Origin of the sequence: Roseateles subflavus (genome assembly GCF_030285365.1) — a bacterium.
GTDB lineage: Bacteria > Pseudomonadota > Gammaproteobacteria > Burkholderiales > Burkholderiaceae_C > Roseateles_B > Roseateles_B subflavus.
The window spans coordinates 113,246-333,704 of record NZ_JASVDS010000001.1 but is presented as its reverse complement, the minus strand read 5'-3'; the positions used below and the strand labels follow the sequence as shown (position 1 = coordinate 333,704).

The following is a 220,459-nucleotide window of genomic DNA, read 5'->3' as shown; positions in this document are numbered from 1 at the left end:
GACGAGCTGCAGCTGGACGATCCCGTCCGGCGCGCACCGCTCGGCCCGGCCTTTGCCTCCGTGCCCGGCCCTGACGCCATCGCCGCGACGCGCACCAACCTCCTGGGCGAGGCCATGCTCGATGCCGCGCGCTTCCCCGGGCTGCGCGTGCAGTCCGTGGCCTTGCGCGGCGAGGGCGCGCACGTGCTGGCGGAGATCGAGATCGACTGGCACGGCCAGCGGCGCCGCTGGCGCCTGCCGCTGACGCTCTCGACGGGTTCGTCGCCTGAGGGTCAGGTCTTGCGCGTGCAGGGGCAGATGGCGCTGCGGCTCACGGACTTCGGCATCCAGCCGCTGAGCCTGCTGGGAGGGATGCTCGCGGTGCAGGACGACCTCGGGGTGACCCTGGATCTCCTGCTGCGTCCGCGCTGACACAATGGCGGCCCCTGTGCCGTCTGTGCCGCCCGACCTGCCCGTGACGCCTGTCCACTACCGCCGCTTCCGCTATGCCTTCTGGCCCCTGTGGCGGACGCAGCTGTCCGTGTGCATGGCGCTGATCGGGACCACCCTGGTCCTGAAGTCGGTCTGGACCGGCCAGCCGATCCAGCGGCCGGACCTGCTGCTGCATGTCGGGATGGGCCTGCTGATGGCGGTCGCCATGGCCGGCCCCGTGCTGGCCTTCCGCTTCCGGGTCGGGCCGCAAGGGCTGCACACCTTTGACGCACGAGGCCGCTGGCAGACCCTGCCCTGGGCCGCCATCCGGTCGGTCGAGCCCGCCCCGCTGCTGCATTTCCCCCATCTGCGGCTGCAGGTGGACGGCGAGGCCCGCCGCTTCTGGTTGCCGCTGATGCTCGCCGACCTGGATGGGCTGCACCAGGCCGTGGTCGAGACGGCCGGCGCCGCTCACCCACTCGCTCGCGCGCTGCCGCGCCCCGCCCGGCCTGCCTACCGGTCCTGAACGCCGCGCCGCCCGTCCGCCTGCCGCTGGCTTAAGGCCTTGCTAAGCCCGCCCCGCGATGCTGCGGGCTGGACACCCGGAGAGGCCCATGAAAACGCCCGTGATGCAACTGCTGCGCGAGAACCGCGGCTTCCTGATCTTTCTGCTGTGCTTCGGCTTCTTCCGCACGGCCATCGCGGACTGGAACCCCATTCCCACGGGCTCCATGCGGCCCAACCTGCTGGAGGGGGACGTCGTGCTCGTCAACCGCCTGGCCTACGACTTCAAGCTCCCGCTGAGCCAGATCGTCGTCGCCCGCCTCGGGGACCCGCAGCGGGGCGACATCATCACCTTCAGCTCGCCCACGGACGGCACGCGCCTGATCAAGCGCATCGTGGCGGTGGGGGGTGATGTGATCGAGATGCGGGACGAGCGCCTCTACATCAACGGCGAGGCCGCCCGCTACGAGCACGAGACCCCGGTGCGCGAGCCCGTGGCCGGTATCGGTGAGTGGCCGGCCCGGCGCGTGCAGGAGCAGGTCGGCGGTCAGACCCGCCAGGTGCAGTGGCTGGACGGCGTCCATGCCCGCTCCAGCTTCGAGCCGCTCACCGTGCCGGCGGGGCAGCTGCTCGTGCTGGGTGACAACCGGGACAACAGCGCGGACTCCCGCTACATCGGCCTCGTGCCTCGCGAGGCCGTGATCGGCCGGGCGCATCACATCCTGGCGTCGGCGGACCTCGACGGCGTGTGGACGCCGCGCCTGGAGCGCTTCGGCATGCCCTTGAGGTAAGCGCCGGCTGGGCCGGTGGCCAGGCCGCGGCACCGCATCAGGGCCTCTTCAACGGGGCGCCGGTGCCTGGCACTCGGCCAGCATCTGCTCCGCCAGCCGCTGGGTTGCCGGCGGCGACGGCGGGAACAGGCGCTGCAGCTTCCGGCCCTCCGCCGATTCGAAGAAGGCCGTCGCCGCGGACATGTCCTCGTACGAGAACTCCGGCATGGGCTCCTTCACGGTGGGATCGAAACGCTGGTGAGCGTTGACCAGCGAGGCCTCGGTGAACTTCCGTCCGAGCGGCGAGGAGAAGAAGGCGAGGGCGGCGCGGATGTCGGCATCGGACAGATGCGCCGCCAGGTGCTGCGCAATGGAGGGCGTGAGCCGCGCGGCGTCCTGCCGGGTCAGGCACTCGTAGGCGGCCATGGGCACCTGGCCCTGCAAGGCGCTGCGACGGGTGTGCCACTGCAGCGAGTCGAGGACGGCAAAGTCCAGCCGCATGACGGAGGCCAGCTGCAGGGCGGCGTCTTCAGGCGGCGACGCGGCCCCCGTGGCATGGAAGCCCGGCAGCAGAACGAAGGCGATGAGGCATCGGCGGAGTGCGGACATGGCGGTTCAGGGCGGTGGGTTGGGGGGGCGGGTTCACCCGAGACGGGACGACTGGAACTTCACCGCCCCGCCGGGACCGATCGTGGTCTTGCGGTCGCACAGCAGGCGGAAGCTCGCCGAGTGGGAGGCGCAGATCGGGAGGGCCTGGTCCGGTGCGGGAATCTTCAGGACCTGCCCTTGGCGGACTTCATGCGCGGTCTCGAAGGCCTCGCCGACCAGGAAATGGCAGGCGCCCGTCGATGAGGCCAGGCAGTGCAGGGTCACGGCGCCCGGCTCGGTCTCGCTGTCGATCTTGGTGGAGACGCTGCCGGGCAGCGAGGGGAGCGTCGAGCAGCCCGCCAGGAAGACGGCAGCCGCTGCAAGAGGAAGAAGGCGGGACATGAGGGGGCTCTGAAAGTCGGCGTGGAGCGGCGTCAGGCGGCAGGAGGGAAGAGGTCGTTGAAGGCCGCCACGTAGGGGAAGCCAGGGCGTTCGGCGTGCTTGTCTTGGTATCGCTGAAGTCGCGCCCGAACGGTGTCCAGGTTCCAGGCGCCCCAGCCATACATCTCCTTTGGCAAATTGTGGAATGCGTAAGCCAGGTCATGAGCCTGTTCACCTTCCAGGTAGCGAAGCTCGATGAATGCGGCTGCCATCAAATCGCAGAGTCGTTGGCGCTGTGCTTCTGTGGGGAGTGGCATCGTCGAGTGTCCTGGCGGATGGGTGTTGACATGGCGAAGCGATCGTCGGCTGGCCGACGCGAGCCGGCTCGAACGACGGAGCAGGCCGAGCGTCGTCAGCGTTCCGGTGGCGCATGAATGGTGAAGCTGGCAAGAAAGTCGACGGCCGTGACGGCCTCTCCGGTGCTGCGCAGGGTGTACACCGCCGCCGGATCGGCGGCATCGAGTTCACCGCCGAAGGGGATCGTGAACGATCCCGACCCGTCCGACTTCTCGAAGACCAGCGTGTGATCGCCGACGCCGTCGATGAGTCCGTGCATCTGCACCTGCTCCCGCACTTGCCCCGCCGCATCCAGATAGGTCAATCCGACCAGGATCCTCTTTCCCATGAAACGAGGCGCGTTCATGGCGAGCCCCCCTCCGCTCCCCACCGCTCCAGCATCCCCACCAGCGCCCGCCCGCCTTCCGCGCTCAGGGTGGTGAACAGCGCGGGGGTGAGCGCCTTGGCCAGCGCTGCCAGCTCGGGCGGGTAGAGGCCGGAGTCGTCATCCGGGTCGAGCAGGGACCAGCCCTCGCGCAGCCAGGGGAAGGCGCCCGCGACCAGGCCCGTGACGGCCGGGGTGGCGGCGCGGAGGTAGTCGGGCAAGACGGTCTTGCCCTCGCGGGGCGCGCGGGCGGCCCCGACGGCAGGGACCGCGACCTCGATCAGCCCGTCCGGCCGCCGCCGGGCCGGAAGGCGGGCGAGCAGCGCGATGTCGAAGGGAATGGGCTGGCCGAACTGCACGAAGTAGCAGGCGGTGCGGATCACGTTGTCGAGATCGCCGGCCCGGTCGTGGAGGTAGGCGGCCAGCACGCCCAGCACGGGGTCCTGATGCTTGCCCGCCCGCAGGTCGATGATCAGCGCCAGCAGCTGCGCCGCGCTCAGCGTGCCGGCGGCACGGTAGGCGATGGCCTGCTCCGTGCCCTGGGTGTCCTTGCTCGCCCGGTGCCGACAGACCAGGCTGCTCACGCCGGCCCCGTCGATACCGAACGTGGCGACGAACGCCGGCATCGCCGCCGCTCCGGCCCAGCGGCCATCATCGAGCTCCACGAGCAGGGGATGGGCCTCTTCAAGCGCCTGGGCCTTTGCCCGGCCTGCTGCCGTCCGGCGGAGAGACTCGATCCGCCACCACCGCCCATCCTTGACATTCACCGCCCTGGCTCCTGGGCCCAGCCATACCGCGCGCGCTTGTGCGCCGTACAGGCCAAAGCCCGCGCGAATCTGGGCGACGGCGGGGCGGCTCTGGGCGGCGATGCCGTCCCGGACGGCCGCAGCGACACCTTCGGCGGCCGCCCGCTGAAGGGCCGCCGCCTCGCGATCCCGGCTAATCACGGTCTTCAGGCGGACGCCCGTCGGCGTGGGGGTGCTCTGCGCAGGGAGGATGCCTGCAAAGGTCAGCGAACGCCCGGGCTGGCGGGACGGCCTCACGCCGGCAGGCACGGGCGGCTTGGCGCTGAACTTGATGGGCGGTCTCAGGCCAGGCCTGGCCGCGGCCTTCATGGGGGGGCGCTGCCCTGGTTTGGCGGCTGCCTTCACGGGAGGGCGCCGCACTGGTGTGGCGGCTGCCTTCGCGGGAGGCGCGCGCAGGCGTTTCCGAGATTGCAGATCCAACGCCGTCAGGGTGAGCGGCGGCACCGGCTCGTGACGGGTCGACCAGCTGCCGCCGGGCGGCGGCTTGAGTCGGCCGCTCGACAGCCGGCTGTCGAGCGAGATGGAGGCGATCTCCGCCGGATCCGGCCACGGGGCGAGCCTCGGCTTCTTCTCGGGCAGCGCGTCCACGTAGAGATCATCCGGAAAGCGCAGCCCGGGCTCGATCTCCGGCTCGAGCTCGAGGCCGTACTGCTTCGCGCGCGCCGGCACGGCGGTGTCCAGCCAGGTCGCGAGCGAGTCGCTGAAGAGGCAGTGCCGGCCGTCGCGCTGCATGAAGGCCTCTTCCGCGCCACCGTTCAGGGCCTCGACGAGCAGCGTCGAGAACAGGCATCGGTCGTCCGCCTGCGAGCTGCCGCGCAGCATGAAGGCGGCCGCGTAGCTGGAGGTCGCCCGGAAGAGGTCGGTCTGCAGGCGGCGGTCGGCACACGTGCCGCGGCGCACGCCCGGGTGGGGCGTCAGCAGGCCCGTCTCCGCACTGGTGGACGCCTTGCGGCAGGCATCGGAGACGATCACCAGCTGGCGCAGGTTGTAGCGCGCAAGAAAGTGCCGCATGGCGCTGATGGAGATGGCCTCGTTCTCGTCCAGCCATTGAGAAAGCAGCCACAGGTCCTCGAGGCCGTTGAGCACCCCGTGGCCGGCGAAGCTGATGATGAGGCGGTCCGTTTCCTCGCGGTCGGGGAGCAGCTTGGCGAGTGCCGTCTCGATGTCCTTCAGCCGCACGGCGCGGGACTTGTCCGTGAGGACCTTCGTGACGTAGCCGGCCTTCTTCGCCCAGGCGCCCAGCGCCTCGGCCGCCCGGACGGCGCCGCCCAGGTAGGTCAGCGGAGGGGCGTCGCCGATGCCGATCGCCAGGCAGGCCCTACGTGCCATGTCGCTCTCCTCGCTTGCTTGTCCATGGATGCCGGCGGGATACCGTCATCCGGAAATGTGCCGGCCATGATAGCGTTAGCACTTTGTCACATGCATCAGGGAGCCGCGATGACGTTCGATCTCAAGCAGGCACGCGCCTTTGTCGCATCGGCCGCCTTGCCGGCGCGGCCCGCGGGTGCGGTGCAGCAGGATTCCACGGCGGTGTTCTTCGAGTCCACCAAGCCCCAGACGGTGGTGGTCGGCTCGGATGTGATGGCTTTCGTGGCCGGCGTCGAGGGCGAGGTGCGCAGCGCGCTGTCCGACTCCGCACTGTTGGCCCAGCTCGTGGCCAACCAGAAGAACCCCGACAAGGAGGACGTCCTGAGCTGGTTCGAGGACTACTTCGAGGTGCTGCAGTCGATCGGCTGGACGGTCCAGGACAACGGCTTCGTGGAGTACGCGGAATCCGGCGAGGGCTTCGAGGTGCACGAGAAGATCCTGGAGTTCGCGACCGCGGCGCTGGGCCCGGCGCCGGCCGCGCTGGCCGTGGTGACGGCCACGCTCAATGCGCTCAAGGACGTGGGCTCCAACGCCGGCTGGATCACCATCTTCAATCGCGAGACGCAGCACTCGAAGGCCGGCCGCTTCCAGATCTCCGTGGCCGAGCCGGACACGAAGGGCGGGGTGCTCGTGACGATGCTGGCCTTTGCGCTGAAGGCCGAGAAGACGGTGACGCAGGTGCTCTTCTTCAAGGTCAAGAAGACCGAGGCCACGTTCCGCAAGAACGAGGGCAAGGCGTCCATCAACATGGAAGCCCTGAAGAGCCTGAGGGACCCGATCCGCAAGAAGGTGCTGGACTTCCAGCTCGGCTACGTCGCCGGCCTGCTGACCTGAACCTCGCGCCGGGCAGGCGCGTCCTCAGGCGAGGGCCAGGGCCGGCCCGGTGGCGCGCGCCTCCCGGTCGTGCAGGTCGATGACGTCGCGGATCTCGGCATGCACCGCCCCCGATCCCAGGGCGGCCTGGAAGCGGCAGGCGGCGAAGCCGGCGGCGGCGTGCTCGTAGGCCGCCACCCACTGCTCGCGCGGCGGCAGCCGGTCCGCAGCCACCGGCCACACGCCCGGCCGCGGCCGCAGAGGGGTGCCCATGCCGACGCGCCAGGGCTTGGCGCTGAGCCGGGCACGGAAGCAGCGCTGGTGCCGGCACATGCGCGCATAGAGCGGGTCGGTGCCGACGGCGTCGAAGAACGCGGTGACCTCGGGCGAGGTCGCCGCGAAGGGGGCATGGGTCGCCAGCAGGCGCAGGCCGCCCGGCGTGCGGTAGATGCGCAGGTTCCACGCGGGATGGGCGGCCAGGAAGCGCTCGATGCGCTGCAGGGCGAGCCGCTCGTGCCCGCCCCCGGCCATCACGCGCAGGCGCTGGAGCCCGCGCACGACGGCGCTGGCGCCGACGAGCGACAGCAGCCACAGGCCGACGCCGAAGCGCCCCCCGGCCATGACGCCGACGGCCACGCTCACCAGCGTCATCAGCGCGATGAGGGCCGGCGTGTGCCGGCCGCGGGGGGCGTCGGTGAAGTCGATGTCGGCAAAGAGCGCCGACGGCGTGTTGAGGCAGCGGGCCCCGTAGGCATTGCGCGTGATGACGCTGGCGCCCTGCCGGGCCAGCACCTCCTCGCGGATCGGCACGCCCTCGGCACCGTTGTAGGCCACGCGGCGCTCGCGACGCGCCAGCGGCTGGCCGGCCAGGATCTGCTGCAGTGCCTCCTCGGCGCGGCGCTCGGCCATGGCCTGGGCGTCGGCCTGGCTGTGCTCGGACCAGCCGAAGCGGCGGACGGTGGTCTGGCGGCCCGCGGCGCGGTGCTGCCGGCGGGCTTCCGCCCAGAAATCGGGGACGATCATGCGTCGGTCCTGGTGGGGATGTCGGGAGGCCCCGCGGAATCTAGCATTGACGTGGCACGGGCTGTCGAATCCGCCGCCCGCCGAACGTCGTACCGGTGTGGCCCGAACCGGGCCTCATCCACCCAAGGAGCCCCTCATGCCCAAGTCGATCTTCATCAGCCTGCCCGTGGCCGACGTGTCGCGGTCCACCACCTTCTACGAGGCCCTCGGCTTCATCCGCAATCCGCAGATGAGCGACGAGAACGGGTCCTGCATGGTCTGGAGCGAGGCCATCATGGTCATGCTCGTCTCGCACGCGAAGTGGCGCACCTTCACCTCGCGGCCCTTCCCGCCGGCCGGCAGCAGCGACCACATGCACTCGCTCGTGCTGGACAGCCGCGAAGCCGTCGATGCGATGAACGAGGCCGCGGCGGCCCATGGCGGGCAGGCGGACGTGAACCCGATGGAGGATCACGGCTTCATGGTCACCCGGGACCTGGCCGACCCGGACGGCCATCTGTGGGCGGCGCTGTGGATGGATCCGGCGGCGATGCCGGGCGCCTGAGCGCCGTCGGCGCATGAAAAAGGGCGCCCCGCGGGGCGCCCTCATGACCCGCGGTGCTGGATCAGGCCTGGGTGTTGGCAGCGCGCTTGCGCAGTGCGCCAGCGGCCAGCAGGCCGGCGGCGAGCAGGGCCAGCGAGCCGGGTTCCGGCACGTTGTTCGAACCGCCACCCACCAGCTGCATGTGCGGCAGCAGCGGGTTGGAGTTGGAGGGCGCAGCGCCTTCGAAGCCTTCGATGACGGTCAGCGCGCCGTAGTTGTGCGGCACGAAGCTGCCGGGATCTTCCCAGGAGTACTTGGTGCCCAGGTTCGAACCCAGCCAGGCCGAGTCGCTACGGGCGAAGTTGATGACGTAGTAGCTGCCTTGCAGGAAGGAGAAGTTGAAGGCCTGGTTCTGGTAGCCGCTGCCGGCGTTCAGATTGAAGGACACCGAGCTCAGCAGGCTGCCGGCGGTGTGGCCGTTGGTGCTGCTGTAGATCGAGAACTTGAAGCCTTGCTGTGCGCTCAGGACGTTGAGGTCGATGCCCAGGGCGGACATCGAGAAGTTCTGGTTGAACAGAACGCCGACACCACGACCGCCGCCCATGCCACCGTTGTCATAGCCGGAGGAATAGACGCGACCCTGGTCCAGCGTCAGCAAAGTGGCGTGGCTGGAGAGGCTGACGGTGGCCAGCAGCGCGGCCAGCAAGGTGGGGACGAATTTCATGTCTTGTGCTGTTGAGTGGACAGTCGAGATTGACCGTCCAACGCATGCAGAAATCGTGCCACTTTCCAAGTCACTGATTCGTAAGTGAAATTTCCAGCCGAACGCGTCGCAGTCACAAAGTTGTAAACAATGCCGACACGACAGCAGGGGCACTGTGGCGGGCGGGCCCCAAAAAAAGGGCGCCCCGCGGGGCGCCCTTGTCCATCGCTGCCCGGACCTCAGGCCTTGGCATTCATGCCCAGCAGGCGGCGGTACATCAGCACGCCCAGGCCAGCGAAGGCCAGGCCGCCGAGCCACTTGGCGGTGGTCTCGAAGTGCTCGCCCACCAGCGCCAGGGGCTCGCCCTGGCCGGAGAACACGACGACGGCGGCCAGGACCACGCCGATCAGGCTCTCACCCACGATCATGCCGGAGGCCAGCAGCACGCCCAGCTGCTTGGTGGGCTCGGGCTTGGCGCTGCGCTCGGCGCGGCGGTCGAAGAGCCAGCCGGCGATGGCGCCCACCACGATCATCAGCGTGCTGTTGAGCGGCAGGTAGATGCCCAGGCCGATGGCCAGGGGCGGCAGGTAGGCCTTGCCGCTGCTGGCACGCTTGAGGAACTCGTCCACCAGTATGGCCGTCACGCCGATCAGGGCGCCGATGCCGATCAGGTTCCAGTTCAGGTCGCCCTGGATCACGCCCTTGGCCAGGGCCGAGATCAGGGCGGCTTGCGGTGCGGCGAGGGCGGTGGCCGGATTGGCCCCGGGCGCGCCGGCAAAGCCGTAGGCCTTGTTCAGCAGGTCCAGCACCGGCGGAATCACCACGGCGCCGGCCAGCACGCCGATGATCAGCGCGACCTGCTGGCGCCACGGCGTGGCGTCTACCAGCTGGCCGGTCTTCAGATCCTGCAGGTTGTCGTTCGAGATGGTCGCCACGGCGAACACCACGGCCGTCACGAAGAGGGCGAAGGCCACGAGCGCCTGGCCTGCGGTGGGCGGCAGCAGGGGCTTGACGGTGAAGGCGAGGATGAGCGCGATGCCCAGCACCACAAGGATGCCCACGCCCGAGAGCGGGCTGTTGGACGAGCCGATCAGGCCGGCCATGTAGCCGCACACGGCGGCCACGAAGAAGCTCATCAGCACGATGTAGACGAGACCGCCGATCACCAGCAGGGCGAGGTGGTCGCCCAGGCCGGCGGTGCCGATGAAGTGGGCCAGCATGAAGCCGATCGGCACCAGGCAGGCGGCGGTGATCAGGCCGACGGTGCCGATGGGGATGTCACGCTCGGTGCGGGGCAGGCTCGCGGCCTGTCCGGCCTTGCGGACCTTGTTGGCCATCAGGGCGCCGTGCAGGCCGTCGAAGACCGGGCGGGCCAGCTTCACGAGCGTCCACAGGGCGGCGACGCCGATGGCGCCGGCGCCGAGGAAGCGCACCTGCTTGCTCCACACGGAACGGGCGATCTCCTGCGCCGGGCCGGACGATTCCACGAGGCCGGTGAGGTAGGGCACCGCCCCGCCCCAGGCGATCAGCGCGCCGATCAGGATGGCCAGGCCCACCCACAGGCCGACCAGGTGGCCGACGGCCAGCAGGGCGAAGCTGAGGTTGAAGTCGAAGCCGGTGGCGCTGTTGGGGTTGTTCGGCAGGCGGAAGTAGTCGGCGATCTTGTCGGCGAAGACCTTGGTGGCGATCACCACCGCGAAGCCGGCCGAGACGAGGGCCCCCATCACGATGGCGCGCAGGCCCTGGCGGCTGCTTTCGCCGGCCTCCTCGCCATCGGCGTGGCCGACCTTGAGCACCTCGGCGCAGGCCACGCCCTCGGGGTAGGGCAGCGGCGAGTTGGTGACCAGGGCGCGGCGCAGGGGGATGGAGTACATCACGCCCAGCACGCCGCCCAGCGCGCAGATGGTGACGGAGACCCAGTAGGGGAAGCCCGTCCACCAGCCCAGCATCACGAGGCCCGGCAGCACGAAGATGATGGAGGACAGCGTGCCCGCCGAGGAGGCGATGGTCTGCACGATGTTGGTCTCGCCGATGGAGTTGCCGGCGAACTTGCGCAGCAGGGCCATGGAGATGACCGCGGCGGGGATGGACGTCGCGAAGGTCAGGCCGGCCTTGAGGCCGAAGTAGACGTTCGCGGCCGTGAAGACCAGGGTGATGAGGATGCCCAGCACGATGCCGCGCAGGGTCAGTTCGCTCCCGAGCGGGATGGCGGGGTGGGTCGTGGGCGTCTGAGACGAGCTCATGGCACGGCTTCCTTGTTGTCAGTGGAGGGCCCGCCGCGGACGGGCGGGCCTCGGAAGCCGGCATCATCGCCTGTGGCGGCGCCGGCGGGATCGGGGCGACTACGGGGGGTGCGAGCGGATTCCGGGCCCGGGGCGGCCCTCGCCCATGGGTCAGGTCTTGCCTGGCTGGTGCCCCGCGCGGCGATCAGGCCGCGGGGCCGGGCGGGCGCAGGCGGTGGACCATGAGGTCCTTGTCCAGCACGCGGCCGTCGGGCAGGACGATGGCGCCCTCCAGCCGGCCGTAGCGGGTGAAGCCGCAGTGCTCGTAGAGCTTGCGCGCCGCGGTGTTGCTCCGGGTGACGCTGAGGGTGACCAGCTGCAGCGCGTCGTCCTGGATCAGGAGGGCGAGGGCGGCCTGCATGAGCGCGCGGCCGATGCCCCGCCCCTGCGCGGCGTCGGCCACCATCATCCCGACGACATGGGCGATGTGGCGGATCTTGGCCCGGCCGTCGCGCTCGGCGGAGAGGGCCCCCAGCAGCTGCGGGCCGTCCCAGGCCAGCAGCGTGAAGAGGCAGTGCCCGGCGCCGGTGAGGCGGCTGCGGTAGCTCTCGGCGTCCCGGCCGCGTTCGGCGGCGGCATCCGAGGTGAAGGCCTCCTCGTGCTGCGCCAGCATGGCGTCACGCAGGGTCTTGTAGGCGGTGAGGTCGCCCTCGCGCATCAGGCGGATCTCGAGCGCCAGCGGCAGGCCGGTGGCGGCGGACGGGGCGAGGCGGGACGCGGCGGGGCTGAGCATGGCTGCAAGCATAGGTGATGGCCGGCGCGGGACTGTCAGGACTTGCAGCTACGCAAGGCGGGGGCCTTCGCGATCATGGCCCCGCTGTACCTCATCCCGTCCACTTCAACGCATCGAGGACACCATGACCCTGACACGCCTTCTCGTCGCCGGCCTGCTCGCCGCCCTGCCGGTGCTTGCGCCGGCCCAGTCCGGCGGCCCCGGCGCCCCGGCCCTTCCCAAGCCCGTGACCGTGGCGCAGCCCGTCGCCGCGGACCTGCGCTTCAGCGTCGATCCGCGCCAGGCCCTCGGCACCCGCGAACGCCGCGTGAGCCAGCAGGTCCGCGCGGCCGGCGCGGATTTCGTCAAGGTGCACTTCGCCGATTTCCGGCTGCCGGCCGGCGCGCATGTGCTGGTCGCCTCGGCCGACGGCAAGGAAGTGCACCGCTATGACGCCCTGCCCGAGGCCTCGGCCGCCAACCGCACCTTCGACCGCAGCCAGGGCGAGGACGGGGTGACGCGCTTCGCGGCACTCTCCGTCTTCGGCGAGAGCGCCACGGTGACGCTGGTGCTGCCGGCGGGCGTGGCCTGGGGCGCGTCGAACGCCCTGCGCATCGACCAGTTCCACGCCGGTCGCATGGCCGCCGCGGCCGAGGCGCAACGCACGACGCTGTCCGTCTGCGGGAGCGACGAGCGCAAGGCGCCCGCGTGCTTCGCCAGCACCTACCCTTCGCAGGTGGACCGCACCCGCCCCGTGGCGCGCCTGCTGATGGCGGGCAGCAGCCTGTGCACCGGCTGGCGCGTGGGCCCGGACAACCGCCTGTTCACCAACAACCACTGCTTTGCAGACCAGTCGACGCTCACCAACACCGAGGTCTGGTTCAACTACCAGTACACCACCTGCGGCGGCAGCACGCTCGCCACGGTGACCAAGGTGACCGGCGGCACGCTGCTCAAGACCGACGCCACGCTGGACTACACGCTCTTCACGATCAACAACTTCGCCAATGTGGCCAGCTTCGGCTACCTCGGCCTGGAAGTGCGTGACCCGGTGCTCAACGAGGCCATCTACATCGCCCAGCACGGGGGCGGCAGCCCCAAGCAGCTGGCCGTCACGAGCGACCAGGACGGCGGCGGCAACTGCAAGATCAACAACGCCAACGCCAACGCAAACGGCAACGGCACGGGCACCGACGTGGCCTACTACTGCGACACCGAGGGCGGCTCGTCCGGCTCGCCGGTGATCGCCGGCAGCAGCCACAAGGCCCTGGCCCTGCACCACTTCGGCGGCTGCACCAACCAGGGCGTGAAGATCAGCAAAATCTGGCCCCAGGTGGCGACGCACTTCAACAACCAGGTCCCGAACGGCGACAGCGGCGGCGGCACCAACACGCCGCCCGTGGCCAGCTTCACCAGCAGCTGCACGGGCCTGACCTGCACCTTCTCCGGCGCGGGCTCGAGCGACGCCGACGGCAGCATCGTCAGCTACGCCTGGAACTTCGGTGACGGCAGCACCGGCAGCGGCCTGCAGCCGGCTCGCACCTACGCGGCCGCCGGCAGCTACACCGTCAGCCTGACGGTCACCGACGACAAGGGCGCCAGCGCGAGCAAGTCCGCCAGCGTGAGCGTGACGGGCACCGGCAGCGGCTTCCCCAAGACCAATCTCGCGGCGGCCAAGGGCACCTGGCTGAGCTATGCCTACACCGTGCCGGCCGGCGTGAGCAGCGTCACCTTCACCAGTGGCGGCGGCAGCGGCGATGCGGACCTCTACCTGCGCAAGGGCGCCGCGCCCACCACCAGCAGCTACGGCTGCCGCTCCTGGGGCAGCACCACGGCCGAGACCTGCACGCTGTCCGTGGCCGCGGGCGATGTCGTCTACGTGGGGCTGTATGCCTACGCGGCGTTCTCGGGGGTCACGCTGAGCCTGAAGTAGTCGCCAGGCCGGCCTGACGACGGACGGGCCCCGCGGGGCCCGTCGCTCATCCGGCGCGGGCGCGCCAGCGGGCCTCGAGGGTGGCCAGCGCCTCGGGGGTGTTGGCATTGGCCAGCATGAGCGCGTCCGCATCGCGATCGAAGCGCACGCGGGCGTGCGGCTGGCTTGTGAGCCACTGGCCCAGCCGCCGTTCGCCGCCTGCCAGCGCCGCCGCCAGCGGTGCCGCCAGCGAACGGTGCATCAGCGCGAAGGCGGGATGCAGCCGCCAGCCGCCGCGCTCCTCGTCGGGCCCCTCGACCAGCGCCACAAGCGCTGCCGGTGCCGCCTCGAGTGCCGCAGCCAGGCGCCCGGCGAGGTCCGGCACCACGGCGGGGCTGTCGCAGGGCACGCACAGCAGCCAGTCCGTGCCGGCCGCCCGCAGGCCCGTCAGCAGCCCGGCCAGCGGGCCCAGAAAACCGGGGGGATCGTCGGCCAGCACCGGCGCGCCCAGTGCCGCATAGGCCTCGGCATGCCGGTTGGCGCTGATCAGCACGGACGCCACCTGCGGCGCCAGCCGTTCCAGGGCGTGGGCCGCCAGCGGGCGCCCCTGCAGCGGCAGCAGGCCCTTGTCCTGCCCACCCATGCGCCGGCCTTCGCCGCCGGCCAGGATCAGCCCAGTGATCTGAGCCGGCGTGGGCGCGGGGCGTGGCGCCCGCGGCTCAACCACGGCGTCGCGGCCGGTCATCGGCCGGGCTCGGGCGGTGGGACGCCTCGGGGAAATCGTCCCCCAGCACCTGCCGCCCCTTCATCACCGCCAGGATCCACGTGCCGATCAGCCAGGTCAGCACCATGCTCAGGCTGAAGAGGATGGCGCCCATCACCATGTAGTCCACCAGCAGCTGCTGGCGTTCCGCGTCGTTGTGCAGCCCGGGCTGCTGCCCCTGCTTGATCCAGACGCCCAGCAACCAGGGCACCACGAAGCTCAATGCCGTGAACAGCAGCGCCCGGCGCCGCACCGGCCGCGTGAACCAGCCCGTGAGGGCTTCCTGGAAATGCTCGGGAGGAGAAGGCGACATGGCGGTCTCGCGGTCCGTCAGAGGCCGCCGCAGCCGGCAAGCCGCGCGCCCGGCAGCGGCTCGGTCCTGGAGCGGCCGAAGCTGTTCAATGCGAATCGCCCGTCCACGTCCGCGCCGCCGTCGGGCCACGTCCGTGGGTTCTCAGGCGCGACGGCCGAGGATCCGGCTTTGCCGACCCAACTCAGGCCGTGTGGGTCCGGGACGGGCCAACCGCCAACCGACGCCACCCGCCCGGGCCGCGCCAGCAGGCCCACAGGCACGACGGCCGAGGATCCGGCTCTGCCGGTCCTGCGGCCGTGCCCCCTGAGGGGGCCGGCGAAGCCGGTAGGGGGGGCGCCCATCACCCGCCGATGTAGTGCATCTCGATCCGCCGCTGCCCGCTCCCCGGCTCGGCCGAGAGCTGCGAGCGCAGCTCGGAGTAGCGGTCCGCGCGCCGGTTCCACAGGCCGGCCAGCGTGGCGGCCAGGGCGTCGTCGTCGAGCTGGGGCTGCCCGCGCTCGCCGCGCAGCAGCGAGCGCAGGTCGTGACCGCCGCTGGCGAAGAGGCAGGTGTAGAGCTGCCCCTCGGTCGAGAGCCGTGCGCGGTTGCAGTCGCCGCAGAAGGCCTGCGTGACGCTGGAGATCAGGCCGATCTCGCCCGAGCCGTCGGCATAGCCCCAGCGCTCGGCGGTCTCGCCCGGCGCGCTGGCCGAGAGCGGCACCAGATCCCAGTGTTCGCGCAGCCGCGCCAGCACGTCGGCGGAGGGCAGGACCTCGTCCATGCGCCAGCCGTTGCTCGCGCCGACGTCCATGTACTCGATGAAGCGCAGGACCACGCCCGTGCCCCGGAAATGCCGGGCGAGCGGAACGATCTGGTCCTCGTTGGTGCCGCGCTTGACCACCATGTTGACCTTGATGGGCCCGAGGCCCACGGCCTGCGCGGCCTCGATGCCGGCCAGCACCTCGCCCACCGGGAAGCCGACATCGTTCATGCGCTGGAAGACGGCGTCGTCCAGCGCATCCAGGCTCACGGTGACGCGGCGCAGGCCGGCGTCCTTCAGGGCGCGGGCCTTGCGGGCGAGCAGCGAGCCGTTGGTCGTCAGCGTGAGGTCCAGCGCCTGGCCCTCGGGCGTCCGCAGCGGCGCCAGCAACTCGACGAGCCGCTCCACATGCTTGCGCAGCAGCGGCTCGCCGCCCGTCAGCCGCAGCTTCTGCACCCCCAGGCGCACGAAGACGCCCGCCAGCCGGGTGATCTCCTCGAAGCTCAGCAGCTCCCCGTGCGACAGGAAGGGGTGGTAGTGGTCGAAGACCTCCTTCGGCATGCAGTAGCTGCAGCGGAAGTTGCAGCGGTCCGTCACGGAGATGCGCAGGTCGCGCAGGGGGCGCCCGCGGGCGTCCAGCAGGGCGGCGCCGGGCGCGGGCAGGGCGATCCCGGCCGGCAGCGGCGGCACCGGGGAACGCTGGCGCTGGTCCAGCAGGGGGATCACACGTTCGGACATGGCGGCCATTGTGCCGCGCAGCGCAGGCCGGCGCCGCGGCAAGGGAAATCGGCTTGAGCCATGTCAAGCGAAGCGCCCGGCGCCAAGGGGCGGCGGCGGGCCCGGCCGCCGGCCGGCAGCGGTGACAAGTCACGGAAATCCGCCTCGACGGGCCCCGCCGTCAGCTTCAGGCAGGCTCGGGCGCCATCATGGAGCCATGTGCGTCCACCGCCCGCCGACACGGCCTCCGACCCGCCGCGCCTGCCTGCAGACGCTGCTGCTCGCCGGCGCCGGGAACCTGCCGGCCTGGGCATCCCCGGGGCCGGGCCTGGACCCGCTCCTGGGCTATGCCCACTCCTTGCCGCCGCTGAGCTATGAAGAGGGCGGGCGCGTGCAGGGCCTCTTCGTCGACTTGTTCCGCGAGATGGCCGCCCAGCTGGGCCTGCCGGCCGTCGTCGAGATCCAGCCCTTCCTGCGCCTGCAGCAGTCCGCCATGCTGGGCCCGAGCGTCGTCGCCTTCCCGCTGGTGCGCCTGCCCGAGCGCGAGGAGATGTACCAGTGGATCGGCCCGGTCCTGCGCCGCCGCGTGATGCTCTACCGCCTCGCCCAGCGCCAGGACCTCGAGTTCAAGGGCTGGTCGCGCCTCGGCGGCGCGCAGGTCGTGGTGAACAAGGGCACCGCCACGCACCGCAAGCTGCTGGAGGAGTTCCGGGTGCCGGCCGCGCAGCTGCAGGTCTCGGCCAACTACGCCACTGCGGTGCGCATGCTGGTGGCGGGGCGGGCCGACTTCATGGCCATGAACGAACTCGCTGCGGCCTGGGCCGCCCGCCAGCAGGGCCTGGCCAGCGACGCGCTGCGGCCCGTCCAGGAGCTCGACGGCGACGGTGCCTACTGGTTCGGCGTGGTCCCCGGCGCGAAACCGCTCGCCCAGGCGCTGCAGGAGGGGCTGGAGCAGCTCCGTCGGCAGGGCCGGGTGGAGGCGCTGCGCCGGCAGTACGGCGTCTGAGGCCCCCGCCCTCGCGGCGTCGGCGGGTGCCGACCGTCCATCCCAAAGACGTTGGATGTAAGGTCTTACAGGGGTGACTTTGCGCATCCAATAACGGGTCAGCTCCTGTGCAAGACTCGCGCCGCCCGGCGAGGGAGCCGGGCTTTTCAAACATTGGAGAACCCCATGACTCAAGAAATCAAGACCCCGGCCCCCGTGGCCGTGCAAGCCGAACGCGTTCTGGCCCGCAAGCTGGCTGTCGAGCTGAGCACCGAAGAGCTGCAGCACGTGGCTGGCGGTCACGTTCCCCCGAAGGGCGAGACCTGCAGCGGCAGCGACTGCGACGTGGCCAAGTAAAGCCTCAAGGGCATGGCCCGCGGTCTTCGCGCGGCCATGCCCCCTGACATCATGAATCTCGACGTCCTGATTTCCACGGTGCCCGATGACATCCATGCGGGCACGGTATCCCTGGCACTGGAGCAGCATGGCGCCCGCGTCCAGCGCTGGTATCCCTCGGCCTACCCGCTGGGGGACACGCTCTCCTTCCAGATCGACGCGCAGGGCCGCGCCGCGAGCCACCTGAGCGTGCATGGCGCGCCGCTGCCCTTCGAGGAGTCCCGCATCGGGGCCTTCTGGTACCGCCGCCAGGGGCTGCCCACGCTGTCACCGGCGCTGCATCCCGCCGACCTCGGCATGGCGCTGAAGTCCACCCAGCGCATCACGGACGACGCCATGGCCCGGCTGTCTCAGCGCGCCGGCCTGCCCGTGAACCCGTTCCACCAGGCCGACGTGGTCGAGCGCTCCAAGATGCTGCAGCTGCGCCAGGCGCTGGCCCTGGGGCTGGCCTGCCCGCCGACGCTGATCAGCAACGATCCGGACGAGGTCCGTGCCTTCATTCGCCGTCACGAAGGCGAGGTCGTGTTCAAGTCCCTCTACTTCTCGGTCTGGGACAGCGACGCCGGCCAGGCCACCAATTTCACCGCTTCGGTGGGCGAGGCCGATCTGCCCGGCGACGCCATCCTGCGTTCCTGCCCCGGCATCTTCCAGCGCCGCGTCGACAAGTCCCACGAACTGCGCGTCGTGGTCATGGGCACGCACGTGACGGCGCTGCAGCTGGATTCGCAGTTCGCGGACCGCTCGCGCCTGGACTGGCGCGTGCTCGGCGGCGAGGTGCCCATGCGCCCCGTCACGCTGGAGCCGAAGCTGCGCCAGCAGTGCATCGACCTGATCCACGGCCTCGGGCTGTGCTTCGGCAGCATCGACCTCATCGTCGATGTCGACGGCCGGGCGGTGTTCCTCGAGGTGAACCAGCAGGGCCAGTTCCTGTGGCTGGAGGAGCATTGCCCGGAGGTGCCGCTGAGCGACACCATGGCGCAGTTCCTGCTCTCGGGCGACCCGCGCTTCGCCGGCCCGCAGCGCTCGCCGCGCCTGTCGTTCAATGCCGCCCGCGACGCGGCCTGGGATCTCGTCCAGCAGGACGTGAAGGCCTACGGCTTCGAGCTGGTCCGCAATGACGTCACCGTGGCCGAGCCAGCCTCCGAGTTCGGGGCCCAGGCATGAGGCCGGCGAGCCGGTTCCGGCTGCGGGCGCTGGCGGCGCTGGCGCTTGCACTGGGCACCGGGCTCGGGGCGGCGCAGGCGGCGCCGGCGAACGCCCAGGCCCAGCTGCAGGCCTGGCGCGACCAGGACCAGGCCATGATGGGCCAGCCCGAGGGGCCGGCCACGCAGGCTGAACGCCGGCAGCTGACCGATGTCTTCCGCCAGTGGGTGAAGGCCCATGGCTGGCCCTTGCGCTCCGAGGTCGGCGCAGCGGGGGCGCAGTCCGCCTGGCTGCTGGTGCAGCATGCCGACCACGACCCGGCCTGGCAGCAAGAGGCGCTGGCGCTGATGGAGGCGCTGCTGCCGCGCGGCGAGGTCAACCTCAGCGATCTGGCCTATCTGCGTGACCGCGTGGCCATGGCCACGAAGGGGCGCCAGTCCTACGGCACGCAGGGCGGCTGCCAGGGGCCGGGGCAGTGGGAGCCCTTCGCCATCGACGAGCCGGAGTCCCTGGACCGCCGGCGCGAGGCGATGGAGCTGCAAAGCATGAGCCGCTACCGGGCCCAGGCCTCGCGGGTGCTGTGCAGCGCCGAGCGCCTGGCGGCCAAGGCGGCTGCGCCCGCACCGGCGGGATCGGCCGCCCGCTAGCGGCCAGGCGGGGAACCGCGCCGGCAGGCCGGGTCCCCTGCACAATGCCGGCCATGGACATCGACTACCGACTTGCGCTGCCTGACGACATTGCTGCCTGCGTGGACCTGCGCGGCCGGACGCGCGAGAACGCCGTCTCGCCGCAGCGGCTGGCCGCGCTGGGCATCACGGTGGCGTCGTGGTCGGCGCAGGTGCGCGAGGGCGAACTCGTGGGGCATGTGGCCTGGCACGGCGCGCAGATGGCGGGGTATGCCTTCGGCGATGTCCGCACCGGCGAGGTCGTCGTGCTGGCGCTGCTGCCGGACTTCGAGGGCCGGGGCGTGGGCGCCACGCTGCTGAGCCGGCTGGTGGCCGACCTGCGGGCACGCGGGCACGCGCGGCTGTTCCTCGGCTGCGCCAGCGACCCGGCCGTGCGCTCCCATGGCTTCTACCGGCACCTGGGCTGGCGACCGACCGGTCGCCGGGACCGTCTCGGTGATGAGGAGCTGGAGCTGCTGCCGGACGACCCGCCGGCCTGAGGCGGCGTCACGTCACCGGCGAGGGCTTCCTCAGCGCCCGCCGGGCCCGGCGCTGAGCGTCGGGCCGCGCGACGGGAAAGGCCGTCTCGTCCGCGGCGCGCGCTGGCGCCCCGCGGCATGGCGGCTGTGGATCTCCTGGCATGGCGCATCCCCGGCAAGGGCCGGTCGTCGAACGCCCGACAGCACAAGAGCGTGGCCATCCGCGCCTCCCGGGCAGGCGTCCTGCCGGCGCCGGGACTGGTGCGGTGATGCGGCGATCGCCCGCGGCGGGGGCCCCGGCCGCGCATCGCCCGGGCGGGCCTGCTACGCTGCGGCGTCAGCACCCCGGGCGGGTGCGTCCACCGGGGCGGGAACACACCATGAATCGAGGCGACCCGATCGAATCAGGCGCCGGCCGGCAGCGCCTGCGCCGCGCCGGCCTGGCGATCGCGCTGCTGGCGCTGCCACTGCTGGCGCAGCAGCTGGGCCAGGCACCCGTCCGTGCGCTGGACCAGGCGCTGCTGTACGTCCTCCTGGCGCTCGGGCTGAACATCGTCGTCGGCTATGCGGGCCTGCTGGACCTGGGTTACGTCGCCTTCTATGCCATCGGGGCCTACGGCTTCGCGCTGCTGGCCTCGCCGCACCTGACGGAGCAGTTCACCAGCCTGCGGGCGGCCTTTCCCGGCGGGCTGCACGCCCCCTGGTGGCTGGTGCTGCCGCTGGCCGCGCTCTTGGCCGCCGGCGCCGGAATGCTGCTGGGCGCCCCCACGCTGCGCCTGCGGGGCGACTACCTGGCGGTGGTGACGCTGGCGTTCGGCGAGATCGTCCGCCTGTTCATCAACAACCTCGGTCACCCGGTCAACCTGACCAATGGCGCGCGCGGCATCAGCCCCATCGACGATCTGCAGCTCCTGGGCCACGGGCTGGGGCAGGCGCTGACGGTCGGCCCCCTGACGCTGGCGCCGGTCACGCTCTACGCCTACGTGCTGCTGGCCCTGGTGGCGACGGGCGTGGTGGTGAGCAGCCGCCTCGGGCAGTCGCGTCTGGGCCGGGCCTGGATGGCGCTGCGCGAGGATGAGACGGCGGCGCGGGCCATGGGCCTGGACACGCGGTGGCTGAAGCTCTGCGCCTTCGCCGTCGGGGCCAGCTTCGGCGGGGTGGCGGGCGTGATGTTCGCCGCGCTTCAGGGATTCATCTCGCCGGAATCGTTCAGCCTGCAGGAGTCCGTGCTGATCGTGGGCATGGTCGTGCTCGGTGGCAGCGGGCATGTGCCGGGCGTGATCCTGGGCGCAGTGCTGCTCTCGGCCCTGCCCGAGGTGCTCCGGCATGCCGCAGGGCCGCTGCAGCAGCTCACCGACGGCCACCTGGACGCCCCCATCCTGCGCCAGCTGCTGATCGCGCTGGCGATGACCGGCGTCATGTGGTGGCGGCCCCGGGGGCTGTGGGTGTCGGACCGCTGAGGGACGGCCTCAGATCACCCCGCGGCGGACCTTGTCACCCAGGACGGTGATGCCGCGCTGCCCGTTGGCCAGGGGCGCCGTCACGAGGCCGAGGTCCTGCAGGCGCTGCTGGATGGGCTCGGGCACGATGCGGCCGCCGGGCTGCTGCGGCATGTACCAGAGGTGGTCGCGTTCTTCGGCGGTCAGCTGGACGGTGGGAATTTCTTGGCTCATGGGGCGCACGTTACCAAATCTGCTCCGCTGCCCGCCCGGCAGGGGCTGCCGAGGAAGCGTCGCACGACGGCCAGGCTGGCCGCCGGCTGGTCGTTGAACATGAAGTGGCCGGCGCCCTCGAGGGTGGCCAGCCCTGCCCGTGACGCGGGCGCAAAGCGCGCCATCATGCGCCGCTGGTGCGCCTCGCCCTGGGCCTGGTTGCAGGCGCCGCGGACGAACAGCACCGGGCCGGTGTAGGCGGCGAGCCCCTGCGTGAAGTCCAGGCTGGCGGCGAAGGCCGGGTCCTCGCCCATGCGGGCGACGGTGGCCCGGAACACGGCATGGCCGCCTCGCCAGCCCTGCAGCGCCGGCAGCTGCCCGTGGCACAGGGAGGCCGGCGCCTGGAAGAGCGGCAGCAGGCGCTGGGCCATCCAGTCCTGGCGGGCGTGCGCATCGCCGTCGGTGCGGACGAACCACTGGCCCAGCCAGGCCTGGCTCACCCCCAGCACCCCCCGCCAGCCGGGCCAGCCGCCGCCGAGCGCGTCGAGCTCCCGCAGGCTGTCCTGCTCGAGAAAGCCGGGCTCGGCCAGCACGAGGCTGCGCACGCGCTCGGGATGCGCGCCCGCATAGGCCGTGGCCAGCATCGCGCCCCAGGAATGGCCCAGCAGATGCACGGGACGGCCGGGCGCATGGTGCTCGACCACGGCGTGCAGCTCGGCCAGGAAGCGCGCCACGGTGATGTCCGCGGCCGGCACGCGCTCGGTCAGCCCGCTGCCCAGCTGGTCGTAGAACACGACCCGGTAGTCGTCGGACAGCGCCTGCAGGCCGAGCAGGTAGCGGTAGTCGGCGCCCGAGCCGCCGTGCAGCACCAGCACGACCGGCCGGTCCTCTGCACCGAAGGCCTCGGTATGCACCCAGTGCCCGTCCAGGTGGGCGCGGGGCAGGTCCTCGCGCTCGGCGACGGTCGGCGGCACGCCGGTGCAGCCGGCGAGCAGGCCGAGGCCGCCCATCAGCGCCGCCGCCAGCGGCAGCAGCAGGCGGGCCAGCGCGCCGCGATCGACCGGCGGCGTGGTGGGGGCGGGTCGGGGCGCGGCCGTGGCGTCAGGTGTCGGTGGGAGCATGGCGGTGATCCAGTGTGAAGGGATGGGCCGCATGCTGGCGCGGGTGCCCCGGGGCCTCAATAACATCGGATAAGACCGCCCGCCGGCCACCTGAGGCACACTGCGCGACCATGCCGCTGCGCCCTCTTGCCCCCGACGAGTTCCCGGCCGCGCTCGCCGCGCTGCACCTCCTGCAGGACCCGGCCGAGCCTTTCTCGCCCGAGCCCTTCCATCCCCTGCTGGCCGGTATGCGTGCGGGGCTGCTGGCGCCGGGCGAGGCGCTGCTGCGGCCGGGGGACGCGCCCGCGCTGGAATGCGTGGTGCTCGAGGGCCTGCTTCGCAGCTGGGTGGGTGACAGCGAGGGACGCGCGGTGACGCTGGACTTCCATCCCGGACCCTCCGCCCTGACACCCGCCATCGCCCGCACCGATGCCGGCGGCGCACGCATCCACTGCGAGGCGCTGCTGTCCACGCGCGTGCTGGTCTTCGACGCGGCGCTGCTGGAGCGTTGCATGCTGGCCAGCCCGGCCGTGCAGCGCTGGGGCGACCGCATCCTGCGCCAGGAGCTGACGCGCCGGGCGGATCGCGAGTGGGCCCTTGCCGCGCTGTCCGCCCGTGAGCGCCTGCAGCAGCTGCGCCGTCGCTGGCCGACGCTGGAGGCGCAGGTGGCCCACCACCACATCGCCAGCTACCTGGGCATCACGCCCGTGAGCCTGAGCCGGCTGCGCGGGCAGCTCCGGCGCGACGCCTGAGCTCAGCGCCTCGGCCCGGAGGCCGCCCGGTCCACCGAGGGCAGCTCCTCCATCATGGAGCTGCCGCCCCGCTTCTCGCGGGCCCGCTGGATCAGGGCCTCCTGGGGCTGGCTGGCCGCGGCCCAGGCCTGCGCGGCCCGCTCCCATTCGCCGGTGCCCATCACCTGGCGAAGCAACTCGTGCAGCCGGCCCGCGCCGCCGCAAAGGTCCGGCCTGCTCTGGTCCAGCATGTGCTCGAACGCGGTGGCATTGGCGTCCATCAGGGCCTCGGAGAGCAGCTCGTAGCGCTCGCCGCGCCGTGCCCACTCCGCCCGCTGGGGATCGTCAGCCGGCACGGACCGGCGGGCGAAGGCCAGCGCCAGGGCGCGGTGCATCAGGTGTGGCATGTCCCACAGCAGCCCGGCGATGTGCGCGCAGGCACCGGCGGGCGCCGCGGGCGTCTGCCCGGGTGTGCAGGCCTGCAGCACGGGGCGGAGGGTGAGCAGCGGCAAGTGCATGACCTGCTGGCTCAGCAGCTCGGATTCCGCCGTCTGCAGCAGGCCGGGGGTGCGGGCCTGGGCGAGCGAGGCCACGGCCTGGGACAGGGTCAGGCTGTAGTCGTCCGCGCGGCGGGCATCCCGGCCCATGCGTTCGATCAGGTAGCTCAGCTGCTCCGGCGGCGGCTCGCGATCCTTGAGCTGGGCCAGCCAGGCCATGAGGTTGTCGGGCTCCAGCCGCGCCCATTGCGCGGCATCGACCATCCGGCAGCCCTCGGCCTTGCAGGGGCGCGCCAGGGCCAGGGCGGTCACCATGGGGTCGGTGCTGCGCCGCGCCAGGTCCTGCAGATGGGCACGGCTCGGGGTGTCGCCGGCGAGGTAGTCGCCGATGGCCTGGGAGCGTACATCGCTGCGGGCCTTCAGCGTCCGGATCCAGTCCTGCAGGCGCTGGGCCCGCGCGGCGTCCATCACCTGCTCGCCGTCGCTGGGGGGCTCGCCGTCGTTCGCGGCGTGGCCATCCTTGCCTGCGGCCTCCCGCGCCAGCGCGTCCTTCAGGATCTCCGCGGCGCCGTAGCCGCACCAGTCCGCGGCCATGCGCCGGGCACGGGGAGACAGCGTCGCGAAGAGATCGTCCGCCGCGAGGGCGGGGGCGCCGGCCCCCGAGGCGGGCACGACGACCGCGGGCGCCGAGGCGGCTGGCGTGGGGGGGTGGGGTGCCGAGGCCGGAGCGGGCGCTGCGGCCGTGCCGCGGGGGCCCTCGGCCGCCGGATCGGTCATGGCGCGGTACCCGAGTCCGATGCCCAGGCACAGGGCCAGCCCTGCCGCGCCCGCAATCTTCCGGTGTGTCCTCTTCATGTGCGCTCCCCGGGGCGGGAGTGTAGGGGCAGGCGGGCCCCGGGCTCCGTGCGGATGACGGGCCGGCAGGCGGTGGGGGGCGGGCGCGGGCCGCCGCATCGAGACGATGGCGCTAACGCGTCAGGGTCACGGGCGAACTCGGTGATTGCCGGTACATTCCTGCCCATGCACCGACACCCCATGAACTCACCCCGAAGCCTGCTTCGACCGGCCCTCGCGGCGCTCCTGGCGTGGGCGGCCCCGCCGGGCGCCTGGGCCGCTGAGACGGTCGACTGCAGCACGGCGTTCCAGGCCGCTGCCAGGGCGTTGCCGGCCTTGTCGTGGCAGCGCTTCGACCAGGACCCGGTCAGCGGCTGGCGCCAGCTCGATGCGCTGGGCTGCCGGGCCGAGGCGGTGCAGCTGATGCAGCGCTTCATCGCCATCGAACAGTCGCGCATCAACACCGTGCGCTGGCACATGGCGCAGAACCTGGCCCTGCTGGGCCGCTCTGCGCAAAGCATCGAACAGGCGCGCCAGACGCTGATGCCGGCCGACGAGGCGGCCAGTGCCGCCGCCGCCGGCTTCAACTGGAATGCCTATGTGAGCGGCACCATCGCGTTTCTCGAGGGGCGCTTTGACGAGCTCCCCGAGCTGATCCGGCAGCTCGAACGCCATCCGAACGATGCCGCCAACGCCCGCATCCTGCGCCGACTGCAGCGCTGTGCCGGCAAGTCCTACCAGGAGGCGATGGAGTCGCCGACGTGCGCGCCGGCGGCGGGGGGCTGATCCGGCTCGGCGGTCGCTCCAGTGGTCCTCAACAGCGCAGCGAACGTTGCTGCTGCCGAAGTTCAAGCAGCTGCTTCTGGATCGCCTTGCGCTCCTGCCCGATGCTCGATCGTTCCCGAGCCTCCCACTGCGGCAGCGTCTGGTCCAGCCACTGGCATCGCTGCTGTGCCTCGGTGCTGAGGGGCAGGCGCCGTTCCAGGACGGCCATCTCCTGCGGCGTCTTGCCCGTGACGGGCTTGACCGCGCCGTACAGCTGCTCGTTGAACCGCTCGCGTCGCACATCCTGGCCGATGAGTTCCTGTCCGGTGGACTTGCTGAGACCCCGGGTCGGTTCGAGCTGGAGCCGCTCGGCTCCCTCGCAAGGGGCATCCGAGTAGGAGACCTTGCCGTTCACCGCGCATTTGTAGGCCGTGCGGCTGGGAGGCGGCAGGTGCTGGGCGTTGCAGGTGCCGACCGCGGCCAGCACGAGCGCGAGACGGGCGGCGGCCGGCAGGACAGTTTTGCGGCCAGATGTCGCGATCATTCGGAGGGCGCCCTTCTTCCTGAGTGTCTGCGGCGACCGGTCACGGCGCTTTCTTGCGCTTGACCCACGCACCCAGGCTGTCGGCGGCCGACCGGACCTTGCTCTGCACTTGGGCCTTCACCTGATCCGTGCCCTGGAGCGCGTCCTTGGCCCATGTCGATGCCGAGGCGGTGTGCACCTTGAGCTGCGTCATCGTTCGGTCCGCGGCAGCAGTGATGTCCGTCTGCGTCGGCAGCCGCTCCTGCGTCCACTGCCGGGCGATGCTCGCAGCTTCCGCGCCGGCGCTGCCAGCCTTGCGAGCACCCTTCACTGCGCCGTCCCGGGCCGACTGCCAGGTCGCGCTCCAGGCCGTGGGCGGCGCCTGGGCAATCAGCGATGACGTCCGCTGCAGCGCAGCCTGCTCTTGTTCCGACAGCGGGCCGGCCGCCTCCAGCATCTCCTGGAGGAAGAGGCCCAGGTCCCTGGCCACGGCCGCATGGTTGCAGTCCGGATTGGCGTGCAGGAACCTGGAGAGCTCCAGAGCCATGTCGTCCAGCGAGCCCGTCGCGGCCGCCGGCTCGATGAGGGTGAGGGCCTGCGCCACGAAGGCCGAGTCCATGCCCCATTCCTCGACCAGGTGCGTCAGCAGGGCCTGCCGCTCGGCGTCCTCGACCTGACCATCGACCGCCGCGAGACGCAGGGAAATGGGCGCGATGAGGTCGAAGAGAGCCAGTCCCAGGGCATCCAGGGGCGTGTTGAGAAATCGCGGAATCTCGATCACCCGCGAGGCGCGGGCATCACCGAGCCAGCGATAGAGGCCGTAGCAGGCGCCACCGGATGCCAGCGCCGCGAAGGCCACCCAGCCCACCGGCGTGGCGGCCGCCCCGATGCCCAGCGCGCCCATCAGCCCCGAGGGCGCAAAGAAGGCCCCTGCGACAAGGGAGGACTTGGCCACGGCAGCGCCCGTCCCTGCCGCGCCGAGCACGTCCCAGAGCTCACGCGCCTTGTTGACCATGCGCATGGAGGTGTAGGCGTCCTCGCCGATGGCCAGCTTGGCCTTGAAGCGCAGCGGCTCCGCAATGATCTGCTCGAGGTGCGCGAAGTCGTCCAGAGTCAAACGGTCGGCCATGGCGGGCTCCGAGGTGGCTCAGACGGCCAGGCCGGAGAAGCCGGCTGCAAAGGCACGCACGCGTTCCGCCAGATCCGGGGAGTCCAGCTCGGCCTTCGCGCCCCAGGCGATGCCCAGCGCTGCAGCCAGGGGTGTCAACGCCGGGCCGAGGACCGCCCCGAGAACAGGCACGGCTGCCAGCAGCATGCCCACGACCACGGCCACCAGCGCGGTGAACGTGAGCGTGGGGAAGTGCTTCATGAGCGAGAGCACGAAGTCGATGACCTTACGTCCGATGCGCAGCACCTGTTCGCCGACCCGGCTCGCGAGCTTCAGCAAGTCCGCGAGGACGGCCTTGGCGTCCGCCGAGATGGCGAGGCCCTCGATCTTGCGAAGCAGCTGGCTGTCGGACTGGCTGGCGGAATTGATGAAGCTGGCGACGGTGTCGGCGCGGGTTTCCATGTCGTTCTCCCTATGAACTTTTGATTATGTATCGACATGTGAGTCGCGCCGGGCCGGTGGGCCCCACCCGTTCGGGCGGGGATACTGTGCCGTATCGATGAGCCCTTCGCTCATCGGTGCGGTTCTCAGTGAAGGCGCTGCACCGCTTCCTTCACGATCGGCCGCAGCGCCGCCGTCTCGGCGTGACCGGCATCCAGGGCGCCGAGGAATTCGCGGCGCATGCGGGGTTCCCAGAACTTCTGGATGTGCAGGGCAATGCCCTCGACGGCCTCGGCGTGGTCGGGCATGGCCTCGAAGAAGGTGCCGATCTGGTTGGCCATGCGGACGAGTTTTTCGATGTCCATGATGTGTGGGAATGCGGGCGTTCAGTGGGTCGGGCCAGGGCCCGTGGAGCCGCCGGACGGCGCGAGCGCCGCAGGCGCGGCACCGAGGTCCAGGCGCTCGGGATGGCAGTAGACCACCAGGTCCTGCCCCCGGGCAAAGCCGACGAGCGTCATGCCGGCCTGGGTGGCGGTGGTGACGGCGAAGCTGGTCGGCGCAGAGACGGCCGCCAGCAGCGGCACGCCGGCCATGGCCGTCTTCTGCACCATCTCGAAGCTGGCGCGGCTGGTGACGGCGATGAAGCCCTCGCCCGCCTTCACGCCCATGCGGGCCAGGGCGCCGATGAGCTTGTCCAGCGCGTTGTGGCGGCCGACGTCCTCGCGCAGCCAGCGAAGCTCGCCGTCCGCCGAGCACCAGGCCGCGGCATGCACGGCGCCCGTGGCCTGCTGCAGGGTCTGCTGCTCGCAGAACTGGCTCATGGCGTGAGCGATGGCCTCGCGGCGCAAGACCTGACCCTCGGTGACGGGCGCCAGCGCCGGCAGGTCCCGGGCCACGTGCGCGAGACTCTCGGTGCCGCACAGGCCGCAGCCCGTTCGGCCGGCCAGCGTGCGCCGCCGCTCCTTCAGGCGGGCGAAGGCGCCGCTGGCGATCTCCAGCTTCAGCGTGATGCCTTGCGCGCCCGGCACCTCCTCGACGCCATACAGCTCATCCGGCCGCTGCAGGATGCCCTCGCTGAGCGAGAAGCCCAGCGCGAAATCCTCCAGGTCCAGCGGCGTGGCCAGCATCACGGCGTGGCTGACGCCGTTGTACTCCAGCGCCACGGGGACCTCATCGGCCACCCAGTCCAGCAGCTCCGAGCTGTGGCCGCCGCGCACGCGCCGCACCGGCAGCGCGCGGGCGCCCTCGCAGAAGTCGGGGGCGACCGGCGCGGGAGACAGGGGCGGGCGCTTCATCCGGGGCTCACTTGCCGCCATGCACGGCTTCCGCGGGAGACGAGGGGTGCTGCGCGGCGTGCAGCAGCTCCTGCTGCAGCGCATCGAAGCGGTTGAACTCCTTCTGCCACGGCGAGAGGTGCTGCGCCTGCATCACCTTCATGACCTGCACGGCGGTCACCTTGTACTCGGGGCAGTTGGTCGCCCAGTCGGAGTTGTCCGTCGTGATGACGTTGGCACCCGACTCGGGGAAATGGAAGGTCGTGTAGACCACGCCCGGCTGCACGCGCTCGGTGACGACGGCGCGCAGCACGGTCTCGCCCGCGCGGCTCTGGATGCCCGCCCAGTCGCCGTCGGCGATGCCGCGCTCCTCGGCGTCGTGCGGGTGGATCTCCAGCACGTCCTCGCTGTGCCACTGGCTGTTCTCGGTGCGACGCGTCTGGGCGCCGACGTTGTACTGGCTCAGGATGCGGCCCGTGGTGAGCAGCAGCGGGAACTTGCGCGTCACCTTCTCGTCTGTCGGCACGTACTGGGTGATGATGAAGCGGCCCTGGCCGCGCACGAACTTGCCGACGTGCATGATGGGCGTGCCGGCTTCCTCGGTGCTGCCGTTGCAGGGCCACTGCACGCTGCCCAGGCGTTCGATCTTCTCGTAGCTCACGCCGGCGAAGGTCGGGGTCAGCGCCGCGATCTCCCGCATGATCTCCTCGGGATTGGCGTAGTTCATCGGGTAGCCCAGCGCCTGCGCCAGCTTCTGCGTGACCTCCCAGTCGGCATAGCCACCCAGCGGGGGCATGACCTTGCGCACGCGGCTGATGCGGCGCTCGGCGTTGGTGAAGGTGCCGTCCTTTTCGAGGAAGCTGGAGCCCGGCAGGAAGACGTGGGCGTACTTGGCGGTCTCGTTCAGGAAGATGTCCTGCACCACCACGCACTCCATGGCCATCATGGCGGCGGCCACGTGCTGGGTGTTGGGGTCGGACTGCACGATGTCCTCGCCCTCGCAGTACAGGCCCTTGAAACTGCCCGAGAGCGCGGCGTCCAGCATGTTGGGAATGCGCAGGCCCGGCTCGGGGTTCAGCGTCACGCCCCAGGCGGCCTCGAACTGGCCGCGCACGGTGCTGTCGCTGATGTGGCGGTAGCCCGGCAGCTCGTGCGGGAAGCTGCCCATGTCGCAGCTGCCCTGCACATTGTTCTGGCCGCGCAGCGGGTTCACGCCCACGCCCTCGCGGCCGACGTTGCCGGTGGCCATCGCAAGATTGGCAATGCCCATCACCATGGTCGAGCCCTGGCTGTGCTCGGTCACGCCCAGGCCGTAGTAGATGGCCGCGTTGCCGCCGGTCGCGTAGAGCCGTGCCGCGGCGCGCACCTCGGCCGCCGGCACGCCGCTGGCGGCCTCCAGCGCCTCGGGCGAGTTCTCCGGTCGCGAGACGAACTCGCTCCACTGCGCGTAGCTCTTGGGGTCGCAGCGCTCGGCCACATAGGCCTGGTTGACGAGGCCCTCGGTCACGACGACGTGCGCCATCGCGCTGATCACCGCCACATTGGTGCCAGGCTTGAGCTGCAGGTGGTGCGCCGCCTCGATGTGCGGGCTCTTGACGAGGTCGATGCGGCGCGGGTCCACGACGATCAGCTTCGCGCCTTCGCGCAGGCGCTTCTTCAGGCGAGAGCCGAAGACCGGGTGGGCCTCGCTCGGGTTGGCGCCGATGACCATGACCACGTCGGCCTTCTCGACAGACTTGAAGGTCTGCGTGCCGGCCGAGGTGCCGAGGGTCTGGCCCAGGCCGTAGCCCGTGGGCGAGTGGCAGACGCGGGCGCAGGTGTCGACGTTGTTGTTGCCGAAGGCGGCGCGCACCAGCTTCTGCACGAGGTAGGTCTCCTCGTTGGTGCAGCGCGAGGAGGTGATGCCGCCGATCGAGTCACGGCCGTGCTTCTCCTGGATGCGGCGGAACTCGCTGGCGGCGTGGCTCAGCGCGACTTCCCAGCTGACCTCCTGCCACGGGTCCTGGATGCTCGCGCGGATCATGGGCTTGGTGATGCGGTCCGGGTGCGTGGCGTAGCCCCAGGCGAAGCGGCCCTTGATGCAGCTGTGGCCCTCGTTGGCCTTGCCGTCCTTCCAGGGCACCATGTTCACGACCTGGCTGCCCTTCATCTCGGCCTTGAAGGCGCAGCCCACGCCGCAGTAGGCGCAGGTGGTGATGACCCTGTGCTCGGGCTGGCCGATCTGGATGATGGTCTTCTCCTGCAGCGTGGCCGTGGGGCAGGCCTGCACGCAGGCGCCGCAGGACACGCAGTCGGACTCCATGAAGGGCTGGTCCTGGCCCGGCGAGACGCGGGCCTCGAAGCCGCGGCCCGAGATCGTCAGCGCGAAGGTGCCCTGCGTCTCCTCGCAGGCGCGCACGCAGCGGTTGCAGACGATGCACTTGCTGGAGTCGAAGGTGAAGTAGGGATTGGACTCGTCCTTGGGCAGGTCGCAGTGGTGCGCACCCGCCTTCTCGCCCACGCCGTAGCGCACGTCGCGCAGCCCCACGACGCCCGCCTGCGTCTGCAGCTCGCAGTTGCCGTTGGCGCTGCAGGTGAGGCAGTCCAGCGGGTGGTCGGAGATGTAGAGCTCCATCACGCCCTTGCGCAGCTGCTGCAGCTTCGGGCTCTGCGTCTTCACCTTCATGCCGGCCTCGGCCGGCGTGGTGCAGGAGGCCGGGAAGCCCTTGCGGCCGTCGATCTCCACGAGGCACAGCCGGCAGGAGCCGAAGGGCTCGAGGCTGTCGGTCGCGCAGAGCTTGGGCACCATCACGCCGGCCTCGGTGGCCGCGCGCATCAGCGAGGTGCCGGCGGGCACGGTGACGCTGTGGCCGTCGATCTCGAGGGTGACTTCGCGTTCGGATTCGCGGCGGGGCGTGCCGTAGTCGATCTCGGAATGGTTCATGGTCATGCCTCCTGCGCGGCTGTCTGGTCCAGCTTTGGCGTGCTCGTCAGGCCAAAGTCTTGCGGGTAATGGTTGAGGGCCGACAGCACCGGGTAGGGCGTCATGCCGCCCATGGCGCACAGCGAGCCGTGCAGCAGGGTGTCGCAGAGGTCGCGCAGCAGGTGGACCTGCTGCTCGCGCTGTTCATCGCGGCGGATGCGGTCGATCACCTCGACGCCGCGCGTGGAGCCGATGCGGCAGGGCGTGCACTTGCCGCAGGACTCGATGGCGCAGAACTCCATGGCGTAGCGAGCGAGCTGCGAGAGGTCGGCGGTGTCGTCATGCACGACGATGCCGCCGTGGCCCAGCACGGCGCCCATGGCGGCATAGGCCTCGTAGTCCAGCGGCACGTCCCATTGCGACTCGGGCACGTAGGCGCCCAGCGGGCCGCCCACCTGCACGGCCTTGATCGGCCGCCCGGTGGCCGTGCCGCCGCCGAAGCCGTAGAGCAGCTCGCGCAGCGTGAGGCCGAAGGCCTTCTCGACCAGGCCGCCATGCTTGATGTTGCCGGCCAGCTGGAAGGGCAGGGTGCCGTGCGAGCGGCCCACGCCGTGGTCGCGGTAGAACTGCGCGCCGCGCGCCAGGATCAGCGGTGCAGCGGCGAAGGTCAGCACGTTGTTGATGACCGTGGGCTGGCCGAAGAGCCCCTGGATCGCGGGCAGCGGCGGCTTGGCGCGCACCACGCCGCGCTTGCCCTCGAGGCTCTCCAGCAGTGCGGTCTCTTCGCCGCAGACATAGGAGCCGGCGCCCTTGCGCACCTCCAGGTGGAAGTCGCGGCCGGAGCCCAGCAGGTTCGCGCCGAGGAAGCCGGCGGCCGTGGCGCGGGCGATGGCCTCGTTCAGTGCGGCGATGGCGTGCGGGTACTCCGAGCGGACATAGACATAGCCGCGGTCGGCCCCCACCGCCAGGCCGGCGATGGCCATGCCTTCGATCAGCATGTAGGGGTCGCCTTCCATCACCATGCGGTCGGCGAAGGTGCCGGAGTCGCCCTCGTCGGCGTTGCAGACGATGTACTTCTGGCGGGCCTCGGTCTGCAGCACCGTGCGCCACTTGATGCCCGCCGGGAAGGCCGCCCCGCCGCGGCCGCGCAGGCCGGAGTGGGTGATCTCGGCCACGATGCCGGCGCCGTCCAGCTGCAGGGCCTTGCGCAGGCCCGCCCAGCCCTCGTGGGCCTCGTAGTCGGCCAGGGACAGCGGGTCCGTGACGCCCACGCGGCGGAAGCTCAGGCGCTCCTGCAGCGCGAGGTAGGGGATCTGCTCGGTGAGGCCGTGGCACAGCGGGTGCGCGCCGCCGCTCAGCAGGCCGGCATCGAGCAGGCCGGGCACGTCGGCCGGCTCGACGGGGCCGTAGGCTACGCGGCCTTGCGGCGTCTGGACCTCGACCAGCGTCTCCAGCCACAACAGGCCGCGCGAGCCGTTGCGCACCAGCTCGAGGGACAGGCCGCGGCACTGGCATTCGGCCAGCAGCGCGGCGGCGACGTCATCGGCGCCCACGGCCAGCGCGGCCGCGTCGCGGGGAATGAAAACCTTCACGGGGGACATCACAGCCCCTCCTTTTCCAGCAGGGCGTCGAGCTTGGCGGCGGTCATCCGCGCGTGCACGCGCTCGTTGAGCATCAGGGCCGGCGAGGAGGCGCACAGGCCGAGGCAGTAGATGGGTTCGACGGTCACGGCGCCGTCGGCGCGCGTGCTGTGCGAGGCGCAGCCCAGGCGCTGCTCGGCATGGGCCAGCAGGCGGTCGGCACCGCGGGACTGGCAGGCCTCGGCGCGGCAGACCTGCAGCACCGTGCGGCCGGCCGGCGCCTGGCGGAAGAAGTGGTAGTAGCTGACCACGCCATGGACCTCGGCACGCGACAGGTTCAGGTGCTCGGCGATCACCGGCACGCTCTCGGGCGGCACATGGCCCAGCGTGTCCTGCAGCGCATGCAGCAGGGGCAGCAGGGCGCCGGGGGCCGGCGGGTGGGCCGCCAGCACGGCGGCCAGCGAGTCGTTCACAGAGGTATCCATGGCAAGGAATCCGGCAGCCGGGGCTGCGTTCAAGGCAGAGGATGCGCTACCAATAGCGCGGATAGGCATTGTCCCTGCTGAGATTGTTGTAGACGATCGCCACGCCGACCAGCAGCAGGGCACCGGCCAGCGTGGGCCACAGCAGGAAGCCCCAGCCGGGCTGGGACAGGAACACGATCACCGGATTGGACCCGGCCGGCGGGTGCGGGAGGCGCAGCGCCAGCATCGCCGCGATGGCCAGCCCCGCCGCCAGTCCCATCGCCCACCAGTGCGGCCCGCACAGCTGCAGCACGAGCAGGCCGATGGCGCTGCACAGCAGGTGCCCGCCGACGACGTTGCGCGGCTGGCTGAAGGGCAGGTCCGGGAAGCCGAAGAGCATCACGCAGCTGGCGCCGAAGCTGCCCAGCACCCAGGGCTGGCCGCTGGCGGCGGCCAGGAGCCCGACGGCGGCGATGGCGAGCACCCCACCCACGCCGGCCTTCACGAGCGCCGGCAGGGGCGCGCGGGGCGGCACCGCGAGGTGGCCGCCGCGCAGGCGTTCGGCCCAGAAGGCCGGGGTCCAGACGCGGCTCATCGGCGCTTCCTTCCGGTCAGGCGAAGAACTTCATGACGCTCAGCACCGTCTTGTAGACGCCCCAGGCCAGGGGAACGCCCACCGCGGCCCAGGCCAGCACGACCCACAGCGGCGAGGTGCCGTGGAAGGTCATGGTGCCCGGGCCGATCTCGGCGGCGGCGGCGCGTTCGTGGGCCAGGCGCTTCTCCTGGGCCAGCTCGGCCTCGGTCATGAAGTGCTTGTCGGCCACGGGGCGGACCATCAGGTTGCAGATCAGGCCGATCACCAGCATGCCCACCAGGATGAACATGGTCTGGTTGTAGACCTGCTCGCGCGGAATGCCGAGGCCCAGCTGGTAGTCGCGCATGTAGTTCACGACCACCGGGCCGAGGATGCCGGCCGTGGCCCAGGCCGTCAGCAGCCGGCCGTGGATCGCGCCCACCATCTGGGTGCCGAACAGGTCGGCCAGGTAGGCCGGCACGGTGGCGAAGCCGCCGCCGTACATCGACAGGATCACGCAGAAGGCGGCGACGAAGAGCAGCTTGTTGCCCGCACCGGCACTGCCCGGCACGCTGGCGTAGAGCAGGCCGCCGAGCACGAAGAAGACCACGTAGGTCATCTTGCGGCCGAGCTTGTCGGAGAGGCTGGCCCAGAAGAAGCGGCCGCCGATGTTGAACAGCGACAGCAGCGCCGTGAAGCCGGCCGCCACGCTGGCGATGGCCGCCAGCTGGGCCTTGTCGAGCTCGCCGTACTTCTGCTGGATGCCGATCAGGCCCCCGCCGAAGACTTCCTGCAGCATCGGGCTGGCCATGCCGATCACGCCGATGCCGGCGGACACGTTCATGCACAGCACCATCCACACCAGCCAGAACTGCGGGATGCCCCACACCTTCTTCACGTGCACATGGCGCTGGGTGATCATGGCGTTGCTGGTCTGCGCGACCGGCGGGGTCCAGCCCTCGGGCTTCCAGCCGGAGGCCGGCACGCGGTAGGACAGCGCGCCGCCCATCATGAAGACGAAATAGACCGCGGCCATCACGATGAAGGTCGAGGCGACGCCGACGTCCGTCGGGCTGGCGAAGGTCTTCATCAGCTCGGCGGCCAGGGGCGAACCGATCATCGCGCCGCCGCCGAAGCCCATGATGGCCATGCCGGTGGCCATGCCGCGGCGGTCCGGGAACCACTTGATGAGGGTCGAGACCGGCGAGATGTAGCCCAGGCCGAGCCCGATGCCTCCGATCACGCCCGAGCCCAGCAGCATCAGCCAGAACTGGTGCAGGTGCACCCCGAGGGCCGAGATCAGCATGCCACCGCACCAGCAGACGGCGCTCACCACGCCGGCCTTGCGCGGGCCGGCGCGTTCCAGCCAGCCGCCCCAGATGGCGGCCGAGCTGCCCAGCAGCACGAAGAAGAGGGTGTACATCCAGCCGAGCGTGGAGACCTTCCAGTCGCAGCTCGTGACGAAGAGCTCCTGCCAGAAGCCGATCTCAGGGCCGCACTTCACGGCCTCCTTGATGCCCAGGGCCTTGGACAGCGGCAGCCAGAACACCGAGAAGCCGTAGGCCATGCCGATGCACAGGTGGATGGCCAGGGCCGCGGGCGGCACCAGCCAGCGGTTGAAGCCCGGGGGGGCGACGATGCGTTCCTTGTCGAGGAAGCCGGGGGAGGTGTCGCCCAGCGGGCGGGCGCCTCCGGTCAGAACCGTGGACATGCTGCGTGTCTCCTGCGTGTTGTGCGCACTCGTGCGGTGCGGGGCGAGTGTTGCCACGCCAGGGGGACGCGTCCAATTCTTTTACGTGATGAGACGATCAGCGTGCGAAATCAGGGTCCACCCTGAGCACACGACATGCGGCGGCAACATCCGGGGGGGCGCCATCCTGGCAGCCCGGCGCGGGCCGCCGGGCGTGCGCGGCGGCGTCAGATCCGCAGATCGCCCGCGTGTTGAGCCGCCTGCGCCAGCCAGCCCGGGTCCTCGGCCAGCAGCAGCGCCGCCTCCAGGGCCTGCGAGGGCCGGCTGCTGCTGTGAAGCATGAAGGCGATGGGGATGCGCACCTCGGGCGCGGCCAGCGGCTGCGCCTCCAGCCCGCCCTGCTCCAGCACCGTGCCGAGCAGGGCCCCGGGCAGGATGCTGCACACGCCGCCGGCCTGCACCGCCGTCACCAGCGTGACCGTGGAGTTGGACTCGATGGCGGGCGTCACCTGGACCTGCGCCTCGGCGAAGGCGCGGTCGATGATGCGGCGGTTGTGCATCTCGGGGCTCAGCAGGCACAGGGGCAGGTGCGCGGCCTCGGCCCAGCTCAGCGGCGGGCCCATCTGCAGGCCGCGCTGGCCGGGGACCTCGGCGCGGCGGACGAGGAAGTAGGCCTCGGTGTACTGCGGCAGCTGGCGCAGCGGCACGCGGGTCTCGGCCATGCGCTCGGTGTAGCCCAGGCCCAGGTCCAGGGCGAGCTGGTCGAGCCCGGTCTCCAGCTCGATGGAGCTCATCGAGCGCAGCGTGGGCAGGATGCCGGGATGGCGGCGCTGCAGCAGGGCCACGAAGCGCGCCGCGATGGGCATGGCCGTGGGCACCGCGCCGACCAGCAGGTGGCCCTGCGGGGCGCCGGCCCGGCTCTTCAGGTCCTGGTCCAGCAGCTCCTGCTCGCGCAGCACGCGCCGGGCGCTCTGCAGCACGCGCTCCCCCTCGGCGCTGAAGCCCTCGAAGCTGCGGCCGCGCTTGACGATGGCGCAGCCGTAGTGCTCCTCCAGCGCGCGCAGGGCGTTGGAGAGCGCCGGCTGGGTCACGTGGCAGGCCAGGGCGGCACGGCCGAAATGCTTGTGGTCGTCGAGGGCGACCAGGTAGCGCAGGGCGACGAAGAGGTTCATCAGACGGGGGTGGCCGGATCGGCCCAGAGTTCGGGCCGCCGCAGCGGGGTCTCGGGGGACAGCAGCGGATTGTCCAGCCGCAGCACGAGGCGGCGCGGGATGTCGAGGCGCTGCATCAGCGCCCGGAAGTGCTGGGCGAACAGCGCCTGGAAGCTGCGGTCCGCGATGGCCCGCTCCAGGCCCTGGCGCAGGTCCTCGGCCAGTTGCGGGAAGCGCGGGCTGATGAAGAAGTAGCTGGCCGTGGGGTAGTGCAGCATCAGGCGCGGCGCGACGGCCAGGTCCAGCGTGCGCCCGAAGCGCTGCAGCTCGTTCTCGATCTCCATCACCGAACGCGGGAAGTAGTCGATGCGTTCGCGCGCCAGCATCTGGAAGAGCTTCTCGTACATGCTGGCGGTGCCCACGGCCAGGCCGTTGTGGCGCAGGATCTCGGTGTCGGGCCAGTCGTGCATCTGGCCGGCCTGCAGCTGGCGCAGCGGGTCGAGGCTCCGGATGCGTGCGAAGCGGTCGAGGTCCCGGGCGCGCACCAGCAGCAGCCGCCAGCCGAGGATGCCGCGATCCAGCGGGATGCGCACGGGCAGCAGCGTCCGCTCGCGTTCCCGGCTGGTCATGCTCCACAGCAGGTTGATGTCACCACGGCCGAACTCCAGCTCGCGCAAGCCGCGCCCCTGGGTCATGGCCGTGCCGCTGGCGACGACCTCGTAGGGCCGCGGCGACGGCGCCAGGACCAGGCGCAGGAGGTCCAGCATGTAGGGCAGCTGCGGGTCGTGGAAGGACTCGTGCTCGGGGTACACGACGCGCGTCGGGGTCGAGGTGGAGGTCGAGGCGTCCGGCGGCGCGCTGCCGGCACCCGCCCCCATGGCCGGCACGGCGGCAGGCACGGTCTGGGCCAGCACGAGGCCCGGCGCGGCCAGGCTCAGCACCATCGCCCGCCGGCTCAGGGACCGGGCGGACGGAGGCGACGGCGTGCGGGCTGGCATGCGTGGCAGGGCAGGCCTCAGCCGAACTGCGCCGGATCGGCCCACAGCTCGGGGCGGTGCAGCGGGGTGGCGGCCGGCAGGGTGGGGTTCTTCATCGCGAACTCACGGCGTTCGGGCAGGCGCAGCGGCTTCAGGCGCTGGCGGAAGTGGGTCATGAAGAGCGTCTGCAAGCTGCCGTCCTCCACGGCCCGCTCCAGGCCGCGCTGCAGGTCGGCGGCCAGCTGGGCGTTCTGGCGGCTGACGAAGAAGTAGTTGGCCGTCGGGTAGCGCAGCATCAGCCCCGGGGCGATCATCAGGTCGTTGGCAGTGCCGAACAGGCGCATCTCGTCCTGGATCTCCATGACCGAGCGCGGGAAGTAGTCCACCCGGCCGCGGGCCAGCATGGTGAAGAGGCTCTCGTAGGCGCTGGTCGTGCCGACGGTCAGGCCGCTGGCGCGCAGGATGGCGGTGTCGGGCCAGTCGTAGAGCTGCCCGGCGGTCAGGTCGCGCAGGGCGTCCAGGCTTCGGACGCCGGCGAAGCGCTCGGCATCGGCCCGGCGGATCAGCAGCAGGCGCCACCCCATCAACCCCCGGTCCGTGGGGATGCGGATGGGCAGGAGCTGCTGCTCGCGCTCCTCGCTCGTCATGCTCCACAGCAGGCTGAAGTCGGCTTGCGCGCCGGCGAGGTCGCGGATCGCCCGGCCCTGGCCGATGGGCTTGCGCACCGGTTGCAGGCGGTAGTGGGCGCCGCTGCGGTCCAGCCCCAGCCGCAGGGCGGCCAGGTGGTAGAGGTGCATCGGGTCCTGGCCGTCGGCGTCGGAATACGAGGGGTAGCCGACGACCATCTCCGCCGCGTTGGCAGGCCGGGCGGCGCTGGCGGCGGTCAGCAGGGTCAGGAGCAGGTGGCGTCGATCCATCGAGAGGGGAGGTACTGCGGGGATTGGCATCGATTGTGAAAGGCGGCCGGGCCGCTGTCACGCCTCTCCCGCCTCAGGAGGGCTTGCAGAGTGTGACAGACGGCGCTGCAATCGGCACATGAGCCCGCTTCTGCACACCGACCTGCCCCGGTTCGTCGCTTTCGGCGAAGCCCTGACCGACCTCATCTGCACCGGCCTGGACAGCTGGATCAGCCGCTGCGGTGGGGCGCCCTGGAACGTCGCCCGGGCGCTGTCGACCTTCGGCGAGCTCTCGGCCTTCGGGGGCGCCATCAGCTGCGATGTCTTCGGGCAGGCCCTGTGGCAGGAGAGCATGGACGCCAGCCTGGACCCGCGCTTCCTGCAGCAGGTGGAGCGTTCGCCGCTGCTGGCGGTGGTGCACGAGGTGCATCCGCCACGCTACTTCATCGTCGGGGATGACAGCGCCGACCTGCATTTCCACCCCAGCGGCCTGCCCCAGGGCTGGCGTCAGTTCGTCCGATGGGCGCATTTCGGCGGCATCAGCCTGAACCGCGAGCCGCTGGCCGGGCGGCTGCTGGCGCTGGCGGAGTCCCTGAAGGCGCAGGGCGTGACGATCAGCTACGACCCCAACTACCGCCAGGGCATGGACAACCGCTATGACGACACCCTCGAGCGCATGGCCCGGCTGGCGGACGTGATCAAGGTGTCGGACGAGGACCTGTGCGGCCTCTTCCGCAGCCCCTCGCCCCATGTGGGCCTGGGTCAGCTCGCGGCCTGGAATCCGCAGGCGACGCTGCTGTGCACGCATGGCGCGCAGGGCGCCACGCTCTACCGGGGCGCGCAGGAGTGGTCGGCCCGGGCCCTGGCCGTGGAGGTCGTGGACACGGTGGGTGCGGGGGATGCGGCGATGGCCGGTTTCATCCACGCCTGCCTGCACCGCGAGCCTGAGGAGGCCCAGCTGCGCTGCGCCGTGGCCGCCGGGGCTGCGGCCTGCCTGCAGGCGGGCGCCCGCGCCCCCAGCCTGGCCGAGATGCGCGAGCTGGCGGCGCAGGTTCAGCTCGTGGGCTGAGCGCTTCCCGGCGGCTGGGGCCAGGGGCGCTGGCGGTCGGCGAGCAGCTGCTCCAGCTGACGGCTCAGGCGCAGCACGCCGAGGTCGTCGAAGCGGCGTCCCACCACCTGCACGCCGATCGGGAGCCCGCCGGCCGTGAAGCCGGCGTTGAGCGTCGCGGCCGGCTGCTCGCTCATGTTGAAGGGCAGGGTGAAGGCGATGTGCTCGAAGGGCCGCTGCGGGTCGTGGATCGGGCTGGCCCATTCCGCCGGGAAGGTGGGCACCGGGCTGGTGGGCGAGATCACGAAGTCGAAGGGCTGGCAGGCGGCGATCGCGGCATCGCGCAGGGCCGCCATCTGGCTGTAGCCCTGGTAGAGCTCGCTCGCCGTGAGCTGCGCGCCGCGGTCGACCCAGGCGCGGATGTAGGGCAGCACGCGGGCGCGGCGCTCCTCGGGCAGGGCGGAGATGTCCAGCCAGGAGCGCATGCGCCAGAAGGCATCGAGCCCGTCGATCATCGCCCGGGTGCTGCAGGGGCCGATGGGCGTCACCTCGCAGCCGGCACCGGCCAGGCGGGCGGCCACGAGGTCCACCGCGTCGGCCGTCTCGCCCTCCACCGTGAGCCCCCAGCCCGCGTCGCGCATCAGGCCGATGCGCAGGCCCCGCAGGTCCAGGTGCAGGTCCAGCCAGGGCAAGTCTTGAGGCGGCAGGCTCATGCCGTCGCGCCAGTCGGGGCGGGCCAGCGCGGCCATCAGCAGGGCGGCATCCTCGACCCGGCGGGTCATGGGGCCCGCGACGCGCCCGGCGAAGGGCGGCTGGATGGGGATGCGGCCGAGGCTGGGCTTGAGCCCGAAGAGCCCGCACCAGGCGGCGGGGAGGCGGATGGAGCCGCCGATGTCCGTGCCCACGTGCAGCGGCCCGTAGCCGGCGGCTGCGGCGGCGCCGGCCCCGGCGCTGGAGCCGCCCGGGTTCTTGCGCAGGTCCCAGGGGTTGCGCGTCAGCGGGTGGAAGCTCGAAAGGCCGGAGCTGAGCATGCCGTAGTCCGGCATCGTGGTCTTGGCGAAGAGCACGGCACCGAGCTCGCGGGCGCGGGCCGCGGGCGGGGCGTCCTCGGCGGCGGGCTTCAGCGCCGTCGCGGCGGTGCCCAGCGGCACGGGCGTGCCGCGCGTGGCGATGTTCTCCTTGAGCGTCAGCGGCAGGCCGTCCAGCGTGATGCGCTGCCCGGCCACCGCCACGGCCAGGGGCTCGCCGCGCTGCCAGCGGGCCTCGGCGGCGCGGGCCGCGGCATGCGCGGCCTCGAAGTCGGGCGCATACAGGGCCTGCAGCTGCGGCTCCCAGCGCCCGACGTGCGCCTCCAGGCTCTGCAGCACCTCGACGGGGCTGAGCGAGCCGGCCTCGTAGGCCGCGAGCAGCCGCCGTGCAGGCCAGTCGTGGAGGGCGTCCGGGGTGGGGGTCAGGTCTTGCATCGTCGTGCGGTGTCAGGTCACTCCCAGCGCAGGGCCGCGAGGTCGTTCACGAACAGCGGCATGCTGGTCCACAGGCCCTTGAGGCGCGCCTGGGCCACGGTGATCCACTGCGGCTGGTAGAGCCAGGCCGCCACGGCGTCGTCCGCGATGCGGCGCTGCAGCTCGGCCAGCAGCTTCAGGCGCTCCGGCTCGCGGGTGCTGGCCAGGTAGCGCTGCCACAGCTCGCCGTAGGCGCGGCTCTCGTAGCCCCAGTAGTAGCCGGGCTTGGCGAAGTTGCCGAGGTCCAGGGGCTCCACGTGCGAGATGAGCGTCAGGTCGTACTGATGGGCCGTGTAGACGCTGGACAGCCACTGCGCCCACTCGATGTTCTCGAGCTTCACCTGCACGCCCACCTGCGCGAGCTGCGCGGCGACGAGCTCGCCGCCCTGGCGCGCATAGGGCGCGGGCGGCAGCTTGATCGAGAGCGACAGGCCCGACACGCCCGCCTCCTTGAGCAGCGCACGGGCCCGCGCCGGGTCGTGCGCATTGACGGCGGTGAGGTCCACATAGCCCGGCGCACCCGGCACGTAATGGCTGCCGATGGGCAGGCCGTAGCCGTCGGCGGCCGCGGTGATCAGGGCCTGACGGTCCAGGGCCATGGCGAGGGCGCGGCGCACCCGCACGTCGTCCAGCGGCTTGCGGCGGTGGTTCATGGCCACCAGGGTCTTGGCACGCGAGCCGGCGATGATCAGCTGGAAGCGCTGCGGCTGGCGCTTGAACTGCTCCAGGCTGCGGGCGGCGGCCACACGGGGGAAGGCGTCCACGTCGCCCGAGAGCAGGGCGGCCACCTGCGCGGCCGGGTCGGCGATGAAGCGGAAGGTGGCGCGCCGGATGGGGGGCATCGGCAGCCCGCGCTGGGCATAGCCCTCGAACGCCTTGAGCTGCAGGCTCGCGCCCCGCACCCAGCCGGCGAGCTGGTAGGGCCCGGTCCCCACGGGCTGCTGGGCATTGCTCGCGGCGCTGCGGGGCTCGACGATGGCGGCGGTCGCCTGGCCGAGGAGGAAGAGGAAGTCCGGCTCCGCCTGCCGCAGGGTCAGCACCAGCACGTCCGGCTCCGGGGTGGCGATCTGGGCGATGTTGGCGAAGACGCGCTTGTCCTTGTTCGTGCTCGCCTCGCCGGCGGCACGCTCGAAGCTGAACTTCACCGTCGCGGCCGTGAACGGTTCGCCGTTGTGGAAGCGCACGCCGCGGCGCAGGCGGAAGGTGTAGGTCCGCTGGTCCGGCGTGAGCTCCCAGCGCAGCGCGAGGCCCGGCCCGGCCTGGCCTTCGGGGGTGATGCGCGTGAGGGTCTCGAAGACGTTGTAGTGGACGATCTCGGCGATGGCCGACGCCGCGCCCGCGGTGGGGTCGAGGCCCGGGGGCTCGAGGGTCATGCCGATGACGACGGCGTCCTTGCCGCGCGGCTGGGCCAGGGCAGGCAGCGTCAGGGGGGCGAGCGTGGCGCCCAGGGTGCGCAGGAGGTGGCGGCGATCCATGGCCGCGATCATGGCACGGCCGGGCGTTCAGCTTCTCGGGTCGAGCCAGTCCCGCAGGCCGTCCGCCAGCAGCTGCAGGCCCAGCACCGACGTCATCAGGCACAGGCCCGGCAGCAGGGCCAGCTGCGGCGCCTCGAACAGCCAGGTCTGGGCCTCGGCCAGCATGCGGCCCCAGCTGGGCGCCGGCGCCTGGGTGCCCAGGCCCAGGTAGGCCAGCGAGGCCTCGGCGAGCAGCGCCAGCGCGCACTGGTTGCTGGCCAGCACGAGCAGCGGCGAGGCGATGTTCGGCAGCACGTGCGCGCGGGCGATCTGCCAGCGCGGCCGGCCGAAGGCGCGCGCGGCCCGGACGTAGTCCCGCTGCCACTGCACCCGCGCGGCCGCACGCACCAGGCGCACGCAGGCAGGCACGCCGTGCAGGCCGATGGCCACCATGGCCACGCCCATGCCCGGCCCGAGGCTGGCGGCGAGCAGGATGGCCAGCAGCAGGGCGGGGAAGGCCTGGCCGAGGTCGGCGAGGCGTCCGATCAGGCGGTCCACCCAGCCGCCCCGCGAGGCCGCGAGCAGCCCCAGCGGCAGGCCCAGGCCGAGCGACAGCCCGACGGCAATCGCCCCGACGCCCAGCGCATTGCGGGCGCCGCCCAGCAGCAGCGGGAGCAGGTCCCGCCCCAGCGCGTCGGTGCCCAGCCAGTGGCCGGGGCCCGGGCCCTGCAGGCGCCGCCCGAGGTCGGCCGCGAGCAGGGCCGTGTCGGGCGTCAGCAGGCTGGCGGCCGCGGCCAGGAGCAGGGTCGCACACAGCAGCAGGCCCGCGAGCAGACGCGGGTGGCGGCGCAGGCGCGTCCCGAGCGGGCCGGTCAAGACCTGACCCTCAGACATGGCTCGCCTCCGGGCGGCGCAGGCGCGGGTCCAGCCAGGTGTTGAGCAGATCGACGGCCCAGTTGACCAGCAGCACCATCGCCACCAGGGCCATGACGGCATTGCGCACGACGACGAGGTCCCGGTTGGCAATCGCCTGGGCGATCAGCTGGCCGAGGCCGGGCAGCTGGAAGAGGGTCTCGATCAGCACGGCGCCGGCCAGCAGGGCGGCGAACTGCGTGCCGAGCTGGGTGAGCACCGGCACGAGGGCATTGCGCAGCGCATGACGCAGCAGCACGCGACGCTCCGGGAGGCCTCGTGAGCGCGCGGCCCGCACGTAGTCCTCCTGGAGCACGTCCAGGAGGCTGGCGCGCAGCAGCCGCGCCAGCAGCGCCGTCTGGGTGAGAGCCAGGGCCAGCGCGGGCAGCATCAGCGCCTGCAGGGCGGGGCCCCAGCCGCCGCCCATCTCGGCGTCCCAGCCCGGGAAGCCCCCGGCCGGCAGCCACTGCAGTCGCACCGCGAAGAGCCACATCAGCCCCATGCCGAACCAGAAGGCCGGCAGCGCCAGCCCCAGCTGGCTGAGCGCGAGCAGCAGGTGGTCCACCCAGCGACCGCGCCTTGCGGCGGCCAGCACGCCCAGTGCCAGCGAGGCCGTCACCGTGAGCAGCAGCGCGAGCCCGCTGAGCGGCAGGCTCAGGCGAAGACGCTCGGCCAGCATGGGGCCGACGGGCGTGCGGTAGGCGTAGGAGTCGCCCAGCTCGCCGTGCGCCAGGCCGGCCATCCAGTGCCCGTAGCGCTGCCAGGCGGGCTGGTCCAGCCCCAGCTCGCGGCTGAGCGCCAGGACGGCGTCGGGGGCGGCATCCGGGCCCAGCATCAGCGCCGCCGCGTGGCCGGGCAGCAGTTCCAGGCTCGCGAAGACCAGGGCCGATGCCAGCACGAACGTCAGGCCCAGTCGGACGCTGGCGCGCAGGAGCGCCGCCAGCGCAGCCAGGGCGGGCGGGGGCGTCAGCAAGGGGCGCTCGGGAGGCGGGGGCATGGCGTGATTCTGCATGGGGCGGGCGGCACGCCCCTGGAGGCGCCTCCCGCGATGCCGTTCGCCCTGCGGCCCGGACGGCACCGGCCATCTTGATGCCATCCACCAACTGGTTAGACTTCGCGCAGGCCGGGCCCGCCGGCGTCAATGCCAAGCACCCACGGAGGAACACTGCCCATGTCTCACCATTCAGCACGTCATCACCGTCGCCCTCAACGGCGTCCGCTGGCACTTGCCGCCGCCGCGCTGGCGGGGATGGCCGGTCTCTCCGGTTGCGGGGGCAGTCCCGGCGCCGGCATCGCGGATGCCTACGCCTGCGCCTTCACGAACTGCAAGTCCTCGACGGAGGTCGCGGCGGAGGACCTGCGCCTGGGCGGCAACCTGACGCGCGAGAACGGCCGCGTCACGGCGTCCTTCGGCCTGGGCTACCGGGCCAACCTGCTCACCGTGGTGCGGCTGCAGTCCCCGGATGGGATGCTCCTGCTGCCCGGGCCGGTGCCCCTGGAGCCCAAGTCGCAGGAGGGCGGGGCCTTGGGCGCGCAGGTGCAGAGCTCCCAGGACCGCTGGACCGTGCGACTGCAGCACGGCGGCAAGTCCTATGACAGCAGCATCGAGCTGCCGCCCGAGGTGCAGATCCGCGTGCCCGCGCCGTCGACCCTGACGCGTTCGCTGGGGCAGTTCGGCACCACGCTGAACGTGGCGGCCGACCCGCTGCCGCAGGTGGTGCTGGGGGACGGCGACTGCCAGCTGGCCGACGGCCGTTCCGCCCGCTGGTCGGGCGAGAAGAACGGCCCGGCGGTGCGCCTGAACGGGGCGGGCGCGGGGCAGTACGAGTACGGCGTCAGCACCGAGGCCCTGCAGCTGAGCCTGAACGAGGCCGCCGCGAGCGCCCTGTCGGCGACCAGCTCGGCGGGCATCGTGGTGAAGCAGTGCCGCGTGAGCCTGGTGTGGGCGGTGACCCGCAACGGCACGGTGGCGTCGGCGCTGTCCTCCTATGGCAGCGTCCGCGGGACCAGCCAGGTGCGCCAGTCGCTCAGCTACGTGAATGACCGCTGATCACGCCGGCGGCGTCGCCCGGGCGGCCCGCAGCCGCCGGTGCGCGGCGCGGGCATGGGGCACCCAGTCCTGCCGCGCCCAGCGACGCCACATCAGCAGGCCGCGCAGCCATTCGTCGGCCGCGTAGGCGATCCACACGCCCACCAGGCCGAGCCCGAGCTGCTGTCCGAGCAGCCAGCTGCCGCCGGCCAGCACCACCAGCATCGAGCCGCTCCCGACCATCACCGGGTAGCGGGCGTCGCCCGCCGCCCGCAAGGCATTGATCACGACGAGGTTGAAGGTCCGGCCGGGCTCCAGGACCACGGTCAGCCACAGCAGGGTGCTGCCCAGCGCGATGATGGCGGGGTCCCGGGTGAAGAAGCCCAGCAGCCAGGGACCGGCCACGGCAAAGGCGCCGGCCACCACGACGGAGACCAGCAGCCCGCGTGCCATGGCCCGCCGCACGAGGCGGTGCGCCGCATGCAGCTGGCCCGCGCCGATCAGGTGCCCCACGACGATCTCCGCCGCGAAGCCCGTCGCCAGGCCAAAGAGCAGGATGAAGTACATCAGCTGCGAGACATAGGCATGTGTGGCCAGCGCCTGCGCGCCCAGGTGGCCGACCACGGCCACGCTCGCCATGAAGGCCAGGCGGTAGGCGATGTTCTCGCCCGCGCCGGGCAGGCCGATGTGCAGGATCGCCCCCAGCTCGCGGCGCGGCAGCCGCCACCAGTCCGGCCCCGTCAGGCGCAGCCCGAGCCGCGCGCGCCACAGCCAGAGGTGCAGCGCAAGGCCCAGCAGCCGGCTGGCGATCAGCGCCAGGGCGAAGCCGATCAGGCCCAGGTGCTGCATCAGCGGCACGGCCAGCGCGAGCTGCAGGGCCTGCATGGCGAGCAGCACGGCGAGGGTGTCGCGGGCCCGCAGATGGGCCCGCATGACGCTGGCCATGGCGGCATTCCACGCGTCCAGCAGCAGGGCCGGGCCCAGCAGGACGAGGAAGGGCGTCGCCAGCGGCAGCACCTCGGCCGGCGCGCCGAGCACGCGCAGGAGCGGCTGGGCGCCCAGCATGGCGCCCAGGCCCGTCAGCAGGCCGATCCAGCTGCTGGCGCCGACGGCGGCGCGGGCGGTGGCGTCGGCGATGTCCCGGCGGCCGCTGCCCAGCGCCTGCGTCAGCACCACGCTGATGCCGGCGCCGATGATGCGGAACAGGATGAAGAGCGTGCCGGCCACATGGTTGGCCAGGGCGAAGGCGGCGCCCGCGCTGTCCGAGACGCGCGCCGCCAGCAGCGTGCCCAGGAGGCTGATGGCAATGCCCAGCCCCATTTCCAGGAACAGGGGCCAGGCCAGCGCGAAGAGGCGGGGGGCGGGGGAAGCGGGAGCGGAACCCTGCGGGTGGGGTGTCGGCGAGTGGGTCACGAGGGGGACAGCGGAGGTACGGCGGGAAGTCAGCCCGGAGGCCTGGTGCCGACAAGGGTCGCACAGATCGTGCGCCTTTCGTGCCCGCTGCGGTTACATCCGAGCAACAAGCGCGCGTCGCCCGCCGGAGGGGCCCGGGTGCCGGGGCGGGCGGGCCTTCGCCTGCGGAGCCGCCATGCCCTCACGGCGGCCGGCCGGCGCGTTCAGTTGCTGCCGCAACCGCTTCCGCAGCTGCTGCCACAGCTGCAGCCCCCGTCGCCGCTGGCGCTGCTGCAGTCGCTGGCCGAGGCGCCGTCGCCGCTGCTGCCACAGCTGCTGCCGCCCGTGGCACCGTCGCGCTGGCGGGCGAGCCGTTCGTTCTGCTGCGCCCACTGGGCCGCCTCCGCGGCGCTCAAAAGGCCCAGGCCAGCCAGGCTGGCGCCGTGCACGGCGTGCAGCTGGACCCGGCCGCGCGGGTCGCCGTCGATGTCCATCACCTGGTGGCTCAGGCAGCGCAGGCGCTTGTTCCAGCGGTAGTGCCAGCCGCCCGGCATGCGCGTCAGGGCGTCCAGCTCGAAGACCAGCGGCAGACGGCCGGCCAGCGGGCTCCGCTGCTCCTGGCGGCAGCAGGCCGCGTAGCAGCGGCCCAGGGCGTGGTCCAGGGGACCGGGCAGGCGGGAATCCGGCAAATGCGGCACCTCCCGGCCGAGGTGCTCGCGCTGGAAGGCGGCCAGGCCGGCCACGTCCGAGGCCAGCCAGGCATGCCAGACGGCGTCGGCCGCGCGGCTGGGCAGGGCGCAGGGACCGTCGGTGCGGGCGGCGGCCAGGAAGAACTGCAGCAGCGCGGTCGAGGCCAGCAGCCACTCGCGCGAGCCCTGGGGCACGCCGGGGAACTCGTCTGCGGCGTGGGCCTCCCAGGCCTGGCGCACGCCCTCGGGCAGGCGCGCCTGCAGCGCCAGGGCCTGCGGACAGCGGCGGCTCAGCTGGGCCTGCGTGCGCCGGGCCGACCCCTGCTCGCGCCAACGCTGCCAGCGCTGGATCAGGGTGGGGGCGGTCACGGAAGGGCTCATGGGAACTGCTGACGGTTTGGCTGCGCGCATGATGACGCGCCGTGCACACAGTCTGCCCCGTGTTTTCCCTGGGGCAGGGGGCATGAGGGCCCATGCCTTCCGGTCTCTGCCGGCCCTGCTCCCACAATCGGCGCTTCCGCCACTGCATTGGAATTCGCCATGCGCCTGCCCCAGCGTCTTTGCCGTCCCGCCCCCCTGGCCCTGCTGACCGGCGCGCTGCTGGCGCCCGTGCTGTCCCAGGCCGCCGAAGGCATGTGGACCCTGGACAACCCGCCGACGGCCCTGATGCGTCAGGAGCTCGGCTTCGCGCCGGATGCCGCCTGGCTGTCCAAGGCCATGCGCGGCTCGGCCCGGCTCGCCGGCGGCTGCTCGGGCAGCTTCGTGTCGGCCCAGGGCCTGGTGCTGACCAACCACCATTGCGTGGCCGAGTGCGTGGAGCAGCTCTCCAGTGCCGACAAGGACCACATGAAGAACGGTTTCCTCGCCCGCAGCCGGGCCGAGGAGCAGACCTGCCCCGCGATGGAGGTCAACCGCCTGGAGGCCATCACCGACGTCACCGAGCAGGTCAAGGCCGCCACGCGGGGTCGTGACGGCGTGGCCTTCACCCAGGCCTTCAATGCGATCAAGGCGACGCTCACCGCCCAGTGCGTCGGCGCCGACGCTAAGACGCAGCGCTGCGACGTGGTCGACCTCTATCACGGCGGCCAGTACAAGCTCTACCGCTACCACCGCTTCCAGGACGTGCGCCTGGCCTTTGCGCCGGAGCAGGCCATCGCCTTCTTCGGCGGCGATCCCGACAACTTCAACTTCCCGCGCTACGACCTCGACATGGGCCTGCTGCGCGTCTACGAGAACGGCCAGCCGGCGGTGGTGAAGGACTTCTTCCCCGTCAACACCCGCGGCCCCGCGGCCGGCGAGGCGGTCTTCGTGACGGGTCATCCCGGCTCCACGCAGCGCACGCTGACCGTCGCGCAGCTGGAGCAGCTGCGGGCGAGCCGGCTGCCGGAGTCGCTGATGGAGCTGGCCGAGTACCGCGGCCGCCTCGCGCAGTACCGCACCCAGGGCGAGGAGCAGGCGCGCACCGCCAATGCCGAGCTGTTCTACGTGGAGAACGACTTCAAGGTGCTCAAGGGTCAGCTGGAGGCGCTCAACGAGCCGGCCCTGCTGGCCGCCAAGCGCGCGGACGAGGCCCGGCTGCGCGCCTTCGCGGCCCGCCAGCCCCAGCTCAAGGCGGTGAACGGCGCCTGGGATGCCATCGCCACGGCCCTGCAGAACTACCGCAGCTTCCGCACCCTGCACGGGCAGCTGGAGCGGGGCGCTGCCTTCAACACGCAGCTCTTCGGCATCGCCCGCACCCTCGTGCGCGGTGCGGCGGAGCGCAGCCGCCCCAACGCCGAGCGCCTGCCCGAGTTCGCCGAGGCCGGCCTGCCGGCCGTGCAGGCGCAGCTGCTGTCGCCCGCGCCCATCTACCCCGCCTTCGAGAAGTTCAAGCTGAGCTTCTCGCTCGAGAAGATGCGCGAGCATCTGGGCGCCGATGCGCCGCTGGTGCACCAGGTGCTGGGCAAGGACTCGCCGGAGCAGGTCGCGGCTCGCCTGGTGGACGGCAGCCAGCTGGCGGACGTCGCGGTGCGCAAGGCCTTGTGGGAAGGCGGCATGGAGGCCGTCCGCAAGAGCCAGGACCCCTTCATCCAGCTGGCCCTGGCGCTCGATGAGCCGGCCCGCGCGCTGCGCCTGCGCTACGAGCGCGAGGTGGAATCCGTCGCCCAGAAGAACGCCGAGCTGATCGCCCAGGCCCGCTTCGCCATGACCGGCCCGCGCGTCTACCCGGACGCCACCTTCACGCTGCGCCTGTCCTACGGCAAGGTCGAGGGCTGGAAGGAGGGCGACACCCAGGTGCCGCCGTTCACCACGCTTGGCGGCACCTTCCAGCGCGCCACGGGGGCGGATCCCTTCGCGCTGCCGGCGTCCTGGCTGGCCGCCCGCGAGCGGCTCGACCTGGCCAAGCCCTTCAACCTCGTCAGCACCAACGACATCATCGGCGGCAACAGCGGCAGCCCCATGCTGAACGCGCGCGGTGAGCTGGTCGGCCTGGTTTTCGACGGCAACATCCACTCCATCGGCGGCGCCTACTGGTTCGAGCCGGCGCGCAACCGCACCGTGGCCGTCAACGCCGCGGCCATCGCCGAGACGATGGACAAGGTCTACGGGGCACGGGCGCTGCTGGACGAGCTGCAGGGGCGCTGACCCCGGAGGGCGCGACAGCGGGGTTGATCGAGAACCGGGCCGGCGAGGCCGGCGTGGGCTATGCTCAACCCACTGCCTGGATCAGCCGCATGATCTCGCGCCGCCACGCCACCCTGGCCCTCGCCTGCACCGCATCGCCCCTGGGCTGGGCGGGGGAGGCGCCGTTGCGGATCTCCACCTTGCTGGAAGCCGACCCATCGACGCTGGTGGCCGAGCGCGTGCTGCGCGAGGCTTATCGCCAGCTGGGCCGCGAGCTGCAGGTGCTGAGCATGCCCGGCGAGCGTTCCCTCCTGAGCGCCAATGCGGGCGACACCGACGGCGAGCTCTACCGCCGCGCCGGCATCGAGCGCCTCTACCCCCATCTGATGCGGGTGCCCGTGGCGCTGTTGCAGTACGAGGTGGTCGTCTTCACGCGACGGACGGACGTCCAGGTGGCGGGCTGGCAATCCCTGCGTCCCTACCGGCTGGGCTTCGTCAAGGGCATCAAGATCATCGAGGAGAACACCCGCGGCATGGAGCAGGAGCCGGTGGCGACGTTGCAGCAGGCCTTCATCAAGATGGAGCTGGGGCGCTCGGATCTGGTGATCTCCAACCGCCTGTCCGGGGTCGCCAGCCTGCGTCAGCACGGGCTGAAGGGCGTGCGGGTCCTGACGCCGCCGCTGGCCAGCTTCCCCGTCTTCCACTACCTCCACGAGCGGCACCAGGCGCTCGTGCAGCCCCTCACCGAGGTGCTGCAGAGTCTGGAGCGCAGCGGCTTCATCCAGCGCGTCGGCGAGGACGTGGCCGCTCCCTACCGCGAGGCCCCGGCGTCGTCGAAGGCTCCCCCCAAGGAGTGAGGCCGGCCTGCCACAGTGCCGTCACGGATCTCGGGACAATGCCGGGGCGGGGCGGCAAGGGTCGCCCCGACCAACGGAGGAACCCATGAACAAGATCGTCGCCACCACTCTGGCTCTCGCCGTCAGCGCTCTGACCGCCCCGGCCTTCGCCGCCGCCAAGCCTTGCGAGGAGCTCAAGACCGAGATCGCCGCCAAGCTCGACGAGAAGGGTGTCAAGCACTACACGCTGACCGTGGTCGAGAACGACAAGGTCGGCGAGGCCAAGGTCGTCGGCAGCTGCGAAGGCGGCAGCAAGAAGATCACCTACGAGAAGAAGTGAGCGAGGCTCGCGCCAGCAAGAAGCCCCGCCGAGGCGGGGCTTTTTTGTGGGCGATCGGCCGGCCATGAGCCGGCCATGCTCAGCGGCTCAGCGGCCGGGCAGCTTCGGTCCCTTGCCCTTGCCCTTGCCCTGGCCTGGTGCCGGGGCCGGTGGGTCGATCAGCCGTCCCTTGGCGTCGAGGTGGAACTCGCCGAGCTCGATGTCGCCACCGCCTTCCACCAGCCGGAAGGTCATCGTCCTCGTCTTCAGCTGCGGGCTGCCGAAGCCCGTCTGCACGTCGACCTGCACCGTGGCGCCGCGGCTCAGCGTGGCCCGCTGGCTGCCGTAGTAGCGCGCGACGACCTTGTAGCGGCCGGGCAGGGGCTGGCGCACGATGAATTCCTCGGGGCCGTAGCCTGCAGTGAAGTCGCGCGAGAGGTGGCCGCCCTGGCGGGTGTCGCGGTGCATGAAGAAGGCCTCCTCGTTCAGCGGGTCGATCACATGGAGGTCGATGTCCGTGCTGTTGAGGTCCCAGCGCATGACCACGCGCAGGCCGACCGGCAGCGACTTGCGCAGGGCCTCGGGCAGCGTCGAGACGCTCGCGCTGGGGCAGCGCTGCTGCAGGTCGTTGAGCTCGGCCAGGCTGATCAGGGCGATCTCGGCGAAGCGGTCTGGCCAGGCGGTGTCCATCACGTGCTGCAGCGAAGCGGCGGCCTCGTCGCAGCGGCCGGCCTGCCCCAGGGCCAGGCCGGCGTCGCGCCAGGATTGGGGCTCGTCGGGCGCCAGGTCCCGTGCCCGCAGCAGCAGGTCCAGGGCCAGCGCCGCCTGACCCATGCCCTGCAGGCGGTAGGCCACCAGGCGCAGGGCCGAGGCCTCGCGGGGCATCAGCGCCACGATGTTGCTGAGCACCTGCACCGCGCGGGGCACGCGGCCCAGCGCGGCGAAGCGCTCGGCCACATCGGCATGGAAGGCGGGACTGTCGGCATAGGTCCCGCTGAGGTCGGCCACGAGCCGATCCAGCGCCTCCGCGGTGCGGGCCTGCGCGAGCTCGGCGGCGTAGCGTTCGGTGGTGGCGACGGCGCGCAGGGTGTGGGCAGCGGCGGGTGCCACGGACGGGGCGGGTTCGCGGGGCGGCTCGACGCGGGTGGGGGCCGCGGGGTGCGGCAATGCGGGATGCGGCGCTGGCACATCCACCGGCCGTGGGGGCGGGGATTCAGCCTTGGGGGCCGGTGTGGGGGCCGGCATCACATGGACCTCGGGTGGGCGGATGAAAGCCGGCGGCGGCGGGCTGCCGAATTGCGTCGCAACGATCGGGGCCGGACGGCCCGTGCGCTCAAACTGCCTCTCCAGGCGCTCGCGCTCCCGGGCCTGTCTGTTCTCCAGGGCTTCGAGCTCGCGCAGGTGGCGGGCTTCCTCCTTCGCTTCCGAGAAGTCGCGCGACCACCAGCGTTCCCGGCTCGACCACTGCAGCGCCAGCGCCCTGCGCTGGACCGTGGACTGCTCGCGCTCGCGCTCGGCCCTGGCTTCGCGCCCACGCAGCACGGCCTCGCGGATGGCCGGGGTCGTCCCGGGCGGCATCACACCGTGGTTGATGTAGTCCTGCAGCGTTTCCAGGACCAGCAGGCTGGTCTCCCGGTTGACCAGGCCCAGCTGCTCGCCCAGGCGCGCGAGCTGGCGCTTGTTGCGCAGGGGCTCGACCTCCAGGGTCTGGATCCACCAGCTGCCGCACCAGAAGGCGGCCAGCGGCTCGGGCGTCCAGTGCTCGGCCTGCACGCCGCGTTCGCGGCGGCCTTGCGCGTCCTGCTGGCTGAGCAGCAGCGCGGGCTTGTCGCGCCACGCTTCGTCCGCCGGCTGGACATGGCAGGCCCGCAGCACGCCCTGTCGCGGCGTGCGGCTCTCGGCATGCCAGGCGGCCTGGTCCCAGCGGCTGGCGATGCGGACCCCGGGGGTCAGCGTGAGCTGGCGGGCCAGCTCGTCGAGGCTGGCCTGCTTCAGGTCCAGCCACTGGCCGCCGTCCTGCAGCAGGGGCTGGGCCAGGGCCATGTCGGCCACCTGTCGCGACACCAAATGCACAGGCAGCCCCGGCGACTTCAGGGCCTCGCGATGGGGCCAGCTGTGCCGCAGCTCGCTGAACATCAGCACCTGCTGGGCGCCTGCCGCGGGGGACCAGCTGCCGAGGTCCAGCGCGCCTTCAGGCTTCAGGGCAAGCAGGGTCTCGCGCAGGGCGGTCCAGTCGCCGTTGCGAACCTGGAACTGCTGGCGCTGCATCCCCAGACGCAGCACGGTCAGGGTCACGCTCAAGCTGCGGCCCCGCAGGTAGCTGTCCAGCAGCTGGAGTTCACGCAGGCGGTCGCCGGGCATGCGCAGCGAGGCGTCCCAGACGATCTCCAGCCGGCTCGGCGCCGGCAGGGGCTGCGTGCCGGCGTCGGCCATCGGGACCTCCAGCCAGCGGAACTCGGTACCGTCGTCCAGGCGGTGCGTGAAGCCGGCGGGCTGCCCGGGCGCCGGGAGGCAGACCGTGCGGGGCGCGTCGCCGCTGCGCAGCGGCAGGGTGGCGGTCCAGGCCGCGGCCGACGCGGACTTGTCGGCGGCAGGCGCCGGCTCGTCCAGCCCCTCCGGCACGAGGACGGGCTTCAGGCTGGCGCTCAGCGTGGCGGCCAGCTGGCTGCCCTCGGGGAGCGCGTCGGCACTCAGCGTGTGACGCCAGCCGCAGTCGCTGCGCTCGGCCAGGCGGGCCAGGTCGATGCGCAGACGGCGTTCACCGCGGGCCGGGATGGGGAAGACGCGCAGGCGGTAGTCGCTGTCGCTGTCGCGCTCGACGAGGGCCGGGTCCACCCGCAGGGCGGTCTGGGTCTCGAAGGCCACGCGGGCCTGGACGCGCTCCACGGGCACGGCGTCGCGCAACTCGCCGTTGATGTCCAGCGCGTAGCCGCGCAGCCGTTCGCCGTCCGCCAGAGGCAGCAGCACGGTCGCCTCCATGGGGCGGTTCGAAGGGTTGCGCAGGACCAGCTCGACGCGCTGCTCGGCGAAGGGGCCCTGCAGACGCCAGCCGATCTGGCGCAGCTCCAGCTGCACCTGGGTGTCGGCACGGACTTTCCAGGGCGCGGCCTCGGCCACGGGGGCGGCCAGGCTGAGCCAGGCCAGGTGCAGGGCCAGCAGGGCCGGCCGGTGCCAGGTCTTGCCTGGGCGATGGGTGCAGGGGGGCATGCATCCTCCTCGGGTGTGCAGGCTTCAACGCGAGAGGCCCGTCTGCGGTGCACTGTAATGGCACGCAAAGTCCGGCGCGTGGCCACGGCGCAACCGCGACAATAGCCGCGCCTCCCGACTTGCCGAGTGACGCCCATGACCCTGCGCAAACGCGATTTCCTGCTCTCCCTGCTGGCCGCCGGTGGCCTGGGAACGGCCCGGGCCCAGCGCATCGCCCTGCCCGTGTCCGGCGTGGCGGTGGTCAAGGCCTACCCGCACGACCCGGGTGCGTTCACCCAGGGCCTGGAATGGCACGAGGGCCATCTCTATGAAAGCACCGGCCTGGAAGGGCAGAGCACGATCCGCCGCGTCAACCTCGCGGATGGGCGCGTGCTGCAGAAGGCGGATGTGCCGGCCGAGCACTTCGGGGAGGGGATGACCCTCTTCGGCGACGAGATCTTCAGCCTGACGTGGAAGTCCCAGCTCGGCTTCGTGTGGGACAGGAAGACGCTCAAGAAGAAGCGCGAGTTCCGCTACGGCGGCGAGGGCTGGGGCCTGACGCACAACGGCGAGCAGCTCATCATGAGCGACGGCACCGCGCAGCTGCGCTTCCTGGATCCGGCCACGATGAAGGAGGTGCGCCGCGTCTCCGTGAGCGCCCTGGGCCGCCCGCTGGACCAGCTCAACGAGCTGGAATGGGTGGACGGCCAGGTCTGGGCGAACGTGTGGCAGCAGGACGTCATCGCCCGCATCGACCCGGCGACCGGCCAGGTGCGCGGCTGGATCGACCTGCGCGGCCTGCTGCCCCCGGCGCAGGCGCGACAGGCGGACGTGCTCAACGGCATCGCCTACGACGCCGCCGCCAAGCGCCTCTTCGTGACCGGCAAGCTCTGGCCGCAGCTCTTCGAGATCCGGCTGGTGCCGAGGGCCTGAGCCCCCGGCGCCGTGGCGGATCAGCCGTTCTTCTTCGCGACCAGCGTCAGGATGTCGTAGCTGGCGACGAGCTCGCCGCGCTGGTTCATCACCTGCACGTCCCAGGCCACCACGCCCTGCGGCGGCTGGTCCGGGCGGTTGCCGCGGTCGATGCGGCGCTTGCAGGTGAGTCGGGCCTGGATGGTGTCACCGATGGCCACGGGGTTCACGAAGCGCAGGGTGTCCAGGCCGTAGTTGGCCAGCACCGGGCCCGGCGCGGGCGACACGAACAGACCGGCGGCAGCCGACAGCACGAAGTAGCCATGCGCGATGCGCTGGCCGAACTGCGTGTCCTTGGCGGCGACCTCGTCGAAGTGCATGTAGAAGTAGTCGCCCGAGACGCCGCCGAAGTTGACGATGTCCGCCTCGCTGACCGTGCGGCGGTGCGTGAGCAGGGAGTCGCCGACCTGGATCTCCTCGAAGTGCTTGCGGAAGGGGTGGATGGCGTCTTCCTGCACCTTGCCGCCGCGCTGGTACTCGCCGGTGATGGCGGTCAGCATGGTGGGCGAGCCCTGCACCGCCACGCGCTGCAGGTAGTGCTTGACGGCGCGGATGCCGCCCAGCTCCTCGCCGCCGCCGGCGCGGCCCGGGCCGCCGTGCTTGAGCATGGGCAGGGGCGAGCCGTGGCCCGTCGATTCCTTGGCGGCGTCGCGGTCCAGCACGTGGATGCGGCCGTGGAAGGCACCCGCGTGCATCACGGCCTGCGCGGCCAGGGCCGGCGTCTTGGTGATGACGGAGCCGACCAGGCTGCCGCGGCCCTTGGCGGCCAGGTGCAGGGCCTCGTCGAAGTCCTCGTAGGGCATCAGCGTGGACACGGGGCCGAAGGCCTCGACGCTGTGCACCGTCTCGTTGGCCAGCGGGTGGCGGCACAGCAGCAGCGTGGGCGCGAAGAAGGCGCCCTCGGCCGCTCCCTCGCCCATGGGCGCGAAGCCGTCGCGGGCGCTCAGCAGCACCTCGTTGCCTTGCGAGAGCAGGGCCACGCGCTCGGTGACGTCGTGCTGCTGCTCGCGCGAGGCCAGCGCGCCCATGCGCACGCCCTCGACGGCGGGGTCGCCCACCTTGATCTTGGAGAGCCGCTCGCGCAGCTTCTCGCCCACGGCGTCCACCAGATGGCGCGGCACGATGGCGCGGCGGATGGCCGTGCACTTCTGGCCGGCCTTGGCGCTCATCTCCTTGGCCACTTCCTTGACGAAGAGCTCGAACTCGGGGTCGTCCGGCGTGACGTCCGGGGCCAGGATGGCGCAGTTGAGGCTGTCGGCCTCGGCGTTGAAGGGGATGGAGCGCGCGATCAGGTTCTTGTTGACGCGCAGCATGGCGGCGGTGTCGGCCGAGCCGGTGAAGGTGACGACGTCGGTCTCCTCCAGACGGTCCAGCAGGTCGCCCGAGCTGCCGACGATCAGCTGCAGCGCGCCTTCGGGCAGCAGGCCGCTCTCCTGGATCAGGCGCACGCAGGCCTCGGCCACATAGCTCGTCGCCGTTGCGGGCTTGACGATGCTGGGCATGCCCGCCAGGAAGGTGGGGGCGAACTTCTCCAGCATGCCCCACATGGGGAAGTTGAAGGCGTTGATGTGCACGGCCACGCCGCGCTTGGGCACCAGCACGTGGCTGCCCCAGAAGTGGCCTTCCTTGCCCAGCTGCTGGGCCGGGCCCTCGTGGAACACGTTGCTGGAGGGCAGCTCGCGCCGGCCCATAGAGGCGTAGGCGTAGAGGGTGCCGATGCCGCCCTCGATGTCGATCCAGTTGTCCGGGCGCGTGCCGCCGGTGTGCACGGAGATGGCGTAGAGCTGCTCCTTGCGTTCCATCAGGTAGGCGGCCAGGGCCTTGAGCGTGGCGGCGCGATGCTGGAAGGTGGACTTCAGCAGGGCAGGCAAGGCCTGACCCCGGGCGTAGGCCAGGCTCTCGCCGAAGTCGAGGCTCTCGGCGTGGGTCTGGGCGATGAGGCGACCGTTGAGCGCGCTGTGAAGGCCGCGAGCGGCCTGGCTGCCGACCCAGCGGCCGGCGATCAGGCTTTGAAGAACAGGGACGTTGGCGCTCATGGCGGCTCCTCCGGATGGCTTGTGAAGGGGTGAAAGAAAGGCCCCGCGGGGCGGGGCGCTTCAGTGCGGGTCAGGCGGCGGCGCCCGCGGGGCACCGCCGTCCGCCGGGGTCGATCAGGGCTGGTACTTCCAGCCGCCGTTCTCGATCTTGACCATCACGCGGGCGCGCTGGTCGAGGCCGAGATGGTCCTTGTCGGACATGCTGAACACGCCGTGGGCGCCGGGCATCTCCTTGACGGCTTCCAGCGCGTCGCGCAGGGCGGCGCGGAAGGCGGGCGTGCCGGGCTGGGCCTTCTTCACGGCCGCGGGGATGGCCGCCTGCAGCAGCTGGCCGGCATCCCAGGCATGGCCGCCGAAGGTCGAGACCGAGCCCTTGCCGAAGGCCGCCTCGTACTTGGCGACGTAGTCCAGCGCGCTCTTCTTGACCGGGTGATCGGCGGGCAGCTGCGTGGCCACCAGCACCGGGCCCGAGGGCAGGAAGGTGCCTTCGACGTCCTTGCCGCCGACGCGCAGGAAGTCGTTGTTCGCGACGCCATGCGTCTGGTAGAACTTGCCGGCGTAGCCGCGCTCCTTGAGCGACTTCTGGGGCAGGGCGGCCGGCGTGCCGCTGCCGGCCACCAGCACCGCGTCCGGCTTGGCGGCGAGGAGCTTCAGCACCTGGCCGGTCACCGAGGTGTCGGTGCGGTTGTAGCGCTCGTTGGCGACGATGGTCAGGCCCTTGGTCGAGGCGACCTTGTTGAACTCGTTGTACCAGCCCTCGCCGTAGGCATCGGCGAAGCCGACGAAGCCGACCGTCTTCACGCCCTGGCTGGCCATGTGCGAGGCGATGGCCAGGGCCATCATGATGTCGTTCTGCGGCGTCTTGAAGACCCAGCGCTTCTTGGCATCGACGGGCTCGACGATGCGGGCCGAGGCCGCCATGGAGATCATGGGCGTCTGGCTCTCGGCCACGGCGTCGATCATGGCCAGGCTGTTGGGCGTCACGGTGGAGCCCACGACCACGTCGACCTTGTGCTCGGTGATCAGCTTGCGGGTGTTGGCGACGGCCGTGGTGGTGTCCGAGGCGTCATCCAGGACGATGTAGTTGACCTTCTGGCCGGCGATGGTCGTCGGCAGCAGGCTGAAGGTGTTCTTCTCGGGGATGCCCAGCGAGGCGGCCGGGCCGGTGGCCGAGACGGTCACGCCCACGTTGATGTCGGCCAGGGCCGAACTCACCAGGGCGGCGGTGCCGGCCAGGGCCAGCAGGGTCTTCTTCATCAGCTTCACGGTGTCTCCTTGTGTTGGTCTTGCCAGTGTCTGCAGGATGCGGATCCTCGCGCGGTGATCGTCGGTGCGAAAGCCTTCACGAGGCTTGCGAGCGTCCGACCGCCCCGAGGCCACCGAAGAAGAGGTCGGCCACCATGGGCGCGACCGAGTCGTAGCTGAGCTCGCCATCGGGCTTCAGCCAGGTGAAGGTCCAGTTGATCATGCCGAAGAGCAGCATGGTCAGCGGCTTGTGCAGCTTGGCGGCCTGCAGCTCCGGGCGCACGGCGGCCACCGCCTCGGCGAAGGCGTTGACCACCTGGCGCTCGACGGCCAGCAGGCGCTCCTGGTCGGCGCCCTCCAGGAACTTGACGTCCTCGGTCAGCACGCGGTGCTCGTTCTGCGCCTCGCCATAGGCCTGCATGAAGCGGGCGATGAGGGCGCGCAGGTGCGGCTCGGGGGCCAGGTCTTGCCCCTTCACCTCGGCCACCAGCGCGGCCAGGCCCTGCACATGCGTCTCGCAGATCTGCACCAGCAGCTCGTGCTTGTCCCGCACATAGTGATAGAGCGTGGGCTTGCTCACCGCGCAGGCCTCCGCCACCTGGTTCATGGAGGTGCCGGCATAGCCTTGCGCGGCAAAGAGCCGCGCCGCCTGCGCCAGGATCTGGTCGCGGCTGGCATCGAATCCGGGGGCTCTGCCTCTGGCCATTTGTCAGTCTTGTCGTTGCGTGGAAAAGGCCGGATTCTCAACGTTCATCGAAAGAGATGACGACGCGCGACGTCAAGGCATGCGCCTGGCAGCTCAGGATGAAGCCGGCCGCCACCTCGTGTTTCTCCAGCGCGAAGTTCTTGTCCATGCGCACCTCGCCCTCGATCAGCTTGCAGCGGCAGGTGGAGCACACGCCGCTCTTGCAGGAGAAGGGCACGTCCATGCCGGCGCGGGCGGCGGCGTCGAGGATGCTGGGATCGCTCTTGCTGACGCTGATCTCGCGCGAGAGGCCGTCGCGGATCACCAGCACCGTGGCCACCTCGGCGTCGCCTTCGCGGACCTCGTGCGGCGCGGGTTGGCCGGCCTGCATCTCGGGCGTGCCGAAGCGCTCGATGTGGATGGCTTCGGGCTTCACGCCGGCCGCCAGCAGCGCGGCCTCGGCCTCATCGTTCATCTGGTAGGGGCCGCAGATGAAGGCGTGGTCGATGCTGGCGGGCTCGATGAGCGCGCCCAGGAACTCGGCGATCTTGTCGCGGTTCATGATGCCGGCCATCAGGGGCGAGTCCACCACCTCGTCGCTGAACACGTGGTGCAGGGAGACACGGGTGAGGTACTGGTTCTTCAGGTCCTCGATCTCCTCCTTGAACATCGTGGAGGCCTGGCGGCGGTTGCCGTAGATGAGGGTGAAGCGGCTGCCCGGCTCCTGCGCCAGCACCGTCTTCATGATGGACAGGATGGGCGTGATGCCCGAGCCGCCGGCGATGCCGACGTAGTGGCGCTGGCTCTGCGGCTCCACCGGCACGAAGAAGCGGCCCTGCGGCGGGAAGACCTGGATCACATCGCCCGCCTTGAGCTCGCGGTTGACCCAGTTGGAGAAGCGCCCGCCCATCACCTTGCGCACGCCCACCCGCAGCTCGCCGTCGTCGACGCCGGCGCAGATGGAGTAGGAGCGGCGCAGGTCCTCGCCATCGACGTCCGCGCGCAGGGTCAGGTATTGCCCCTGGGTGAACTTGAACAGCTCCGCGGATTCAGGCGGCACGTCAAAGCTGACGATCACGGCTTCTTCGGTGTCCGGGCGGACGTCGCGGACGCGCAGGGGGTGGAAGTTGAGGCTCATGATTCAGATGGGTTTGAAGTGTTCGAAGGGCTCACGGCAGGACAGGCAGCGATAGAGCGCCTTGCAAGCCGTGGACCCGAAAGCCGAGAGTCGCTCCGTCTGCTCCGACCCGCAACGCGGGCACGCGAGCTTCGTCAGCGACGCGCGATGCACCAGCCGGATCGGCTGCTCCGCGCCCGGATGCGCGGGCCCGGGCGGCGCGATGCCGTAGGCCTTGAGCTTGGCCCGGCCTTCCTCGGTGATCCAGTCGGTGGTCCAGGCGGGCGATCGCTGCATCGTGATCGTGATCTCGCCGAAGCGGGCCAGGGCCTCGCGCACGTTGTCCTGGATGAGCTCGGTGGCGGGGCAGCCGGAGTAGGTGGGCGTGAGCACCACCTCCAGGCCGCCGGCCGTCTCCTGCAGGTCGCGCACGATGCCCAGCTCGCACAGGCTCACCGCCGGCACCTCGGGGTCCGGGATCTGGCGCAGCACTTCCCAGGCGGCTGAGAGCCGCCCGCAAGCCTGATCCGAAGAGGCGTCCGTCATGGCGGAACTCGATGTGAGTCGGGATTCCCCCAGCGGAGCCCGAGGATCCGGCTCCGCCGGGCCTGCGGGCTCGCCCCCTTGAGGGGGCACGCGAAGCGTGTAGGGGGTGGTCATTCCGTTCACCAGACGCCGCCGGGGAAGGCGCGCTGCAGGTACTGCATTTCCGACAGCATGTGCCCCATGTGCTCGCTGTGGATGCCCACGCGACCGCTGGGGATGTAGCGGCTGTCCGCCGGCGCTTGCAGCGTGGCATCGGCCAGCACCTCGTCCATCGCGGCACGCCAGTCGGCGCGCAGCGAGTCCCAGGCCGGGCCCAGGCCCGTGGCGGCGGCGTGCGCGTCGATGTCGTCGCTGGCGAAGAGCTCGTTGGTGTAGGGCCAGAGCAGCTGCAGGGCCTCGACCATGCGGCGGCGCGATTCCTCGGTGCCGTCGCCCAGACGCTCGGTCCAGTCGGCCGCGTGCTGCTGGTGGTAGCTGGCTTCCTTGAAGGCCTTGGCGGCGATGGCGGCCACCTCGGCGTCGCTGGAGTCCTGCAGCCGGGCCCACAGCAGACGCAGCCAGGTGGCGGCGGCCAGGTTGCGGGCGGTGGTGAAGGCGAAGTCGCCGCGCGGCAGCTCCATCAGCACCGGGTTGAAGTACTGGCGCTCGTCGCGCAGGAAGGCCAGCTGGTCTTCGTCGAAGCCCTGGCCGTCGAGCTCACCCGCACGGGTCAGCAGGCCGCGGGCCTGGCCGATGAGGTCCAGCGCCATGTTCGTCAGCGCCAGGTCCTCCTCCAGGATGGGGCCGTGGCCGCACCACTCGGAGAGGCGCTGCGAGAGCACCAGGCAGCTGTCGGCGATGCGCAGCAGGTAGCGCACCTCGGGCTTGTCACCCACCTTGATCGATTGTTGTGTCATCTCTAGATCTCCAGCCCTTGCGGGAACTTCACCCAGCTGAGGCCGGGGATCCGGCTCTGCCGGGCCCTTGGCCTCGCCCCCTCGAGGGGGCGCGCGAAGCGCGTAGGGGGTGGGTCAGTCCTTACATGTGGTTGACCGAGTCGGGGAGCTCGTAAAAGGTCGGATGGCGATAGACCTTGTCTTCCATCGGATCGAAATACATGCCCTTCTCGCCCGGGTCCGAGGCCACGATCTGGCTGGACAGCACCACCCAGATGCTCACGCCTTCCTGGCGGCGGGTGTAGACCTCACGGGCCATCTGCAGGGCCAGCTTGGCGTCCGGCGCGTGCAGGCTGCCGCAGTGCTTGTGATCGAGGCCGGCCTTGCTGCGCACAAAGACTTCCCACAGGGGCCATTCGTTCTTGGGGGCTTGCTGATTGCTCATGATGCGGTTCCTTGTGCTCAGGCGGCTTGCGCTTTTGTTGCTTGCTTCTTGGCGTGGGCCAGTGCGGCTTCGCGCACCCAGGCGCCCTCATCCCAGGCCTTGACGCGGGTGGCCAGGCGTTCGCGGTTGCAGGGGCCGTCGCCGCCCACCACGCGCCAGAACTCGTCCCAGTCGATGGCGCCGAAGTCGTAGTGCTCGCGCTCGGCGTTCCACTTCAGGTCGGGGTCCGGCACGGTCACGCCCAGCACCTCGGCCTGCGGGATGGTGGCGTCCACGAACTTCTGACGCAGGTCGTCGTTGGAGATGCGCTTGATGCCCCAGCGCATGGACTGCTCGGAGTTCGGGGAGTCCTTGTCATGCGGGCCGAACATCATGAGGGAGGGCCACCACCAGCGGTTGACGGCGTCCTGCACCAGGGCCTGCTGCTCGGGCGTGCCCTTCTGCATCATCACCAGCAGGCTCTCGTAGCCCTGGCGCTGGTGGAAGCTCTCTTCACGGCAGATGCGGATCATGGCCCGCGCGTAGGGCGCGTAGGAGCAGCGGCACAGCGGCACCTGGTTCATGATGGCGGCGCCGTCCACCAGCCAGCCGATCACGCCGATGTCGGCCCAGTTCAGCGTGGGGTAGTTGAAGATGGAGCTGTACTTGGCCTTGCCCGAGTGCAGCGCCTCCAGCATCTGGTCGCGGCTGGTGCCCAGGGTCTCGGCGGCGGAGTAGAGGTACAGGCCGTGGCCGCCCTCGTCCTGGATCTTGGCCATCAGGATGGCCTTGCGCTTGAGCGTGGGCGCGCGCGTGACCCAGTTGCCCTCGGGCAGCATGCCGACGATCTCGGAGTGCGCGTGCTGGCTGATCTGGCGCACGAGCGTCTTGCGGTAGTGCTCGGGCATCCAGTCCTTGGCCTCGACGAACTCGCCCTCGCCGACGCGGGCCTCGAAGGCCGCGAGCTTCTGGGCCTCCTCCGCGCTCTGCACCTTGGCCGCCTGATCCTGCGGCCCGACGCTCATCGCTTGTGTGTACATGAATGGCTCCTTGTGGGAATCCGGGGGTTACTTGGGTCGGCGGTCGATCACGCGCCGTGCCTTGCCAACCAGCGTGCGCTCGATGCTGTCCGGCGCACCGATGTCGATCTTGGTGGAGACGCCGATCAGCGTCTTGATGCGGTGCTGCAGATGGCGGGCGATGCCGTCCTTCTGGCCCATGTCGGCGCCGGGCAGCATCTCGCAGCGCACCAGCACCTCGTCCAGCGCGCCTTCGCGGCTGACGACGAGCTGGTACTGGCCCGAGAGCTGCGGCTCCTGCAGCACCAGCTCCTCGATCTGCGTGGGGAACAGGTTGACGCCGCGGATGATCAGCATGTCGTCCGAGCGGCCGACGATCTTGCCCATGCGCCGCATGCTGCGCGAGGTTGGGGGCAGGAGGCGGGTGAGGTCGCGCGTGCGGTAGCGGATCACCGGCAGGGCCTGCTTGGTGAGCGAGGTGAAGACGAGCTCGCCCTCGGCGCCGTCGGGCAGCACCTCGCCGGTCTCGGGGTCGACGATCTCGGGGTAGAAGTGGTCCTCCCAGATCACCGGGCCGTCCTTGGACTCGATGCACTCGTTGGCAACACCTGGCCCCATCACCTCGGAGAGGCCGTAGATGTCCACGGCGTCGATGCCGGCCCGGGTCTCGATCTCGCGGCGCATGGCCTCGGTCCAGGGCTCGGCGCCGAAGATGCCCACCTTCAGCGAGCTGGCGCGCGGGTCCAGGCCCTGGCGCACGAACTCCTCGATGATCACCTGCATGTAGCTCGGCGTGACCATGATGGCATCGGGCTTGAAGTCCTGGATCAGCTGGACCTGCTTCTCGGTCTGGCCGCCGGACATGGGGATGACCGTGCACCCCAGGCGTTCGGCGCCGTAGTGCGCGCCCAGGCCGCCGGTGAAGAGGCCGTAGCCGTAGGCGATGTGGACGATGTCGCCGCGGCGCACGCCCGAGGCGCGCAGGGAGCGGGCCACGAGGTTCGCCCAGGTGTCGATGTCGGCCTGCGTGTAGCCCACGACCGTGGGCTTGCCGGTGGTGCCGGACGAGGCGTGGATGCGCACGATCTGCTCGCGCGGCACGGCGAAGAGGCCGAAGGGGTAGTGGTCGCGCAGGTCCTTCTTCGTCATGAAGGGGAACTTGGCGAGGTCGGCCAGGGTCTTGAGGTCGGAGGGGTGCACGCCCTTTTCGTCGAAGGCGGCCTTGTAGTGGGGCACGTTCTCGTAGGCGTGCTGCAGCGTCCACTGCAGGCGCTGCAGCTGCAGGGCCTGCAGTTCGTCGCGGCTGGCGGTCTCGATGGCTTCCAGGTCGCCAGGGGCGGGGTGCTTCACGGTCATGGGTTCACTCCTGCGCTGCACCAGCGGTCAGGCCGGGGACCACGGGCTTGCCCTTGATGCGGTAGGACTTGCCCCGGAACACGGCCACCAGCTCGTCCCGCTGGTTGCGCACATTCACGTCATAGACGCCGGTCCGGCCGGCGAGCGAAACCTCGTGGGCGACGGCGGTCAGCACGTCGCCCTGCCGTGCGGGCGCCACGATGTCGATCGTGATCCCCGAGGCCACCGTCAACTCGTTGTACGCGTTGCAGGCGAAGGCAAAGGCCGAATCGGCCAGGGTGGTGATGAGGCCGCCATGGCAGATGGCGAAACCGTTGAGCATGTCCTGCCGCACGGTCATGCGGATCGTCGCGCGGCCCGGGCCCACGGCCAAGATCTCCATCCCGAGACCCTTGGAGGCATGGTCCTCGCGGACCATGGCGTCGCGGACGGCTTCGGCGACGGCTTGCGGGCTCAGGGGCGTGGACATGCAGGGGACTCCTTCAACAGCAGGAACGGTGCAGGGCGAGGGCGGCGGGCTCAGCGGTCCTTGAAGACCGGCGTGCGCTTTTCCAGGAAGGCGGCGGCGCCCTCGAGGTAGTCGTGCGCAAAGCCGAGCTGGCTCTGCATCACGGCCTCGAGCTTGAGGGCGTCCTCGTAGTTCAGGCTCAGCGCCTCGTCGAAGGCGTTGCGGGTCTCGACCAGCGAGCGCGTGGGCATCGCGGCCAGTCGCGTGGCGAGGGCCTGCGCCGTCGCGGCGAGCTCCTCGTTCGGGACAACGCGGGCAATCAGGCCCAGGCGGGCGGCCTCGGCGGCGGGCAGCTTGTCGCCCAGCAGCGCCAGCTCCATGGCCTTGGCGCGGCCCACCAGGCGGGTCAGGAGCCAGGTACCGCCGCAGTCGGGGATCAGGCCGATCTTGGAGAAGGCCTGGATGAAGCTGGCGGACTCCGCGGCCACCACCAGATCGCAGCCCAGCGCGAGATTGGCGCCAGCGCCGGCCGCCACGCCGTTGACGGCGGCGATCACCGGCACCGGCATCGAGCGCACGCGCAGGGCGAGGGGGATGTAGTAGTTGTCCAGCAGGTGGCCGATGTCCTTGGGGCGGGCGTCGGCGCCGAACTCGGGCTTGATCAGCGGGTCGGAGAGGTCCTGCCCGGCACAGAAGGCGCGCCCGATGCCGGTGATCACCACGGCCCGCACGCTCGCGTCCTCGGCGGCCTCGTCCAGTGCGGCGCGGGTCTGTGCCAGCAGCTGGGCGGTGAAGGCGTTCAGCGCCGCAGGACGGTTGAAGCTCAGGGTGCGCACGGCACCTTCCTGGCTGATCAGCAGGGCGGCGGCGTCGGTGGGCGCAGCGGTGGGCAGAGTCATGAGGGGCCTCGTCTGGCTATGCGTCAGATCAAGGTGGGAACACTCTTGACCGACCGGTCGGTAGATCGTAAGGTCCCGCTTGATCTGGCACAAGCCGCGCCGAGTGGGGGTAAACCCTGGAATTCCGCGGCGATGTGCGCCTGTCAATGCGCGGCGCCCTGCCGACTGGAGTCCTCATGCCTTGCTATGCCATCGACGGGGTGATCCCCGTGGTCCATCCCAGCAGCCACGTGCACCCGACGGCGGTGCTGATCGGTGACGTCCACGTCGGTCCGGGCTGCTACATCGGCCCGAACGCGAGCCTGCGCGGGGACTTCGGCCGCATCGTGCTGCACGAGGGCGCCAATGTGCAGGACTGCTGCGTGGTGCACGGCTTCCCGGCCTCCGAGACTGTGGTCGAGCGCAACGGGCACATCGGCCATGGCGCGGTGCTGCATGGCTGCGTGATCCGCCATGACGCGCTGGTGGGCATGAAGGCCGTGGTGATGGATGGCGCGGAGCTCGGGGCGTACAGCATCCTGGCGGCCTGCGCCTTCGTGAAGGCCGGGCAGGTGCTGCCGGAGCGCTCGCTGATCGCCGGGCTGCCCGCCAAGGTGCTGCGGGCGCTGAGCGAGGACGAGATCCGCTGGAAGCTCGAGGGCACCCGCACCTACCAGCAGCTGACCGAGCGCTGTCTGGCCAGCCTGGTCGAGGTACAGCCCCTGGCGGCGGCCGAGGCCGACCGTCCGGGCCTGCGCGCGGGTGCGCACCAGACCCTGCACGCGGCGACGCGGGGCTGAAAGTCGGCAATCGCAGGAGTTCTGCACGCCGGGCCCCGCTTTGCTCGCGGCGGACGGCTGTGCGGCCTGCGCCCACGCGCTAGGCTTTGTGACAGTGTCTGGCCGGTGGCCGCGCGACCCGTCGTGCGCACCTGGGTGTCCGGCCGGCAGGACGAGTTGCATGAATCCATTGCTGATCCCTGAAGCGCAGGCCTGCGAGCAGTTCCTGCACCGTGCCCGCCAGGCGCTGGACGCGCACCGCATGCGCGAGGCCCTCGACTGGCTGGCCCAGGCCCAGGCGGCCTGCGACGCCCCGACCATGGCGCCGGCCCGACGCTGCGAGATCGGCCTGATGCAGGCGCGGGCCGGCTGGGCGCTCTACGACGTGACGCAGGCCTACACCGGCGCCAGCCTGGCCCTGAACCTGCTCGAGCCGCACGCGCGGGCCGAGCGGGTGGAGATGCTGGACATCGCCGTGCTGTGCCTCAGTGGCGCAGGCCTGATGGACGAGGCGCTTGAGCTGGCGCGCGAGGCGGTGGAGACCGCCACGCAGCCCCCTGTGCTGCATGCCATGCTGCCGCGGGCGCTGGGGGCCTTGGCCCACGCCTACGCGCAGCTCGGCCTGTACGACGAGGCCGAGATGCTGCATCTGCAGGCGCTCTCCCGGGCGCGGGAAAGCCAGGAGCCGCATGCCATGACGCGGGCCTACACGAACGCGCTGCTGGCCGGCGCGCTTTCCATCGACGAGCTGCGTCGCCGCGGCGAGGACCAGCAGGCCGATGCCATGGCCCAGCGCCAGCTCCGCCTGGCCTTCCAGGCGCGCTCGCAGCTGGACGCGCCGGAGATGCACCTGCGCCAGCGCGCCACCCTGCTGATGAATGTGGGCATCGCGATGATGCACGCCGGGCGCCTCGACGAGGCGCAGGCGCTGTTCGACAAGGGCCTGGACCTGGTGCGCACGGAGGAGCTGCCCCAGGCCCGTGCGTCGCTGCTGCATGCGCAAGGGGAATGCGCGCTGCTGGCGGGCGACCTGGACCGTGCCCGGCACCTGCTGGAGCCCCTGCTGCTGCCGGCCGCGCTGCAAGCCTATCCCTTCATGCGGGCGCCCCTGCTGCGCAACGCCCGGCGCCTGTTCGAGGCCCTGGGCGACGGCGCCCGTGCCGGGGCGATGGCCCAGCGCCTGGAGGAGCTGCAGGCCGACCAGCAGCGCCAACGCCATCAGGCCGGCGAGGCGCTGCGGGCCCTGCGCCGCCAGACCTCCCAGTGGCTTTCGGGACAGCAGGATCTCCTGCGCTAGGCTGCAGGTCTTTCACTGCACCGGGAGGGCGCGATGAACCACGAGACCGAGCCCGCGGAGGCGTCCGTCCTTCAGGCCGCGCTGCCCCTGGGCACCGACGGCGGCCGGGTGCACCTGCGGCGCATGCGCCCCGCCGACCTCGACCGCTTCCATGCCTACCGCAGCGACGCCGAGACGGCGCGCTTCCAGGGCTGGACGCAGGCCGTGGACCCGGCGCAGTCCCTCGAATTCCTGGAGGAGATGAGCACGGCCCCCGTCGGCCTGCCGGACGTCTGGGTGCAGCTGGCCATTGCCGACGTCGCGGACGACCAGCTGATGGGAGACATCGGGCTGTGCCTGCGCAGTCCGCCCGAAGCGCCGGCCTCGACGACGGCGGCGGCCCGTCGGCCCCTCAGCGCCTGGATGGGCATCACCCTGCATCCTGGCTGGCGCGGCCGCGGCCTGGCGCGCGAGGCCTTCGTCGCCTTGCAGGACTTTCTGCTGGGGCCCGGCGGGCTGCAGGAGATCGAATGCTGGGTGGACGCGCGCAACCACGCGTCGATCCAGCTGCTCGAGGCCAGCGGCATGCGGCGCTTCTGCACGGAGGTGCGGGACTTCCGCGGCGCGCCGTGCGAAGAGTACGGCTACCGGCGCGAGCGCCCGGCTGCGTGAACGGGGTGGCCGTCCCGGGGGGCCGGGACAGCACCGCAGCGGCCCGGCTGCCGAAACGCCTGCTTACAAATGCGGCAGGCCCACCCGCCCATTCGAGCGGGACGCCCGGCGCAATCCCCAGGTCGGCGGGCGCGTCACGGTGGTAGATTCCACCGGCATCCGCCCAGCCCTGCCGGCCGCGCCGCCGGCGTGGAGAACCTCCCATGCCCTTCCAGTTGCCTGACCTCCTGGGTCCCTACCTGCTGCCTCTGCTGATCGCGGTGCCGCTGGCCATCGTCGTGATCCTGATCAGCATCCGCAAGGAGGACGAGGAAGTCCGCCAGTTCCAGGAATCGCAGCTGCCCGCCCCCTTCAGCGGCCCCGGTGCGGCCAGCCGTTTCCAGCCCAGTGTGCTGCCGGGCATGGGGCAGGGGGTCGGCACGGTGACCGGCCCGGTGCCGGTGCTGGTGGTGGACGACTCCGCCGTGGTGCGTGCCAAGCTGGGCAAGCTGCTGGAAGGCGCCGGCTACCTGGTGCTGCTGGCCCGTGACGGCATCGAGGCTCTCGAGGTGCTGGCGCGCCACCCGGTGCAGGTCATGATCACCGACCTGGAAATGCCCAACAAGAACGGCTTCGAGCTGATCGCCGACGTCCAGGGCGCCCTCGAGACCGAGGACCTGCCCATCATCGCCATCACCGGCCACGAGGAGCTGCAGGGCCGCGTCCACCAGATCCAGGGGCTCTATGGCATCTTCAAGAAGCCCTGGAGCGACCGTGATCTGCTCAAGCGCATCGAGACCCTGACCCAGCTGCGCCAGCGCGGTCCCCGCATCGCTGCCTGAACGACCGCGCGACGGCCTTGCGCTGTCGCAAAGCTGGTGCCATCCGTGCCAAGGTTCACGGAATACTGCGTGTTCCGGGTTTTCCTTGATGAGGCTAGCCCGATGTTTCGCTGTTCCGCGCAATTTTCATGCGCTCCATGCGGCACCTGAGCCTCAAAACGCAAGCCTTTTGTGCGCAAGGCCCCCTACAGTTCGAAGCACACAAACGAGGGTGGCCCGGCAAAGACGGGCCGGAGGGGCGGATGAGGAGCACTGAGGACTCTCATCCGCAGGGAGCAGGCCGCTCGCCGGAGCACGCCTGCTGCCGCGTCACAGCGCGGATGGCAAGGGCTGATGGGTTTTCGGATCCATCAGCCCTTTTCCATTGGATGGAGGATGAGCGCCGCCCGGGTCGTTCGCAGGGCGCGCCAATCCTGATGCGCGGCCGCCGACCCTGTGCTGCAATGCAGGCCCTGTCTGGGAGTCCTCTGCATGGCTGCACGCACCTTTCGTCTTCGTTCCCTGCTCTGGCTGCTGCTGGGCCTGGTCGTCCTGACCCTGCTGGCCGCCGGCCTGCACTGGCGGGCCAAACTGCCCAAGCGGGACGGTGAGCTGCCGCTGCAGGGCCTGAGCCAGCCCGTCACGGTCCGATTCGACGCCTGGGGGGTCCCCCACATCGAGGCCCAGAACGAGCCGGACCTCTACCGTGCCCTGGGCTACTTGCATGCCCAGGACCGCCTCTTCCAGATGGAAATGGCCCGTCGGCTCGCCCGGGGGGAACTGGCCGAAGTCCTGGGGGAGAAACTCCTCCCGACGGACAAGCTCTTCCGCAGCCTGCGCCTGCTCGACGCCGCCGAGGCCCGGGCAAAGGCGGACGCCACGCGGCCTGCCGGTCCGGCCCTGCGGGCGCTGCAGGCCTACCTCGACGGCGTCAACCAGTACCAGGCGACCCGCCCTGCGCCTCTGGAGTTCGAGCTCCTGGGCATTCCCAAGCGCGACTTCAAGCCGGTGGACACCTACGCCGTCGCGGGCTACCTGGCCTACAGCTTCGCGTCGGCCTTCCGTACGGAGCCTGCACTCACTTACGTCCGAGACCAGCTGGGGCCTGACTACCTCAAGATCTTCGATCTTGACTGGAAGCCCGAAGGGGCCCTGGCGGCCCGTGCGCGCCTGGGGGCGCCCGCGGCCTCGGCCACGGCGGCGGCCCTGCCCGGCGCGCGGCTGCAGCCCGCCGACTGGCAGGCGCTGGCCCGCATCGGCCAGCTCAGTGACAGCCTCGGCACCGGGCTCGCCCAGATGGAAGGCAGCAATGCCTGGGTGATCGCCGGGTCCCGCACCGCCAGCGGCAAGCCGGTGCTCGCCGGAGATCCGCACATCGGCTTCTCGACGCCCGCCGTGTGGTGGGAGGCTCACATGAAGGCGCCGGGCTTCGAGCTCTACGGCCACCTCCAGGTGCTCAACCCCTTCGCCCTGATCGGTCACAACCAGCGTTTCGGCTGGAGCCTGACCATGTTCCAGAACGACGACATCGACCTCATCGCCGAGAAGACCGACGCCGCCCATCCCGGCCAGGTGCTGGTCAAGGGCGCCTGGCAGCCGCTGGAGTCGCGCGAGATCCGCATCAAGGTCAAGGGCCGCGCGGACGAGGTCGTCCAGCTCCGCCGCTCGCCGCATGGCCCCATCGTCAACGACGCGGTGCCCGGCGATGCCGGCAAGACCCCCATCGCCCTGTGGTGGGCCTTCCTCGAGACGGACAACCCGATCTTCGAGGCCTTCCACGGCCTCAACCGCGCCGACACCCTGGACGCTGCGCGTTCCGCCGTGCAGGGCATCCACTCGCCGGGGCTCAACGTCGTCTGGGCCAATGCGGCGGGTGACATCGCGTGGTGGGCCTCGGCGCGGCTGGTGCGGCGGCCGGCTGGCGTGAATCCCGGCTTCATCCTCGACGGCAGCACGGCCGAGGCCGACAAGCTCGGCTTCCTGCCCTTCTCCGCGAATCCGCAGGAAGAGAACCCCGCGCGCGGCTACATCGTCTCGGCCAACCACCAGCCGGCGTCGCCGGAGCCGGTGTACGGCTACTACAACCTGCCGGACCGTGGCTGGCGCCTGGAGGAGGGCCTCAAGGCCAGCGCCACCGGCTGGGACGTGCCCCGCGTCCAGGCCCTGCAACTGCTCGACGACACGGGCTACGGCCCGCGGGTGCTCGCACCGATCCTGCCCATCCTGAAGCAGCAGAAGGAGGGGGCCGACCTGGTCGCCCTGCTGGCGGACTGGAAGGGCGGCCACCGCCTGGAGGACCGCGCGCCGGTGCTCTTCCACCAGCTCGAGCACCAGCTGGTGCACGCCGTGCTCTCGGACAAGATGGACGAGGCCATGATCGCCAACCTCACCCGCACCCGGGCCCTCGATCACGCGATCCCGCGCCTTGTCCAGGACGCGGACTCTCCCTGGTGGGACCGCAAGGGCACGCCGCAGCGGGAGACCCGCGAGCAGATCGTGGCCGAGGCCTGGACCGCCACGCTGCAGCATCTGCGCCGCACCTTCGGCGAGGATCCGGCGCAGTGGACCTGGGGCAGGGCGCACAGCGTGACCCACAAGCATCCCCTGGGCGAGGTGAAGTGGCTGGCCCCGATCTTCAACGTCGGCCCCTTCCCGGCCCCCGGCGCACACGAGGTGCCCAACAACCTCGCCCAGCGCAGCGGCGATGCCCCCTGGAGCGTGGCCTACGGCCCGTCCACCCGCCGCGCGATCGATTTCGCGGCTGCGGGCCGGAGCCAGGGCGTCAACCCCGTTGGCCAGAGCGGTGTGCTGGGTGATCGCCATTACAGCGACCAGGCGGTGGACTACGTCGCCGGTCGGGCCCGTGCCCAATGGCTGGAGGCGCCCGACGTGCAGGCGAATGCGCGCAGCACCCTGGTCTTCAAGCCCTGACGAAGCCCCGGTCCTCATCGCTCCCCATGTCCCCGAGACACGAACGAACCATGCGCCACCCATCCTCGCTGAACGACCCCAGCTGCGCCACACCGCCTGCCTTGCGTGCCTTGCCGGGTCGCCTGGTGTGCGTCCAGCAGCGTGGCCTGCGGGCTGGCCTGATGGTCAGCCTGATGATCAGTCTGATGGGAGGGCTGCCCCTGGCTCAGGCCCTGTCGCCCGTGCCGCCCCCGCCCCCGGTCTCAGCGCCGCGGGCCTTGCCGGCACCGGAGGCCGCGCTCGCCGAAGGCCCGAAGCCGGGCGAGGTGACGGTGGTGGAGCCCCATCTCTCGCGTCCCGGGCAGGCCGTGCAGGTGCGCTACCGGGGCTGGCCCGCCCGCGTCTTCCTGGACCGCTGGCTGGCGCCCGGCTGGGATGCGGGCGATGCCGAGCTGGAGGTCAGCGCGCTCGATGGCTTCGTGTCCCGGATCCCTGTGGAACGCTTCCGCCAGTACAGCGCCTGGATCGTCTTCGCGCGGGCCGATGGCCAGCCCTTCCGGGTGGACAACCATGCCCAGGGCGAAAAGCAGGTGCCGCTGGGTCCCTACTACCTGGTCTGGGACAACCTCCGAGATCCCGCGCTGCAGGCGGAGGGTGGGGCCGTGTGGCCCTACCAGATCGGCAGCGTGCGCCGCACGCCGTCCAGCCGCGCGGTCCTGCTGCCCGGCACCCTCGCGGGGCGCTACGGCGCCGAGGCCCAGGCGCTGCAGACCCACTGCCTCAGCTGCCATCAGGTCAATGGTTATGGTGGCTTCAAGATGCCGCTCAACCTGGCGCTGCGTGCGCGGGAGATCGATGCGCAGCGCTGGCAGCAGTGGCTGCTGCAGCCCGCGAAGCTGAAGCCCGGCACCACGATGCCCCCGTTGTCCGAGGGTTTGCCCGAGGCAGAACGGGCCGCGCTGGCGCAACAGCTGCACGACTACCTGAAGGCCCTGCCGCTCCAACCCTGAACAATTTCGCGCTTGAGCCTGTTCAGGCGCAAGCAGTTGTTACATCTTGCGGAGAAGTGACGCTTGCGGCTCATCTGATCCGCTACGCTTCGGCCCTCGCATGCTGCAAGCTGCCCGTCCCTGCCTGAAAACAGCCCTCGTGCTCACCGCCCGGTCCTGATGCCCGACGACAGCCCCGATCGCCGCGCCGCCGCCTCGTCGGCCGCTCCCAACGCCCTGCCGGCGGGCACGCGCTTTGGCGAGCTCGAAATCGTCAGCACGCTGGCCGTGGGGGGCTTCGGCATCATCTACGTGGCCCAGGACCACGCCCTGCAGCGCCAGGTGGCCATCAAGGAGTACATGCCCTCCATGCTGGCCCAGCGCAACGCCAAGTCCAAGGTGTCCGTGCGCTCCGGCTCGCAGCAGGAGACCTTCGATGCGGGCCTGCGCTCCTTCGTCAACGAATCCCGGCTGCTGGCCCGCTTCGACCACCCGTCCCTGCTGAAGGTCTACCGCTTCTGGGAAGCCAACGGCACGGCCTACATGGTCATGCCCTATCTGCAGGGCCAGACGCTGCGCCAAGCCCGCCGCGCCATGAGCCAGCCGCCGGACGAGGCCTGGGTGCGCCGGCTGGTGTCTGCGCTGCTGGAGGCGCTGGAGCTGCTGCACACCGAGTCCATCTGGCACCGGGACATCGCCCCGGACAACGTCTTCCTGCCCTATGGCGGCGCCGCGCCCGTGCTGCTCGACTTCGGCGCCGCCCGCCAGGTCATCAGCGACCGCGCGGAAGGGCTCACGGCCATCCTGAAGCCCAGCTACGCCCCCATCGAGCAGTACGCCGAATCACGCCAGCTGCGCCAGGGGCCCTGGACGGACCTCTACGCGCTGGGGGCGATGGTTCACGAGCTGGTCCTCGGGCGCACGCCGCCCGCCGCCACGGCCCGCAGCCTGGGCGATGACTACCAGAGCCTCGTGACCCTCGCGCCCGCGGGCTACAGCCCGGAGCTGCTGGCCTGCATCGACTGGATGCTGCGGGTGCATCCGCAGGACCGCCCGCAATCCGTGGCGCATCTGCGCGCCGCGCTGGACGGGCGGCTCGTGCCTCCCGAGCCTCGCCGTGTCGACACCTCGGCCACGCCACCGCCGGTGGGCTTCGAGGACACCCGGCTGGCGAGCGACTCCGAGTTCGCGGAAACCCGCCAGCTCGGCGACAGCGATTTCCTGCCGACCCGCGCCCTGGACGCGCCGGACCTGCTGCTGGAGGACGCCCAGGCCGCCTCCGCCCCCGCACCGCTGCCCGAAGTCGTGGTGATGCCGCCCCCCTCGCGCCGCTCGAGCAAGCGCCGAGCGCCGCCCAGCCCGCCCCGACGCTGGCCCTGGGCGGTCGGCCTGCTGGCCGCGGGCGCGGGCACGGCCCTGCTGGTGGCGCTGGTGCAACCGATGCTGCACCGCACGCCGACCCTGCCGCAGTCGGACCTCGCCATGGCAGCCTCCGCGCCGGCGTCCGCCGCCAGCCCGGCGGAGTCTGCGGCCGATCCGGTGCTGGCGCTGGTGCAGTCCCAGGAAGCCGCTCGTGCGGCCTCGTCTCCCGTGGCCGGCGGCCCGGCGGGCGCCGGCGTGACGCCAGGCACCGACAAGCCCCTCGACAAGGCCAGCGACAAGGCCGCCGACAAGCCGGTAGACAAGCCGGGCGACCGCCGCCTGCCCCAGGACGCCCGCAAGCGGCGTGACCCTGCCCCCGTGGCAGCCCCGCCCGGGGCAGCCCCCGTGGCGCCCGCACCGGTGGAGCACACGCCTGTGGTGGCCCAGCCCCTGCCGGCCAGTGCGCCGGTCGTGGCGGAGGCCGAACCGGCGAGCCCGTCCGATGCCTGTGGCAAGCGGGTGTTCATCGCACGGGCCCTGTGCCTCGACGAGCAATGCGCCAAGCCGCGCTTCCATGGGCATGCCGAATGCGTGGCCTTGCGCGAAGCCCGTGAGCAACGGGCCCGCAACCGGAACTGAGGCTCGGCCGTCGTGGCGCCGCCTGATCGCCTGATCGCCTGATCGCCTGATCGCCTGATCGCCTGATCGCCTGATCGCCTGATCGCCTGATCGCCTGATCGCCTGATCGCCTGATCTCGCGTTCGAGATGCGACCCGGGTTCGCCACCGGGCAGCGACGCGGCCTGCGGTGCGCGACGCCCCAGCCGGCGTGAACCGTTCGGCCATCGGCTCGAACCGTTCGTCCCGGTGTTCAGCCCGGGCGGGCGGGAATCTTGCGACACTCCGGGCCTCGCTGCCGGGCGATCCCCGGCCTTGTCCCGATGCCGCTCACCCACTTCTTCCCGTGGCCCGATCGCTCCCTGATTTCCGCCGCCGGCCTCCCATCCCCTCGCCGCTGAGGGGGTGTCGCCCTGGAGCCCGCGCATGAGCAGGCAACCCTCCTCGACCCTGGGGCTGCTCGAGCTGCCGGGCTTCGCCCTGCCGCGTGGCTGGCCGCTGTGGCTGCTGGCCCTGGGCGCCAGCAGCCTGGAGTGGGTCGGATCCCAGCTGATGAACCTGGCCTTGCGCCCCCAGGGCGTCGCCCCCTTGCTGGCGCTGTGCGGCGTGCTGTGGCGGGCGGTGCTGCTCGTGCAGCTGGCCCAGGGGCTGATGCGCTGGCCGCGCTGGGCGGCCCGGGCCGGCCTGGTGGGCGCGCTGGCCCTGGCGGACACCACCGGCATGATGGCGCTGCGCGAGCGGCTGGACCTCCTGCCGCATCTGAGCGCCGTGGCGGTCGAGTCCCTGCAGCTGCGCGGCAACCAGCTGCAGGCCCTGTTCTTCAGCACGTCCTTGCTGATGGACGTCCTGAACTACGGCGCACTGGCCCTCGGCCTGCTGCTGTGGCGGGAACAGTGGCAGCGCCGTCAGCTCGCGCGCCTGGCGGAGTCGGCCCGGCTGCAGCAGCTCCAGGCCCAGTTGCACCCCCACTTTCTCTTCAACGCCATGAACAGCGTGCGGGCGCTGATCTTCGAGAATCCGCAGCGGGCGGCGGACATGGTCACCGAGCTGTCGCTGCTGTTGCGGCACAGCCTGGAGCAGGACCTGCGCCACGCCTTGCCCCTGTCGCAGGACTGGGCGCTGTGCCACAGCTACCTGGCGCTGGAGGGCTGCCGGCTGGAGGAGCGCCTGAGCGTGGAGGTGCAGCTGGACGCCGCCCCGCCGGGCGCGAGGCTGCCGCCCTTCACGCTGCTGACGCTGTGCGAGAACGCCATCAAGCATGGCATCTCGCGCCTGCGGGCCGGCGGCACGTTGCGGGTGGAGGCGCTGGCGCCGCAGGACGGGCGCTGGCGGCTGCAGGTGAGCAATCCTTGCCCGGATCGCGCGCTGGACGTCGCGCCCGGCCTGCGCAGCGGCCTTCGCGACCTGCAGGAACGCCTGCGCCTGATGCTCGGCCCGGGTTCCACGCTCTCGCGGCGGCAGGAGGCCGACCGCTTCGTCGTCGAACTCAGCTTGCCACTGGAGGCCCATGCGTCTGCTGATCGTTGATGACGAGCGCCTGGCGCGCGCCGAGCTGCGCCGGCTGCTGGCGGCCCATGCGCAGGTCGAGGTGGTGGGGGAAGCGGCGGATGGGGACGAGGCCCTCGCACTGGCGCAGCAGCTGCAGCCGGACGCCTTGCTGCTGGATGTGAACATGCCTCAGCGCGACGGGCTGAGCCTGGCCCGCGCCTTGGGGCCGGCGGTCCGCCTCGTCTTTTGCACGGCCCATGAGGACTTCGCGCTGGAGGCCTTCGACCTCAATGCGGTGGACTACCTCGTCAAGCCCGTGCATCCCGAACGCCTGGCCCGCGCGCTGCAGCGCCTGCAGCACTGGCTGCCCGACCCCGCCCCGCTGGACGACGAGCACCGCGTGCTGCTGCGCCGCGGCCAGCGCATGGCCCTCGTGCGCCTGGGTGACGTGCGCGCCATCCACTCGCGCGACAACTACCTGGGCCTGGACACGCCCGATGGCGAGTACCTGCTCGCCGGCAGCCTGCAGCGGCTCCTGCCCCGGCTCGATGCACGGCGCTACCTGCAGGTCAGCCGCAGCGCGGTCGTGCGCCTGGACCAGATCGTGGAGGTGCTGACCGACGACGCCCAGGCCCTCGTCCTGCTGATGCAGGGCGGCAGCCGCGTGCCGGTGTCGCGCCGGCACGCGCTGCAGCTTCGGCAGCGCTTCTCGCTGTGAGGGCGCGGGGCCCTCTGGGCCGCCTCAGTAGTAGTTGATCACGCCGCCGTCCTGCGCCTTGACGTTGGCGATGCGGGCGGCCATGCGTGCCTGCACCGCCACGGGCAGGGGCGCGAAGCCGGTGTCCGCGAGCAGGCGATCGCCGGACTGCAGCGTCCAGTTGATGAAGTGCAGGGCCTCGCTGGCCGCCGCGGCCGACTTCGGGCGCGCATCGACCAGGATGTAGGACGTGACCGTGATCGGCCAGGTGCCCTTGCCGGGCCGCTGCAGCAGGCTGGCGGACTCGTCGCCCGTGCGCCCCATGGACGAGTTGCGCACCGCCTCGCGGAAGCCGGCCTCGCTGGCCGCGACGAAGTCGGTGTCGTCGGCGTTGCGCAGCTGCACGCCGCTCAGCTGGGCCTTGTGCAGCCGGTCGAAGGAGACGTAGCTGATCGCGCCGGGCGTCGTCTTGAGGGCCTGAGCGATGCCGTCATTGCCCTCGGCCGCCACGGCGCCTTCGGGCCACTTGGGGAGCATGCCGGGGCCGATCTGCTCGCGGAAGGCCGGCGAGGCGAGGCTGAGGTAGCGGCTGAAGGCGTCGGTGCTGCCGGACTTATCCTTGCGCACCACGCGCGTGATGGCCAGGGCCGGCAGCGTGACGCCGGGGTTCAGCGCGGCGATGCGGGCGTGGTTCCACTGCCGGATCTCGCCACGGAAGATGTCGGCAAGCGTCGCACCGTCCAGGCGCAGCTGCGACACGCCCTTGAGGTTGACGGCCGGCACGATGCCGCCCACGAGCATGGGCAGCTGCACCAGCTGCTTGCTGACGAGGTCGGCCTCGCTGAAGGGCACGTCGCTCCCGGCGAAATCCACGGCCCGGGCCTGGATCTGCTTCTGACCATCGCCCGAGCCGGTGGGCTTGTAGTTGACCTTGCGCCCGTGGGCGCGGGCGTACTGCTGCGTCCAGGCCTGGTAGACCACGGAGGGGAAGCTGGCCCCCACGCCCTGCACGTCCGCCAGGGCATGGCTGGGACCGAGGGCGGGCAGCAGCAGGGTGAGCGCCGCGAGCCGCAGCGCCTGGCGCCGCAGGACGGCCGCCAGCCGGCGGGAGGACGGGCGGGACAGGCCGGATAGGCTGAACGGAAGGGGGGTGGGGGGCGATGTGCGTGACATGCCCCGGCATTGTGGCGACGGTTTGTGACAGTTCTGTTCCAGACTGGCGCACCGCCCGCCTGTCTGCACTCAGCGCACGGCCGTGACCTCGATCTCCACCAGCCAGCCCGGCACCACCAGGCCGGCCACCTGCATGACGGAGCGCGCCGGCAGGTTCGGCTGCGCCGCCGTGCCGAAATGCTCGGTGTAGGCCGACATGAACCCGTCAAAGTCCATGCGCCCGCCCTTGGCGGGATCGCCCACGAGGAAGACCTGCATCTTCACGACCGAGCCCATGCCCAGTCCCAGACCCTTGAGCTGGCGCTCGATGTTGGCCAGGACGCTGAGGGTCTGCGTGCGGGTGTCGCCATAGGCCGCCAGCGTGCCCCGCTCGGCCTTGGGATCCGCCACGGCCGGCACGGCGCCGCTGACGAAGACCAGCGTCCGGCCGGCCGGCACCTCCACCGCGCTGGCGATGGGGAAGGTCGAGCCGGCGGGGCGGTGGCGGATGACGTCGGGGCTGGCCGGGGCCGTGGTCTGGGCGTGGGCGGCCGGCATCAGGGACACCAGGGACACCAGGGACACCAGGGACACCAGGGACACCAGGGACGTCAGGCAGGCCAGGAAGCGGGCAGGGGCAAAGGGTTTCATACAGGCTCCGTGAGGTGAGGGGGCGCCTCGGGGGCGGGGCGCGGCGGGGTCATGCGCGTGGGGTGACGAGGCGGGCGCCGGGGTCAGTGCGCCACGGCCGTGCCGGCCTGTGCCGCCTGGCGGACCTCCGCGGCCTCGGCGGGCGTCACCCGGGCGGCCTCGGGCGTCAGGCCGCCGAAGCGCTCGCGCACATGGCTCAGCACGGCCGCCACCTGCTCGTCGCTGAGCTGGCGCCCGAAGCCGGGCATGGCGCGGTGGCCGTTCAGCACCATGTGCAGGGCGTAGGGGGTCGCGGCGAGCCGCGGATTGGCCTGTAGCGCGGGATAGCTGCCGGCCCCGCGGGCGCCGCGGCCGTCGGGCATGTGGCAGGCCGCGCACAGGGCGCCGTACAGCGCCGGACCGCTGCGCTGCTCGAAGCGCCAGCCGGAGGAGAAGCGGGGCTCGCTGGCGGCCGGTGCGGCAGAGGTCGTGGCCGTGTCGGCGGCCCCGGCGAAGGCCGGCAGGGCCAGCAGCAGGACGGTGAGCAGGGCTTTCATGCGGCGCGGGCCTTTTCGTGCAGCTGGGTGATGGCATGCCGCGCCGAGAGCACGGCGCCTTCCTGCCAGGCCGGCAGCAGCGAGGCGTGCTCACCGGCCAGGATCAGGCGCCCGTCCATCTTCAGCAGCGTGGGGTAGTGCCGCTGGCGGGCGACGCGGCTCCAGTCGCCAAAGCAGCCCAGCGTGGCCGGATGGCGGTGCCAGCCGATGGCCATGCCGCACTCGTAGGCGGCCGGCGCCTGCGGGTGGATCTGGCTGTCCATGCGCAGGACCTCGCGCAGGCGCTCCTGCGGCGGCAGCGCGGTGAACTCCAGCGCCTGTGTCCCGAAGGCATAGGCGCCCAGCAACACACCCTTGCGACTCTGCAGGTCGTGGTTGGGGTAGCCGATCACGCGGATGGGCAGCTCCGTGCTGCTCATGCCTCCGAAGATGGCCTCGTCCTCTTCCCAGAAACGGCGCTTGAACTGCAGGCCGGCCTTGAAGGCAGAGAAGTAGGGCACGGCGTCGATGGCCTGGCGCAGCGGCTCGCTGCACTGCACGTCCAGCTGCGAGAGCACGGACAGCGGCAGCGTGCAGACGCACCAGTCGGCGCGCAGCGTCTGGGTGGGCTGACCCGGGCGGTCGAGGTCCTGCACCTGCACGCGCACGCCGCTGGCGTCCTGCTGGATGGCGTTGACGCGGCGGCGCAGGCGGATGCGCTGCATCCCGACGGCCTGCGCGAGCGCGTGCGCGATGCGGTCCATGCCGCCCACGGGCTGGAACAGCGGCGTCTGGAACTCGAAGCTCGCCCCCTGCTCCAGCTGCGACCACAGCCCCGACCGGAGCAGCGACTGCAGGCCCTGGGGATCGGTCTCGGGCGGATGCGCCACGACGCCCATGCCGGGGAACGGATCGAAGCCCCGGCGGTCGGCGGTGATCTCGCCGGCTCGGTAGCGGCTCTCCTCGTCGAGGCCGCCGAACTGTCGCAGGGCCTGCAGCAGGCGCTCGCGGTCCTCGGCGGTCAGGGTCTCGTCCAGCGCCTGCTGGCGGACGAGCTTGGCCAGCAGCTCGGCCACGTCCCCGTGGAAGTCCGCCTGCACCTCGCGCAGCCGCTGCGGCCGGCCGCCGGCTGCGCGGGGGCTGTGCACGTAGGCGTTGTGGTTGAGCTGGACGAAGGGCTCCAGCTTCACGCCCAGCTGCCGGCAGTAGTCCAGCACGCCGTGGTGATGGAAGGGGATGCGCCAGGGGCCGGGATTGAAGTACTGGCCGCGGTCGAAGCGGCAGTCCTGTGTCGCGCCGCCCAGCTCCGTGTAGCGGTCCCCGCCGCGCAGCGTCCAGCAGCGGCCGCCGATGCGGTCCTGGAACTCGACGATCTCGACCTCGTAGCCCGCCCGCAGCAGCTCGAGCGCCGAGACCAGGCCCGCCACGCCGGCGCCCAGGACGAGCACGCGCCGGCCGTGTACCGGCGCCGGCCCGAGCTTGAAACCGGCCTGCGCGGGGGAGGCCTCGGCCAGGCCCAGCGTGCTCAGCGCGCCATAGACGGCGCCACTGCCGGCCACGGCGCCCAGGCGCTGCAACCAGGCTCGCCGGCTCAGCCCGGCGGCGGGGGAAGGGATCTGCATGGGCCGCACCATAGCAAGGCCCCCGTGGCACTCACAGAGGGTCTATGCGGGGTGACTTTGGTGATGGGGCCGGCGGCGCGTCAGGCGAGGGAGCGCAGGTGCTGGTCTTCGCCCCAGGACAGCAGCACCGGGCCCTCGGGGCTCCAGCGCAGGCGGTTGATGCCGGCGTTCGGGATGCTGCAGGTGCGCGGCCCGCTCAGCGGCTGGCCTTGCGCGGCGCGCCAGAGCATGTCCAGCACCCCGCCGTGGGTCAGCACCAGGACGCGCCGGCCGTCATGCTGGCGCGCCAGGGCCGCCGCGGCGGCGAGGACGCGTGCCGAGAACTGCCGCCGGCTCTCGGCGCCGCCGGGCAGCGCGTAGTCCGGGTCATGGCGCTGCCACTGGGCGTGCAGCTCGGGATGCGTGCTGCGCAGCGTGTCCACGCTCTGGCCCTCGAGCACGCCGAAGGCCTGCTCGCGCCAGGCGGCGTCGCTGTGCAAGGGCAGCCCCAGCAGCTCGCAGACGGGCGCCGCCGTCTGCCGGGCACGGCCCAGGTCGCTGCTGATGGCGGCATCGATGCGCAGGCCCTCGGACTGCAGCTGGCGTGCCAGCAGCCGGGCCTGCGCCAGGCCGCGTTCGTTCAGCGGGATGTCGATCTGGCCCTGGAAGCACTTGCGCAGGTTCCAGTCCGTCTCGCCATGGCGGACGACGATGAGCTCGGTCATGGCGTTCGGCAGGGACTCAGACATACGGGGCCTGCAGGCCTTCGGCGGCCCAGAGCGACTGCGTGGCCGGGCGCTCGAGCATGCGCTGCACATAGGGTCCCAGATGGGGCAGGCTGCGGGCCGGGCGGCGCATGCCGCGCGTCCATCGGCACATCATGAAGGCCAGCGGGTCGACGGCGCTGTACTGCGCGCCCAGCACCCAGGGGCCGCCGTGCCGGGCGAACTCGGCGTCGAGGATGTCCAGCAGCTCGCCGGCCCGGGCCTCGGCCTGCTCCCGCAGGAGGGCGATGGCCTCGGGGAACTCGGGCGGCAGCTGGCGTTCGGGGTAGAAGTAGCGCCCCATCGTGACCTGCAGGCCGGAGCTCAGCCAGCACAGCCACTTGTAGGCCTCGGCCCGCGCGGCGCTGCCCAGGGGCGGCAGCAGGCCGGCCTGCGGGTGGGAGTCGGCCAGGTGCAGCAGGATGGCGGCGGTCTCGTACAGCACGAGGTCGCCGTCCGTCAGCACGGGGATGAGGCCGTTGGGGTTGAGCTTCAGGTAGGCGGGACTGCGCTGCTCGTTGCGCTCGCGGTCCACGAGAACGAGCTCGAAAGGCCGGCCAAGTTCAAGCAACAGCAGGTGCGGGGCCAGGCTGGCATTGCCGGGGGCGTAGTGGAGGCGGATCATGGAAGGCATCCTCGGGCAAGGGCGTCCGGGTGAACACCGGCTAGGAAGTGGCCGCAACACATCTTTACAATCCGGGCCCACACGGGGCCTGTGAACAGCGGCGCAGACCAACTGTAGCGGGCCCGACTAGCAGAGGGATGAGGTGAGGAATGATGAATTCGCTGAAGGTCGCCCTGGCGCACCCGGGGCTGTGCCGCAAGGACCGCCTGAAGCTGCGGCTGGGCGCATGGCTGTATCCCGTCGCGGCGCGGCGCTGGCTGCAGTATGTCCATGCCGAGCCGCTGCTCTCTCAGGCCTGCAGCCCCAAGCTGCTGACCAAGGCCTTCCGCCCCTACCTGCGCAGCAGCCTGCGCTGCCCGGACCGGGTCGAGGTCCTGATCAACCACTACGACACACTGGGCGCCCTCGGCCTGCTGCCCCTGGCCTCCGCGGCCGCCCAGGCGCCACAGACGCTGCACACGGGCGAAGGCAAGTCCGGCACGCCCTTCACGCTGGAGCTCAATGCCGTCCATGACGGCCATCGCGAGGGCGAGCTGTGCCTGCGGCTGCGGCTCGACGGGGTGTCGCTGTTCGGGCTGAACTTCGTCCTGCAGCGCCGGGGCGGGACGATGCAGATGCTGGTCGGGCGTCTGCAGGGCGAATGCGGCGAGGCCGCGCGCGAGCACGTCCGGCTGGCCACGAAGGAATTCCATGCCTGCCGCCCTGCCACGCTGCTGGTGACGGCGGCCCGGCAGATGGCCGCGGTCCTGGGCTGCGACACCGTGCGGCTCGTGTGCAACAAGGAGCGCATCGCCATCAATCTGTGGCGTCGCTGGCGCATCCGGGCGGACTACGACCAGAGCTGGCAGGAGCTGGGCGCGCAGCGCGGCGCCGACGGCTACTTCGAGCTGGCCCCGCTGGCGCTGCAGCAGCTGGACTACGAGCAGATCCCCTCGAAGAAGCGCTCGGAGGCGCGCAAGCGCGCCGCGCTGCTGGACGCCATCCACGACGGGCTCACCAGCCGTCTGCGTCTGGCGCAATCCAGCTTTACGTCGGCGCAATAAGCCCTTCAGGCAGCGGCCGCAGGATGTGCCCATTGCACGATCCTGCCTTTGCGAGCCGCCCATGAACCGTTCCTCTCTTGCCCTGCCGCTGGCCGCCGCCCTGGTCGGCGCGGCCTGCCTGGTGGTGGCGCCGGCCGAGGCTGGCACGCATGTCGATGTCGGCATCGGCCTGCGCTTCGACAGCCGCTACCACCATGACCACTACTACCCCGCGCCGGGCTATGTGGTGGCGCATGCGCCGCCGGGGGCCGTCGTGGTGCGCCACCATGCGGATCCCTACTACTTCCACGGCGGAGTCTGGTACCACGGCTACGGCCCGCGCCTGCGCGTGGTGGTGCCGCCCGTCGGGATCCTCGTGCCGCTGCTGCCCTCGGCCTACGTGACGCTGCGCATCGGCGGCGCGCCGTACTTCTATGCCAATGGCGTCTACTACCAGAGCGCGCCGGGCGGCTACGTGGTCGTGAACCCGCCCGCCGAGGCCCCGGAAGCCGTGCCCGCGCCGCCGCCGCCGCCCTCGCGGCCGGAGCCGATCATCTACCCCCGCAACGGCCAGGGCGCGCAACAGACGGAGGCCGACCGCCAGGAATGCAACCGCTGGGCCGCCAGCCAGCCGGCCGCGCTGAATGACGCCAGCGTCTTCAACCGGGCGGTGGAGGCCTGCATGGACGGGCGCGGCTACAGCATGCGCTGACGACGCCGCCTGCCGCGACGCCATCCGGGCGACTGGCGCCTCTTGCCAGCCCTCGGCGGCGCCCCGGCGCCCCGTGCGTCGGTCCGGTCCTGCTAGGCTCCGGCGCCATGGACACGCTTCGACTTCATCGCCCGCAAGCCTCGGATCTCGACGAGCTGCTGGACTTCGAGCGCCGCGAGCGCTCCCATTTCGAGACCTGGGTGCATCCCCGCCCGGCGGCCTTCTATAGCCGCGAGGGCGTGGCGGCGCACCTGAGCGAGGCGATCGACGCCGCCGCTGCCGACCGCGCCCATGCCTTCCTGATCCGCGCGCACGGCCCCGCGGGCAGCCGTCTGGTCGGCCGGATCAACCTGCACCGCGTGCAGCGCGAGCACCATGGCCGCGCGGAGCTGGGCTATCGGCTCGCGGCGCAGGCCCAGGGGCGCGGCTGGGCGACGGCCGCCGTGGGCTTGCTGCTGCCCATCGCCTTCGGGGAGCTGCAGCTGTGGCGGCTCGAGGCCGTGGTGCGGCCGGGCAATCCCGCGTCGGCCCGCGTGCTGGAGAAGAACGGCTTCCGCGCCTGGGGCCGCAGCCGGCTCAGCGTGGAACTGAACGGCCAATGGCAGGACCTGCTGCACTACGAGCGCCTCAGCCCCGCGGCCGAGGCGCTGGCGGCGGCGGCGATCCCGTCGCCCTGAACGCCCTGAACGCCCGGAGCGGTTGAACCGTCTGAAGGCCTCAGGCCTGGACCTGCAGCGATTGGCCCGTGGACGCCATCTGCGGCGCTCGGCCGGGGCCCACCTGCTGCTGCAGCGCCTGCAGGAAGGTCTGCAGCGAGGGCGCACCGCTGCCCGGGCTGCCAGCCTGGAGGTCCCGGCCCAGCTTGTCGAAGGCCTGCTGCAGGGGAGCAGGTGCCTGGCCGTTGGCCGCCTGCGTGGCAAGCGCACGCAGGGCGCTCCGGAGATCCGGCGGCGGCCCGACGTGCTGGCTGCTGTCGCTGCCGTTCCCGTTGCTGCTGCCGTTGCTGTTGCCCCGCAGGGCCTGGAACAGGGCGTGCACCAGGGCATGCAGATCCTCGCGCAGGGCGCCGGGGCTGTCCGCGCTGCGGTCCGCCGAGGCGCGGGATGCGGGCGTGGCGGTGCTGGCGTCGGGGCTCGCATCCTCGCTGTAGGTGGCCGAGGGCAGCAGGCCCAGCTGGCTGAGCGTCTGCATCACGGCCTGCGCCATGGGGCCGCCGGCCGGGCCGCCGTGGGGGCCCCGGCGGCCGCCGTCCCCGCCCGGTCGTCCGGCCTTCGAGGGCGGGCCGCCGGCGCCACGCACGGCATGGGTGATCCGTGCGGCCAGGCTGCCGGTCATTCCGATGATCTGCATGTGAAGCTCCTTGGGCGAGCGGGGGTGAAGGGGCAGCCGGACCCTGGTGCTCGCCTGGCCAAGCCGGTCGATGCTCATGAGGGCTATCGGCAGGTCCGGGCGAGAACTCAATGACGGCGGGCCCGCGCCGCCCTTTTTCGGGCGGTCTTTGCCTGGCGCCCTGCGGGCGTTGCGAGGGCGTGCCAGGCCGCCCGCCCTCGGGGCGGCCAGGGTGCCGGCGAGGAGGTGGGGAAGGGGGGGGAGGCACGTCGCCTGGGCTGCTGCTTGTCACGGCCATTCACCGATGCTCACCAGCGGAAGCCTCGGGGGACATGCATTTCGCGGGCGCTCCGACTAAAATCTGGCGCTTCGCTGCCCTGGCGGCCCGCCCCTTTGGGCGCGGCCCCTCCTGGACCGGACGTCGCCCTGGCATGCGGCCTGCCCCATCGGCAGGCGATGCCTGCCCGGACCAAAGACCGGGTGTCGTGCCCGTCTTTGTCGGCGGGCGCCTTCATCAACGACGATCAACACGCTGGCGGCTCCCACCGTCGGCCCGCTGTACCCATGTCCGCTGCCAAGACCCGACTGCTGCACATCGATGCGCTGAAAGCCCTCGCGGCCCAGCTCATCGTGCTGCACCATCTCTCGGTCTACGGCCCGCTGGCCGAGGCCTTGCACAAGGCCTGGCCCGTGATGGGCGGCTGGCTCTTCCACTACGGCCGCATGGCGGTGCAGGTGTTCCTGGTGGTGGGCGGCTACCTGAGCGCGCGGGCGCTGTCACCGCAGGGCGGCCTGCTGAAGGCGGCGCCGCTGGAGTCCCTGTGGCGGCGCTACCTGCGCCTGGCCGTGCCCTTCATGGCCGCGGTCGGTCTGACGCTCGCCTGCGCGTGGCTGGTGCAGCCCTGGCTGCCGGAATTCCTGCCGCAGCAGCTGAGCCTCGCGACGCTGCTGAGCCACGCCACCCTGACGCACGGCCTGCTGGGGCATGAGTCCATCACGGTCGGGGCCTGGTACGTGGCGATCGACCTGCAGCTGTACGCCCTGATGCTGGGCCTGCTCTGGGCGGCCCGCCGCAGCCGTGTCCTGCCCCGGGCCTGGCGCATGGTGCTCGGGCCGGTGCTGGTGCTGGGGCTGTGCGGCCTGTCGCTGCTGGCCTTCAACCGCCAGCCCGACCTGGACAGCTTCGGCCTGTACTTCTTCGGCGCCTATGGCCTTGGCGCTCTGGTGCACTGGTTCTCGCTGAGCCGCTGGCCGCGCCTGGGCCTGCTGCTGCTGCTGTGGCTGACCGGCCTGGCGCTGTGGCTGGACTTCCGCGAGCGCCTCGTCCTCGCCCTGGTCACGGCCCTGCTGCTGGGCCTGTGGCAGTGGCGCGTCGGTCCGCTGGCCGGCCGTGTGTGGCAGCGCCTGGCGGATGTCGTCGCCCACCTGGGGACGCATTCCTACTCGCTGTTCCTCGTGCACTTCCCCGTGCTGGTGCTGCTCAACGCCTGGTATGACCACCAGACCGAGCAGCCGCTGCTGCTGACGGCCGCACTCGTGCTGTCGGCCTGGGGCTTCGCGAATCTGGCGGCCCTGCCGTTCCACCGCTGGGTGGAGGCGCCGAGCAGCCGCCTGCGCTTCAACCCGCTGCGCTGGCTGGCCCCGCAGGGCAGCTTCGGCCGCTGAGGCGACCGCGGCTGCGGCCGTCCGCCCGCTGCCGGCTCAGGGCCAGCCCTCGGCCCGCTGCATGTCCGCCAGCGTCTTGCCCGGCTCGTCCCGGAAGCGCTCCTCGAGCACCTCCAGCTGCTGGATGCGGTCGACCCGGAAATTGCGGAAGCCCTCGCGCAGTTCGCACCAGGCCGCGAAGGTCCAGACCGGCCCCCAGAAGAAGCAGCCCAGCGGTCGAAGCACACGCTCGCTGGCAGTGCCGCCGAGGTCCAGGTAGACGACGCGCAGCTTCTGGCGCTGCTCGGTGGCCAGGCGCAGCTGCTGGAGCCGCCCGCGCGTGGCCTCGTCCAGGCCGCCCAGCGGCGCCCACAGCGCGAGGCTTTCCGCGGCGGCACGCGCCGTGCCGGGCAGCACCGCCAGGATCTTGTAGATGGCTTCCTCGCCGTGCCGGGCCAGCGCGCTGTCCATCTGCGGCTGCGCCATGCGCAGGGCCGCGACCAGGGCCTGGGCTTCTTCCTTGCTGAACATCAGCGGCGGCAGGTCAAAGCCCGCCCGCATGCGGTAGCCCACCCCGGCCTCGCCGTCGATGGGCACGCCCTGCTGCTGCAGGGCCGCGACGTCGCGGTAGATGGTGCGGGGCGAGACCTCCAGCCGCTGGGCGAGGTACTCGGCGGTGGAAAGACGGCGTCCACGAATCAGCTGGACGATCTGGAACAGGCGGTCGGCGCGGCGCATCCGGGCATTGTCGGCGATAGGCCAGAATGCGGCGGCAAGCGACAACCTGGAGCACGGCATGAGCCTGGAGCAGTTGAGCCCCGAGTGGCGGGCGTGGGTGCGGGAGAACGTGGCGCGCGGCTGCTCGGCCGAGTCCATGCTGCCGATGATGGTGCAGGGCGGCCTGCCGCGGGCGCTGTCGGAGCGCGTGCTTCGGGAGGTGCACGGCGCACCGGCCGAGGCCGCGGCGAACACGACCCTGCAGTCCGCCCAGGCCTCGCTGCTGGCCGAGCATGCGCAGGCCGCGCGGCCGCCGGCCGGCGAGGGTCAGGTCTTGCGCGCCCGGCCGCGGCCCCGCCTGAGCGGCAACCGCCTGCGCCTGAGCGACGGCTGCGAACTGCGCGTCAGTGTGCAGCTGGAGCACCCGCAGGTGCTGGTCTACGAGGGCCTGCTGAACCCCGAGGAATGCCGCGACATGATCGCGCTGGCCGAGACCCGCCTCACGCGCTCGACGGTCGTGGATGAGCAGCTGGGCGAGGCGCGCCCTCATGAGCATCGCACCAGCGCCGGTGGCTTCTTCCAGCGCGGCGAGCACCCGCTGGTGGCCCGCCTCGAGGCCCGGCTGGCCGAGCTGCTGGACTGGCCCGTCGAGAACGGCGAGGGCCTGCAGGTGCTGCGCTACGGCGTGGGCGGGGAGTACCGCGCGCATTTCGACTGGTTCAACCCCGAGCATCCCGGCAGCGAGCGCCATCTGCGCACCGGCGGGCAGCGCGTGGGGACCTGCGTGATCTACCTCTCGGACGTCGAGGACGGCGGCGGCACGCGCTTCCCGAGCCTCGGGCTGGAGATCCGGCCGAAGCCCGGCGCGGTGCTGTACTTCGCCGATGTGGACGAGCGCGGCGTGGAGGACCCGAGCACGCTGCATGCGGGCGTGCCGGTGCTGGCCGGGGTCAAGTACATCGCCACCAAGTGGCTGCGGGAGCGGCGCTACGGCTGACATCGCGTCGCCTCCTGCCGATCACCGGGGCGCCTGGCCCATGGCATCCAGCCGCAGCAGGATCTCGGTGCGGCGGTCGCGGGCCACCTCGCGCCAGTCCCGGCCCTCCTGGGCGGCGATCAGCGCGTAGAGCAGGTTGAGACTGGCCTTGGGCCAGCGGGCCTTGAGCCGGACATACAGGGCAAACGGCTCCTGGGCCTGCAGCGCGGCCCCGGTAGTGATGCCCAGCGCCGCCAGATGTTCGAGACTGCGCGGCCCGAGCCCGCGCAGGCCGTCCCGGCTTGCCGGCGCGGCGCCAGGCATGGTCAGCCGCCCATCGGCGTGCACAGCTCGACCAGGCAGCCGTCCGGGCACCGCACATAGGCCACCACCTGCCCCCAGGGCTTGGTCGTGGGCGGCTTGAGCGGCTGCGCGCCGGCGGCCAGGGCGCGGGCGTAGGCAGCCTCGACGTCCGTGCAGGCCAGGCCGACCTCCATGCCCAGCGGGCGCTCGCTGCGGGCGGCCTCGATGAAGTCGCCGCCCAGGCTGTCGCGGGCGACCTCCAGCTGCGCGAAGGCCAGGGCGGTGGCGCCCGTCTCGAGCTCGCCATAGGCATTGGACTCGTGCAGGAAGCGCGTCGCCAGGCCGAAGGCGGCCTCGAAGAAGCGCAGGGAGGCCGGCACGTCGGCCACGTAGAGGATGGTGTAGGCGTAGTTCATGGCGCCATCATCGGTGCGGGCTGCTGCCAGCGTCATGGCAGGAACCCGGGCACGAGCGGGGGGTGGTCTACAATCCGCCCCGTCATTGGGGAGTAGCCGCCGATGCCTGAACGCTGATGCCTGAGCGCCCACGCCTCAAGCGCCCGTCGTTCCCGGTCATCGGGCCTGCGTCAACATACTTGCCTGGGTCCGGCGTCGCTGGAACCGGCATGGCGCTGGCAGTTCCCGTCCCCCGCCGTCCGGGCGGGGGCGCCCTCGCGAGGCCGCCGCCGTCCGTGCGACCGACCCGCGTGACCTGGCAAGACCTTTGACCGCTCGTTCTCGGTGTCCGGCCGGAGAGGGGCGGTCATGGGTGTCCACACGCGGCCGGGGAGTCTCACATGGAAGCTTTTCTCGTCTCCACCGGCCTGGTGGCCCTCGCTGAAATCGGCGACAAGACCCAGCTGCTGGCCTTTTTGCTCGCCGCGCGATTCCGCCGGCCGGTGCCCATCATCGCGGGCATTCTCGTCGCGACCCTGCTCAACCATGCCGGTGCCGGCGCCCTCGGGGCCTGGATCACCGCCCAGGTGCCGGCCGACGTGATGCGCTGGGTGCTGGGCCTGGGCTTCGTCGCCATGGGCCTGTGGACGCTGGTGCCCGACAAGATCGACGAGGAGGAGGAAGGCGGCAAGGGCCTGCGCCTGGGTGTCTTCGGCACCACAGTGGTGGCGTTCTTCCTCGCTGAAATGGGGGACAAGACCCAGATCGCCACGGTCGCACTTGCGGCGCAGTTCCACAGTCTGCTGGCCGTCGTGGCGGGTACGACGCTGGGCATGATGATCGCCAATGTGCCGGCCGTGCTGGTGGGCGACCGTCTGGCGCACCGGATACCCGTGCGACTCGTCCACGGCATCGCCGCGGGGATCTTCATCGCGCTGGGCCTCCTGGTGCTCGGCGGCTTCGCACAGAGCTGGACAGCGTGACGTCGTTCACCGCACGACCCCGGGCGCGGTCTTGCCGGGGCCCCGGTGCTTGGCTTACGCTGGACACACGGGGTGGAAGCACCTGCTGTCATCAGGCCATCCCGATCACACATTGAAATGCCATGGAGGCGCCGGCACCGCGGCGTGCTCCTGACCGAGGGAAACACATCGGGATCCACCCAGCAAGGGAGTGACGAGATGGAAGAACGGTCAACACGGCAGCGGGGCGCCAGAACGCCGCGCCTGCAGCGGGTCTCCCCGCGAAGCCCCTGTCCGGTCCCGGCCGGCGGGCACCCGCCATCTGCGCCGTTCCCGGATCGCTGAAGCGCACCGCGTCCTGAGCGGCGTCAGACATGGAGCATCCGCAGGGTCCGGACGTCCGGGCGGTCGAGGCCGCCCTGGATGCGGCCGATCGTCAGCAGGGCATCGAGGCCTTCCGGGCCGCGATGGACCGGCGCGTCGCACGCGGCGCCGCCGTGTTGCTGGCGCTGGTCATGCTGGCGGCGCTGTTCCAGCTGGCTGCCACGGCGCTCGAAGCCGGCTACACCTGGCCGCAGCGCCTCTCCCGCATGGCGACGGGTGCCGGCGTGCTGGCGGTGGCCGCCACCGCCGGCCTGCTGGCCTGGCGCGGTCACGTCCGCCGGGCGGCCGCCTTCTTCGCCCTCACCACCATGGTGACGCTGATGGCCATGGCCGCCCTGCATGGCAACGGGATCATGTCCTCGGGCCTGGGGGCCTTGACGGCCTTGATCGTCGTCCTGGGCTTCATGGTCGGGCCGCAGGCGGCCAAATGGGGGGCCCTGGCGGGCCTCGCCGGGCTGAGCCTGCTCTTCGGGGCGGAAGGCCTGGGCTGGATTTCGGGGCTGAACCCCGGCAACACGCCGCCGCATGCGAGCTACCTGGTGGTGCAGCTCTTCAGCTGCGGCCTCGCCGGCTGGCTGATGCTGCGCTACGGGACGCTCTACTGGGACCTGACCCGCTCGCTCGACAGCTCGCGCCAGCTGCTGGCCAACACCCTGCGCGCCCAGCAGCAGAGCGCGCAGGACCTGCACGGCAGCGAGCGGCGCCTGCGCCAGCTGCTGGAGGCCTCGCACATGTCGGTGCAGATCTTCGACGGCGCCACCGGTGCCCTGCGCTACGCCAACACCCATTGCCTGCGCCGCTTCGGGGTCGAGACCCAGGACGAGCTGCGCACCTCCCTCAACTTTCCCGGCGGGGACTACGGCCCGGCGCGCGCCCGTGCCCTGATCCACCGGACGCTGGACGAAGGCGCCCAGACGCTGGAGTGGTGCTCGCAGCACGTGGACGGCAGTCCGATCTGGTGGGACGTCAAGCTGGACCGCTTCGAGATGAACGGCGAGCACTGCGTGGTGGCCTTCGCCCATGACATCACCGCCCGCGTGGTGGCCGAGCAGTCACTCGAGCTGCACCGCCAGCACCTCGAGGACCTCGTGCGCCAGCGCACCGCGGAGCTGGCCAAGCAGCAGCAGCAGGTGCACGAGGTCCTCGAGGCGCTGCCGCTGCTGCTGAGCATCCGCGATGCCGACGGCCAGTATCTGCAGGTCAACCGCGGTTTCGAGCAGGCGAGCGGGCGCTCGCGCCAGGAGGTGATCGGCCAGACGGTGCAGGCCCTGTTCGGCGACGAGCTGGCCAGCGACGTCCGCGAGAGCGACGCCTTCGTGCTCCAGCGCGGTCTGCGCCTGGACCAGGAGCGGCAGATGCAGCTGCCCGACGGCCGCAAGGACTTCCTCGTGACCTCCGTGCCCCTGCGCGACGAGCATGGCAGCCCCTATGCCGTGCTCAACCTGAGCACCGACATCACCTCGATGAAGCAGCTGCATCGCGAGCTGGCCGCCGCGCGCGACGAGGCCGAGCGCCTCGTGCATGCCAAGAGCCAGTTCCTGGCCAACATGAGCCATGAAATCCGCACGCCGCTCAATGCGGTGCTCGGCCTGGCCCAGCTCGGCGAGCAGCGCGCGATGGACCCCCGCGCCGCGGCGGACAGCTTCCGCCGCATCGTGCGTGCGGGGCGGCATCTGCTGGGCGTGATCAATGACGTGCTGGACTTCGCCAAGCTCGACAGCGGCAAGCTGGAGCTGGAATCGCGGCCCTGCGAGCTGGCGCAGGTGGTCAGCGACGCGCTGGAGATGGTCGGCGAGCGTGCGCGTGCCAAGGGGCTGCGGCTGAACTCCGACATTGCCGCGCTGCCGGCATGGGTCGTGCTGGACGCGCTGCGCCTGACGCAGGTGCTCGTGAACCTGCTGGCCAATGCGGTCAAGTTCACCGAGCACGGCAGTGTCAGCCTCAATGTGCGGGCCGCGCACGGGGGGCGCTGCGTGGTCTTCGAGGTGAACGACACCGGCATCGGCATCCCCGCCGACAAGCTCGACAGCATCTTCACGCCTTTCGAGCAGGCCGACAGCTCCGTGACGCGGCTCTACGGTGGCAGCGGCCTGGGCCTGAGCATCAGCCGGCGCCTGGCGCGCCTGATGGGCGGCGACATTCTCGTGCGCAGCACGCCGGGCAAGGGCTCGTGCTTCACACTGGAGTTGCCCCTGCTCGAGGCCCCGCCCCAGCCGGCCGCCGGGCCGGGCGTCGCGGCGGCGCCGGCCCTCGCGCCGCGCAGTCTGGCGGGCCTGCGCATCCTCATCACCGACGACGTGGACATCAACCGCGAGATCCTGCATGACATGCTCAGCGGGGCGGGCGCCCACGTCATGGCGACCGACAGCGGCGAGCAGGCCGTCGCACGCGTGCAGGCGCAGGGCGTGGCCGCCTACGACCTCGTGCTGATGGACGTGCAGATGCCCGGCATGGACGGCTACGAGGCCACGCGCCGCCTGCATGAGATCGACCCCGCGCTGCCGGTGCTGGCCCTGACGGCGCATGCGCTCAGCGAGGAGCGGCAGCGCAGCCTGGACGCCGGCATGAGCGGCCACATCTGCAAGCCGGTCGACCAGGAATCGCTGCTGCGCACCCTGGCGCCGTACCCGCGCCGCACGGCCCCGGAGGCCAGCCCCGCGCCGGTGGCGCCGCTGCCCGCCAAGGCCGGTGCGCGCGCGCCCTCGGACACCGGCAGCCCCTGGCCCCTGGTGCCGGACGCCGACTTCGACACGGCGGTGCTGCGCTGCGCCGGCAGGACGGAGCTTCTGGCCAAGCTGCTGAGCAGCTTTGCGCGCCAGTACGAGCAGCATCTCAGCGCGCTGGAGGAGGCACGGATCGCGGGACCGCTGTCGGTGCGCGCCTACGCCCACCGCCTGCGCGGCGTCGCCGCCAACCTGGGTCTGGACGGCCTGGCCACGACGGCGGCCGCCCTGGAGAAGCAGGCCCTCACGGCGGCCGGAGCGGACCTGGCGATGCTGATCATGGCGACCAACCGGGCCCTGGCCGCCCATCTGCAGGCCGTCACGGCCTGGGAGGCGTCGAGGCTCTCCCAGGCCGCTTGATGAGTCCACCCCCTGCCGGCTGCGCCGGCCCCCTCGAGGGGGCGCGGCCGAGGGACCGGCGAAGCCGGATCCCCGGCCGCCACCAGGGGCGTGGGCCGGTGGCCACGCGTGAGGGGGCGGCTTCGGGTCAGAGGGCGGTGGTCTGGCGGACGGCGCGTTCCCGGTCGGCCATGCGTATGAGTCCACCCCCTGCCGGCTGCGCCGGCCCCCTCGAGGGGGCGCGGCCGAGGGACCGGCGAAGCCGGATCCCCGGCCGCCACCAGGGGCGTGGGCCGGTGGCCACGCGTGAGGGGGTGGCTTCGGGTCAGAGGGCGGTGGTCTGGCGGACGGCGCGTTCCCAGTCGGCCATGCGTTCGAGGGCGCGTTCGCGGGGCAGGGTGGGGTGGAAGACGCGCTCGGCCTGCCAGTGGGCGCCGAGCGCCTCGAGACCGCTGTAGAGGCCGGCGCTGAGGCCGGCCAGGTAGGCGGCGCCGAGGGCGGTGGTCTCGATGACGCGGGGGCGGACGACGGGAATGCCCAGGAGGTCCGCCTGGAATTGCATCAGCAGATTGTTGACGCAGGCGCCGCCATCCACACGCAGCTCGCTCACGGGCGCCGCGCCGGCGGCCACGGCGTCGCGGCTCATCGCCTGCAGCAGGGCCGCGCTCTGGAAGGCAATGGACTCGAGGGCTGCCCGGGCGATGTGGGCCATGGTGCTGCCGCGGCTGAGGCCGACGATGGCGCCGCGCGCGTCCGGCTGCCAGTAGGGCGCGCCGAGCCCGGTGAAGGCCGGCACGAACAGGACGCCGCCGGCATCCGGCACGCTCGCCGCCAGGCTCTCGACGTCGCTGCTGCTCGGGAAGGCATGCAGGCCGTCGCGCAGCCATTGCACGACGGCGCCGCCGATGAACACGCTGCCCTCCAGCGCGAACTCCGGCTGCGCACCGGTCTGCGCGGCGCTGGTCGTGATCAGGCCGTTGGAGGAGGTCTGGAAGCGCTCGCCCAGGTGCATGAGCGTGAAGCAGCCGGTGCCGTAGGTGTTCTTGGCCATGCCGGCCTTGAAGCAGCCCTGACCGAAGAGCGCGGCCTGCTGGTCGCCGGCCACGCCGCCGATGGGCAGGGCTGCGCCGAGCCATTGCGGGTCCAGGTGGCCGAAGGCGTGGGCGCTGGGGTGCACGGCGGGCAGCACCTCGCGCGGGATGTCCAGGGCCGCCAGGATCTCGTCGTCCCAGTCGTTGCGGTGCACGTCGAAGAGCATCGTGCGCGAGGCATTGCTGACGTCGGTCGCGTGGATGCGGCCGCCGCTGAGCTGCCACATCAGCCAGCTGTCCACCGTGCCGAAGGCCAGCTCGCCGCGCCGCGCCTGCTCGCGGGCGCCGGGGATGTGGTCCAGCAGCCAGCGCAGCTTGGTCGCGGAGAAGTAGGCGTCGATCACGAGCCCCGTGCGCTCGCGCACCAGCGGCGCCAGCCCCTGCTCGCGCAGCTGATGGCACAGCGGCTCGGTGCGGCGGTCCTGCCAGACGATGGCGTGGTGCAGCGGCGCACCGGTCGCGCGGTGCCACAGCACGGTGGTCTCGCGCTGGTTGGTGATGCCCACGCTGGCGATCTGCTCGGGGCGCAGGCCGGACAGGCGCAGGGCCTCGCGCGCGGTGGCGAGCTGGCTGGTCCAGATCTCCTGTGGATCGTGCTCCACCCAGCCGGGCTGCGGGTAGATCTGGCGGAACTCCTGCTGCGCCTTGGCCAGCTGGCGGCCTTCGCGGTCGAAGACGATGGCGCGGGAGCTGGAGGTGCCCTGGTCCAGTGCGATGAGGTAGCTCATGGGAAATCGGCAGGGTAGAGTGCCTCGCGAGGAGCGTGGCGATGGCTGATTTTGACGTACTGGTGGTGGGCGGCGGCATCAATGGCGTGGGCATCGCGCGGGATCTCGCCGGGCGGGGCTGGCGCGTGCTGCTGGCCGAGCGCCATGACCTGGCCTCGCACACATCCTCGGCCTCCACCAAGCTGATCCACGGCGGCCTGCGCTACCTCGAGTACCGCGAGTTCGGGTTGGTCCGCAAGGCCCTGCAGGAGCGCGAGCGCCTGCTGTGCGCCGCGCCGCACCTGATCCATCCGCTGCGCTTCGTCATGCCGCATCACCCGCAGATGCGGCCGGCGTGGCTGCTGCGGCTGGGCCTGTTTCTCTACGACCACCTGGCGCATCGCGAGCTGCTCCCCGGCTCGGCGGGGCTGCGGCTGGCCGGGCATCCGCTGGGGGCGCCGCTGCAGCCGCAGTTCGAGCGCGGCTTCGTCTACTCCGACGGTTGGGTGGACGACGCGCGCCTCGTCATCGCCAATGCGCTCGACGCGCGCGAGCGGGGCGCACAGATCCTGACCCGCAGCCCCTGCGTGGAGGCCCGCGTCACGCAGGGCGTCTGGCACGCGCGGCTGCAGGTGCCGACGGGCGAGCGGCCGCTCACGGCGCGCCTGCTCGTCAACGCCACCGGGCCCTGGGCCGCCCGCTTCGTCGAGCAGTCGCTGCGCGGCGCGCGGGGCGAGACGCCGGCGGCGCGCCGCCTTCGCCTGGTCAAGGGCAGCCACATCGTCGTGCCCCGCCTCTACGACCATGACCACGCCTACCTCCTGCAGGGCGCGGACGGCCGCATCGTCTTCACCATCCCCTACCAGCAGGACTTCACGCTGGTGGGCACGACCGACGTGGAGCTGGCGCCGGCCGACATCGACGGCGGTTGCACGCCCGGCATCTCGGGGGCCGAGGTCGACTATCTCTGCGAGCAGGCCGGACGCTACTTCCGCCAGGCGCTGCGGCCGGCGGATGTGCGCTGGAGCTTTGCCGGCGTGCGGCCGCTGCTGGATGACGACGCCGGCACGGCCGCGGCGGTCACGCGGGACTACGCGCTGGACCTCGACACGGCCGCTGGGGCGCCGCTGCTGCATGTGTGGGGCGGCAAGCTGACCACCTACCGCCGCCTGGCCGAGGAGGTGGCGGACCGCATCGATGCCCAGCTGGGAGGGCACCACGGGGCCTGGACGGCCGGCGCACCGCTGCCGGGTGCCGATGTCTCCGCCTGGGCGCCGGGGGCGGGCCGTGGGCCGGCGGCGCTGCTGGCCCTCATGCAGGCGGTGCGCGCGCGTCACCCGCAGCTGCCAGCGCCCCTGCTGCAGCGCCTGTGCCAGGCCTACGGCGGGCGCATCGACCGGGTGCTGGGGCCGGGCACGCTGGGCGAGGAGATCGCCCCCGGGTTGCACGAGGCCGAGCTGCGCTACCTGCAACGCGAGGAATGGGCGCAGTCGGCCGAGGACGTGCTGTGGCGGCGCAGCAAGCTGGGGCTGCGCTGCAGCCCGCAGGACGTGGAGCGCGTGGCGCAGGCCCTCCAGTCTGGCGGCTGAAGCGCTTGCTCCGGCGTGGGGTCAGGTCTTGCCATGACCGAGCTCACATGCCGTTCGACCAGGGCGCAAGGGAGGGGTGACTCGCGGCATGTGAATGGCGTCAGGGCCTTTATCCATCGGGGTTTCCGGGCATTTTCGAGGGGCCGCAGTTCGTCCGTCCGCCCGGCATTTCAGCCCACGGAAGCGGTGTTCGATCGGAGCGGGGAGGACATCCGGCGCTGCATTTCCCACACTGGACTTGTCCCATCCGCCAGCGCCGTCCCGCTCCGGGTCGCGCATTTCAAGGAGTCCCTCATGAACCTGCCCACCCGCTCCCCCCTGGCCGGCGCCGCCCTGGCGCTGATCGTCCTCGCCGGCCCCGCGCTGGCGCAGGAGCCCACCGTCCTGGCGCCCGTCACGCTGCAGACCCAGTCACCGATGCGGGCCCATGTGCCGCTGTCGGACATGCGCCTGCTTTCGGGCACCTACCGCATGGAGGACGGCCGCGATCTGGAGGTGAACGGCCGCGGGCTGCGCCTGCGCATCACACTGGGTGACGAGGCGACGGTGGCGATGACGCCGATGGCCGACGGCACCTGGCACAGCCTGGACGGCGAGGTGCACATGCGCTTCGCGGGCGATGCCTGGGGGTCGCCCGACACCGTCGTGCTGAGCGTGCCGCGCAAGCACTGGGGTCTGGCCTCCGTCAGCCGCCGATGAGCGGCGTCGGTGATGCCGGCTGTGCCATGATGGCCGGGTCATGCCGTCCGACACCCTCATCCGCTTCGATGGCCAGGAGGATCACGCCCTGTACCGCCGACCCGTCGGCCGGCCGGGTGTGGAGCTCTACCGGGCGCGCATCCGGGAGCATTGCTTCGACGCGCACACGCACGAGGCCTACGGGCTGGGCGTGATCAACCAGGGCCTGGGCCGCTTTCGCTGGCGGGGCGGCGAGCACCTGGCGCCGCAGGCCAGCCTCATGCTGATGAACCCCGAGGATCTGCACACGGGGGAGTCCGCCGACGCGGGCTGCTGGGGCTATCACATGGTCTACCTGGACGAGGCGCTGCTGCCGGCCTACGGCGGGGATCGCAGCTGGCGCTTCGATGCCGCCGTCAGCGGCAGCCCGGCGCAGGCGCAGGCGGTCGCGCGCTGCATGGCGGCGCTGTGGTCCGCCGAGGAGCCGCTGGCCGTGGACTGCCTGCTGCTGCAGCTGGTGGATCTCATCCGCCCGCATGCCCGCGTGCAGGCCCGCACGGCCGAGGCCGCCGGCCGCTTCGAGCGGGTGACGGACTTCATGCGCGCACATCTGGACCAGGCGCTGACGCTCGAGCAGCTCGCCGGCGTCGCCGGCCTGAGCCCCTTCCACTTCCTGCGCAGCTTTCGCGAGCAGCAGCACGCCACGCCGCAGCAGGCGCTGATGGCCCTGCGCAGCTTCGAGGCCAAACGCCTGCTCGCCCAGGGGATGGCGCCGGCGCAGGTGGCCGCGGCCGCCGGCTTCACCGATCAGGCGCATCTGACGCGCAGCCTGCAGCGCCGCTACGGCATCACGCCGGCGGCCTACCAGCGCCAGCTGGGCGTGGTGCGCGGGCGCTGAGCTCAGCGCAGGCCGCGACGCGCGGCGTCCAGCACGGCCTGCGTCACCGGCTCCAGCAGCGGCCAGGCCTGGGCCGTGGCCTGCCAGAACAGCGGCACGGACAGCGGCGCCTCGCTCAGCGTCTGCAGCACGCCCTGGTCCACCTCCGCCTGCACGAGGCTGCGCGGGCACATGCCCCATCCCATGCCGCTGCGGCAGGCGGCCAGGTAGACGTCGTTCGAGGGCAGCCAGTGGCAGGGCAGGGGCGGCGTCGCGGCGAGCACCTGCGCGACCCAGCGCGACTGCAGCTGGTCCCGCCGGTCGTAGCTGAGGCAGGGCGCGCGCGTCAGGGCCTCGGCGTGCAGTCCCGCGGCGAAATGCTGATGGACGAAGGCCGGCGTCGCGACGGCCAGGTAGTCCATGCACCCGAGGGGCACGCTGCGACAGCCGGGCAGGGGGTCGGCCAGCGCGGTCACGGCCGCCAGCACGTCGCCCTGGCGCAGGCGTTCGGCCGTGTGGTCCTGATCCTCGAGGCTGAGGTCCAGCAGCCAGCGCTGGCCCGAGAGCGCCACCGCCGCCGGCATGAACCAGGTGCTGAGGCTGTCGGCGTTGACGGCGAGCCGCAGGCTGCGCAGGCCGCCCTCGGCCGCCTGGGGGGGCAGGCTGGCGAGCAACTCGCGCTCCAGCAGTGCCACCTGCTCGGCATGGCGGCACAGCTGCAGGCCGGCGGGCGTGGCGCGGCAGGGGCTGTCGCGGATCACCAGCACCTGCCCCAGCCGCTGCTCCAGGAGCTTCACCCGCTGGGAAATGGCCGACGTGCTGAGATGCAGGCTGCGGCCGGCCTTCTCGAAGCTGCCCTCGCGGACGACGGCAGCCAGGGCATGGATGAGGGGGTAGTCGAGCATGGCGGGGCGGGATTCGGGCGAAGCCGGACACGGCGCTCCGGGCCTTCGTTCAGCGGCGCTGAAGCGGCTTCAGGAAGTCTAACTGGCCGCTGTGCGCCGGTCCGGGCATGCTGCGCGGCATGACTTCGATGGCCGTCTATCTCCAGGGTCTGGTCCTCGTGGCCGGCCTGATCGTCGCCATTGGCGCCCAGAATGCCTTCGTGCTGCGCCAGGGCCTGCTGCGGCGCCATGTGGGCCTGGTCGTGCTGTTCTGCGCGCTGGCCGACGCCCTGCTCATGGCGGTGGGCATCTGGGGGCTGGGCGCCCTGGATGCTCGGCTGCCGGGCGTGACGCAGGCGCTGCGCTGGGCGGGCATCGCCTTCCTGCTCGCCTATGGCCTGCGGGCGCTCGCGCGCGTCGCCCGGCCGGCGGGGCTGGAGGCGGGCGGGGGCGGGGGCGGGGGCGCTTCGGCGGCGGGCACGCTGGCCCAGGCGGCGGCCTTCACACTGCTCAATCCGCATGTCTACCTGGACACCGTGCTGCTGGTGGGTGCCATCGGCACCGCCCAGGCGCCGGCCCAGCGCCCGCTGTTCTTTCTCGGCGCGGTCAGCTGCAGCCTGCTGTGGTTCGCCGGCCTGGGCTACGGGGCCCGTCTGCTGGCCCCACTCTTCGCGCGGCAGCGGGCCTGGCAGGTCCTGGATCTGCTCCTCGGGCTGATGATGCTGGCCCTGGCCTGGGGGCTGTGGCGCGGGGGCGTCTGAGCGCCGGGCGGCCGCGGCAGCAATCCTGTACAAGCCCGCGGCGGGTGGGGCCGGCATGATGGCGGCATGTGGACAGGTGTTCTTTTCGCGCTGGCGGCCGGGCTCATGTGGGGCCTGGTCTTCGTGGCCCCGCAGATGCTGCCGGAGTATCCGGCCGCCCAGCTCATGGCCGGGCGCTACCTGGCCTTCGGGCTGATCGCGCTGCCCTTGGCCTGGATGGACCGCCGTGCGCTGCGGGAGCTGGCGGCGGCGGACTGGTGGGCGGCCCTGCGGCTGAGCGCCATCGGCAACTTTCTCTACTATCTGTGCCTTGCCGCGGCCATCCAGCGGGCCGGCGGGCCGCTGCCGACCATGATCATTGGCACGTTGCCGGTGCTCATCGCGCTCGTGTCCAACCACCGCAACCGCATGCGGGACGGGCGTCTGCCCTGGGCGCAGCTGGCGCTGCCGCTGTTGCTCATCGCCGCGGGGCTGGTCTGCGTCAACCAGGTCGAGCTGCAGGCGCTGGCACGCTCGTCGGCCACGGCCGAGGCGAGGATGGCAGCCTATGTGCAGGGCGGCCTGCTGGCCCTCGGGGCCCTGGCCTGCTGGACCTGGTACCCGATCCGCAACGCCGACTGGCTGCGCGCGCACCCGGACCGCAGTCCGCGCGCCTGGGCGACGGCCCAGGGGCTGGTGACGCTGCCGCTGTCAATCATGGCCTTCGCCGCGCTGGTGCTGCTCCGGCAGGGCGGGCAGATCGAGGTCGAACTCCCGCTCGGGCCGCGCCCGCTGGCCTATGCCGGGCTGATGCTCGCCATCGGCTTGCTGGCGTCCTGGGCGGGCACGCTGTGCTGGAACGAGGCCAGCCAGCGTCTGCCCACGGCTCTCGTGGGCCAGCTGATCGTGTTCGAGACGCTGGCCGCCCTGGCCTACGCCTTCCTGTGGCGGGCCGAGTGGCCGGCGCCGCTGACCGCGCTGGGCATCGCCCTGCTGGTGGCCGGCGTGCTGGGGGCGCTGCGGGTGCGGCCGCAGCCCGGCGTGCACTGACGCCCGCGGCGCCGGGCGGCGTCAGATCTTGGGAATGCGGATCCGGCTGACCATCAGCGAGCCGGACGCCAGGAACAGCAGGGCCAGCGGATGGAAATTGAAGCCGCCGATCTCCAGGCGGCCGCCCCACATCTGATCCCCCAGGGCGCCCTGGGCGGCAGCCACCCACAGCAGGATCACCAGGACGAGCGAGGTGGGGATGGGCGTGCCCTCGAAATACTTGACCTTGTCGCCGCCCTCGGAGAGCTTCTCGGCGGTGATGTTGAAGCGCGCCAGACGGGAAACGCCGCAGGCGACGAAGAAGACCAGGATGATGCGGTCATAGAGTCCTTGCATCCCGCAGCCATAAGCGATAGCTGCCGGCGCGACGCCGAAGGAGATGACGTCGGCCAGCGAGTCCAGCTCCCGGCCCATGGCGGAGCTTTTCTGGCGCCAGCGGGCGATGCGCCCGTCCAGGATGTCGAAGACCAGGGCGGCGGGAATCAGGCCGCAGGCATAGAACAGATGCAGGACCTCGCGGGTCTGCAGGTAGGTCATCACCGAGAACAGGGCGCCCATGCCGCAGAAGGCGTTGGCCAGGGTGAACCAGTCCGCCAGGTGGAACTCGCGGATCATGGAGAAGGGTTTGGGTCGGTTCATGGCAGCAAGAATACAGGAGCCCGCGAGCCCGCCACCCCGGGGGCCGCGCGCCCGGGGCGTCAGGCGTGGGCCGGTCAGCGTCCCCCGTTTGAGCGGCCTGCGATGTCGCTGGCGGCCCCCCCTGGATGCGCGGGTCGGGCATCCAGGCTGCTTGCGATAGTGTCAAATACAGGGCCATTGGCAGGCTGGCCGTGCATGCCGCTGCGCTCCGGCGCATCGAGAGCGGCCCTGCCGGCGGCCACCGGACACCGTCCGGGCCGCACCGGTTTTTTCAATGAGTTCTCTGGACTGTAGAGGTTCGTTATGGACAAGCAGCGTTCGACCCCCGACCAGCAGGCAGCACGGGACCCCCTGACGGCGACCCGCAGCCTGTCTGCCGAGGCGCTGGCACGCCGTCGCATGCTGCTCAAGAGCGCGGGCACGGGTGGCGCAGCCACGCTGGCGGCCCTGGCGCCCATGCGGGCGATGGCCGGTGGCGTCACGCTGGCCGTCTGCAGCAGCGCCAAGACGGGCAAGGCCGTGATCTGCACCATCTCCGGCGTGCAGTCTTCCGCCCACTCCTTCCATGGCGAGACCTACCCCAACGCCTGGGGCTACAGCCCGGGCTGGTGGGGCCAGACCACGACCTCGAACGGCCTGACGGTGCCCCGCCGGACCTGGCCCTGCAGCTGCAACGTGACGGTGGGCTCCATCCTCATCCGCGCCAGCTCGTCGACCAAGAACCTGACGCTGCTGAAGCTGATGTCCGACCCGACCTACGCCTCCACCCCGGAGCGTCACTGGCTCAATGCGTATCTCAATGCGCTGGCCTACGAGACGAACACCGGCTGGGCCGTGGGCCGCACCGGCTATGCGTTCCCGTACAGCTCGACGGACGTCATCAACTACTACCTGACCAACAACCAGGCGGCCTACGACTTCTTCGTGAAGTACCTGGAGAAGTAAGCCATCGCCCCCAGCGTGGCAGATCCGGCCTGGTCGCCCGCCTCCGCAAGGGAGGGGTGCTGGTCCCTGCCGCCGCTGGCCGAGCTCCACTGGCGCAGCTGGGGCGAGGACTGGGTGCTGTTCGACAACGGCAGCGGCCAGACGCTGCAGCTCGATGGGCTCCTCGCCGCCGCGGTGATGGAGATCGAGCAGGCCCCCGCCACACTGACGGACCTGCAGCACCGCCTGCCCTTGCTGCTGGAGCGCCCGCTGCCCGACGAGTTCTGGCCGGGCCTCGTCCAGGGCCTGGGCTTTCTCGTCGAGCAGGGCCTGCTGAGACACTCCCCGCATGAAGCTTGAGCAGCTGGCGCCGGCCGACTTCCGCACCCGGCTGCACCGGGGGGACCTCGTCCTGCAGGCGGGAGTCTTCCGCTACCGCCTCCAGAGCCCGCTTGCGCAGATCGAGCAGGGCCTGTGGCAGCTCTATGGCGGCTACCCCTGCCTGCCGCCGCAGAGCTTCGCCGACTTCCCCTTGCAGCTGGACCATGGCCGCGGCCTGCACCGCTGGTGGCGGCGCCAGGTGCGCTTCAGCTCCGATGGCGAGCGCCCCTTCGAGCCGCTGCCGCAGTCCCACGCCTTCGCCCAGATGGAATGGGCGATGAACTGGTGCGTGAGCATGCGCGCCCACCAGTACCTGATGCTGCATGCGGCCGTGCTGGAGCGCGGCGGTCGCGCCCTGGTGATGCCTGCGCCGCCCGGATCGGGCAAGAGCACGCTGTGCGCCGCCCTGACGCACAGCGACTGGCGGCTGATGACCGACGAGCTGTGTCTGGTGGATCTCGCCGACCGCCGCATCCATGCCGCCGCCCGGCCGGTGAGCCTCAAGAACAACTCGCTGGACGTCATCCGCCGCTATGCGCCGCAGGCCGTGTTCGGCGCGGTGACGCGGGGCACGACCAAGGGCGATGTGGTGCACATGCGCGTGCCGCAGGCGCATGTCGAGCGCATGCAGGAGAGCGCCAGCCCGCGCCTCGTCATCTTCCCGCGCTACGCCGCCGGCGAGCCGACGCGCCTCACGCCGCTGCCCAAGGCGCCGGCCATGATCGAGCTCGGCAAGAACGCCTTCAACTACCTCGTCCTCGGCCTGCAGGGCTTCGAGGTGCTCGGGGCGATGCTGGAGCGCTGCGACTGCTACGAGCTGCGCTACTCCGACCTTCATGACGCCATTCCGCGCCTGAGCGATCTGCTCGACGGCCTGCCTGAGCCGGAGGCTGCTTGATGACGGCCCCCACGATGCCCTTGCTGCGCCTGCTGCTGGAGGGGACGCTGCCCGCGGGCTTCGAGGGCCGGGACTGGGAACGCCTGCTCGGCCAGGCGCGTGGCGGCCGTCTGCTGGGGCGCCTGGCCTGGCGGCTGCAGGCGCAGGGTCTGATGCCGCAGCTGCCGGCGCAGGTCCGGACCGCGTTGGAAGCCAGCCTGCGGGTGCTGGATCGGCATCGCCACGAGGTGCGGCACGAGCTGCTGGCGGTGCGCGAGGCCCTGCAGCCGCTGGGCCAGCCGGTGCTGCTGCTCAAGGGGGCGGCCTACCTGCTGGCCGAGCTGCCGCCGTCCCGGGGGCGCAGCTTCTCGGACATCGACCTGCTGGTGCCCGAGGGCCAGCTGGCCGCGGTGGAATCCGCGTTGATGGCGCATGGCTGGATCAGCGAGGAACGCCAGGCCTACAACCAGCGCTACTACCGCCAGTGGATGCACGAGATCCCGCCGCTGCGCCATGTGCAGCGCGGTTCCGTGCTCGACGTCCACCATGCCATCGCGCCGCGCAGCTCGCGCTTCCACAGCCCGGGCGACGTCCTGATTGCCGACTCGCTGCCCATCGGCGCCAGCGGTTTCCGCCGGCTTCAGCCGGTCGATCTTGCCCTGCACAGTGCCCTGCACCTGTGCCTGGACGGCGAGCTGGACCACGCCTGGCGGGATCTGCTGGACCTGCACGACTTGCTCGGCTTGCTGCCCGGCACCGACGACGAGGCCCGTGCCGAGGCGCTGCTGGCGCGGGCGGCGGCGCTGAAGCTCCTGCCGGTGCTGGCACAGGCGCTGGCGCCGTTGTGCGCCGTCCAGCCGGCGAACGCCCTGGTGCACCACCTGTCCCGGGGGCTGGAGGTGACGCTGCCGGGGTGGCAGCAGCAGGCGCCGGCCCGATGGATGTGCACCGCGCTGGGGCTGGAGGCCGACGCCTCCGCCGCGCGCCGCCGCCGGGCCGCCACCCGGCTCTACTGGCGCGCGCACCTGCTGCGCATGCCGCTGCACCTGCTCGTGCCGCATCTGGCCCGCAAGGCCTGGATGGGCCTTCGCGAGCGGTTCCGGACGGCCGACCCGAGCTGACGCGGGTGGCGCGCAGGTGGGCGAACTCCGGAACGTCCCGTCTTGGCGGACCGGCCCGCTTGCCGCATGATGCGCCGCATTCCGACACTCCCTCGAAGACCTCCATGAAGATGCCTGCCCGCCGCCTGATGCCCCTTGCCGCCCTGCTGGGCCTCGCGCTGTCCTGGACCGCGGCCGTCGCCGCCGAGCCTGTGACGACGGCCACGGGCCTCGTCTACCAGGAGCTGGTGGCCGGGACCGGTGAGCAGCCCACGGCCGCGGACAAGGTGCGGGTGCACTACGTCGGCACCTTCGCGGACGGTCGCGAGTTCGACAGCTCCGTGAGCCGCGGCCAGCCGGCCGAGTTCCCGCTGGGCCGGGTGATCAAGTGCTGGACCGAAGGCGTGCAGCGCATGAAGGTGGGCGGCAAGGCCCGCCTGACCTGCCCGGCCTCGATCGCCTATGGCGAGAAGGGGGCCGGCGGCGTGATCCCGCCTGGCGCGACGCTGTATTTCGACGTCGAGCTGCTGGGCGTCACCAAGCCCTGAGCCGACCCGCTGCCGAGACCGGCACCGACGACCCCACGGGCCCGACCGAGGCCCGCTGATCCTGAGGAGCACGACAGATGAGTGGCATGGCGGAGGGCCGCGCCGCACGGGCGCTGGGCAAGATGGAGGCCCTGCGGCTGCTGTGGCAGCTGCGTGCCGCGCTGTGGATGGGCGTGGTGCTGGGAGGCGGGCTGATCGGCCTGCTGTCGCTGCTGGATGAGGCCTGGCCCTGGTCCTGGCTGCTGGCCAGCGCCTTGGGCGTTGCGCTGCTCAGCCTCGGCGTGGGGGCGCTCTTCGGCGCCTGGCGCTTCCGGGCCTACGGCGCGGCGCTGCAGGTCGGCGAGGGCCTGGTGCTGCGCAGCGGGGTGTGGTGGCGCACCGAAAGCTGGGTGCCCATCGCCCGGCTCCAGCACCTGGACCTGCAGCAGTCGCCGCTGGAGCGGCTCTGGGGCATGGCCCGCCTCGAGCTGCACACGGCCGGCCAGCACGACCACAAGACCGCCGTGCACGGGCTGCCGCTGGCCGAGGCGCAGGCGCTGCGCGAGTCCCTGATGCCGCGCGTGCAGGGTCAGCATGAATGAGGCGCAGGACCCGGGCCGCAAGGGCCAGGCGGACGCACTGACGACGGGCCAGTGGCAGCGGCTGCACCCGCTGTCGGCGCTGTTCGTGGCGGCGCAGCTCCTGCGCCACGTGGCGCTGCCCGTGCTGGCGGCCGTCGTCTTCGGACGCGGCTCGGGCTGGGAGGTCTGGGCCGCGGTGCCGCTGGGCTTCACGGCGATCTGGTCCGTGCTGCAGGCCAGCCGCTACCGCTACGCCCTGCAGGGCACGGAGCTGGTCATCCACGAGGGCGTGCTCGGGCGCCGCGTGCGCCACGTGCCGCTCGCGCGCATCCACAACACGAGCCGCCTGCGCAAGCTGCCGCACCGCCTGCTGGGCGTGGTCGAGGTGCATCTGGAGTCCGCCGCCGGCGGCAAGCCTGAGGCGGTGATGAAGGTGCTGGGCCTGCCGGCGGCGATGGCGCTGGAGGAGGCGCTGAAGGGCGCCGGGCGGACGGTCCCGGCCGAGGCTTCACCGCCCGAAGGCGCGACGCCGGCCCCCGCCGTGTCCACCGCGGCAGCGCCTCGCCTGCTGCATCGCCTCGCCCCGCTGGACATCCTCCGGCTGGGCCTCATCTCGAACCGCGGCATGGTGGTCGTGGGCACCGTGTTCGCGGCGGTCGCGCAGAAGCCAGAGCTGCACCGGCGCTTCTTCGGCTGGCTGTCCGTGCCCACGGCCTGGGCGCGCGATGCCTTCAAGCGGCTCTTCGAGAGCGGGCACTGGCTGTGGCTGGCCGCGGAGATCGCGCTGCTGGTGCTGGCCTTCCTGCTCTTCGTGCGCCTGCTCTCGGTGGTGCTCGCCTTCTTCCGCTACCACGGCTTCCGCCTGGAGCAGGACGGCGAGAAGCTCCTGATGCATCGCGGCCTCAGCACCCAGGTGACGGCGTCGGCCCGCCTGCCGCGCCTGCAGCGCTGGGAGCTCGTGGAAACCTGGCTGCACCGCCGCTTCGGCCGCTGCCGTCTCGCGGTCAGCGTGGCGGGGCACGATGCGCATGACCACGACCACGGGCTCGATGCCAGCGGCCGTTTTGACGAACTGGCCCCCATCGCGACGCCTGCCGAGGCGCATGCCTTGCTGCAACGCTGCCTGCCAGCGCTGGACTGGGCCGGGCTGCGCTGGCAGCCGCTCGCGCCCCAGGCCTTCTGGCGGCAGCTGTGGGGCGCCGGGCGCTTCCTGGCTGTCGCGCTGCTGGCGATGGTCGGCGTGGAGCTGGGGCTGGGCGGGCCGATCGGCGCAGCCGGGCTGGCCGGTGGCGCGGCCGTGCTCGCCCTGGGCCTGACCGCCTACTGCCGCGCCTGGGTCCGCTTCGCGGCCTACGCCGAATGCGGCGAGCTGCTGCTCTTCCGTCACGGCGTGCTGACGCGCCGCTGGGTGGTGGTGGCCGGGCCGCGCCTGCAGCAGCTGAGCCTCTACAGTTCCGCCCTGGACCGCAGCCTGGGCCTGTGCCACCTGCGCGGTGACAGCCAGGGCAGTTCGAAGACGAGCCGTGCGCTCGACATCCCCTGCCTGCCGGTGGCGCAAGCCGAGCGCCTGCGCGAGCGGCTGTGGCAGCAGGTGATGCAGCCGTACTGACGCCCCGGTGCCCGGCCTTGCGCCGACAATGCCAGGCTTTGCGCTCCCGATCGCCCATGCAAGCCCTGCTCGACACCCTCGCCACGATGGCGCTCCCCGCCGACGCCGGCCGCCTCTTCCACGGCCGCGGGGGCCGGCATCCGGGCTGCGAGCACTGGGTGCTGGACTGGTTCGAGCCGGTCTTCGTGCTGACCAGCTTCCAGGCCGTGCCGGCGTCGGAGGTGGCCGCCGTCGGCGAGGCGCTCGCGGCCCGCTGGGCGCAGATCGCGCCCGGGCAGGCGCTGAACTGGGTCTTCCAGTGCCGGCAGGAGCACCAGGTCGAGACGCACCTGATGGCCGGCAGCGTGCCCGAGCCGCATGTCGTGAGCGAGCAGGGGGCGCGCTACGCCGTGCACGTGCTGAAGGGCCAGAACCACGGCCTCTTCCTCGACATGGCCGAGGGCCGGCGCTGGGTGCGCGGGCGCGCCGAGGCGCAGCCGGGCCTGCGCGTGCTGAACCTCTTCGCCTACACCTGCGCCTTCTCCGTCGCGGCGCTGCAGGGTGGGGCGGCCGAGGTGATCAACGTGGACATGGCGTCCGGGGCGCTGTCCATCGGGCGCCGCAACCATGAGCTCAACGGGCTGGACAAGGGCCGCGCCAGCTACCTGGCCCACGACATCTTCAATTCCTGGGCCAAGCTCAAGCGCGGCGGGCCCTACGGCCTCGTCATTCTGGACCCGCCGAGCTTCCAGAAAGGCAGCTTCGTGGCGACCAAGGACTACGCCCGGCTGATGCGCCGCCTGCCGGAGCTGCTGGCGCCGAGCGGTGAGGCGCTGCTGTGCCTGAACACGCCCAAGCTCGACACGGCCTTTCTGAAGGACCAGATGGCCGAGCTGGTGCCGGACCTGCGCTTCGTCGAGCGACTCGCCAATCCGCCGGCCTTCGCCGACGCCGACCCGGAGCGCGCGCTCAAGGTGCTCGTCTACCGCGCACCGGCGGCCTGAGCCGGCGTCCCGGCCTCAGGCCAGGTCCCGCTCGACCTGCGCCGCGATCTGCGCCCATTCCTCGTCGGTGAACAGCCGCGAGCGGGTGTGGAAGGCCAGGCCGGTCGAGCCCTCCAGCGAGAAGGTGCCGCCGTGGCCCTCGATGACGTCGAGGATCAGCTGCGTGTGCTTCCAGTACTCGTATTGCAGCTTGCCGATGTAGAACGGCACGCCGCCGACCTCGCCGAGGTGCACGTCCTGCGCGCCGATGGTGAGGTCCGTGGGCAGGTAGCAGTTGGCGGCGCTGTTGTCGCAGCAGCCGCCGCTCTGGTGGAACATCAGCGCCGGGCCGTGCTCGGCCTGCAGCCGGCGGATGAGGTCCAGCGCGGCGTCCGTGGCCACGACGCGGGGAGGGTCGGTGTCAGCCATGTCGGGCTCCCGGAGTTCGTCAAGGACACAGGGGAGCGGATCGCTCCGCTCCCCTGGCTCACGCGATGAGCGAGTCCGGCATCAGAAGAAGCCGAGCTTGTTCTCGCTGTAGCTGACCAGCAGGTTCTTGGTCTGCTGGTAGTGGTCCAGCATGTCCTTGTGGGTCTCGCGGCCGATGCCCGATTCCTTGTAGCCGCCGAAGGCCGCGTGCGCCGGGTAGGCGTGGTAGCAGTTGGTCCAGACGCGGCCGGCCTTGATGGCGCGGCCCATGCGGTAGGCCACGTTGCCGTTGCGGCTCCACACGCCGGCACCGAGGCCGTAGAGCGTGTCGTTGGCGAGGGCCAGGGCCTCGGCTTCGGTCTTGAAGGTGGTCACGGCCAGCACCGGGCCGAAGATCTCCTCCTGGAAGATGCGCATCTTGTTGTGGCCCTTGAAGACCGTCGGCTGGATGTAGTAGCCGCCGGCCAGCTCCCCGGCCATCTGCGCGGGCGAGCCGCCGATCAGCACTTCGGCGCCTTCCTGGCGGCCGAGGTCGAGGTAGGACGTGATCTTGGCCATCTGCTCCTTGGAGGCCTGGGCGCCGATCATGGTGTCGGTGTCCAGCGGGTTGCCCTGCTTGATGGCGGCGATGCGCTCCAGGCAGCGGCCCATGAACTTGTCGTAGATGGACTCGTGCACCAGCGCGCGCGAGGGGCAGGTGCAGACCTCGCCCTGGTTGAAGGCGAAGAGCACCAGGCCCTCGATGGCCTTGTCGAAGAAGGCGTCGTCCGCATCGGCCACGTCGGCGAAGAAGATGTTGGGCGACTTGCCGCCCAGCTCCAGCGTGGCGGGGATGAGGTTGTTGGCCGCGGCCTGCGCGATCACGCGGCCCGTGGAGGTCGAGCCCGTGAAGGCGATCTTGGCGATGCGCTTGCTGGTGGCCAGCGGCATGCCGGCCTCGCGGCCGAAGCCGTTGACCACGTTCAGCACGCCCGGGGGCAGCAGGTCGGCGATCAGCTCCATCAGCACCAGGATGCTTGTGGGCGTGGACTCCGCCGGCTTGAGCACCACGCAGTTGCCCGCGCCCAGGGCCGGCGCCAGCTTCCACGCCGCCATCAGGATGGGGAAGTTCCAGGGAATGATCTGCCCGACCACGCCCAGCGGTTCGTGGAAGTGGTAGGCGACCGTGTGCTCATCGAGGTCGGACAGCGCGCCTTCCTGGGCCCGCACGCAGCCGGCGAAGTAGCGGAAGTGGTCCGAGGCCAGGGGGATGTCGGCGTTGAGCGTCTCGCGGATCGGCTTGCCGTTGTCCACGGTCTCGGCGTAGGCCAGCAGCTCCAGGTTGGCGTCGATGCGGTCGGCGATCTGCAGCAGGACGTTGGCGCGCGCGGCGGGCGCGGTCTTGCCCCAGGCATCGGCGGCGGCGTGGGCGGCGTCCAGCGCCAGCTCGATGTCCTCCGCGGTGGAGCGCGCGGCCTGCGTGTAGACCTGGCCGGTGATCGGGGTGATCACATCGAAGTACTGGCCCTTGACGGGCTCGCGCCACTGGCCGCCGATGAAGTTCTGGTAGCGGGTCTTGTACTGGACCTTGGCGCCGGGGGTGCCGGGGGGGGCGTAGATCATGCTTGTCTCCGAAAAGGTGGCCTGTCGAAGGCTCGAGGGTGTGGCAGTGGTGGTGCTCGGTCGCGGCCGGCTCCGCCCCTGCCTTTGCAAGGGCGATGCCAGCGGCGCGCCCACCCGCTGCCAGGGCGCCAAGTGCTTGATATGGCTGACTATTTGCGGGCCACCGCGGGTTTTCCTCGGGGGGGGTGAGGCCCGCGCAGGCTGTCACGCCTGTCCGCCCGGTGTCAGCGACACCTGTCACTAATTGCGACACTCGCGCAGCCGTCTGTCGGCTCGCCGCGGCGCGGGCGTCCAGGCCTCCTAGACTCCACGCCACAGACCGCGGGCCCACCCGCGCACGGAGACAAGCATGCGTTCCCACCCCCTCGTGCCGGCGCAGCAATTGCGCCAGGCCCGGCAGCGGCTGACCGAGCAGGGCCTCGCCGCGTCCCCCGGCGTCGATGCGCTGCTGGCGCGCTCCTGGCAGCGCAGCCTCACGGCCGGGCTCTCGCCCATCGGCCGCCTGCATTGCCAGGACAACCTCGTGGGCCCGGCACTGCAGCGCAGCCGCGCGCTGAGCCATGAGCTCATCAGCCACTCCGAGCCGGTGATGGAGCACCTCTTCGAGCAGGTGCGGCACAGCCACAGCATGGTCATCCTGGCCGATCCGCAGGGCGTGCTGATGCACACCCGCGGCGATCTGGACTTCCTCAGCAAGGCCGAGCGCGTGGCCCTGACCTGCGGCGCGAGCTGGGCCGAGTCGCAGCGCGGCACCAATGCCATCGGCACGGCCCTGGCCGAGGCGCAGGAGGTGGAGATCCACGGCGCCGAACACTACCTGGAGCGCAACGGCTTCCTGACCTGCGCGGCGGCGCCCATCTTCTCGGCCCAGGGCCAGCTGGCCGGCATCCTCGACATCTCGGGCGAGCAGCGCAGCCGCCATCCGCACACGCTGGGCCTCGTGGGCACCGCGGCCCGGATGATCGAGAACAGCCTGGTGATGGCCAGCTGCCGGCATCAGCTGGTGCTGCAGTTCCATGCCAAGGCCGAGGGGATCGGCTCGGTGGCGCAGGGCCTGCTGGCCTTCTCGGAGGACGGCTGGCTGGTCGGTGCGAACCGGCGGGGCCTGGCCCTGCTGGGACTCGGCGCGGTCGACCTGCAGCGGACGGCCTGGGCGCAGCTGTTCGAGCGCGCGCTGCAGGCCTGGCTCGGCAGCCTGCGTCAGTCCGGCGGGCGGCCGCTGCAGCTGCGGACACAGCGGGGCGAGGTCTTCTACGGGCAGCTGCAGGGCCGTGGGCCGACGGTCGTGACGATGGGCTCTGCCCCGACCGCCCGGGCGGCATCGCCGGAACCGGTCCGTGCCGATGCGCTGCAGCGCCTCGACAGCGGGGACCTGCGCTGGCGCGCGGCGGCCGACAAGGCCCGTCGGGTGCTCGGCAAGGACATCCCGCTCCTGATCCTCGGCGAATCCGGCGTGGGCAAGGAGCTCTTCGCCAAGGCGCTGCACGAGGTCAGCACGCGGCGCGGCAAGCCCTTCGTCGCGGTCAACTGCGCGGCGCTGCCGGAGTCGCTGATCGAGTCCGAGCTCTTCGGCTACGCGCCCGGCGCCTTCACCGGCGCGCGCAGCCAGGGCTCGCCCGGGCGCCTGCGCGAGGCCCAGGGCGGCACGCTCTTCCTCGATGAGATCGGCGACATGCCGCTGGCGCTGCAGACGCGCCTGCTGCGGGTGCTGCAGGAGCGCGAGGTGCAGCCGCTGGGCGGCGGCGCGCCCGTCGCCCTCGACGTGCAGCTGCTGTGCGCCACGCACCAGTCGCTGGCTCAGGCCGTGAGCGAGGGCCGCTTCCGCGCGGACCTCTACTACCGCATCAACGGCCTGGCGCTGCAGCTGCCCGCGCTGCGGGAGCGTACCGACCTCGACGCGCTGGTCGACCGCGTGATCGAGTCCCTCGCGCCCGACCAGGGCCTGGCCCTGGAGCCGGACCTGCGCGAGGCGCTGCGGGCCTACGACTGGCCCGGCAACCTGCGCCAGCTGCACCAGGTGTTGCGCACGGCCGTCGCGCTGCTGACGCCGCAGGACAGCCGCATCGGCTGGGCGCATCTGCCGGACGACCTCGTGGCCCCGCTGCAGCAGCGCGTCGCCCGGCCCGTGCGGCCGGCGCAGAACCTGCGCGAGCTCTCCCAGCAGGCCATCGCCCAGGCATTGGAGAACACGCGCGGCAACGTCTCGGCGGCGGCGAGGCAGCTGGGCATCGCACGGCAGACGCTGTACCGGCGGCTGCAGGCGGGGGCCGCTGACTAGAATTTCGCCCCAGGGCCCGGCCGGCATCCCAGCGCCGCGAGGCCCAGAAGAACAACGATCCTGCCGAGGGACCCATGAACATCACCCGTCGCCATCTGGCGCTCGGCGGCATGGCCGCTGCCGCACTGCCGCTCCTCTCTGCCTGCAAGACCGTCGGCGAACTTCAGCCCGCGGAGATCCCGCCCGCCGATCGCGTGGAGACGCGCCAGCCCTTCGGCGCTGTCGATGTGCTCGTGATCGCCAGGCCCGAGATGCAGTCCAAGCTGGACTGGTTCGGCAAGCCCGTGGGCACCGTCGCCGGCCGGGCCGAGATGAACAGCAAGCTGGAGCGCACCATGCAGGAGCTGCGCAGCGAGCTGCAGGACGTGATGTACGCCGGCGGGCTGCCCGGCGTGGTCACGCTGGACCCTCGGCGGGCCAGCCCCGGGCGCACGCACGTGCTCCTGATCCTGCCCACCGAGGCGTCGCTGACGCGCACCGGCAGCACCACCAACTTCGGGACCGCGGTGGAGATGCGCCTGCTTCAGGTCGCCGACCGGCGCACCGTCTGGCGGGGCCAGTCCGTGCTGAACGGCGGCCCCCGGGACCGCAAGCTGGCGCAGGAGCTGCTGGCGCAGCTGAAGGCCCTCGAGGTTCCCATGACCCCGCGCCCACCCCGGCTGGCGACCGTGGAGGGCCTGGCCGTGAAGCTGGGCGACCCGCTCGCGTCCGTGCAGGCTGCGCTGGGGCCGGAGGCCGAGTTGAAGGTGGAAGGCGGCATCACGACGCTGCATGCCGTGGGCATCATGGCGCAGTTCGATGCGCAGGGCGGCCTCTTGATGCTGCGCCTGCGTCCGCCCGCCACGCCGAGCATCCGTGGCGTCCGCCTGGGCCAGCGCTGGTCGGAGGTCCTGCAGATCCTGGGCGAGCCCGACAGCCAGATCGGCGGCAGCGCCCTGAGTCCTGCCTTGCCGCCGCTGAACGCCGAGTACCGCGGCCAGGGCCATCGGCTGACCGTTCTGATGGAGATCGGTGGCGGGGTGCGCGAGATCCGGCTGAACGTCCAGCGCTAAGTCCTTCCGGATCCCTCGCCACGGGCGGACCGCCGATCGCCTACAGTCTGACCTCCGACAGATTCCCGCGAGCAGGAGATCCCTCATGAAGACACGCGCCGCCGTGGCCTGGCAGGCCGGCCAGCCCCTGAGCATCGAGACCCTGGACCTCGCCGGCCCGCGGGCGGGCGAGGTGCTCATCGAGGTCAAGGCCACCGGCATCTGCCACACGGACTACTACACGCTGTCCGGCGCCGACCCCGAGGGCATCTTCCCCGCCGTGCTGGGCCACGAGGGCGCCGGCGTGGTGGTGGACGTCGGTCCCGGCGTGACCTCGGTCCGCAAGGACGACCACGTCATCCCGCTCTACACGCCCGAGTGCCGGCACTGCAAGTTCTGCCTCTCGCGCAAGACCAACCTCTGCCAGCTCATCCGCGGCACGCAGGGCAAGGGCCTGATGCCGGACGCCAGCTCGCGCTTCTCGCTCGACGGCAAGCCGGTCTTCCACTACATGGGCACCAGCACCTTCAGCAACTACATCGTGGTGCCGGAGATCGCCGTGGCCAAGGTGCGGCCCGACGCGCCCTTCGACAAGATCTGCTACATCGGCTGCGGCGTCACGACCGGCGTGGGTGCGGTGATCTTCACGGCCAAGATGGAGGCGGGCGCCAACGTCGTGGTCTTCGGCCTCGGCGGCATCGGGCTCAACGTCATCCAGGCGGCAAAGATGGTCGGTGCGGACAAGATCATCGGCGTGGACATCAACCCGGCCCGCGAGGCCATGGCGCGCCAGTTCGGCATGACGCACTTCATCAACCCCAAGGAGGTGGAGAACGTGGTCGATGCCATCGTGCAGCTGACCGATGGCGGGGCGGACTACAGCTTCGAGTGCGTGGGCAACACGACGCTGATGCGTCAGGCGCTGGAGTGCACGCACAAGGGCTGGGGCCGCAGCATCATCATCGGCGTGGCCGAGGCCGGCGCCGAGATCAGCACGCGGCCCTTCCAGCTCGTGACGGGGCGCAAGTGGGAGGGCTCGGCCTTCGGCGGCGCGCGCGGCCGCACCGATGTGCCGAAGATCGTGGACTGGTACATGGAGGGCAAGCTGCGCATCGACGAGCTCATCACCCACCGGCTCAAGCTCGAGGACATCAACGAGGGCTTCGACCTGATGAAGCGCGGTGAGTCCATCCGCTCGGTCGTGCTGTACTGACGCCGCGATGACGTCCGAGCTGCGCCTCCTCTCCGAGCATGCCTGCTTCGGCGGCCTGCAATGCTTCTTCGAACATGACGCCGAGTCCACCGGCACGCCGATGCGCTTCGGCGTCTACCTGCCGCCGCAGGCGGCGAAAGGGCCCTGCCCGGTGGTGTTCTACCTCGCCGGGCTGACCTGCACGGAGGAGACGTTCGCGATCAAGGCCGGTGCCCAGCGCGAGGCCGCGCGCCTTGGGCTGATCCTCGTCTCGCCCGACACCAGCCCGCGAGGCACGGGTCTCGAGGGGGCGGACGCGGCCTGGGACTTCGGCCACGGCGCGGGCTTCTACCTCGACGCCACCGTGGCGCCCTGGGCGTCGCACTTCCGCATGGAGCGCTACATCACGCAGGAGCTGCACGCGCTCGTCACCACCTGCCTGCCGGTGCTGCCCGGGGCCGTCGGTCTCATGGGCCACTCGATGGGCGGCCACGGCGCGCTGACGCTCGCGCTGCGCCACCCGGGGCAGTACCGCTCCGTGTCGGCGCTGGCGCCCATCGTGGCCCCCAGCCAGGTGCCCTGGGGCCGCAAGGCCTTCGCCGGCTATCTCGGTCCCGACGAGGCGGCCTGGGCGGCACATGACGCCTGTGCACTCATCGCAGCCGGTGGCCGCCTGCCGCCGCTGCTGGTGGACCAGGGCCTGGCGGACAAGTTCCTGGCCGAGCAGCTGCAGCCGGAACGGCTGGAGACCGTCTGCCGCGAGGTGGGGCAAGACCTGACCCTGCGCCGTCACAGCGCCTACGACCACGGCTACTACTTCGTGGCCAGCTTCATCGCGGAGCACCTGCAGCACCACGCCAGGCTGCTCGCGCCGGGCAAGGCCTGACCAGGCCCGGCGCCGGCTGCCGGGCCGTGGCTGAGGCGCGCCGGCCTCAGCGCGCCAGGCCGGGCACTGGCAAGACCTGACCCTGCGATTGCTTCGGCGCGGGCAGGCGCAGGATGCGCGCCAGCGTCGGGGCGATGTCCGCCACGGCCACGGGCTGCGTCACCTCGCCCTGGCCCCACCAGGCCGGGCCCCAGGCGAGGATCGGCACGTTCGTGTCGTAGCGGTAGGGCGAGCCGTGCGTGGTGCCGGTGGTCTTGCTGCTGATCATCCAGCCCGGCTTGACGACGATCTGCAGCGGCGCCGCCGTGTCGGGATGCCAGGACAGGCGCATGCGCGCCAGGAGCTCGGGCGCCGGCCCGTTGCCGGCCAGCTGGGCGCGGGTGAAGGCGGCGGCAATGCCGGGCACCTGCTCGGCCAGCCGGGCCGCGGCGGCATACACGGCCTCGGGGTCCAGGCCGCGGGCCTGGATGCGGGCCTCGTCGAACAGCATGCCCGTCGCCGACCAGTGCGTGACCCACGGGCCCTCGCCGAGCTGCGCCGCCAGACCGTCGTTGACCGCGGCCATGAGCGTCTTGAGCGGCACCCGGCCGGCGTCCCGCCCCTGCGAGCGCGCCCATTCCGGCGTGTCCATGAAGCCATGGTCGGCCGTCAGCACCACCATGTAGCGGTCCCGTCCCACGCGCTCGTCCAGCGTCTGGAAGAAGGCCTGCAGGTAGCGGTCCAGGTGCAGGAAGTGGTCGTGCGAGAGCCGCGACTCCGGCCCGAAGGCGTGGTTGACGTAGTCGTGGCTGGAGAGGCTGACGCTCAGCAGGTCGGGCACGCCGTCCTCGCCCAGGTGCTCGCCGGCAAGGGCGGCGCGGGCGAAGTCCAGCGTGAGCTCGTCCGCGAAGGGCGAGGGCAGCAGGTTGGCCCAGAAGGCCGGGCCGGGCGCCGCCAGGCCGCCGTCCACCACGGCGGGGAGGCGGTTGCCGTTGCCACCGGTGGACTGCCAGGGCTGGCCGTCCGGCACCGAGCGGTCGTAGGCCTGCTCATCGTCCAGCAGCGGGGTCCAGCGCCGGCCGAAGTAGCGGTCCGCCGGATGCGCGTTGTTGAAGGCCTTCGCCCAGGCCGGCAGCTCGGGCAGGTAGTAGGAGCTGGTCGAGAAGCCGCCGCTGCTCTGCATGTAGACATAGGCCATGCCCAGGTGGCCGGTGGGCAGGATGGCGCCGCGGTCCTTGCCCGAGATGCCGATCATGCGGGCCTCGGGATGCACCGTGCGCAGCACGTCGCCCACGGTTTCCACGCGGTAGTTGCGCGGGCTGGTGCCGGCCAGGTGGGGCGTGGGGTGATCGAGGTAGTGGTGCGCCGGGTCGTCGGTGTTGTAGCGCTCCTCGCGCGTGAGCGGGTCCACCCATTCATTGCCGATGATGCTGCTCTGCTTCGGGTAGGCGCCGCTGAGCATCACCGAGTGGCCGGCGGCCGTCACGGTGTAGCCATGGCCGTGGTGAGCGTCGGAGAACCAGCGGCCGCGGTCCAGGAAGCGCCGGAAGCCGTCGGGGGCCAGCTGGTCCCGGTAGGCCAGGACCTGGCGCATCGGCAGGCCGTCCACGGCCATGAAGACCACGAGGCGCGGCGGGGGCGGGGCATCGGCCGGTGCCCGCGTCTGCAGGGGGGAGCAGGCCTGCAGAGCGGCGACGCAGAGGATCGCGCTGAGGCGGGCGGCGCCCGCCAGGGCGCGGTGAGAGGGGCGGAGGCGACGGGTCGGCATGGACGGGGTGATCGCGGAGCGGGGGCGCGCAGTATCGCCGACAGCTCACGTCGGCATCCCCGCGCGCCCGGGCGCCGCGCTCAGGCGGCGCCCGGCCGTGGGGATGCCGCCCTCACTCGGGGGCCTTGAAGGTCAGCTGCGCGCGGTTGGTCGCGACCTCGTAGGTCCAGATGTGCGTCACCGCGCCCTTGACCATGCGGAGGATCGCGACGGCCTTGCCACGGGCCACCACGCTCAGGCCGTCGATGCGGCTGTTGTGGCGGTCGTAGGTGCTGTCCAGGTCGGGCAGGAGCTTGGCCACCGAGCGCACGCTCTCCAACTGGCCCTGGCCGTTGAAGAACACCAGCTCGGCCGCGTTGGACATCGAGACGTAGCCGCCCGTGTCCGGGTTGAAGGCCAGGCCCATGAGGTCGCGGTCCTGCAGCGAGCGCGCGCCCAGCCAGGTGCGCTTGCGCGTGTCGTAGCGGTAGAAGTGACCCTCGCCGCCGAAGGAGACGATGGCGAGGATGCCGGTGGCGGGGTCCAGCGCCAGACCGTTGCCCCAGGACAGCGGCGGCAGCTCCTTGGACGGTGGGAGCGGCGTCCAGCCCCCGGCGAGACCGCGCGGGTACCAGCGCAGCTCGCCGCCGTTGCCATGCAGGGCGAAGGCCTCCTGGCCGTCCTCGCGCAGCGCGACGGCCTGCGTGCCGCCGCTGCTGCGCAGGGGCGCTTGCTGCGGCTTGCCGTCCGCGGGGCCGGCATTCGTCCAGGCGATGCGACGACCATCGGCGCTGACCAGATCGAAGCTCATCGGCAGGCGCGGCGCCTCGGGGCGGACGCCTTCCCGCGTGAGCGCGGGGTCCGCCGGGAACGGCCCCTTCACCGTGACGACGCCAGGCAGGGTGTAGTCGCCGTTGAAGGCGACCGCCGCCTGCACGCCGTAGCGGGCGTGCAGCTTGCCCAGCAGCTGCCGGAAGTTGATGTTGGCCGTCTCGATGGCATGGGGCAGCTCGTCCTGCGCCACGGGCACCTCGGGCGGGGCCTGCACGCTGGAGCGCTGCTGGTACGACGAGACCAGGACCGCCTTGATGCGGGTGCCCGGCGTGGGCAGCACACGCCATTGCACCGGCAGGTAGGAGCTGAGCACCAGCAGCACCGGGCGCGTCGGGTGGGTGATGTTCACGGCGGTCTGCTGGCTGCTGGCCTGGTAGCCGGAGACAACGATGACGTCCGTGCCCTTGCCCCAGGTGGCCGCCTCCTGGGCCGTGGGGGCCGGCAGCTTCACGCGGGGCGGCGCGGGGGGAGCCGGCGCTGCCGGGGGAGCCTCGGGCGGGCCGTCGCCGTTCTTGCCCGGCTCGCCGGGCTCGGTGACGGGGGGCTCGCCCAGTCGCGGGGCCGCCTGGCCACCGACGAAGCGCGTGTCCAGCTCCACGCGCCGGGTCGTCTGGGCGTCCGTGCAGGGTAGGGACTGGTAGGCGACCTTGCCGTGGGGGTCCGTGCAGCGGTAGACGCTGCCCTGCGCCAGGGCCGGGAGGCTCAGGGACAGGGCGAGGCCGGCCAGAAGGGGGGCGATGAAGCGAGGCATGGGCGGCATTTTGCCGCGTTGTGTGGGCCTCGATCGGCGGGCGGCGCCCGTCACGGCGAACACCGGCGCAGGCTCACGCCGGGCGGTGCCGCCAGGCGATCAGGCCCGCCGCAAGCAGCAGGCCGAGCGCGAGGCTCAGTGGGCGCGCGGGCGTCGGCTCGAGGCCCGGGAAGCGGTAGTGCCACGGGCTCTCGGGGCGGTACTCGATCGGGATCGACCCGTTGTGCCGTGCCTCGTCCAGAACGGCGGCCGGCAGCGGGCGGGTCCCGGAGATGCGGCCCCACCCCCGGGTCTGGAATGAGACCGTCGCCTGGTGGGTCGGCCGGCCGATGAAGGGCAGTGCCGCGCCGCCGCGCTCCAAGGTGCTCATCTCCTGGAGGTTCTCGACGTTCGCCCTGGCGGTCACCAGCGTCACGCCGTCGAAGTCGGCCAGGCGCTGGCGACAGTCCCAGGCGGCTGAGAAATAGCCGACGGACATCGCCAGCAGGAAGACGGCGATCGCGCGGGCGATCGTGGCAGTGCTCATCTCGACCGGAAGTCGTCCAGGTTGAACGGAGGGCGGCGCTCCTCGGGCCGCAGGACGAGCCACACGGCCAGGCCCAGCGGCCACGCCACGAACATCACGAGGACGGCGACGGCGCCTCCCGGCTTGCCGCGGCGCGTGGCGTCGTGATACGCCCAGACGCCGGTCCAGACCCAGCTGACCAGCAAGGCCAGGGCGACGATGGCTGGCACGACATGAATCAAGGTGGCGATCGCATCCATAGGCGGCGCATCATATAACGCGTCAAGTGAGGGCCTCGCTGAGGCCGCCTCTGCACATCGAACGTCACCGCTTGCCAGGTGCAGGGGCCGACGTAGGAGCCAGCATTCGGGAAGCCGCAGGTTGGCCACGAGCGCCTCCCAGGTGCCCCGGCGACCGTCCGGCCTGGGGCGGAGGCATCACGGCGGGCTCACTCGCGCGGCGCCCGACCGCGCAGCACATCCAGGCGGTGGGGCGTGGCCGGGGCGGCGAGGAAGTCGGGGATGGTGCGCTCGTCCCGCGGCGGGCGGCTCAGCCAGGCGGGCAGCCATTCGGTGATCCGCTCCTCGCGCACGTGCCGGTACTCGCCCGGCGTCGGCTCGTCGAGGTACTCGCGTTGCAGCACGAGGGCGAGCGGGTCCTCGGCGCCAGCGGTGTCCCGGGCGAAGGCCGCGGCTTCCTCATGCGTGGAGAAGGCGTCGTAGTAGTCGCTGCCCTCGGCGAGGTCCGGCGCGCCCCGTTCGGGGTGGCACCAGACGCGGTACTCGAGCACGGCATCCCAGACATAGCCGCCGCCGGACTTGGTGGAGGCGGGGTACTCGCCGACCTTGGATTCGTCCAGCACGGGAGGGTAGGGCAGGGTCATCGAAGGGCTGAGGTGAATGGAGAAGGGGGCATCAGGCGCCATCCGCCCGCCGTCCGCGCCGCAGCAGCCGATGCAGCGCCCAGGATCCGAGGGCGGCCAGGGCGAGGGCCGTCAGCCAGAACGCGGCCAGGCCGTTGGCGCTGATCGCAGGCGCCTCCGCAGCGGCCTCCGCAGGCGCCTGCTTGCTCAACGCGAACACCGCGCTGTTGAGCGCGGCATGCAGCGCGATGCAGGGGATCAGCGACTGCGAGCGTTCATACAGCCAGCCCAGCACCAGTCCCAGGAAGAAGGCGAGAAAGAACTGGTAGAGGTTCAGGTGGGCCACGCCGAAGTACAGCGCCGAGCAGACGATGGCCACGCCACGCGGATAGCGCTGCAGAAAGGCCCGCAGCAGCAGGCCGCGGAACAGCATCTCCTCGAACAGGGGCGCCAGCACGCAGGAGGCGAGGGCGGTGGCCAGCGTGGGCGCCATCATGCGCTCGAAGGCGGCCTGCTCCCAGGCGGAGGGGGCCCACACGGACTGGAGGGCTGAGATCAGCATCTGATCCAGCCCCAGCGTGAGCGGCACCAGGGCCAGCACCGGCGGCACCAGCAGGAGGCAGGTCGCGCCGACCGACGAGCGGCTGGGATGCAGCAGGTCCCGGTAGCTCATGCCGCTGAACTGCAGCAGGGCGGCCGCCAGCAGGCCATCGGCCAGCAGCAGGCCCAGGGGGACGATCTGGTCCTCGGACAGGCCGAGGGACCGGCGGGCGTCGTAGAGCAGCACGCCCACCAGGTACTGCAGCAGGAAGCAGGCGAGCAGCACCAGGGCGGCTTGCGGGACGGAGGGGAAGGGCTGCTTCTGCACGGGCGTCGGCGCGATCGGTGGCAACGGCGTCGGACGGTGCTCGGGGTCAACGAGGCCGCCGACCTTCAGGCACCCGGCCGGACCGGCGCGCGGGCCGGCCGTGGCTCCTCGGTGCCGCGATCGCCTGCTGCCTGTGGTCAGGCCGTGGGCGTGGTGCGGCGCGGACGACGACGGCCGATCAGCAGGAGCCCGAGCGCCAGCGAGCCCAGCAGCGCACTGCTGGGCTCCGGCACCGCCGACGGGTTGCCGAGGATGCCGACGGTGCCGTACAGCCCGGAGCCATCCATGAACTGGATGTTCCAGTGGCCCGAACGGATGTCCTGGGCCGACAAGGACCCTGGAAGATTCAGGCCTGAAAGCCGGTCGGCGAGCTCAAAGCCGATGCCGATGGAATAGATGCTTCGGAACCCCGCCAGGGTGAGGCTGTCGAAGTACTCGTACATGCCGAACGTATCGGGCCCTGAGGGGAAGGTCGCGTGGTTGTCGACCGTGCTCAGCCGCAGTCCGACAAACGTGCCGGGCAACTTGCTGGTGATGCTCCCATGGGGTGCCAGCAGCGTGATGCCGCTGGAGGCTGAGTAGTCCGAGTAGGTGCCGGCGGACGAGAGGAAGGAGATGTTCTTCAGGGACGTTTCATACGAGACCGTGCCCGAGATCTCCGCGCCCAGGGGCAGGTCGGTGGCCTTGTTGAGATAGCCATAGCTGCCGGTGACCTGTCCGGTGAACTTGAACGTCACGGGGCTGGCATGCGCCGCGCACGCCAGCAGCAGAAGCGCCGCGGTGGGCACCAGTCGACTCAGAGACAGCCTTTTCATGATCTACGCCATTCCTTTGTTTTCGAGTTGGGGCGATGCAGCCCCTGTCCTTGCAGGGCGCCCTCGGGTCGAGGTCCGATGCCTGGTCGTCAGGCCAAGCGGACGATGAATGGATCCGGTCAATGAAAGCATTAGGATGCGCCGGACGCCGTGGGGCGGGCCGGATTGTGGCGCATTTTCTTCGGTGCGGAAGCGGTGTCTGCAGGCGTGGCCTGCCCCGGCGGCTGACCGTGGGGCGCGGCAGCGGCTGCGGGCCGCAGCGTCCGCCGGTGGGTTCCGTGGACTTGCCGGGTCAGGGCTGCGTTGTGCGCTCAGCGCCCAGTGCTTCGTCCACCACCTCCACCCAGTGACGGACCGGCTGCTCGGTCCCCGATTGCAGATGCTGGATGCAGCCGATGTTGCCCGACACGGTGCAGTCCGCCTGCAGGGGCGCCAGCGCGGCGAGCTTGCGGTCCCGGAGCTGGTGGGAGAGCGTGGGCTGGAGCAGGGAGTAGGTGCCGGCAGAGCCGCAGCAGAGGTGGCTCTCGGTGCGCGAAACCTGGATGTCGAAGCCGAGCCGGCGCATCAGCGCCTCGACGCCGCCCTTGAGCTGCTGGCCGTGCTGCAGCGTGCAGGGCGGGTGGTAGGCCAGGCGCGGCTTCTGGCCGGTGCTCGCCTGCGCCTGGGCCTGGGCGCGCGCCACCGCCTGCTCCAGGGCGTCCGCCTCGGCGCCGAGCAGCTCGCTGATGTCCTGGCACAGGGCGCTGATGCGGGCGGCGCGTTCGGCGTAGGCCGGATCGTTCGCCAGCAGGCGGCCGTAGTCCTTGACCATCACGCCGCAGCCCGAGGCATTCATCACGATGGCCTCGACCGTGCCGGCCGCGGTCAGGCCCTCCACGAGGGGCCACCAGGCGTCGACGTTGCGGCGCATGTCGTCCAGGCCGCCGGGCTCGTCATGCAGGTGGGCGCGGATGGCGCCACAGCAGCCGGCCTCGTCGGCCACCAGGGTCTGGATGCCGATGGCATCGAGCACGCGGGCCGTCGCGGCATTGATGTTGGGCATCAGCGAGGGTTGCACGCAGCCCAGCAGCATCAGCACGCGGCGCGGATGGCTGCGCGTGGGCCACTGATGGGCACGCGGTCCGGCCTTGGGTGGCAGCTTCTCGCGCAGGGCCGCGGGCACGAGCGGGCGCAGCGCCTGCCCGACCTTCGCGGCGGCGGGGAAGAGCGGCGAGGTCAGCCCCTCGCGCAGCAGCCAGTGCACGGCGCGCTCGGTGCGCGGGCGCGGCACCTTGCGGTCGACGATCTCGCGGCCGATCTCCAGCAGCTGGCCGTACTGCACGCCGGACGGGCAGGTGCTCTCGCAGTTGCGGCACGTGAGGCACCGGTCCAGGTGCGCCTGCGTGGCGCGCGTGGGCTCGGCCCCCTCCAGCACCTGCTTGATGAGGTAGATGCGGCCGCGCGGGCCGTCGAGCTCGTCGCCCAGCAGCTGGTAGGTGGGGCAGGTGGCGGTGCAGAAGCCGCAGTGCACGCAGCGCCGCAGGATGGCCTCGGCCGCCTCGCCGGCGGCGGTGTTCAGGAACTCGGGGGCGAGGCGGGTCTGCATGGTGGATCGTGGCGCGCGTGCGCTCAGAAATCGGGGTAGAGCCGGCCGCGGTTGAACACGCCGGCCGGGTCGAAGGCGGTCTTGAGGTCGCGGTGGATGCGGGCCAGCGGCGCGCTCAGCGGGCTGAACACGCCCACGGACTTGTCCAGCGAGCGGAACAGCGTGGCGTGGCCGCCGGCCTGCGCAGCCATCTCGCGCAGCTGCGCGGCGGGCAGGGGCGTGGTGACCCAGCGCTGGGCGCCGCCCCATTCGATCATCTGCTCGCCGGGGATGCGCAGGCTGGGCGCCGTCTGTGGCAGTGACAGGCGCCACAGCTTGGCGCCGCCCTGCACCGCGCGGCAGGCACCGACGAAGAACTCGTCGCTGTGGTCCCGCAGGCCGCGCCAGAAGCCGGCGGCCAGGTCCTCGGGAATCAGCTCGCCGCCCAGCTCGCGCCGCGCGGCCGCCACGGCGCGTTCGGCGCCGGCCAGCTCCAGCACCAGCGCGCCGTCCCAGGCCGCGCTGGCGCGCAGGGGCAGGGGCTTGCCGGACCAGCGGTTCATCTGCTGCAGGGCCTCCGCCTCGGGCATGTCGAAGCGCAGCGTGCAGCACGCCACGGGCACGGGCAGCACCTTCAGCGAGACTTCGACGATCACGCCCAGCACGCCCAGGCCGCCGCACATCAGGCGGGGCAGGTCGTAGCCGGCGACGTTCTTCATGACCGTGCCGCCGAAGCTGAGCAGCTCGCCGCGGCCGTTGATCATCGTGAGGCCCAGCACGTGGTCACGCAGCGAGCCCTGCGTGGCGCGCGAGGGGCCGGACAGCCCCGCCGCGACCATGCCGCCGACGGTGCCGCGGCCGTCGAAGCGCGGCGGCTCGAAGGCCAGATGCTGCCCCTGCGCCGCCAGCAGCGCTTCCAGCTCGGCCAGCGGCGTCGCGGCCCGGGCCGTGACCACCAGCTCGCTCGGCTCGTAGGCGCTGATGCCGGCCAGGCCGTCGATCCGGGTGAGGTCCAGCAGCTCGCCCTGCGGCGTGCCGCCGTAGAACTGCTTGCTGCCCTGGCCCTGCAGCTGCAAGACCTGACCCCGCGTGGCGGCGTCCTGGATGCGGGCCTGCAGGGCGCCCAGCGCGTCGGGGGCCAGGCGCGGGGAAGACGGAGCGGATGCGGACATTCAGAACCTCGGCAGATCAGGGAAGGCCAGCAGGCCTTTACGGACATGCATCTTGCCGTATTCCGCACAGCGCGCATGGCTGGGAATGAGCTTGCCCGGATTGAGCAGGCCCTGCGGATCGAAGGCGGCCTTGAACGCGCGCATCTGCTGCAGCTCCTCGGGGCTGAACTGCACGCACATCGACGCCAGCTTCTCGATGCCCACGCCGTGCTCGCCGGTGATGGTGCCGCCCAGCGCCACGCTCGTCTCCAGGATCTCGGCACCGAAGCGCTCGCAGCGGTCCAGCTGGTCCGGGTCGTTGGCATCGAAGAGGATCAGCGGGTGCAGGTTGCCGTCGCCCGCATGGAAGACGTTGGCGCAGCGCAGGCCGTACTTCTTCTCCATCTCGGCGATGGCCAGCAGGATGTCGGCCAGGCGCTTGCGCGGGATGGTCGAGTCCATGCACATGTAGTCGGGGCTCAGGCGGCCCGAGGCGGGGAAGGCGTTCTTGCGGCCGCTCCAGAAGCGCAGGCGCTGGGCCTCGTCGGCGCTGACCGAAATCTGCGTGGCACCGCTGTCGCGCAGCACGGCACTCATGCGCTCGATCTCCTCCTCGACCTCGTCCGGCGTGCCGTCGCTCTCGCACAGCAGGATGGCCTCGGCGGTCAGGTCGTAGCCGGCGTGGACGAAGTCCTCCACGGCGGCGGTCATGGGCTTGTCCATCATCTCCAGCCCGGCGGGGATGATGCCCGCGGCGATGAGATCGGCCACGGCCTGGCCGGCCTTGCGGACGTCGTCGAAGCTGGCCATGATGCAGCGCGCCAGGATGGGCCGCGGCAGCAGGCGCACCGTCACCTCGGTCACCACGGCCAGCATGCCCTCGCTGCCGACCACCGTGGCCAGCAGGTCAAGACCTGGCACATCCAGCGCCTCGGAACCGAACGTCACGGCCTCGCCGCGCACGGTGTAGCCCTTGACCCGCAGCACGTTGTGCAGGGTCAGGCCGTACTTGAGGCAGTGCACGCCGCCGGAGTTCTCGGCGATGTTGCCGCCGATGGTGCAGGCGATCTGGCTGCTCGGGTCCGGTGCGTAGTAGAGGCCCAGCGGCGCGGCCGCTTCGGAGATGGCGAGGTTGCGCACGCCGCACTGCACACGGGCGGTGCGGGCGAGCGGATCGATGTCCAGGATCTGGTTGAGCCGCGCGAGCGAGAGCACGAGGCCGTCGGGATGCGGCAGCGCGCCACCCGAGAGGCCGGTGCCGGCGCCGCGCGCGACCACGGGCACCTCCAGCTCCAGGCAGCAGCGCAGCACGGCGGCGACCTGCGCCTCGGTCTCGGGCAGGGCCACGGCCAGCGGGCGGGCGCGGTAGGCGGAGAGCCCGTCGCACTCGTAGGGCGTGGTCTCCTCGGCCTGCCACAGCAGGGCGTGGGCCGGCAGGAGCCCGCGCAGGGCCTGCACCAGGCGGTGCTGGCGCTGGGCGCGCTCGGCCGGGGTGAGCGAGGCGGCGTCGGTGAGGTTCATGACTGGGGCATCAAGGCGGAGGGCGGGCTCAGTGCGTCACTGTAGCCCGCCCGGAGGGCCGCAGGCCGGCGGATCAGTGGACGAGCCAGGTGAACGGCGGCACGTAGGCCTGCAGCGTCACGAAGATGCCCACCAGGCAGGCCAGGGCGATGCTGTGGAAGAACACGTAGCGCAGGATGTCGCCTTCATGGTTGAACCAGCGGGTGGCGGTGGAGGCCACGACGATGGACTGCGCGTCGATCATCTTGCCCATCACGCCGCCCGAGCTGTTGGCCGCGCCCATCAGGTTGGGATTGAGGCCCAGCTGCTCGGCCGCCACCTTCTGCATGCCGCCGAAGAGGACGTTGGAGGCGGTGTCCGAGCCCGTCAGCGCCACGCCCAGCCAGCCCATCAGGGTGCCGAAGAAGGGGTAGAGCACGCCGGTGCCGGCAAAGGCCAGGCCCAGGGTGGTGTCCAGGCCGCTGTAGCGCGTCAGCGTGCCCAGGGCCAGCATCAGCACGATGGTCAGCAGCGAGGTGCGCACCAGCCACACCGTCTTGAAGAAGGTGCGGACGAGCGCCGGGATGCCGTAGCCCATCAGCAGGCCGCCCACGATGGCGGACAGCAGGATGCCGGTGCCGGTGGAGGACAGCAGGTTGAAGACGTACTCGGCGGCCTCGTTGTGCGGGGTGGGCACGACCGGCGCGACCTTCTGCACCAGCTTGTGCAGGCCCTCGATGGCGAACTTGGGCGCAAAGATGCCATTCAGCCAGGTCTTGGTGACCGGCAGGCCCCAGGCGAACACGAAGACGGTCAGGATCACCCAGGGCGTCCAGGCCTTGATGACGGCGCTGCGCGGGTGCACCTGCGGCTTCTGCGGGGGCAGCGCGACGCCGCCGTCCTGCTCATGGCCCTTCAGCGAGACCGAGGTCCACAGCTTCTTGGGCTGCCAGACGCGCAGGAAGCCCACCAGGCAGGTCATCGACACCATGGCGGCGATCACGTCCACCAGCTCGGGGCCGATGAAGTTGCTCACCAGGTATTGCGGGATGGCGAAGGACAGGCCCGTCACCAGAATGGCAGGCCAGATCTCCATCATGGCCTTGCGGCCGGCGAAGGCCCAGATCAGCCAGAAGGGCACCAGCAGCGAGAAGAAGGGCAGCTGGCGGCCGATCATGCCGGAGACGGCCATCAGGTCGTAGCCATGGACCTTGGCCAGCGTGATCACCGGCGTGCCCAGCGCCCCGTAGGCCACCGGCGCCGTGTTGGCGATCAGCGAGAGGCCCGAGGCGGCCAGCGGCGAGAACCCGAGGCCGATCAGGATGGCCGCCGTCACCGCCACGGGCGTGCCGAAGCCGGCCGCGCCCTCGAAGAAGGCGCCGAAGGCGAAGGCGATCAGCAGCAGCTGCAGCCGGCGGTCCTGCGTGATGCCGGCGATGGAGTCCTGCAGCACCTTGAAGCTGCCGTTCTGCTCGGTGAGCTGGTGCAGGAAGATGATGTTCAGCACGATCCAGCCGATGGGCAGCAGGCCGGTGAGCCCGCCCAGCAGCGCGGCCCGCGTGGCCATGCCCGCCGGCATGCCGAAGGCCACGATGGCGATCAGCAGGGCGCTGGCCAGGCCGGCCGCCGCGGCCACGTGGGCCTTGAGGTGGAACACGCCGAGCCCGAGCAGCATGACGACCACCGGGATGGCGGCCACCAGCGTGCTGAGCAGCATGTTGTCGAAGGGGTTGTAGACCTGTTGCCAGACCATGGTTGTCTCCAGTCGCTCTTGTGGTGGGCCCTTGGGAATGAGCCGCTGGGGAGCGATGGTGAAGGGCCATGGGCGGGCGCTGCGTGAATCCTGGCGGGGCGCGCCTTGAGGAAATTTCAGGGCGTGGATGGACACAGGGTAGATCCGGAGGCGGATCTCGGCGCGGTGTCAGGGTGACGTCAAGCGGAGGGCTTTGGCGCTCCGGTGCCTGGCAAGGCCTCCGTCGGGGAGGGCAGGGCCTCGATGAGCTCGATCACCTGGCGCTGGCGCTGCCATTGCCTGCCCAGTCCGGCACTCACGCACAGGCCCACGACCAGACCGAGCCCGGTGCCCCAGCTCGCCGAGCGGGTGTGGGCACTCGACCAAAGCGCGAACAGGGCCAGGGCCGACATCAGCAGACCCACCAGGAGTCCGAAGCAGGCGAGGCCGGCCCGTGGCAGCACCCGTTCTCCCGTGCTGTGATTGCGCCAGCCCTGCACTGTCTGCCAGTTTCCCGGCTTCTCCAGCACGAAGCTCAGGCAGTGGCCGGCCTCGAGTGCCGGATGACCGGGCACACAAATGGCGAAATGCCGTTGGCCGCCGGCCTCGAAGGAGAACGCGGTACAGGGTTCATTGCCCTCGGGGCCGGTCTCGCGCTGCACATCGAACACGCGGTCCAGGATCAGGGTCTCGACATGCCATGGCATCGCTGCTCACTCCCCGGCGTGCAGCCGCCGCAGCCACACGGCCAGTCCGCCCAGCACGCCCAGGCCCACGAGCAGCAGGTGCAGCTCCGGCAGGGGCAGCAGTCCGTACAGGCCGTTGGCCTCGCTGAAGGGGGCCAGGGGCCGGATGTCGGCATGCATGACGCTGTCCAGCATCACATGGGACCCGGCGCCCAGCAGCGCCCCCACGGTCACGGCGCGGGCCTGTCCCGGCGGGCGCTTGACGCTGCCGCGGCGCTGGCGCCAGCGCCGCCCCAGCCAGCCCAGCCCGGCCGTGAGCAGGCCGGCCAGCGTCGCGCCCAGGTAGCTGTGGAAGAAGGCGTGGACGGGATGGTGGCCCCGCAGCAGGTTCCACGCCGACTCGACATCGATCAGCACATTGGCCGCGCAGAAGGCCAGGAAGCTCAGGTGCCGCGGCGCGGCGCCGTGGAGTGCGGCGCCCAGGCCGAAATGGAAGGGCGTGATGGGCATGGGGCCATGCTAGCCCAGGCGCTCGCCGGCCGAAGCGCCGGGCGTTGCCCGGATGCAGGCACGCGAACTCGGCCCGGGCCAGCCGGGAGCCGGCCCGCCGCGGGGCTGGCGCGTGTGCCCCTCCCCGACGGGCCGCGGACCGGGCAGGGGGACCTTCAGGAAGAAGGCCTGCGCGAAAGGGGGGGCTGGATCGACGCGGGGTCCGGCGCTGGGGCTTCGAGGGCGGCGCTGCCCTCGGCGGTCCCCGGGGCTCAGGGCGCGTCCTCCGGTCCTCGCCAGTCGGAGAACTGATGCTCCAGCGACAGGACCGGCTCCCGGGGCCCGGGCCCGTCCAGGAGGAAGGCGCGGATCTCCGTGGCCCACGCCATGGGGCAGGCCGTGGTGCGGCTGAAACGGGCGGCACTGGCGTCGCAGCGGCCGAGCGTGAGCATGGGGAAGCGCTTGCCGCTGCGGTGCTCGATGCGGACCAGCGGCCACTCGTAGACCCCGTCCGCGCCGTCCGGGTTGGCGTTGAGATAGCCACCGGCCAGGGTGACGGTGAAGTCGCCGCAGGTCTTGACCAGCGTATCGGAGGCCCCCCGGAACGGGCTGCCGTCGGCGCTGGTCTGCCGGGTTCTGTGGATGAGCGGGCTGACGTCCACTCGTTCGGCCTGCTGGCCGCGGGCCCGTGCCGCCTGCAGCCTGGCCTCGGCCTGCGCGTCCACCCTGCCGAGGGTGAGCGTGGAGCGGGGGGCGTCGCAAACGTAGATCAGCTCCGAAAAGGCGTCGTCCGCCCAAGCCGGCGGTGCCGCGGCGAGCAGGGTGGCGATGACGCAGCGGGTCAGGCGCATGAGGGCATCGGCGTGGCGATCAGCCCAGCGCCTTGAACAGCCAGTCCCCGAAGGCCGCGCACTCCCAGCGCTCCATCGCCCCCGGCTTCCAGCACAGGTAGTGGTGGAAGGGCGAGGGCACGGTACGGGGCGAGAGACGCAGCAGCCGGCCGCTGTCCAGCCAGGTCAGGCCCAGCTTCATGCGCATCAGGGCCACGCCGAAGCCGGCGGCCGCGGCGTCCAGCACCAGGCCGACGTCATTGAACTGCGCGCCGGTGCGGGGCTCGTCCAGGTGGATGCCATGGGCCTCGAACCAGGTGCTCCAGGGGTCCAGCGGGCTGCGGATCAGGCGGGCGCGGCGGATGTCCTCGGCGCTGTCAAAGCCGTCGAAGGGGCCGAACTCGTGCAGGTACTCGGGGCTGCAGACGGGCGTGAGCTCGTCGCTGAGGATGCGGCGGTACTCGAGGCCGGGGTAGTCGCCGGTGCCGTAGCGGATCTCGAGGTCGGCGTCCTCGGACTTCGTGTTGGTGAGGGGGATGGCCACCTGCATCACCAGCTCGATCTCGGGGTAGGCATGGCGGAACAGGGCCAGGCGCGGCAGCAGGATCTGGCGCGAGAAGGTGGGCGTCACCGCCAGGCGCAGCCGCGCGGACTGCAGCCCCGCGCCGCCGGGGCCGGGAATCTGCTGCAGGGCCTTGAGCCCCTGGCGCACCGAGGGCAGGTAGCGCTGGCCGTCGTCGGACGGGGTGAAGTCCCGGGCGAAGAGCTTGAAGCCCAGTTGCGTCTCGAGCTGGCGGATGCGGTGGCTCACCGCGCTGGGCGTGACGCTCAGCTCCTCGGCCGCCAGACTCACGCTGCGCAGGCGCGCGACGGCCTCGAAGGCCAGCAGGCACTGGATGGGCGGGATGCGGGAGGCGGCCACAGGGCGCAGGCGTCAGCCGGTCCCTCAGCGCGTGCTGCGCTTGCGGGCGGGCGTCGTCTTGCGGCTGGCAGCCTTGAGGGCCGGCTTGACCGCCGCGTTGGCCGCGGCCCCGGCGGCGGCACCCGCGGCCGCGCCGGCCGCCGCCGCCGCGCTCTTGGCCACGTTGAGCGGCATGGCCGCGGCCTTCTTGATCGTCTCGCCCGCGGCGTCGAAGCTCTGCTTGACCATGGCGCCGGCCAGGTTCTTGGCGGCGTCGGTGGCGCCGTCCTTCATCGCCTGCGTGGCAAGCTGGGTGAACTGGTTGCTCAGGGCGGACCACCACTGCATCGGGTCCACCGCGCCCAGCGCCGGTGCGGCCGGCGCCTCGGCGGCCGGCGCAGGGGCCTTGCGCGCCTTGGCGGCCTTCGGGGCGGCCGCCGGCATGCCGGGCATCGGCGGCATTTCGGGCAGGCGGTACTCGGGCATCGGCGGCACCTTGAGCGTCTCGCCCAGCTCGGCGAGCGGCACGTTCATGGACTTCAGCGTGGACAGCGTCATGCGCTGCACCTCCAGGGCCTGGATGGTGGCGCCGAGCATGCGGGCGTTCTGCTCCAGCCAGAACTGCACCGTGCGCAGCTCCTCGATGCGCTTGGAGAGTTCCTCCGGGTTCAGCGTGGGCGCGACCCACTGGCCGATGCCGGGCAGGGCGGCGCCGGCGTTCTTGACCAGGCCCTGCAGGAACTCGAATCCGGGCACGAACTTGCTGAAGCTGCTGCTGTCTGCCATGGGGCCTCCTGGGGTGATGGCGCGATGGTAGCGCCAAGGGCCGGCCGGGCGCCGGTCAGCGCGGCTCCGGCCAGCGCTGCGTGACGGTGAAGCCACGCGCCCGCAGGGCCTGGAGGAGGCTCGCCTCGCCCGTCATGTGCAGCGCGCCGACCGCCACCAGCAGGCGGCGGCCCTGTCCGTGGAGCTTCACGATGCCGTCGGCCATGCCGGGATTGCGGTCGTCCAGCGTGCGCTTGAGGGCCGCGCGATCGGCGGCGGTCTTCACGCAGTCGCACCAGGTCTCGTAGCGTTCCAGCGTGTTCAGGTCCCCGGCGGCCCAGGCTTCGGTGAGGCGGCGGGTCTGCTGTCGCAGCTGGGGCGATTCGAGCTGCCGCAGGCCCTCGCGGATCTCCTCCAGCGCCGCCTTGCGGTCCGCGGGAATCAGCGCCTGCAGCTGCCCCTGCGGCGTCTCCAGCCCCGCCAGGCGCAGGCCCCGGCGCTGTGCCTGGACGATCAGCGCCAGCTCCTGGCCGTATTCGACGCTCATGCCGTCACGCCGGGCGCTCTGGGCCACGAGCTGACCGAGCTGCAGCATCGGGTGCAGCGCGGCCAGGGGGGCGAGGTCCGTGCATTCGCGCCGGGCCACGGCCTGCAGGCGCGTCTGCAGGTCGGCGGGCAGGGTCAGGGCGGGCCGGCCGGGCACCGGGCCCGCCAGCGCCTGCATCACCTGCGGATCGGTCAGGTCGAGCTCCAGCGCGACGGTGTCGCTGGCGGCCAGGGCGGCCTGCAGTCGCATGCCCGGCACCAGCCAGTCCGGTCGTCCGATGTGGATGCTGGCGTAGAGCCAGGCCGTCCGGCCGTCCTTTTCCAGCTGCCACAGCAGGCCGCGGTCCGGCGCCTGGGCGGGGGGCTGGCTCAGGAGGGCGGGATTGGGCGCGGGCAGCGCCGGTGGGCAGTTCTGCGCGTTCGCCAGCCCCGCCGCGCCGCCCAGCAGGGCGGCCAGCGCGGCGCTGCACAGGCGCCGCCAGTGTCGAAGGATCGTCATTGAAGCTCCACGGTGAATTCGCCGTCATGTTGACGGAACTTGAGCCGGCCCAGGACATCCATGCCCAGCAGGGGGGCGTCCAGCGACGGGAGCACCGCCACACGCAGGCGCTCGGCATGCAGGCCGCCCTCGAGGCGCAGGTCGACCTCCGCGGCATAGCCGTCCACCACGCCCCCTGCCGTGCTGCTGCGCAGGCGTTCCAGCGGGTGCAGGCCGAGCTGCTCGGCCAGGGCGCGGGGCAGGGCGGTGGTGGTGGCGCCGGTGTCCACGAGGAACACCGTGGCCTGCCCGGCGAGGTGGCCCGGCCAGTGGAAATGGCCGTCCGCCCCTCGCTGCAGGCGCAGCTCGCGTTCATTGAGCGTGAAGCGCGGCCGTTCGCGCTGGTGCTGCCAGGCCAGCACGGCCAGGAAGACCCCGGTCAGGATCAGCAACCAGACCGTCAGCAGCTTGAAAGTGGAGGGCAGTTCCTTGCTCATGCCCGCACGATGCCACAGCTTTGTGGGACAGGCGGGCGTCGCGTGCGCGCAAGTGGCCCCTCGTGGAGGCTCGCCACCAGGGGGCGGCTTGGCTATCCTGACCCTCCAATGCAACAAGACGTTGCTTGGCTGTGTCACCCGGTATCCAGAACTCTCAGGAGATTCAGGAATGATGACTTCCGATGCCGACTCTCTGGCCACCGCGGCCCTGCAACGGGCGATCCGGGTGCACGACCTGTCCCAGGCGCGTGCCTTCTATGGCGGGCTGCTGGGCTGCCGTGAGGCGCCCCTGGACATCCGCGAGGCCCGTGGCCTGTTCTTCGACTTCTTCGGCGCCCGTCTGGCCGTTCAGCTGGCGGAGGCGCCATCCGAGGCCGCCCCGGAGGCTGCGCTGGACGTCTGCCTGAGCCTGCCGCAGTGGCGCAACCTGGCGCAGCGGCTGATGGCATCCGGCTTGCGCTTCGAGGTGCCGCCCCATTGCCAGCACGAGGGTCATGCCGACGAGCACTGGACCATGTTCATCCGGGACCCGAGCGGGAATGCGCTGGCGATTAGCGCCCGCGAGCCGGTGACGCCCCGCTGGCATTGAGCGGGGCGCGCGCTCAGAAGCGGCGGCGCGGTGCCGGCGCGGCGCCGGTGCGGGGCTCGAGGTGGCGGAAGGTGATGCGGCCCTTGTTGAGGTCGTAGGGCGACAGTTCCAGCGAGACGTTGTCACCCGCCAGGATGCGGATGTTGTGGCGGCGCATCTTGCCGCCGGTGTAGGCGATCAGCGTGTGGCCGTTGTCCAGCGTCACGCGGAAGCGGGAATCCGGCAGCACTTCGTCGACCTTGCCGCGCATTTCGATGAGTTCTTCTTTTGCCATGAGTTTGTCCTTTGATGAACCTGTGTCTTGGATGAACGGTCGGGCGCCGGCCGTGCCGGCGTCGTCCGACCGCCGCTCGCCAGCACGGACCGGGCCGCCAGGCTGCTGCTAGGAGCGCCGGCGTCACCGGGTGCGAGGGCTGGCCGCGCGGGTGATTGCGAGATCACCGGCTCGGCAGGGCCGACGGTGGCGTCGCGGGGTGTGCAGTTCAGGACTCCGTCGGGTGCCGCCTGTGACGGCGGGCGGCCGGAATCGATGAGCCAGACGAGCTTGCCTGGGGCCGCAGGCGTCCTGGAATCGGGACGAAGCCTGGTCGTGGCTGCGGCAAGGCGTGAAGCCCGCGTGCAGACGCACAGCATGCTGCGGAGGAAAGCGAGACGGCAGCAATCCCGGGAGTTTACCAGCAGGGGCCCCGTCGCACCCGGGAATGGATCACGCCGCAGGCCTCAGGGGCAGGCGCCCGAGCGGACGCGCGCCTGCTCGCGCCGTGCCAGGTACAGCGGCAGGGCGATGGCCAGGCCGGCGCAGAAGCACAGGAGCACGTACAGCCCGGGGCGCCGCACGCCGCAGCGCCGTGCATCTGTCACGGCGAACACGGCGAAGGCGAGGGCGGCGATGAAGAGGTCCAGGGTGAAGGCCGTGGTGAGCACGTTCGCGAAGGCGGTGCCGAAGAACGCCGTCGGCGCGAGGCTGCCGCCCTGCAGCAGGTACTGGACATTGAAGGGCCAGGTGGCGGCGAAGCCCAGGAGCGCGATGCCGTCATAGACCCCGGCCAGGCGCGTGTAGGCCCCGGAGGAGCGGGAGGGGGCGTCGGCGGGCGATGGCGTCATGGCGGGGCGCTGACCTGCGAAGTTAATGCGGCGAGTCTAGCGCATCGGTCTGTCCTGGGCGGGCCGGGCAGGACGAGCGCGCGCTCCGCGCCCAGGCGTGGCGGCGTCGCCGCGGACCTCGCGCTGACCTCAGCGCGGCGCCCCGCCCGCCGGCGGTTCGGCGCCCGGGTCGATGCCCATCTCTCCCTTGAGGCGCCAGGCCAGGCCCGCCAGGCCCAGCACGCTCACGCCCAGCACCGCCCACAGCGTCCAGCGCTGGCGCGTGGCCGGATCCTGCCAGGCCGGCGGCGGCGGCGGGGCGGCCTGGCGCTGAGGCGCGCCCAGCGGGGCCAGCGGGAGCTGGTATTCGCTGCCGGGCTGGTAGTCCGGCATGAGCGTCGGCAAGGCCAGCCGCCCGCGCGGGGTGGCGGGGCCCGCCGCGCCGAGGCTGAGCCGCACCCCGGCCAGGGCGGCCGGGTCTGCCGGCAGCAGGGTGATCAGCTGCGGTGGGCGCCAGTGCCACTGCAGGCGCAGCGGGCCGCTGGCCAGTTCGGCGGGCACCGGCCCTTCCGCGACGAGCCGCCACTGCCGGGCCGAGGTGGCCTGGACGGGCTCCGCGGGCGACTGCGCCTCCACGCCCTGGCGCTGCATGCGCCAGGCCACGAGGCGCTGCACCACCTGCCAGGGCTGCCCGTCCTGCTGCCGCTGCTCCAGGCGCAGGCTCAGCAGCTGGTTCAGCGCGGGCAGTTGCAGTTGCAGGGCGTCCGGGCGCAGGGCCACGGGCAGGTCCAGCCGCCAGCGCGGGGGCTCGCCCTCCCGCGGCGGCTCGGCGGGCCAGGACAGCGTCTCGACCTGCAGAGGCGGGTGCTGGCGGCCCTCCACGCTGAGCCGGGCCGTCTTGAGCGCCACGGGCTGGTCGAAGCGCAGGCGCAGGTAGCGCGGCAGCGGCTGCTCTGACGGCCAGGGGATGTGCTTGAGCTGCAGCGCCGGGCCGCCGGCGCCGGCCGGCAGATCGAGCAGCTGGGCCTGATGCAGGGGGCGCCAGACGTGGATGTCGTCGCTGCCCTCCAGCGCCACGCTGAGCGCCTGCCCGGCCGGCGTCGGGGTCCAGTCCAGCTGGAGATCGAGACCGCGCTCGGCACTGCCGCGCAGGGTGGCGAGGTCGAGCAGCCAGCGGCCATGGCCGGATCCGCGCTGCGGGGGGCCGCCCGGCAGGTGACGCGTCTCCAGGCGGCGCACGCCGCCATTCGCGTCCAGCTCCAGGACCAGCGTGCCGAGGTCCTCTCTCGGCAGGGGGCCGGGATGCTCCGGCCAGGCCCACAGCGGCACGTCGAGCTCACGCCGGGACTGCGCGGTCGGCGGCGCGCCGGCCCAGGCGCTGGGCAAGACCTGCCCCCAGGCGTCCAGCACCTGGGCGGCGTCGAGCGGCACGGCGGGGCTTGCCTGCAGCAGGGCCCAGGGCAGCGCGAGGCGCTGCAGGCCGCCGCCCGGCTGTGCCTGCACCGGAGCCCACACCGTGGCCGCGGGCGGCGCCGGGGGCGGGGAGGCCGCCAGGGCGGCACCCATCGGGGCAGTCAGCGTGGTGGCCAGGACCGCGAGACCAAGTTCACGTCGGGTCAGCGTCATGAGGCGGCCTTTGCAGAGGGGCTGCCGGCGGAGGGCGGCAGCGGCGCGACGTAGCCGATGACCAGCATCAGCACCCCCACCACGAGGAAGCTCGCGATGCGCATGAGGCTGTTCAGCATCGACAGGTCCAGCAGGAAAAGCTTGGCCACGACGACGCCCAGGAGGCCGGCGCCGACCATCCACACGCCCCGCGCCAGGTGCGCCGGCGCGCGTCGGGTGGCCCAGCCCATGCTCAGCAGCGCCGTCAGCGTCCACAGCACGCTCAGGCTGGTGTGGACCAGGCTGTTGCCCAGCGCGCCGTCCACCCACAGCGGTGTGCCGGCCCCCTGGTGCAGGGTGCGCACGAGCAGGCTGTTGAGCCAGAAGAAGACCAGCCCGGCGGCGGCACGGCGCCAGGCCGGGCCCAGCGAGCCGCCCGCCTCGCTGCGGCTCAGGCGCAGGGCATACAGCAGCACGAGGCCATGGGCCAGGTCCAGCGGATTGAGCAGCGGCAGCGAAGGCAGCGGGTCCATGCGGCCGTCTCCCAGCAGGTTGGCGCCGAGGCTCCACAGCATCAGCACGGCCAGCCAGGGGCGCAGCACGGCGGCGCGCAGCAGCCCGGCATGCCCCGTCAACGGCCAGCGTGCCCCCAGCCGCCGCCCCAGCATCGCCAACGTCAGCAGCGTGGGCAGCACGATCAGCGCGGCCGGGGTCCAGGCCTCGTGACGGCCGATGTGGGCGATGGCGAGGGCATAGGGCAGGGCCGCCAGGTGCAGCAGGAGGTGCCAGGCGCCGAGGACGAGCAGGCTCTGGGCGGGCAGCGGGGTCGGCGCAGGGGCGGCGTCCCGGTCCTGGCGGCGCAGCAGGCAGGCGGCCGCGATCAGGCACAGCAGGCCGGTGTCGAGGCCGCCCTGGCCCAGCAGCAGATGGTCGACGGTGAGATCGACCCGCAGCAGCGCCATCAGCACGCCGGCCGCGCCGAGCAGCAGGCCGATGCCGGCGAACAGCTGCGAGGCGAGCGCCAGCGCGGGCCAGCGCAGCCGGCGCCGCAGGCCTTCGCCGGCCAGCGCCAGGAGCGCGCTCCAGCCGGCCGCGAGCAGCGGTTCGGTGTAGCGGGCCTGGTCCCATTGCCGCAGCTCCTCGATGCCGGGCAGCCAGAGCTGTGCCAGCGCGGCGCCGAGCAGCAGCCAGGACACCACCGGCTCCGCCAGCGTCCGGGCGATGCCCTCGCCGCGAGGCTGGCGCTGCAGCAGGTGGCTGCTGAACAGCAGGGCCAGCACCAGCGTCGAGAGACCCAGCCAGGCGGTGTTGAGGAAGAGCCAGCCGCCCGGGCCGGCCGGCGCACCGTGGGATGGCTGGCCCCAGTACGCCAGGCAGGCCAGCACCTGCAGCAGCAGGCCCATCACGGCGGCCCAGGTCCGCTGCTGGCGCAGCGCGATCCAGAGCATGCCGGCGCCCTGCACGGCCCAGGCGGCGCTGGTCCAGCGGGCGTCCAGCGCCAGGGGTGTCACCAGGGCGAAGAAGATCAGCCCCATGGCCAGCATGCTCTCCACCAGCAGCAGCACGCGGCTGCCGGCGCGGCGCAGGAGCGCGCGGCCCAGCAGCAGGTAGAGGCCCGACATCACTGCCGCGCTGAAAGCCAGCGCCAGCGGCTGGTGCTGCAGCAGGGCCGCCTGCAGCCCGAAGGCGGCGATGGGGGTGCCGAAGAACAGGCCGCCGTCGACCACCGGCAGGCGTTGCTCGGGGGTGCTGCGCTCGATCAGGTGCAGCGTGTACTGCACGCCGATGTAGAGATAGAGCAGGAAGTGCGCGATGAGGAAGGGTTCGGTGCTGGCGAAGAGCTCGGGCCGGTAGGCCTTGAAGCCCCAGGCGGCGCCGATGCCCAGCGTGAAGAGGAACCCCTCCAGGTGCAGCAGCTTCCAGGGTTTGCGCCGCGCGATGGCGGCGATGCTGAGATTCAGCAGCAGGTAGTAGCTCAGCAGGGCCACGTGGCTGCCCTGGCCCGTCGACACCAGCACCGGCGCGAGGAAGGCGCCACCGAAGCCCAGCGCGGCCAGGGGCAGGGCGTCCTGCTTGAGCGCCAGGGCGGTGATCGCCGCGCACAGCAGGGCCATCAGCCCGAAGCTCAGGCCCGAGGGCATCAGGCCGTACAGCCGGAACGCCGCGAACAGCGTCATGTAGGCGATGCCGACGCCCGCGCCCTGCAGGCTCAGGCCGTAGCCGCGCCGCTGGGGCGTGAGGCGCAGGCCCACGGCGGTCAGGGCGAGGCCGCCCAGCGCGCTGCCGGCCAGGCGCCAGGCCAGCGGGATCACGGCATGCTCGGCGGCATAGCGCAGCAGCAGGCCCACGCCCACCAGCAGCACCAGCACGCCCACGCGCACGATGGTGTTGCCGCCGCGGAACCAGGCCAGCACGCTGGCGCCGAGGCTGCTCACGACGTCGAGGCTGCGCTCGTCGGGTTCCAGCGCAGGGGCCGGATCTGCCGGGCGTGCCGGCGGCATCGAGAGGCGCTCGATGGGCGCCGGGGCCTGGTAGACCGGGGCCATCGGGACGGGAGGCGGCGCGGTCGTTGCGGCAGTCGTCGTAGCAGTCGTGGCAGCGGGCGACGCGGGTGGCGTGGGCGCCACCGGCGGCATGACCGGTGCGGTCGCCACGGGGCGCGCCACCACCGCGGTCGCCGGCAGGGCGGTCGGGGCAGCGTCGGCCGGCGCTTCCATCGGGGCGCGGCCCAGCGTCGAGAGCTGGTGCTGCATGGCGCTCACCTGCGCCTGCAGGTCCGTCACGCGGCGGTGGAGGTGGAAGGCGATGCCGCCCATCACGGCGCCCAGGGCCACGAAGCCGCCCTCCCGCCAACCGAACCAGTCCCCCAGGATCCAGGCCACGAACAGGCCCAGCACAGGTCCCAGCACACGCATGCCACCCTCCTTGCTCGCTAGAGCGCTTGCGCCGCCGTTCAAGCGCGGCGACTCGGGGGCATTGTGTCAGGGCGCCGGGCGGGCGTTCAGGGGGCGGACGCGGGGGGCAGGCGTGAGCGCGGCCTGCTCGACGGTCGCGGGGCGCCAGGGGCAGGGGAGCAGGCCATCGCCATAGGTGCGCAGCACCTGCGCCACCTGCACCTGGTAGCCCTTGAGCCAGCGCGCCTGCTGCCGCTTGGCCTCCAGGTGATCCGGGTGCTGCATCAGCGCCTGCAGGGCCTCGAGGCTCTCCCAGTAGTAGACGTTGCAGATCTGGCCCCGCGCGGCGTCTTCCCAGCTTTCCTCGCCCAGGTAGCCCGGCATCGCCCGCGCGGCGGCGGAGATGGTGGCGTCCAGGGCGTGGAACTCGGCGTCCCAGTCGCCCTTGGCGAAGGTGAAGGTGGCGGTGTACATGGCGGGAACTCTGCGGGTCAGCGAGGGAAGGACCGTGCGGGGGATGACCGTCAGCACGGGCGGTGAGGTCGGGGCCGTGAGTATGCTGGCCTTTTCGCCTCACCGGAGCCCCCCATGCCTCCCAAGCCGCTGTCTTGTGCGCTCCCCGCGCTGCTGCTGGCCGCCAGCCTTCTCGGGGCCTGCGCCAGCGTGCCGGGGCCGCCGGCCACCCAGGTGCCGGAACTGCAGGCTCTGGCCCGGCGCTACGTGGAGGCGCAGTTCGCCTTCGATCCGGCCATGCTGGCCCGCGTGACGGCGCCGCAGTTCGTGGAGGTGTCGCCCAAGGGCGAGGTGGACGAGCGCGAGGCGGTCCTCGGCTTCTATGCGCCCGACCGGAAGACCGCCGCGCCGCCCCACCAGGTACTGGAGCAGACGGTGCGCCTCACCGGCACCCTGGCCGTCATCACGCAGACGCTGGAGATGGGCAGCGGCCCCCGCCGGATGCGCATGACCCAGGCGTTGACAGCGGCCTGGGTGGACGGGCGATGGCAGCTGACCTCCTCGCAGACGACGCCGGTGCCGCCGCCGCGGGCACCCTGAGGCGCGCGCGGCACGGGCATCGCGCCCTCACAGCCGGCCGGCGCCCAGCCACAGCAGCCCCGCGATGGCCAGGAAGGCCAGCCAGGACAGGTGCCTGCCCCGCGTGAAGACCAGCGGGAACAGGGCCGACACCGCGGCGATGCCGCCCAGCACCTGCAGCACCGTGCGGCCGTCCAGCGGCCCCTGCCGCGCGAGCATCACCAGCGCGGCCAGGCCCTACCACACCACGGTCAGCAGGTGCCAGACGAAGCGCAGCGTGCCCGTGGTGAAGGCCGTGCTGCCGAGCACCGCGGGCAGGTCGTCGCGTTTGAAGAGTCGGCGCAGCAGGTAGCGCTCGCCCAGCCAGGAATGGGCGAGGCCGGTCAGAAGGATCAGCAGGGTGGCCAGGGTCAGCAGCATGGACGCAAGACTACGCCAGCGGCGGCTCCGAGGGGCCTGGCCGGCCGGAGTCGTGTGCGATGGCCGGGCGGACCCTCGGTGCAGGGCGGGTGAAGGGCGAGCGTCGGTCGCGTGAAGACCGTGGCGGGCTCAGTGCCGGAACCCGATGCTCCGCTGCTGCCGCACCTCGGGCTTGACCCGGTGCTCGGCTTCCAGCTGCTCGAGGAATTCCTCGGTGCCGGGGGACTCGCCCAGGATCTCGCCCTGCTGGCGCACGGCGGCGAAGTCCCCGGCGGTGAGGCAGTCCAGGCGGGCCAGCCGCTCGCGCTGCTCCGCGGTGGGGGCGGCGCCGGCCTCGCGCTCGAACATCAGCCAGCGCTGCTCGGCCCGCAGCGGCTTGAAGCGGATCTTGAACGCGAAGCGCCGCAGCGCGGCCTCGTCCAGGTCCTCGAAGAGGTTGGTCGTGCAGATGAAGATGCCCGGGAAGCGCTCCATGCCGGCGAGCATCTCGTTCACCTCGCTGACCTCGTACTGGCGCTCGGCCATGCGGCGGCTGCGCAGGAAGCTGTCGGCCTCGTCGAGCAGCAGCACGGCGCCCTCCTGTGCGGCGGACTCGAACATGCGAGCCATGTTCTGCTCGGTCTCGCCGACGAACTTGCTGGCGAGGTCGCTGGCCTGGCGCACCATCAGCGGACGGCCGAGCTGCTCGGCGATGTGCTCCGCCAGGGCGGTCTTGCCGGTGCCGGGCGGGCCGTAGAAGCACAGATTGCCATGCCCCCGCTTGCGCAGGGCCTGGACGATGCGCGCGACGTCATAGCGGGACTCGCAGTTCAGCAGGTCCAGCTCGTACTGCGTCACGCGGCGGCGCTCCTCGCGGTCCTGGGCCTGGTGGCCCAGGGCGCGGTCGGCGTTGAGCAGCTGGCGGTCGATCAGGCGCTCGTAGTTCGCCGCGTCCGGCTGCTCGCAGGTCAGCTGCGCGAAACGCACGGCGGTGCGGATCTGGGCCGGCGTGAGCCCGCGCCGGGCGGCCAGCCGCTCGCGGAACTCGGCGCTGACCGGCACATCCGCCAGGGCACGTTGCACGAGGCTCAGCCGAGCCCCCGGCGGTGGGGACTTCAGCTCCAGGTGGTACTGGAAGCGGCGGCGGAAGGCGGGATCGATCTGCTCGATGCGGTTGGTGACCCAGATCACCGGCACCGGGTTGCTCTCCAGGATCTGGTTGACCCAGGCCTTGCCGCTGACCGAATTGCCGCTGGGCAGGTCCAGCGCCGAATCCAGGCGGGCCATGAGCTGCACGGCATCCCCCGACAGCGGCGGGAAGACGTCCTCGACCTCGTCGAAGAGCAGGGCCACATTGCTGCTGGCCTTGAGGAAGACCTGGCTGATCTGGAGCGAGCGGTAGCGGTCCCGGCCGGAGAGCGAGTTGCCGTCGCGGTCCGCGTACTCGACCTCATAGAGATCGAGCCCCGCGGCCTGCGCGGCCACCTTGGCCAGCTCCGTCTTGCCGGTGCCCGGCGGGCCGTAGAGCAGCACGTTGACGCCTGCCTGGTGGCGCGCCACGGCATGGCGCAGCAGCTGGCCGAGGAGGTCGAGGTCCTCGGCGACGAACTGGAAGTCCTGCGGGGCGAGCTCGCTGCGCGTGGCGGGCCGCGTGAAGACGGCCATGAGGTCGTTCGGGTCGCGGTACTCGCGCATCAGCACCGGCGGGAGCTGGTCGCTGACCTTCATGAGGTCGGCCAGGTCGGTGATGTTGTGCTCGGAGATGAGGTTCTCCACCATGCCGATGCGTTCCAGGCGCGAGCCCGCGCGCAGCGCCTCGGCCACCTCGCGCTCGTCCACGCCGGCCACGGCCGCGATGGCGGCGAAGGCCTCCTGGGCGTTGTTGACCTTGAACTCCACCAGCGCGCCGCGCAGCTCGCGCTGGTAGCGGGCGAGGGTGCCGTAGAGCAGGATGGCGCGCTCCGCCGGATTGAGCTGCAGCAGGTGGCCCAGCGCGTCGATGTTCTTCTCGACGAGGGCGGACTCGCGCTTGAGCTGGCGATCGAGGTGCTCGCAGGTGCTGGCGAGCAGGGCCATCATGTCCTTGGGCGAGTCCTTGATGTACTCGTCCAGGTAGAAGAAGAGCGTGGCCTCGGCGAACGGGCCGTTCCAGACGCCGTGACGCTCGAGGAAGCGGGTGTCGTCGAGCGCGGTGTGACCGGCCCAGAGTTCGTTGTGGGCGCAGCGCTGGGCGAGATAGGCCCGCAGGCGGGTGAGCACGCGCTGGGGCCAGACGAGATGGCGGCCGGTGAAGGAGAGCAGGCCGTTGAAGTCCCGGCGCAGGTTGAAGCGGTTGGCGTGCTTGACCGTCAGCGTGAGCACGAAGTGCGAGCACATGCGGTCCATGACGGGCGCGTCCTTGAGGCCGGGGGAGGCCAGGACGCGCGCTTCAACCAGACGTTTCACCATGGGCCGCTCCTTGCAGAGGGTGAATGCAACGCCGGGCTGTCAGGCCCGGCGTGCGACCCATCTTGGCGCAGGGAGGGCGTCAGGACAAGTCCCGTCCGGGGGCTGGTTTCGTGAACTCTCACGCGAAATGCCGGCGGGGTGTGCCCGCGAGGACGGGCGGGCGGCGGCTCGACGGGCCCGGTGCGGGACTTGGCGCGGGCCAGGAGAGAGGAGAAGGCGTGGGCGCAGAACGGACGGGTCATGCGCGCCTGGGGGCATGGAGCGCGGGGCGTGCCGACGGCGGGGCCGCGGCGATCGCGGGCGGGCAGGGCGCCCGCCCGGCAGGGTTCAGTGCATGACGACGGGCTGCTGGCCCATGTTGGCGTAGCGCTCGATGAAGTCGTCCAGCTCTTCCTCGCTGGGCTCCTGCTCGATGAGCGCCTCGACGCCTTCCTGGAACTGCTGGGCCAGCGCGCCTTCGATGAAGATCTCCTTGCGGGAGAACTTGTCGACGATCTCGAAGCCGCCGCGCTGCAGGGCGGGGAGATCACGGCCGTCACGGCGCAGCTGCTCGACGGGGACGTCGAACTGGACCACGATGAAACTGGGGGAGTTGTAGAGCATGTGCATGAGGGACTCCTGTGACCAGCAACTGCGGTCGGCAGGACCGGTTTCAAGAGGAACCGGCCCGCTAACGGCCTCGACCGCGATCAAATAGTGGCAGAAAGCCTGGCTGATCGGCGCCTGGGGGGTCTTTTATTTGTGGCAGGCGCGTCACAAGTCACGCAGCCGCGGCAGGTTCCGGGCCGGAGAGCTCGTCCTGCAGCTCCATCTCCCAGCCGTCCTCGTCGCCGATCTGCTGGTGCAGGCGCACCGGCAGGAACTGGCGAGCCGGGTCCAGCCAGACGTCGAGCCGGGCATCGAAAGGCCCGAGCGCACCGCGCTGCAGGTGCCACAGCCCCGCCTCCTGCCCCAGCACGCTGAACTGCCAGCGGTGCAGACCGCCGCGGATCAGCGCGACGGGGATCTCGAAGCGCTGCCCGGCCAGCGGCGTGCCGCGCTGGGCCTGCCAGGCCTGCAGCAGCGCCGGCAGCTGCAGCCACCAGGAGAGGCGGTCCTGGGTCGCGGGCGCCAGCGGTTGCAGCTCGGTGCTCGCGGAATAGCTGATCAGGCCCTGGTCGCGCCGGAAGTTGAGCGCCTGCACCTCGCGCGGGCCGCGCAGCACGGCGAAGCGCTGGGGCGCCAGGCCGAGGGCGTCGCGCCCGCCCTCGCTGCGCCAGCCCGGCAGCGGGTGGCTGGGCAGGCGGCGCCGCAGCGTCAGCTCGTAGCCCTGCGGGCGCGACTGCCAGCGCAGCACGGCCACCCCCTCCTCGCCGGCCTGACGCAGGCGGTAGCGCCAGACGCCCTCGCCCAGCGGGGGGACGGCAGCGAGGTCCGGGGCGCCGACGGCCGGGGGGGCTTCGGCATCCCCGGCGACGTCAGGATCCGGGCGCGCTGGGGGAGCGGCCTCCGCGGGGGCGGGCAGGGGCGGCGCGGGCGTGACGGCCTCGGGGGCTGCCTCGCCCGGCCGTGCGATCGGGGCGGGGCGCGGTCGGGCGTCACGGGGCCGGGTCGCCACGGGGGGCGCCCGATCCGCCGCTGGTGCCTCCCGCACGCTCAGCAGCAGCGGTGCGCTGTGCAGCGGGCGCGGCTCGCGCTCGGGCCAGCCGAGCAGCAGCCAGGCATGGGCCAGCAGCGCGGCGCCCGCGGCCGCCAGCAGGCCCCGGTCCGGACGCGGGACGGGGCCGGACGGGGGCGTCGGGGCGGCGGTGATCGGCGAAGGCGCTCGGCTCATTGGACAATGCAGGGCATGCAGGAGTGTCACCCACGATGAAACTAGCCACCTACCGTGACGGATCCCGCGATGGCCAGCTGGTGGTCGTCTCGCGGGATCTGAGTCAGGCGCACTACGCCAATGGCATCGCCACGCGGCTGCAGCAGGTGCTGGACGACTGGAATTTTCTCGCGCCGCAGCTGGAGGACCTCTTCCTCACGCTGAACCACGGCAAGGCGCGCCATGCCTTCGCCTTCGAGCCCGCCCGCTGCATGGCCCCGCTGCCCCGCCCCCGGGCGCTGCTGCAGGGCAATGCCTACGCGGCGCTGCAGGCGCTGATCGAGGGGCAGCCGGAGGCCGAGCCTGGCAGCGAGCCCGTGCTGCTGCGCGGGCCGGCGGAGTCGCTGCAGGGGCCGATGGAGCCTGTGCGCCTGCCCAACGAGGCGCTGGGCCTGGACTTCCAGCCCGGCCTTGTCGCCGTGTGTGCGGACCTCGCCCAGGCGGCGCCGCCGGAGGGGGCGCTGGAGTCCGTGCGACTGATCGGCCTGAGCTGTGACTGGCGCCTGCAGCAGCTCGCGCTGCGGGAGCGCGAAGCCCGTCAGGCCCCGCACCTGAGCCAGCTGGCCTGCAGCTTCGCCCCGGTGCTGGTGACGCCGGACGAGCTGGGCGATGCCTGGCGCGGCGGGCGGCTCAAGGGCTGCCTGCTGTCCTTGCTCAATGGCCGCAAGTTCGGGCCCGTGGACCTGGGCGCCGAGATGCACTTCAGCTTCGGCGAGCTCATCGCGCAGGCCGTGCGCCTCAAGCCGCTGCGCAGCGGCGTGCTCGTGGCCAGCGGCCCCGTCGGGCCCGCCCGGCCGCGCCAGGGCTGCGCGAGCCTGGTCCACCGCCGGGCGCTGGAGGCCGACGAGAAGGCCGGGGTGCAGACCGGCTTCATGAAGTGGGGCGACAGCCTGCGGGTCGATCTCAAGGGCGCCGACGGGCAGAGCGTCTTCGGGGCCATCGACCTCGACGTGCTGAACCTCACGGACCCGGATCCCCAGGAGGCCACGGCGCTGCCGGTCGAGACCGCGGTGCCGGACGGATCGGTCGACGACGCCCTGCCGCTGGTGGATGCGGACGTGGAGGCCGGGGCATGAGCGCGTCGCTTGCTGGCCGCGCCCGCCAGGCCATCGTCATCGACACCGACCCGGGCCAGGACGACGCCATCGCCCTCCTGCTGGCCCTGGCCAGCCCGGAGCTCGAGGTGCTGGGCATCAGCACCGTGGCCGGCAATGTGCCGCTGGCGCTCACCAGCCGCAATGCGCGCATGGTCTGCGAGCTGGCCGGCCGGCCGGACCTGCCCGTGCATGCCGGCGCCGACCGCCCCCTGCAACGCCCGCTGGTCACGGCCGAGCATGTGCATGGCAAGACGGGGCTGGACGGCTTCGAGCTGCCCGCGCCCACCATGCCGCTGCAGGCCGGGCACGCCGTGGACTTCCTCATCCGCAGCGTCATGGAACGCCCGGCCGGCAGCGTGACGCTGTGCCCGCTCGGCCCGCTCACCAACATCGCCCTGGCCCTGCAGAAGGAACCGGCGCTGGCCGCCCGCATCGGCCGCATCGTGCTGATGGGCGGCGGCTGCTTCGAGGGCGGCAACATCACGCCCGCGGCCGAGTTCAACTGCTACGTGGATCCGCACGCCGCGGCGGCGGTGTTCGCCAGTGGCGTGCCCATCACCCTGGTGCCGCTGGACTGCACGCACCAGGCGCTGACGAGCCCGGCGCGCATCGCGGCCATCCGGGCGCTGGGCGGCCGCATCGGGCCGGCGGTGGCGGGCTGGCTGGCCTTTGCCGAGCGCTTCGACGAGCAGAAGTACGGCCAGCAGGGCGGCCCGCTGCACGACCCCTGCGTGATTGCCTGGCTGCTCAAGCCCGAGCTGTTCCGCGGCCGCACCTGCAATGTCGAGATCGAGACCCAGAGCCCGCTCACGCTGGGCATGAGCGTGATCGACTGGTGGGGCGTCACCGACCGCCCGCGCAACGCGCTCGTGCTGGGCGAGGTGGATGCCCAGGGCCTTTTCGACCTCATCACTGAACGCCTCGGGCATCTGGTCCGACGCCTGGAGACCCCATGAGCACTGCCGCCACGCCCCTTCCCGACTGGCTCGACACCTCGCACGACGTGCGGGATGCCGCCGGACTGCGCGCTCGCTACGACCGCGTGCCCACGCCGGCCTCGCTGTTCAAGGAGTGCCGCGAGATCCACCCGCTCTACCGCCGCTACATCGAGGCCTCGCCCTTCGCGGTGCTGGCCACGCGCGGCCCGAACGGCCTGGACACCTCCCCCCGCGGCGATGCCCCGGGCTTCGTGCAGGTGGCCGACGCCAAGACGCTGCTGATGCCCGACCGCCGAGGCAATGACCGCATCGACAGCCTGCGCAACGTGCTGCACGACCCGCAGGTGGCGCTGCAGTTCCTCATTCCCGGCGTGCCCGAGGTGTTGCGCGTCAATGGCACGGCCCGCATCAGCGCCTCGCCCGCCCTGTGCGAGCGCTTTGCGGTCGATGGCAAGCTGCCGGCCACGGTGCTGGTGATTGCCGTGAACCTCGTCTTCTTCCAGTGCGCCCGAGCCATCAAGCGCTCGCGGCTGTGGGACCCGGCCGTGCAGCGCGACCGCGCCGAGCTGCCTTCGCCTGGTGAGATCCTGCAGGCCCTGGAGGCGAGCTTCGACGGCGAGGCGTATGACGCGGCGCTGCAGGCCCGGCAGAACGCCACCTTGTACTGAGCCGGAGCCCGCCTGGGCGAATGGCGAAGGCCCTGCACTGGGCGGATGCCGGGCGGCCTTCCTACAATCGGGGGCATGAACGCCCCTACCGCCCCCCGCTACACCCGTGGCAGCGCCTTGCCCGCGCTGATGAAGCAACGCATCGTCATCCTCGACGGGGCGATGGGCACGATGATCCAGCGCTACAAGCTCACCGAGGCCGATTTCCGCGCCACGCGCTTCGCGGACCACCCCAAGGACCTCAAGGGCAACAACGACCTGCTGGTGCTCACCCGCCCGGACGTCATCAGCCAGATCCACGAGCAGTACCTCGCCGCCGGCGCCGACATCATCGAGACCAATACCTTCGGCACCACCTCGGTCGCGCAGGAGGACTACGGCCTGCAGGACTTCGCCTACGAGATGAACGTGGCCGCCGCCCGTCTGGCGCGCGCCGCGTGCGAGAAGTACAGCACCCCCGAGAAGCCGCGCTTCGCCGCCGGCGCCCTGGGCCCGACGCCCCGCACGGCCTCGATCAGCCCGGACGTGAACGACCCCGGCGCCCGCAACGTGGACTTCGACACCTTGCGCGCCGCCTACTACGAGCAGGCCAAGGGGCTGCTGGAGGGCGGGGTGGACCTGTTCCTCGTCGAGACCATCTTCGACACCCTCAACGCCAAGGCCGCGCTCTTTGCGCTGGACGAGCTGATGGACGCCACGGGCGAGCGCCTGCCCGTGATCATCTCCGGCACCGTGACCGACGCCTCGGGCCGCATCCTGTCGGGCCAGACCGTCACCGCTTTCTGGCATTCCGTGCGGCACGCCAAGCCCCTGGCGATCGGCCTGAACTGCGCCCTCGGCGCCACGCTGATGCGCCCCTACATCGAGGAGCTGGCCAAGGCCGCGCCCGAGACGGCGGTGAGCTGCTACCCGAACGCCGGCCTGCCCAACCCGATGAGCGACACCGGCTTCGACGAGACCCCGGACGTCACCGGCCGCCTGATGGCGGAGTTCGCGCAGGCGGGCTTCCTGAACATCGCCGGCGGCTGCTGCGGCACGACGCCGGACCACATCGCGGCCATCGCGGCCAAGGTGTCGGCCTACCAGCCTCGCGCCTGCGGGCACAAGCTGTTCAGCGATCTGGTGGAGGCCTGAGCCGGGCGGGGCTCGACCCGCCCGCTATCCCGCCCGTCCCCCCGACCGTCACCCCGCCGTCTTCAGCAGCTTCTCCATGTTGATGACCAGCTTGAGCTCGTGAGGCGCCAGGCTGGCGGCGACGGCCTGCGCCTGCAGACGGGTGTCGCGCGGCACGGGGCCGCTCAGGGGTGAGCCGCTCTTGCCGATCAGCGCCGCCACCAGCGGGTCGGTGGCGCTGTGACCGCGGCGCACCACGATGCCCTGCTCGCCATTGGCCAGGCGCACGAGGCTGCCCGGCGGGTACAGGCCGACGGCCTTGATCACCGCGGCACCGGCCTCGTCCGGCTGCTGGCGCTCGTCCAGGTAGATGGCCCGCACCGCGGCCGCACCGGACAGCGCCTTGCGGTTGCGCCGCGGGCTCAGCCGGGCGCCGAAGATGTCGATCCGGCGCAGCACGCGGGCGAGCTGGTCGATGTCGGCACGCCCCGCGAGCGGCCCCGGGCCGGCTTCGTGATGCAGGCGCACGGCGCCCAGCCAGAGCTCGTCCGTGACCCCCAGCGCGCGCAGCTGCTCGGCGCTGCGGTCGCCGTGGTCGCGCATCTCCAGGGACTGCCGCGGGCTCGGCTTGTCCTCCTGCGCCGCCAGGCGGTCCTGCTGCGGCGTGATGCTGAGGTTCATCGTCAGGGCGGCGTTGAGCAGGGCCCGGGTGCGGTCCTCGGCCCAGCCCAGCTGCTTCGCCACGAGGTCCGCCACCAGCAGACACAGCACGGCGTGGCGGGCGCTGTAGCGCTGGAAATCCTGCGAGGCGTCGTGCACCAGCAGGGTCAGGACGGCGTCCGGGCGCTGGTGGAAGCGCCTCAGGGCGTCCTCGCGCAGCGTTTCCAATCGGCCAAGGAAGTCTTCGCGGGGATCCTTGAGCAGGCTGTGCGCGTGCAGGTGCAGGTCGTTCCAGAAGGCCGGTTCGCTGAGCTCGGCGACGGCCCGCTGCGTGCGCTCGGCGCGGAAGTCCGCCTCCACCTTCACGATGTTCGCCAGCGAGGCGCCTTGCATCATGAGCGTGTCCATCTTGTGGACCAGCGCCTTCTGGTATTCCTTGGTTTCATGGGCCTGCACCCAGGCGCCGCGCTGGATCAGGGCCTGGACCTGCGGGGTGTTCTGCAAGGTCTGGCCGGCGGCGAACAGGAGGTGGCCTTCCGCGTCACGCACGGAGAAGGTCAGCACCTGGCCGATGCGCAGGCTGTTGGGGGGCAGGGGGACGAGTTCCACGGTCAGAATGTATTTCGGCGCGGCGCAGTATGGGCTTGAGGGCGCGCAGCCCAGGCGCGCGTAAACCCTGCGAGTGCGTAAAATCCGCACGTTCGAGGAGCGTTGCGACGCCTCGGCCGGCTCGCCGCCGGCCAGCGCCAGGCTCGAACCCGGTGGCCCCCTTGCGACTCCCCCTGCAAGCGCTGCCCTGCCAACGACGCTCACCGAGTCCCCATTTCCCTGGCGGCCGAGGTGAGTCCTGCCCCGGCCCCAGCAGCAACGGCTGCAGCATCGTCTGCGCCACCAGCATCGCCGAGGTCCGCATGTCCACAACGTCGTCCGCACAGCCCCGCACGCCCGTCCAGCCCATGAAGCTCTCGGGCCTGGAGCCCGTCGTGATCGGCCAGGGCACGCTCTTCGTCAACGTGGGCGAGCGCACCAACGTGACGGGTTCCAAGGCCTTCGCCCGCATGATCCTCGAGGGGCGCTACGAAGACGCGCTCTCCGTGGCCCGCCAGCAGGTCGAGAACGGCGCGCAGATCATCGACATCAACATGGACGAGGCCATGCTGGACAGCAAGGCCGCGATGGTGCGCTTCCTCAACCTCATCGCCTCCGAGCCCGAGATCGCGCGCGTGCCCATCATGATTGACTCCTCCAAGTGGGAGGTGATCGAGGCCGGCCTGAAGTGCATCCAGGGCAAGGGCATCGTCAACTCCATCTCGCTGAAGGAAGGCGAGGCCGAGTTCAAGCGCCAGGCCACCCTGGTGCGCCGCTACGGCGCGGCGGCCGTGGTGATGGCCTTCGACGAGAAGGGCCAGGCCGACACCTTCCAGCGCAAGACCGAGATCTGCGAGCGCGCCTACCGCGTGCTGGTGGACGAGGTCGGCTTCGCGCCCGAGGACATCATCTTCGACCCCAACATCTTCGCCATCGCCACCGGCATCGAGGAGCACGACAACTACGCCGTGGACTTCATCGAGGCCACGCGATGGATCAAGCAGAACCTGCCCGGCGCCAAGGTCTCGGGCGGCGTGTCCAATGTCTCCTTCAGCTTCCGCGGCAACGACCCGGTGCGCGAGGCCATCCACACCGTGTTCCTGTACCACGCCATCCAGGCAGGCATGGACATGGGCATCGTGAACGCCGGCATGGTCGGCGTCTATGACGACCTGGAGCCCGTGCTGCGCGAGCGCGTGGAGGACGTGGTGCTGAACCGCCGCCCGGATGCGGGCGAGCGCCTGATCGAGGTCGCCGAGAGTGCCAAGGGCGCCGCCAAGGACGACAGCGCCCGTCTGGCCTGGCGCGCCGGCAACGTCAACGAGCGCCTGTCGCATGCCCTGGTGCACGGCATCACCGACTTCATCACCGAGGACACCGAGGAATGCTGGCAGGCGATCAGCGCCAGCGGTGGCCGCCCCCTGCATGTGATCGAGGGCCCGCTGATGGCCGGCATGAACATCGTGGGCGACCTCTTCGGCCAGGGCAAGATGTTCCTGCCGCAGGTGGTCAAGAGCGCCCGCGTGATGAAGCAGGCCGTGGCCCACCTCGTGCCCTACATCGAGGAGGAGAAGCGCCAGCTGGCCGCCGCGGGGGGCGATGTGAAGCCCAAGGGCAAGATCGTCATCGCCACCGTGAAGGGCGATGTGCACGACATCGGCAAGAACATCGTCACGGTGGTCCTGCAGTGCAACAACTTCGAGGTGGTGAACATGGGCGTGATGGTCCCCTGCCAGGACATCCTCGCCCGCGCCAAGGTGGAAGGGGCGGACATCATCGGCCTGTCCGGCCTGATCACGCCGAGCCTCGAGGAGATGCAGCATGTCGCCGCCGAGATGCAGCGCGACGACTACTTCCGCATGAAGAAGATCCCGCTGCTGATCGGCGGGGCCACCTGCAGCCGCGTGCACACGGCCGTGAAGATCTCGCCGCACTACGAAGGGCCGGTGGTCTACGTGCCGGACGCCTCGCGCTCGGTGGGCGTGTGTGCGGACCTGCTCTCCGACGAGCGCGCCACCCGCTTCATTGACGAGCTCAAGGCCGACTACGACAAGGTCCGCGACCTGCACGCCAACAAGAAGCAGACGCCGCTGGTGAGCCTGGCCCAGGCCCGTGCCAACAAGCAGCAGGTGGACTTCAGCGCCTACACGCCGCCGGTGCCCAAGTTCCTGGGCCGCCGCGAGCTGCGCAACGTGGACCTGGCCGAGCTGGCCGCCTGCATCGACTGGGGTCCCTTCTTCCAGACCTGGGACCTGGCCGGCCCCTTCCCGGCCATCCTCAAGGACGAGGTGGTGGGCACGGAGGCCCAGCGCGTGTTCAGCGACGGCAAGCGCATGCTGCAGCGCCTGATCGACGGTCGCTGGCTCACCGCCAATGCCGTCTTCGGCCTCTACCCGGCCGCGCAGGTGAACGACGACGACATCGAGATCTACCGCGACGAGTCCCGCACCGAGGTGCTGATGACCTGGCGCGGCCTGCGCATGCAGTCGGAGCGCCCGGTGGTCGATGGCGAGCGGCGTCCCAACCGCTGTCTGGCCGACTTCGTGGCGCCCAAGGGCACGGTGCCGGACTACGTGGGGATGTTCGCCGTCACGGCCGGCATCGGCTGCGACAAGAAGGAGGCGCAGTTCCTGGCCGATCACGACGACTACTCCGCCATCATGCTCAAGGCCCTGGCCGACCGCCTGGCCGAGGCGCTGGCCGAACGCCTGCACCAGCGCGTGCGCAAGGAGTTCTGGGGCTACGCGACCGACGAGCAGCTGGACAACGAGGCGCTCATCGCCGAGCAGTACCGCGGCATCCGCCCGGCGCCCGGCTATCCCGCCTGCCCGGACCACCTCGTGAAGCGGGACGTGTTCCGCGTGCTGGACCCGGCCGCCATCGGCATGGGCCTGACGGAGTCCATGGCGATGACGCCGGCCGCGAGCGTGAGCGGCTTCTACTTCGCCCATCCCGACGCCACCTATTTCAACGTGGGCCGCATCGGCGACGACCAGCTGAAAGACTGGGCGGCCCGCTGCGCCCTCGACGAGGCCAGCGCCCAGCGCGCACTGGCCCCGCTGCTGGGCTGAGGCCCGGGCGCCGGGCAGCCAACGCTCGCTTACATCTGTGACCTGTTCGGCTGTCGGCCGGACGGGCCCTTCTGGCATTCTGGAAGTACCGCCCGCTCCTGCCGTTCCCGGCGTGTCGCGGTGCCTGAGGAGATCCCCATGAAACTGCCGTTCACTTCCAGTCAACTCATTGCCGGCGTGCTGGGCGCCGGCGTCCTGCTGGCGGGCGCCTTTGCCGTCGGCCGCGCCTCATCGCCGTCCGTGCCGTCCGTCCCGGCCAGCCCGGTGGCCGCGCCCGCCGCCGAAACCACTGGCGGCTCGCCCGCCCCGACCCCGCCGGCACCCCAGAAACAGTCGATGGCGGATGCTCGCGAGGCGCAGGGGAACGCCGGCACGTCGGGCTCGGAACCCGGCAAGGCCGCGTCGAGCCATGCCCCGGCCCTGTGCGGCGAATGCGCCCGCGTGTCCGAGGTGCACGAGGAAACCCGTCAAGGCAAGGCCAGCGGCATCGGTGCCGTGGGTGGCGCGGTGCTGGGCGGCCTGCTGGGCAACCAGGTGGGCGGCGGCACCGGCAAGAAGATCGCCACCATCGGCGGCGCCGTGGCGGGTGGCTATGCCGGCAACGAGATCGAGAAGCGCCAGAAGTCGCACCGCGTCTGGGTCGTTCGCCTGAGCCACGCCGACGGCAGCTCGCAGCGCCTGGAGCAGGCCCAGGACCCGGGCCTGCGCGTGGGAGACGTGGTCGTCGTGCGCGACGGCCGCATCGAGCGCCGGGAGCGCTGAGACCCGGCCGGCGGATGCCCCGTCCTGAACGGCAAAGGCGGCCCGCGGGCCGCCTTTGTCATGGGGAGCCGGGCGCCCTGTGTCGCGCCGCCCGGGCTCAGCGTGCGTTGGCGTTCACGATGCCCTTGAAGTCGTAGGGCACCACGATGGTGTTGACCTTGCCCGCGGCGATGCCCTCGGCGATCTTCAGCTGCGCCTGGGCGTTCATGTACTCAATGGCCTTGCTGTTGGCATTGAGCGCGGCGATGCGCTCGGCCTCCTTCTTGGCCGTCTCCACCTCGATCTCCTTGGCGCGCAGGGCGTTCTGCGCCGTCACCACGGCGTTGGCCGAGGCGATGATGTCGTCGGCCGGCATCACGTTGCGCACCTGGACCAGGGTGACGCTCAGCGCCTGGTCCAGCTTCTCCGCGGCCAGCGTCTCGGTGACGATGCGCTTGATCTCCTGCTCGATCTTCTGGCGGTTGTCCGCCACGGAGAGCGCCTTGTACTCGCGCACGGCCTTGTAGGCGGCGTTGTTGGCGACGGTCGTCATGAAGCTGTGCATGAGGATCCAGTCGCGTTCGTCCTTGTTGTAGGCGTGGAAGCTGCGGCTCTTGGTGCTCCAGAGGTCCGAGACGCTGCTGGGATTGATGGAGTAGACCAGGGTGAGGTCGAAATCCTTCAGCGTGCTGTTGTCGGCCGTGAGCGGGTTCTTGTTGTCCAGCGTGACGGCGATGTCGCGCACCGGGAAGGTCAGCACGTCGCCAAAGAGCGTCTGGTTGAAGCTGCCGGGCATGAGCTCGGCGCCGCTGATCTGCTTGTCGATGCCCACCCGCAGCCCGACCTCGCCGGTCTCGATGCGCGTGCAGGCGCTCAGTGCGGCGGCGGCCATCAGCAGGGCCAGGGTGACGGGGCGAATCCCGGTCGTGCGGTTCGTGTGTGCGTTCATGGGTCCCTCTCAGAAGAAATGAATCATCGCGGCGGCCAGGACGCCCGCCAGCACGGCACCGATGCCCGCCCAGCGCAGCCACTGCAGCCAGGCGATGGCCTGACGCCGGCTGAGCGACCGCAGCCAGATCAGCAGGCCCAGGCAGGCCAGCCACAGCGTCAGCAGTACCAGCCATGCACGCAGCAGGCTCATGTCGGTGTCCCTCGTGGTTTTTCTGCGCGCATCATTCCACAAGCCCGTGTCACCGACGGCCCTCCTGTGGGGGAGAAGGCGGCGGCCGGCGACGCCTGTCGGGCCGCCACCACAGCGCCGCGCTCAGCGCAGGGGCGGGCCCGCCTCGAAGGGGTAGCGCACGCCCAGCCGTGCGCGGATGCGGTCCATCCACCCGAGGATGTCCAGCGTCTCGGCATGGCCCATGCGCGGGCTCTCGATCCTGCCGGCGCGGATGCAGGCCTGCGCCTCCTCGATCTCGCCCTCGAAGCCGTTGATGCGCCAGGGGGCCTCGATGCGTTGCTCCGCCTGACCGTGCGGGCGCAGGACCAGGGTCTGGCTTTCCCAGAAGTGATGCGGCAGGCTGATCGAGCCATGCTCGCCGAGGAGGGTCAGCGCATTGGGCGCGCTGGCGTCCAGGCCGCAGAGGAACTGCGCCGTGATGCCGCCCGCGAAGCCCAGCAGCCCCTGCACCCGCAGGTCCACGCCGCTGGGCGCCAGCAGGCCCTGGACGTCCAGCTGGCGAAGCGCCGGGACGTGGCCGAGGGACTGCTGCAGCGCCAGGCGCGTGGCGGTGAGGTTGTAGATCCCGACGTCCAGCAGGGCTCCCCCGCCCGCCGCGGGATCAAAGAGGCGGCTGTTCGGGTCATAGGGCGCCGGGAAGCAGAACGTCGACTCGATGGCGCGCAAGGGGCCGATGGCCTGGTCCCGCAGCAGGGTGCCGAGCACCTCGTAGGCCGGGAGGAAGCGCGTCCAGACGGCCTCCATCAGGAAGACGCCCCGCTCGCGGGACAGGGCCACCAGCGCCTCACCCTCGGCCCGGTTCGGCACCAGGGGCTTCTCGCACAGCACCGGCTTGCCGGCCGCGAGCGCCGCGCGCACCGGTGCGCCATGTTGGGCGTGCGGGGTGGCAATGTAGACCGCGTCGACGGCCGGATCCGCCAGCAGGGCGGCGAGGTCCGTGCTGACGCGCGGGGCGCCGGCAGGGTCCGGCCATTGCGCCTGGCATTGCTCCGCAAAGGCGGCCGCCCGCTCGGCGTCGCGGCCGTGGACGGCGACGAGGCGGCTGCCCGGCATCGCGCTGAGGGCCTGTGCGAAGCGCCGGGCGATCTTGCCCGGGCCGATGAGGGCCCAGCCGAAAGGTTTCATGGGGAAGGATGGAGGGGGGCGATCGTTGGCGGGCATTGTGGCCCCAGCCGTGCGGAGGCTGGTTTCGGAACGGTTTCAGGCGGGATGCCGGGGGCGGCGCGGCAAGGCGGGGGCAGGGGACCTGCGCCGCGGCGCCCCATGGCTCAGCCTTTCACGAGGGCGCGACGCAGCTGCACAGCCTCGGCCACATGGGCCTTGCGGATCGCCGCCTCGCCGGCCAGGTCGGCAATGCTGCGCGCCACCCGCAGCAGGCGATGCTGGGCGCGTGCGGACCACCCCAGCGATGCGATGCTGCGCTCCAGCAGCGCCTGGGCGGGCGGCTCGGCGCGGGCGTGCACATCCAGCTGCGGCGGGCCCAGCTGGGCATTGGTGCAGCCCTGCCGCTCCCCCTGCCGCTCCCGCGCGAGCCGCACCCGCGCCGCCACGGTGGCGGTGTCGTCACCGTCCGGTGCGGCCGCCAGCAGCTCGGGCGGCAGGCTGGGCACCTCCACCATCATGTCGATGCGGTCCAGCAGCGGGCCGCTGAGCCGCCCCTGGTAGCGGGCGACCTGGTCGGGGCTGCAGCGGCAGGGGCGCACGCCCGTCTGGCCATGAAAGCCGCAGGCGCAGGGGTTCATGGCAGCGATCAGGTGGAAGCGGGCCGGGAACTCGGCCTGCCGGGCGGCACGCGCGATCAGGATGCGGCCGGTCTCCAGGGGCTCGCGCAGGGCTTCGAGGGCGTTGCGCTGGAACTCGGGGAGCTCGTCCAGGAAGAGCACGCCATGGTGCGCGAGCGAGATCTCACCCGGCCGCGGGGGCGAGCCGCCCCCGACCAGCGCCACCGCCGACGCGCTGTGATGCGGGGCCCGGAGCGTGCGCTGCCCCCAGGCGTCCGGGCGGAACTGGCCAGCGAGGCTCAGCGTGGCCGCGCTTTCCAGCGCCGCCTCTTCGTCCAACGGCGGCAGCAGGCCCGGCAGGCGCTGCGCGAGCATGGACTTGCCCGAGCCCGGCGGCCCCACCAGCAGCAGGCTGTGCCCGCCCGCCGCGGCGATCTCCAGCGCGCGCTTGGGGGCGGCCTGCCCCTTGATGTCCCGCAGGTCGAGGCCGCTGCCGGGCGAGGGGGCGACGGCGGCGGGTTCGCGCCGGGGCCGGGGCAGCGGCTCGGGGCGCGGTGCCCGGGCGGACGCCGGGGACGGGGCCAGCGCCTGGACCACATCCAGCAGGTGCTGGGCCTGGCGCACGTCCACGCCGCCCACCAGGGCCGCCTCGGCCGCACTGCCGGGCGGCAGCAGCAGCTGGCGCGGCGAGGGCTGCCGGCGCAGCGCCAGCGCCATGGCAAGCGCCCCGCGCACCGGCCGCAGCTCGCCGGCCAGCGAGAGCTCGCCCGCGCATTCCAGGCCGTCCAGCGCGGTGGCGTCGATCTGCCCGCTCGCAGCCAGCAGCCCGAGCGCAATGGGGAGGTCGAAGCGCGCGCCTTCCTTGGGCAGGTCGGCCGGCGCCAGATTGACCGTGATGCGCTTGTTGGCCGGGAACTCGAGGCCGCTGCTGAGCAGCGCGGCCCGCACACGCTCACGGGCCTCCTTCACTTCGGTGTCCGCCAGGCCGACCAGCGTGAAGCTGGGCAGGCCGTTGGCGAGGTGGACCTCGACGGTCACGGCTTCGGCGCGCAGGCCGTCGAGTGCGCGGCTGTGGATCAGGGCCAGGGTCATGGGCGCCTCCTGGCGGTGGATTCTGGGTCGGCACCGGCCTGGGCCGGGCGCGGACAGGCCCGAAGACTCCTCAAGCTGCAGGATGGTGCGCGTCCCCAAACTGGTGCGTTTGGAGAGGCCTCTCGAATATTTCGGTGCATGGCCATGGCACCGCGGTGACATTCGGGCCCGAAAACGGGAGCGATGCGCCCCAGCAGCGGGCGCATCGCCCGGGCAGGCCGGCTGGCACGGGCCTGGCACGGAAGCTGCAACAGGGACTGTCGAAAGTCATTTCACCATCCACTTTGCAGGAGTCCCCGCGATGAAGTCCTTGTTTGCGCTGCTGGCCCTCTCCGTCACGGCTACCGCGATGCCCGCCTGGGCCGACGAGCCAGCCAGCCCGCTGAGCTTCAATGCCAGCCTGACCACCGACTACCGCTACCGCGGCATCTCGCAGACCCGCCTGAAGCCGGCCCTGCAGGGCGGCGCCGACTACGACTTCGGCAACGGCTTCTACGCCGGCACCTGGGCCTCCACCATCAAGTGGATCAAGGACGGCGGTGGTGACGCCAGCGTCGAGATCGACGTCTACGGCGGCTACAAGACCGAGATCGCCAAGGGCCTGACCCTGGACGTGGGCCTGCTGCAGTACGTCTACCCGAGCAACAAGCTCAGCCCCAGCGCCAACACGCTGGAGCTCTACGGCGCGCTGACCTACGGCGTCTTCACCGCCAAGTATTCGCACAGCACCAGCAACCTCTTCGGCTTTGCCGACTCCAAGGGCTCCGGCTACCTGGACCTGAGCGCCGCGCTGGACCTGGGCGACGGTTTCACCCTGACTCCGCACGTGGGCCACCAGCGCGTGAAGAACCTGGGCAGCGCCTCGTACACCGACTACTCGCTGACCCTGGCCAAGGATTACGCCGGCTTCACCTGGAGCGGTGCCCTGGTCCGCGCCAGCACCGATGCCTACGTGGGCCCTGGCGACAAGAACCTGGCCAAGAGCGCCCTGGTGCTGGCGGTCAAGAAGGTCTTCTGAATCCGACCGCAAGGAAGCACACCATGAAACTGATCACCGCCGTCATCAAGCCCTTCAAGCTGGACGAGGTCCGCGAAGCCCTCAGCGCCATCGGCGTGCAGGGCCTCACCGTCACCGAGGTCAAGGGCTTCGGTCGCCAGAAGGGCCACACCGAGCTCTACCGCGGCGCCGAGTACGTCGTCGACTTCCTGCCCAAGGTCAAGGTCGAGGCGGCCGTGGATGACGCGGTCGTGGACCAGGTCATCGAGGCCATCGAGGGCTCGGCCCGCACCGGCAAGATCGGTGACGGGAAGATCTTCGTCTCGCCGCTGGACCAGGTGGTCCGCATCCGCACCGGCGAGACCGGCAAGGACGCGCTCTGATCCATCCACTCCCCACCGGCTACGCCGGCCCCCTCGGGGGGGGCGCGCCCGCAGGTCCGGCAGAGCCGGATCCTCGGGCCCCGCTGGGCTTGATTGGCTGACTGCGACGAACGACTCGTGCAGTGGCACCGCAATAAGGACGTTGGAGATTTCACGATGAAGAAACTGCTTGCTTCCCTGGCCCTCGCCGCGGCGGTCTTCGCCCCGGGCGCCTGGGCCCAGGACGCCGCCTCGGCGCCGGCTGCTGCCGCCTCCGTCGCTGCCGTGGCTGCGGCACCTGACGCGGCCTCGGCGCCCGCCGCTGCGGCGGCCTCCGCCCCGGCCGAAGCGGCGTCCGCCGCCGCACCCGCTCCCGTGCCCAACAAGGGCGACACCACCTGGATGATGCTGTCCACGCTGCTGGTCATCATGATGACGGTGCCAGGTCTTGCCCTGTTCTACGGCGGCCTGGTCCGCAGCAAGAACATGCTGTCGGTGCTGATGCAGGTGATGGTCACCTTCTCGCTGATCGTGGTGCTGTGGGTGCTCTACGGCTACAGCTTCGCCTTCACCGAGGGCAACGCCTTCATCGGCGGCACGGACCGGCTCTTCATGAAGGGCATCTGGGACAACGTCGCCGGCACCTTCTCGAACGCCGCCACCTTCAGCAAGGGCGTGGTGATCCCCGAGATCGTGTTCGCCGCCTTCCAGGCCACCTTCGCCGGCATCACGGCCTGCCTGATCGTCGGTGCCTTCGCCGAGCGCATCAAGTTCTCCGCCGTGCTCGCCTTCATGACGATCTGGTTCACCTTCAGCTACCTGCCCATCGCGCACATGGTGTGGTTCTGGATGGGGCCTGATGCCTACACCGCCGCGGGTGTCGTCGACGAGATGAACGGCAAGGCCGGCCTGATCTGGCAGTGGGGCGCGCTGGACTTCGCCGGCGGTACCGTGGTGCACATCAACGCCGCCGTGGCCGGCCTGGTGGGGGCCTACATGGTCGGCAAGCGCGTCGGCTACGGCCGCGAGGCTTTCACGCCGCACAGCCTGACGCTGACGATGGTCGGTGCCTCGCTGCTGTGGGTGGGCTGGTTCGGCTTCAACGCCGGCTCCGCCCTGGAAGCCAACGGCTTCGCCGCGCTGGCCTTCATCAACACCTTCGTCGCCACGGCCGCCGCCGTGCTGGCCTGGAGCGTCGGTGAAGCGCTGCACAAGGGCAAGGCCTCGATGCTGGGTGCCGCCTCCGGTGCCGTCGCCGGCCTGGTGGCCATCACCCCGGCCGCGGGCAATGTGGGCGTCGGTGGCGCCCTGGTGATCGGCGTGGTCGCCGGCTTCGCCTGCCTGTGGGGCGTGTCCGGCCTGAAGAAGCTGCTGGGCGCCGACGATTCCCTGGACGTGTTCGGCGTCCACGGCGTGGGCGGCATCATCGGCGCGCTGCTGACCGGCGTGTTCAACTCGCCCGCCCTGGGCGGCCCGTCCGCCGTCGGCGACTGGGTCACCGCCTCCATGATTGCGCCCGATGCCTACAGCATCGCCAGCCAGGTCTGGACGCAGGCCAAGGCCGTGGGCGTGACCATCGTCTGGTCGGCCGTGGTGTCCGTGATCGCCTACAAGGTGGTGGACATGACCATCGGCCTGCGTGTCTCCGAAGAGGAAGAGCGCGAGGGCCTGGACATCAGCTCGCACGGCGAGACGGCGTACCACAAGTGAGCGCCCGCTGCCGGCCCGCCCGCTCGCCCGGGCGATCGGCAGGCCCCAAGAGAAAAGCCGCCCTCGGGCGGCTTTTTTTTCAGGGCGACGGCCTCAGAGCGGCTTGCGCTCCAGCGTCCAGTCCTTGGCGCCGGGCGCGCGGCCGTAGATCAGGCCCTCGGGATTCATGAAGAGCAGCGTGTCGTCCACCTCGCTGGCGAACAGCGCGGAGGCCGGCGTGGGCGTCTCGTCGCTGAGCGTCGTCCAGGAGGCCGCGTCGCCGCTGCGCTGCATGAGGGCGGTGGAGAACACGAAGGCGCCCTGGCCGCAGACGTTGTAGGCCTGCCCCTTGGCGCCGTAGGCCGCGGTGATGAGCTTCATGCAGCCCATCTCGTCCCGCGTCCACGTGGCGCCCTGGTCGCGGCTCACCCAGACCTTGTTCTTGCTGTAGGCGAACAGGCTGCCGTTGCGCAGGGCCGTGGCGCCGCGGGGCTCCTCGAAGGGCGTCTTGGTCCGCGTCCAGCTCTCGTCCTTCAGGTTCAGGCTGTTCACGAAACCGTTGGAGGTGACCATCACGTAGCGGTCGCCGAGCACCCAGCCGCTGGCGGTCAGCGAGGGCGTGCGGAAGAAGGTGGCGAGGGGCAGCTTGACTTCCTCGCGGGCGTTGACCTCGCGGCGCAGCTCCGTCCAGGGGCCCTGCTGCAGGTCGGACGTGCCGTAGAGCACCGCGTCGAAGCCTTCGATGGCCAGCAGGAAGAAGCGCTTGTCCTGGCGGGCGAGGTTCACGATCAGCCCATGCGTGGGCGCGCTGATGGCCTGCCACGATTTGCCGCCGTCCGTGGTCTGCATCAGCAGGCCGTCCTCGCCGCCGACCAGGATCTGCTGGCGGTTGTCTGCCAGCAGCGTCGTGATCTCGCGGGTGTCACCGGTGTCCAGCCGCTGCCAGCGGCCCTGGGGCTCGCGCACCAGCACCTGGCCCAGGTTGCTGCCGGCCAGCACCTCGCCGCTGTCCAGCATCCGGGCCGCGTTGAAGGCGTAGGTGCTGCTGCGCGCCATGGACAGCCGCTTCTGCGGATCGGTCTCCGCCTTCCAGGCCTGGATGGCCTCGGTGGCCGAGGCCTTCTCGATCAGGGCCTGGATGACGCCCAGCGTGGCCGTGCCGACGACCGAGGTCATGCGGGAGCTGCTGAGCACGTAGGTGCGCCCCTGCAGGGCCTGGCTGGCCCGGGCGGCCACCTCGTTGCCCACGCAGGGCCGCACCGGGGCGTGCTCGGCCTGGGCCTGGTAGAGCGCCGGGTAGCCCAGGCGCACGCGCTCGATCTGCGGCGCATCGAAGCCATCGCACAGGATGGTGTAGCCCTGGTTGCCGGTCGGCTGGTAGATGAGGGTGCCCAGGCTGGTCACGGTCTGCGGCCGGACCTCGAACTCGGCGATCACGTTCTGCAGGTCGGCGCCCACGCGGGCGGGCGTGCGCGGCGAGACCATGTGCAGCAGGCGGTACTTGCCGGCGGGCAGCACCGCCTCGAAGACCTGGCTGCTGTTGCTGCCGCCGGCCTTGTCGGCCTTGATCTCGACCTCGCGCTTGCTGGCGTCCTGCAGCGTGAGCGTCTCCCACTGGTTGAAGTAGAGGAAGCTGCCACGGCTGGTGCTGGAGGCATTGGTCAGGACGCGGGCGGTGAACAGGCCGGCATCGGCGGGGACGTCGGGGGCGGCATGGCCGGCGAGTGGCGTCAGCAGCAGGGCGAGGCGCCCCAGTTCACGGACCAGGGGGCGGAGTGCGGGAAGGCGCATGGGGGGGGCTCGGGCAGGGTCGCATCGGCGACGGTGGCGCGATTCTAGGAACCGGGGCCGGTCCTGCCGCGGGTCACCCACCGGAGTGAGCGCCGGGTAGGCCCTAGGGGCCGGCCTTGTGCTTGAGCAGCGCGCCCAGCAGCTCCGACAGCTTGGCCGGGCTGAAGGGCTTGGGCAGGAAGTAGTCCGCGCCGGCCGTGCGCGCGGCCTCGTGGTCGGCCGAGCCGGCCTTGGCCGTGAGCATCACGATGACCGTCTTGGCGGTGCCGGGGGCCGCGCGGACCTGCCGGCAGACCTCCAGGCCGTCCATGCCGCCCGGCATCATGGTGTCCAGCAGCACCATGTCGGGCTGCCAGCTGAGGATCTTCTCCAGCCCGGCGGTGCCGTTGGCGGCTTCCTGGATTTCGTACTCGTCATCCTCCAGGGCCCAGCGGATCAGGCGGCGGATGTCGGCCTGGTCTTCAACGATGAGCAATTTGGCGGGCATCTTCGGCAGTGCGGCGCAGGTGTCGATCCGGCAAGCATAGCGCCGCCTCGCGAGCAAGGCGGCGCACAAAGCCCTTGCATTCGGGCAATACGCCCTCAGTTGCGCCCTCCTAGAATGCCCCAAGCCCCCCCTCAGTCCAGGACTCTCCACCATGGTTCCACATCTCGTCACCGCCCTGAACGGCCCCATCAAGGAACTGGAGCAGCGCATCCTGGAGTCCCTGCCGGCCATCGAGCGCTGGTTCCGGCTGGAGTGGATGGAGCACACGCCGCCCTTCTACAGCTCGGTGGATGTGCGCAACGCCGGCTTCAAGCTGGTGCCGGTGGACACCAACCTCTTCCCGGGCGGCTTCAACAACCTCAACCCGGACCTGCTCCCACTGTCGGTGCAGGCGGCCATGGCGGCCATCGAGAAGATCTGCCCCGAGGCCAAGAACCTGCTGCTGATCCCCGAGAAGCACACGCGCAACAGCTTCTACCTCCAGCACCTGCAGACGCTGGTGCGCATCTTCACGCAGGCGGGCCTGAACGTGCGCCTGGGCAGCCTGGATGAAGCCGTCACGGAGCCGACGGCGCTGGCCCTGCCCGATGGCGGCAGCCTCTCCGTGGAGCCGCTGGTGCGCAAGCGCGGCCGGCTCGGCCTGAAGGACTTCGACCCCTGCACCATCCTGCTGAACAACGACCTCTCGGCCGGCATCCCGTCGGTGCTGGAGGGGCTGCACGAGCAGTACCTGCTGCCGCCGCTGCATGCCGGCTGGACGGTACGCCGCAAGTCGCGCCATTTCCAGGCGTATGAGGAAGTGGCGAAGAAGTTCGCCAAGCTGCTGGGCATGGACCCGTGGCTGATCAACCCGCTCACGGTGGGCGTCCAGGGCCTGGACTTCACCGAGGGGCAGGGCCTGGAGGCGCTGAAGGACCACGTCGACCAGGTCCTGACCAAGACACGGCGCAAGTACAAGGAGTACGGCATCCAGGAGAAGCCCTTCGCCATCGTCAAGCCGGACGCCGGCACCTACGGCATGGGCATCATGACCGTGCGCGACGCCAAGGAGATGGAGGAGCTCAACCGCCGCTGCAAGAACAAGATGGCGGTCATCAAGGACGGCCAGCCCGTGCACGAGGTCATCGTGCAGGAGGGCGTGGTGACGCACGAGCGTGTCAACGAGGCCGTGGCCGAGCCGGTGGTCTGCATGATGGACCGCTACGTCGTGGGCGGCTTCTACCGCGTGCATGCCGACCGCGCCGCGGACGAGAACCTCAACGCACCGGGCGCGAGCTACGTGCCGCTCGCCTTCGCGCAGTCCACCCAGCTGCCGCGCCCCGGCGAGGCCCCGGGGGCCAGTGCGCCGAACCGCTTCTACATGTATGGCGTCATCGCCCGCCTGGGCATGCTGGCCGCCAGCTACGAGCTCGAGGCGACGGACCCGGACGCCGAGGTCTACGCCTGAAGCCCGGGCCCGGCCGGGTCCGCCGAGGCCTGCAGCAGGGTCTTGAAATGCTGCAGGTGCTCGCTCGGCGGCTCGGGCAGGTGCCACACCGTCAGGTCGGCCAGCCCCAGGTCCGCCTCCAGCGGCAGGATCAGGCCGATGCCATGCTGGGTGGCCAGCCGGGCCGCATGCAGCGGCATGATGGTCAGGCAGGGCATGCGCCGCATCAGGCTCAGGGACAGCATCAGGTCGCCGGTCTCGATGACGTTGCGCGGCAGCGGCACCGCCCGCTGGGCCCACAGCCGCTCCTGCAGGGCCCGTGACCGGGTGCCGGGCAGGGGCCAGATCCACGTCTGCTCGCTGAGCGTCTCCCAGCCCACCCGGCGCGCCCGGGCGAGCGGGTGGTGGGCGCTGATGACCAGGACCTCGCGCTGCTGCACGAGGCAGTGGGATTCCAGGTCCACCGGGGGGTCGTTCTGCGGCACGCGGGCGACCACGAGATCCAGCCGCCCCTGGCGCAGCTCCTGGAACAGATCCCGCAGCGCGTGCGTGCGCACGCTCAGCGTGATGTGCGGGTAGGCCAGCTTCATCTGGGCCATGGCCTCGGGCAGGACGTGCGCCAGCGCGGCGTTCGTGGCCCCGATCAGCAGCTCGCCCGCGGCGCCGCGCACCATGGCGGCGACATCCTCGCCGCCGCGCTGCAGGTCCGCCTCGAGCTTGCGGGCCAGCACCCCCATGCGTTCGCCCAGGGCTGTCGCGCGCAGGCCGCGGCCCTGGCGCAGGAACAGGGTTTGTCCCAGGCCCTGCTCGATCTCGGCCAGCGTCTTGCTGACGGCCGGCTGCGTGACATGCAGCAGCTCGGCCGCGGCACTCAGGCTGGCCGCCTGCTCCAGGGCGATCAGGGTGCGGAGATGGCGCAGGCTCAGGCGTCGCCGCACGAACTGCTCGGCCGCCTCGGGCCCCCCCTCGGGACGTGGATTCATAACCATTCACAAAACTTTACCAAACCAGAACTCATGGGCCGTCCGCGCCCGATCTTTAGCTTTGCGGCCTTCGGTGCACCTCGCGCCGCCGGATTCCAACGCCCATTGAGGAGATGCCCATGAAGTTCCCGATGACCCTGGTGGGGCTCGCCGCCCTGGCCTGCTGCAGCGCCCAGGCCCAGAGCCCGACGCCGCCCCAGCCCGCCCAGCAGAAGCTCGAGCGTGTCGAGGTGACCGGCTCGAAGATCAAGCGCACCGACCGCGAGACGCCGTCGGTGGTGCAGGTCATCACGGCCGAGCAGATCCGCAAGTCGGGCTTCGCCACGGTGGAGGAGCTGCTGCGCTCGTCCAGCGCGGTGGACGTGAGCGGCTCGGTGGGCGACGGCGTCGGCAGCGGCTTCGTCTCGGGGGTCAATGCGGTGTCCATGCGCGGCATGGGCGCCCAGGGCACGCTGGTGCTGATCAACGGCCGCCGCCTGGCGCCCGTGGGGGCGGTGGACATCAACTTCGGCCGCGGCAATCTCGTCAGCACCAACACCATTCCCAAGGACGCGATCGAGCGCATCGAGATCCTCAAGGACGGTGCCTCGGCCATCTACGGCTCGGACGCCATGGCCGGCGTGATCAATTACGTGCTGAAGAAGGAGTACACCGGCGGCGAGCTGGCGGCCTCCGCCGGCGCCAACAGCCAGGGCGATGGTCGCAAGCGCAGCGCCTCGGGCAGCTTCGGCTTCGGCAACCTGGCCACCCAGCGCTTCAACGTCTTCGGCGGCCTGGAGATCTCGCAGCGCGACCCCGTCACCTACCGCGAGGCCAGCCGCATCGGCCGCCAGTCGGACCGCGACGCCTGGCTGATCGCCAACTCCACGGCCGGCACGCCGCGCCTGCCGGACTTCTCGTACGGCAGCATCGGCAGCTTCTGGGGCAACTACTACAGCCTGCCGGCGACCACGCCCAGCAGCACGACGGGCCCCAACGATCCCAAGCTCTACCTCGGCACCCTGGCCGGCTGCCCCGACGAGCGCACCGTGGGCAAGGGCGTGCCGCAGAAGCAGCCCGGCCAGCAGGACAGCTCGCCCCTGGGCCAGTGCCGCTACAACCTGGACGACAACACCGAGTTCATGGCCAAGCAGGACCGCTTCAGCGGCTCGGTGCGCGGCAACTTCGCCGTCAATGAGGACACCACGGCCTTCGTCGACCTGATGTACTCGCGGACGAAGACCGTGAACGTGCTCGCGCCGCAGTCCCTCGCCACGCTCGTCGGGGCCAACAACACGCGGGTGAGCACCTGGGCGCTGCCCAACGGCAAGGTCCTGGGCCAGAACGCCATCATCCTCGCGCCCGACCACCCGGACAACCCGATGCGCGGCACGGCCAAGCCGCAGACCGTGCAGCTGGCCTACCGCTTCGAGGACCTCGACCAGCGCGAGATCTCCGACCTGAGCGCCACCCGCCTGAGCGCGGGCGTGGAAGGTGTCTACGCAGGCTGGGACTACGACGCCGCGGTGGTCTACAGCAAGATGGGCAACAAGGGCATCCGCACCCAGCGCCTGCTCTCCAGCCGCCTCAACGAGCTGATCGCCAAGGGCGGGCCGTACCGCTTCGGCAAGGCCAACGATGCCGCCGCCATCGACTGGCTCACGGACGATGCCACCAACACCGGTGACTCGACCGTCACCGCCGCCGACGTGCGGGCCAGCCGCGAGTGGTTCGAGATGGCCGGCGGCCGCGCGGCGGTGGCCGTGGGCCTGGAAGCGCGCCATGAGAGCCTGTCCGCCGTGCCGGATGACGCCTTCCGTTCGGGCGACTACGTCGGCCTGGTCGCCAACGGCACCTCGGGCTCGCGCAACGTCATGGGCGGCTTCGGCGAGCTGCGCCTGCCAGTGCTCAAGAGCCTGGAGGTGCAGGCCGCCCTGCGCGCGGAGCACTACAGCGACTTCGGCAACTCCACCACCGGCAAGCTGGGCTACAAGTGGACGGTGCTGCCGGGCCAGCTGATGATGCGCGGCACCGCCGCCACGGGCTACCGCGCGCCCTCCATCTCGCAGATCTCCCGCGACGGCTTCTTCGTGAGCTTCCACAGCTACGGCACCGAGCGCATCTACGACCCGATGCGCTGCAACTGGAACGCCAGCGACAACAGCAAGTCCACCAGCAAATCCACGCAGCCCAACCAGTGGCGCGACTGCAATCTGCTGAACTACACCTCGGGCGTGCCATCGGCCCAGCAGCCCGGCTCGCTGGCCACCGCTGTGACGCCCAACCCGGCCGTCAAGCCCGAGAAGTCGCGCTCGGCCACGCTGGGGCTGGTGCTGTCGCCGACGGACTACCTGGACGTCTCGCTGGACGCCTGGTACTTCAGGCGCAACAACGAGATCCGGGTCCAGCGCGGCTTCGACATCATGACCTCGTACATCGCCAACCCGGCGGCCAACGAGCAGTTCCTGATCCGCGACAGCAACCCGGGCACCTGGCTGACGGACGCCCAGGGCGCCCCCATCCCCAACAGCGGCCCGATCCTGGCCCTGCTGCGCCAGTACGGCAATTTCAACTACACCGTCACCTCGGGCGTGGACTACGAGGCCAACCTGCGCCTGCCGGCCCATCCGCTGGGAAAGTTCAAGTTCAAGCTGGAGGGCAGCTACACGGCCCGCTACGACCAGCAGATCCTCAGCGGCGGCGCCGTGGAGCGGATCGACGGCACCACCACCTCGGGGGTGCCCAAGACCAAGGCCTCCGTGCGTATTGACTGGAGCCGCAACGACACCAGCGCCTGGTTGCGTCTGAACCACACCGATCCGCTGTGGAGCAACACCAGCTCGGCGCAGTGCCGCTACAACCCGACGGCGCTGCAGGCCTATCCGAGCGCCCAGGGCTGGTGCACCGCCACCCGCCAGACGACGCTGGACCTGGGGCTGTCCTACACCGGCTTCAAGAATGTCGTGCTGGCGGGATCGCTGCTGAATGTCACCAACGAGTACATCAGTGGCGGCGCCGCCACGGTGCCGGCGCAGTTCGGGCACTGGGACAGCGGCAACCGCAGCGACGCGGACCTCGGCCGCCGCTTCAACGTGAGCCTGAGCTACCGCTGGGACTGACGCCCGCCCGGCGCCCCGGGGGCGGCCATCCGGTCAGGTGGCTGTCCCCGGAGGCGCTGTGCAGCGCACAATAGGGACTTTTGACTCCTCGGCTTGACCTGTCTCAGGCCGTCGCGCCTGTGAGCTCGAGCCACGAACAACAACACCGAAGCCCCGGCGTCCTCGCCGCCATGACCCTCGGCGCCCTGGGGGTCGTCTACGGCGACATCGGCACCAGCCCGCTCTACGCACTCAAGGAAGTCTTCCATGGCGGCCACGTGCCGCTGACGCCGCAGAACATCCTCGGCGTGCTGTCCCTGCTGTTCTGGACGATGACCATCGTGGTCTCGTTCAAGTACGTCCTGCTGATCCTGCGGGCGGACAACAACGGCGAAGGCGGCCTGATCGCCATGCTGGCCCTGGCCACGCAGGCGGTGCGCGCGAAGCCGACCCTGCGGCGCGTGCTCATGGGCGTGGGCCTCTTCGGCACCGCCATCTTCTTCGGCGACGCGGTCATCACGCCGGCCATGACGGTGCTGGGCGCCGTCGAGGGCATCGACGTCTATGCGCCGCAGTACCACCAGTTCATCGTGCCGATCACGCTGCTCGTGCTGGCCGGCCTCTTCGCCGTGCAGCGTTTCGGCACGGGCGGTGTGGGCAAGGCCTTCGGGCCGGTCATGCTCGTCTGGTTCGCTGCGCTGACGCTCCTGGGCTTGCCGCAGATCCTCGAGAACCCCAAGGTGCTGGCCGCGGTGAACCCGATGTACGCTATCGAGTTCTGCCTGCATTACGGCTGGGTCGCCTTCGTGGCCCTGGGCGCGGTGGTGCTCGTGGTGACCGGCGGCGAGGCGCTCTACGCCGACCTCGGGCACTTCGGCAAGAAGCCCATCCGGATCGCCTGGTACGCCGTGGTGATGCCGGCCCTCGTGATCAACTACTTCGGGCAGGGTGCCCTGCTGCTGGAAGACCCGGCGGCCATCAAGAATCCCTTCTTCCTGATCGCGCCCTCGTGGGCCGAGATGCCGCTGTTCGGCCTCGCCACGCTGGCCGCCATCGTGGCCTCGCAGGCCCTGATCACCGCCGCCTTCTCCGTCACCAAGCAGGCCGTGCAGCTGGGCATCCTGCCCCGCATGCGCATCGTGCACACCTCGGTGCGGGACATCGGCCAGATCTACGTGCCCTTCATCAACTGGATGCTGTTCGGCTTCGTGGTCGTCGCCGTCGTGATGTTCGGCTCGTCCAGCAAGCTGGCCGGCGCCTATGGCGTGGCCGTCACGATCGACATGACCATCACCACGGTCATGACCTTCTTCGTGATCCGCTACGGCTGGAAGTACCCGCTGGCGCTGTGCGTGGCGGCCACCGGCTTCTTCTTCCTGATCGACGTCACCTTCCTCGCCTCCAACCTGCTGAAGGTCGCGGCGGGCGGCTGGTTCCCGCTGACGATCGGCGTCTGGATGTTCACGCTGATGCTGACCTGGAAGCAGGGCCGCCAGCTGCTGTCGAGCAAGCTGCGCGAGGACGCCATCGAGCTCAAGGGCTTCCTCGAGGCCGTGTTCCTGAGCCCGCCCGTGCGCGTGCCGGGCTCCGCGGTGTTCCTCTCGGCCGAGCTCGGGATCACGCCCAACGCGCTGCTGCACAACCTCAAGCACAACAAGGTGCTGCACGAGCAGAACCTCTTCGTGACGGTGCGCCACCACGAGAAGCCCTGGATCGGCTTCGACAAGCGGGTCGAGGTGGAGAACCTCGGCAACGACTGCTGGCAGGTGACGGTGCACTTCGGCTTCAAGAACGAGCCCGACGTGCCCGAGGCGCTGAAGCTGCTCGAGGCCCGCGGCGTGCACCTGGACGACATGGAGACGAGCTACTTCCTCTCCCGCGACATCGTCATCCCGACCATCGGTTCGGGCATGGCCCTGTGGCGCGAGAAGCTCTTCGCCAGCATGCACCGCAACGCGGCGGCGGCGGCCGACTTCCTGCACCTGCCCACCAACCGCATCGTCGAGCTGGGGTCCAAGGTCGAGATCTGAGTCCGGTCCGGCGCCCTCGGCCCGGTCCCCGACGCCTGAGCGCTGGCTGACGGGCGCCTGGCGCGCCTGCCCGTCTTGCCCCCGTCCCGGCACGGTCACGGCGGGCCGGCTATGCTGGCCCCCATGCGTCGTTTCCTGCAAGACCTGTCCCTGCCTTCCACCGTGGCCGGCTTCGTGGCCGTGCTGGTGGGCTTCACCAGCTCGGTGGCCATCGTCTTCAAGGGCGCGACGGCGCTGGGTGCCACCCCGACGCAGCTGACGTCCTGGATGTGGGCCCTGGGCCTGGGCATGGGGCTCACCAGCCTCGGCCTCTCGCTCTGGACGCGCAAGCCGGTGCTCACGGCCTGGTCCACGCCCGGCGCCGCGCTGCTGTCGACCACGGTCGGCGTGTCGATGCCGGAGGCCGTCGGCGCCTTCATCGTCTGCGCGCTGCTCATCGCCATCGCCGGCTTCAGCGGGCTGTTCGAGCGCCTGATGGACCGCATCCCCATTGCCATCGCCTCGGCGCTGCTGGCTGGCGTGCTGGCCCGGTTCGGGCTCGACGCGATGCTGGCCACGCAGAGTGCGCCCGTGCTGGTGCTCGCCATGGCGGCGGCCTTCCTGCTCGGCCGTCGCTTCTGGCCGCGCTATGCGGTGCCCGTGGTGCTGCTGGCGGGCATCGCGGTGGCCGCCTTCCAGGGGCGCCTGCACATGGACGCCGTGCAGTGGGCCTGGGCGCAGCCCGAGTGGGTGAGCCCGCGCTTCAGCGTGGCGGCGCTCGTCGGCGTCGCACTGCCGCTCTTCCTGGTGACCATGGCGTCGCAGAATCTGCCCGGCGTCGCCGCGCAGCGGGCCTCGGGCTACCAGACGCCGGTGTCGGCCAGCATCGGGGTGACAGGTCTTGCCTCGCTCGTCCTGGCCCCCTTCGGCGGCTACGCGCTCAACCTGGCCGCCATCACCGCCGCCATCTGCATGGGCCGCGAAGCGCATGAGGACCCGGCCCGGCGCTACACAGCGGCCGTGATGGCCGGCGTGTTCTACATCGCCCTTGGGCTGGCCGGCGGCGCCGTCGTCGGGCTGCTGGCGGCCTTCCCGCGCGAGCTCGTGGCCGCGATCGCCGGGCTGGCGCTGCTGGGCACCATTGCCGGCGGCCTGAGTGCCGCCCTCAAGGAGGAGGCGCACCGCGACGCCGCGATCCTCACCTTCCTCGTGACCCTCTCGGGCCTCCAGCTCGCGGGCATCGGCTCCGCCTTCTGGGGCGTGGTGGCCGGCTCGCTGGCGCTGCTGGTGCAGCACCTGCGCCGCCCCTGACCTTGCCCGCCCCACGGATCCTCGATTCCACCTTTCCGGACCTTCGCCATGAAACTGCTCTTCGTTGCCGACCCGCTGTCCAGCTTCAAGACCTACAAGGACTCGACCTTCGCCATGATGCGCGAGGCCGCCCGGCGCGGCCACGAGCTGTGGGCCTGCGAGCCCGCGGACCTGGTGTGGCAGCGCGGCGGCCTCGTCACCGCCCGCGGCGCCCAGCAGCTGCAGCTCACGCCCGCCGCGCTGGCCAGCGGCTACGGCACGGACACGCCCGACTGGCACGCCGTCACGGCCACGCAAGACCTGGCCCTCGCCGGCGTCGATGCCGTGCTGATGCGCAAGGATCCGCCCTTCGACAGCGAGTTCTTCTACACGACCCAGCTGCTCAGCCAGGCCGAGCGCGAGGGTGCCCGCGTCTTCAACAAGCCCTCGTCACTGCGAGAGCACCCCGAGAAGCTCGCCATCCTCGAGTTCCCGCAACACATCACGCCCACGCTCGTGACGCGCTCGGCCGCGGCCATCCGGGCCTTCCATGCCGAGCACCGGGACATCATCCTCAAGCCGCTCGACGGCATGGGCGGCATGGGCATCTTCCGCGTCGGGCCGGACGGCATGAATCTCGGCGCCATCATCGAGACGCTCAACAAGGACGGCGCCCAGACGGTCATGGTGCAGCGCTACCTGCCCGAGATCGCCCAGGGCGACAAGCGCGTGCTGCTGATCGGCGGCGAAGTCGTGCCCTTCGCGCTGGCCCGCATTCCCCAGGGCGGCGAGGTGCGCGGCAATCTGGCGGCCGGCGGCAAGGGCGTGGCCATGCCGCTGACCGATCGCGAGCGGGAGATCGCCGAGCACCTGGCGCCCCTCCTCGCGGCGCGCGGGCTGCTGCTGGTGGGCCTGGATGTCATCGGGCCCTGCCTCACCGAGATCAACGTCACCAGCCCGACCTGCTTCCAGGAGATCGGCGCCCAGACGGGCTTCGACGTGGCCGCGCTCTTCGTCAATGCGCTGGAGCGGGCGGTGGGCGCGGGCCAGGGTTGATCCGCATGCCGCACGGGCGGATCGGGTAGTCAAATACCAGAGCAAGACCAAAAACATACCAATGCTGCCGGGTCAGGCCTTGACCCGGCGGGGCATCCGTCGGGGCTTGCGCGGCTTGCCCGGGCGGGCCGGGGAAAGGCGGATGCCGCTCAGGAGGGGTCGTCATCGAACGGCCCGGCGCGGCGCCCATGACGGCCGCCGGATTCGGGCTGCTGTTCCGCCCTGCACCGATCCCCTGGAGGTTTGCATGTCCCCATCCACCCGTCCCCATCTGCTGAGCCTGGCCCTGCTGGCCGCCGGCTTCACGCTCACCTCGTCGGCCCTGGCCGCCCCCTGCTCGGCCGCCTGGGCCGAGGGCAAGACCTACACCGCCAACACCCTGGCCAGCGAGCAGGGCAAGGACTACAGCGCGCTGGTCACCCACACCGCCTACGTCGGCACCCACTGGAACCCGTCCACCACGCCGTCGCTGTGGCGCTTCGTGGCGGACTGCACGGCCAGCCCGACGCCCACGCCGACCCCGACTCCGACTCCGACCCCGACCCCGACTCCGACTCCGACTCCGACTCCGACGCCAACCCCAACGCCTACGCCTACGCCTACGCCTACGCCCGGCCTGCCCAAGCACGCCCTGATCGGCTACTGGCACAACTTCGCCAACGGGGCCGGCGCACCGATCCGGGTGAAGGACGTGTCCGATGACTGGGACGTGATCATGATTTCCTTCGCCAGTGATGCCGGCGACGGCGGCGTGGCCTTCCAGCTCGACCCGGGCGCGGGTTCCGAGGCGGACTTCATCGCCGACGTCGCCGCCAAGCGCGCGAAGGGCAAGAAGGTGGTGCTGTCGCTCGGCGGGCAGGACGGCCGCATGACGCTCAACACCAGCGCGCAGGTCACGAACTTCGTCAACACGCTGGCAGGGCTGATCGCGAAGTACGGCTTCGACGGCATCGACCTGGACCTGGAGAGCGGTGCCGGCGTCTCGCTGGGCGCGCCCATCATCAACAACCTGATCAGCGGCGTGAAGCAGCTCAAGGCGAAGGTGGGGCCGGGCTTCTACCTCTCGATGGCGCCGGAGCACCCGTATGTGCAGGGCGGCTACGTGGCCTTCGGCAGCATCTGGGGCGCCTATCTGCCCATCATCGACGGCCTGCGCGACGAGCTGACTATGATCCACGTGCAGTACTACAACAACGGCGGCTTCACCTACGCCGACGGGCGCCAGCTCAGCGAAGGCACGGTGGACGGCCTGGTGGGCGGCAGCCTGATGCTGATCGAGGGCTTCAAGGTCAGCCAGGGCACGGGCTGGGAGTTCAAGGGCCTGCGCCCCGACCAGGTCGCCTTCGGCGTGCCCTCGGGCCCGCGCGCGGCCGGGCGGGGCTATGCGCCGCCCAGCGTCATCAATCAGGCGCTCACCTGCCTGACGCTGCTGCAGAACTGCGGCGCCGTGAGGCCCAAGGCGGCCTACCCGAGCTTCCGGGGCGCCATGACCTGGTCCATCAACTGGGACCGGGCCGATGGCTTCAGCTTCTCGGGGCCGGTGAAGGCGCAGCTCCGGACGCTGCCCTGAGGCGGGCCCGAGGGCTCGGGCAAGACCTGACCCCGGCGGCTTCGTCGGGGTCAGCGTCGCTCATCAGCGCCGGCGCAGGCCCAGGTGCAGCGCGGCGTCGGGCCGCAGCGTGATGTCCAGCCGCGGGGCCGGCGCCGCCTGGCCCGGCAGCACGTGCAGCGCGTGGCGCTGCAGGATCTGCGCGGCGACGACGCTCATCTCCGTCAGCGCGAAATGGCTGCCCAGGCACACGCGCGGGCCGGCGCCGAAGGGCAGCCAGGCCCCGCGCGGGATCTCGGGATGGCCGCTGGCGGTGTCGAAGCGCTCGGGGCGGAAGGCCTCGGGGTCCTCGAACCAGCGCGGGTCGCGGTGGGTGAGGGCGGGCGTGAGGCGGATCATGCTGCCGGGCGGCAGCTCATAGCCGGCGACGCGCACCGGTGCCGTCGTGCGGCGCGAGAACAGCGCCGCCGCGGGCGGGTAGAGGCGCAAGCTCTCCTTGAAGCTGCGCGCCAGGCGTGGCATCAGCGCGAGGTCGGCCGCCGTGGGCGCGCGGTCGCCCAGCACCGAGCCCACCTCGTCGGCGATCCGGGCCTGCTCCTCGGGGTGCGAGGCCATGCACCAGCCCCACCAGGTCAGGGCCGCGGCGGTGGTCTCGTGGCCGGCGAGGAAGGTGGTCATGCATTCGTCCCGCAGGCCGCGGGGGTCGAGCCCATGGCCGCTGGCATCCTGCGCCTCCACCATCAGGCCCAGCAGGTCGTCCTGCGCCCCGCCGCTGCTCGCCAGACGCGCCTGGATCTCGCCTTCGATGAAGCGGTCCAGCAGCTGCAGGGCCCGACGCTTGCGGGCCTTCCAGGGCGCCCACAGCGGTGCGCTGACGGGCCAGTAGAACTCCTTCATCGCCTCGATGCCGAGGTCATGCACCGCCGCGGCGATGTCGCGCCCCTGCTGCACGTCGGCCCGCGAGAAGAGGGCGCGCATGATGACGGCCATGGTCGTCTGCGTCATGGCGCCCTCGAAGTCGATCACCGGCGCGTCACCCCAGGCGGCGATGCCGTCGCGGGCCGCCTCCACCATGCGCGGCACGAAGCCCTCCACCCGCTTGGGCGAGAAGGCCGGCTGCAGCATCTGGCGCTGGCGCTTCCAGGCCGCGCCTTCCGCGACGAGCACGCTGTGCCCGTGCGCGCTGGCAAAGACCTCGGTGCCGCGTTCCCAGCGGATCAGCTGCTCGTGCGAGGCCACCAGGATCTCGCGGATGTGCTCGGGATGCAGAAAGCTGTAGTCCACCAGGTGGACAAAGCGCTGGCGGACGACGTCGCCGTACTGGGCATGCCAGGCGCGGACGTTGCCGAGGTAGTCCAGGCGCAGGGCGCGCAGGCGGTCGAAACCCAGGCCGGCGGGGCCGGGCGGCAGGGCGGCATTCACGGAGGGCAGGGTGTGCGTGTTCATGAGGCGGATCGTGACGGGCCGGCGCCGGGGCGTCTTGAACGAAATCGACATGCGCGAGGACTTGGCCGGGCAGCGGCCGCCTCGCGCGTCGCTTCACTACACTGCGCCCATGGACTGCGACCGCCATCCCGATGCCGTCGCCCGGCTGATTGCCCCCAGCCTGGCGCTCAGCGGCTGCCTCTACGCCTCCCTGTGGCGCGACACGACGGGCGCCGCCTCGCTGACGGCCGCCCAGCGCAGCAGCCATTTCCCGGCCACGCCCTACTGCGGCATGACCTGGGCGCTCGAGGGCGACGGCTGCCAGGTGCTGGACGACGGCAGCGAGCAGCGGCTGCCGAGCCTCTCGCTGGTGGGCGGGCCCAAGAGCCGGCCGGCGCAGTACCGCTCCGACGCGGGCACGCGCTGCTTCATGGTGGCCTTCCTGCCGGATGCGCTGCATGCACTGACCGGGCTGGACCTGGCCTCGCTGCTGGACCGGCACGTGCCGATCGAGTCGGTGCTCGGCCCGGACTGGCAGGCCCTGAGCCGCGAGCTGCTGGCCGCGCCCGACGAGCACGCCTGCCAGGCGCTGCTCGAAGCCTTCCTGCTGCCGCGCTGGCGCGCCTGCGTCCAGGGCGCCAGCGCGCCGCCGCGCCGCTACCGCGACTGGATGGAGAACCTGGCGCTGAAGGCCGTGGCCGGCGGCCATGGCGAGAGCCTGCGCCAGGTGGAGCGCCGCATCAAGCGCTGGAGCGGCCAGAGCCTGCGGGCCCTGCGCAGCATCAGCCGTGCCGAGTCCACCTTCCACCAGGTGCGCCTCGAGATGGAGGCCGGCGAGGTGCTGTGGAGTGCGCTGGCACAGGACGCCGGCTATGCGGACCAGGCCCACCTGTGCCGCGAGACCCGCCGCGTCACGGGCTTCTCGCCCGAGGAGCTGCGCCGCCGGATCGACACGGACGAGGCCTTCTGGGCCTACCGCGTCTGGGCCTGAGCGGCGCGCCGCCCGGCGGAGTTGGCGGCCCGGGGCGCGGCTCTGGGACAATCCGCCCCCATGGCTGTCCTCTCCCTGACCAATGCCCATCTCGCCTACGGCCACGTGCCGCTGCTGGATGGTGCCAACTTCTCGCTCGAAACCGGTGAACGCGTGGGCCTCATCGGCCGCAACGGCACGGGCAAGTCCTCCCTGCTGAAGATCCTCGCGGGCATCGACAAGCTCGACGACGGCCTGCTGCAGCTGCAGCTCGGGCTGCGCAGCGTCTATGTGCCGCAGGAGCCCGTGCTGCGGGCCGAGGCGAGCATCTTCGACGTCGTCAGCGAGGGCGTGGCCGAGGCGCGCGAGCTGCGCGAGCGCTTCGAGGCGCATGCGCCCGGCGAGGACCTCGATGCCCTGCAGACCCGCCTGGAGCAGCTCGGCGGCTGGACCTGGGAGCAGCGCGTCGAGGAGACGCTGCAGCGCCTGGGCCTCGATGGCAGCCGGCAGGTCGGCGCGCTGTCGGGCGGCCTGAAGAAGCGCGTGGCCCTGGCCCGCGCCCTGGTGGCCGAGCCCGACGTGCTGCTGCTGGACGAGCCCACCAACCACCTGGACCTCGACGCCATCGCCTGGCTCGAGGGCCTGCTCAACGCCTTCAAGGGCAGCCTGCTGCTGATCACCCACGACCGCGCCTTCCTGGACAACGTCTGCAACCGCATCGTCGAGCTGGACCGCGGGCAGCTGCGCGGCTATCCCGGCAACTTCGCGGCCTTCCAGGCGGCCAAGCAGTACGAGCTGGAGAACGAGGCCCTGGCCAACGCCCGCTTCGACAAGCTGCTGGCGCAGGAAGAGGTGTGGATCCGCAAGGGCGTCGAGGCCCGCCGCACCCGCAGCGTGGCGCGCGTGGCGCGTCTCGTGCAGATGCGCGAGGATCACGCCGCCCGCCGCGACGTGCAGGGCAAGGTGCGCCTGGACATCGCCACCGGGGACAGCAGCGGCAAGATCGTCGCGGAGCTGGAGAAGGTCAGCAAGCGCTTCGGCGAGCGCACGGTGGTGCGCGAGTTCAGCACGACGATCCTGCGGGGCGACAAGATCGGCCTGATCGGCCCCAACGGTGCGGGCAAGACGACGCTGCTCAAGATGATCCTCGGCGAGCTGCCGCCCGACAGCGGCACCGTGCGCCAGGGCTCGCGCCTCACCGTGGCCTATTTCGACCAGATGCGCGACGGCCTCAACCTCGAGGCCACGCTGGCCGACACGATCAGCCCGGGCAGCGAGTGGATCGAGATCGGCAACCAGCGCAAGCACGTGATGAGCTACCTGAGCGACTTCCTCTTCGCGCCGCAGCGTGCCAACTCGCCGGTCAAGAGCCTCTCGGGCGGCGAACGCAACCGCCTGCTGCTGGCACGGCTCTTCGCCCGCCCGGCCAATGTCCTGGTGCTGGACGAGCCGACCAACGACCTCGACATCGAGACCCTGGAGCTGCTGGAAGAGCTGCTGCAGGACTACGACGGCACCGTCTTCCTCGTGAGCCACGACCGCCGCTTCCTGGACAACGTGGTCAGCTCGACGCTGGTGGCCGAGGGCGACGGCGTCTGGCGCGAGTACGAGGGCGGGGTGCAGGACTGGCTGACACAGTCCCAGCGGGCCAAGGCCCTGGCTGCCAAGGCCGCGGCAGCCCCGGCGTCCGCACCGGCTAGCGCGCCGACCGCGGGCCCGGCACCGGCCAAGCGCAAGCTCAGCTACAAGGAGCAGCGGGAGCTCGACGAGCTGCCGGGCCGCATCGAGGCGCTGGAGGCCGAGCAGGCCCAGCTCAGCGCCCTGATCGGCGGCACGGAGCTCTACACGCAGGGCGCCGGCCGCATCCAGGAGGTCACGAACCGCGCGTCGGCCATCGAGGAAGAGCTGATGGTCCTGCTGGAGCGCTGGGAAGTGCTGGGCGCCCGCTGATCCCGCTGCGCGCCGGCGTCAGGCGCGCTGCAGCTTGTCGGCCGGGACCAGCCCGGCCTTGTTCTTCAGCTGCACGACCAGCTCACCCTGGCGGATGACCACGGTGTCGACGACCTCGGTGGCATTGCCGACGCGGACCTTGTCCCCCGGCTTGAGGGGCGGGGTGGCTGGCATGACGGGCATCGGCGGCAGGGCCACCCGATGCGCCGCCTGGGGCGTGCCCATGACCTGCTGCAGCCGCTGGTGCAGGTCCGGCCGTTCCAGTGCCAGCTTCTCCAGGGCCTGACGCAGCGTCGTCTTCAGCTCCGGGCCCGTGAAGGGCTTCTTGAGCAGGAAGCGCGCACCGGCCGCCTGAGCCTGCGCCTGCTGCTCCGGGCCGACCTCGAAGCTCAGCAGCGACAGGCGGCAGTCCGGCACCTGCCGGCAGATCTGCTGGTGCAGGGCGATCCCGTTCACGGCCTCCTTGGGGAACCAGTCGGTGATGAGGAACTGCGGGCGGAACTCCGCCAGCAGGGCCAGCGCGTCCTCCGGCTTGCTGCAGCAGCGGATGTTGGCGGCGGCAAAGCCGTAGCTTTCGAGCAGCTGGCGGGCAAAGGACTGCACCCCGGCCAGCGGGTCGACGACAAGGAAATTCAGCGGAGGGGGGGCGTTCATGGCGGCGCCGGGAGGAGAAGCTGGCGGGATTGCAATCGATCTTAGCGAGCCCGCTTGCCGTCTTGCTGACGGCGGGTGACAGCGACAGCGCTCAAACCGCCCCAGCGTGAAAAAAGTGCGTGAAGGTCTCCCCACGCCCAGCGCAGTGGGGCCTCCCGACCTTGGGGTTTGGCCCTAGCATGGGCCGTCCCGGTTCCCGGATCGCAGCAGGAAGTCGTTTGCATGGGTCTTCGCCGCCAGATGATCGGCTACGTGATCGCCGTTTCGGCTGGCTGCGTCCTGCTCGGGGTCTGGGCCCTGCAGCGCGGACTGGAGCAGGCCTACCACTCGGCGGAGCTGGAGGAAGCACGGGACGATTTCCGCCATCTCCTGGCGGTGCTCGACGGCGAGATCCAGCATCGCGAGGCCATGCTGCGCGAATGGCGGCTGTGGCCGGACCTGCGGCGGCACCTGCGGCAGCCGGATCCGGCCTTCGTTGCGCGCAGCTTCGATCCCGTCTACCTGAGCCAGATCGGGCTGGAGGGCCTGATGCTGCTGGATGCGCAGGGGCGTGTCGCCCTGCAGGCCTGGGCGCGCGCGGACGGCGGGCGCTGGGCCGACTCGCTGCCGGCCGGCACGCGAGCCTGGATCGCCTCACCCGCCGTCGATGCACCGGCCTGCGGCCTCATCGGCAGCCCCGACTACCTCGTGCTGCTGTGCCGCCGTGCCCTGGCCGAGCCTGGCTTGAAGGACGGCGCGCAGGGCGTGCTGGTGATGGCCGAACGCCTGGACAGCCACTTCCTGCGCGCGCTCGAGCGTCGCGTCGGGCTGCCGGTGCGCCTGGTCCCCGCGGCGCAGGCCCAGCCGCTGGCCGGCGACATCGTCGAGCCGATGGCGAGCGCCGAGCTGCCCGGCGCCGGCCCCTGGAGCCTGCGTTACCTCGACGAGCACCTGCTCATGCACTGGCCCCTGCCCATGGCGGGCGAGCCCGCGCAGCAGGTCGCGCTGGAGGTCCAGCATGGGCGCGAGGTGGCGCGGCGGGGCGCGCAGGAGCTGCACGACCGGCGCCTGGTCATGGTGCTGCTGGGCGTGCTGCTCAGCGTGGGTCTGGGCGTGCTGCTGGATCGGCTCGTGATCAGCCGGGTCGTGCGCATGCGGCGCGAGCTGGCGGGCATCCGCGAGCAGCGGCAGTGGCATGCCGCCGTCACGCTGCAGGGCGCCGACGAGATCAATGAGCTGGGCGCAGGCATCAACCACCTGCTCTCCGTCATCGACCGGCAGGTGTACGAACTCGAGAAGCTCTCGATGACGGACGCGCTGACCGGCCTGCCCAACCGTCGCAGCTTCAGCCAGCGCCTGGGCCTGGCCCTGCGCCAGCAGCACCGCAGCGGGGCGTCGCTGTGCCTGATCCTGATCGATGTCGATCATTTCAAGCGCTACAACGACCACTACGGCCACGCGGCCGGCGATCAGGCGCTGCAGACGCTGGCCCGCTGCCTGCAGCACGTGGCGCGCCGGCCGACCGACCTGCCGGCGCGGCTCGGGGGCGAGGAATTCGCGCTGCTGCTGCAGGACACCGATGCCGAAGGAGCGCTGCACCAGGCCGAGAAGCTGCGGGAGCTGCTGGCCCGGGAGGCCGTGGTGCATGAAGCGCAGCCGGACCCGGGCGGGGCCGGCACAGGGCGGCTGACCGTCAGCATCGGCCTGGCGATGTTCGCCATGCCGGACAGTGCCGACACGCTCTACCAGCGGGCCGATGCGGCCCTCTATGCGGCCAAGGCCGCCGGGCGCGACCGCATCGAGTGCGCCTGAGCGGCGGCGACGGCGTTCAGCGCTGGCGTTCCTCGCGCATGGCCTCCAGGCGGCGCCAGAAGCGGGCGTCCTGCGAGGTGGCGAAGTTGATGCGCATGAGGCTGCCGGCCTGGCGCGTGGCGCTGAACAGCACGCCTGGCGCGATCAGCCAGCCCTCGTCCAGCATGCGCTGCGCGAGGCGCTCGGTGTCCATGCCCACCTCCAGCCAGCCGAAGAGCCCGGCCGGCGGCGTGACGAAACGGCAGCCGGCGCCCTCGGCGAGCGGCACCACGCGCTGGCGGGCGGCGTCCAGCCGCGCAATCACGCGCTCGGCATGGCGCCGCAGCGTGCCCTGCTCCAGGCACACGGCCACGGCGCGGTCCATCAGCGGGCTGGTGGTGAGGGTGGTCAGCAGCTTCTGCTCGGTGAGCTGGGCCACGATCTCCGGCGCCGCCGCCACGAAACCCACGCGCCACGCCGGGGTCAGGATCTTGGAGAAGCCCGAGACATAGAGCGTGCGTCGCAGGCCGTCCAGCGCGGAGAGCCGGGGCGCGTGGTTGGGGGCCATCGAGGCGTAGGTGTCGTCCTCGACGATCTGGAAGTCGTGCGCCTCCGCCAGCTTCAGGATCTGGTGCGCCCGCGACAGCGACAGCGTGCCGCCCGTCGGGTTGTGCAGCACCGACACCGTGACGTACATGCGCGGCCGGTGTTCCTGCGCCAGCTGGGTCATGACGGCCATGTCCGGCCCGTCGGCGCCGCGGGGCACCGGCAGCAGGCGCATGCCGGCCTGCGAGAGCCGCGCGTACTCGATGGACCAGCCCGGGTCGTCCACCAGCACGGCATCTCCGGGCTGCAGCAGGCGGCGCGTGATGAGGTCCAGCGCATGGGTGGCGCCGACGGTGCTGATGATCTGCTCGGCGGGGGCGCTGATGCCGAGGTCGTCCAGCCGGCGCGCCAGGGCCTGGCGCAGGCGCAGGTCACCGCCGGGCTCGCCGTACTGCAGCGCGAGCGGATCGTCGCCATCGGTCTGGGCCAGCACGCGCCGCATGGCGCTCTGCAGCAGGGGCAGGTCCAGCCAGTCGCCCGGCAGTGTGCCCAGGCCCGGCGCATGGCGGGCGTCGGCCTGGAACATGCCGCGGATCAGCGCCGTGGCGTCCAGCGGCACGCCCTGCGGAATGCCCACGGGCGGGCGCTGCGGCGCGGTCCGGCCATCGGCAGCAGCCTGCGGGCGCAGGTCCCGCACGAAGAAGCCGCGCTGCTTGCGCGCCTCGACCAGACCGGCGGCCAGCAGCTGGTCATAGGCCGCGACCACGGTGTAGGGGCTCACGCGGTGATGGCGCGCGCACTCCCGCACCGAGGGCAGCCGGCTGCCCGGCAGCAGCAGGCGCTGCTGGATGCGCTGCGAGAAGCGCTGGGCGAGCTGCTGGGCCAGAGGCTGGCCGGCATCGCGTTGCAGGGCGGCGGTGGCGGCTGTGTCGGTGTGCATGCCGGTACAGTTTCTAGTGCTGTTCGGACAAGTGTATTGGTTCTGTACTGGCTGCGGGTCGTAGACTGGCCCGAAGCCATTCACAATGGATGCTGAGTCCGTTGAGATTCCGTCATTGATTGCCCGCGGCGCCCGCCGTCGATTTGCTGGAGACAAGAACGTGAGCACCTCCCCCTGGAACCTGGCCCAACGCGCCGCGCGGATGAACCCGTCCATCATTCGCGAGATCCTGAAGGTCACTGAGAAGCCGGGCATCCTGTCCATGGCCGGCGGCCTGCCGTCGGCGGATACCTTCCCTGTCGAGGCCCTGAAGACCGCCTGCGATCGCGTGCTGTCGCTCAACGCCAAGGAATCGCTGCAGTACGCCGCGAGCGAAGGCTTCGCCCCGCTGCGCGAGTGGGTGGCCGCCCGCATGGCCCGCCTGGGCCTCGAGGTCTCGCCGGACCAGGTGCTGATCACCAGCGGCTCGCAGCAGGGCCTGGACCTCGTCGGCAAGATCATGTGCGACGTCGGCGCGCCGGTGGCCGTCGAGACGCCCACCTACCTCGGCGCCCTGCAGGCCTTCACGCCCTACGAGCCCATCTTCACCAGCCTCGCCAGCGACCACGAAGGCCCGCTGCCGGAAGCCTTCGCCCGCCTGGCCCATGACGCGCCCGGCACCCGCTTCGCCTACCTGCTGCCCAACTACCAGAACCCCACCGGCCGCGTGATGAGCCTCGAGCGCCGTCAGGCCGTGATGGCCGCCGCCAAGGCCGCCAACGTGCCCGTGGTGGAAGACAACCCCTACGGCGACCTGTGGTTCGACGAGGAGCCGCCGGCCTCGCTGTCGTCGATGTGGCCCGAGGGCTCCATCTACCTCGGTTCCTTCTCCAAGGTGCTGACGCCGGGCTTCCGCCTGGGCTACATCGTGGCGCCCAAGGCGCTGTACCCCAAGCTGCTGCAGGCCAAGCAGGCGGCCGATCTCCACACGCCGGGCTTCAACCAGCGCGTGGTCTACGAAGTCATCAAGGACGGCTTCCTGGACCAGCACATCCCCAGCATCCGCGCCCGCTACAAGGCCAACCGCGATGCGATGGCCGCGGCGCTGAAGCAGTACCTGCCGGCCGGCTGTGAATGGCAGAGCCCGAAGGGCGGCATGTTCTTCTGGATCCGCCTGCCCGAAGGCCTGGACGCCATGGCCCTGCTGCCCAAGGCCGTGGACGCCAACATCGCCTACGTGCCCGGCGCGGCCTTCTATGCGTCCAACCCGGATCCGCGCGCCCTGCGCCTGTCCTTCGTGACGCTGACGCCCGACCTCATCACCGAGGGCGTGGCCATCCTCGGCCGTGTGCTGGGCGAGGCGCTGGAAGCCGGCGCCCAACCCACGCCCTGAGGCGTCCCGATGGCCGCAGAGGATCCGCAAGGCCTGCAGCGCCAGCTCGGAGCGAACCGCTACCGGCTCAGCTGTGAGCCGGCGGACATCGACGCCGTCGCTGCCCATGCCTACCTGAGCCGGGCGTACTGGTCCGAGGGCATCCCTCTCGCGCTGGTGCAGCGGGCGATCGAGCATTCGCTGTGCATCGCCCTGCGCTGCGCGGCGGCGGGCGGGCCGGAGGCGCAGGTCGGCTTTGCCCGCATGGTCACGGACCGCGCGACCTATGCCTATCTCTGCGACGTCTACGTCCTCGAGGCGCACCGCCGACAGGGCCTGGCCGACTGGATGATGCAGACGCTGCTGCAGCACCCCGATCTCCAGGGGCTGCGCCGCCTGCAGCTGATCACGCGGGACATGCAGGTCCTCTACGCACGCCACGGCTTCCAGCCGCTGGGCCATCCGGAACGCGGCATGGAGATTGCCCGACCCGGCCTGTACCTGCGCGCCGCTGCCGACCCGCCGGGCTGAGTCCCGGCTCCCCCGTTTCACTGCCACAGCCGGAGGTGCCCTGATGAGCCCGCGTTCCCGTCCCTTTGCCCAGGTCGATGTCTTCACCGCCGAGCCGCTCAAGGGCAATCCGCTGGCGGTGGTCGTGGATGGCACCGGCCTCGACGAGACGCAGATGCAGGCCTTCGCCCGCTGGACCCATCTCAGCGAGACGACCTTCCTGCTGCCGCCCACGCTGCCCGGCGCGGACTACCGCGTCCGCATCTTCACCCCGGGGGGCGAGCTGCCCTTTGCGGGTCATCCGACGCTGGGCTCGGCCCATGTGTGGCTGCAGCACGGCGGCGTGCCTCGCACGCCCGGCCGTGTGGTGCAGGAATGCGCCATCGGCCCCGTGACGCTGCGCCTGGACGGCGAGCGGCTGGCCTTTGCGGCGCCGCCCCTCGTCCGCAGTGGCCCGGTTCCCGCGGACATGCGTGCGCAGGTGGCGCGCTCGCTGCGGGTGGCGGACGCGGAGCTGCTCGACGTGGTCTGGGTGGACAACGGGCCGCAGTGGGTCGCCGCGCAGCTGAGGAGCGCCCAGGACGTGCTCGACCTGCAGCCGGACTTCGCGGCGATGCAGGGCCTGAAGCTGGGCGTCGTCGGCGCCTATCCGGCCGGGCACGCGCTGCAGTTCGAGGTGCGTGCCTTCGTGCCGGACATCGGCGTGCCGGAGGATCCCGTCACCGGCAGCCTCAACGCCGGCCTGGCGCTGTGGCTGATCGACAGCGGGCAGGCGCCCTCGCACTACATCGCGTCGCAGGGCGCGGCGCTGCAGCGCGCCGGTCGCGTGCACGTGAGCCGCGAGCAGGGGCACACCTGGATCGGTGGTGACGTGGTCACCCTCGTCCAGGGGCAGGTCTGGCTTTGATCACGAACCGGGAGCCGATCGCATGAGCACGCAGGACTTGTTCCGCGAGGACGCGCAGTTGCGCGAGTGCAGCGCCACGGTGCTGCGTGTGGAGGCGGATGCCGTCATCCTGGACCGCACGGTGTTCTATCCGCTGGGCGGCGGGCAGGCCGGCGATGCGGGCGAGCTGCTGCTGGCCGACGGGCGTGTCCTGCGCGTGCTGGACACCCGCAAGGGCGAGGGCGGCGAGATCCGCCACCTGATCGACCCGGCGCAGGCTGATGGGCTGGCGGAGCTGCCGCCGGGGCAGCCGCTGCAGGCCCGCATCGACTGGGCGCGCCGCTTCGCCCACATGCGTTTCCACACGGCCACGCACCTGCTGTGCGCGCTGGTGCCGCATCCCGTCGATGGCTGCTCCATCACCGCGGGCTACGCGCGGCTGGACTTCCACACCGCCGAGCCGCTGGACAAGGACGCGCTGACCGCCGGCCTCGCCCGCCTGGTGGCGGCGGCGCATCCGGTGAGCCACCGCTGGATCAGCGAAGACGAGCTGGACGCCAATCCCGGCCTGGTGCGCAGCATGAGCGTCCAGCCGCCGCGCGGGCTCGGACGGGTGCGCGTCATTGACGTCGCGGGCGTGGACCTCCAGCCCTGCGGCGGGACCCATGTGGCCAACACGGCGGACATCGGGCCGCTGCTCGTCACCAAGATCGAGAAGAAGTCGGCCATGACCCGCCGGGTCGTGCTGGGCTTCGCCCCGTCCGCGGCGGGCTGAAGCGGCCTTCCGTGCCGGTGGACGGCGCGGCCGCCGGCGGGCGTCAGTGCCCCTTTTGCTTGAAGCTGTCGTGGCAGGCCTTGCAGCTCTGACCCACGGCGCCGGCCGCCACCTTCACCTCTTCCGGCTTGCCGCCCTTGACGGCGGCCTGCAGCTTGCCGACCTCCGCCTGGAACTTGTCGGCCGCTTCCTGGAACTTGGCGGGCTGGCTCCAGACCTCCGGCAGCGCTTCCGTGCCCTTGACCTTGTCGCTGCCCGGCACGAAGGCGGTGAAGGGCAGCTTGGAGAGGGCGGCGATCACGGCCATGTTGTCCTCGACGGCCTTGGCGTCGTAGGCCACCTTGCCCTGGGCCATGGCGTTGAGGCGGCGGAAGTGCGTGCCCATCAGCTCGAAGCCCGCCTGGCGGTACTCGACGGCATCGCCCGGGCGCTGGAAGGTGTTCTGTGCCTGGGCGCTCAGGGCGCTGCACAGGCACAGCAGGGGCAGGAGGCAATGGCGGGTCGTCGAAGTCAGGGTCGAACGCATGGGATCTCCGTTGGGGATTGGCAAGCGGCCCGCACGGCGCGGGCGGTGAGGCAGTGTAGGGCCCGGCCGACTGTCTGCGGCGCGCCGGCTTGGGGACGGGCCCGGCCTCGGGTATCGTTGCCGGATGAAGGATGCCCGCCCCGATCTTCACCGACGCCCCTTGCGCGTCTGGGACCTGCCCACCCGGCTGTTCCACTGGGCCCTCGTGCTCAGCGTGGGCGGCGCGGTGCTCAGCGCCAAGATCGGCGGCAATGCCATGGCCTGGCACCTGCGCTGTGGCTATGCCGTGCTGGCGCTGCTGGCGTTCCGTCTGGTGTGGGGCATGGTGGGTGGGCACTGGTCGCGCTGGCGGCACATGCTGCATGGGCCGGCCGCCACCTGGCGCTACCTGCGGGGTCAGGCCTTGCCGGATGATCACTTCGACGTGGGGCACAACCCGCTTGGGGCGCTGTCGGTGCTGGTCATGCTGACGTGGCTGGCGGTGCAGGTCGGCTCCGGCCTGATCGCCGACGACGAGATCGCCACCACCGGCCCGCTGGCGGCGTGGGTCAGCAGCGAGACCAGCCTCGCCTGGACCGACTACCACGAGCACCTCGGCCAATGGGGCCTGTACGCGATGCTGGGGCTGCACATCGGTGCGGTGCTGTTCCACCAGTGGTACCGCCGGCACCAGCTCATCGGCGCCATGCTGCGGGGTGACAAGCTGGCCCCCGCGCACCTGCCGGGCAGTCGCGACTCCGCGGCGACCCGCCTCTTCGCGCTGACGCTGCTGGCGGCCTGCGCGGCGGCGGTCTACCTGCTCGTCACGCTCACGCCGATGCCATGAGCCGGACTGGACGAGGTGTCGCCCCCCGGATTCGCCGACTGGCCGCGCAGCGGGCGGCAGCCTGAGTACACTGGCCGGCCTATGGACGTTTCGAACCGGATCGAACTGATCAGCCCCGATAGCCCCTCGTTGTGGGAGGAAGCCCGCCAGATCCTGCGTGAATACGCGCAGAGTCTGACCGTGGATCTGCACTTCCAGGGCTTCGAGGACGAGCTGCTGCAGCTGCCTGGCGAGTACGTGGCGCCCGCCGGCGGCTTCCTGCTGGCCCTGGTGGACGGGCAGGTGGCCGGCTCCGGCGCCTTCCGCAATCTGCCGGATGTGGACTACGCCAACGCCTGCGAGATGAAGCGCCTGTACGTGCGCCCCGCCTTCCGCCGCTTCGGCCTCGGTCGCATCGTGGCGCAGGCGCTCATCGACCAGGCCACGCAGGCCGGCTACTCCGCCATGCTGCTGGACACGCTGGACGACATGGAGGCCGCGCGCGGCCTGTACGGCAGCCTCGGCTTTGAGACGGTGCCGCCGTACTACTTCAACCCCATCCCTGGCGCGCATTACCTCAAGGTCGACCTCGCCTGATTTCGGGGCCTGGCGCCGGGTGCGCGCCCGGTTACGGTGGATTACGCCGCTAGCATGGGGCACTGCCTGCTTCCTTCGCGACGCCATGACCGCCTTGCCCGTGCTCTCTCCCGTTCACCCGCACGCCGCCGGCCTGGGCGAGTCGCCCCTGTGGCATCCGCAGGAGCAGGCGCTGTACTGGGTGGACATCCCCGGCCAGGCCCTGCTGCGCCTGCGGGCGGATGGCGCGACCCTCGACCGCTGGGCGCTGCCCTCGGAGCCCGGCTGCATTGCCCGGCGGGCCAGCGGCGGCCTGCTCATGGCGCGGCGGGACGGTGTGCATGCCTTCGACCCCGCGACGGGGGAGTCGCAGCGGCTGATCGCGCCGCCCTACGACCCGGCCCGCCAGCGCTTCAATGACGGCAAGGCCGATCCACAGGGGCGCTGGTGGATCGGCGGCATCGACGACGCGCGGGCGCCGGAGGCCTTCTTCTACCGCCTCGATCGCCAGGGCTGTGCGGCCGTCCTGCCGGGCGTGAGCACGGGCAACGGCCTGGCCTTCAGCCCGGACGGCCGGCGCCTGTACCACTCGGACACCAAGGCGCACACCGTCTTCGTGCGGGACTACGAGCCGGCCACCGGCGTGCCCGGCGAGGCCCGCGTGCTGGCGCGCTTTGCTCCGCGCGAGGCTGGCCAGCCGCTGTCAGCCTACGGCGGCCGGCCGGATGGCGCCGCGGTGGATGCGCAAGGCGCCTACTGGGTCGCCATGTTCGAGGGGCAGCGCCTGCTGCGCCTGTCGCCGGCGGGGGACGTGCTGGCCGAGATCCCGCTGCCGGTACGCTGCCCGACGATGCCGGCCTTCGGCGGCGCCGACCTCCGCACGCTGTACCTCACCACGGCACGCCAGGGGCGTCCGGCGGACGAGCTCGCGGCCCAGCCGCTGGCCGGCTGCGTGTTGCAAATGCGCGTCGAGGTGCCGGGTCTGCCGGTGCCGGCCGTGGACCTGTAGTCCCGCCGGCCCGGTACGGGCGTCTGCGCGCTGTGCGCCGTTCTGGTGCAGCTCGATGACAAAAGGCACTTGCTGACATCTGTCAAGGGCAAGTCCTGATGCATTGTTGGGCGTCTGTTAAGCCCTTGTAAGGGGAAACCACATATAATCTTTGGGTTTTGCCGATCGACCCCCAAGGATTCGTGAGCTCTGAACCGCATGATGCCGCCCCGGCCGACAATGCTGAGGTGACCCATGCAGCGGCCCCTGCTGTACCGCAGGCCGCGCCGCAGGCTCCCGTCGCGCCCACCGGCGCGCGCCCTGATCCATGGGATGAGGCCGGCGAAGATGATTTCAAGGCCCGCGAGCCCCTGACGCCTGAAGAGGCGGCGGCTTGGCGGGCCGGGCATCGAGCGACGTCGCCCTGGCGTGTGGTGTGGTTCCAGGCGGTGGCGGCGGTGCTGATGGTGGCGCTGTGGACCTTTTTCGGGTCGGCACGCCATGGGTACTCGGCGCTTTTCGGCGCCCTGGCCGTGGTCGGGCCCAATGCCTTGATGGCATGGGGGACGACCCGGCGCCCGGCCGCGATGGCGGGAGCTGCACTGCTCTCGCTGATGGTCTGGGAGCTGATCAAGATTCTCTTGGTCGCCGTCATCCTGTTGGCGGTGATCAAAGGGGTGCCTGACCTGCGTTGGCCGGCTCTGCTGCTGACGATGGTCGTGTGCCTCAAGGTTTACTGGCTGGTCCTGCTTCGGTGGGGCCGAAACAAAAATTAGACGGAACCCTGAACATGGCAGCAGAAGGACACGCGCCGACCGCGGGTGAGTACATCACTCACCACTTGCAGCACTGGCAGAAGAACTTTGCTCTGGTCGACCAGAAGCAGCAAGGCATCGTCGATTTCAGCGTCTTCAACCTGGATTCGCTGATCTATTCCGTGGTGCTGGGCTCCATCGCCCTGTTCTTCCTGTGGCGTGCCGCCCGCAAGGCCACGTCCGGCGTGCCGGGCCGCTTCCAGGCTGCCGTCGAGATGCTGGTCGAGCTCGTGGACAACCAGGCCAAGGGCGTGATCCACAACGAGAAGAGCCGCAAGGTCGTGGGCCCCGTCGCCCTGACCGTGTTCGTGTGGATCTTCTTCATGAACGCCATGGACATGCTGCCCGTGGACTGGCTGCCCAAGCTGTGGGGCAACTACGTCGCCGCGACCGGCCATGACCCGCACCACGCCTACATGCGCGTCGTGCCCACCGCCGACCTGTCGACCACGCTGAGCATGTCCACCTTCGTGCTGCTGCTCTGCCTGTTCTACAACGTGAAGATCAAGGGCCTGGGCGGCTGGGGTCACGAGCTGATCTCCGCTCCCTTCGGCGCCCACCCCGTGCTGTGGCCGTTCAACTTCGCCATGCAGATGATCGAATTCCTCGCCAAGACCGTGTCCCACGGCATGCGACTGTTCGGCAACATGTTCGCTGGCGAGCTCGTGTTCATGCTGATCGCCCTGATGGGTGGCGGCTGGGCGCTGACGGGCACGGGCATCGGTCTGGCCATCGGCCACATCGTCGCCGGCACCGTCTGGACCCTGTTCCACATCCTCGTGATCGTGCTGCAGGCCTTCATCTTCATGATGCTGACGCTGATCTACATCGGCCAGGCCCATGACGCGCACTGATTGAAGACCTTCAGTCGGGCACCTCTTTCTTTTCTCGTTTCCTTTCTTTCTTTTCTAACCTCTTCAGGAGCACAAAATGGAAAACATCCTCGGCCTCGTGGCACTGGCTTGCGGCATCATCGTTGGTCTGGGCGCTATCGGCGCTTCCATCGGCATCGCGCTGATGGGTGGCAAGTTCCTGGAGTCCTCCGCTCGCCAGCCCGAGCTGATGAACGAACTGCAAACCAAGATGTTCATTCTGGCCGGCCTGATCGACGCTGCCTTCCTGATCGGCGTCGCTATCGCTCTGCTGTTCGCCTTCGCCAACCCCTTCACCGCTGGCCTGGCTCACTAAGCGCCACGTCCCCTTTCACGACTGAAAGGATCGTGCCGTGAATATCAACGCAAGCCTTTTCATTCAGTGGATCCCGTTCGCAGTGCTCGTGTTCGTCACGATGCGCTTCATCTGGCCGCCGATCACCAAGGCCTTGGACGAGCGTGCAGGCAAGATCCGCGAGGGTCTGGCTGCCGCCGACAAGGCTAAGGCTGAGCTGGCCACCGCCAACAAGGCGGCAGATGAGCAACGGGCCATTGCGCGCAACGAGACCACCAAGCTGCTGGCTGACGCTGAAAAGCGTGCCGCCGCCATCGTGGACGAGGCCAAGAAGCGTGCTGAAGATGAAGGCGCCAAGATCGTGGCCGCTGCCAAGGCTGAGGCCGAGCAGCAAGCCACCCGTGCCCGCGAGGCCCTGCGTGAGCAGGTCGCCGTGCTGGCCGTGAAGGGCGCCGAGCAAATTCTGCAGCGCGAGGTCAATGCCAGCGTGCACGCCGAGTTGCTGGGCCGTCTGAAGACGGAGCTGTAATCATGGCTGAGCTCGCCACCATTGCACGCCCCTACGCTGAGGCGCTCTATCAGGTCGCGAAGAAGCACGATGTGAAGGCCTGGGGCCAGACGCTTGATGCGCTGGCCCTGGTCGCACAGGATGCTGACCTGCGCTCGTTTGCCGACAATCCCAAGGTCACCGCCGAGCAGGTGTATGCCGTCATGACGGCCGCTGCGAAGCAGACCCTGGCACCGGAGCTGCAGAACTTCCTGCGCACGGTGATCGACAACGGCCGCCTCTCGGCCCTGCAGGCTGTCGTGGACCAGTTCCACGTGCTGGCCAACGCAGCCGCCGGCGTCGCCGATGCGCAGATCTTCAGTGCCTACCCGATCGAGCCGGCCCAGTTGGCGGACGTGGTCGCGACGCTGGAAAAGCGCTTCGGTCGCAAGCTCGAAGCCCATGTTCAGCTGGAGCCCGCTCTCATCGGCGGTATCCGGGTGGTGGTTGGCGATGAGGTGCTCGACACCTCCGTCAAGGCCCGCCTGGACCGCATGAAAGTGGCGCTCACCGCTTAAGCACCAGCGCGAAGACACCTTATCCGATTCATCCCTGTGTCACCCGCGCTCTGGCAACAGACGCCCGACCAGATGGGAGCAAGCAATGCAACTGAATCCTGCTGAAATTTCCGAACTGATCAAGAGCCGCATCGAGGGCCTGGGCAGCACGACGGACGTCCGTAACCAGGGCACCGTGGTGTCCGTGTCCGACGGCATCGTGCGCATCCACGGCCTGTCCGATGTGATGCAAGGCGAAATGCTGGAGTTCCCGGCTGACGCCAGCGGCCAGCCGTCCTTCGGCCTGGCCCTGAACCTCGAGCGCGACTCCGTCGGCGCCGTGATCCTGGGTGGCTACGAGCACATCTCCGAAGGCGACACCGTGAAGTGCACGGGCCGCATCCTGGAAGTGCCCGTCGGCCCCGAGCTGATCGGCCGCGTGGTGAACGCCCTGGGCCAGCCCATCGACGGCAAGGGCCCGATCAACGCCAAGATGACGGACGTGATCGAGAAGGTCGCTCCCGGCGTGATCGCCCGCAAGTCCGTGGACCAGCCGGTGCAGACCGGCCTGAAGTCCATCGACTCGATGGTGCCCGTCGGCCGTGGCCAGCGCGAGCTGATCATCGGCGACCGCCAGACCGGCAAGACCGCCGTGGCCATCGACGCCATCATCAACCAGAAGGGTCAGAACATGACCTGCGTCTACGTCGCGATCGGCCAGAAGGCTTCGTCGATCAAGAACGTGGTGCGTGCTCTGGAACAAGCCGGCGCGATGGAATACACCATCGTGGTGGCTGCCTCGGCGTCTGAATCCGCTGCCATGCAGTACGTGTCGGCCTACTCCGGCTGCACGATGGGCGAGTACTTCCGTGACCGTGGCCAGGACGCCCTGATCGTTTATGACGATCTGTCCAAGCAGGCCGTGGCCTACCGTCAAGTGTCGCTGCTGCTGCGCCGCCCCCCGGGCCGCGAAGCCTTCCCCGGCGACGTGTTCTATCTCCACAGCCGTCTGCTGGAACGCGCCGCTCGCGTGAACGCCGACTACGTGGAAGCGTTCACCAAGGGTGAAGTGAAGGGCAAGACCGGTTCGCTGACCGCGCTGCCCATCATCGAAACCCAGGCCGGTGACGTGTCCGCCTTCGTTCCGACCAACGTGATCTCGATCACCGACGGTCAGATCTTCCTGGAAACCAACCTGTTCAACGCAGGTATCCGCCCCGCCATCAACGCCGGCATCTCGGTGTCGCGCGTGGGTGGTGCTGCCCAGACCAAGCTGATCAAGTCGCTGTCCGGCGGTATCCGTACCGACCTGGCCCAGTACCGTGAGCTGGCTGCCTTCGCGCAGTTCGCCTCCGACCTGGACGAAGCGACCCGCAAGCAGCTGGACCGTGGCGCCCGCGTGACGGAACTGCTGAAGCAGGCCCAGTACTCGCCGCTGAGCATCAGCCTGATGGCTGCCACGCTGTACGCGGTGAACAAGGGCTTCATGGACAGCCTGGAAGTGAAGAAGGTTCTGGCCTTCGAACACGGTCTGCACCAGTTCCTGAAGACCAGCCACGCCGCTCTGCTGGCCAAGCTGGAAGCCGACAAGGCCATGGACAAGGACGCAGAAGCCGAGCTGAACGCCGCCATCACGACGTTCAAGAAGTCCTTCGCCTAAGCAACCATGACCGGGTGCAAACCTCGGTGAGCACCCGGCCCTAACAGGAGAAATCATGGCAGCAGGCAAGGAAATTCGCGGCAAGATCAAGTCGGTCGAGAACACCAAGAAGATCACCAAGGCCATGGAGATGGTCGCGGCATCCAAGATGCGCAAGGCGCAGGACCGGATGCGTGCGGCTCGTCCCTACAGCGACAAGATCGGCAACATCGCTGCCAATCTGTCCAAGGCCAATCCCGAGTACCAACATCCTTTCATGGTCAGCAATGGCCAGGCGAAGGCGGTCGGTTTCGTGGTGGTCACGACGGACAAGGGTCTGTGCGGTGGCTTGAACACCAATCTGCTGCGCGCGGTCACCACCAAGCTGAAGGACCTGGAGTCCGCCGGTCAGAAGCCTGAGGTCGTTGCCATCGGCAACAAGGGCCTGGGTTTCATGAACCGCGTCGGCGCCAAGGTCGTGGCTCACGCCACGCAGCTGGGCGACCAGCCGCACATCGAGAAGCTGATCGGCCCCGTCAAGGTGCTGCTGGACAAGTACGCCGCTGGCGAGCTGTCCGCCGTCTATCTGTGCTTCACCCGCTTCATCAACACGATGAAGCAGGAGCCGGTGGTGCAGCAGCTGCTGCCCCTGTCGGCTGAGGACATGCAGACGGACAAGGCCTCGCACAGCTGGGACTACCTCTACGAGCCCGACGCCGCGACCGTCATCGACGATCTGCTGGTGCGCTACACCGAGGCCCTGGTCTACCAGGCCGTCGCCGAGAACATGGCGTCCGAGCAATCGGCGCGCATGGTGGCCATGAAGGCCGCCACTGACAACGCAGGCACCCTGATCGGTGAGCTGAAGCTGGTCTACAACAAGACCCGCCAGGCCGCGATCACGAAGGAGCTGAGCGAAATCGTCAGCGGCGCCGCCGCCGTGGGCTGATCTCAGCAGACGCAGCAGCAAAAGTTTTGGAATTGAAGGAACGAAAAAATGGCTAACACTCAATCAGTGGGCAAGATCGTTCAGTGCATCGGCGCCGTGGTGGACGTGGAATTCCCGCGTGACCAGATGCCCAAGGTGTACGACGCCTTGAAGATGGAAGGTTCCGCCCTGACGCTGGAAGTTCAGCAGCAGCTGGGCGACGGCGTGGTGCGTACCATCGCCCTGGGTTCGTCCGACGGCCTGCGCCGCGGCACGGAAGTCTTCAACACCGGCGACACCATCAAGGTGCCGGTGGGCAAGGCCACCCTGGGTCGGATCATGGACGTGCTGGGCAACCCCATCGACGAGCGTGGCGAAGTGTCCTCGGAGCTGACCGCTTCGATCCACCGTGCCGCTCCCTCGTACGACGAGCTGAGCCCCTCGCAGGACCTGCTGGAAACCGGCATCAAGGTGATCGACCTGATCTGCCCGTTCGCCAAGGGCGGCAAGGTGGGTCTGTTCGGTGGCGCCGGCGTGGGCAAGACCGTGAACATGATGGAACTCATCAACAACATCGCCAAGGCTCACTCGGGTCTGTCGGTGTTCGCTGGTGTGGGCGAGCGTACCCGTGAGGGCAACGACTTCTATCACGAGATGGCCGATTCCGGCGTCGTGAACCTGGAGAAGCTCGAAGAGTCCAAGGTGTCCATGGTCTACGGCCAGATGAACGAGCCCCCGGGCAACCGTCTGCGCGTGGCCCTGACCGGCCTGACCATCGCCGAGTCCTTCCGTGACGAAGGCCGTGACGTGCTGTTCTTCGTGGACAACATCTACCGCTACACCCTGGCCGGTACCGAAGTGTCCGCGCTGCTGGGCCGTATGCCTTCCGCCGTGGGCTACCAGCCGACGCTGGCCGAGGAAATGGGCCGTCTGCAAGAGCGGATCACGTCGACCAAGGTCGGTTCGATCACCTCCATCCAGGCCGTGTACGTGCCTGCCGATGACTTGACCGACCCGTCCCCCGCCACGACGTTCGCTCACTTGGACGCCACCGTCGTGCTGTCGCGTGACATCGCCGCCCTGGGTATCTACCCCGCCGTGGATCCGCTGGACTCGACCTCGCGTCAAGTGGACCCGAACGTCGTGGGCGAAGAGCACTACACGACCACCCGCGCCGTCCAGCAAGTGCTGCAGCGCTACAAGGAACTGCGCGACATCATCGCGATTCTGGGTATGGACGAGCTGTCTCCCGAAGACAAGCTGGCCGTGGCCCGCGCTCGCAAGATCCAGCGTTTCCTGTCGCAGCCCTTCCACGTGGCCGAAGTGTTCACCGGCTCGCCCGGCAAGTACGTGCCCCTGAAGGAAACCATCCGCGGCTTCAAGATGATTGTGGCTGGCGAGTGCGATCACCTGCCGGAGCAGGCGTTCTACATGGTTGGCACCATCGACGAAGCCTTCGAAAAGGCGAAGAAGCTGCAGTAAGTGGCGCATTCGGGCCTCAGGCGTCGTTGCCGTGCTCGCCGGACAGGAAGTCCGGCTGTGCGCGGCGCCTAGCCTGAGACCCGACTGCTTGCTTCCTGCACCTTCTTCCTCGTGTAGGACGAGGGTGAAGAAGCAGACGACTTACTTCAACTTCAACGCTAGAAAGATTGAACATGGCAACCATTCATGTTGACGTGGTGTCCGCCGAGGAGAGCATCTTCTCGGGCGAGGCCAAGTTCGTCGCGTTGCCGGGTGAAGGTGGTGAGCTGGGCATCCTGCCGCAGCACACGCCGCTGATCACCCGCATCAAGCCGGGCGCGGTGCGCATCGAGCGCGCCGACAACGGCCAGGAAGAGTTCGTGTTCGTGGCCGGCGGCCTTCTGGAAGTGCAGCCGAACTGCGTGACCGTGCTGGCCGACACCGCCATCCGCGGCAAGGACCTGGACGAAGCCAAGGCCTCCGAAGCCAAGAAGCTGGCCGAGGAAGCGATGAAGAACGCCAAGAGCGACATCGACTTCGCCAAGGCGCAAAGCGAATTCGCCGCCATGGCTGCCCAGATCGCAGCCCTGCGCAAGTTCCGCAAGAAGTGAAGGCCCAGGCCCTCAGCAGCCTCGCGGCCCGCTGAGCTGTGGCCTTCCTCAGGCGCCCGCCGACGCAAGTCCGGCGGGCGTTGTCTTTTCCCTCCGCCGATTTCAGCTGATTTCAGCGGCCGCCGTTCAGTGGCAGGACGCCCTCGATGCCGGGCCGACGCCACGGTCCACCACAGATTCCCGCCATGCCCACGCCCATTGCCCTGACCCGCCACCACGGCCTCGAAGCCCTGGAACTCGTCGCGCCCGACGGCGCGCGCGCGGTGCTGCTGCTTCACGGCGCGCATCTCACGTCGTGGATCCCCGCCGGCGGCGAGGAGCAGCTGTACCTCTCGCCGAAGAGCAGCTTCGCAACGGGGCAGGCGATCCGCGGCGGTGTGCCGTTGATCTTCCCGCAGTTCAGTGCGCGCGGCCCGCTGATGCGCCACGGCTTCGCCCGCACCAAGCCCTGGCAGCTGGTGCAGGCCGAGCAGGGGGTGGACGACGCCCTGGCCGTTCTGCAGCTCACCGACGATGCCGCCACGCGCATGGTCTGGCCCCATGCCTTCTCGGCCGAGCTGTCGGTGCGGGTCAGCGGCCAGACGCTGGACATCGAGCTGGCCGTCGAGAACACCGGCGACACGCCCTTCGACTTCACGGCCGCGCTGCACACCTACCTGCGCACCGGCGCGCTCGACGCCACCAGCCTGCGCGGCCTGGCCGGCCTGCACTACTGGGACCAGGTGAAGAACGCCGAGCAAGTCCAGCGCAGCGACCTCGTCCTGCCCGGCAGCCCGGGTTGCGAGGACCTGGACCGCATCTACTACCAGGTCAGCCAGCTCAAGGAGCCGCTGCAGCTGATCGACGAGTCCGGCACGCAGCGCCGCGCACTGGACCTCCTGCAGCAGGGCTTCGACGACGCCGTGGTCTGGAACCCCGGCGCCGGGAAGTGCGCGCAGCTGGCGGACATGCCCGCGGACGGCTACCAGCAGTTCCTGTGCGTGGAAGCCGCGGCCATCGAACGCCCGGTGCTGCTGCAGCCGGGCGAGGTCTGGAGCGGGCTGCAAAGCCTGCGGCGTCAAGGCGCCTGACCCCGGGGGGGCTAACGTCCGGTGATGCCGGCGGCCCCTGCGCTTGTCTTTGCTCAGGACTGTCCCGAATCCCGATCGGAGACAAGGCATTCCGGTGTTAACCTCCGCGCCCGCGTAACAAAAAGTTCAGGCATTTCTTGCCGAAGACGCGCATCACGGAGGTTATCCCATGTTCACCAAGACTCCCCAGCTGCTGCTGTTGTGCGGCGCGCTGGCACTTTCCGCCTGCTCGACCACGGAGCAGTCTCGCGTCGTCCAGACGACCCAGGTCAGCAGTGCCGCCGCACCTGCGCCCGCACCCCAGCGCGCACGCACGCCCGTGGCGATCGGCCGCTTTGACAACCGCTCGGAATATCTCCGGGGGATGTTCACCGATGGCCCGGACCGGCTCGGCGCGCAGGCCAAGGCGATCCTGCAGACGCATCTGCAGCAGTCGCAGCGTTTCAATGTGCTGGACCGCGACAACCTGGCCGAGGCGCGCCAGGAAGCCAGCTACAAGTCCGCGCAGGTGAACATCAAGGGCGCCGATCTGCTGGTGAGCGGCTCGGTCACGGAGTTCGGTCGCAAGGATGTCGGCGACAAGCAGCTGTTCGGGCTGCTCGGCCGTGGCAAGAGCCAGATCGCCTATGCCAAGGTGACGCTGAACATCGTCAACAGCCAGACGGCGGAGGTGGTCTATTCCGTGCAGGGCGCGGGCGAGTACAGCCTCTCCGAGCGCGAGGTGCTGGGCTTTGGCAGCACGGCGTCCTATGACGTGACGCTCAACGGCAAGGTGCTGGATCTGGCCGTGCGCGAGGCGGTCGAGAAGCTCGTCCAGGGTCTGGACGCCGGCAGCTGGAAGGCCCAGCAGCCATGAGCAAGGGATCGCACATGAAGACGGCGGCTGCCCTGGCACTGACCCTGCTGCTCGGCGCCTGCGCCACGGCACCAAAGCCGCTCTACCACTGGGGCAGCTACCAGCCCGCCCTGTATGCCCACTTCAAGGGCGACGACGCCAAGGCGCAGGAGCTGCTCGACAAGCTGCAGGTGCAGCTGGCCGAGACGCAGCAGTCGAACCTGCTGCCGCCCCCGGGCCTGCACGGCCACATGGCCTTGCTGAACGCGAGGCTGGGCCGCAGCGAGGAGTCCCGCCGCCACCTGGAACGTGAGCGTCAGCTCTTCCCGGAATCGGCCCAATACATCGACATGCTGCTGCGCAATGCGCAGAAGAGCTCGTCCGCGAGCTGAGAGAGAGCTGCCACAGATGATGAAGACTGTACTTTCGCTCCTGGTCAGCGCCGCGCTGCTCACGGCCTGCGCCACGGCCCCCACGCCCAAGGACATGAGCGCCTTCAAGGCCGCGAAGCCCACTTCGTTGCTGGTCCTGCCGCCGCTGAACGAGACCCCGGACCCGGATGCCACCAACGGCGTGCTGGCGCAGATCACCCTGCCGCTGGCGGAGTCGGGCTACTACGTGATGCCGGTGAGCCTGGTGTCCGAGACGCTGCGGCAGAACGGCATGCAGACCCCGCACGACATGCATCAGATCGCCGTGCCGAAGCTGCGTGACGTGTTCGGTGCCGATGCCGTGGTCTACATCACCGTGAAGCAGTACGGCACCAAGTACATGGTGCTGGCCAGCGACACGGTGGTGGCTGTCGAGGCGCGCGTGGTGGACCTCCGCTCCGGCCAGGAGCTGTGGTCCGGCAAGGCCTCGGCCGCGTCGTCCGAAGAGGGCGGGAGCAACCAGCAAGGCCTGGTGGGGCTGCTGGTGAAGGCGCTCGTGGAGCAGGTGGTCAACTCGGCGTCGGACCGCAGCTTCCCGGTCGCCGGGCGCGCGGTCAACCGCCTCATCGTCCATCCACAGCTGGGTCTGCCGGCCGGCCCGCGCAAGCCGGTCCCGGCCAGCTGACAGCCGGTCGACGCCCGCCCGGGGCGGACCGCCAGGAGAGCCCAAGGGCTCTCCATTTTTTTTGCCTGAACGCTTTGACATGCCGCAGCCGGTCCGCAGATCGGCCACGCCTGGCGCCGCTCGCACCGATAATGGCGCCCCATGAGCGCACCCCTGCAAAACGACACCTTCCTGCGCGCCTGCCTGCGCCAGCCCACCGACTACACGCCCGTCTGGCTGATGCGCCAGGCCGGCCGCTACCTGCCGGAGTATCGCGACACCCGCGCCAAGGCCGGCAGCTTCATGGGCCTGGCCACCAACACGGACTACGCCACCGAGGTGACGCTGCAGCCGCTGGAGCGCTACCCGCTCGACGCCGCCATCCTGTTCAGCGACATCCTCACCGTGCCCGACGCCATGGGCCTGGGGCTCTCCTTCCAGCAGGGCGAGGGCCCGAAGTTCGCCAAGGTCGTGCGTGATGAGGCCGCCGTGGCCGAGCTGGCCGTGCCGGACATGGACAAGCTGCGCTATGTCTTCGACGCCGTCACCTCCATCCGCAAGGCGCTCAACGGCCGCGTGCCGCTGATCGGCTTCTCGGGCAGCCCCTGGACCCTGGCCTGCTACATGGTCGAGGGCGGCGGCTCGGACGACTACCGCCAGGTCAAGGCGCTGATGTACAGCCGCCCGGATCTGATGCACCGCATCCTGCAGATCAACGCGGACGCCGTGGCGCAGTACCTCAACACCCAGATCGAGGCCGGTGCGCAGGCCGTGATGGTCTTCGACTCGTGGGGCGGGGTGCTGGCCGACGGCATGTTCCAGGAGTTCAGCCTCGCCTATTCGCGCCGCGTGCTGGCGCAGGTGAAGACCGAGCACGACGGCCAGCGCATTCCCCGCATCCTGTTCACCAAGGGCGGCGCCCTGTGGCTGGACGAGATCGCCGAGGCCGGGGCCGACGTCGTCGGCCTGGACTGGACGGCCAACCTCGGCAAGGCCCGCGCGCAGGTGCAGGACCGTGTCGCGCTGCAGGGCAATCTGGACCCGAACGTGCTGTTTGCACCGCCGGAGGCCATCCGCACCCAGGTCCGCAGCGTGCTGGACAGCTTCGGCCGCCCGCAACGCGCCGACGGCGGCTGGGGCGGCCATGTCTTCAACCTCGGCCATGGCATCAGCCAGTTCACGCCGCCGGAGCATGTGCTGCATCTCGTCGACGAGGTGCACCAGCACTCGCGGCGCCTGCGCCAGGCCTGAGTCAGGGCCGGCGCGCTGCACCGCGACCAGGCGGTGCAGCGCCCGCGGGATGACAGGAAAGTCACGGGGAAGCGCCTGTGAACTCTGCACAGTAAGCAGACACTTATCCCCAAAATGGGGGCGGGCGTTTCAGCCTGTGTCAATTGCTGCGGCGCAGCTGGGGGTTTCCACGATGGCAGGCTAAGTGCTTGATTTCTAAGGAGTCATGCAGTTCGCCTGACGAATGCACGGTTACGCACCGCCGTGAGGCCTCTCGGGGGATGTTGTGCACAAGGGTGTCTTTTGCACAAAGTTATCCACAGGCCGGGCGATGTCCGGCAAGGACCCGGGACGAATCAAGCAGTTAGCGGAGATTTCGAGGCAGGACATGCAGAAGCGGCGGCAAGTGAGGCATGAATCGGCGGGGGCCGGGCTGGCCGGCGCACGCCCATCCGCCGGCGCGCGAGCGAGGCTTTCTCATGGCTGATCCTGCGGCAGCGGCCGACCCGGCGCCCACGGCAGCGGCCGCCCACCGGCTGCAGGTGGCCGTGGACGCGCCGCAGCACAGCGGCCTCAGCGGTCCACTGACCTACCGGGCGGGCCAGGCCTGGCCGCCAGGCACGCTGCTGCAGGTGCCGCTGGGCAAGCGCGAGCTGCTGGGGCTGGTCTGGGACGACGCGCCGGCGCAAGACCTGTCCCCGCAGGGCCAGGTCTTGCCGGATGCCGAGCTGCGCGAGGTGGGCGAGGTGCTGGACGCGCTCCCGCCCCTCTCGGCGAGCTGGCGGCGGCTGGTCGAGTTCGCGGCGCAGTACTACCAGCGCGCCATCGGCGAGCTGGCGCTCTCGGTGCTGCCACCCCAGCTGAAGGAGGTCACGGCGAAGCAGCTGCAGGCCAAGCTCAAGAAGCTGGCCAAGCTGCCACCGCCCGCCGCGCCCGAGGCGCCGCCCCCGATGCCCGTGCTCAGCGAGGCGCAGCAGGCCGCGCTGGCGCAGCTCGACGGCCTGCTGCAGGCCCCGCCCGATGCTGCGGCGCCCACGCCCGTGCTGCTGTATGGCGTCACCGGCAGTGGCAAGACGGAGGTCTACCTGCGCGCGGCCGAGCAGGCGCTGGCCCAGGGCCGGCAGGTGCTGGTGCTGGTCCCCGAGATCAACCTCACGCCCCAGCTCGAGGCGCGCTTCGCCGAGCGCTTCGCCGGGCGGCGCATCGTCTCCCTGCACAGCGGCCTCACCCCCGCGCAGCGCCTGCAGAACTGGCTGGCGGCGCATCTCGGGCAGGCCGAGCTGATCCTTGGCACGCGGCTGGCGGTCTTCGCCTCGCTGCCGCGTCTCGGGCTGATCGCCGTCGACGAGGAGCACGACCCCAGCTACAAGCAGCAGGACGGCGCCCGCTACTCGGCGCGCGACCTCGCCGTCTACCGCGCGCGGCTGGAGAAGGTGCCGGTGATCCTCGGCTCCGCCACGCCCTCGCTCGAGAGCTGGCACCACGCGAACAGCGGCCGCTACCGCCGCCTCGTCATGCCTCAGCGCATCGGCGGTGGCGCGATGCCGAGGGTGCGCATCTTCGACATGAACACGCTGGCCCGCACCAAGGGCGTCACCACGGCGCTCACCGCGCCGTTGCTGGAGGCCCTGCGCCAGCGTCTGGCCCGCGGTGAGCAGAGCCTCGTGTTCCTGAACCGCCGGGGCTATGCGCCGGTGCTTCACTGCGGCGAGTGCAACTGGAAGAGCGAATGCCCGCACTGCAGCGCCTGGCGCGTCTTCCACAAGGGCGACCGCAGCCTGCGCTGCCACCACTGCGGCTTCGCCGAGCGCGTGCCGTTCGCCTGCCCCACCTGCGGCAATCTCGACATCGCCCCGCTGGGCCGCGGCACGGAGCGCCTCGAGGAGCAGCTGGCCGAGGCCCTGCCGGGCGCGCGCGTGGCCCGCATCGATGCCGACTCCACGAAGCACAAGGGCCAGCTCGAGGAGCAGCTCGGCGCGGTGCATGCGGGCGAGGTGGACATCCTCGTCGGCACGCAGATGATCACCAAGGGCCACGACTTCCGCCGCATCACGCTGGTGGCGGCGGTGAACCCGGACGGCGCGCTCTTCTCCAGCGACTTCCGTGCGCCCGAACGGCTCTTCGCGCTGCTGATGCAGGCGGCCGGCCGCGCGGGGCGCGATGCCGAGGTGGCGGCGCGCAGCGAGATGTGGGTGCAGACCTGGCACCCCCAGCATGCGCTGTACCTGGCGCTGCAGCGGCACGATTACGAGTTCTTTGCCGCCAGCCAGCTCGCGGAGCGGGAGTCCGCGGCCTTGCCGCCGTTCTCGCACCTGGCGCTGATGCGGGCCGAGGCGCGCACGGCCGAGGGCGCGCAGGCCTTCCTCGATGCCGCCGCGGCGCTGGCCCAGGCGCTGCCCGACGCGCAGCAGGCGCTCATCTACCCGCCGGTGCCCATGAGCGTGGCGCGCGTGGCCAATGTGGAACGCTTCCAGATGCTGATCGAGTGCGGCCAGCGTTCGACGCTGCAGCGCCTGCTGTGGCACTGGCTGCCGCTGCTGCAGGCGCTCAAGCGCGAGCACCGCGGGCTGCTGCGCTGGGCCATCGACGTGGACCCGCTGGCGATCTGACGGCGGCGGTGATCAGCGCCCGTTCTTCGCGGGCTCCTTCGCCTCGCGGGGATCGCCCAGCCAGGTCTTGAGCCACTGGCTCATCTCCCACTGCACATGGCCGGCGGACTCGCGGGCGCCGTAGCCGTGGGCCTCCAGCGGCAGCATCGTCAGCCGCACGGTCCCCCCGAGCCCGGAGAGCGCGTGGAAGAGGCGTTCGCTCTGCAGCGGCGGCGTGCCGGCGTTGCCGTCCTGCTCGCCGTGCAGGAGCAGCAGCGGCTCCTTGATCTGCGGCGCGTAGAGCAGGGGCGAGAGGTGCAGGTAGACGTCCTTCGCATCCCACAGCGAGCGGCGCTCGCTCTGGAAGCCGAAGGGCGTGAGCGTGCGGTTGTAGGCGCCGCTGCGCGCGATGCCGGCCTTGAAGAGGTCGGTGTGGGCGAGCAGGTTGACGGCCATGAAGGCGCCGTAGCTGTGACCGCCGACCGCCATGCGCTTCGGGTCGGAGACGCCGAGGTCCTCGGCCTTGTCGATGATGGCGCGGGCGTTCATGGTGATCTGCTCGATGAAGCCGTCGTTGACGGTCTTGAGGTCGCCCACCACGGGCATGTGCGCGTCGTAGAGCACCACGAAGCCGTCCAGCAGCAGCGCCAGCGGGCTGATGCCGTTGAAGCTGAGGAAGCGGTTGCTGGCACCGCTCACCTGGCTGGCGATGGCCGCGTCGCTGTACTCCATCGGATAGGCCCAGACCAGCGTGGGGCGGCGCTCGCCCTCCCGGTAGTCGGGCGGCAGGTACATCCAGAAGGACATGTCCACGCCGTCGGCCCGCTTGAAGCTGACGAACTCGCGACGGATCTTGCGCAGCTGCGGCGTGTTGTCCTTCAGCCGCGTCAGCGCCTGCAGGCTGTTGCCGGAGGCCAGCTCGCGCAGCGCCAGGTTCGGCGGCTCGGCGGCGCTCTCGCGGCTCAGCAGCACCTGCCGGCCGCCCTCCAGCACGGCCAGCGGCGTCTCGTAGCTGCCCTCGGGCGACTGGAACAGGCGCTGCACGCTGAGGTCCCGCAGCGAGAAGCGATCGAGGAAGGGGCGGTCGCCCTTGGGGCTGGCGCCCGGGCCGGTCAACAGCAGGTCGCCGCCCAGTGTCTGCACCACGAGATGGCCGTTGGGCAGCGTGCGCATCAGCGGGCTGCCGGGATGGCGGAAGCGCTCGCGCTGGCTGAACTCGAACAGCGGCTTGCTCTGCGTGCCCTTGAGCGGCAGCAGGTAGCTGCGCTGCCAGGCGCGCTGGCGGTCGACTTCGGTGAGCAGGGCATGCTGGCCGTCGTCCAGGAACTGCAGGCGCGAGAAGCGGTGCGGCATGCGCTGCACCTCCTGGGGATCGCCGGTGAAGGGCGGATCCAGGCGCATCACGCGGTCGCGGAAGGCCACGCGGTTGGCCGGATTCCCGCCGTCCAGGGCCTCGACCCAGTAGACGGCCGCGTCCTTCGTCGGCGAGGCGTAGAACACGCGGGGCCCCGGCAGCACGCCGTCGATGGCCACGCCGCCCTTGAGCGGCATGCGCGCCAGCTCGCGGATCAGCTTGCCGTCGCGCTGGCGCACCTCGACGATGGTGGGGAAGTCGTCCCAGGGCAGGCGGTAGCTGAAGGGGCGGGCGATGCGCTCGGTCAGCAGGTACTGGCCGTCTCCCACGCTGCTGAGGCTGCTGTAGAGCTGCGCCGGGCCGAGATCCCGGCTGCTGCCGCTGACGAGGTCCACCGCCGTCAGCACCGAGCGGGCGTGGTACTCGAACAAGGCCTCGTCCTGCGGGCCGTGCAGCAGGTCCGGGTGCGTGCGCTCGGGGGAGACGAGGCCGCGGCTCTCCTCGGTGATCGGCTGGGGTGCCAGGCGCGGCGGCGGGCCGCGGTGGTCGGGCACGCTCAGCACGACGAGCTCGCGCGGGTTCAGCCAGGCCTTCTCGCCCTGGGCCAGCACCTCGTTGAGCCGCAGGCCCTGGACGGGCTTGAGCGTGGCCGTCGCGGTGTCGCCCACCCACAGCTCATTGGCACGGTCCATGCGGCGCTCGAGCAGGAAGCGCTGGCCGTCCGGCGCCCAGGCGAAGTCATGCCAGAGCCCGCCGGCAGGCAGCTCGACCACGCGCTCCGGGGCGTCGGGCTGCAGCAGCGCGCGCAGGCGCAGGCGCTGGATGGCGGCGACGCCGGGCGCCACGCTGCTGCCGGCGTCGAAGCGCGTGCCGGCCAGGTGCAGCGTGGGGCGCTGCAGGTCCTCGATGCTCGAGAAGCGGCGGGTCTCGATGAGCGCCAGCTGCTGCCGGTCCGGCGAGGGCAGGAGGCGGGGCAGGGGCGCGGTGTCCAGCAGCTCGCGCACGGCGGCCGAGGGCTGCTGGTAGCCCGCGGCGAGGCCCGCGGCCGGCATCAGGCCGGCCACCAGGGCACAGGCCAGGATGAGCCCTGGCAAGGGCGGCAAGGCGGATCGGAAAGGGCGCATGGGGGCGGGGCACGGAGCCGGGCGCAGCATCAGATGCCGCGCACGATAGCGCATGCCGCTGACGACCGCCCTCATTGGCGCGGGGCCAGCCACATCGCCAGGCCGCTGAAGCTGAAGAAGGCGACGACGGTCGAGGCCATGATGATCCGGGCGATGCGGCCGTTGTCCGCTCCGTAGCGCTCGGCCAGCAGCGAGACGTTGCTCGCGCTCGGCAGCGCCGCCGCCAGCACCAGCACGTGCAGCTGGAAGGGGCTCAGCGCCAGCCCCAGCTTGATGGCCGTGACGCCCAGCAGCAGCACCAGCGTCGGGTGGCCGAAGAGCTTGATCAGGGCGACCGGCAGGTAGCGCTCCACCGGCGTGCGCGTGTGGGCATGGCGGCCGGCGCGCCACAGCACGGCGCCGATGGTGAACAGCGCCACCGGCGAGGCGGCGTCGCCCAGCATCTTCACCACCGTCATCAGCATGGGGGGCAGCGTGACACCGCTGACGGAGCTCAGCGCGCCCAGGGCGATGGCCCAGGGCAGCGGGTTGGACACCGCCCCCTGGAGCGCCTGCCCAAGCGCCACGCGCCAGTGCGCGCCGCCCGCGTCATGCGCGCGGGCCAGGGCGATGCACAGCGAGCTCGTGACGATGAGGTCGGCCAGGATGGTGCAGATCACCGGCGCGGCGGCGGCCTGCCCCATCAGGGCCACGAGCAGCGGCACTCCCATGAAGCCGGTGTTGGGGAAGGCGGCCACGAGGGCGCCGAACGAGGCGTCCTTGAGATGGGTGACGTCGTCCAGCGTGAGGAACAGCGTCACGCCGACGATCAGCAGCGCCGACACCAAGTAGACCGCCAGCACGGCGGGGCTCAGCAGCTCCAGCACGGGTGTGCTTGCCCCGAAACGGAACAGCATGCAGGGCAAGGCGAAGAACAGCACGAAGGTGTTCAGCCCCGGGATGGCGCTTTCGGCCAGCAGTCCCCGGCGCGCGGCGAGGTAGCCGCACAGCACCAGGGCGAAGAAGGGCACGGTGACGGCGATGACGGCTTGCATGACGCGCGAGTATCGCAATACGGGCTTGTATCCAGCTGAAAGCGGGGGGGGCGCGTTTTCCCCCGGGCGCTTACATTTACGCCTGCCATCCGTATGAATGCACCCCTGCCCGAAGGGCCGGCCACCGCGCCGCCCGATCTCGACTCCGCCCTGCACGTGCTGCCGGTCGGCGAGCGCCTGGGCGTCTGGCGCATCGTCGAGGACATCCAGGTTTGCGCCTCGGGCCACTGGTACCGGGGCGAGCACTCCATGGCGCCCGAGCAGCAGGTGGCCGTGCTGGTCTACGAGCAGGCCGCCGATGCGGCCCTCGTGCTGCTGCGCTTCGCCGAGGAGCAGCCCGGGCTGCAGAGCCTGCGCCACCTCGACATCTCCCTCCCCCAGGACAGCGGCCTCACCGCGGACGGCCTGCCCTACGTCGTGCTGCGCTGGATGGACGGCCAGCCGCTGCTGCCCGCGGCGTCCGAGCTGCCGCTGCGCAAGCGCCTGGAGCTGGTCTGCGACCTCTGCGACCTGCTGGAGGTGCTGCACGAGCACGGGCAGGTCCTGCGCGAGCTGGACCCGGGCACGCTGTGGCTCTCTCCCCAGCAGCGCCTGCGCCTGATGGGCCAGGGCCTGGCGCCGATGCTGGCGTCCGAGGGCGTGGGTGACTTCGGCTACAGCTCCGCCGCGATTCCCCTGCTGGCCCCCGAGCAGCTGGACGGCCAGCCCGCCCACCTGGCCAGCGAGGCCTATGCCGTCGGCATGCTGATGTGCCTGCTGGTCAATGGCCGCCTGCCGGGCAGCGACAGCCTCGTCGTCGGCCATCTCGGCGCACCGGTGCATTCACTGGCCGCCTGGGTGAGCCTGAGCCTCGGTGAGCGCCAGGCGCTGGACGCCATGCTGAGCAAGTCCACCGCCGCCTCCATGATGGACCGCTACACCACGGCCCGGGCGCTGGCGGATGACATCCGCGCCTGGCTGGCCGGCGAGGTGCCCTCGCCGCTGCCGCCCACGCCCACGCTCTCGATGCCGCGCATCAAGCCCAGCCGCAAGGCCGCGCCGCCGCCGCGGCCCGCTTGGCGCCAGTGGCTGCTGCCGGGGATCGTGGTTGGGGCGGTGGGGGTGCTGGGGCTCGCGCTGTGGGCCTTCAGCCAGATGCACCGCTGAGCGCCTGCCGCGGCCTGCCGGCCGCTCGCGGCGTCAGCGCAGCACGGCGCTGCGGGCGCCCTCCGGTTCCGGCAATCCCACGCCCCATTTCTGGTTGAGCCGCGGCCATTCCCCGCTGCGCCGCAGTTGCAGGAGCGACTGCTCGATGGCTTCGCACAGGGCGGGGCCGGGCGGCTGGCGCGAGCACGCGAAATGCCCCCGCAGCTGTCCGATGGCGGGCCCGTCCACCGGCCCCAGCTGCTGCTGCAGCCCGAGGCTGGCCAGCACCGGCAGGGTGTTGCGCTCGTTCGTGGCCAGCAGGGCGATGCGGCCCGTGCGCAGCATGCGCAGGCCCGTCTCGACGTCACGGACGGTGGTCAGGCGCAGCAGCGGGCGCGCCTGCTCGAAGGCCTCGCCGTAGGCCCAGCCCGACACCTGGGCGATCTCCACGCCGGCCAGGGCGCGGTAGTCCCCCTGCCAGGCCGGGCGCGGCGCCGGGCCGCCGAAGAACACGAGCCGGTCCTCATAGAAGGCTGAAGGCGCGAAGACGAAGCGCTGCTCGCGCTCGGGCGTCCGGTAGGGGCCGATCAGGATCTGCGCCTGCCCGTGCTCCACCATGGCCTGGGCGCGCGGCCAGGGGTAGTGCTCGAGGCGCAGCTGCCAGCCGCGCTGCTGGGCGATGGCCTGCAGCAGCTCGACCGCCAGCCCCTCCGGCGGCGCGCTGCCAGCGTGCAAGGCGGGGGGCAGGGGACTGACCGAGGGGCTGGTCGCGGGCGCGGGCACCACAGCGGGCGCGGCCGGCATGCCCGGCATGAACAGGCGCGGGAAGGTCGTGCCCACGGCGAGGACCTCCTGCGCCGGCGCGGCGGCGGCCAGGCCGAGCAGCGGGAGGATCAGCAGACCGCGCCACCACCCCTGTGCCTGGCGGCACCCTCGCACCGGCACACCTGGCCGGGCGGCCCGCGCCCGCACCCGCCACCTCTCCCGCTGTCCCCGACTCGGTCCCGCCATGAGGATCCTTCCCTGTTCAGGTGGGCCGATGATAGGGAGCCCGCCGGGCGCTGTCAGCCCTGGCCTGACGATGGCCCCGAAGCCGGGGACGCCTGTGGCAGGGGCTGTCAGGGCCGGCTTGTATGATGCGCGGCCCGGTGCCGAGGGCGCCGGATCTGCCCCTTTGCCGCCATGTCCGCCGATCCCACCGCCACCCTGAATCCCGCCCAGCTCGAAGCCGTGCACCATCTGCACGGGCCCTGCCTGGTCGTGGCCGGTGCAGGCTCGGGCAAGACGCGGGTGATCACCACCAAGATCGCCCGCCTGCTGCAGGCCGGCTACCAGGCGAAGAACATCGCCGCCATCACCTTCACCAACAAGGCGGCCCAGGAAATGCGTGAGCGGGCCAAGGGGCTGGTCGGCGCGCGGGCGGCCAAGGACCTGGCCATCTCGACCTTCCACTCGCTGGGCGTGCGCCTGCTGCGCGAGGAGGGCACGCGGGTCGGGCTGAAGGAGCAGTTCTCCATCCTCGACAGCGACGACGTGCTGGGCGTGCTGCGCGATGCCGGCGGCACCACCGACGCCAACATGGTCAAGCAGTGGCAGTGGACCATCTCGCTGTGGAAGAACATGGGCCTGAATGCCGAGATGGCACTCAAGGCGGCCAAGGACGAGCAGGAGCGCATTGCAGCGGTCGTGATGGGGCGCTACCAGGAGCGCCTGGCGGCCTACCAGGCGGTGGACTTCGACGACCTCATCAGCCTGCCCCTGAAGCTCCTGACCGACGACGCCGAGGCCCGCGGCAAGTGGCAGGACAAGCTGCGCTACGTGCTGGTGGACGAGTACCAGGACACCAACTCCGTGCAGTACGAGCTGCTCAAGGCGCTGGTGGGCGAGCGCGGCATGTTCACCGCCGTGGGCGACGATGACCAGTCCATCTACGGCTGGCGCGGCGCGACCATCGAGAACCTCAAGCGCCTGCCGGTCGACTACCCCAACCTCAAGATCATCCCGCTGGAGCAGAACTACCGCTCCACCGGCGCCATCCTGCGCGCGGCCAACAACGTCATCGAGACGAATCCCAAGCTGTTCCAGAAGAAGCTGTGGAGCGAGTACGGCGACGGCGAGCCCATCGCGCTGATCGAGGCCGACGGCGAGGAGCACGAGGCCGAGCGCGCCGTGGCCCGCATCCAGGCCATCCGCGCGAGCCTCGGGGCCAAGGTCAAGTTCGCCGACTTCGCCATCCTCTACCGTGCCAACCACCAGGCGCGCATCTTCGAGCAGGCGCTGCGCCGCGCGGAGATCCCCTACAAGGTCAGCGGCGGCCAGAGCTTCTTCGACAAGAGCGAGATCAAGGACCTCTGCGCCTGGCTGCGCCTCTTGGTCAACCAGGACGACGACCCCGCGTTCCTGCGCGCCGTGACCACGCCCAAGCGCGGCATCGGCCACACGACGCTGGGCGCGCTGAGCCAGTTCGCGGGCCGGTGGAAGATCAGCATGTACGAGGCGCTGTTCTCGGACTCCCTCTCCACCGTGCTGAACAAGAAGGCCATCGGCTCGCTGCATGAGTTCGGCCGCTATCTCAACGACCTGGAATACCGCGCCCGCCACACCGAGGGCGCGGAGGACGCCAAGACGCTGATGCTGGAGTGGCTCAAGGACATCGGCTACGAGCAGCACCTCTACGACAGCGACGAGAACGAGAAGGCCGCGGCCGCCCGCTGGAGCAATGTCCTGGACTTCGTGGACTGGGTGGCCAAGCGCTGCGGCGGCCAGCTGGCGCAGGACGGCGGCACCACCTTCGAGGAGCCCAAGCAGACGGTGCTGCAGGTCGCCCAGACCATCAGCGTGATCCTCTCGCTCTCCGAGCGCGGCGAGGAGCAGGACCAGGTCATCCTCACCACCCTGCATGCCTCCAAGGGCCTCGAGTGGCCGCATGTCTTCCTGGCCGGCGTCAACGAGGGCCTGCTGCCCTTCAAGGCCGACGACGAGGAGATGACCGCCAGCCGCCTCGAGGAAGAGCGCCGCCTCATGTACGTGGGCATCACCCGCGCCCGCACCACCTTGGCCGTGAGCACCCTGCGTCGCCGCAAGAAGGCCCGCGAGATGGTGATGGGCATCCCCAGCCGCTTCATCGCGGAGATGCGACTGCACGAGTCCGGCATCAAGGAAGACCCGCGCGAGAAGCTCAAGCGCATGCGGGAGGAACTGGCGGCCAAGGCCGCGGCCTCGGCGGCAGCGGCGGCGAAGCAGAACGAGCGCTGAGGGGGCTGTCCGCGAGGCGCGAGCAGGTCCTTGGTCTCAATAGATGAGACCGGCGGCCGCCTGACCGCCGCAGGGCGACGCTGGTGGGCAGAATGCGCGCCCATGTCATCAAGCTTTGTTGCCTATATCGATGAGTCGGGCGACGAGGGGTTCACCTTCCTTGACGATGGAAGGGGGAGCTCTCGCTGGTTTGTCCTCTCCGCAGTCGTCTATCGCCGGCCGGCGGACCTGTCTGCTGTGGCAGCGTTGAAGGCTGCCCGCGCGACACTGGGGTGGGCGCCGAAGAAGGCCTTCCACTTTTGCGACATGCGGCATGAACACCGACGGGTGCTCTTGAACGAAGTTGCCAAGACCCCGTTCCGAACGGTCAGCATCCTGAGCTAAAAGCCAGACATCCCCGACGTGGAGAGGTATCAAGCCAACAAATGGATGCTCTATCGATACCTCACCCGGCTCTTGGTGGAGCGTGTCTCCTGGCTCTGCCGAGACGCTTACCGACCTGGGGAAGGCGACGGGACCGTTGACCTGGTGTTCTCGGATAGAGCAGCGATGTCGTATGACGATATCCGCACTTACATCGGCTTGCTCAAACAGCACGCCCAAACCGAGCACGGCATCAACATCCATTGGCCTGCGATCAACCTGGCAAGTCTGCGCGCAGTGGCTCACAGCCAACTGGCCAGCCTGCAGGTGGCTGATGCGGTGGCGACCAGCACGCACTATGCGGTGAAGCTCAGTCGGTTCGGACTTGCCGATCCGAGCTATCTAGCCCTGCTCCGGCGCCATGCCTATCGTCACAAGGGATGCTTCCTTGGCTATGGAATCAAGTTCCTGACGCGCTACGACGCACTGACCGAAAAAATGCCGCATCTGAGTGCGGCATTCGAGAACTGGTGACAGCCCCCAGCTTCGAGGATCCCACCCATGCGGGCTGCCCCTTCGCAGGGGCCTCTACATCTGCTGCGCTTGACCGTCGTGGGGAAGTATAGGCCCTGGTGCAATGGACAGGCAGGCGAATGGCCCGCCAACTCCATTGCCTTGCGGACGGAGGCTCAGGGCAGTGCCGCTCGCCCTCGTCACTAAGATGCATCGCTTGCACCGTACAGCCCCCACGACATGTTGCCTCGTCTTCGCTCCGTAATGCCGGCCCTTGTACTCGTTCTGTCGGCCGCGACTCTCAGCCACGCCCAGACCGAATCCAAGCCCTCCGCCCTGGTCGCCCAGCGCATCGGCCGGCCTCAGCTGGCATTGGCGCCCGACCCCGCACCCTTCCTGAGCGAGCTGCCGGACCGTGCCAGCTTCGACCGCATGGCCCGCGTCTACGACCCGGGCACGCCCGAGGCGCAGCCGCATGTGCTGTTCGTGATCGACCGGCAGGCGGCGCAGGGCAAGGCCTATTTCGTCAACACGCGGCGCCATGCCCTGCATGAGGACTTCCTCAAGGCGCGCCATCTGGTGACCAGCTGGGAGCCGGGCGTGCGCACGCGGCTCTACCAGCAGCCGCAGCGGCGTTTCATCCTGGGCATGGTCAGCTGGCAGCCGCAGCTCAAGGGCTTTGTCTACGAATTCTGGGAGGGCGACCGCCAGACGCCCGAGCTGCTGCGCACGGCGCAGGCGGTACTGGCTCGCGACATGAGCTTCGCGCCCCTGCGCTTCAAGGCCAATGCGGCGCAGCACGAGCAGGTGGCGCAGGAGGCCGGCATCGAGGCGGTGACGCAGGCCCAGCTCATCGCCGGCCGCAGCGCGCTGGCCTACAACCCGGGCCGTGCCTTCGGCCGCCTGCGCCTGGTGGAGGACATCGAGCAGGTCGACGACCTGGCGCCGGAGGACATCGTCGTGCTGCGCGAGGCCCCGCTGGCGCTGCCGCCGGTGGCCGGCGTGATCCTGGCCTCGCCCTCGACGGCGCTCTCGCACGTCAACCTGCTGGCCAAGGGCTGGGGCATTCCCAACCTCTACCTCAGGGACGCCTGGCAGCAGCTGCAGGGCCTGGACGGGCAGACGGTGTGGCTCGATGTGCGGCGCGGCAGCCAGCGGATCGAGGCGCGCGCCGAGGCGCCGGCCGGCTGGCGCCCGGTGGCGCGCCAGGCCAAGGCCCGGCTGCTGAGCGCGCCGGACCTGCGTCGCCAGCAGCCCCTGCCGCTGGCGCAGATGCGCCTGAAGGACATGAGCGCCTGCGGCGGCAAGGCCGCGCGCCTGGGCGAGCTGCAATGGCTGCAGTCGCAGGGCCGGCTGCCGGCCACGGCGCCGGTGCCGGACGGCTTCTGCATCCCCTACGGCGCCTTCGCGGCCTTCATGGCGCAGCCCGTGGTGAAGGCGCGGGTGGCCCAGGCGTTGTCGGAAGGCGGCTTCGAGGGCAGCCCGGGCCAGCGCCGCGCCGTGCTGGCCCGCCTGCGCGAGGACCTGCTCGCCATGCCCCTGCCCGCCGGACTCGAAGCGCAATGGACGCAGCAATGGGAGCGGCAGCTGGGCCGCACGGGCGTCTTCGTCCGCAGCTCGTCGAACTCGGAAGACCTGGCCAACTTCAGCGGTGCCGGGCTCTACAGCACCGTGCCCAATGTGCGCACCGAACTGGCCCGCGCGGTCAAGACCGTCTGGGCCTCGGTCTGGAATGCCGAGGCCTTCGAGGCCCGGCGCCAGGCCGGCCTGCGCCATGAGCAGGTGCAGATGGCCGTCTTCGTGCAGAAGGCCGTGGACTCGCGCATGTCCGGCGTGATGATCACCCGCGATCCCTTCGACGCCACGCGCAGCGGCGTGGTCTATGTCTCGGCCAAGCGGGGCATCGGCATCAAGGTGGTGGAGGGCAAGCGCATCGCCGAGCAGGCGCTGTTCGAGGAACGCAGCGGCGCCATCGAGCGCCTCTCCAGCTCGGCGGAAAGCACCGAGCTGCGCCTGGACGAGTCCGGCGGCCTGAAGGAAGTGGCCGTGGCCTCGGCTGCGGTGCTGCAGGACGCGCAGGTGCTGGCCCTCTCGCGCCTGGCCCTGGCCATCCGCCGCGAGCTGGGCGGCGTGGAGCAGGACATCGAATGGGCCATCGACGGCGAAGGCCGCCTGGTGATGCTGCAGGCGCGGCCCTTCGTGCAGCGCAGCGCCTACTGAGCGCCTACTGAGCGCCTGACGGGGTCAAGCGCCTGACGGGGGGCAGGTCTTGCCTTGCGGCGCCTGCGCACCCGCGACGCCATGAAAAAGGGCTGCCCGAAGGCAGCCCTTGGCATGAGCGGGTCGCGGGGACTCAGCTCACCGTCAGCGTGGCGCTGCCGCTGGGCACGCGCACGGTCTTGACGCTGGCGATGGCGTCGGTGGGCGCGGCGCCGCCGCTCAGGCGCTTGACCTTCTTGAACTGGCACACCAGCTCGGTCTTGGACAGGCTCACCACGGCGTAGCCCTGGGCATCCGTGTCGGCATGCTTGATCCAGGGGTTGTTGAGGGCCGGGGCCGCGCCGGTCGTGGCGTTGGCCAGCGGGTTCAGGCGCTTCACGATCTCGCTCGACGGCACCGCGGCCGGCGGGATGCCCAGTGCCGCGGCCAGCTTCTGCTGGATCAGGCCGTAAAGCGTCATCGCGGCGACCGAACGGCTGGTGGCGGCCAGCATCGCGATGGTGCCGGCGATCACGCCGCCCATGCCGCCCGTCAGCGTCTCGTCGAAGGTGTTGATGACCGCGGTGGAGAGGCCCGGCGTGGGCTGCACGGCGGCCGCCGGCAGCTTGCCCGCCTGGATGGCGCCCATCACGGCGGCCTGGATGGCTGCCTTGTTGCTCAGGTCGGTCACGCCCGCGGCCTGGGCCACGCCGACGGACACCATCTGGATCGCGATGCCCTCGGCCTCGGCCTCGCTCGTGGCCACCAGCGGCTTGAGGTCGCTGAAGCCCGGCTGGCTGGCCGCGCCCAGGAAGTAGCTGAAGAAGCTGTTCGAGGACATGCCGGCGGTCACCAGGTCCACCATGGCCGGCACGGGCGACGCCGCCTGGTAGTCGACCATCACCTGGCCGGCGTAGAAGGCGTGGATATCACCGGTGACGGCCACCACATTGCCGATCTTGTTGTCCACGATGTGCTTCATCAGCGCCTGGCGTTCGGCGTTGTAGCCGTCCCACTGGTCGGCGTTGAGGATGAAGCGCTGCTTGAAGGCCGCGGGGGCGGTGGGCAGGGCGGCGCCGTCCACGCTCATCTTCAGCAGGGAGGTCTCGTTGCCCCAGATCTTCCACTGGGCGGTCGACGCCGTGAGGGTCTGCAGGAACCACTGGCGCTGCGCGGCGCCCAGCACGCTCACCAGGCCCAGCGGGTCCGGCAGCGGCTTGCCGGCGGCCAGCTTGGCGGCCTCGACGGCGTTGAGCGTGGTCTCCGGCACCATGTAGCGGGCACCGATGGAGCCGATGGCCTGGCCGGTCAGGGGGCTCGGAGCCGCCTCGGGGATGAGGTGATCGGCGCGGTAGAGGCGCTGGTCCGTCATCACCAGGTGCATCAGCTTGCCGAACTTCAGCTCGCGGTAGATGCGGATGTTGCTGATGCCGTAGCCCGGGTCCAGCGTGAAGCTGACGTCGGCGGGCATGAACTCGAACCAGGCCTGGCTGGCCGAGCGGCGGCGCGAGGTCTGGGCCGTGTTGTCGCCGACGGAGGTGGCGGCATTGAACGTGCCGTTGTCGTAGGTCTCGCGGTCCTGCCAGCAGTCGTCGGAGAACTCGTGGTCGTCCCAGATGGGCACGAAGGCGAAGCGCTCGTGCACGGCCTGCAGGCGCGGGTCGCTGCGGTAGCGCTTGTAAAGGTAGCGGTAGTCGGCGAGCGTGGTGGCGTACTTGCCCTTGCCGGGCAGGTCCGAGCCGTTGGGCAGCAGCAGGGCGGTGTGGGCCGCCTCGACGCCGCCGGCCTGGTAGTCCGCACCCACGGCCTCGTAGATGTAGTCGCCCAGGTGCACGACGAAGTCCACCGGCTCCTTGGCCAGCTCGACCATGCCGGCCCAGTGGTTCACGCTCCAGTCCTGGCAGGTGGTGAAGGCGAACTTGAGGCTGTCGATGTCGGCGTCGGTCGCGGGGGCGGTCTTGAAGCGGCCCACCTTGGAGCGGCTGTCGCCGGCCTGGAACTGGTAGAAGTAGGTCGTCGCCGGCTTCAGGCCGCTGATGCGGTGGCGCAGGGTGTTGTCGTAGAAGGCGTAGACGGGCACCTCGAGGTCGGCATCGAAGCTGCCGGCCAGGGCGGTGTTGCTGCCCAGCAGGGCGCTGTTGTCGGCGGCGGTGATGCGCAGGCGGACCTTGAAGTTGGCATCGACGCTGGCGGGCGTGATGTCATCGGCGCCGGCCGGCACCACGCGGGCCCACAGCAGGACGCCGTCGCTGCGCGGGTCGCCCGAGGCCACGCTCTGCGGGAACTTGTAGGCGCCGCTGGCGGCGGGCGTGTCGGGCAGCGCGGTGCTGCTGCCGGGGAAGGTGGGCGGGAGCGGCAGCACGGTGCTGCCGTTGTCACCACCGCCCATGCAGCCGGCGAGGCCGCCGAGGGCGGAAGAGGCGGTGATCAGGGCGCCGGTCTGCACGACCGAGCGACGCAGGAAATTGCGACGGTCCATGAGGGACTCCAATCAGGATGAGGGCGGGAGCGCGTCGGCTCCCGCGGGGTCAGGTCTTGCCGGACGAGCCGGGGGCGATCAGAAGCTGTGGTTCAGCTGCAGGCCGAGGCTCGTCGCCTTGGTCTGGTAGTTGCCGCGCACGGTGGCGTTGCTGCAGTTGCAGGGCTTCTCGCCCTCGCCGTCGTCGGTGATGGACATCGGCGCGTCCTTCAGCTTGACGTGGCCCAGGGCCAGGTCGATGCTGGTCTGGGCGTTGAACTTCCAGTTCAGGCCGAAGGCCAGCCAGTCGCGGTCGGAGTCAGGCAGGGCGGCGCCCCGGTACTGGCCCTGGACAGGCGACTTGTCGCGGGCGGCGCCCGCGCGCAGGGTCAGCTGCTCATTGAACTGGTACTGGGCGCCGACGGACGCCCGCCACACGTTCTTCCAGTGCTCCGGCGTGATGGACGGCGGCGTGGTGCTGTCGAACTTGATGCGCAGCTCCTCCAGGGTGGACTGGCGGTGCCAGGTGGCATCGGCCATCACGGCCCAGCGCTTGTTGAGCTGGTGGAAGGCCTGGAAGGAGATCGAGTCGGGCGTCTTCACCTCGAGGCTGGCGCCGGAGTCGTTGTGGTCCAGCTTGCCCTTGCCGTCATAGGGCGCGCCGGTGGCGGCGGCCAGCACGTTGGCGGGCAGGGTGGCGGGCTGCGTCCAGTCGGCGCTGCCCTTGAGCTTGTGGCGGATGCCCGAGCGCCAGGCGACGCCCAGGCGGGTCTGCTCGTCGAGCTCCCACAGCAGGGCCAGGTTCACGCCCAGGCCCCAGTCGGCGCCCTTGACGTGCACGCCGCCGTCGAACATCGGGTTGGCATAGACCTGCGCGGCCTGCTGCTGCAGCTGCAGGGCGACGCCCGAGGCACCGGCCGCGGCGGCCTGCTGGGCCGCGCCGAGCAGGCCGGCGGCGTAGGCATTGCCATAGGGCACGGCGCGCTTGATGTCACCGTGCATGTACTCCAGCGTCACGCCGGCGGACACCGAGAACTGCTTGGCCGGCTTCCAGGCGACGTTGGGGTTGAAGGCCAGGGACTTCAGCTCCACGAAGTTGACGTTGTAGCGGCCGCCCCAGTCCGGGCGGTAGTCCAGCTTGGCGCCGGAGGGCACGAAGACGCCCAGGCCGAAGGCGAGGTCGTCCGAGGCCTGGTAGGCGCCATACAGGTGAGGCACGAAGGTGGCCTTGGTCGGCTCGACCACGTCGCCCGCCACCGAGGTGGCCTTGGGCTGGAAGCCCGAGCCCGGCAGGCTGATGTAGGAGCCGGCGTCGGTGAACTTCACCTTGGGGTCGACGTAGTCCAGCACACCGCTGACATGCCAGCCCTTGCCCAGGCGGGTGAGGCCGGCCGGATTGGAGAAGATCGTGCTGGCGTCGGCAGCCTCGGCGCCGTTGGAGTTGGCGGTGCCTTCGGCGGCGG

206 protein-coding genes and 1 riboswitch (2 of these 207 cut by a window edge) are annotated in these 220,459 nt (G+C 71.1%); of the genes, 100 read left to right on the top strand and 106 right to left on the bottom strand.

Going from position 1 to position 220,459, the window contains the following annotated elements; translation table 11 throughout:
• The 3 genes from QRD43_RS01490 to lepB all read left to right on the top strand — a co-directional run.
• Positions 1–411: the 3' portion of a YceI family protein gene (locus QRD43_RS01490; protein WP_285980698.1), read on the top strand. 345 nt of this gene lie to the left of the window's left edge; 411 of the gene's 756 nt are visible here — the last part of the coding sequence; the start codon falls outside the window, past its left edge; its stop codon occupies positions 409–411.
• Positions 412–454: 43 nt separating this feature from the next.
• On the top strand, positions 455–937 hold the full coding sequence (locus QRD43_RS01485) for a hypothetical protein (protein ID WP_285980697.1): 483 nt from the start codon (positions 455–457) through the stop codon (positions 935–937).
• An 88-nt stretch (positions 938–1,025) separates the two neighbouring features.
• Positions 1,026–1,706: a signal peptidase I gene (lepB, locus tag QRD43_RS01480; protein ID WP_285980696.1), complete on the top strand. Its 681-nt coding sequence runs from the start codon at positions 1,026–1,028 to the stop codon at positions 1,704–1,706.
• 48 nt (positions 1,707–1,754) lie between these two features.
• Here lepB and QRD43_RS01475 read toward each other — a convergent pair whose 3' ends face one another.
• The 5 genes from QRD43_RS01475 to QRD43_RS01455 all read right to left on the bottom strand — a co-directional run bounded on the left by QRD43_RS01475 (position 1,755) and on the right by QRD43_RS01455 (position 5,510).
• Positions 1,755–2,294: a DUF2059 domain-containing protein gene (locus QRD43_RS01475; RefSeq protein ID WP_285980695.1), complete on the bottom strand. Its 540-nt coding sequence runs from the start codon at positions 2,292–2,294 to the stop codon at positions 1,755–1,757.
• A 33-nt stretch (positions 2,295–2,327) separates the two neighbouring features.
• Positions 2,328–2,675, bottom strand: coding sequence for a hypothetical protein (locus tag QRD43_RS01470; protein ID WP_285980694.1), 348 nt, complete (start codon positions 2,673–2,675; stop codon positions 2,328–2,330).
• Positions 2,676–2,707: 32 nt separating this feature from the next.
• Positions 2,708–2,971, bottom strand: a complete 264-nt coding sequence (locus tag QRD43_RS01465; protein WP_285980693.1) for a hypothetical protein — start codon at positions 2,969–2,971, stop codon at positions 2,708–2,710.
• A 95-nt stretch (positions 2,972–3,066) separates the two neighbouring features.
• Positions 3,067–3,357 carry a hypothetical protein gene (locus QRD43_RS01460; RefSeq protein ID WP_285980692.1) on the bottom strand — a complete coding sequence of 97 codons (291 nt, stop codon included), beginning with the start codon at positions 3,355–3,357 and terminating at the stop codon, positions 3,067–3,069.
• On the bottom strand, positions 3,354–5,510 hold the full coding sequence (locus QRD43_RS01455; RefSeq protein ID WP_285980691.1) for a caspase family protein: 2,157 nt from the start codon (positions 5,508–5,510) through the stop codon (positions 3,354–3,356). Before QRD43_RS01455 ends, QRD43_RS01460 begins: the two co-directional genes overlap by 4 nt.
• A 108-nt stretch (positions 5,511–5,618) precedes the next feature.
• On the opposite strand from QRD43_RS01455, the gene QRD43_RS01450 reads away from it, so the two are divergent.
• Positions 5,619–6,383 (top strand): hypothetical protein, encoded by a 765-nt coding sequence (locus QRD43_RS01450; RefSeq protein WP_285980690.1) that lies wholly within the window; start codon positions 5,619–5,621, stop codon positions 6,381–6,383.
• 24 nt (positions 6,384–6,407) lie between these two features.
• Here the strand turns inward: QRD43_RS01450 and QRD43_RS01445 are convergent, their stop codons facing one another.
• Positions 6,408–7,385 carry a hypothetical protein gene (locus QRD43_RS01445; RefSeq protein ID WP_285980689.1) on the bottom strand — a complete coding sequence of 326 codons (978 nt, stop codon included), beginning with the start codon at positions 7,383–7,385 and terminating at the stop codon, positions 6,408–6,410.
• Positions 7,386–7,521: 136 nt separating this feature from the next.
• On the opposite strand from QRD43_RS01445, the gene QRD43_RS01440 reads away from it, so the two are divergent.
• The gene (locus tag QRD43_RS01440; RefSeq protein WP_285980688.1) at positions 7,522–7,929 is read left to right on the top strand and encodes a VOC family protein; all 408 of its coding nucleotides are present in this window, start codon (positions 7,522–7,524) and stop codon (positions 7,927–7,929) included.
• Between the two features lie 61 nt (positions 7,930–7,990).
• Here the strand turns inward: QRD43_RS01440 and QRD43_RS01435 are convergent, their stop codons facing one another.
• The 3 genes from QRD43_RS01435 to QRD43_RS01425 all read right to left on the bottom strand — a co-directional run bounded on the left by QRD43_RS01435 (position 7,991) and on the right by QRD43_RS01425 (position 11,626).
• The gene (locus tag QRD43_RS01435; RefSeq protein WP_285980687.1) at positions 7,991–8,632 is read right to left on the bottom strand and encodes a PEP-CTERM sorting domain-containing protein; all 642 of its coding nucleotides are present in this window, start codon (positions 8,630–8,632) and stop codon (positions 7,991–7,993) included.
• Between the two features lie 218 nt (positions 8,633–8,850).
• Positions 8,851–10,854: an OPT family oligopeptide transporter gene (locus tag QRD43_RS01430; protein ID WP_285980686.1), complete on the bottom strand. Its 2,004-nt coding sequence runs from the start codon at positions 10,852–10,854 to the stop codon at positions 8,851–8,853.
• A 184-nt stretch (positions 10,855–11,038) separates the two neighbouring features.
• Positions 11,039–11,626: a GNAT family N-acetyltransferase gene (locus tag QRD43_RS01425; RefSeq protein ID WP_285980685.1), complete on the bottom strand. Its 588-nt coding sequence runs from the start codon at positions 11,624–11,626 to the stop codon at positions 11,039–11,041.
• Positions 11,627–11,750: 124 nt separating this feature from the next.
• Here QRD43_RS01425 and QRD43_RS01420 point away from each other — a divergent pair, with 124 nt between their 5' ends.
• The gene (locus QRD43_RS01420; RefSeq protein ID WP_285980684.1) at positions 11,751–13,538 is read left to right on the top strand and encodes a PKD domain-containing protein; all 1,788 of its coding nucleotides are present in this window, start codon (positions 11,751–11,753) and stop codon (positions 13,536–13,538) included.
• A gap of 46 nt (positions 13,539–13,584) precedes the next feature.
• On the opposite strand, the gene mobA is transcribed toward QRD43_RS01420, so the two are convergent.
• From mobA to moaA, 3 genes are all read right to left on the bottom strand, one after another.
• Positions 13,585–14,262 (bottom strand): molybdenum cofactor guanylyltransferase MobA, encoded by a 678-nt coding sequence (gene mobA / locus QRD43_RS01415; RefSeq protein ID WP_285980683.1) that lies wholly within the window; start codon positions 14,260–14,262, stop codon positions 13,585–13,587.
• The gene (locus QRD43_RS01410) at positions 14,237–14,593 is read right to left on the bottom strand and encodes a hypothetical protein (protein ID WP_285980682.1); all 357 of its coding nucleotides are present in this window, start codon (positions 14,591–14,593) and stop codon (positions 14,237–14,239) included. The genes mobA and QRD43_RS01410 overlap by 26 nt, the downstream gene beginning before the upstream one ends.
• 340 nt (positions 14,594–14,933) lie before the next feature.
• The gene (gene moaA / locus QRD43_RS01405) at positions 14,934–16,070 is read right to left on the bottom strand and encodes a GTP 3',8-cyclase MoaA (protein ID WP_285980681.1); all 1,137 of its coding nucleotides are present in this window, start codon (positions 16,068–16,070) and stop codon (positions 14,934–14,936) included.
• A 196-nt stretch (positions 16,071–16,266) separates the two neighbouring features.
• Between moaA and QRD43_RS01400 the strand changes: the two genes are divergently transcribed.
• The 6 genes from QRD43_RS01400 to QRD43_RS01375 all read left to right on the top strand — a co-directional run bounded on the left by QRD43_RS01400 (position 16,267) and on the right by QRD43_RS01375 (position 21,177).
• The gene (locus QRD43_RS01400) at positions 16,267–17,055 is read left to right on the top strand and encodes a substrate-binding periplasmic protein (protein ID WP_285980680.1); all 789 of its coding nucleotides are present in this window, start codon (positions 16,267–16,269) and stop codon (positions 17,053–17,055) included.
• Between the two features lie 165 nt (positions 17,056–17,220).
• Positions 17,221–17,391: a hypothetical protein gene (locus QRD43_RS01395; RefSeq protein WP_285980679.1), complete on the top strand. Its 171-nt coding sequence runs from the start codon at positions 17,221–17,223 to the stop codon at positions 17,389–17,391.
• A gap of 36 nt (positions 17,392–17,427) precedes the next feature.
• Positions 17,428–18,594: an MvdC/MvdD family ATP grasp protein gene (locus QRD43_RS01390; protein ID WP_285980678.1), complete on the top strand. Its 1,167-nt coding sequence runs from the start codon at positions 17,428–17,430 to the stop codon at positions 18,592–18,594.
• Entirely contained in the window at positions 18,591–19,220 is a 630-nt protein-coding gene (locus QRD43_RS01385; protein ID WP_285980677.1) for a DUF6624 domain-containing protein, read from the top strand. Before QRD43_RS01390 ends, QRD43_RS01385 begins: the two co-directional genes overlap by 4 nt.
• 53 nt (positions 19,221–19,273) lie before the next feature.
• Positions 19,274–19,738, top strand: coding sequence for a GNAT family N-acetyltransferase (locus QRD43_RS01380; RefSeq protein WP_285980676.1), 465 nt, complete (start codon positions 19,274–19,276; stop codon positions 19,736–19,738).
• Between the two features lie 359 nt (positions 19,739–20,097).
• Positions 20,098–21,177, top strand: a complete 1,080-nt coding sequence (locus QRD43_RS01375) for a branched-chain amino acid ABC transporter permease (protein ID WP_285980675.1) — start codon at positions 20,098–20,100, stop codon at positions 21,175–21,177.
• Positions 21,178–21,186: 9 nt separating this feature from the next.
• Here the strand turns inward: QRD43_RS01375 and QRD43_RS01370 are convergent, their stop codons facing one another.
• Both QRD43_RS01370 and QRD43_RS01365 read right to left on the bottom strand, forming a co-directional pair.
• Positions 21,187–21,390 (bottom strand): hypothetical protein, encoded by a 204-nt coding sequence (locus tag QRD43_RS01370; RefSeq protein WP_285980674.1) that lies wholly within the window; start codon positions 21,388–21,390, stop codon positions 21,187–21,189.
• On the bottom strand, positions 21,387–22,490 hold the full coding sequence (locus tag QRD43_RS01365; RefSeq protein ID WP_285980673.1) for an alpha/beta fold hydrolase: 1,104 nt from the start codon (positions 22,488–22,490) through the stop codon (positions 21,387–21,389). The genes QRD43_RS01370 and QRD43_RS01365 overlap by 4 nt, the downstream gene beginning before the upstream one ends.
• 110 nt (positions 22,491–22,600) lie before the next feature.
• Between QRD43_RS01365 and QRD43_RS01360 the strand changes: the two genes are divergently transcribed.
• On the top strand, positions 22,601–23,221 hold the full coding sequence (locus QRD43_RS01360; protein WP_285980672.1) for a Crp/Fnr family transcriptional regulator: 621 nt from the start codon (positions 22,601–22,603) through the stop codon (positions 23,219–23,221).
• Positions 23,222–23,223: 2 nt separating this feature from the next.
• Here the strand turns inward: QRD43_RS01360 and QRD43_RS01355 are convergent, their stop codons facing one another.
• Positions 23,224–24,552, bottom strand: a complete 1,329-nt coding sequence (locus QRD43_RS01355) for a hypothetical protein (protein ID WP_285980671.1) — start codon at positions 24,550–24,552, stop codon at positions 23,224–23,226.
• A 180-nt stretch (positions 24,553–24,732) separates the two neighbouring features.
• On the opposite strand from QRD43_RS01355, the gene QRD43_RS01350 reads away from it, so the two are divergent.
• Positions 24,733–25,317 carry a hypothetical protein gene (locus tag QRD43_RS01350; RefSeq protein WP_285980670.1) on the top strand — a complete coding sequence of 195 codons (585 nt, stop codon included), beginning with the start codon at positions 24,733–24,735 and terminating at the stop codon, positions 25,315–25,317.
• Positions 25,318–25,345: 28 nt separating this feature from the next.
• Here QRD43_RS01350 and QRD43_RS01345 read toward each other — a convergent pair whose 3' ends face one another.
• The 13 genes from QRD43_RS01345 to QRD43_RS01285 form a co-directional block, all read right to left on the bottom strand.
• On the bottom strand, positions 25,346–25,840 hold the full coding sequence (locus QRD43_RS01345; protein WP_285980669.1) for a hypothetical protein: 495 nt from the start codon (positions 25,838–25,840) through the stop codon (positions 25,346–25,348).
• Between the two features lie 40 nt (positions 25,841–25,880).
• Entirely contained in the window at positions 25,881–26,948 is a 1,068-nt protein-coding gene (locus tag QRD43_RS01340; protein ID WP_285980668.1) for a TerB family tellurite resistance protein, read from the bottom strand.
• A gap of 18 nt (positions 26,949–26,966) precedes the next feature.
• A complete protein-coding gene (locus QRD43_RS01335) occupies positions 26,967–27,389 on the bottom strand; it encodes a hypothetical protein (protein ID WP_285980667.1) in 423 nt (140 codons plus the stop codon).
• Positions 27,390–27,514: 125 nt separating this feature from the next.
• Positions 27,515–27,733, bottom strand: a complete 219-nt coding sequence (locus QRD43_RS01330) for a formate dehydrogenase subunit delta (protein ID WP_285980666.1) — start codon at positions 27,731–27,733, stop codon at positions 27,515–27,517.
• Between the two features lie 21 nt (positions 27,734–27,754).
• Entirely contained in the window at positions 27,755–28,663 is a 909-nt protein-coding gene (gene fdhD / locus QRD43_RS01325; RefSeq protein ID WP_285980665.1) for a formate dehydrogenase accessory sulfurtransferase FdhD, read from the bottom strand.
• A 7-nt stretch (positions 28,664–28,670) separates the two neighbouring features.
• Positions 28,671–31,565, bottom strand: coding sequence for a formate dehydrogenase subunit alpha (gene fdhF, locus QRD43_RS01320; RefSeq protein ID WP_434063816.1), 2,895 nt, complete (start codon positions 31,563–31,565; stop codon positions 28,671–28,673).
• A 2-nt stretch (positions 31,566–31,567) separates the two neighbouring features.
• Positions 31,568–33,145 carry a formate dehydrogenase beta subunit gene (locus QRD43_RS01315; RefSeq protein ID WP_285980663.1) on the bottom strand — a complete coding sequence of 526 codons (1,578 nt, stop codon included), beginning with the start codon at positions 33,143–33,145 and terminating at the stop codon, positions 31,568–31,570.
• A complete protein-coding gene (locus QRD43_RS01310; protein ID WP_285980662.1) occupies positions 33,145–33,609 on the bottom strand; it encodes a formate dehydrogenase subunit gamma in 465 nt (154 codons plus the stop codon). Before QRD43_RS01310 ends, QRD43_RS01315 begins: the two co-directional genes overlap by 1 nt.
• Before the next feature lie 46 nt (positions 33,610–33,655).
• Positions 33,656–34,183 carry an HPP family protein gene (locus QRD43_RS01305; protein ID WP_285980661.1) on the bottom strand — a complete coding sequence of 176 codons (528 nt, stop codon included), beginning with the start codon at positions 34,181–34,183 and terminating at the stop codon, positions 33,656–33,658.
• Between the two features lie 16 nt (positions 34,184–34,199).
• Complete coding sequence (locus QRD43_RS01300; protein WP_285980660.1) at positions 34,200–35,873, bottom strand: OFA family MFS transporter; 1,674 nt, start codon at positions 35,871–35,873, stop codon at positions 34,200–34,202.
• A gap of 206 nt (positions 35,874–36,079) precedes the next feature.
• Entirely contained in the window at positions 36,080–37,024 is a 945-nt protein-coding gene (locus QRD43_RS01295; protein WP_285980659.1) for a LysR substrate-binding domain-containing protein, read from the bottom strand.
• Complete coding sequence (locus QRD43_RS01290) at positions 37,024–37,947, bottom strand: hypothetical protein (protein WP_285980658.1); 924 nt, start codon at positions 37,945–37,947, stop codon at positions 37,024–37,026. The genes QRD43_RS01295 and QRD43_RS01290 overlap by 1 nt, the downstream gene beginning before the upstream one ends.
• A gap of 71 nt (positions 37,948–38,018) precedes the next feature.
• Entirely contained in the window at positions 38,019–38,897 is an 879-nt protein-coding gene (locus QRD43_RS01285; RefSeq protein ID WP_285980657.1) for a type 2 periplasmic-binding domain-containing protein, read from the bottom strand.
• A 118-nt stretch (positions 38,898–39,015) separates the two neighbouring features.
• Here QRD43_RS01285 and QRD43_RS01280 point away from each other — a divergent pair, with 118 nt between their 5' ends.
• Positions 39,016–39,945 carry a carbohydrate kinase family protein gene (locus QRD43_RS01280; RefSeq protein ID WP_285980656.1) on the top strand — a complete coding sequence of 310 codons (930 nt, stop codon included), beginning with the start codon at positions 39,016–39,018 and terminating at the stop codon, positions 39,943–39,945.
• Here QRD43_RS01280 and QRD43_RS01275 read toward each other — a convergent pair.
• The 4 genes from QRD43_RS01275 to QRD43_RS01260 are packed head-to-tail and all read right to left on the bottom strand — an operon-like array spanning position 39,930 to position 44,789.
• Positions 39,930–41,387, bottom strand: coding sequence for an amidase (locus QRD43_RS01275; RefSeq protein WP_285980655.1), 1,458 nt, complete (start codon positions 41,385–41,387; stop codon positions 39,930–39,932). The two genes, QRD43_RS01280 and QRD43_RS01275, sit on opposite strands and share 16 nt — an antisense overlap.
• A gap of 17 nt (positions 41,388–41,404) precedes the next feature.
• Positions 41,405–42,901 carry an ABC transporter substrate-binding protein gene (locus QRD43_RS01270; RefSeq protein WP_285980654.1) on the bottom strand — a complete coding sequence of 499 codons (1,497 nt, stop codon included), beginning with the start codon at positions 42,899–42,901 and terminating at the stop codon, positions 41,405–41,407.
• 27 nt (positions 42,902–42,928) lie between these two features.
• Positions 42,929–43,774, bottom strand: coding sequence for an ABC transporter permease (locus QRD43_RS01265; protein WP_285980653.1), 846 nt, complete (start codon positions 43,772–43,774; stop codon positions 42,929–42,931).
• Positions 43,767–44,789, bottom strand: a complete 1,023-nt coding sequence (locus tag QRD43_RS01260; RefSeq protein WP_285980652.1) for an ABC transporter permease — start codon at positions 44,787–44,789, stop codon at positions 43,767–43,769. The genes QRD43_RS01265 and QRD43_RS01260 overlap by 8 nt, the downstream gene beginning before the upstream one ends.
• 174 nt (positions 44,790–44,963) lie before the next feature.
• Here QRD43_RS01260 and QRD43_RS01255 point away from each other — a divergent pair, with 174 nt between their 5' ends.
• On the top strand, positions 44,964–45,842 hold the full coding sequence (locus tag QRD43_RS01255) for a hypothetical protein (RefSeq protein WP_285980651.1): 879 nt from the start codon (positions 44,964–44,966) through the stop codon (positions 45,840–45,842).
• Here QRD43_RS01255 and QRD43_RS01250 read toward each other — a convergent pair whose 3' ends face one another.
• Positions 45,843–47,234 carry an MATE family efflux transporter gene (locus QRD43_RS01250; RefSeq protein ID WP_285980650.1) on the bottom strand — a complete coding sequence of 464 codons (1,392 nt, stop codon included), beginning with the start codon at positions 47,232–47,234 and terminating at the stop codon, positions 45,843–45,845. It abuts the gene before it with no gap.
• Between the two features lie 203 nt (positions 47,235–47,437).
• Positions 47,438–48,283 carry a UCP032817 domain-containing protein gene (locus QRD43_RS01245; protein WP_285980649.1) on the bottom strand — a complete coding sequence of 282 codons (846 nt, stop codon included), beginning with the start codon at positions 48,281–48,283 and terminating at the stop codon, positions 47,438–47,440.
• A 159-nt stretch (positions 48,284–48,442) separates the two neighbouring features.
• Between QRD43_RS01245 and QRD43_RS01240 the strand changes: the two genes are divergently transcribed.
• From QRD43_RS01240 to QRD43_RS01230, 3 genes are all read left to right on the top strand, one after another.
• Positions 48,443–50,527 (top strand): S46 family peptidase, encoded by a 2,085-nt coding sequence (locus QRD43_RS01240; protein WP_285980648.1) that lies wholly within the window; start codon positions 48,443–48,445, stop codon positions 50,525–50,527.
• 89 nt (positions 50,528–50,616) lie between these two features.
• Positions 50,617–51,363, top strand: coding sequence for a substrate-binding periplasmic protein (locus tag QRD43_RS01235; protein WP_285980647.1), 747 nt, complete (start codon positions 50,617–50,619; stop codon positions 51,361–51,363).
• Positions 51,364–51,448: 85 nt separating this feature from the next.
• Positions 51,449–51,682, top strand: a complete 234-nt coding sequence (locus QRD43_RS01230) for a DUF1161 domain-containing protein (RefSeq protein ID WP_285980646.1) — start codon at positions 51,449–51,451, stop codon at positions 51,680–51,682.
• Between the two features lie 87 nt (positions 51,683–51,769).
• On the opposite strand, the gene QRD43_RS01225 is transcribed toward QRD43_RS01230, so the two are convergent.
• The gene (locus tag QRD43_RS01225) at positions 51,770–54,868 is read right to left on the bottom strand and encodes a DUF2135 domain-containing protein (RefSeq protein WP_285980645.1); all 3,099 of its coding nucleotides are present in this window, start codon (positions 54,866–54,868) and stop codon (positions 51,770–51,772) included.
• A 135-nt stretch (positions 54,869–55,003) separates the two neighbouring features.
• Between QRD43_RS01225 and QRD43_RS01220 the strand changes: the two genes are divergently transcribed.
• On the top strand, positions 55,004–55,780 hold the full coding sequence (locus QRD43_RS01220; protein WP_285980644.1) for a glutaminyl-peptide cyclotransferase: 777 nt from the start codon (positions 55,004–55,006) through the stop codon (positions 55,778–55,780).
• Positions 55,781–55,800: 20 nt separating this feature from the next.
• Here QRD43_RS01220 and paaZ read toward each other — a convergent pair whose 3' ends face one another.
• The 11 genes from paaZ to QRD43_RS01165 all read right to left on the bottom strand — a co-directional run bounded on the left by paaZ (position 55,801) and on the right by QRD43_RS01165 (position 66,469).
• A complete protein-coding gene (gene paaZ, locus QRD43_RS01215) occupies positions 55,801–57,855 on the bottom strand; it encodes a phenylacetic acid degradation bifunctional protein PaaZ (protein WP_285980643.1) in 2,055 nt (684 codons plus the stop codon).
• A gap of 114 nt (positions 57,856–57,969) precedes the next feature.
• Entirely contained in the window at positions 57,970–59,112 is a 1,143-nt protein-coding gene (locus QRD43_RS01210) for an ABC transporter substrate-binding protein (RefSeq protein WP_285981524.1), read from the bottom strand.
• Between the two features lie 85 nt (positions 59,113–59,197).
• Entirely contained in the window at positions 59,198–59,806 is a 609-nt protein-coding gene (locus QRD43_RS01205; protein WP_285980642.1) for a TetR/AcrR family transcriptional regulator, read from the bottom strand.
• Between the two features lie 37 nt (positions 59,807–59,843).
• The gene (gene paaE, locus QRD43_RS01200; RefSeq protein WP_285980641.1) at positions 59,844–60,923 is read right to left on the bottom strand and encodes a 1,2-phenylacetyl-CoA epoxidase subunit PaaE; all 1,080 of its coding nucleotides are present in this window, start codon (positions 60,921–60,923) and stop codon (positions 59,844–59,846) included.
• A 3-nt stretch (positions 60,924–60,926) separates the two neighbouring features.
• On the bottom strand, positions 60,927–61,448 hold the full coding sequence (gene paaD, locus QRD43_RS01195; protein WP_285980640.1) for a 1,2-phenylacetyl-CoA epoxidase subunit PaaD: 522 nt from the start codon (positions 61,446–61,448) through the stop codon (positions 60,927–60,929).
• Between the two features lie 119 nt (positions 61,449–61,567).
• A complete protein-coding gene (gene paaC, locus QRD43_RS01190) occupies positions 61,568–62,344 on the bottom strand; it encodes a 1,2-phenylacetyl-CoA epoxidase subunit PaaC (protein WP_285980639.1) in 777 nt (258 codons plus the stop codon).
• Positions 62,345–62,465: 121 nt separating this feature from the next.
• Positions 62,466–62,768: a 1,2-phenylacetyl-CoA epoxidase subunit PaaB gene (gene paaB / locus QRD43_RS01185; protein WP_269632395.1), complete on the bottom strand. Its 303-nt coding sequence runs from the start codon at positions 62,766–62,768 to the stop codon at positions 62,466–62,468.
• A gap of 17 nt (positions 62,769–62,785) precedes the next feature.
• A complete protein-coding gene (paaA, locus tag QRD43_RS01180; protein WP_285980638.1) occupies positions 62,786–63,787 on the bottom strand; it encodes a 1,2-phenylacetyl-CoA epoxidase subunit PaaA in 1,002 nt (333 codons plus the stop codon).
• A gap of 27 nt (positions 63,788–63,814) precedes the next feature.
• The gene (gene paaK, locus QRD43_RS01175) at positions 63,815–65,122 is read right to left on the bottom strand and encodes a phenylacetate--CoA ligase PaaK (protein ID WP_285980637.1); all 1,308 of its coding nucleotides are present in this window, start codon (positions 65,120–65,122) and stop codon (positions 63,815–63,817) included.
• 4 nt (positions 65,123–65,126) lie between these two features.
• Positions 65,127–65,591: a hydroxyphenylacetyl-CoA thioesterase PaaI gene (gene paaI / locus QRD43_RS01170; protein ID WP_285980636.1), complete on the bottom strand. Its 465-nt coding sequence runs from the start codon at positions 65,589–65,591 to the stop codon at positions 65,127–65,129.
• A 50-nt stretch (positions 65,592–65,641) separates the two neighbouring features.
• Positions 65,642–66,469 (bottom strand): enoyl-CoA hydratase-related protein, encoded by an 828-nt coding sequence (locus QRD43_RS01165; RefSeq protein WP_285980635.1) that lies wholly within the window; start codon positions 66,467–66,469, stop codon positions 65,642–65,644.
• Positions 66,470–66,645: 176 nt separating this feature from the next.
• On the opposite strand from QRD43_RS01165, the gene QRD43_RS01160 reads away from it, so the two are divergent.
• The 9 genes from QRD43_RS01160 to QRD43_RS01120 all read left to right on the top strand — a co-directional run bounded on the left by QRD43_RS01160 (position 66,646) and on the right by QRD43_RS01120 (position 78,059).
• A complete protein-coding gene (locus QRD43_RS01160; protein WP_285980634.1) occupies positions 66,646–67,248 on the top strand; it encodes a phenylacetic acid degradation protein PaaY in 603 nt (200 codons plus the stop codon).
• A 160-nt stretch (positions 67,249–67,408) separates the two neighbouring features.
• A complete protein-coding gene (locus tag QRD43_RS01155; protein WP_285980633.1) occupies positions 67,409–68,524 on the top strand; it encodes a tetratricopeptide repeat protein in 1,116 nt (371 codons plus the stop codon).
• A gap of 33 nt (positions 68,525–68,557) precedes the next feature.
• Positions 68,558–69,175 (top strand): GNAT family N-acetyltransferase, encoded by a 618-nt coding sequence (locus QRD43_RS01150; RefSeq protein ID WP_285980632.1) that lies wholly within the window; start codon positions 68,558–68,560, stop codon positions 69,173–69,175.
• Between the two features lie 203 nt (positions 69,176–69,378).
• The gene (locus QRD43_RS01145) at positions 69,379–69,996 is read left to right on the top strand and encodes a response regulator (RefSeq protein ID WP_285980631.1); all 618 of its coding nucleotides are present in this window, start codon (positions 69,379–69,381) and stop codon (positions 69,994–69,996) included.
• A 471-nt stretch (positions 69,997–70,467) separates the two neighbouring features.
• Positions 70,468–72,906: a penicillin acylase family protein gene (locus QRD43_RS01140; protein WP_285980630.1), complete on the top strand. Its 2,439-nt coding sequence runs from the start codon at positions 70,468–70,470 to the stop codon at positions 72,904–72,906.
• 50 nt (positions 72,907–72,956) lie between these two features.
• Positions 72,957–73,895 (top strand): cytochrome c family protein, encoded by a 939-nt coding sequence (locus QRD43_RS01135; RefSeq protein WP_285980629.1) that lies wholly within the window; start codon positions 72,957–72,959, stop codon positions 73,893–73,895.
• A 159-nt stretch (positions 73,896–74,054) separates the two neighbouring features.
• On the top strand, positions 74,055–75,875 hold the full coding sequence (locus QRD43_RS01130) for a serine/threonine protein kinase (RefSeq protein WP_285980628.1): 1,821 nt from the start codon (positions 74,055–74,057) through the stop codon (positions 75,873–75,875).
• 404 nt (positions 75,876–76,279) lie between these two features.
• A complete protein-coding gene (locus QRD43_RS01125; RefSeq protein ID WP_285980627.1) occupies positions 76,280–77,380 on the top strand; it encodes a sensor histidine kinase in 1,101 nt (366 codons plus the stop codon).
• Positions 77,361–78,059, top strand: a complete 699-nt coding sequence (locus QRD43_RS01120; protein ID WP_285980626.1) for a LytR/AlgR family response regulator transcription factor — start codon at positions 77,361–77,363, stop codon at positions 78,057–78,059. Before QRD43_RS01125 ends, QRD43_RS01120 begins: the two co-directional genes overlap by 20 nt.
• A gap of 24 nt (positions 78,060–78,083) precedes the next feature.
• On the opposite strand, the gene pstS is transcribed toward QRD43_RS01120, so the two are convergent.
• From pstS to QRD43_RS01090, 6 genes are all read right to left on the bottom strand, one after another.
• Positions 78,084–79,211 carry a phosphate ABC transporter substrate-binding protein PstS gene (pstS, locus tag QRD43_RS01115; protein ID WP_285980625.1) on the bottom strand — a complete coding sequence of 376 codons (1,128 nt, stop codon included), beginning with the start codon at positions 79,209–79,211 and terminating at the stop codon, positions 78,084–78,086.
• Positions 79,212–79,280: 69 nt separating this feature from the next.
• Positions 79,281–79,841 (bottom strand): RidA family protein, encoded by a 561-nt coding sequence (locus QRD43_RS01110; protein ID WP_342399029.1) that lies wholly within the window; start codon positions 79,839–79,841, stop codon positions 79,281–79,283.
• Between the two features lie 83 nt (positions 79,842–79,924).
• Positions 79,925–80,377, bottom strand: coding sequence for a c-type cytochrome (locus QRD43_RS01105; protein ID WP_285980624.1), 453 nt, complete (start codon positions 80,375–80,377; stop codon positions 79,925–79,927).
• Positions 80,374–81,978, bottom strand: coding sequence for a flavin monoamine oxidase family protein (locus QRD43_RS01100; RefSeq protein WP_285980623.1), 1,605 nt, complete (start codon positions 81,976–81,978; stop codon positions 80,374–80,376). The genes QRD43_RS01105 and QRD43_RS01100 overlap by 4 nt, the downstream gene beginning before the upstream one ends.
• A gap of 80 nt (positions 81,979–82,058) precedes the next feature.
• A complete protein-coding gene (locus QRD43_RS01095) occupies positions 82,059–82,706 on the bottom strand; it encodes a histidine phosphatase family protein (protein ID WP_285980622.1) in 648 nt (215 codons plus the stop codon).
• Entirely contained in the window at positions 82,699–83,346 is a 648-nt protein-coding gene (locus QRD43_RS01090; protein WP_285980621.1) for a glutathione S-transferase family protein, read from the bottom strand. The genes QRD43_RS01095 and QRD43_RS01090 overlap by 8 nt, the downstream gene beginning before the upstream one ends.
• A 149-nt stretch (positions 83,347–83,495) precedes the next feature.
• Here QRD43_RS01090 and QRD43_RS01085 point away from each other — a divergent pair, with 149 nt between their 5' ends.
• The 3 genes from QRD43_RS01085 (at position 83,496) to QRD43_RS01075 (ending at position 85,757) form a co-directional block, all read left to right on the top strand.
• Positions 83,496–84,389 (top strand): VirK/YbjX family protein, encoded by an 894-nt coding sequence (locus QRD43_RS01085; RefSeq protein WP_285980620.1) that lies wholly within the window; start codon positions 83,496–83,498, stop codon positions 84,387–84,389.
• Between the two features lie 61 nt (positions 84,390–84,450).
• On the top strand, positions 84,451–85,080 hold the full coding sequence (locus QRD43_RS01080; protein WP_285980619.1) for a DUF6515 family protein: 630 nt from the start codon (positions 84,451–84,453) through the stop codon (positions 85,078–85,080).
• Between the two features lie 107 nt (positions 85,081–85,187).
• Positions 85,188–85,757, top strand: coding sequence for a GNAT family N-acetyltransferase (locus tag QRD43_RS01075; protein ID WP_285980618.1), 570 nt, complete (start codon positions 85,188–85,190; stop codon positions 85,755–85,757).
• A 40-nt stretch (positions 85,758–85,797) separates the two neighbouring features.
• On the opposite strand, the gene QRD43_RS01070 is transcribed toward QRD43_RS01075, so the two are convergent.
• Positions 85,798–86,430, bottom strand: coding sequence for a hypothetical protein (locus QRD43_RS01070; protein ID WP_285980617.1), 633 nt, complete (start codon positions 86,428–86,430; stop codon positions 85,798–85,800).
• A 543-nt stretch (positions 86,431–86,973) separates the two neighbouring features.
• On the opposite strand from QRD43_RS01070, the gene QRD43_RS01065 reads away from it, so the two are divergent.
• A complete protein-coding gene (locus QRD43_RS01065) occupies positions 86,974–88,074 on the top strand; it encodes an acyltransferase family protein (protein WP_285980616.1) in 1,101 nt (366 codons plus the stop codon).
• A 36-nt stretch (positions 88,075–88,110) separates the two neighbouring features.
• On the opposite strand, the gene QRD43_RS01060 is transcribed toward QRD43_RS01065, so the two are convergent.
• Positions 88,111–88,791, bottom strand: coding sequence for a helix-turn-helix transcriptional regulator (locus QRD43_RS01060; RefSeq protein WP_285980615.1), 681 nt, complete (start codon positions 88,789–88,791; stop codon positions 88,111–88,113).
• 58 nt (positions 88,792–88,849) lie between these two features.
• On the opposite strand from QRD43_RS01060, the gene QRD43_RS01055 reads away from it, so the two are divergent.
• Positions 88,850–89,767, top strand: coding sequence for a 2OG-Fe(II) oxygenase (locus QRD43_RS01055; RefSeq protein WP_285980614.1), 918 nt, complete (start codon positions 88,850–88,852; stop codon positions 89,765–89,767).
• A 21-nt stretch (positions 89,768–89,788) separates the two neighbouring features.
• Here the strand turns inward: QRD43_RS01055 and QRD43_RS01050 are convergent, their stop codons facing one another.
• Entirely contained in the window at positions 89,789–90,070 is a 282-nt protein-coding gene (locus QRD43_RS01050; RefSeq protein ID WP_285980613.1) for a TfoX/Sxy family DNA transformation protein, read from the bottom strand.
• Between the two features lie 2 nt (positions 90,071–90,072).
• Entirely contained in the window at positions 90,073–90,465 is a 393-nt protein-coding gene (locus QRD43_RS01045; protein WP_285980612.1) for a VOC family protein, read from the bottom strand.
• A 75-nt stretch (positions 90,466–90,540) separates the two neighbouring features.
• Positions 90,541–90,694: riboswitch (yybP-ykoY riboswitch) on the top strand.
• Between the two features lie 151 nt (positions 90,695–90,845).
• Between QRD43_RS01045 and QRD43_RS01040 the strand changes: the two genes are divergently transcribed.
• Entirely contained in the window at positions 90,846–91,427 is a 582-nt protein-coding gene (locus QRD43_RS01040; RefSeq protein WP_285980611.1) for a TMEM165/GDT1 family protein, read from the top strand.
• A gap of 353 nt (positions 91,428–91,780) precedes the next feature.
• Positions 91,781–94,873, top strand: a complete 3,093-nt coding sequence (locus QRD43_RS01035; RefSeq protein WP_285980610.1) for an ATP-binding protein — start codon at positions 91,781–91,783, stop codon at positions 94,871–94,873.
• 304 nt (positions 94,874–95,177) lie between these two features.
• On the opposite strand, the gene glpK is transcribed toward QRD43_RS01035, so the two are convergent.
• Positions 95,178–96,671, bottom strand: a complete 1,494-nt coding sequence (glpK, locus tag QRD43_RS01030) for a glycerol kinase GlpK (RefSeq protein ID WP_285980609.1) — start codon at positions 96,669–96,671, stop codon at positions 95,178–95,180.
• Positions 96,672–96,712: 41 nt separating this feature from the next.
• Between glpK and glpD the strand changes: the two genes are divergently transcribed.
• The 3 genes from glpD (at position 96,713) to QRD43_RS01015 (ending at position 99,815) form a co-directional block, all read left to right on the top strand.
• Positions 96,713–98,239, top strand: a complete 1,527-nt coding sequence (gene glpD / locus QRD43_RS01025) for a glycerol-3-phosphate dehydrogenase (protein WP_285980608.1) — start codon at positions 96,713–96,715, stop codon at positions 98,237–98,239.
• Positions 98,240–98,533: 294 nt separating this feature from the next.
• Positions 98,534–98,938, top strand: a complete 405-nt coding sequence (locus tag QRD43_RS01020) for a hypothetical protein (protein WP_285980607.1) — start codon at positions 98,534–98,536, stop codon at positions 98,936–98,938.
• Between the two features lie 40 nt (positions 98,939–98,978).
• Positions 98,979–99,815, top strand: coding sequence for an AraC family transcriptional regulator (locus tag QRD43_RS01015; protein WP_285980606.1), 837 nt, complete (start codon positions 98,979–98,981; stop codon positions 99,813–99,815).
• A 2-nt stretch (positions 99,816–99,817) separates the two neighbouring features.
• Here QRD43_RS01015 and QRD43_RS01010 read toward each other — a convergent pair whose 3' ends face one another.
• The gene (locus QRD43_RS01010; RefSeq protein ID WP_285980605.1) at positions 99,818–100,699 is read right to left on the bottom strand and encodes a LysR family transcriptional regulator ArgP; all 882 of its coding nucleotides are present in this window, start codon (positions 100,697–100,699) and stop codon (positions 99,818–99,820) included.
• Between the two features lie 119 nt (positions 100,700–100,818).
• Here QRD43_RS01010 and QRD43_RS01005 point away from each other — a divergent pair, with 119 nt between their 5' ends.
• Positions 100,819–101,439, top strand: a complete 621-nt coding sequence (locus tag QRD43_RS01005) for a LysE/ArgO family amino acid transporter (protein WP_285980604.1) — start codon at positions 100,819–100,821, stop codon at positions 101,437–101,439.
• A gap of 66 nt (positions 101,440–101,505) precedes the next feature.
• The gene (locus QRD43_RS01000; protein ID WP_285980603.1) at positions 101,506–102,468 is read left to right on the top strand and encodes a DMT family transporter; all 963 of its coding nucleotides are present in this window, start codon (positions 101,506–101,508) and stop codon (positions 102,466–102,468) included.
• A gap of 21 nt (positions 102,469–102,489) precedes the next feature.
• Here the strand turns inward: QRD43_RS01000 and pssA are convergent, their stop codons facing one another.
• Complete coding sequence (gene pssA / locus QRD43_RS00995) at positions 102,490–103,107, bottom strand: CDP-diacylglycerol--serine O-phosphatidyltransferase (protein WP_285980602.1); 618 nt, start codon at positions 103,105–103,107, stop codon at positions 102,490–102,492.
• A gap of 303 nt (positions 103,108–103,410) precedes the next feature.
• Between pssA and QRD43_RS00990 the strand changes: the two genes are divergently transcribed.
• The 8 genes from QRD43_RS00990 to QRD43_RS00955 all read left to right on the top strand — a co-directional run bounded on the left by QRD43_RS00990 (position 103,411) and on the right by QRD43_RS00955 (position 110,089).
• Entirely contained in the window at positions 103,411–104,052 is a 642-nt protein-coding gene (locus tag QRD43_RS00990) for a hypothetical protein (protein WP_285980601.1), read from the top strand.
• A gap of 15 nt (positions 104,053–104,067) precedes the next feature.
• Complete coding sequence (locus QRD43_RS00985; protein ID WP_285980600.1) at positions 104,068–104,391, top strand: hypothetical protein; 324 nt, start codon at positions 104,068–104,070, stop codon at positions 104,389–104,391.
• Positions 104,381–105,310: an HprK-related kinase A gene (locus tag QRD43_RS00980; protein WP_285980599.1), complete on the top strand. Its 930-nt coding sequence runs from the start codon at positions 104,381–104,383 to the stop codon at positions 105,308–105,310. The genes QRD43_RS00985 and QRD43_RS00980 overlap by 11 nt, the downstream gene beginning before the upstream one ends.
• A complete protein-coding gene (locus QRD43_RS00975) occupies positions 105,310–106,410 on the top strand; it encodes a nucleotidyltransferase domain-containing protein (RefSeq protein ID WP_285980598.1) in 1,101 nt (366 codons plus the stop codon). The genes QRD43_RS00980 and QRD43_RS00975 overlap by 1 nt, the downstream gene beginning before the upstream one ends.
• A gap of 110 nt (positions 106,411–106,520) precedes the next feature.
• Entirely contained in the window at positions 106,521–106,937 is a 417-nt protein-coding gene (locus tag QRD43_RS00970) for an FKBP-type peptidyl-prolyl cis-trans isomerase (protein ID WP_285981522.1), read from the top strand.
• Between the two features lie 77 nt (positions 106,938–107,014).
• Positions 107,015–107,518 (top strand): PH domain-containing protein, encoded by a 504-nt coding sequence (locus QRD43_RS00965; RefSeq protein ID WP_285980597.1) that lies wholly within the window; start codon positions 107,015–107,017, stop codon positions 107,516–107,518.
• Positions 107,511–109,106, top strand: coding sequence for a PH domain-containing protein (locus tag QRD43_RS00960; protein WP_285980596.1), 1,596 nt, complete (start codon positions 107,511–107,513; stop codon positions 109,104–109,106). Before QRD43_RS00965 ends, QRD43_RS00960 begins: the two co-directional genes overlap by 8 nt.
• 56 nt (positions 109,107–109,162) lie before the next feature.
• Positions 109,163–110,089, top strand: a complete 927-nt coding sequence (locus QRD43_RS00955; RefSeq protein WP_285980595.1) for a class I SAM-dependent methyltransferase — start codon at positions 109,163–109,165, stop codon at positions 110,087–110,089.
• A gap of 15 nt (positions 110,090–110,104) precedes the next feature.
• Here QRD43_RS00955 and QRD43_RS00950 read toward each other — a convergent pair whose 3' ends face one another.
• Both QRD43_RS00950 and exaC read right to left on the bottom strand, forming a co-directional pair.
• Positions 110,105–110,497, bottom strand: coding sequence for a DUF779 domain-containing protein (locus QRD43_RS00950; protein WP_285980594.1), 393 nt, complete (start codon positions 110,495–110,497; stop codon positions 110,105–110,107).
• Between the two features lie 81 nt (positions 110,498–110,578).
• The gene (gene exaC / locus QRD43_RS00945) at positions 110,579–112,099 is read right to left on the bottom strand and encodes an acetaldehyde dehydrogenase ExaC (RefSeq protein WP_285980593.1); all 1,521 of its coding nucleotides are present in this window, start codon (positions 112,097–112,099) and stop codon (positions 110,579–110,581) included.
• Between the two features lie 349 nt (positions 112,100–112,448).
• On the opposite strand from exaC, the gene QRD43_RS00940 reads away from it, so the two are divergent.
• The 4 genes from QRD43_RS00940 (at position 112,449) to fghA (ending at position 117,486) form a co-directional block, all read left to right on the top strand.
• On the top strand, positions 112,449–114,377 hold the full coding sequence (locus QRD43_RS00940) for a sigma-54-dependent Fis family transcriptional regulator (protein ID WP_285980592.1): 1,929 nt from the start codon (positions 112,449–112,451) through the stop codon (positions 114,375–114,377).
• Positions 114,378–114,451: 74 nt separating this feature from the next.
• The gene (locus tag QRD43_RS00935; protein ID WP_285980591.1) at positions 114,452–115,429 is read left to right on the top strand and encodes a hypothetical protein; all 978 of its coding nucleotides are present in this window, start codon (positions 114,452–114,454) and stop codon (positions 115,427–115,429) included.
• A gap of 85 nt (positions 115,430–115,514) precedes the next feature.
• Positions 115,515–116,621 carry an S-(hydroxymethyl)glutathione dehydrogenase/class III alcohol dehydrogenase gene (locus tag QRD43_RS00930; protein WP_285980590.1) on the top strand — a complete coding sequence of 369 codons (1,107 nt, stop codon included), beginning with the start codon at positions 115,515–115,517 and terminating at the stop codon, positions 116,619–116,621.
• Between the two features lie 7 nt (positions 116,622–116,628).
• Positions 116,629–117,486 carry an S-formylglutathione hydrolase gene (gene fghA / locus QRD43_RS00925; protein ID WP_285980589.1) on the top strand — a complete coding sequence of 286 codons (858 nt, stop codon included), beginning with the start codon at positions 116,629–116,631 and terminating at the stop codon, positions 117,484–117,486.
• A 46-nt stretch (positions 117,487–117,532) separates the two neighbouring features.
• Here the strand turns inward: fghA and QRD43_RS00920 are convergent, their stop codons facing one another.
• The 18 genes from QRD43_RS00920 to QRD43_RS00835 all read right to left on the bottom strand — a co-directional run bounded on the left by QRD43_RS00920 (position 117,533) and on the right by QRD43_RS00835 (position 134,986).
• The gene (locus tag QRD43_RS00920; RefSeq protein ID WP_285980588.1) at positions 117,533–119,233 is read right to left on the bottom strand and encodes an alkaline phosphatase family protein; all 1,701 of its coding nucleotides are present in this window, start codon (positions 119,231–119,233) and stop codon (positions 117,533–117,535) included.
• 112 nt (positions 119,234–119,345) lie between these two features.
• Positions 119,346–120,797, bottom strand: a complete 1,452-nt coding sequence (locus QRD43_RS00915; protein ID WP_285980587.1) for a DUF4124 domain-containing protein — start codon at positions 120,795–120,797, stop codon at positions 119,346–119,348.
• A gap of 73 nt (positions 120,798–120,870) precedes the next feature.
• Positions 120,871–121,323 (bottom strand): hypothetical protein, encoded by a 453-nt coding sequence (locus tag QRD43_RS00910; protein WP_285980586.1) that lies wholly within the window; start codon positions 121,321–121,323, stop codon positions 120,871–120,873.
• The gene (locus QRD43_RS00905) at positions 121,320–121,562 is read right to left on the bottom strand and encodes a hypothetical protein (RefSeq protein ID WP_285980585.1); all 243 of its coding nucleotides are present in this window, start codon (positions 121,560–121,562) and stop codon (positions 121,320–121,322) included. The genes QRD43_RS00910 and QRD43_RS00905 overlap by 4 nt, the downstream gene beginning before the upstream one ends.
• 188 nt (positions 121,563–121,750) lie before the next feature.
• The gene (locus QRD43_RS00900; RefSeq protein ID WP_285980584.1) at positions 121,751–122,185 is read right to left on the bottom strand and encodes a GCN5 family acetyltransferase; all 435 of its coding nucleotides are present in this window, start codon (positions 122,183–122,185) and stop codon (positions 121,751–121,753) included.
• A 31-nt stretch (positions 122,186–122,216) separates the two neighbouring features.
• On the bottom strand, positions 122,217–123,032 hold the full coding sequence (locus QRD43_RS00895; protein WP_285980583.1) for a CPBP family intramembrane glutamic endopeptidase: 816 nt from the start codon (positions 123,030–123,032) through the stop codon (positions 122,217–122,219).
• A 137-nt stretch (positions 123,033–123,169) separates the two neighbouring features.
• Positions 123,170–123,847 carry a PEP-CTERM sorting domain-containing protein gene (locus tag QRD43_RS00890; protein WP_285980582.1) on the bottom strand — a complete coding sequence of 226 codons (678 nt, stop codon included), beginning with the start codon at positions 123,845–123,847 and terminating at the stop codon, positions 123,170–123,172.
• Between the two features lie 292 nt (positions 123,848–124,139).
• Positions 124,140–125,432, bottom strand: coding sequence for a glycolate oxidase subunit GlcF (gene glcF, locus QRD43_RS00885; protein ID WP_285980581.1), 1,293 nt, complete (start codon positions 125,430–125,432; stop codon positions 124,140–124,142).
• A gap of 23 nt (positions 125,433–125,455) precedes the next feature.
• Positions 125,456–126,583: a glycolate oxidase subunit GlcE gene (gene glcE, locus QRD43_RS00880; protein WP_285980580.1), complete on the bottom strand. Its 1,128-nt coding sequence runs from the start codon at positions 126,581–126,583 to the stop codon at positions 125,456–125,458.
• Complete coding sequence (locus tag QRD43_RS00875) at positions 126,584–128,083, bottom strand: FAD-linked oxidase C-terminal domain-containing protein (RefSeq protein WP_285980579.1); 1,500 nt, start codon at positions 128,081–128,083, stop codon at positions 126,584–126,586.
• Positions 128,084–128,156: 73 nt separating this feature from the next.
• Positions 128,157–129,815 (bottom strand): L-lactate permease, encoded by a 1,659-nt coding sequence (locus QRD43_RS00870; RefSeq protein WP_285980578.1) that lies wholly within the window; start codon positions 129,813–129,815, stop codon positions 128,157–128,159.
• Positions 129,816–129,994: 179 nt separating this feature from the next.
• On the bottom strand, positions 129,995–130,501 hold the full coding sequence (locus QRD43_RS00865) for a hypothetical protein (protein WP_285980577.1): 507 nt from the start codon (positions 130,499–130,501) through the stop codon (positions 129,995–129,997).
• Between the two features lie 6 nt (positions 130,502–130,507).
• Positions 130,508–130,990 carry a metal-dependent hydrolase gene (locus tag QRD43_RS00860; protein WP_285980576.1) on the bottom strand — a complete coding sequence of 161 codons (483 nt, stop codon included), beginning with the start codon at positions 130,988–130,990 and terminating at the stop codon, positions 130,508–130,510.
• 251 nt (positions 130,991–131,241) lie between these two features.
• Positions 131,242–131,820: a hypothetical protein gene (locus tag QRD43_RS00855; protein ID WP_285980575.1), complete on the bottom strand. Its 579-nt coding sequence runs from the start codon at positions 131,818–131,820 to the stop codon at positions 131,242–131,244.
• Between the two features lie 19 nt (positions 131,821–131,839).
• Positions 131,840–132,721, bottom strand: coding sequence for a LysR substrate-binding domain-containing protein (locus tag QRD43_RS00850; protein WP_285980574.1), 882 nt, complete (start codon positions 132,719–132,721; stop codon positions 131,840–131,842).
• 24 nt (positions 132,722–132,745) lie between these two features.
• A complete protein-coding gene (locus QRD43_RS00845; protein ID WP_285980573.1) occupies positions 132,746–133,486 on the bottom strand; it encodes a PhaM family polyhydroxyalkanoate granule multifunctional regulatory protein in 741 nt (246 codons plus the stop codon).
• Positions 133,487–133,541: 55 nt separating this feature from the next.
• Positions 133,542–134,510, bottom strand: coding sequence for a TraB/GumN family protein (locus QRD43_RS00840; protein WP_285980572.1), 969 nt, complete (start codon positions 134,508–134,510; stop codon positions 133,542–133,544).
• Positions 134,507–134,986 (bottom strand): retropepsin-like aspartic protease family protein, encoded by a 480-nt coding sequence (locus QRD43_RS00835; RefSeq protein WP_285980571.1) that lies wholly within the window; start codon positions 134,984–134,986, stop codon positions 134,507–134,509. Before QRD43_RS00835 ends, QRD43_RS00840 begins: the two co-directional genes overlap by 4 nt.
• Before the next feature lie 169 nt (positions 134,987–135,155).
• Between QRD43_RS00835 and QRD43_RS00830 the strand changes: the two genes are divergently transcribed.
• Positions 135,156–135,575, top strand: a complete 420-nt coding sequence (locus QRD43_RS00830) for a VOC family protein (RefSeq protein WP_285980570.1) — start codon at positions 135,156–135,158, stop codon at positions 135,573–135,575.
• A gap of 13 nt (positions 135,576–135,588) precedes the next feature.
• Here QRD43_RS00830 and infA read toward each other — a convergent pair whose 3' ends face one another.
• The 5 genes from infA to QRD43_RS00805 form a co-directional block, all read right to left on the bottom strand.
• Positions 135,589–135,849 (bottom strand): translation initiation factor IF-1, encoded by a 261-nt coding sequence (gene infA, locus QRD43_RS00825; protein WP_285980569.1) that lies wholly within the window; start codon positions 135,847–135,849, stop codon positions 135,589–135,591.
• Between the two features lie 446 nt (positions 135,850–136,295).
• Complete coding sequence (locus tag QRD43_RS00820) at positions 136,296–136,679, bottom strand: DUF2834 domain-containing protein (protein WP_285980568.1); 384 nt, start codon at positions 136,677–136,679, stop codon at positions 136,296–136,298.
• A gap of 129 nt (positions 136,680–136,808) precedes the next feature.
• The gene (locus QRD43_RS00815; RefSeq protein WP_285980567.1) at positions 136,809–138,284 is read right to left on the bottom strand and encodes a DUF3999 family protein; all 1,476 of its coding nucleotides are present in this window, start codon (positions 138,282–138,284) and stop codon (positions 136,809–136,811) included.
• The gene (locus QRD43_RS00810; protein WP_285980566.1) at positions 138,281–141,178 is read right to left on the bottom strand and encodes a DUF2339 domain-containing protein; all 2,898 of its coding nucleotides are present in this window, start codon (positions 141,176–141,178) and stop codon (positions 138,281–138,283) included. Before QRD43_RS00810 ends, QRD43_RS00815 begins: the two co-directional genes overlap by 4 nt.
• Before the next feature lie 66 nt (positions 141,179–141,244).
• Positions 141,245–141,631 carry an antibiotic biosynthesis monooxygenase family protein gene (locus QRD43_RS00805; RefSeq protein ID WP_285980565.1) on the bottom strand — a complete coding sequence of 129 codons (387 nt, stop codon included), beginning with the start codon at positions 141,629–141,631 and terminating at the stop codon, positions 141,245–141,247.
• A gap of 114 nt (positions 141,632–141,745) precedes the next feature.
• Between QRD43_RS00805 and QRD43_RS00800 the strand changes: the two genes are divergently transcribed.
• Entirely contained in the window at positions 141,746–142,210 is a 465-nt protein-coding gene (locus QRD43_RS00800; protein ID WP_285980564.1) for a nuclear transport factor 2 family protein, read from the top strand.
• A gap of 27 nt (positions 142,211–142,237) precedes the next feature.
• Here QRD43_RS00800 and QRD43_RS00795 read toward each other — a convergent pair whose 3' ends face one another.
• The 5 genes from QRD43_RS00795 to QRD43_RS00775 form a co-directional block, all read right to left on the bottom strand.
• Positions 142,238–142,408: a hypothetical protein gene (locus QRD43_RS00795; protein WP_285980563.1), complete on the bottom strand. Its 171-nt coding sequence runs from the start codon at positions 142,406–142,408 to the stop codon at positions 142,238–142,240.
• Positions 142,409–142,426: 18 nt separating this feature from the next.
• Positions 142,427–142,609, bottom strand: a complete 183-nt coding sequence (locus QRD43_RS00790; protein WP_285980562.1) for a hypothetical protein — start codon at positions 142,607–142,609, stop codon at positions 142,427–142,429.
• Between the two features lie 129 nt (positions 142,610–142,738).
• Positions 142,739–145,036, bottom strand: coding sequence for an ATP-binding protein (locus QRD43_RS00785; RefSeq protein ID WP_285980561.1), 2,298 nt, complete (start codon positions 145,034–145,036; stop codon positions 142,739–142,741).
• 327 nt (positions 145,037–145,363) lie between these two features.
• The gene (locus QRD43_RS00780) at positions 145,364–145,645 is read right to left on the bottom strand and encodes a BTH_I0359 family protein (RefSeq protein WP_285980560.1); all 282 of its coding nucleotides are present in this window, start codon (positions 145,643–145,645) and stop codon (positions 145,364–145,366) included.
• A gap of 151 nt (positions 145,646–145,796) precedes the next feature.
• Positions 145,797–146,849, bottom strand: coding sequence for a DUF3108 domain-containing protein (locus tag QRD43_RS00775; RefSeq protein WP_285980559.1), 1,053 nt, complete (start codon positions 146,847–146,849; stop codon positions 145,797–145,799).
• Positions 146,850–146,884: 35 nt separating this feature from the next.
• On the opposite strand from QRD43_RS00775, the gene QRD43_RS00770 reads away from it, so the two are divergent.
• The 4 genes from QRD43_RS00770 to QRD43_RS00755 all read left to right on the top strand — a co-directional run bounded on the left by QRD43_RS00770 (position 146,885) and on the right by QRD43_RS00755 (position 150,725).
• Positions 146,885–147,964 carry a fumarylacetoacetate hydrolase family protein gene (locus QRD43_RS00770; protein ID WP_285980558.1) on the top strand — a complete coding sequence of 360 codons (1,080 nt, stop codon included), beginning with the start codon at positions 146,885–146,887 and terminating at the stop codon, positions 147,962–147,964.
• Positions 147,961–148,941, top strand: a complete 981-nt coding sequence (locus QRD43_RS00765) for a nucleoside hydrolase (RefSeq protein WP_285980557.1) — start codon at positions 147,961–147,963, stop codon at positions 148,939–148,941. The genes QRD43_RS00770 and QRD43_RS00765 overlap by 4 nt, the downstream gene beginning before the upstream one ends.
• Positions 148,938–149,591, top strand: coding sequence for a pyridoxamine 5'-phosphate oxidase family protein (locus tag QRD43_RS00760; protein ID WP_285980556.1), 654 nt, complete (start codon positions 148,938–148,940; stop codon positions 149,589–149,591). The genes QRD43_RS00765 and QRD43_RS00760 overlap by 4 nt, the downstream gene beginning before the upstream one ends.
• 75 nt (positions 149,592–149,666) lie before the next feature.
• Positions 149,667–150,725, top strand: a complete 1,059-nt coding sequence (locus QRD43_RS00755; protein WP_285980555.1) for a homocysteine S-methyltransferase family protein — start codon at positions 149,667–149,669, stop codon at positions 150,723–150,725.
• A gap of 48 nt (positions 150,726–150,773) precedes the next feature.
• On the opposite strand, the gene QRD43_RS00750 is transcribed toward QRD43_RS00755, so the two are convergent.
• Positions 150,774–151,973: an HD-GYP domain-containing protein gene (locus QRD43_RS00750; RefSeq protein ID WP_285980554.1), complete on the bottom strand. Its 1,200-nt coding sequence runs from the start codon at positions 151,971–151,973 to the stop codon at positions 150,774–150,776.
• A 29-nt stretch (positions 151,974–152,002) separates the two neighbouring features.
• Here QRD43_RS00750 and metH point away from each other — a divergent pair, with 29 nt between their 5' ends.
• Together metH and QRD43_RS00740 are read left to right on the top strand one after the other, a co-directional pair.
• Positions 152,003–155,023 (top strand): methionine synthase, encoded by a 3,021-nt coding sequence (metH, locus tag QRD43_RS00745; RefSeq protein WP_285980553.1) that lies wholly within the window; start codon positions 152,003–152,005, stop codon positions 155,021–155,023.
• 138 nt (positions 155,024–155,161) lie between these two features.
• Entirely contained in the window at positions 155,162–155,785 is a 624-nt protein-coding gene (locus QRD43_RS00740) for a glycine zipper 2TM domain-containing protein (protein WP_285980552.1), read from the top strand.
• 97 nt (positions 155,786–155,882) lie between these two features.
• On the opposite strand, the gene QRD43_RS00735 is transcribed toward QRD43_RS00740, so the two are convergent.
• From QRD43_RS00735 to QRD43_RS00720, 4 genes are all read right to left on the bottom strand, one after another.
• On the bottom strand, positions 155,883–156,713 hold the full coding sequence (locus QRD43_RS00735; protein WP_285980551.1) for an SPFH domain-containing protein: 831 nt from the start codon (positions 156,711–156,713) through the stop codon (positions 155,883–155,885).
• 9 nt (positions 156,714–156,722) lie between these two features.
• Entirely contained in the window at positions 156,723–156,905 is a 183-nt protein-coding gene (locus tag QRD43_RS00730; protein ID WP_285980550.1) for a hypothetical protein, read from the bottom strand.
• A 123-nt stretch (positions 156,906–157,028) separates the two neighbouring features.
• A complete protein-coding gene (locus QRD43_RS00725) occupies positions 157,029–158,072 on the bottom strand; it encodes a Gfo/Idh/MocA family protein (protein WP_285980549.1) in 1,044 nt (347 codons plus the stop codon).
• A 143-nt stretch (positions 158,073–158,215) separates the two neighbouring features.
• Positions 158,216–159,760 carry a YifB family Mg chelatase-like AAA ATPase gene (locus QRD43_RS00720; protein WP_285980548.1) on the bottom strand — a complete coding sequence of 515 codons (1,545 nt, stop codon included), beginning with the start codon at positions 159,758–159,760 and terminating at the stop codon, positions 158,216–158,218.
• Between the two features lie 301 nt (positions 159,761–160,061).
• On the opposite strand from QRD43_RS00720, the gene QRD43_RS00715 reads away from it, so the two are divergent.
• From QRD43_RS00715 to QRD43_RS00705, 3 genes are all read left to right on the top strand, one after another.
• Complete coding sequence (locus QRD43_RS00715) at positions 160,062–160,778, top strand: TorF family putative porin (RefSeq protein WP_285980547.1); 717 nt, start codon at positions 160,062–160,064, stop codon at positions 160,776–160,778.
• A 23-nt stretch (positions 160,779–160,801) separates the two neighbouring features.
• Entirely contained in the window at positions 160,802–161,140 is a 339-nt protein-coding gene (locus QRD43_RS00710) for a P-II family nitrogen regulator (protein WP_285980546.1), read from the top strand.
• A gap of 156 nt (positions 161,141–161,296) precedes the next feature.
• On the top strand, positions 161,297–162,829 hold the full coding sequence (locus tag QRD43_RS00705) for an ammonium transporter (protein WP_285980545.1): 1,533 nt from the start codon (positions 161,297–161,299) through the stop codon (positions 162,827–162,829).
• A gap of 93 nt (positions 162,830–162,922) precedes the next feature.
• Here QRD43_RS00705 and QRD43_RS00700 read toward each other — a convergent pair whose 3' ends face one another.
• Complete coding sequence (locus tag QRD43_RS00700; protein ID WP_285980544.1) at positions 162,923–164,599, bottom strand: WD40/YVTN/BNR-like repeat-containing protein; 1,677 nt, start codon at positions 164,597–164,599, stop codon at positions 162,923–162,925.
• Positions 164,600–164,702: 103 nt separating this feature from the next.
• Positions 164,703–165,086 carry a response regulator transcription factor gene (locus QRD43_RS00695; RefSeq protein ID WP_285980543.1) on the bottom strand — a complete coding sequence of 128 codons (384 nt, stop codon included), beginning with the start codon at positions 165,084–165,086 and terminating at the stop codon, positions 164,703–164,705.
• 151 nt (positions 165,087–165,237) lie between these two features.
• On the opposite strand from QRD43_RS00695, the gene gshA reads away from it, so the two are divergent.
• The gene (gene gshA / locus QRD43_RS00690) at positions 165,238–166,533 is read left to right on the top strand and encodes a glutamate--cysteine ligase (RefSeq protein ID WP_285980542.1); all 1,296 of its coding nucleotides are present in this window, start codon (positions 165,238–165,240) and stop codon (positions 166,531–166,533) included.
• Here the strand turns inward: gshA and QRD43_RS00685 are convergent.
• Complete coding sequence (locus QRD43_RS00685; protein WP_285980541.1) at positions 166,524–167,495, bottom strand: LysR family transcriptional regulator; 972 nt, start codon at positions 167,493–167,495, stop codon at positions 166,524–166,526. The two genes, gshA and QRD43_RS00685, sit on opposite strands and share 10 nt — an antisense overlap.
• Before the next feature lie 119 nt (positions 167,496–167,614).
• Here QRD43_RS00685 and QRD43_RS00680 point away from each other — a divergent pair, with 119 nt between their 5' ends.
• The 5 genes from QRD43_RS00680 to QRD43_RS00660 all read left to right on the top strand — a co-directional run bounded on the left by QRD43_RS00680 (position 167,615) and on the right by QRD43_RS00660 (position 176,497).
• A complete protein-coding gene (locus QRD43_RS00680; protein ID WP_285980540.1) occupies positions 167,615–170,593 on the top strand; it encodes a TonB-dependent receptor plug domain-containing protein in 2,979 nt (992 codons plus the stop codon).
• 170 nt (positions 170,594–170,763) lie between these two features.
• Positions 170,764–172,602, top strand: a complete 1,839-nt coding sequence (locus QRD43_RS00675; protein ID WP_285980539.1) for a potassium transporter Kup — start codon at positions 170,764–170,766, stop codon at positions 172,600–172,602.
• A gap of 123 nt (positions 172,603–172,725) precedes the next feature.
• The gene (locus QRD43_RS00670) at positions 172,726–173,892 is read left to right on the top strand and encodes a benzoate/H(+) symporter BenE family transporter (protein ID WP_285980538.1); all 1,167 of its coding nucleotides are present in this window, start codon (positions 172,726–172,728) and stop codon (positions 173,890–173,892) included.
• Positions 173,893–173,940: 48 nt separating this feature from the next.
• Complete coding sequence (gene gshB / locus QRD43_RS00665; RefSeq protein ID WP_285980537.1) at positions 173,941–174,927, top strand: glutathione synthase; 987 nt, start codon at positions 173,941–173,943, stop codon at positions 174,925–174,927.
• Positions 174,928–175,174: 247 nt separating this feature from the next.
• Positions 175,175–176,497 (top strand): chitinase, encoded by a 1,323-nt coding sequence (locus QRD43_RS00660; RefSeq protein ID WP_285980536.1) that lies wholly within the window; start codon positions 175,175–175,177, stop codon positions 176,495–176,497.
• Positions 176,498–176,560: 63 nt separating this feature from the next.
• Here the strand turns inward: QRD43_RS00660 and QRD43_RS00655 are convergent, their stop codons facing one another.
• The gene (locus QRD43_RS00655) at positions 176,561–177,922 is read right to left on the bottom strand and encodes a cytochrome P450 (RefSeq protein WP_285980535.1); all 1,362 of its coding nucleotides are present in this window, start codon (positions 177,920–177,922) and stop codon (positions 176,561–176,563) included.
• Positions 177,923–177,971: 49 nt separating this feature from the next.
• On the opposite strand from QRD43_RS00655, the gene QRD43_RS00650 reads away from it, so the two are divergent.
• Positions 177,972–178,892 (top strand): helix-turn-helix domain-containing protein, encoded by a 921-nt coding sequence (locus QRD43_RS00650; RefSeq protein ID WP_285980534.1) that lies wholly within the window; start codon positions 177,972–177,974, stop codon positions 178,890–178,892.
• A 60-nt stretch (positions 178,893–178,952) separates the two neighbouring features.
• Complete coding sequence (locus tag QRD43_RS00645; RefSeq protein WP_285980533.1) at positions 178,953–180,821, top strand: ATP-binding cassette domain-containing protein; 1,869 nt, start codon at positions 178,953–178,955, stop codon at positions 180,819–180,821.
• A gap of 18 nt (positions 180,822–180,839) precedes the next feature.
• Here QRD43_RS00645 and QRD43_RS00640 read toward each other — a convergent pair whose 3' ends face one another.
• Complete coding sequence (locus tag QRD43_RS00640) at positions 180,840–181,475, bottom strand: response regulator (RefSeq protein WP_285980532.1); 636 nt, start codon at positions 181,473–181,475, stop codon at positions 180,840–180,842.
• Positions 181,476–181,697: 222 nt separating this feature from the next.
• Here QRD43_RS00640 and QRD43_RS00635 point away from each other — a divergent pair, with 222 nt between their 5' ends.
• A complete protein-coding gene (locus tag QRD43_RS00635; RefSeq protein WP_285980531.1) occupies positions 181,698–183,266 on the top strand; it encodes a GGDEF domain-containing protein in 1,569 nt (522 codons plus the stop codon).
• A 16-nt stretch (positions 183,267–183,282) separates the two neighbouring features.
• Here QRD43_RS00635 and QRD43_RS00630 read toward each other — a convergent pair whose 3' ends face one another.
• Positions 183,283–184,731, bottom strand: coding sequence for an aminotransferase-like domain-containing protein (locus QRD43_RS00630; RefSeq protein WP_285980530.1), 1,449 nt, complete (start codon positions 184,729–184,731; stop codon positions 183,283–183,285).
• Positions 184,732–184,933: 202 nt separating this feature from the next.
• Here QRD43_RS00630 and QRD43_RS00625 point away from each other — a divergent pair, with 202 nt between their 5' ends.
• The 4 genes from QRD43_RS00625 to QRD43_RS00610 are packed head-to-tail and all read left to right on the top strand — an operon-like array spanning position 184,934 to position 188,253.
• Positions 184,934–186,103 carry an aminotransferase-like domain-containing protein gene (locus tag QRD43_RS00625; protein WP_285981521.1) on the top strand — a complete coding sequence of 390 codons (1,170 nt, stop codon included), beginning with the start codon at positions 184,934–184,936 and terminating at the stop codon, positions 186,101–186,103.
• Between the two features lie 9 nt (positions 186,104–186,112).
• A complete protein-coding gene (locus QRD43_RS00620) occupies positions 186,113–186,613 on the top strand; it encodes a GNAT family N-acetyltransferase (protein ID WP_285980529.1) in 501 nt (166 codons plus the stop codon).
• A gap of 43 nt (positions 186,614–186,656) precedes the next feature.
• Positions 186,657–187,499 carry a PhzF family phenazine biosynthesis protein gene (locus QRD43_RS00615; protein ID WP_285980528.1) on the top strand — a complete coding sequence of 281 codons (843 nt, stop codon included), beginning with the start codon at positions 186,657–186,659 and terminating at the stop codon, positions 187,497–187,499.
• Between the two features lie 22 nt (positions 187,500–187,521).
• Complete coding sequence (locus QRD43_RS00610; RefSeq protein WP_285980527.1) at positions 187,522–188,253, top strand: alanyl-tRNA editing protein; 732 nt, start codon at positions 187,522–187,524, stop codon at positions 188,251–188,253.
• Positions 188,254–188,296: 43 nt separating this feature from the next.
• On the opposite strand, the gene QRD43_RS00605 is transcribed toward QRD43_RS00610, so the two are convergent.
• Positions 188,297–188,779 carry a c-type cytochrome gene (locus QRD43_RS00605; protein WP_285980526.1) on the bottom strand — a complete coding sequence of 161 codons (483 nt, stop codon included), beginning with the start codon at positions 188,777–188,779 and terminating at the stop codon, positions 188,297–188,299.
• Between the two features lie 124 nt (positions 188,780–188,903).
• Here QRD43_RS00605 and QRD43_RS00600 point away from each other — a divergent pair, with 124 nt between their 5' ends.
• The 18 genes from QRD43_RS00600 to QRD43_RS00515 all read left to right on the top strand — a co-directional run bounded on the left by QRD43_RS00600 (position 188,904) and on the right by QRD43_RS00515 (position 205,592).
• Complete coding sequence (locus QRD43_RS00600; RefSeq protein WP_285980525.1) at positions 188,904–189,605, top strand: cytochrome b/b6 domain-containing protein; 702 nt, start codon at positions 188,904–188,906, stop codon at positions 189,603–189,605.
• A gap of 81 nt (positions 189,606–189,686) precedes the next feature.
• Entirely contained in the window at positions 189,687–190,181 is a 495-nt protein-coding gene (locus tag QRD43_RS00595; RefSeq protein WP_285980524.1) for a GNAT family N-acetyltransferase, read from the top strand.
• A gap of 85 nt (positions 190,182–190,266) precedes the next feature.
• Positions 190,267–191,169, top strand: coding sequence for an SMP-30/gluconolactonase/LRE family protein (locus tag QRD43_RS00590; RefSeq protein WP_285980523.1), 903 nt, complete (start codon positions 190,267–190,269; stop codon positions 191,167–191,169).
• A 182-nt stretch (positions 191,170–191,351) separates the two neighbouring features.
• Positions 191,352–191,924: an ATP synthase subunit I gene (locus tag QRD43_RS00585; RefSeq protein WP_285980522.1), complete on the top strand. Its 573-nt coding sequence runs from the start codon at positions 191,352–191,354 to the stop codon at positions 191,922–191,924.
• Between the two features lie 14 nt (positions 191,925–191,938).
• Positions 191,939–192,817, top strand: a complete 879-nt coding sequence (gene atpB, locus QRD43_RS00580; RefSeq protein WP_285980521.1) for a F0F1 ATP synthase subunit A — start codon at positions 191,939–191,941, stop codon at positions 192,815–192,817.
• Between the two features lie 76 nt (positions 192,818–192,893).
• Positions 192,894–193,151 (top strand): F0F1 ATP synthase subunit C, encoded by a 258-nt coding sequence (atpE, locus tag QRD43_RS00575; protein ID WP_269632257.1) that lies wholly within the window; start codon positions 192,894–192,896, stop codon positions 193,149–193,151.
• 37 nt (positions 193,152–193,188) lie between these two features.
• Positions 193,189–193,659: a F0F1 ATP synthase subunit B gene (locus QRD43_RS00570; protein ID WP_285980520.1), complete on the top strand. Its 471-nt coding sequence runs from the start codon at positions 193,189–193,191 to the stop codon at positions 193,657–193,659.
• Positions 193,660–193,661: 2 nt separating this feature from the next.
• Positions 193,662–194,195, top strand: coding sequence for a F0F1 ATP synthase subunit delta (locus tag QRD43_RS00565; RefSeq protein WP_285980519.1), 534 nt, complete (start codon positions 193,662–193,664; stop codon positions 194,193–194,195).
• 85 nt (positions 194,196–194,280) lie between these two features.
• A complete protein-coding gene (gene atpA / locus QRD43_RS00560) occupies positions 194,281–195,834 on the top strand; it encodes a F0F1 ATP synthase subunit alpha (RefSeq protein WP_183105859.1) in 1,554 nt (517 codons plus the stop codon).
• 55 nt (positions 195,835–195,889) lie between these two features.
• A complete protein-coding gene (gene atpG / locus QRD43_RS00555; RefSeq protein WP_285980518.1) occupies positions 195,890–196,762 on the top strand; it encodes a F0F1 ATP synthase subunit gamma in 873 nt (290 codons plus the stop codon).
• 48 nt (positions 196,763–196,810) lie between these two features.
• Complete coding sequence (gene atpD, locus QRD43_RS00550) at positions 196,811–198,223, top strand: F0F1 ATP synthase subunit beta (protein ID WP_285980517.1); 1,413 nt, start codon at positions 196,811–196,813, stop codon at positions 198,221–198,223.
• A 173-nt stretch (positions 198,224–198,396) separates the two neighbouring features.
• Complete coding sequence (locus tag QRD43_RS00545) at positions 198,397–198,813, top strand: F0F1 ATP synthase subunit epsilon (protein ID WP_285980516.1); 417 nt, start codon at positions 198,397–198,399, stop codon at positions 198,811–198,813.
• 185 nt (positions 198,814–198,998) lie between these two features.
• Positions 198,999–199,883 carry a D-hexose-6-phosphate mutarotase gene (locus QRD43_RS00540; RefSeq protein ID WP_285980515.1) on the top strand — a complete coding sequence of 295 codons (885 nt, stop codon included), beginning with the start codon at positions 198,999–199,001 and terminating at the stop codon, positions 199,881–199,883.
• Between the two features lie 169 nt (positions 199,884–200,052).
• Positions 200,053–200,739, top strand: a complete 687-nt coding sequence (locus QRD43_RS00535; protein ID WP_285980514.1) for a CsgG/HfaB family protein — start codon at positions 200,053–200,055, stop codon at positions 200,737–200,739.
• The gene (locus QRD43_RS00530) at positions 200,736–201,110 is read left to right on the top strand and encodes a DUF4810 domain-containing protein (RefSeq protein ID WP_285980513.1); all 375 of its coding nucleotides are present in this window, start codon (positions 200,736–200,738) and stop codon (positions 201,108–201,110) included. Before QRD43_RS00535 ends, QRD43_RS00530 begins: the two co-directional genes overlap by 4 nt.
• A 16-nt stretch (positions 201,111–201,126) precedes the next feature.
• On the top strand, positions 201,127–201,774 hold the full coding sequence (locus QRD43_RS00525; RefSeq protein ID WP_434063815.1) for a DUF799 domain-containing protein: 648 nt from the start codon (positions 201,127–201,129) through the stop codon (positions 201,772–201,774).
• Positions 201,775–201,915: 141 nt separating this feature from the next.
• Positions 201,916–203,004 (top strand): uroporphyrinogen decarboxylase, encoded by a 1,089-nt coding sequence (gene hemE, locus QRD43_RS00520; protein WP_285980511.1) that lies wholly within the window; start codon positions 201,916–201,918, stop codon positions 203,002–203,004.
• A gap of 458 nt (positions 203,005–203,462) precedes the next feature.
• Complete coding sequence (locus QRD43_RS00515; protein ID WP_285980510.1) at positions 203,463–205,592, top strand: primosomal protein N'; 2,130 nt, start codon at positions 203,463–203,465, stop codon at positions 205,590–205,592.
• A gap of 12 nt (positions 205,593–205,604) precedes the next feature.
• On the opposite strand, the gene QRD43_RS00510 is transcribed toward QRD43_RS00515, so the two are convergent.
• Both QRD43_RS00510 and QRD43_RS00505 read right to left on the bottom strand, forming a co-directional pair.
• A complete protein-coding gene (locus QRD43_RS00510) occupies positions 205,605–208,028 on the bottom strand; it encodes an alpha/beta hydrolase family protein (RefSeq protein ID WP_285980509.1) in 2,424 nt (807 codons plus the stop codon).
• Between the two features lie 92 nt (positions 208,029–208,120).
• Positions 208,121–209,083 carry an AEC family transporter gene (locus QRD43_RS00505; protein ID WP_285980508.1) on the bottom strand — a complete coding sequence of 321 codons (963 nt, stop codon included), beginning with the start codon at positions 209,081–209,083 and terminating at the stop codon, positions 208,121–208,123.
• Between the two features lie 93 nt (positions 209,084–209,176).
• Between QRD43_RS00505 and QRD43_RS00500 the strand changes: the two genes are divergently transcribed.
• Positions 209,177–210,229, top strand: a complete 1,053-nt coding sequence (locus QRD43_RS00500) for a serine/threonine-protein kinase (protein WP_285980507.1) — start codon at positions 209,177–209,179, stop codon at positions 210,227–210,229.
• 33 nt (positions 210,230–210,262) lie between these two features.
• On the opposite strand, the gene QRD43_RS00495 is transcribed toward QRD43_RS00500, so the two are convergent.
• Positions 210,263–211,147 carry a substrate-binding periplasmic protein gene (locus tag QRD43_RS00495; protein WP_285980506.1) on the bottom strand — a complete coding sequence of 295 codons (885 nt, stop codon included), beginning with the start codon at positions 211,145–211,147 and terminating at the stop codon, positions 210,263–210,265.
• Positions 211,148–211,390: 243 nt separating this feature from the next.
• On the opposite strand from QRD43_RS00495, the gene QRD43_RS00490 reads away from it, so the two are divergent.
• From QRD43_RS00490 to QRD43_RS00475, 4 genes are all read left to right on the top strand, one after another.
• Positions 211,391–213,463, top strand: coding sequence for a UvrD-helicase domain-containing protein (locus tag QRD43_RS00490; RefSeq protein WP_285980505.1), 2,073 nt, complete (start codon positions 211,391–211,393; stop codon positions 213,461–213,463).
• A 102-nt stretch (positions 213,464–213,565) separates the two neighbouring features.
• Positions 213,566–213,847: a DUF3800 domain-containing protein gene (locus QRD43_RS00485; protein ID WP_285980504.1), complete on the top strand. Its 282-nt coding sequence runs from the start codon at positions 213,566–213,568 to the stop codon at positions 213,845–213,847.
• Between the two features lie 165 nt (positions 213,848–214,012).
• Positions 214,013–214,360 carry a hypothetical protein gene (locus QRD43_RS00480; protein ID WP_285980503.1) on the top strand — a complete coding sequence of 116 codons (348 nt, stop codon included), beginning with the start codon at positions 214,013–214,015 and terminating at the stop codon, positions 214,358–214,360.
• A 243-nt stretch (positions 214,361–214,603) separates the two neighbouring features.
• Positions 214,604–216,559: a PEP/pyruvate-binding domain-containing protein gene (locus QRD43_RS00475; RefSeq protein WP_285980502.1), complete on the top strand. Its 1,956-nt coding sequence runs from the start codon at positions 214,604–214,606 to the stop codon at positions 216,557–216,559.
• A 133-nt stretch (positions 216,560–216,692) separates the two neighbouring features.
• On the opposite strand, the gene QRD43_RS00470 is transcribed toward QRD43_RS00475, so the two are convergent.
• Positions 216,693–219,017, bottom strand: coding sequence for an alkaline phosphatase D family protein (locus tag QRD43_RS00470; protein ID WP_285980501.1), 2,325 nt, complete (start codon positions 219,015–219,017; stop codon positions 216,693–216,695).
• A 78-nt stretch (positions 219,018–219,095) separates the two neighbouring features.
• On the bottom strand, positions 219,096–220,459 hold the 3' portion of the coding sequence (locus QRD43_RS00465; protein ID WP_285980500.1) for an OmpP1/FadL family transporter. It continues 142 nt past the right edge of the window; 1,364 of the gene's 1,506 nt are visible here — the last part of the coding sequence; its start codon lies beyond the right edge, outside the window — the gene reads right to left on this strand; the stop codon is at positions 219,096–219,098.

Bases quoted from the DNA above. Each gene is read 5' to 3' on its own strand.
- lepB (WP_285980696.1), top strand. From the start codon at position 1,026: ATGAAAACGCCCGTGATGCAACTGCTGCGCGAGAACCGCGGCTTCCTG.
- QRD43_RS01475 (WP_285980695.1), bottom strand. From the start codon at position 2,294: ATGTCCGCACTCCGCCGATGCCTCATCGCCTTCGTTCTGCTGCCGGGC.
- QRD43_RS01470 (WP_285980694.1), bottom strand. From the start codon at position 2,675: ATGTCCCGCCTTCTTCCTCTTGCAGCGGCTGCCGTCTTCCTGGCGGGC.
- QRD43_RS01465 (WP_285980693.1), bottom strand. From the start codon at position 2,971: ATGCCACTCCCCACAGAAGCACAGCGCCAACGACTCTGCGATTTGATG.
- QRD43_RS01460 (WP_285980692.1), bottom strand. From the start codon at position 3,357: ATGAACGCGCCTCGTTTCATGGGAAAGAGGATCCTGGTCGGATTGACC.
- QRD43_RS01455 (WP_285980691.1), bottom strand. From the start codon at position 5,510: ATGGCACGTAGGGCCTGCCTGGCGATCGGCATCGGCGACGCCCCTCCG.
- QRD43_RS01450 (WP_285980690.1), top strand. From the start codon at position 5,619: ATGACGTTCGATCTCAAGCAGGCACGCGCCTTTGTCGCATCGGCCGCC.
- QRD43_RS01445 (WP_285980689.1), bottom strand. From the start codon at position 7,385: ATGATCGTCCCCGATTTCTGGGCGGAAGCCCGCCGGCAGCACCGCGCC.
- QRD43_RS01440 (WP_285980688.1), top strand. From the start codon at position 7,522: ATGCCCAAGTCGATCTTCATCAGCCTGCCCGTGGCCGACGTGTCGCGG.
- QRD43_RS01435 (WP_285980687.1), bottom strand. From the start codon at position 8,632: ATGAAATTCGTCCCCACCTTGCTGGCCGCGCTGCTGGCCACCGTCAGC.
- QRD43_RS01430 (WP_285980686.1), bottom strand. From the start codon at position 10,854: ATGAGCTCGTCTCAGACGCCCACGACCCACCCCGCCATCCCGCTCGGG.
- QRD43_RS01425 (WP_285980685.1), bottom strand. From the start codon at position 11,626: ATGCTCAGCCCCGCCGCGTCCCGCCTCGCCCCGTCCGCCGCCACCGGC.
- QRD43_RS01420 (WP_285980684.1), top strand. From the start codon at position 11,751: ATGACCCTGACACGCCTTCTCGTCGCCGGCCTGCTCGCCGCCCTGCCG.
- mobA (WP_285980683.1), bottom strand. From the start codon at position 14,262: ATGACCGGCCGCGACGCCGTGGTTGAGCCGCGGGCGCCACGCCCCGCG.
- QRD43_RS01410 (WP_285980682.1), bottom strand. From the start codon at position 14,593: ATGTCGCCTTCTCCTCCCGAGCATTTCCAGGAAGCCCTCACGGGCTGG.
- moaA (WP_285980681.1), bottom strand. From the start codon at position 16,070: ATGTCCGAACGTGTGATCCCCCTGCTGGACCAGCGCCAGCGTTCCCCG.
- QRD43_RS01400 (WP_285980680.1), top strand. From the start codon at position 16,267: ATGTGCGTCCACCGCCCGCCGACACGGCCTCCGACCCGCCGCGCCTGC.
- QRD43_RS01395 (WP_285980679.1), top strand. From the start codon at position 17,221: ATGACTCAAGAAATCAAGACCCCGGCCCCCGTGGCCGTGCAAGCCGAA.
- QRD43_RS01390 (WP_285980678.1), top strand. From the start codon at position 17,428: ATGCCCCCTGACATCATGAATCTCGACGTCCTGATTTCCACGGTGCCC.
- QRD43_RS01385 (WP_285980677.1), top strand. From the start codon at position 18,591: ATGAGGCCGGCGAGCCGGTTCCGGCTGCGGGCGCTGGCGGCGCTGGCG.
- QRD43_RS01380 (WP_285980676.1), top strand. From the start codon at position 19,274: ATGGACATCGACTACCGACTTGCGCTGCCTGACGACATTGCTGCCTGC.
- QRD43_RS01375 (WP_285980675.1), top strand. From the start codon at position 20,098: ATGAATCGAGGCGACCCGATCGAATCAGGCGCCGGCCGGCAGCGCCTG.
- QRD43_RS01370 (WP_285980674.1), bottom strand. From the start codon at position 21,390: ATGAGCCAAGAAATTCCCACCGTCCAGCTGACCGCCGAAGAACGCGAC.
- QRD43_RS01365 (WP_285980673.1), bottom strand. From the start codon at position 22,490: ATGCTCCCACCGACACCTGACGCCACGGCCGCGCCCCGACCCGCCCCC.
- QRD43_RS01360 (WP_285980672.1), top strand. From the start codon at position 22,601: ATGCCGCTGCGCCCTCTTGCCCCCGACGAGTTCCCGGCCGCGCTCGCC.
- QRD43_RS01355 (WP_285980671.1), bottom strand. From the start codon at position 24,552: ATGAAGAGGACACACCGGAAGATTGCGGGCGCGGCAGGGCTGGCCCTG.
- QRD43_RS01350 (WP_285980670.1), top strand. From the start codon at position 24,733: ATGAACTCACCCCGAAGCCTGCTTCGACCGGCCCTCGCGGCGCTCCTG.
- QRD43_RS01345 (WP_285980669.1), bottom strand. From the start codon at position 25,840: ATGATCGCGACATCTGGCCGCAAAACTGTCCTGCCGGCCGCCGCCCGT.
- QRD43_RS01340 (WP_285980668.1), bottom strand. From the start codon at position 26,948: ATGGCCGACCGTTTGACTCTGGACGACTTCGCGCACCTCGAGCAGATC.
- QRD43_RS01335 (WP_285980667.1), bottom strand. From the start codon at position 27,389: ATGGAAACCCGCGCCGACACCGTCGCCAGCTTCATCAATTCCGCCAGC.
- QRD43_RS01330 (WP_285980666.1), bottom strand. From the start codon at position 27,733: ATGGACATCGAAAAACTCGTCCGCATGGCCAACCAGATCGGCACCTTC.
- fdhD (WP_285980665.1), bottom strand. From the start codon at position 28,663: ATGAAGCGCCCGCCCCTGTCTCCCGCGCCGGTCGCCCCCGACTTCTGC.
- fdhF (WP_434063816.1), bottom strand. From the start codon at position 31,565: ATGAACCATTCCGAGATCGACTACGGCACGCCCCGCCGCGAATCCGAA.
- QRD43_RS01315 (WP_285980663.1), bottom strand. From the start codon at position 33,145: ATGTCCCCCGTGAAGGTTTTCATTCCCCGCGACGCGGCCGCGCTGGCC.
- QRD43_RS01310 (WP_285980662.1), bottom strand. From the start codon at position 33,609: ATGGATACCTCTGTGAACGACTCGCTGGCCGCCGTGCTGGCGGCCCAC.
- QRD43_RS01305 (WP_285980661.1), bottom strand. From the start codon at position 34,183: ATGAGCCGCGTCTGGACCCCGGCCTTCTGGGCCGAACGCCTGCGCGGC.
- QRD43_RS01300 (WP_285980660.1), bottom strand. From the start codon at position 35,873: ATGTCCACGGTTCTGACCGGAGGCGCCCGCCCGCTGGGCGACACCTCC.
- QRD43_RS01295 (WP_285980659.1), bottom strand. From the start codon at position 37,024: ATGAACCTCTTCGTCGCCCTGCGCTACCTGGTCGCCCTCGACGACCAC.
- QRD43_RS01290 (WP_285980658.1), bottom strand. From the start codon at position 37,947: ATGGTGCTGAGCCTGGCCGCGCCGGGCCTCGTGCTGGCCCAGACCGTG.
- QRD43_RS01285 (WP_285980657.1), bottom strand. From the start codon at position 38,897: ATGGATCGACGCCACCTGCTCCTGACCCTGCTGACCGCCGCCAGCGCC.
- QRD43_RS01280 (WP_285980656.1), top strand. From the start codon at position 39,016: ATGAGCCCGCTTCTGCACACCGACCTGCCCCGGTTCGTCGCTTTCGGC.
- QRD43_RS01275 (WP_285980655.1), bottom strand. From the start codon at position 41,387: ATGCAAGACCTGACCCCCACCCCGGACGCCCTCCACGACTGGCCTGCA.
- QRD43_RS01270 (WP_285980654.1), bottom strand. From the start codon at position 42,901: ATGGATCGCCGCCACCTCCTGCGCACCCTGGGCGCCACGCTCGCCCCC.
- QRD43_RS01265 (WP_285980653.1), bottom strand. From the start codon at position 43,774: ATGTCTGAGGGTCAGGTCTTGACCGGCCCGCTCGGGACGCGCCTGCGC.
- QRD43_RS01260 (WP_285980652.1), bottom strand. From the start codon at position 44,789: ATGCCCCCGCCTCCCGAGCGCCCCTTGCTGACGCCCCCGCCCGCCCTG.
- QRD43_RS01255 (WP_285980651.1), top strand. From the start codon at position 44,964: ATGTCTCACCATTCAGCACGTCATCACCGTCGCCCTCAACGGCGTCCG.
- QRD43_RS01245 (WP_285980649.1), bottom strand. From the start codon at position 48,283: ATGAGCCCTTCCGTGACCGCCCCCACCCTGATCCAGCGCTGGCAGCGT.
- QRD43_RS01240 (WP_285980648.1), top strand. From the start codon at position 48,443: ATGCGCCTGCCCCAGCGTCTTTGCCGTCCCGCCCCCCTGGCCCTGCTG.
- QRD43_RS01235 (WP_285980647.1), top strand. From the start codon at position 50,617: ATGATCTCGCGCCGCCACGCCACCCTGGCCCTCGCCTGCACCGCATCG.
- QRD43_RS01230 (WP_285980646.1), top strand. From the start codon at position 51,449: ATGAACAAGATCGTCGCCACCACTCTGGCTCTCGCCGTCAGCGCTCTG.
- QRD43_RS01225 (WP_285980645.1), bottom strand. From the start codon at position 54,868: ATGCCCCCCTGCACCCATCGCCCAGGCAAGACCTGGCACCGGCCGGCC.
- QRD43_RS01220 (WP_285980644.1), top strand. From the start codon at position 55,004: ATGACCCTGCGCAAACGCGATTTCCTGCTCTCCCTGCTGGCCGCCGGT.
- paaZ (WP_285980643.1), bottom strand. From the start codon at position 57,855: ATGAGCGCCAACGTCCCTGTTCTTCAAAGCCTGATCGCCGGCCGCTGG.
- QRD43_RS01210 (WP_285981524.1), bottom strand. From the start codon at position 59,112: ATGAAGAAGACCCTGCTGGCCCTGGCCGGCACCGCCGCCCTGGTGAGT.
- QRD43_RS01205 (WP_285980642.1), bottom strand. From the start codon at position 59,806: ATGGCCAGAGGCAGAGCCCCCGGATTCGATGCCAGCCGCGACCAGATC.
- paaE (WP_285980641.1), bottom strand. From the start codon at position 60,923: ATGAGCCTCAACTTCCACCCCCTGCGCGTCCGCGACGTCCGCCCGGAC.
- paaD (WP_285980640.1), bottom strand. From the start codon at position 61,448: ATGACGGACGCCTCTTCGGATCAGGCTTGCGGGCGGCTCTCAGCCGCC.
- paaC (WP_285980639.1), bottom strand. From the start codon at position 62,344: ATGACACAACAATCGATCAAGGTGGGTGACAAGCCCGAGGTGCGCTAC.
- paaB (WP_269632395.1), bottom strand. From the start codon at position 62,768: ATGAGCAATCAGCAAGCCCCCAAGAACGAATGGCCCCTGTGGGAAGTC.
- paaA (WP_285980638.1), bottom strand. From the start codon at position 63,787: ATGTACACACAAGCGATGAGCGTCGGGCCGCAGGATCAGGCGGCCAAG.
- paaK (WP_285980637.1), bottom strand. From the start codon at position 65,122: ATGACCGTGAAGCACCCCGCCCCTGGCGACCTGGAAGCCATCGAGACC.
- paaI (WP_285980636.1), bottom strand. From the start codon at position 65,591: ATGTCCACGCCCCTGAGCCCGCAAGCCGTCGCCGAAGCCGTCCGCGAC.
- QRD43_RS01165 (WP_285980635.1), bottom strand. From the start codon at position 66,469: ATGACTCTGCCCACCGCTGCGCCCACCGACGCCGCCGCCCTGCTGATC.
- QRD43_RS01160 (WP_285980634.1), top strand. From the start codon at position 66,646: ATGCCTTGCTATGCCATCGACGGGGTGATCCCCGTGGTCCATCCCAGC.
- QRD43_RS01155 (WP_285980633.1), top strand. From the start codon at position 67,409: ATGAATCCATTGCTGATCCCTGAAGCGCAGGCCTGCGAGCAGTTCCTG.
- QRD43_RS01150 (WP_285980632.1), top strand. From the start codon at position 68,558: ATGAACCACGAGACCGAGCCCGCGGAGGCGTCCGTCCTTCAGGCCGCG.
- QRD43_RS01145 (WP_285980631.1), top strand. From the start codon at position 69,379: ATGCCCTTCCAGTTGCCTGACCTCCTGGGTCCCTACCTGCTGCCTCTG.
- QRD43_RS01140 (WP_285980630.1), top strand. From the start codon at position 70,468: ATGGCTGCACGCACCTTTCGTCTTCGTTCCCTGCTCTGGCTGCTGCTG.
- QRD43_RS01135 (WP_285980629.1), top strand. From the start codon at position 72,957: ATGCGCCACCCATCCTCGCTGAACGACCCCAGCTGCGCCACACCGCCT.
- QRD43_RS01130 (WP_285980628.1), top strand. From the start codon at position 74,055: ATGCCCGACGACAGCCCCGATCGCCGCGCCGCCGCCTCGTCGGCCGCT.
- QRD43_RS01125 (WP_285980627.1), top strand. From the start codon at position 76,280: ATGAGCAGGCAACCCTCCTCGACCCTGGGGCTGCTCGAGCTGCCGGGC.
- QRD43_RS01120 (WP_285980626.1), top strand. From the start codon at position 77,361: ATGCGTCTGCTGATCGTTGATGACGAGCGCCTGGCGCGCGCCGAGCTG.
- pstS (WP_285980625.1), bottom strand. From the start codon at position 79,211: ATGTCACGCACATCGCCCCCCACCCCCCTTCCGTTCAGCCTATCCGGC.
- QRD43_RS01110 (WP_342399029.1), bottom strand. From the start codon at position 79,841: ATGAAACCCTTTGCCCCTGCCCGCTTCCTGGCCTGCCTGACGTCCCTG.
- QRD43_RS01105 (WP_285980624.1), bottom strand. From the start codon at position 80,377: ATGAAAGCCCTGCTCACCGTCCTGCTGCTGGCCCTGCCGGCCTTCGCC.
- QRD43_RS01100 (WP_285980623.1), bottom strand. From the start codon at position 81,978: ATGCAGATCCCTTCCCCCGCCGCCGGGCTGAGCCGGCGAGCCTGGTTG.
- QRD43_RS01095 (WP_285980622.1), bottom strand. From the start codon at position 82,706: ATGTCTGAGTCCCTGCCGAACGCCATGACCGAGCTCATCGTCGTCCGC.
- QRD43_RS01090 (WP_285980621.1), bottom strand. From the start codon at position 83,346: ATGATCCGCCTCCACTACGCCCCCGGCAATGCCAGCCTGGCCCCGCAC.
- QRD43_RS01085 (WP_285980620.1), top strand. From the start codon at position 83,496: ATGATGAATTCGCTGAAGGTCGCCCTGGCGCACCCGGGGCTGTGCCGC.
- QRD43_RS01080 (WP_285980619.1), top strand. From the start codon at position 84,451: ATGAACCGTTCCTCTCTTGCCCTGCCGCTGGCCGCCGCCCTGGTCGGC.
- QRD43_RS01075 (WP_285980618.1), top strand. From the start codon at position 85,188: ATGGACACGCTTCGACTTCATCGCCCGCAAGCCTCGGATCTCGACGAG.
- QRD43_RS01070 (WP_285980617.1), bottom strand. From the start codon at position 86,430: ATGCAGATCATCGGAATGACCGGCAGCCTGGCCGCACGGATCACCCAT.
- QRD43_RS01065 (WP_285980616.1), top strand. From the start codon at position 86,974: ATGTCCGCTGCCAAGACCCGACTGCTGCACATCGATGCGCTGAAAGCC.
- QRD43_RS01060 (WP_285980615.1), bottom strand. From the start codon at position 88,791: ATGCGCCGCGCCGACCGCCTGTTCCAGATCGTCCAGCTGATTCGTGGA.
- QRD43_RS01055 (WP_285980614.1), top strand. From the start codon at position 88,850: ATGAGCCTGGAGCAGTTGAGCCCCGAGTGGCGGGCGTGGGTGCGGGAG.
- QRD43_RS01050 (WP_285980613.1), bottom strand. From the start codon at position 90,070: ATGCCTGGCGCCGCGCCGGCAAGCCGGGACGGCCTGCGCGGGCTCGGG.
- QRD43_RS01045 (WP_285980612.1), bottom strand. From the start codon at position 90,465: ATGAACTACGCCTACACCATCCTCTACGTGGCCGACGTGCCGGCCTCC.
- QRD43_RS01040 (WP_285980611.1), top strand. From the start codon at position 90,846: ATGGAAGCTTTTCTCGTCTCCACCGGCCTGGTGGCCCTCGCTGAAATC.
- QRD43_RS01035 (WP_285980610.1), top strand. From the start codon at position 91,781: ATGGAGCATCCGCAGGGTCCGGACGTCCGGGCGGTCGAGGCCGCCCTG.
- glpK (WP_285980609.1), bottom strand. From the start codon at position 96,671: ATGAGCTACCTCATCGCACTGGACCAGGGCACCTCCAGCTCCCGCGCC.
- glpD (WP_285980608.1), top strand. From the start codon at position 96,713: ATGGCTGATTTTGACGTACTGGTGGTGGGCGGCGGCATCAATGGCGTG.
- QRD43_RS01020 (WP_285980607.1), top strand. From the start codon at position 98,534: ATGAACCTGCCCACCCGCTCCCCCCTGGCCGGCGCCGCCCTGGCGCTG.
- QRD43_RS01015 (WP_285980606.1), top strand. From the start codon at position 98,979: ATGCCGTCCGACACCCTCATCCGCTTCGATGGCCAGGAGGATCACGCC.
- QRD43_RS01010 (WP_285980605.1), bottom strand. From the start codon at position 100,699: ATGCTCGACTACCCCCTCATCCATGCCCTGGCTGCCGTCGTCCGCGAG.
- QRD43_RS01005 (WP_285980604.1), top strand. From the start codon at position 100,819: ATGACTTCGATGGCCGTCTATCTCCAGGGTCTGGTCCTCGTGGCCGGC.
- QRD43_RS01000 (WP_285980603.1), top strand. From the start codon at position 101,506: ATGTGGACAGGTGTTCTTTTCGCGCTGGCGGCCGGGCTCATGTGGGGC.
- pssA (WP_285980602.1), bottom strand. From the start codon at position 103,107: ATGAACCGACCCAAACCCTTCTCCATGATCCGCGAGTTCCACCTGGCG.
- QRD43_RS00990 (WP_285980601.1), top strand. From the start codon at position 103,411: ATGGACAAGCAGCGTTCGACCCCCGACCAGCAGGCAGCACGGGACCCC.
- QRD43_RS00980 (WP_285980599.1), top strand. From the start codon at position 104,381: ATGAAGCTTGAGCAGCTGGCGCCGGCCGACTTCCGCACCCGGCTGCAC.
- QRD43_RS00975 (WP_285980598.1), top strand. From the start codon at position 105,310: ATGACGGCCCCCACGATGCCCTTGCTGCGCCTGCTGCTGGAGGGGACG.
- QRD43_RS00970 (WP_285981522.1), top strand. From the start codon at position 106,521: ATGCCTGCCCGCCGCCTGATGCCCCTTGCCGCCCTGCTGGGCCTCGCG.
- QRD43_RS00965 (WP_285980597.1), top strand. From the start codon at position 107,015: ATGAGTGGCATGGCGGAGGGCCGCGCCGCACGGGCGCTGGGCAAGATG.
- QRD43_RS00960 (WP_285980596.1), top strand. From the start codon at position 107,511: ATGAATGAGGCGCAGGACCCGGGCCGCAAGGGCCAGGCGGACGCACTG.
- QRD43_RS00955 (WP_285980595.1), top strand. From the start codon at position 109,163: ATGCAAGCCCTGCTCGACACCCTCGCCACGATGGCGCTCCCCGCCGAC.
- QRD43_RS00950 (WP_285980594.1), bottom strand. From the start codon at position 110,497: ATGGCTGACACCGACCCTCCCCGCGTCGTGGCCACGGACGCCGCGCTG.
- exaC (WP_285980593.1), bottom strand. From the start codon at position 112,099: ATGATCTACGCCCCCCCCGGCACCCCCGGCGCCAAGGTCCAGTACAAG.
- QRD43_RS00940 (WP_285980592.1), top strand. From the start codon at position 112,449: ATGCGTTCCCACCCCCTCGTGCCGGCGCAGCAATTGCGCCAGGCCCGG.
- QRD43_RS00935 (WP_285980591.1), top strand. From the start codon at position 114,452: ATGAACATCACCCGTCGCCATCTGGCGCTCGGCGGCATGGCCGCTGCC.
- QRD43_RS00930 (WP_285980590.1), top strand. From the start codon at position 115,515: ATGAAGACACGCGCCGCCGTGGCCTGGCAGGCCGGCCAGCCCCTGAGC.
- fghA (WP_285980589.1), top strand. From the start codon at position 116,629: ATGACGTCCGAGCTGCGCCTCCTCTCCGAGCATGCCTGCTTCGGCGGC.
- QRD43_RS00920 (WP_285980588.1), bottom strand. From the start codon at position 119,233: ATGCCGACCCGTCGCCTCCGCCCCTCTCACCGCGCCCTGGCGGGCGCC.
- QRD43_RS00915 (WP_285980587.1), bottom strand. From the start codon at position 120,797: ATGCCTCGCTTCATCGCCCCCCTTCTGGCCGGCCTCGCCCTGTCCCTG.
- QRD43_RS00910 (WP_285980586.1), bottom strand. From the start codon at position 121,323: ATGAGCACTGCCACGATCGCCCGCGCGATCGCCGTCTTCCTGCTGGCG.
- QRD43_RS00905 (WP_285980585.1), bottom strand. From the start codon at position 121,562: ATGGATGCGATCGCCACCTTGATTCATGTCGTGCCAGCCATCGTCGCC.
- QRD43_RS00900 (WP_285980584.1), bottom strand. From the start codon at position 122,185: ATGACCCTGCCCTACCCTCCCGTGCTGGACGAATCCAAGGTCGGCGAG.
- QRD43_RS00890 (WP_285980582.1), bottom strand. From the start codon at position 123,847: ATGAAAAGGCTGTCTCTGAGTCGACTGGTGCCCACCGCGGCGCTTCTG.
- glcF (WP_285980581.1), bottom strand. From the start codon at position 125,432: ATGCAGACCCGCCTCGCCCCCGAGTTCCTGAACACCGCCGCCGGCGAG.
- glcE (WP_285980580.1), bottom strand. From the start codon at position 126,583: ATGTCCGCATCCGCTCCGTCTTCCCCGCGCCTGGCCCCCGACGCGCTG.
- QRD43_RS00875 (WP_285980579.1), bottom strand. From the start codon at position 128,083: ATGAACCTCACCGACGCCGCCTCGCTCACCCCGGCCGAGCGCGCCCAG.
- QRD43_RS00870 (WP_285980578.1), bottom strand. From the start codon at position 129,815: ATGGTCTGGCAACAGGTCTACAACCCCTTCGACAACATGCTGCTCAGC.
- QRD43_RS00865 (WP_285980577.1), bottom strand. From the start codon at position 130,501: ATGCCATGGCATGTCGAGACCCTGATCCTGGACCGCGTGTTCGATGTG.
- QRD43_RS00860 (WP_285980576.1), bottom strand. From the start codon at position 130,990: ATGCCCATCACGCCCTTCCATTTCGGCCTGGGCGCCGCACTCCACGGC.
- QRD43_RS00855 (WP_285980575.1), bottom strand. From the start codon at position 131,820: ATGCGCCTGACCCGCTGCGTCATCGCCACCCTGCTCGCCGCGGCACCG.
- QRD43_RS00845 (WP_285980573.1), bottom strand. From the start codon at position 133,486: ATGGCAGACAGCAGCAGCTTCAGCAAGTTCGTGCCCGGATTCGAGTTC.
- QRD43_RS00840 (WP_285980572.1), bottom strand. From the start codon at position 134,510: ATGACGATCCTTCGACACTGGCGGCGCCTGTGCAGCGCCGCGCTGGCC.
- QRD43_RS00835 (WP_285980571.1), bottom strand. From the start codon at position 134,986: ATGAGCAAGGAACTGCCCTCCACTTTCAAGCTGCTGACGGTCTGGTTG.
- QRD43_RS00830 (WP_285980570.1), top strand. From the start codon at position 135,156: ATGATGACTTCCGATGCCGACTCTCTGGCCACCGCGGCCCTGCAACGG.
- infA (WP_285980569.1), bottom strand. From the start codon at position 135,849: ATGGCAAAAGAAGAACTCATCGAAATGCGCGGCAAGGTCGACGAAGTG.
- QRD43_RS00820 (WP_285980568.1), bottom strand. From the start codon at position 136,679: ATGACGCCATCGCCCGCCGACGCCCCCTCCCGCTCCTCCGGGGCCTAC.
- QRD43_RS00815 (WP_285980567.1), bottom strand. From the start codon at position 138,284: ATGACGCTGACCCGACGTGAACTTGGTCTCGCGGTCCTGGCCACCACG.
- QRD43_RS00810 (WP_285980566.1), bottom strand. From the start codon at position 141,178: ATGCGTGTGCTGGGACCTGTGCTGGGCCTGTTCGTGGCCTGGATCCTG.
- QRD43_RS00805 (WP_285980565.1), bottom strand. From the start codon at position 141,631: ATGTACACCGCCACCTTCACCTTCGCCAAGGGCGACTGGGACGCCGAG.
- QRD43_RS00800 (WP_285980564.1), top strand. From the start codon at position 141,746: ATGCCTCCCAAGCCGCTGTCTTGTGCGCTCCCCGCGCTGCTGCTGGCC.
- QRD43_RS00795 (WP_285980563.1), bottom strand. From the start codon at position 142,408: ATGCTCGCGCGGCAGGGGCCGCTGGACGGCCGCACGGTGCTGCAGGTG.
- QRD43_RS00790 (WP_285980562.1), bottom strand. From the start codon at position 142,609: ATGCTGCTGACCCTGGCCACCCTGCTGATCCTTCTGACCGGCCTCGCC.
- QRD43_RS00785 (WP_285980561.1), bottom strand. From the start codon at position 145,036: ATGGTGAAACGTCTGGTTGAAGCGCGCGTCCTGGCCTCCCCCGGCCTC.
- QRD43_RS00780 (WP_285980560.1), bottom strand. From the start codon at position 145,645: ATGCACATGCTCTACAACTCCCCCAGTTTCATCGTGGTCCAGTTCGAC.
- QRD43_RS00775 (WP_285980559.1), bottom strand. From the start codon at position 146,849: ATGAGCCGAGCGCCTTCGCCGATCACCGCCGCCCCGACGCCCCCGTCC.
- QRD43_RS00770 (WP_285980558.1), top strand. From the start codon at position 146,885: ATGAAACTAGCCACCTACCGTGACGGATCCCGCGATGGCCAGCTGGTG.
- QRD43_RS00765 (WP_285980557.1), top strand. From the start codon at position 147,961: ATGAGCGCGTCGCTTGCTGGCCGCGCCCGCCAGGCCATCGTCATCGAC.
- QRD43_RS00760 (WP_285980556.1), top strand. From the start codon at position 148,938: ATGAGCACTGCCGCCACGCCCCTTCCCGACTGGCTCGACACCTCGCAC.
- QRD43_RS00755 (WP_285980555.1), top strand. From the start codon at position 149,667: ATGAACGCCCCTACCGCCCCCCGCTACACCCGTGGCAGCGCCTTGCCC.
- metH (WP_285980553.1), top strand. From the start codon at position 152,003: ATGGGCTTGAGGGCGCGCAGCCCAGGCGCGCGTAAACCCTGCGAGTGC.
- QRD43_RS00740 (WP_285980552.1), top strand. From the start codon at position 155,162: ATGAAACTGCCGTTCACTTCCAGTCAACTCATTGCCGGCGTGCTGGGC.
- QRD43_RS00735 (WP_285980551.1), bottom strand. From the start codon at position 156,713: ATGAACGCACACACGAACCGCACGACCGGGATTCGCCCCGTCACCCTG.
- QRD43_RS00730 (WP_285980550.1), bottom strand. From the start codon at position 156,905: ATGAGCCTGCTGCGTGCATGGCTGGTACTGCTGACGCTGTGGCTGGCC.
- QRD43_RS00725 (WP_285980549.1), bottom strand. From the start codon at position 158,072: ATGAAACCTTTCGGCTGGGCCCTCATCGGCCCGGGCAAGATCGCCCGG.
- QRD43_RS00720 (WP_285980548.1), bottom strand. From the start codon at position 159,760: ATGACCCTGGCCCTGATCCACAGCCGCGCACTCGACGGCCTGCGCGCC.
- QRD43_RS00715 (WP_285980547.1), top strand. From the start codon at position 160,062: ATGAAGTCCTTGTTTGCGCTGCTGGCCCTCTCCGTCACGGCTACCGCG.
- QRD43_RS00710 (WP_285980546.1), top strand. From the start codon at position 160,802: ATGAAACTGATCACCGCCGTCATCAAGCCCTTCAAGCTGGACGAGGTC.
- QRD43_RS00705 (WP_285980545.1), top strand. From the start codon at position 161,297: ATGAAGAAACTGCTTGCTTCCCTGGCCCTCGCCGCGGCGGTCTTCGCC.
- QRD43_RS00700 (WP_285980544.1), bottom strand. From the start codon at position 164,599: ATGCGCCTTCCCGCACTCCGCCCCCTGGTCCGTGAACTGGGGCGCCTC.
- QRD43_RS00695 (WP_285980543.1), bottom strand. From the start codon at position 165,086: ATGCCCGCCAAATTGCTCATCGTTGAAGACCAGGCCGACATCCGCCGC.
- gshA (WP_285980542.1), top strand. From the start codon at position 165,238: ATGGTTCCACATCTCGTCACCGCCCTGAACGGCCCCATCAAGGAACTG.
- QRD43_RS00685 (WP_285980541.1), bottom strand. From the start codon at position 167,495: ATGAATCCACGTCCCGAGGGGGGGCCCGAGGCGGCCGAGCAGTTCGTG.
- QRD43_RS00680 (WP_285980540.1), top strand. From the start codon at position 167,615: ATGAAGTTCCCGATGACCCTGGTGGGGCTCGCCGCCCTGGCCTGCTGC.
- QRD43_RS00675 (WP_285980539.1), top strand. From the start codon at position 170,764: ATGACCCTCGGCGCCCTGGGGGTCGTCTACGGCGACATCGGCACCAGC.
- QRD43_RS00670 (WP_285980538.1), top strand. From the start codon at position 172,726: ATGCGTCGTTTCCTGCAAGACCTGTCCCTGCCTTCCACCGTGGCCGGC.
- gshB (WP_285980537.1), top strand. From the start codon at position 173,941: ATGAAACTGCTCTTCGTTGCCGACCCGCTGTCCAGCTTCAAGACCTAC.
- QRD43_RS00660 (WP_285980536.1), top strand. From the start codon at position 175,175: ATGTCCCCATCCACCCGTCCCCATCTGCTGAGCCTGGCCCTGCTGGCC.
- QRD43_RS00655 (WP_285980535.1), bottom strand. From the start codon at position 177,922: ATGAACACGCACACCCTGCCCTCCGTGAATGCCGCCCTGCCGCCCGGC.
- QRD43_RS00650 (WP_285980534.1), top strand. From the start codon at position 177,972: ATGCGCGAGGACTTGGCCGGGCAGCGGCCGCCTCGCGCGTCGCTTCAC.
- QRD43_RS00645 (WP_285980533.1), top strand. From the start codon at position 178,953: ATGGCTGTCCTCTCCCTGACCAATGCCCATCTCGCCTACGGCCACGTG.
- QRD43_RS00640 (WP_285980532.1), bottom strand. From the start codon at position 181,475: ATGAACGCCCCCCCTCCGCTGAATTTCCTTGTCGTCGACCCGCTGGCC.
- QRD43_RS00635 (WP_285980531.1), top strand. From the start codon at position 181,698: ATGGGTCTTCGCCGCCAGATGATCGGCTACGTGATCGCCGTTTCGGCT.
- QRD43_RS00630 (WP_285980530.1), bottom strand. From the start codon at position 184,731: ATGCACACCGACACAGCCGCCACCGCCGCCCTGCAACGCGATGCCGGC.
- QRD43_RS00625 (WP_285981521.1), top strand. From the start codon at position 184,934: ATGAACCCGTCCATCATTCGCGAGATCCTGAAGGTCACTGAGAAGCCG.
- QRD43_RS00620 (WP_285980529.1), top strand. From the start codon at position 186,113: ATGGCCGCAGAGGATCCGCAAGGCCTGCAGCGCCAGCTCGGAGCGAAC.
- QRD43_RS00615 (WP_285980528.1), top strand. From the start codon at position 186,657: ATGAGCCCGCGTTCCCGTCCCTTTGCCCAGGTCGATGTCTTCACCGCC.
- QRD43_RS00610 (WP_285980527.1), top strand. From the start codon at position 187,522: ATGAGCACGCAGGACTTGTTCCGCGAGGACGCGCAGTTGCGCGAGTGC.
- QRD43_RS00605 (WP_285980526.1), bottom strand. From the start codon at position 188,779: ATGCGTTCGACCCTGACTTCGACGACCCGCCATTGCCTCCTGCCCCTG.
- QRD43_RS00600 (WP_285980525.1), top strand. From the start codon at position 188,904: ATGAAGGATGCCCGCCCCGATCTTCACCGACGCCCCTTGCGCGTCTGG.
- QRD43_RS00595 (WP_285980524.1), top strand. From the start codon at position 189,687: ATGGACGTTTCGAACCGGATCGAACTGATCAGCCCCGATAGCCCCTCG.
- QRD43_RS00590 (WP_285980523.1), top strand. From the start codon at position 190,267: ATGACCGCCTTGCCCGTGCTCTCTCCCGTTCACCCGCACGCCGCCGGC.
- atpB (WP_285980521.1), top strand. From the start codon at position 191,939: ATGGCAGCAGAAGGACACGCGCCGACCGCGGGTGAGTACATCACTCAC.
- atpE (WP_269632257.1), top strand. From the start codon at position 192,894: ATGGAAAACATCCTCGGCCTCGTGGCACTGGCTTGCGGCATCATCGTT.
- QRD43_RS00565 (WP_285980519.1), top strand. From the start codon at position 193,662: ATGGCTGAGCTCGCCACCATTGCACGCCCCTACGCTGAGGCGCTCTAT.
- atpA (WP_183105859.1), top strand. From the start codon at position 194,281: ATGCAACTGAATCCTGCTGAAATTTCCGAACTGATCAAGAGCCGCATC.
- atpG (WP_285980518.1), top strand. From the start codon at position 195,890: ATGGCAGCAGGCAAGGAAATTCGCGGCAAGATCAAGTCGGTCGAGAAC.
- atpD (WP_285980517.1), top strand. From the start codon at position 196,811: ATGGCTAACACTCAATCAGTGGGCAAGATCGTTCAGTGCATCGGCGCC.
- QRD43_RS00545 (WP_285980516.1), top strand. From the start codon at position 198,397: ATGGCAACCATTCATGTTGACGTGGTGTCCGCCGAGGAGAGCATCTTC.
- QRD43_RS00540 (WP_285980515.1), top strand. From the start codon at position 198,999: ATGCCCACGCCCATTGCCCTGACCCGCCACCACGGCCTCGAAGCCCTG.
- QRD43_RS00535 (WP_285980514.1), top strand. From the start codon at position 200,053: ATGTTCACCAAGACTCCCCAGCTGCTGCTGTTGTGCGGCGCGCTGGCA.
- QRD43_RS00530 (WP_285980513.1), top strand. From the start codon at position 200,736: ATGAGCAAGGGATCGCACATGAAGACGGCGGCTGCCCTGGCACTGACC.
- QRD43_RS00525 (WP_434063815.1), top strand. From the start codon at position 201,127: ATGATGAAGACTGTACTTTCGCTCCTGGTCAGCGCCGCGCTGCTCACG.
- hemE (WP_285980511.1), top strand. From the start codon at position 201,916: ATGAGCGCACCCCTGCAAAACGACACCTTCCTGCGCGCCTGCCTGCGC.
- QRD43_RS00515 (WP_285980510.1), top strand. From the start codon at position 203,463: ATGGCTGATCCTGCGGCAGCGGCCGACCCGGCGCCCACGGCAGCGGCC.
- QRD43_RS00505 (WP_285980508.1), bottom strand. From the start codon at position 209,083: ATGCAAGCCGTCATCGCCGTCACCGTGCCCTTCTTCGCCCTGGTGCTG.
- QRD43_RS00500 (WP_285980507.1), top strand. From the start codon at position 209,177: ATGAATGCACCCCTGCCCGAAGGGCCGGCCACCGCGCCGCCCGATCTC.
- QRD43_RS00490 (WP_285980505.1), top strand. From the start codon at position 211,391: ATGTCCGCCGATCCCACCGCCACCCTGAATCCCGCCCAGCTCGAAGCC.
- QRD43_RS00485 (WP_285980504.1), top strand. From the start codon at position 213,566: ATGTCATCAAGCTTTGTTGCCTATATCGATGAGTCGGGCGACGAGGGG.
- QRD43_RS00480 (WP_285980503.1), top strand. From the start codon at position 214,013: ATGTCGTATGACGATATCCGCACTTACATCGGCTTGCTCAAACAGCAC.
- QRD43_RS00475 (WP_285980502.1), top strand. From the start codon at position 214,604: ATGCCGGCCCTTGTACTCGTTCTGTCGGCCGCGACTCTCAGCCACGCC.
- QRD43_RS00470 (WP_285980501.1), bottom strand. From the start codon at position 219,017: ATGGACCGTCGCAATTTCCTGCGTCGCTCGGTCGTGCAGACCGGCGCC.